The sequence below is a fragment of the Oceaniovalibus guishaninsula JLT2003 genome (genome assembly GCF_000299575.1).
GTDB lineage: Bacteria > Pseudomonadota > Alphaproteobacteria > Rhodobacterales > Rhodobacteraceae > Palleronia > Palleronia guishaninsula.
In genome coordinates, this window is sequence record NZ_AMGO01000021.1 from 1 (window position 1) to 223,920 (window position 223,920).

The 223,920-nt window shown below is 67.8% G+C and carries 223 protein-coding genes, 2 tRNA genes and 1 pseudogene (1 of these 226 only partly in view); 114 read left to right on the plus strand and 112 right to left on the minus strand.

Going from position 1 to position 223,920, the window contains the following annotated elements; all coding sequences use genetic code 11:
* The coding region (locus tag OCGS_RS06005) for a SulP family inorganic anion transporter (protein ID WP_040610641.1) at positions 1 to 444 on the minus strand (444 nt) is incomplete at its 3' end.
* Between the two features lie 154 nt (positions 445 to 598).
* Positions 599 to 805, minus strand: coding sequence for a 30S ribosomal protein S21 (gene rpsU / locus OCGS_RS06010; RefSeq protein WP_007426337.1), 207 nt, complete (start codon positions 803 to 805; stop codon positions 599 to 601).
* A 101-nt stretch (positions 806 to 906) separates the two neighbouring features.
* Here rpsU and OCGS_RS06015 point away from each other — a divergent pair, with 101 nt between their 5' ends.
* The 3 genes from OCGS_RS06015 (at position 907) to ald (ending at position 3,768) form a co-directional block, all read left to right on the plus strand.
* Complete coding sequence (locus tag OCGS_RS06015; protein WP_007426338.1) at positions 907 to 1,596, plus strand: COQ9 family protein; 690 nt, start codon at positions 907 to 909, stop codon at positions 1,594 to 1,596.
* Complete coding sequence (locus tag OCGS_RS06020) at positions 1,593 to 2,585, plus strand: NAD(P)H-quinone oxidoreductase (RefSeq protein ID WP_007426339.1); 993 nt, start codon at positions 1,593 to 1,595, stop codon at positions 2,583 to 2,585. Before OCGS_RS06015 ends, OCGS_RS06020 begins: the two co-directional genes overlap by 4 nt.
* Positions 2,586 to 2,652: 67 nt before the next feature.
* Positions 2,653 to 3,768: an alanine dehydrogenase gene (ald, locus tag OCGS_RS06025; protein WP_007426340.1), complete on the plus strand. Its 1,116-nt coding sequence runs from the start codon at positions 2,653 to 2,655 to the stop codon at positions 3,766 to 3,768.
* Here ald and mscL read toward each other — a convergent pair.
* Positions 3,765 to 4,214, minus strand: coding sequence for a large conductance mechanosensitive channel protein MscL (gene mscL, locus OCGS_RS06030; protein ID WP_007426341.1), 450 nt, complete (start codon positions 4,212 to 4,214; stop codon positions 3,765 to 3,767). The two genes, ald and mscL, sit on opposite strands and share 4 nt — an antisense overlap.
* Before the next feature lie 126 nt (positions 4,215 to 4,340).
* Here mscL and OCGS_RS06035 point away from each other — a divergent pair, with 126 nt between their 5' ends.
* Positions 4,341 to 5,036 carry a glutathione S-transferase family protein gene (locus OCGS_RS06035; protein ID WP_007426342.1) on the plus strand — a complete coding sequence of 232 codons (696 nt, stop codon included), beginning with the start codon at positions 4,341 to 4,343 and terminating at the stop codon, positions 5,034 to 5,036.
* Here the strand turns inward: OCGS_RS06035 and OCGS_RS06040 are convergent.
* The 9 genes from OCGS_RS06040 to OCGS_RS06080 form a co-directional block, all read right to left on the minus strand.
* Positions 5,033 to 5,485 (minus strand): YtoQ family protein, encoded by a 453-nt coding sequence (locus OCGS_RS06040; RefSeq protein ID WP_007426343.1) that lies wholly within the window; start codon positions 5,483 to 5,485, stop codon positions 5,033 to 5,035. The genes OCGS_RS06035 and OCGS_RS06040 overlap by 4 nt on opposite strands.
* A 12-nt stretch (positions 5,486 to 5,497) precedes the next feature.
* Positions 5,498 to 7,891 carry a phenylalanine--tRNA ligase subunit beta gene (pheT, locus tag OCGS_RS06045; RefSeq protein WP_007426344.1) on the minus strand — a complete coding sequence of 798 codons (2,394 nt, stop codon included), beginning with the start codon at positions 7,889 to 7,891 and terminating at the stop codon, positions 5,498 to 5,500.
* Positions 7,892 to 8,020: 129 nt separating this feature from the next.
* Positions 8,021 to 9,235, minus strand: a complete 1,215-nt coding sequence (locus tag OCGS_RS06050; protein ID WP_007426345.1) for a DUF3618 domain-containing protein — start codon at positions 9,233 to 9,235, stop codon at positions 8,021 to 8,023.
* Complete coding sequence (locus OCGS_RS06055) at positions 9,225 to 9,683, minus strand: phage holin family protein (protein WP_007426346.1); 459 nt, start codon at positions 9,681 to 9,683, stop codon at positions 9,225 to 9,227. Before OCGS_RS06055 ends, OCGS_RS06050 begins: the two co-directional genes overlap by 11 nt.
* Positions 9,683 to 10,381 carry a hypothetical protein gene (locus tag OCGS_RS15435; protein ID WP_007426347.1) on the minus strand — a complete coding sequence of 233 codons (699 nt, stop codon included), beginning with the start codon at positions 10,379 to 10,381 and terminating at the stop codon, positions 9,683 to 9,685. The genes OCGS_RS06055 and OCGS_RS15435 overlap by 1 nt, the downstream gene beginning before the upstream one ends.
* A gap of 231 nt (positions 10,382 to 10,612) precedes the next feature.
* Positions 10,613 to 11,683 (minus strand): phenylalanine--tRNA ligase subunit alpha, encoded by a 1,071-nt coding sequence (gene pheS / locus OCGS_RS06065; RefSeq protein WP_007426348.1) that lies wholly within the window; start codon positions 11,681 to 11,683, stop codon positions 10,613 to 10,615.
* A gap of 69 nt (positions 11,684 to 11,752) precedes the next feature.
* On the minus strand, positions 11,753 to 13,054 hold the full coding sequence (locus OCGS_RS06070) for a TRAP transporter large permease (protein ID WP_007426349.1): 1,302 nt from the start codon (positions 13,052 to 13,054) through the stop codon (positions 11,753 to 11,755).
* A gap of 67 nt (positions 13,055 to 13,121) precedes the next feature.
* Positions 13,122 to 13,646, minus strand: coding sequence for a TRAP transporter small permease (locus tag OCGS_RS06075; RefSeq protein WP_007426350.1), 525 nt, complete (start codon positions 13,644 to 13,646; stop codon positions 13,122 to 13,124).
* Positions 13,647 to 13,652: 6 nt separating this feature from the next.
* On the minus strand, positions 13,653 to 14,630 hold the full coding sequence (locus tag OCGS_RS06080) for a TRAP transporter substrate-binding protein (RefSeq protein WP_007426351.1): 978 nt from the start codon (positions 14,628 to 14,630) through the stop codon (positions 13,653 to 13,655).
* A gap of 108 nt (positions 14,631 to 14,738) precedes the next feature.
* Between OCGS_RS06080 and OCGS_RS06085 the strand changes: the two genes are divergently transcribed.
* The 3 genes from OCGS_RS06085 to OCGS_RS06095 are packed head-to-tail and all read left to right on the plus strand — an operon-like array spanning position 14,739 to position 17,250.
* Positions 14,739 to 15,485 (plus strand): 5-oxoprolinase subunit B family protein, encoded by a 747-nt coding sequence (locus OCGS_RS06085; protein WP_007426352.1) that lies wholly within the window; start codon positions 14,739 to 14,741, stop codon positions 15,483 to 15,485.
* Positions 15,482 to 16,498 (plus strand): 5-oxoprolinase subunit C family protein, encoded by a 1,017-nt coding sequence (locus tag OCGS_RS06090; protein WP_007426353.1) that lies wholly within the window; start codon positions 15,482 to 15,484, stop codon positions 16,496 to 16,498. Before OCGS_RS06085 ends, OCGS_RS06090 begins: the two co-directional genes overlap by 4 nt.
* Complete coding sequence (locus OCGS_RS06095) at positions 16,495 to 17,250, plus strand: LamB/YcsF family protein (protein ID WP_007426354.1); 756 nt, start codon at positions 16,495 to 16,497, stop codon at positions 17,248 to 17,250. Before OCGS_RS06090 ends, OCGS_RS06095 begins: the two co-directional genes overlap by 4 nt.
* Positions 17,251 to 17,253: 3 nt before the next feature.
* Here the strand turns inward: OCGS_RS06095 and OCGS_RS06100 are convergent, their stop codons facing one another.
* On the minus strand, positions 17,254 to 19,596 hold the full coding sequence (locus OCGS_RS06100; protein WP_007426355.1) for an aldehyde dehydrogenase family protein: 2,343 nt from the start codon (positions 19,594 to 19,596) through the stop codon (positions 17,254 to 17,256).
* 9 nt (positions 19,597 to 19,605) lie between these two features.
* Entirely contained in the window at positions 19,606 to 20,580 is a 975-nt protein-coding gene (gene deoC / locus OCGS_RS06105; protein WP_040610681.1) for a deoxyribose-phosphate aldolase, read from the minus strand.
* A 115-nt stretch (positions 20,581 to 20,695) separates the two neighbouring features.
* Between deoC and rpe the strand changes: the two are divergent.
* Together rpe and OCGS_RS06115 are read left to right on the plus strand one after the other, a co-directional pair.
* Positions 20,696 to 21,378, plus strand: a pseudogene (rpe, locus tag OCGS_RS06110) (ribulose-phosphate 3-epimerase).
* Between the two features lie 72 nt (positions 21,379 to 21,450).
* Complete coding sequence (locus tag OCGS_RS06115; protein ID WP_007426359.1) at positions 21,451 to 22,437, plus strand: P1 family peptidase; 987 nt, start codon at positions 21,451 to 21,453, stop codon at positions 22,435 to 22,437.
* 4 nt (positions 22,438 to 22,441) lie between these two features.
* Here OCGS_RS06115 and OCGS_RS06120 read toward each other — a convergent pair whose 3' ends face one another.
* The 5 genes from OCGS_RS06120 to metZ all read right to left on the minus strand — a co-directional run bounded on the left by OCGS_RS06120 (position 22,442) and on the right by metZ (position 27,455).
* Complete coding sequence (locus tag OCGS_RS06120; protein WP_007426360.1) at positions 22,442 to 23,890, minus strand: TrkH family potassium uptake protein; 1,449 nt, start codon at positions 23,888 to 23,890, stop codon at positions 22,442 to 22,444.
* Between the two features lie 31 nt (positions 23,891 to 23,921).
* A complete protein-coding gene (locus OCGS_RS14510; RefSeq protein ID WP_007426361.1) occupies positions 23,922 to 24,527 on the minus strand; it encodes a GNAT family N-acetyltransferase in 606 nt (201 codons plus the stop codon).
* A gap of 7 nt (positions 24,528 to 24,534) precedes the next feature.
* Positions 24,535 to 25,089, minus strand: coding sequence for a DUF6151 family protein (locus OCGS_RS06130; RefSeq protein WP_007426362.1), 555 nt, complete (start codon positions 25,087 to 25,089; stop codon positions 24,535 to 24,537).
* 3 nt (positions 25,090 to 25,092) lie between these two features.
* A complete protein-coding gene (folE2, locus tag OCGS_RS06135) occupies positions 25,093 to 26,190 on the minus strand; it encodes a GTP cyclohydrolase FolE2 (RefSeq protein WP_007426363.1) in 1,098 nt (365 codons plus the stop codon).
* A gap of 86 nt (positions 26,191 to 26,276) precedes the next feature.
* Positions 26,277 to 27,455, minus strand: a complete 1,179-nt coding sequence (metZ, locus tag OCGS_RS06140; protein ID WP_007426364.1) for an O-succinylhomoserine sulfhydrylase — start codon at positions 27,453 to 27,455, stop codon at positions 26,277 to 26,279.
* Between the two features lie 128 nt (positions 27,456 to 27,583).
* Here metZ and OCGS_RS06145 point away from each other — a divergent pair, with 128 nt between their 5' ends.
* Positions 27,584 to 27,919, plus strand: coding sequence for a PilZ domain-containing protein (locus OCGS_RS06145; protein WP_007426365.1), 336 nt, complete (start codon positions 27,584 to 27,586; stop codon positions 27,917 to 27,919).
* 6 nt (positions 27,920 to 27,925) lie between these two features.
* Here OCGS_RS06145 and OCGS_RS06150 read toward each other — a convergent pair whose 3' ends face one another.
* Both OCGS_RS06150 and OCGS_RS06155 read right to left on the minus strand, forming a co-directional pair.
* Positions 27,926 to 28,522, minus strand: a complete 597-nt coding sequence (locus tag OCGS_RS06150) for an inner membrane-spanning protein YciB (RefSeq protein ID WP_007426366.1) — start codon at positions 28,520 to 28,522, stop codon at positions 27,926 to 27,928.
* Positions 28,522 to 29,424 carry a DMT family transporter gene (locus tag OCGS_RS06155; RefSeq protein WP_007426367.1) on the minus strand — a complete coding sequence of 301 codons (903 nt, stop codon included), beginning with the start codon at positions 29,422 to 29,424 and terminating at the stop codon, positions 28,522 to 28,524. Before OCGS_RS06155 ends, OCGS_RS06150 begins: the two co-directional genes overlap by 1 nt.
* A gap of 57 nt (positions 29,425 to 29,481) precedes the next feature.
* Here OCGS_RS06155 and OCGS_RS06160 point away from each other — a divergent pair, with 57 nt between their 5' ends.
* On the plus strand, positions 29,482 to 29,976 hold the full coding sequence (locus OCGS_RS06160) for an MgtC/SapB family protein (protein WP_007426368.1): 495 nt from the start codon (positions 29,482 to 29,484) through the stop codon (positions 29,974 to 29,976).
* A 33-nt stretch (positions 29,977 to 30,009) separates the two neighbouring features.
* Here OCGS_RS06160 and copM read toward each other — a convergent pair whose 3' ends face one another.
* On the minus strand, positions 30,010 to 30,384 hold the full coding sequence (gene copM / locus OCGS_RS06165; RefSeq protein ID WP_007426369.1) for a CopM family metallochaperone: 375 nt from the start codon (positions 30,382 to 30,384) through the stop codon (positions 30,010 to 30,012).
* A 78-nt stretch (positions 30,385 to 30,462) separates the two neighbouring features.
* Complete coding sequence (gene ftsY / locus OCGS_RS06170) at positions 30,463 to 31,506, minus strand: signal recognition particle-docking protein FtsY (protein WP_007426370.1); 1,044 nt, start codon at positions 31,504 to 31,506, stop codon at positions 30,463 to 30,465.
* Positions 31,507 to 31,620: 114 nt separating this feature from the next.
* Here ftsY and OCGS_RS06175 point away from each other — a divergent pair, with 114 nt between their 5' ends.
* Positions 31,621 to 32,022: a hypothetical protein gene (locus OCGS_RS06175; protein WP_007426371.1), complete on the plus strand. Its 402-nt coding sequence runs from the start codon at positions 31,621 to 31,623 to the stop codon at positions 32,020 to 32,022.
* Positions 32,023 to 32,026: 4 nt separating this feature from the next.
* Here OCGS_RS06175 and xseA read toward each other — a convergent pair whose 3' ends face one another.
* The gene (gene xseA, locus OCGS_RS06180) at positions 32,027 to 33,568 is read right to left on the minus strand and encodes an exodeoxyribonuclease VII large subunit (protein ID WP_040610685.1); all 1,542 of its coding nucleotides are present in this window, start codon (positions 33,566 to 33,568) and stop codon (positions 32,027 to 32,029) included.
* A 79-nt stretch (positions 33,569 to 33,647) separates the two neighbouring features.
* Here xseA and purD point away from each other — a divergent pair, with 79 nt between their 5' ends.
* Positions 33,648 to 34,922 (plus strand): phosphoribosylamine--glycine ligase, encoded by a 1,275-nt coding sequence (purD, locus tag OCGS_RS06185; RefSeq protein ID WP_007426373.1) that lies wholly within the window; start codon positions 33,648 to 33,650, stop codon positions 34,920 to 34,922.
* Between the two features lie 9 nt (positions 34,923 to 34,931).
* Here purD and OCGS_RS06190 read toward each other — a convergent pair whose 3' ends face one another.
* From OCGS_RS06190 to rpiA, 9 genes are all read right to left on the minus strand, one after another.
* Positions 34,932 to 35,720, minus strand: a complete 789-nt coding sequence (locus tag OCGS_RS06190; RefSeq protein WP_007426374.1) for an AAC(3) family N-acetyltransferase — start codon at positions 35,718 to 35,720, stop codon at positions 34,932 to 34,934.
* 1 nt (position 35,721) lies between these two features.
* On the minus strand, positions 35,722 to 36,414 hold the full coding sequence (locus OCGS_RS06195; protein WP_007426375.1) for an FG-GAP repeat domain-containing protein: 693 nt from the start codon (positions 36,412 to 36,414) through the stop codon (positions 35,722 to 35,724).
* Positions 36,414 to 36,737 carry a 2Fe-2S iron-sulfur cluster-binding protein gene (locus OCGS_RS06200; protein ID WP_007426376.1) on the minus strand — a complete coding sequence of 108 codons (324 nt, stop codon included), beginning with the start codon at positions 36,735 to 36,737 and terminating at the stop codon, positions 36,414 to 36,416. The genes OCGS_RS06195 and OCGS_RS06200 overlap by 1 nt, the downstream gene beginning before the upstream one ends.
* Positions 36,738 to 36,884: 147 nt before the next feature.
* Entirely contained in the window at positions 36,885 to 38,294 is a 1,410-nt protein-coding gene (locus tag OCGS_RS06205) for a DegQ family serine endoprotease (protein ID WP_083848219.1), read from the minus strand.
* Positions 38,295 to 38,488: 194 nt separating this feature from the next.
* Positions 38,489 to 38,677, minus strand: a complete 189-nt coding sequence (locus OCGS_RS06210; protein WP_007426378.1) for a DUF2065 family protein — start codon at positions 38,675 to 38,677, stop codon at positions 38,489 to 38,491.
* Between the two features lie 4 nt (positions 38,678 to 38,681).
* Positions 38,682 to 39,704 (minus strand): protease modulator HflC, encoded by a 1,023-nt coding sequence (gene hflC / locus OCGS_RS06215; protein WP_007426379.1) that lies wholly within the window; start codon positions 39,702 to 39,704, stop codon positions 38,682 to 38,684.
* Positions 39,704 to 40,864 carry an FtsH protease activity modulator HflK gene (gene hflK, locus OCGS_RS06220; RefSeq protein ID WP_040610642.1) on the minus strand — a complete coding sequence of 387 codons (1,161 nt, stop codon included), beginning with the start codon at positions 40,862 to 40,864 and terminating at the stop codon, positions 39,704 to 39,706. The genes hflC and hflK overlap by 1 nt, the downstream gene beginning before the upstream one ends.
* A 73-nt stretch (positions 40,865 to 40,937) precedes the next feature.
* Positions 40,938 to 42,296 carry a glutathione-disulfide reductase gene (gorA, locus tag OCGS_RS06225; RefSeq protein WP_007426381.1) on the minus strand — a complete coding sequence of 453 codons (1,359 nt, stop codon included), beginning with the start codon at positions 42,294 to 42,296 and terminating at the stop codon, positions 40,938 to 40,940.
* 3 nt (positions 42,297 to 42,299) lie between these two features.
* On the minus strand, positions 42,300 to 43,085 hold the full coding sequence (gene rpiA / locus OCGS_RS06230) for a ribose-5-phosphate isomerase RpiA (protein ID WP_007426382.1): 786 nt from the start codon (positions 43,083 to 43,085) through the stop codon (positions 42,300 to 42,302).
* A 149-nt stretch (positions 43,086 to 43,234) separates the two neighbouring features.
* Between rpiA and OCGS_RS06235 the strand changes: the two genes are divergently transcribed.
* On the plus strand, positions 43,235 to 44,299 hold the full coding sequence (locus OCGS_RS06235; protein WP_007426383.1) for a type III polyketide synthase: 1,065 nt from the start codon (positions 43,235 to 43,237) through the stop codon (positions 44,297 to 44,299).
* A complete protein-coding gene (locus tag OCGS_RS06240) occupies positions 44,296 to 44,787 on the plus strand; it encodes an isoprenylcysteine carboxyl methyltransferase family protein (RefSeq protein WP_007426384.1) in 492 nt (163 codons plus the stop codon). The genes OCGS_RS06235 and OCGS_RS06240 overlap by 4 nt, the downstream gene beginning before the upstream one ends.
* Before the next feature lie 4 nt (positions 44,788 to 44,791).
* Here the strand turns inward: OCGS_RS06240 and OCGS_RS06245 are convergent, their stop codons facing one another.
* A complete protein-coding gene (locus OCGS_RS06245; RefSeq protein ID WP_007426385.1) occupies positions 44,792 to 45,457 on the minus strand; it encodes a thiamine diphosphokinase in 666 nt (221 codons plus the stop codon).
* 93 nt (positions 45,458 to 45,550) lie between these two features.
* Between OCGS_RS06245 and OCGS_RS06250 the strand changes: the two genes are divergently transcribed.
* Entirely contained in the window at positions 45,551 to 46,243 is a 693-nt protein-coding gene (locus OCGS_RS06250) for a hypothetical protein (protein WP_007426386.1), read from the plus strand.
* A gap of 4 nt (positions 46,244 to 46,247) precedes the next feature.
* Here OCGS_RS06250 and OCGS_RS06255 read toward each other — a convergent pair whose 3' ends face one another.
* Together OCGS_RS06255 and OCGS_RS06260 are read right to left on the minus strand one after the other, a co-directional pair.
* Entirely contained in the window at positions 46,248 to 46,481 is a 234-nt protein-coding gene (locus OCGS_RS06255) for a DUF2842 domain-containing protein (protein ID WP_007426387.1), read from the minus strand.
* Between the two features lie 2 nt (positions 46,482 to 46,483).
* Positions 46,484 to 47,776 (minus strand): adenylosuccinate synthase, encoded by a 1,293-nt coding sequence (locus tag OCGS_RS06260; RefSeq protein ID WP_007426388.1) that lies wholly within the window; start codon positions 47,774 to 47,776, stop codon positions 46,484 to 46,486.
* Positions 47,777 to 47,927: 151 nt separating this feature from the next.
* On the opposite strand from OCGS_RS06260, the gene secG reads away from it, so the two are divergent.
* The 4 genes from secG (at position 47,928) to OCGS_RS06280 (ending at position 50,819) form a co-directional block, all read left to right on the plus strand.
* Complete coding sequence (secG, locus tag OCGS_RS06265) at positions 47,928 to 48,290, plus strand: preprotein translocase subunit SecG (protein WP_007426389.1); 363 nt, start codon at positions 47,928 to 47,930, stop codon at positions 48,288 to 48,290.
* A gap of 126 nt (positions 48,291 to 48,416) precedes the next feature.
* Positions 48,417 to 50,069 carry a CTP synthase gene (locus tag OCGS_RS06270; RefSeq protein ID WP_007426390.1) on the plus strand — a complete coding sequence of 551 codons (1,653 nt, stop codon included), beginning with the start codon at positions 48,417 to 48,419 and terminating at the stop codon, positions 50,067 to 50,069.
* A 60-nt stretch (positions 50,070 to 50,129) separates the two neighbouring features.
* Positions 50,130 to 50,306 (plus strand): CsbD family protein, encoded by a 177-nt coding sequence (locus tag OCGS_RS06275; protein WP_007426391.1) that lies wholly within the window; start codon positions 50,130 to 50,132, stop codon positions 50,304 to 50,306.
* Between the two features lie 186 nt (positions 50,307 to 50,492).
* On the plus strand, positions 50,493 to 50,819 hold the full coding sequence (locus OCGS_RS06280; protein WP_007426392.1) for a hypothetical protein: 327 nt from the start codon (positions 50,493 to 50,495) through the stop codon (positions 50,817 to 50,819).
* A gap of 66 nt (positions 50,820 to 50,885) precedes the next feature.
* Here OCGS_RS06280 and OCGS_RS06285 read toward each other — a convergent pair whose 3' ends face one another.
* A complete protein-coding gene (locus tag OCGS_RS06285; RefSeq protein ID WP_040610688.1) occupies positions 50,886 to 51,671 on the minus strand; it encodes a MipA/OmpV family protein in 786 nt (261 codons plus the stop codon).
* A 129-nt stretch (positions 51,672 to 51,800) separates the two neighbouring features.
* On the opposite strand from OCGS_RS06285, the gene OCGS_RS06290 reads away from it, so the two are divergent.
* From OCGS_RS06290 to OCGS_RS06310, 5 genes are all read left to right on the plus strand, one after another.
* The gene (locus tag OCGS_RS06290) at positions 51,801 to 52,250 is read left to right on the plus strand and encodes a tellurite resistance TerB family protein (protein WP_007426394.1); all 450 of its coding nucleotides are present in this window, start codon (positions 51,801 to 51,803) and stop codon (positions 52,248 to 52,250) included.
* Positions 52,251 to 52,315: 65 nt separating this feature from the next.
* Positions 52,316 to 53,119 carry an ABC transporter ATP-binding protein gene (locus OCGS_RS06295; RefSeq protein WP_007426395.1) on the plus strand — a complete coding sequence of 268 codons (804 nt, stop codon included), beginning with the start codon at positions 52,316 to 52,318 and terminating at the stop codon, positions 53,117 to 53,119.
* A 23-nt stretch (positions 53,120 to 53,142) separates the two neighbouring features.
* On the plus strand, positions 53,143 to 53,868 hold the full coding sequence (locus OCGS_RS06300; RefSeq protein WP_007426396.1) for a transporter substrate-binding domain-containing protein: 726 nt from the start codon (positions 53,143 to 53,145) through the stop codon (positions 53,866 to 53,868).
* Positions 53,869 to 53,908: 40 nt separating this feature from the next.
* Positions 53,909 to 54,775 (plus strand): ABC transporter permease, encoded by an 867-nt coding sequence (locus OCGS_RS06305; RefSeq protein WP_007426397.1) that lies wholly within the window; start codon positions 53,909 to 53,911, stop codon positions 54,773 to 54,775.
* A complete protein-coding gene (locus OCGS_RS06310) occupies positions 54,772 to 55,578 on the plus strand; it encodes an ABC transporter permease (RefSeq protein WP_007426398.1) in 807 nt (268 codons plus the stop codon). Before OCGS_RS06305 ends, OCGS_RS06310 begins: the two co-directional genes overlap by 4 nt.
* Here the strand turns inward: OCGS_RS06310 and OCGS_RS06315 are convergent.
* The 10 genes from OCGS_RS06315 to coxB form a co-directional block, all read right to left on the minus strand.
* The gene (locus tag OCGS_RS06315; RefSeq protein ID WP_007426399.1) at positions 55,575 to 56,993 is read right to left on the minus strand and encodes an FAD-binding oxidoreductase; all 1,419 of its coding nucleotides are present in this window, start codon (positions 56,991 to 56,993) and stop codon (positions 55,575 to 55,577) included. The two genes, OCGS_RS06310 and OCGS_RS06315, sit on opposite strands and share 4 nt — an antisense overlap.
* Positions 56,986 to 57,579, minus strand: coding sequence for a GNAT family N-acetyltransferase (locus OCGS_RS06320; protein WP_007426400.1), 594 nt, complete (start codon positions 57,577 to 57,579; stop codon positions 56,986 to 56,988). The genes OCGS_RS06315 and OCGS_RS06320 overlap by 8 nt, the downstream gene beginning before the upstream one ends.
* Positions 57,579 to 58,841 (minus strand): M16 family metallopeptidase, encoded by a 1,263-nt coding sequence (locus tag OCGS_RS06325; protein WP_007426401.1) that lies wholly within the window; start codon positions 58,839 to 58,841, stop codon positions 57,579 to 57,581. The genes OCGS_RS06320 and OCGS_RS06325 overlap by 1 nt, the downstream gene beginning before the upstream one ends.
* Positions 58,838 to 60,217 (minus strand): threonine synthase, encoded by a 1,380-nt coding sequence (gene thrC, locus OCGS_RS06330; RefSeq protein WP_007426402.1) that lies wholly within the window; start codon positions 60,215 to 60,217, stop codon positions 58,838 to 58,840. Before thrC ends, OCGS_RS06325 begins: the two co-directional genes overlap by 4 nt.
* Before the next feature lie 9 nt (positions 60,218 to 60,226).
* Complete coding sequence (locus OCGS_RS06335) at positions 60,227 to 60,904, minus strand: SURF1 family protein (protein ID WP_007426403.1); 678 nt, start codon at positions 60,902 to 60,904, stop codon at positions 60,227 to 60,229.
* A 74-nt stretch (positions 60,905 to 60,978) separates the two neighbouring features.
* Entirely contained in the window at positions 60,979 to 61,770 is a 792-nt protein-coding gene (locus OCGS_RS06340) for a cytochrome c oxidase subunit 3 (RefSeq protein WP_007426404.1), read from the minus strand.
* A gap of 24 nt (positions 61,771 to 61,794) precedes the next feature.
* Positions 61,795 to 62,358: a cytochrome c oxidase assembly protein gene (locus OCGS_RS06345; RefSeq protein ID WP_007426405.1), complete on the minus strand. Its 564-nt coding sequence runs from the start codon at positions 62,356 to 62,358 to the stop codon at positions 61,795 to 61,797.
* Positions 62,355 to 62,552 carry a hypothetical protein gene (locus tag OCGS_RS06350; RefSeq protein WP_007426406.1) on the minus strand — a complete coding sequence of 66 codons (198 nt, stop codon included), beginning with the start codon at positions 62,550 to 62,552 and terminating at the stop codon, positions 62,355 to 62,357. The genes OCGS_RS06345 and OCGS_RS06350 overlap by 4 nt, the downstream gene beginning before the upstream one ends.
* The gene (cyoE, locus tag OCGS_RS06355; RefSeq protein WP_007426407.1) at positions 62,552 to 63,475 is read right to left on the minus strand and encodes a heme o synthase; all 924 of its coding nucleotides are present in this window, start codon (positions 63,473 to 63,475) and stop codon (positions 62,552 to 62,554) included. The genes OCGS_RS06350 and cyoE overlap by 1 nt, the downstream gene beginning before the upstream one ends.
* Positions 63,476 to 63,496: 21 nt before the next feature.
* On the minus strand, positions 63,497 to 64,405 hold the full coding sequence (gene coxB, locus OCGS_RS06360; protein WP_007426408.1) for a cytochrome c oxidase subunit II: 909 nt from the start codon (positions 64,403 to 64,405) through the stop codon (positions 63,497 to 63,499).
* 154 nt (positions 64,406 to 64,559) lie between these two features.
* On the opposite strand from coxB, the gene tldD reads away from it, so the two are divergent.
* The 5 genes from tldD to OCGS_RS06385 all read left to right on the plus strand — a co-directional run bounded on the left by tldD (position 64,560) and on the right by OCGS_RS06385 (position 71,464).
* A complete protein-coding gene (tldD, locus tag OCGS_RS06365; RefSeq protein WP_007426409.1) occupies positions 64,560 to 65,984 on the plus strand; it encodes a metalloprotease TldD in 1,425 nt (474 codons plus the stop codon).
* 133 nt (positions 65,985 to 66,117) lie between these two features.
* A complete protein-coding gene (dprA, locus tag OCGS_RS06370; RefSeq protein WP_052026134.1) occupies positions 66,118 to 67,254 on the plus strand; it encodes a DNA-processing protein DprA in 1,137 nt (378 codons plus the stop codon).
* A 91-nt stretch (positions 67,255 to 67,345) separates the two neighbouring features.
* Entirely contained in the window at positions 67,346 to 70,060 is a 2,715-nt protein-coding gene (topA, locus tag OCGS_RS06375) for a type I DNA topoisomerase (RefSeq protein ID WP_007426411.1), read from the plus strand.
* A 76-nt stretch (positions 70,061 to 70,136) separates the two neighbouring features.
* Entirely contained in the window at positions 70,137 to 70,841 is a 705-nt protein-coding gene (locus OCGS_RS06380) for a CoA transferase subunit A (RefSeq protein WP_007426412.1), read from the plus strand.
* The gene (locus OCGS_RS06385) at positions 70,841 to 71,464 is read left to right on the plus strand and encodes a CoA transferase subunit B (protein ID WP_007426413.1); all 624 of its coding nucleotides are present in this window, start codon (positions 70,841 to 70,843) and stop codon (positions 71,462 to 71,464) included. The genes OCGS_RS06380 and OCGS_RS06385 overlap by 1 nt, the downstream gene beginning before the upstream one ends.
* A gap of 6 nt (positions 71,465 to 71,470) precedes the next feature.
* Here the strand turns inward: OCGS_RS06385 and OCGS_RS06390 are convergent, their stop codons facing one another.
* Positions 71,471 to 72,220: a lytic transglycosylase domain-containing protein gene (locus tag OCGS_RS06390; protein WP_052026141.1), complete on the minus strand. Its 750-nt coding sequence runs from the start codon at positions 72,218 to 72,220 to the stop codon at positions 71,471 to 71,473.
* A gap of 385 nt (positions 72,221 to 72,605) precedes the next feature.
* On the opposite strand from OCGS_RS06390, the gene OCGS_RS06395 reads away from it, so the two are divergent.
* The 17 genes from OCGS_RS06395 to folD all read left to right on the plus strand — a co-directional run bounded on the left by OCGS_RS06395 (position 72,606) and on the right by folD (position 90,492).
* Positions 72,606 to 72,833, plus strand: coding sequence for a Flp family type IVb pilin (locus OCGS_RS06395; RefSeq protein WP_040610692.1), 228 nt, complete (start codon positions 72,606 to 72,608; stop codon positions 72,831 to 72,833).
* A 79-nt stretch (positions 72,834 to 72,912) separates the two neighbouring features.
* Positions 72,913 to 73,737: a Flp pilus assembly protein CpaB gene (cpaB, locus tag OCGS_RS06400; protein WP_007426416.1), complete on the plus strand. Its 825-nt coding sequence runs from the start codon at positions 72,913 to 72,915 to the stop codon at positions 73,735 to 73,737.
* A 135-nt stretch (positions 73,738 to 73,872) separates the two neighbouring features.
* Positions 73,873 to 75,288, plus strand: a complete 1,416-nt coding sequence (locus tag OCGS_RS06405; RefSeq protein WP_007426417.1) for a type II and III secretion system protein family protein — start codon at positions 73,873 to 73,875, stop codon at positions 75,286 to 75,288.
* Between the two features lie 5 nt (positions 75,289 to 75,293).
* A complete protein-coding gene (locus tag OCGS_RS06410) occupies positions 75,294 to 75,926 on the plus strand; it encodes an OmpA family protein (protein ID WP_007426418.1) in 633 nt (210 codons plus the stop codon).
* 129 nt (positions 75,927 to 76,055) lie between these two features.
* On the plus strand, positions 76,056 to 77,309 hold the full coding sequence (locus OCGS_RS06415; RefSeq protein ID WP_007426419.1) for a CpaE/TadZ family protein: 1,254 nt from the start codon (positions 76,056 to 76,058) through the stop codon (positions 77,307 to 77,309).
* A 4-nt stretch (positions 77,310 to 77,313) separates the two neighbouring features.
* Positions 77,314 to 78,762 carry a TadA family conjugal transfer-associated ATPase gene (locus OCGS_RS06420; protein WP_007426420.1) on the plus strand — a complete coding sequence of 483 codons (1,449 nt, stop codon included), beginning with the start codon at positions 77,314 to 77,316 and terminating at the stop codon, positions 78,760 to 78,762.
* Between the two features lie 5 nt (positions 78,763 to 78,767).
* A complete protein-coding gene (locus OCGS_RS06425; RefSeq protein WP_007426421.1) occupies positions 78,768 to 79,736 on the plus strand; it encodes a type II secretion system F family protein in 969 nt (322 codons plus the stop codon).
* Positions 79,737 to 79,740: 4 nt separating this feature from the next.
* Positions 79,741 to 80,715, plus strand: coding sequence for a type II secretion system F family protein (locus OCGS_RS06430; protein WP_007426422.1), 975 nt, complete (start codon positions 79,741 to 79,743; stop codon positions 80,713 to 80,715).
* Positions 80,716 to 80,731: 16 nt separating this feature from the next.
* Complete coding sequence (locus OCGS_RS06435) at positions 80,732 to 81,280, plus strand: tetratricopeptide repeat protein (protein WP_040610643.1); 549 nt, start codon at positions 80,732 to 80,734, stop codon at positions 81,278 to 81,280.
* Positions 81,281 to 81,293: 13 nt separating this feature from the next.
* A complete protein-coding gene (locus tag OCGS_RS06440; RefSeq protein ID WP_007426424.1) occupies positions 81,294 to 82,157 on the plus strand; it encodes a tetratricopeptide repeat protein in 864 nt (287 codons plus the stop codon).
* A complete protein-coding gene (locus OCGS_RS06445; RefSeq protein ID WP_007426425.1) occupies positions 82,154 to 82,645 on the plus strand; it encodes a prepilin peptidase in 492 nt (163 codons plus the stop codon). Before OCGS_RS06440 ends, OCGS_RS06445 begins: the two co-directional genes overlap by 4 nt.
* Before the next feature lie 87 nt (positions 82,646 to 82,732).
* Positions 82,733 to 84,040, plus strand: coding sequence for an ATPase (locus OCGS_RS06450; RefSeq protein WP_040610645.1), 1,308 nt, complete (start codon positions 82,733 to 82,735; stop codon positions 84,038 to 84,040).
* A gap of 51 nt (positions 84,041 to 84,091) precedes the next feature.
* Positions 84,092 to 86,566 carry a ligase-associated DNA damage response DEXH box helicase gene (locus OCGS_RS06455; protein WP_007426427.1) on the plus strand — a complete coding sequence of 825 codons (2,475 nt, stop codon included), beginning with the start codon at positions 84,092 to 84,094 and terminating at the stop codon, positions 86,564 to 86,566.
* Positions 86,563 to 87,249 carry a ligase-associated DNA damage response endonuclease PdeM gene (gene pdeM / locus OCGS_RS06460; RefSeq protein ID WP_007426428.1) on the plus strand — a complete coding sequence of 229 codons (687 nt, stop codon included), beginning with the start codon at positions 86,563 to 86,565 and terminating at the stop codon, positions 87,247 to 87,249. Before OCGS_RS06455 ends, pdeM begins: the two co-directional genes overlap by 4 nt.
* Positions 87,246 to 87,659, plus strand: a complete 414-nt coding sequence (locus tag OCGS_RS06465; RefSeq protein WP_007426429.1) for a PaaI family thioesterase — start codon at positions 87,246 to 87,248, stop codon at positions 87,657 to 87,659. Before pdeM ends, OCGS_RS06465 begins: the two co-directional genes overlap by 4 nt.
* Before the next feature lie 263 nt (positions 87,660 to 87,922).
* Complete coding sequence (locus OCGS_RS06470) at positions 87,923 to 89,599, plus strand: formate--tetrahydrofolate ligase (RefSeq protein WP_007426430.1); 1,677 nt, start codon at positions 87,923 to 87,925, stop codon at positions 89,597 to 89,599.
* 11 nt (positions 89,600 to 89,610) lie between these two features.
* Positions 89,611 to 90,492, plus strand: coding sequence for a bifunctional methylenetetrahydrofolate dehydrogenase/methenyltetrahydrofolate cyclohydrolase FolD (gene folD, locus OCGS_RS06475; RefSeq protein WP_007426431.1), 882 nt, complete (start codon positions 89,611 to 89,613; stop codon positions 90,490 to 90,492).
* Here the strand turns inward: folD and OCGS_RS06480 are convergent.
* The 11 genes from OCGS_RS06480 to OCGS_RS06530 form a co-directional block, all read right to left on the minus strand.
* Complete coding sequence (locus OCGS_RS06480; RefSeq protein ID WP_007426432.1) at positions 90,489 to 91,097, minus strand: MOSC domain-containing protein; 609 nt, start codon at positions 91,095 to 91,097, stop codon at positions 90,489 to 90,491. The genes folD and OCGS_RS06480 overlap by 4 nt on opposite strands.
* 72 nt (positions 91,098 to 91,169) lie before the next feature.
* A complete protein-coding gene (gene ftsH / locus OCGS_RS06485; RefSeq protein WP_007426433.1) occupies positions 91,170 to 93,086 on the minus strand; it encodes an ATP-dependent zinc metalloprotease FtsH in 1,917 nt (638 codons plus the stop codon).
* Positions 93,087 to 93,159: 73 nt separating this feature from the next.
* Positions 93,160 to 94,344, minus strand: coding sequence for a tRNA lysidine(34) synthetase TilS (tilS, locus tag OCGS_RS06490; protein ID WP_052026135.1), 1,185 nt, complete (start codon positions 94,342 to 94,344; stop codon positions 93,160 to 93,162).
* Between the two features lie 40 nt (positions 94,345 to 94,384).
* The gene (ybgF, locus tag OCGS_RS06495; RefSeq protein WP_007426435.1) at positions 94,385 to 95,206 is read right to left on the minus strand and encodes a tol-pal system protein YbgF; all 822 of its coding nucleotides are present in this window, start codon (positions 95,204 to 95,206) and stop codon (positions 94,385 to 94,387) included.
* Positions 95,207 to 95,222: 16 nt separating this feature from the next.
* Entirely contained in the window at positions 95,223 to 95,747 is a 525-nt protein-coding gene (pal, locus tag OCGS_RS06500; RefSeq protein ID WP_007426436.1) for a peptidoglycan-associated lipoprotein Pal, read from the minus strand.
* 84 nt (positions 95,748 to 95,831) lie between these two features.
* Positions 95,832 to 97,157, minus strand: a complete 1,326-nt coding sequence (gene tolB / locus OCGS_RS06505; RefSeq protein WP_156800981.1) for a Tol-Pal system beta propeller repeat protein TolB — start codon at positions 97,155 to 97,157, stop codon at positions 95,832 to 95,834.
* Positions 97,158 to 97,192: 35 nt separating this feature from the next.
* Entirely contained in the window at positions 97,193 to 98,341 is a 1,149-nt protein-coding gene (locus OCGS_RS06510) for a hypothetical protein (RefSeq protein ID WP_007426438.1), read from the minus strand.
* Between the two features lie 21 nt (positions 98,342 to 98,362).
* Positions 98,363 to 98,848, minus strand: coding sequence for a protein TolR (gene tolR / locus OCGS_RS06515; protein WP_007426439.1), 486 nt, complete (start codon positions 98,846 to 98,848; stop codon positions 98,363 to 98,365).
* Between the two features lies 1 nt (position 98,849).
* A complete protein-coding gene (tolQ, locus tag OCGS_RS06520) occupies positions 98,850 to 99,545 on the minus strand; it encodes a protein TolQ (RefSeq protein ID WP_007426440.1) in 696 nt (231 codons plus the stop codon).
* Positions 99,546 to 99,655: 110 nt separating this feature from the next.
* Positions 99,656 to 100,048 (minus strand): tol-pal system-associated acyl-CoA thioesterase, encoded by a 393-nt coding sequence (gene ybgC, locus OCGS_RS06525; RefSeq protein ID WP_007426441.1) that lies wholly within the window; start codon positions 100,046 to 100,048, stop codon positions 99,656 to 99,658.
* Complete coding sequence (locus tag OCGS_RS06530; protein WP_007426442.1) at positions 100,045 to 100,671, minus strand: hypothetical protein; 627 nt, start codon at positions 100,669 to 100,671, stop codon at positions 100,045 to 100,047. The genes ybgC and OCGS_RS06530 overlap by 4 nt, the downstream gene beginning before the upstream one ends.
* A 91-nt stretch (positions 100,672 to 100,762) precedes the next feature.
* Here OCGS_RS06530 and OCGS_RS06535 point away from each other — a divergent pair, with 91 nt between their 5' ends.
* The gene (locus tag OCGS_RS06535) at positions 100,763 to 101,014 is read left to right on the plus strand and encodes a hypothetical protein (RefSeq protein ID WP_007426443.1); all 252 of its coding nucleotides are present in this window, start codon (positions 100,763 to 100,765) and stop codon (positions 101,012 to 101,014) included.
* On the opposite strand, the gene ruvB is transcribed toward OCGS_RS06535, so the two are convergent.
* The 3 genes from ruvB to ruvC form a co-directional block, all read right to left on the minus strand.
* A complete protein-coding gene (gene ruvB / locus OCGS_RS06540; RefSeq protein WP_007426444.1) occupies positions 101,011 to 102,042 on the minus strand; it encodes a Holliday junction branch migration DNA helicase RuvB in 1,032 nt (343 codons plus the stop codon). The genes OCGS_RS06535 and ruvB overlap by 4 nt on opposite strands.
* An 88-nt stretch (positions 102,043 to 102,130) precedes the next feature.
* Positions 102,131 to 102,757, minus strand: a complete 627-nt coding sequence (gene ruvA, locus OCGS_RS06545) for a Holliday junction branch migration protein RuvA (protein WP_007426445.1) — start codon at positions 102,755 to 102,757, stop codon at positions 102,131 to 102,133.
* Entirely contained in the window at positions 102,754 to 103,251 is a 498-nt protein-coding gene (gene ruvC / locus OCGS_RS06550) for a crossover junction endodeoxyribonuclease RuvC (protein WP_007426446.1), read from the minus strand. Before ruvC ends, ruvA begins: the two co-directional genes overlap by 4 nt.
* Before the next feature lie 202 nt (positions 103,252 to 103,453).
* On the opposite strand from ruvC, the gene OCGS_RS06555 reads away from it, so the two are divergent.
* Positions 103,454 to 103,657 carry a DUF1127 domain-containing protein gene (locus OCGS_RS06555; RefSeq protein WP_007426447.1) on the plus strand — a complete coding sequence of 68 codons (204 nt, stop codon included), beginning with the start codon at positions 103,454 to 103,456 and terminating at the stop codon, positions 103,655 to 103,657.
* A gap of 259 nt (positions 103,658 to 103,916) precedes the next feature.
* Positions 103,917 to 104,633 (plus strand): hypothetical protein, encoded by a 717-nt coding sequence (locus OCGS_RS15040; protein ID WP_156800982.1) that lies wholly within the window; start codon positions 103,917 to 103,919, stop codon positions 104,631 to 104,633.
* A gap of 166 nt (positions 104,634 to 104,799) precedes the next feature.
* On the opposite strand, the gene OCGS_RS06560 is transcribed toward OCGS_RS15040, so the two are convergent.
* A complete protein-coding gene (locus OCGS_RS06560) occupies positions 104,800 to 105,675 on the minus strand; it encodes a 50S ribosomal protein L11 methyltransferase (RefSeq protein ID WP_007426448.1) in 876 nt (291 codons plus the stop codon).
* 72 nt (positions 105,676 to 105,747) lie between these two features.
* Entirely contained in the window at positions 105,748 to 106,413 is a 666-nt protein-coding gene (gene msrA, locus OCGS_RS06565) for a peptide-methionine (S)-S-oxide reductase MsrA (protein ID WP_007426449.1), read from the minus strand.
* Positions 106,414 to 106,564: 151 nt separating this feature from the next.
* On the opposite strand from msrA, the gene OCGS_RS06570 reads away from it, so the two are divergent.
* Positions 106,565 to 108,664 carry a DEAD/DEAH box helicase gene (locus tag OCGS_RS06570; RefSeq protein WP_007426450.1) on the plus strand — a complete coding sequence of 700 codons (2,100 nt, stop codon included), beginning with the start codon at positions 106,565 to 106,567 and terminating at the stop codon, positions 108,662 to 108,664.
* Here the strand turns inward: OCGS_RS06570 and OCGS_RS06575 are convergent.
* Positions 108,661 to 110,862, minus strand: coding sequence for a primosomal protein N' (locus tag OCGS_RS06575; protein WP_007426451.1), 2,202 nt, complete (start codon positions 110,860 to 110,862; stop codon positions 108,661 to 108,663). The two genes, OCGS_RS06570 and OCGS_RS06575, sit on opposite strands and share 4 nt — an antisense overlap.
* 94 nt (positions 110,863 to 110,956) lie before the next feature.
* Between OCGS_RS06575 and fsa the strand changes: the two genes are divergently transcribed.
* The 3 genes from fsa to OCGS_RS06590 all read left to right on the plus strand — a co-directional run bounded on the left by fsa (position 110,957) and on the right by OCGS_RS06590 (position 113,367).
* Positions 110,957 to 111,610: a fructose-6-phosphate aldolase gene (gene fsa / locus OCGS_RS06580; protein WP_007426452.1), complete on the plus strand. Its 654-nt coding sequence runs from the start codon at positions 110,957 to 110,959 to the stop codon at positions 111,608 to 111,610.
* Positions 111,611 to 111,751: 141 nt separating this feature from the next.
* Positions 111,752 to 112,456, plus strand: a complete 705-nt coding sequence (locus OCGS_RS06585; RefSeq protein WP_007426453.1) for a DUF484 family protein — start codon at positions 111,752 to 111,754, stop codon at positions 112,454 to 112,456.
* A complete protein-coding gene (locus OCGS_RS06590; protein WP_007426454.1) occupies positions 112,453 to 113,367 on the plus strand; it encodes a tyrosine recombinase XerC in 915 nt (304 codons plus the stop codon). The genes OCGS_RS06585 and OCGS_RS06590 overlap by 4 nt, the downstream gene beginning before the upstream one ends.
* On the opposite strand, the gene OCGS_RS06595 is transcribed toward OCGS_RS06590, so the two are convergent.
* Positions 113,364 to 114,197: a prephenate dehydratase gene (locus tag OCGS_RS06595; protein ID WP_007426455.1), complete on the minus strand. Its 834-nt coding sequence runs from the start codon at positions 114,195 to 114,197 to the stop codon at positions 113,364 to 113,366. The two genes, OCGS_RS06590 and OCGS_RS06595, sit on opposite strands and share 4 nt — an antisense overlap.
* A 106-nt stretch (positions 114,198 to 114,303) precedes the next feature.
* On the opposite strand from OCGS_RS06595, the gene OCGS_RS06600 reads away from it, so the two are divergent.
* From OCGS_RS06600 to OCGS_RS06630, 7 genes are all read left to right on the plus strand, one after another.
* Positions 114,304 to 114,822 carry a c-type cytochrome gene (locus OCGS_RS06600; RefSeq protein WP_007426456.1) on the plus strand — a complete coding sequence of 173 codons (519 nt, stop codon included), beginning with the start codon at positions 114,304 to 114,306 and terminating at the stop codon, positions 114,820 to 114,822.
* A 93-nt stretch (positions 114,823 to 114,915) separates the two neighbouring features.
* The gene (locus OCGS_RS06605) at positions 114,916 to 116,778 is read left to right on the plus strand and encodes an extracellular solute-binding protein (RefSeq protein WP_007426457.1); all 1,863 of its coding nucleotides are present in this window, start codon (positions 114,916 to 114,918) and stop codon (positions 116,776 to 116,778) included.
* A 7-nt stretch (positions 116,779 to 116,785) separates the two neighbouring features.
* Entirely contained in the window at positions 116,786 to 117,865 is a 1,080-nt protein-coding gene (locus OCGS_RS06610; protein ID WP_007426458.1) for a microcin C ABC transporter permease YejB, read from the plus strand.
* A gap of 1 nt (position 117,866) precedes the next feature.
* Positions 117,867 to 119,087, plus strand: a complete 1,221-nt coding sequence (locus OCGS_RS06615) for an ABC transporter permease (RefSeq protein WP_007426459.1) — start codon at positions 117,867 to 117,869, stop codon at positions 119,085 to 119,087.
* Positions 119,084 to 120,688 (plus strand): ABC transporter ATP-binding protein, encoded by a 1,605-nt coding sequence (locus OCGS_RS06620; RefSeq protein ID WP_007426460.1) that lies wholly within the window; start codon positions 119,084 to 119,086, stop codon positions 120,686 to 120,688. Before OCGS_RS06615 ends, OCGS_RS06620 begins: the two co-directional genes overlap by 4 nt.
* A gap of 65 nt (positions 120,689 to 120,753) precedes the next feature.
* Positions 120,754 to 121,671 carry a diacylglycerol/lipid kinase family protein gene (locus OCGS_RS06625; protein WP_007426461.1) on the plus strand — a complete coding sequence of 306 codons (918 nt, stop codon included), beginning with the start codon at positions 120,754 to 120,756 and terminating at the stop codon, positions 121,669 to 121,671.
* Positions 121,668 to 122,459, plus strand: a complete 792-nt coding sequence (locus OCGS_RS06630) for a metallophosphoesterase family protein (protein WP_007426462.1) — start codon at positions 121,668 to 121,670, stop codon at positions 122,457 to 122,459. Before OCGS_RS06625 ends, OCGS_RS06630 begins: the two co-directional genes overlap by 4 nt.
* On the opposite strand, the gene OCGS_RS06635 is transcribed toward OCGS_RS06630, so the two are convergent.
* Positions 122,460 to 123,782, minus strand: coding sequence for a D-alanyl-D-alanine carboxypeptidase family protein (locus OCGS_RS06635; protein WP_007426463.1), 1,323 nt, complete (start codon positions 123,780 to 123,782; stop codon positions 122,460 to 122,462).
* Positions 123,783 to 124,047: 265 nt separating this feature from the next.
* On the opposite strand from OCGS_RS06635, the gene clpS reads away from it, so the two are divergent.
* From clpS to OCGS_RS06660, 5 genes are all read left to right on the plus strand, one after another.
* Entirely contained in the window at positions 124,048 to 124,404 is a 357-nt protein-coding gene (gene clpS / locus OCGS_RS06640) for an ATP-dependent Clp protease adapter ClpS (protein ID WP_007426464.1), read from the plus strand.
* An 18-nt stretch (positions 124,405 to 124,422) separates the two neighbouring features.
* Positions 124,423 to 125,412 (plus strand): class I SAM-dependent methyltransferase, encoded by a 990-nt coding sequence (locus OCGS_RS06645; RefSeq protein WP_007426465.1) that lies wholly within the window; start codon positions 124,423 to 124,425, stop codon positions 125,410 to 125,412.
* Positions 125,413 to 125,422: 10 nt separating this feature from the next.
* Entirely contained in the window at positions 125,423 to 126,232 is an 810-nt protein-coding gene (locus OCGS_RS06650; protein WP_007426466.1) for an SDR family NAD(P)-dependent oxidoreductase, read from the plus strand.
* A 57-nt stretch (positions 126,233 to 126,289) separates the two neighbouring features.
* The gene (gene hemF, locus OCGS_RS06655) at positions 126,290 to 127,180 is read left to right on the plus strand and encodes an oxygen-dependent coproporphyrinogen oxidase (protein WP_007426467.1); all 891 of its coding nucleotides are present in this window, start codon (positions 126,290 to 126,292) and stop codon (positions 127,178 to 127,180) included.
* Between the two features lie 67 nt (positions 127,181 to 127,247).
* Entirely contained in the window at positions 127,248 to 128,687 is a 1,440-nt protein-coding gene (locus OCGS_RS06660) for an MFS transporter (protein WP_007426468.1), read from the plus strand.
* Here the strand turns inward: OCGS_RS06660 and OCGS_RS06665 are convergent.
* A complete protein-coding gene (locus OCGS_RS06665) occupies positions 128,684 to 129,409 on the minus strand; it encodes a M48 family metallopeptidase (protein ID WP_007426469.1) in 726 nt (241 codons plus the stop codon). The two genes, OCGS_RS06660 and OCGS_RS06665, sit on opposite strands and share 4 nt — an antisense overlap.
* A 102-nt stretch (positions 129,410 to 129,511) precedes the next feature.
* On the opposite strand from OCGS_RS06665, the gene OCGS_RS06670 reads away from it, so the two are divergent.
* Genes OCGS_RS06670 through OCGS_RS06680 form a run of 3 tightly spaced genes read left to right on the plus strand, consistent with a single transcriptional unit; the run spans position 129,512 to position 131,072 of the window.
* Complete coding sequence (locus OCGS_RS06670) at positions 129,512 to 129,766, plus strand: hypothetical protein (RefSeq protein ID WP_040610649.1); 255 nt, start codon at positions 129,512 to 129,514, stop codon at positions 129,764 to 129,766.
* 2 nt (positions 129,767 to 129,768) lie between these two features.
* Entirely contained in the window at positions 129,769 to 130,347 is a 579-nt protein-coding gene (locus OCGS_RS06675) for a nitroreductase family protein (protein ID WP_007426471.1), read from the plus strand.
* Positions 130,344 to 131,072, plus strand: coding sequence for an EI24 domain-containing protein (locus OCGS_RS06680; RefSeq protein WP_007426472.1), 729 nt, complete (start codon positions 130,344 to 130,346; stop codon positions 131,070 to 131,072). Before OCGS_RS06675 ends, OCGS_RS06680 begins: the two co-directional genes overlap by 4 nt.
* Here OCGS_RS06680 and OCGS_RS14775 read toward each other — a convergent pair.
* Positions 131,002 to 131,298, minus strand: coding sequence for a DUF1467 family protein (locus tag OCGS_RS14775; protein ID WP_083848224.1), 297 nt, complete (start codon positions 131,296 to 131,298; stop codon positions 131,002 to 131,004). The genes OCGS_RS06680 and OCGS_RS14775 overlap by 71 nt on opposite strands.
* Positions 131,299 to 131,301: 3 nt before the next feature.
* Complete coding sequence (gene mce, locus OCGS_RS06690) at positions 131,302 to 131,706, minus strand: methylmalonyl-CoA epimerase (RefSeq protein ID WP_007426473.1); 405 nt, start codon at positions 131,704 to 131,706, stop codon at positions 131,302 to 131,304.
* A 151-nt stretch (positions 131,707 to 131,857) separates the two neighbouring features.
* Between mce and OCGS_RS06695 the strand changes: the two genes are divergently transcribed.
* Entirely contained in the window at positions 131,858 to 132,559 is a 702-nt protein-coding gene (locus OCGS_RS06695) for a response regulator (RefSeq protein WP_007426474.1), read from the plus strand.
* Positions 132,560 to 132,573: 14 nt separating this feature from the next.
* On the opposite strand, the gene ilvD is transcribed toward OCGS_RS06695, so the two are convergent.
* Positions 132,574 to 134,337, minus strand: a complete 1,764-nt coding sequence (ilvD, locus tag OCGS_RS06700) for a dihydroxy-acid dehydratase (protein WP_007426475.1) — start codon at positions 134,335 to 134,337, stop codon at positions 132,574 to 132,576.
* 124 nt (positions 134,338 to 134,461) lie between these two features.
* On the opposite strand from ilvD, the gene OCGS_RS06705 reads away from it, so the two are divergent.
* The 4 genes from OCGS_RS06705 to OCGS_RS06720 are packed head-to-tail and all read left to right on the plus strand — an operon-like array spanning position 134,462 to position 138,484.
* Positions 134,462 to 135,334, plus strand: a complete 873-nt coding sequence (locus OCGS_RS06705) for a CPBP family intramembrane glutamic endopeptidase (RefSeq protein WP_007426476.1) — start codon at positions 134,462 to 134,464, stop codon at positions 135,332 to 135,334.
* Positions 135,335 to 135,392: 58 nt separating this feature from the next.
* Positions 135,393 to 136,331: an acetyl-CoA carboxylase, carboxyltransferase subunit beta gene (gene accD / locus OCGS_RS06710; protein WP_007426477.1), complete on the plus strand. Its 939-nt coding sequence runs from the start codon at positions 135,393 to 135,395 to the stop codon at positions 136,329 to 136,331.
* 29 nt (positions 136,332 to 136,360) lie between these two features.
* Positions 136,361 to 137,596 carry a bifunctional folylpolyglutamate synthase/dihydrofolate synthase gene (locus tag OCGS_RS06715; RefSeq protein ID WP_007426478.1) on the plus strand — a complete coding sequence of 412 codons (1,236 nt, stop codon included), beginning with the start codon at positions 136,361 to 136,363 and terminating at the stop codon, positions 137,594 to 137,596.
* A gap of 60 nt (positions 137,597 to 137,656) precedes the next feature.
* Positions 137,657 to 138,484 carry a tryptophan 2,3-dioxygenase gene (locus OCGS_RS06720; protein WP_007426479.1) on the plus strand — a complete coding sequence of 276 codons (828 nt, stop codon included), beginning with the start codon at positions 137,657 to 137,659 and terminating at the stop codon, positions 138,482 to 138,484.
* A 4-nt stretch (positions 138,485 to 138,488) separates the two neighbouring features.
* Here OCGS_RS06720 and OCGS_RS06725 read toward each other — a convergent pair whose 3' ends face one another.
* The 7 genes from OCGS_RS06725 to OCGS_RS06755 form a co-directional block, all read right to left on the minus strand.
* Positions 138,489 to 138,887, minus strand: a complete 399-nt coding sequence (locus OCGS_RS06725) for a Na+/H+ antiporter subunit G (RefSeq protein WP_007426480.1) — start codon at positions 138,885 to 138,887, stop codon at positions 138,489 to 138,491.
* The gene (locus tag OCGS_RS06730) at positions 138,884 to 139,174 is read right to left on the minus strand and encodes a K+/H+ antiporter subunit F (RefSeq protein WP_007426481.1); all 291 of its coding nucleotides are present in this window, start codon (positions 139,172 to 139,174) and stop codon (positions 138,884 to 138,886) included. Before OCGS_RS06730 ends, OCGS_RS06725 begins: the two co-directional genes overlap by 4 nt.
* A complete protein-coding gene (locus OCGS_RS06735) occupies positions 139,171 to 139,659 on the minus strand; it encodes a Na+/H+ antiporter subunit E (protein ID WP_007426482.1) in 489 nt (162 codons plus the stop codon). The genes OCGS_RS06730 and OCGS_RS06735 overlap by 4 nt, the downstream gene beginning before the upstream one ends.
* Positions 139,659 to 141,188 (minus strand): monovalent cation/H+ antiporter subunit D, encoded by a 1,530-nt coding sequence (locus tag OCGS_RS06740; protein ID WP_007426483.1) that lies wholly within the window; start codon positions 141,186 to 141,188, stop codon positions 139,659 to 139,661. The genes OCGS_RS06735 and OCGS_RS06740 overlap by 1 nt, the downstream gene beginning before the upstream one ends.
* A 10-nt stretch (positions 141,189 to 141,198) precedes the next feature.
* Positions 141,199 to 141,570, minus strand: coding sequence for a Na+/H+ antiporter subunit C (locus tag OCGS_RS06745; RefSeq protein WP_007426484.1), 372 nt, complete (start codon positions 141,568 to 141,570; stop codon positions 141,199 to 141,201).
* A complete protein-coding gene (locus OCGS_RS06750; protein WP_007426485.1) occupies positions 141,570 to 144,446 on the minus strand; it encodes a monovalent cation/H+ antiporter subunit A in 2,877 nt (958 codons plus the stop codon). Before OCGS_RS06750 ends, OCGS_RS06745 begins: the two co-directional genes overlap by 1 nt.
* An 84-nt stretch (positions 144,447 to 144,530) precedes the next feature.
* Entirely contained in the window at positions 144,531 to 145,397 is an 867-nt protein-coding gene (locus tag OCGS_RS06755) for a glucosamine kinase nucleotide-binding domain-containing protein (RefSeq protein WP_007426486.1), read from the minus strand.
* A 147-nt stretch (positions 145,398 to 145,544) separates the two neighbouring features.
* On the opposite strand from OCGS_RS06755, the gene OCGS_RS06760 reads away from it, so the two are divergent.
* Genes OCGS_RS06760 through OCGS_RS06780 form a run of 5 tightly spaced genes read left to right on the plus strand, consistent with a single transcriptional unit; the run spans position 145,545 to position 150,604 of the window.
* Positions 145,545 to 146,798, plus strand: a complete 1,254-nt coding sequence (locus OCGS_RS06760; RefSeq protein ID WP_040610702.1) for an ABC transporter substrate-binding protein — start codon at positions 145,545 to 145,547, stop codon at positions 146,796 to 146,798.
* A gap of 44 nt (positions 146,799 to 146,842) precedes the next feature.
* Positions 146,843 to 147,763 (plus strand): carbohydrate ABC transporter permease, encoded by a 921-nt coding sequence (locus OCGS_RS06765; RefSeq protein WP_007426488.1) that lies wholly within the window; start codon positions 146,843 to 146,845, stop codon positions 147,761 to 147,763.
* Entirely contained in the window at positions 147,760 to 148,599 is an 840-nt protein-coding gene (locus tag OCGS_RS06770) for a carbohydrate ABC transporter permease (RefSeq protein ID WP_007426489.1), read from the plus strand. The genes OCGS_RS06765 and OCGS_RS06770 overlap by 4 nt, the downstream gene beginning before the upstream one ends.
* The gene (locus OCGS_RS06775) at positions 148,596 to 149,621 is read left to right on the plus strand and encodes a Gfo/Idh/MocA family protein (protein WP_007426490.1); all 1,026 of its coding nucleotides are present in this window, start codon (positions 148,596 to 148,598) and stop codon (positions 149,619 to 149,621) included. Before OCGS_RS06770 ends, OCGS_RS06775 begins: the two co-directional genes overlap by 4 nt.
* The gene (locus OCGS_RS06780; RefSeq protein WP_007426491.1) at positions 149,618 to 150,604 is read left to right on the plus strand and encodes an ABC transporter ATP-binding protein; all 987 of its coding nucleotides are present in this window, start codon (positions 149,618 to 149,620) and stop codon (positions 150,602 to 150,604) included. Before OCGS_RS06775 ends, OCGS_RS06780 begins: the two co-directional genes overlap by 4 nt.
* A gap of 24 nt (positions 150,605 to 150,628) precedes the next feature.
* On the opposite strand, the gene OCGS_RS06785 is transcribed toward OCGS_RS06780, so the two are convergent.
* The 3 genes from OCGS_RS06785 to OCGS_RS06795 all read right to left on the minus strand — a co-directional run bounded on the left by OCGS_RS06785 (position 150,629) and on the right by OCGS_RS06795 (position 153,122).
* A complete protein-coding gene (locus tag OCGS_RS06785; protein ID WP_007426492.1) occupies positions 150,629 to 151,678 on the minus strand; it encodes a polysaccharide pyruvyl transferase family protein in 1,050 nt (349 codons plus the stop codon).
* The gene (locus tag OCGS_RS06790; protein WP_007426493.1) at positions 151,675 to 152,892 is read right to left on the minus strand and encodes a glycosyltransferase; all 1,218 of its coding nucleotides are present in this window, start codon (positions 152,890 to 152,892) and stop codon (positions 151,675 to 151,677) included. Before OCGS_RS06790 ends, OCGS_RS06785 begins: the two co-directional genes overlap by 4 nt.
* Positions 152,893 to 153,036: 144 nt before the next feature.
* Positions 153,037 to 153,122 (minus strand) — tRNA-Leu (locus OCGS_RS06795).
* Positions 153,123 to 153,236: 114 nt separating this feature from the next.
* Between OCGS_RS06795 and OCGS_RS06800 the strand changes: the two genes are divergently transcribed.
* On the plus strand, positions 153,237 to 154,646 hold the full coding sequence (locus tag OCGS_RS06800; protein WP_007426494.1) for a mannose-1-phosphate guanylyltransferase/mannose-6-phosphate isomerase: 1,410 nt from the start codon (positions 153,237 to 153,239) through the stop codon (positions 154,644 to 154,646).
* Between the two features lie 6 nt (positions 154,647 to 154,652).
* Here OCGS_RS06800 and OCGS_RS14515 read toward each other — a convergent pair whose 3' ends face one another.
* On the minus strand, positions 154,653 to 155,846 hold the full coding sequence (locus OCGS_RS14515; RefSeq protein ID WP_007426495.1) for a DUF2793 domain-containing protein: 1,194 nt from the start codon (positions 155,844 to 155,846) through the stop codon (positions 154,653 to 154,655).
* A gap of 152 nt (positions 155,847 to 155,998) precedes the next feature.
* On the opposite strand from OCGS_RS14515, the gene OCGS_RS06810 reads away from it, so the two are divergent.
* A complete protein-coding gene (locus OCGS_RS06810) occupies positions 155,999 to 157,009 on the plus strand; it encodes a glycosyltransferase (protein WP_007426497.1) in 1,011 nt (336 codons plus the stop codon).
* 153 nt (positions 157,010 to 157,162) lie between these two features.
* Here OCGS_RS06810 and OCGS_RS06815 read toward each other — a convergent pair whose 3' ends face one another.
* A complete protein-coding gene (locus tag OCGS_RS06815) occupies positions 157,163 to 159,352 on the minus strand; it encodes a transglycosylase domain-containing protein (RefSeq protein WP_007426498.1) in 2,190 nt (729 codons plus the stop codon).
* Positions 159,353 to 159,608: 256 nt separating this feature from the next.
* Here OCGS_RS06815 and OCGS_RS06820 point away from each other — a divergent pair, with 256 nt between their 5' ends.
* The 7 genes from OCGS_RS06820 to OCGS_RS06850 all read left to right on the plus strand — a co-directional run bounded on the left by OCGS_RS06820 (position 159,609) and on the right by OCGS_RS06850 (position 165,745).
* Positions 159,609 to 160,922 (plus strand): ammonium transporter family protein, encoded by a 1,314-nt coding sequence (locus OCGS_RS06820; protein ID WP_007426500.1) that lies wholly within the window; start codon positions 159,609 to 159,611, stop codon positions 160,920 to 160,922.
* Positions 160,923 to 161,045: 123 nt separating this feature from the next.
* Positions 161,046 to 161,804 carry an SDR family oxidoreductase gene (locus OCGS_RS06825; protein WP_007426501.1) on the plus strand — a complete coding sequence of 253 codons (759 nt, stop codon included), beginning with the start codon at positions 161,046 to 161,048 and terminating at the stop codon, positions 161,802 to 161,804.
* A 1-nt stretch (position 161,805) separates the two neighbouring features.
* Positions 161,806 to 162,435, plus strand: coding sequence for an enoyl-CoA hydratase/isomerase family protein (locus OCGS_RS06830; RefSeq protein ID WP_007426502.1), 630 nt, complete (start codon positions 161,806 to 161,808; stop codon positions 162,433 to 162,435).
* Positions 162,432 to 163,289, plus strand: coding sequence for a carbon-nitrogen hydrolase family protein (locus tag OCGS_RS06835; RefSeq protein WP_007426503.1), 858 nt, complete (start codon positions 162,432 to 162,434; stop codon positions 163,287 to 163,289). Before OCGS_RS06830 ends, OCGS_RS06835 begins: the two co-directional genes overlap by 4 nt.
* Before the next feature lie 9 nt (positions 163,290 to 163,298).
* On the plus strand, positions 163,299 to 164,168 hold the full coding sequence (gene kdsA, locus OCGS_RS06840; RefSeq protein ID WP_007426504.1) for a 3-deoxy-8-phosphooctulonate synthase: 870 nt from the start codon (positions 163,299 to 163,301) through the stop codon (positions 164,166 to 164,168).
* A 1-nt stretch (position 164,169) separates the two neighbouring features.
* Positions 164,170 to 164,736 carry a dTDP-4-dehydrorhamnose 3,5-epimerase gene (rfbC, locus tag OCGS_RS06845; RefSeq protein ID WP_007426505.1) on the plus strand — a complete coding sequence of 189 codons (567 nt, stop codon included), beginning with the start codon at positions 164,170 to 164,172 and terminating at the stop codon, positions 164,734 to 164,736.
* On the plus strand, positions 164,729 to 165,745 hold the full coding sequence (locus OCGS_RS06850) for an NAD-dependent epimerase/dehydratase family protein (RefSeq protein ID WP_007426506.1): 1,017 nt from the start codon (positions 164,729 to 164,731) through the stop codon (positions 165,743 to 165,745). The genes rfbC and OCGS_RS06850 overlap by 8 nt, the downstream gene beginning before the upstream one ends.
* A gap of 4 nt (positions 165,746 to 165,749) precedes the next feature.
* Here OCGS_RS06850 and OCGS_RS06855 read toward each other — a convergent pair whose 3' ends face one another.
* Both OCGS_RS06855 and OCGS_RS06860 read right to left on the minus strand, forming a co-directional pair.
* Positions 165,750 to 167,072, minus strand: coding sequence for a UDP-glucose dehydrogenase family protein (locus tag OCGS_RS06855; protein WP_007426507.1), 1,323 nt, complete (start codon positions 167,070 to 167,072; stop codon positions 165,750 to 165,752).
* A 110-nt stretch (positions 167,073 to 167,182) separates the two neighbouring features.
* Positions 167,183 to 168,130 (minus strand): DMT family transporter, encoded by a 948-nt coding sequence (locus tag OCGS_RS06860; RefSeq protein ID WP_238538232.1) that lies wholly within the window; start codon positions 168,128 to 168,130, stop codon positions 167,183 to 167,185.
* Positions 168,131 to 168,268: 138 nt separating this feature from the next.
* Here OCGS_RS06860 and OCGS_RS06865 point away from each other — a divergent pair, with 138 nt between their 5' ends.
* From OCGS_RS06865 to OCGS_RS15520, 4 genes are all read left to right on the plus strand, one after another.
* Positions 168,269 to 169,648 (plus strand): phosphomannomutase, encoded by a 1,380-nt coding sequence (locus OCGS_RS06865; RefSeq protein WP_007426509.1) that lies wholly within the window; start codon positions 168,269 to 168,271, stop codon positions 169,646 to 169,648.
* A 98-nt stretch (positions 169,649 to 169,746) separates the two neighbouring features.
* Positions 169,747 to 170,763: a hypothetical protein gene (locus tag OCGS_RS06870; RefSeq protein WP_007426510.1), complete on the plus strand. Its 1,017-nt coding sequence runs from the start codon at positions 169,747 to 169,749 to the stop codon at positions 170,761 to 170,763.
* Positions 170,763 to 172,589 (plus strand): glycosyltransferase, encoded by a 1,827-nt coding sequence (locus OCGS_RS06875; RefSeq protein ID WP_007426511.1) that lies wholly within the window; start codon positions 170,763 to 170,765, stop codon positions 172,587 to 172,589. Before OCGS_RS06870 ends, OCGS_RS06875 begins: the two co-directional genes overlap by 1 nt.
* Before the next feature lie 169 nt (positions 172,590 to 172,758).
* Positions 172,759 to 174,417, plus strand: a complete 1,659-nt coding sequence (locus OCGS_RS15520) for a CAP domain-containing protein (RefSeq protein ID WP_007426513.1) — start codon at positions 172,759 to 172,761, stop codon at positions 174,415 to 174,417.
* A gap of 9 nt (positions 174,418 to 174,426) precedes the next feature.
* On the opposite strand, the gene glf is transcribed toward OCGS_RS15520, so the two are convergent.
* Positions 174,427 to 175,572: a UDP-galactopyranose mutase gene (gene glf, locus OCGS_RS06885; protein WP_007426514.1), complete on the minus strand. Its 1,146-nt coding sequence runs from the start codon at positions 175,570 to 175,572 to the stop codon at positions 174,427 to 174,429.
* Positions 175,573 to 175,733: 161 nt separating this feature from the next.
* Between glf and OCGS_RS14525 the strand changes: the two genes are divergently transcribed.
* The gene (locus OCGS_RS14525) at positions 175,734 to 177,437 is read left to right on the plus strand and encodes a M10 family metallopeptidase (protein WP_007426515.1); all 1,704 of its coding nucleotides are present in this window, start codon (positions 175,734 to 175,736) and stop codon (positions 177,435 to 177,437) included.
* Between the two features lie 9 nt (positions 177,438 to 177,446).
* On the opposite strand, the gene OCGS_RS06895 is transcribed toward OCGS_RS14525, so the two are convergent.
* The gene (locus OCGS_RS06895; RefSeq protein WP_007426516.1) at positions 177,447 to 178,112 is read right to left on the minus strand and encodes an ABC transporter ATP-binding protein; all 666 of its coding nucleotides are present in this window, start codon (positions 178,110 to 178,112) and stop codon (positions 177,447 to 177,449) included.
* A 10-nt stretch (positions 178,113 to 178,122) separates the two neighbouring features.
* Positions 178,123 to 179,478: a KpsE/RkpR family capsule polysaccharide export protein gene (locus OCGS_RS06900; protein WP_238538233.1), complete on the minus strand. Its 1,356-nt coding sequence runs from the start codon at positions 179,476 to 179,478 to the stop codon at positions 178,123 to 178,125.
* A gap of 135 nt (positions 179,479 to 179,613) precedes the next feature.
* Here OCGS_RS06900 and OCGS_RS06905 point away from each other — a divergent pair, with 135 nt between their 5' ends.
* On the plus strand, positions 179,614 to 180,456 hold the full coding sequence (locus OCGS_RS06905; RefSeq protein ID WP_007426518.1) for an ABC transporter permease: 843 nt from the start codon (positions 179,614 to 179,616) through the stop codon (positions 180,454 to 180,456).
* Positions 180,457 to 180,486: 30 nt separating this feature from the next.
* On the opposite strand, the gene OCGS_RS06910 is transcribed toward OCGS_RS06905, so the two are convergent.
* The 6 genes from OCGS_RS06910 to rsfS form a co-directional block, all read right to left on the minus strand.
* Complete coding sequence (locus tag OCGS_RS06910) at positions 180,487 to 181,932, minus strand: aldehyde dehydrogenase family protein (RefSeq protein WP_007426519.1); 1,446 nt, start codon at positions 181,930 to 181,932, stop codon at positions 180,487 to 180,489.
* Between the two features lie 45 nt (positions 181,933 to 181,977).
* A complete protein-coding gene (locus OCGS_RS06915) occupies positions 181,978 to 182,448 on the minus strand; it encodes an RNA pyrophosphohydrolase (protein ID WP_007426520.1) in 471 nt (156 codons plus the stop codon).
* Positions 182,445 to 183,788, minus strand: coding sequence for a S41 family peptidase (locus tag OCGS_RS06920; protein WP_040610713.1), 1,344 nt, complete (start codon positions 183,786 to 183,788; stop codon positions 182,445 to 182,447). The genes OCGS_RS06915 and OCGS_RS06920 overlap by 4 nt, the downstream gene beginning before the upstream one ends.
* Positions 183,789 to 183,940: 152 nt before the next feature.
* Positions 183,941 to 185,470: a 2,3-bisphosphoglycerate-independent phosphoglycerate mutase gene (gene gpmI / locus OCGS_RS06925; RefSeq protein ID WP_007426522.1), complete on the minus strand. Its 1,530-nt coding sequence runs from the start codon at positions 185,468 to 185,470 to the stop codon at positions 183,941 to 183,943.
* 60 nt (positions 185,471 to 185,530) lie between these two features.
* A complete protein-coding gene (rlmH, locus tag OCGS_RS06930) occupies positions 185,531 to 186,001 on the minus strand; it encodes a 23S rRNA (pseudouridine(1915)-N(3))-methyltransferase RlmH (RefSeq protein WP_007426523.1) in 471 nt (156 codons plus the stop codon).
* A gap of 6 nt (positions 186,002 to 186,007) precedes the next feature.
* Positions 186,008 to 186,418, minus strand: coding sequence for a ribosome silencing factor (rsfS, locus tag OCGS_RS06935; RefSeq protein WP_007426524.1), 411 nt, complete (start codon positions 186,416 to 186,418; stop codon positions 186,008 to 186,010).
* 203 nt (positions 186,419 to 186,621) lie between these two features.
* On the opposite strand from rsfS, the gene OCGS_RS06940 reads away from it, so the two are divergent.
* Together OCGS_RS06940 and OCGS_RS06945 are read left to right on the plus strand one after the other, a co-directional pair.
* Positions 186,622 to 186,831: a hypervirulence associated TUDOR domain-containing protein gene (locus tag OCGS_RS06940; protein ID WP_007426525.1), complete on the plus strand. Its 210-nt coding sequence runs from the start codon at positions 186,622 to 186,624 to the stop codon at positions 186,829 to 186,831.
* A gap of 10 nt (positions 186,832 to 186,841) precedes the next feature.
* Positions 186,842 to 187,786 carry a YihY/virulence factor BrkB family protein gene (locus OCGS_RS06945; protein ID WP_007426526.1) on the plus strand — a complete coding sequence of 315 codons (945 nt, stop codon included), beginning with the start codon at positions 186,842 to 186,844 and terminating at the stop codon, positions 187,784 to 187,786.
* Here OCGS_RS06945 and OCGS_RS06950 read toward each other — a convergent pair.
* Positions 187,781 to 188,515: a Crp/Fnr family transcriptional regulator gene (locus OCGS_RS06950; RefSeq protein WP_007426527.1), complete on the minus strand. Its 735-nt coding sequence runs from the start codon at positions 188,513 to 188,515 to the stop codon at positions 187,781 to 187,783. The two genes, OCGS_RS06945 and OCGS_RS06950, sit on opposite strands and share 6 nt — an antisense overlap.
* Positions 188,516 to 188,589: 74 nt before the next feature.
* On the opposite strand from OCGS_RS06950, the gene OCGS_RS06955 reads away from it, so the two are divergent.
* Entirely contained in the window at positions 188,590 to 188,976 is a 387-nt protein-coding gene (locus OCGS_RS06955) for a hypothetical protein (protein ID WP_007426528.1), read from the plus strand.
* Positions 188,977 to 188,980: 4 nt separating this feature from the next.
* On the opposite strand, the gene OCGS_RS06960 is transcribed toward OCGS_RS06955, so the two are convergent.
* From OCGS_RS06960 to OCGS_RS06970, 3 genes are read right to left on the minus strand one after another with little or no spacing between them, the layout of a single operon-like run.
* Positions 188,981 to 190,702, minus strand: coding sequence for a sensor histidine kinase (locus OCGS_RS06960; RefSeq protein ID WP_007426529.1), 1,722 nt, complete (start codon positions 190,700 to 190,702; stop codon positions 188,981 to 188,983).
* 4 nt (positions 190,703 to 190,706) lie between these two features.
* Positions 190,707 to 191,273: an RNA polymerase sigma factor gene (locus tag OCGS_RS06965; RefSeq protein WP_040610657.1), complete on the minus strand. Its 567-nt coding sequence runs from the start codon at positions 191,271 to 191,273 to the stop codon at positions 190,707 to 190,709.
* Positions 191,270 to 191,428 carry a NepR family anti-sigma factor gene (locus tag OCGS_RS06970; RefSeq protein ID WP_040610659.1) on the minus strand — a complete coding sequence of 53 codons (159 nt, stop codon included), beginning with the start codon at positions 191,426 to 191,428 and terminating at the stop codon, positions 191,270 to 191,272. Before OCGS_RS06970 ends, OCGS_RS06965 begins: the two co-directional genes overlap by 4 nt.
* Positions 191,429 to 191,530: 102 nt before the next feature.
* Here OCGS_RS06970 and OCGS_RS06975 point away from each other — a divergent pair, with 102 nt between their 5' ends.
* Positions 191,531 to 192,358, plus strand: coding sequence for a response regulator (locus tag OCGS_RS06975; RefSeq protein WP_007426532.1), 828 nt, complete (start codon positions 191,531 to 191,533; stop codon positions 192,356 to 192,358).
* Between the two features lie 8 nt (positions 192,359 to 192,366).
* Here the strand turns inward: OCGS_RS06975 and OCGS_RS15045 are convergent, their stop codons facing one another.
* From OCGS_RS15045 to OCGS_RS06985, 3 genes are all read right to left on the minus strand, one after another.
* Positions 192,367 to 192,531, minus strand: a complete 165-nt coding sequence (locus OCGS_RS15045; RefSeq protein WP_007426533.1) for a hypothetical protein — start codon at positions 192,529 to 192,531, stop codon at positions 192,367 to 192,369.
* Positions 192,532 to 192,657: 126 nt separating this feature from the next.
* A complete protein-coding gene (locus OCGS_RS14530) occupies positions 192,658 to 197,409 on the minus strand; it encodes a translocation/assembly module TamB domain-containing protein (protein ID WP_007426534.1) in 4,752 nt (1,583 codons plus the stop codon).
* Positions 197,409 to 199,196 carry an autotransporter assembly complex protein TamA gene (locus OCGS_RS06985; protein ID WP_162136604.1) on the minus strand — a complete coding sequence of 596 codons (1,788 nt, stop codon included), beginning with the start codon at positions 199,194 to 199,196 and terminating at the stop codon, positions 197,409 to 197,411. Before OCGS_RS06985 ends, OCGS_RS14530 begins: the two co-directional genes overlap by 1 nt.
* Before the next feature lie 146 nt (positions 199,197 to 199,342).
* On the opposite strand from OCGS_RS06985, the gene OCGS_RS06990 reads away from it, so the two are divergent.
* Positions 199,343 to 199,606: a DUF7218 family protein gene (locus tag OCGS_RS06990; protein ID WP_007426536.1), complete on the plus strand. Its 264-nt coding sequence runs from the start codon at positions 199,343 to 199,345 to the stop codon at positions 199,604 to 199,606.
* A gap of 84 nt (positions 199,607 to 199,690) precedes the next feature.
* On the opposite strand, the gene OCGS_RS06995 is transcribed toward OCGS_RS06990, so the two are convergent.
* Together OCGS_RS06995 and OCGS_RS07000 are read right to left on the minus strand one after the other, a co-directional pair.
* Positions 199,691 to 201,010: a mechanosensitive ion channel family protein gene (locus tag OCGS_RS06995; protein ID WP_052026137.1), complete on the minus strand. Its 1,320-nt coding sequence runs from the start codon at positions 201,008 to 201,010 to the stop codon at positions 199,691 to 199,693.
* Between the two features lie 51 nt (positions 201,011 to 201,061).
* Complete coding sequence (locus tag OCGS_RS07000; RefSeq protein ID WP_007426538.1) at positions 201,062 to 201,511, minus strand: hypothetical protein; 450 nt, start codon at positions 201,509 to 201,511, stop codon at positions 201,062 to 201,064.
* Between the two features lie 133 nt (positions 201,512 to 201,644).
* Between OCGS_RS07000 and OCGS_RS07005 the strand changes: the two genes are divergently transcribed.
* From OCGS_RS07005 to leuB, 6 genes are all read left to right on the plus strand, one after another.
* On the plus strand, positions 201,645 to 202,388 hold the full coding sequence (locus tag OCGS_RS07005) for a sulfite exporter TauE/SafE family protein (RefSeq protein ID WP_007426539.1): 744 nt from the start codon (positions 201,645 to 201,647) through the stop codon (positions 202,386 to 202,388).
* Positions 202,389 to 202,574: 186 nt separating this feature from the next.
* Positions 202,575 to 203,987: a 3-isopropylmalate dehydratase large subunit gene (leuC, locus tag OCGS_RS07010; RefSeq protein ID WP_007426540.1), complete on the plus strand. Its 1,413-nt coding sequence runs from the start codon at positions 202,575 to 202,577 to the stop codon at positions 203,985 to 203,987.
* Between the two features lie 213 nt (positions 203,988 to 204,200).
* A complete protein-coding gene (locus tag OCGS_RS07015) occupies positions 204,201 to 204,917 on the plus strand; it encodes a hypothetical protein (RefSeq protein ID WP_007426541.1) in 717 nt (238 codons plus the stop codon).
* Between the two features lie 135 nt (positions 204,918 to 205,052).
* Positions 205,053 to 205,658 carry a 3-isopropylmalate dehydratase small subunit gene (gene leuD / locus OCGS_RS07020; protein WP_040610719.1) on the plus strand — a complete coding sequence of 202 codons (606 nt, stop codon included), beginning with the start codon at positions 205,053 to 205,055 and terminating at the stop codon, positions 205,656 to 205,658.
* Positions 205,659 to 205,660: 2 nt separating this feature from the next.
* Positions 205,661 to 206,743, plus strand: coding sequence for an endonuclease/exonuclease/phosphatase family protein (locus OCGS_RS07025; protein WP_007426543.1), 1,083 nt, complete (start codon positions 205,661 to 205,663; stop codon positions 206,741 to 206,743).
* Between the two features lie 34 nt (positions 206,744 to 206,777).
* Positions 206,778 to 207,884: a 3-isopropylmalate dehydrogenase gene (gene leuB, locus OCGS_RS07030; RefSeq protein WP_007426544.1), complete on the plus strand. Its 1,107-nt coding sequence runs from the start codon at positions 206,778 to 206,780 to the stop codon at positions 207,882 to 207,884.
* 25 nt (positions 207,885 to 207,909) lie between these two features.
* Here leuB and OCGS_RS07035 read toward each other — a convergent pair whose 3' ends face one another.
* From OCGS_RS07035 to speB, 6 genes are all read right to left on the minus strand, one after another.
* Positions 207,910 to 208,755, minus strand: coding sequence for an ATP-binding cassette domain-containing protein (locus tag OCGS_RS07035; protein WP_007426545.1), 846 nt, complete (start codon positions 208,753 to 208,755; stop codon positions 207,910 to 207,912).
* Positions 208,748 to 209,554, minus strand: a complete 807-nt coding sequence (locus OCGS_RS07040) for an ATP-binding cassette domain-containing protein (RefSeq protein ID WP_007426546.1) — start codon at positions 209,552 to 209,554, stop codon at positions 208,748 to 208,750. Before OCGS_RS07040 ends, OCGS_RS07035 begins: the two co-directional genes overlap by 8 nt.
* On the minus strand, positions 209,554 to 210,372 hold the full coding sequence (locus OCGS_RS07045) for an ABC transporter permease (protein ID WP_007426547.1): 819 nt from the start codon (positions 210,370 to 210,372) through the stop codon (positions 209,554 to 209,556). The genes OCGS_RS07040 and OCGS_RS07045 overlap by 1 nt, the downstream gene beginning before the upstream one ends.
* Positions 210,369 to 211,322: an ABC transporter permease gene (locus tag OCGS_RS07050; RefSeq protein WP_007426548.1), complete on the minus strand. Its 954-nt coding sequence runs from the start codon at positions 211,320 to 211,322 to the stop codon at positions 210,369 to 210,371. The genes OCGS_RS07045 and OCGS_RS07050 overlap by 4 nt, the downstream gene beginning before the upstream one ends.
* A gap of 21 nt (positions 211,323 to 211,343) precedes the next feature.
* Positions 211,344 to 212,837: an ABC transporter substrate-binding protein gene (locus OCGS_RS07055; protein ID WP_007426549.1), complete on the minus strand. Its 1,494-nt coding sequence runs from the start codon at positions 212,835 to 212,837 to the stop codon at positions 211,344 to 211,346.
* Between the two features lie 95 nt (positions 212,838 to 212,932).
* Entirely contained in the window at positions 212,933 to 213,883 is a 951-nt protein-coding gene (speB, locus tag OCGS_RS07060) for an agmatinase (protein WP_007426550.1), read from the minus strand.
* Between the two features lie 139 nt (positions 213,884 to 214,022).
* Between speB and OCGS_RS14535 the strand changes: the two genes are divergently transcribed.
* A complete protein-coding gene (locus OCGS_RS14535) occupies positions 214,023 to 214,808 on the plus strand; it encodes a DsbA family protein (RefSeq protein ID WP_007426551.1) in 786 nt (261 codons plus the stop codon).
* A gap of 81 nt (positions 214,809 to 214,889) precedes the next feature.
* A complete protein-coding gene (locus OCGS_RS07070) occupies positions 214,890 to 215,207 on the plus strand; it encodes a carboxymuconolactone decarboxylase family protein (RefSeq protein ID WP_007426552.1) in 318 nt (105 codons plus the stop codon).
* A gap of 39 nt (positions 215,208 to 215,246) precedes the next feature.
* Here OCGS_RS07070 and OCGS_RS07075 read toward each other — a convergent pair whose 3' ends face one another.
* Positions 215,247 to 215,450, minus strand: a complete 204-nt coding sequence (locus tag OCGS_RS07075; protein ID WP_007426553.1) for a hypothetical protein — start codon at positions 215,448 to 215,450, stop codon at positions 215,247 to 215,249.
* Between the two features lie 210 nt (positions 215,451 to 215,660).
* On the opposite strand from OCGS_RS07075, the gene OCGS_RS07080 reads away from it, so the two are divergent.
* The 4 genes from OCGS_RS07080 (at position 215,661) to OCGS_RS07095 (ending at position 218,844) form a co-directional block, all read left to right on the plus strand.
* A complete protein-coding gene (locus tag OCGS_RS07080) occupies positions 215,661 to 216,080 on the plus strand; it encodes a DUF2382 domain-containing protein (RefSeq protein ID WP_007426554.1) in 420 nt (139 codons plus the stop codon).
* 53 nt (positions 216,081 to 216,133) lie between these two features.
* On the plus strand, positions 216,134 to 216,859 hold the full coding sequence (locus OCGS_RS14540) for a YsnF/AvaK domain-containing protein (RefSeq protein ID WP_007426555.1): 726 nt from the start codon (positions 216,134 to 216,136) through the stop codon (positions 216,857 to 216,859).
* A 147-nt stretch (positions 216,860 to 217,006) separates the two neighbouring features.
* Entirely contained in the window at positions 217,007 to 217,528 is a 522-nt protein-coding gene (locus OCGS_RS07090) for a TRAP transporter small permease (RefSeq protein ID WP_007426556.1), read from the plus strand.
* Positions 217,525 to 218,844 (plus strand): TRAP transporter large permease, encoded by a 1,320-nt coding sequence (locus OCGS_RS07095; RefSeq protein WP_007426557.1) that lies wholly within the window; start codon positions 217,525 to 217,527, stop codon positions 218,842 to 218,844. The genes OCGS_RS07090 and OCGS_RS07095 overlap by 4 nt, the downstream gene beginning before the upstream one ends.
* Positions 218,845 to 218,889: 45 nt before the next feature.
* Here the strand turns inward: OCGS_RS07095 and OCGS_RS07100 are convergent.
* Positions 218,890 to 218,975, minus strand: a tRNA-Leu gene (locus tag OCGS_RS07100).
* Between the two features lie 159 nt (positions 218,976 to 219,134).
* Here OCGS_RS07100 and OCGS_RS07105 point away from each other — a divergent pair.
* On the plus strand, positions 219,135 to 220,124 hold the full coding sequence (locus OCGS_RS07105) for a complex I NDUFA9 subunit family protein (RefSeq protein ID WP_007426558.1): 990 nt from the start codon (positions 219,135 to 219,137) through the stop codon (positions 220,122 to 220,124).
* Here the strand turns inward: OCGS_RS07105 and OCGS_RS07110 are convergent.
* The gene (locus OCGS_RS07110) at positions 220,115 to 220,918 is read right to left on the minus strand and encodes an undecaprenyl-diphosphate phosphatase (protein WP_007426559.1); all 804 of its coding nucleotides are present in this window, start codon (positions 220,916 to 220,918) and stop codon (positions 220,115 to 220,117) included. The two genes, OCGS_RS07105 and OCGS_RS07110, sit on opposite strands and share 10 nt — an antisense overlap.
* 206 nt (positions 220,919 to 221,124) lie before the next feature.
* On the opposite strand from OCGS_RS07110, the gene OCGS_RS07115 reads away from it, so the two are divergent.
* Complete coding sequence (locus tag OCGS_RS07115) at positions 221,125 to 222,558, plus strand: NAD(P)-dependent oxidoreductase (protein ID WP_007426560.1); 1,434 nt, start codon at positions 221,125 to 221,127, stop codon at positions 222,556 to 222,558.
* A gap of 109 nt (positions 222,559 to 222,667) precedes the next feature.
* Positions 222,668 to 223,920, plus strand: partial view of a glutamate synthase large subunit gene (gltB, locus tag OCGS_RS07120; protein WP_007426561.1) — the 5' portion only. The gene runs 3,283 nt beyond the window's last position; only the first 1,253 of its 4,536 coding nucleotides appear in the window; the start codon lies at positions 222,668 to 222,670; its stop codon lies off the right edge, out of view.

Consider the following 223,920-nt stretch of genomic DNA (forward strand, 5'->3'; position numbering starts at 1 on the left):
ATCCGCCAGACCCAGCAGATCCTGCAACTGGCTGGTCGCGATGATGATGGCGATACCGATGGTGAATCCGTTGACGACGGGTTCAGGCACATACTCCACCAGATTGCCGGCCCGCAGCGATCCCGCCGCCAGCATGATGATGCCCGCCATGAAGGTCGCCAGAACCAGCCCGTCATAGCCGTGTGTCGCGATGATCCCCGCGACCACGACGATGAACGCGCCTGTCGGCCCGCCGATCTGCACCCGGCTGCCGCCCAGAAGCGAAATCAGCAGACCGCCAACGATGGCCGTCACCAGCCCCTTTTCGGGCCCCGCCCCCGATGCGATGGCGATGGCCAGGCTCAGCGGCAGCGCCACCATCGCCACGGTGACGCCCGCGCCCAGGTCCTGGCCGAACTGCGCGCGGTCATAGGTGGCCAGCGTGGTCAGGATCTTCGGCTTCATGGCAGGTGCATCCCGGCAGCGATCGAACCTTGGACCGGTCGATACCTTCATCCTTCGTCAGTCAAGACTGACACGCCGTTAAACTGTTCCACGTGAAACGAAAAAACCCCCGAACCAGCGGTCCGGGGGCCAATGCCGTCACGTCGGGAACGATCTACATCATTCCTTCGCGTTGGGCCTTCTTGCGCGCCAGCTTGCGCTGGCGGCGGATCGCCTCGGCCTTCTCGCGGGCCTTCTTTTCGGACGGTTTCTCGAAATGCTGCTTGAGCTTCATCTCGCGAAAGACGCCCTCACGCTGGAGCTTCTTCTTCAGCGCGCGAAGGGCCTGATCGACGTTGTTGTCACGAACACTGACCTGCATGTGGTTTTCACCACCTTTCTAGGTTTGAGTTGCATGGATGCAGGAGGTGGTCTTCTAGCAGCGCGCGCCTAGATTGTCCACCCGAACCCAGAGGAGATGCGATGCCACCCGATCCCCGTTCCGCCATTCTGGATGCCGCGCTGGTCAATGTCCCGTTCGACGGCTGGTCCGAAGCCACCCTGAAAGCCGCGGCGCGCGATGCCGGCGTTCCGCTGGCCGAGGCGCGCGCGTTGTTCCCGCGTGGCCCGGTCGATCTGGCGCTGGCCTGGCACATCCGGGGCGACGACGCGATGGCCGACAGACTGCGGCAGATGGACCTGGCCGACATGCGCTTCCGCGACCGCGTCGCCGCCGCCCTGCGCACCCGGATCGAGGTCGTGCGCGACAAGGAAGCGGTGCGGCGCGGCTTCACCCTGTTCTCGTTGCCGATGTATTCGGCGGACGGCAGCAAGGCGCTTTGGGGCACGGCGGACCGTATCTGGACGGCCCTGGGCGACACCGCGACGGACATCAACTGGTACACCAAGCGCGCAACGCTGGCGGGGGTCTACGGATCGACGGTGCTTTACTGGCTGGGCGACGACAGCCTCGACAATCAGGACACCTGGGCGTTCATCGACCGCCGGATCGAGGACGTGATGCGGATCGAGAAGGTCAAGGCCGCGGCGAATGCCAATCCCATTCTTCGCACGCTTCTGGCGGGACCGAACTGGGCGCTCGGCCATGTCCGCGCGCCGATGAAGATGCCCCGCGTCGATCTTCCCGGCACATGGCGGAGCACGCCCGAATGACCCTTCCCGATGAAATGACCGCCATCGAGATCGCCGGCAACGGCGGCGGTCCCGAAGTCCTGCGCCCGACAACCCGGCCCGTACCACGACCCGGCCCCGGTCAGGTGGTCATCCGCGTGGCCTGGGCGGGGGTCAACCGTCCCGATGTCGCCCAGCGCGCGGGCACCTATGCCCCGCCCCCCGGCGCCAGCGACCTGCCCGGCCTCGAATCTTCGGGCCATGTCGCGGCGGTGGGCGACGGTGTTGGTTGGAACGTGGGCGACGCTGTCTGCGGGCTGCTGCCGGGCGGCGGTTATGCCGAATACGTCCGCACCCAGGCCGATCACGTCCTGCGCGTGCCGGACGGCATGGCCCTGCGCGAGGCGGCCTGCCTGCCCGAAACCTACTTCACCGTCTGGTCCAATGTCGTCATGCGCGGCCGGCTGGAAGCGGGCGAGCGGTTTCTGGTTCACGGCGGATCGTCCGGCATCGGCACCACGGCGATCCAGATCGCCCGCATGCTGGACGCGCGCGTCTGGGCCACCGCCGGAACCGACGACAAGTGCCGCGTCTGCGCCGATCTGGGCGCCGAGGCGATCAACTACCGCAATGCCGATTTCGTCGAAATCCTGCGTGATGCCGGAGGCGCGAACCTGATCCTCGACATGGTGGGGGGCGACTATGTTCCACGCAACGTCAAGGCGCTGGCCGATGACGGGCGCCTTGTGCAGATCGCGTTCCTGCAGGGACCGCAGGTCGCGCTGAACCTCGCGCCGCTGATGATGCGCCGGCTGACGCTGACCGGATCGACCCTGCGTCCCCAATCCGATCTGGCCAAGGCGCGGATCGCCGACAGCCTGCGCGAAACCGTCTGGCCGTGGCTGGATGCCGGTCGCATCGGGCCGATCATGGACAGCGAGTTCGCGCTGGACGATGCCGCGAACGCCCACCGCCGGATGGAGGAGGGCGATCATGTCGGCAAGATCGTCCTGCGCGTCGCGGGGGGATAGAGGCAAGGTTTCTCTATCCGCCGGCGGCCTTCCCGTGTCATCCTGACGAAAACGACGGGAGAAGGCGATGATCATCGGATGTCCGACCGAAACGAAAACGCGCGAATACAGGGTCGGCCTGACCCCCAACGCCGTGCGCGAAATCGCCGGTCGCGGCCATGACCTGCTGATCGAGGCAGGCGCCGGGGTCGGGTCGGGATTCGAGGACGCGGCCTATGAGGATGCGGGCGCGCGCATCGTCCCCGATGCCCGAGCGGTGTTCGACCAGGCCGAAATGATCGTCAAGGTGAAGGAGCCGCAGGCGAAGGAACGCGCGATGCTGCGCGACGGGCAGGTGCTGTTCGCCTATCTGCATCTGGCCCCCGATCCCGACCAGACCGCCGACCTGATCGGATCGAAGGCCACCTGCATCGCCTATGAAACGGTGACGGACCCACAGGGCGGTCTGCCGCTGCTGGCGCCGATGTCCGAAGTGGCGGGCAGGCTGGCACCGCAGATGGGTGCCTGGACGCTGCAAAAGGCCAATGGCGGGCGCGGCGTGCTGATGGGCGGGGTGCCGGGCGTGGCGCCTGCCGACGTGCTGGTGATCGGCGGCGGCGTGGTGGGCACCCATGCGGCACGGATCGCCGCCGGGATGGGCGCGCGGGTGACGGTCATCGACCGGTCCCTGCCCCGCCTGCGCCAACTGGACGAGACGTTCGGAAACCTGTTCGTCAACCGCTATGCCGGCGCGACCGTGCTGGCCGAGGAATTGGCCCGCGCCGACATGGTGATCGGCGCGGTGCTGATCCCCGGCGCGGCGGCGCCCAAGCTGGTCGGCCGCGCGCAACTGGCGACGATGAAACCCGGCGCCGCGATCGTCGATGTCGCCGTCGATCAGGGCGGCTGTTTCGAGACGTCGCGCCCCACCACCCACGACGATCCGGTGTTCGAGGTGGACGGCATCATGCATTACTGCGTCGCCAACATGCCGGGCGCGGTGGCGCGCACGGCGACGCTGGCGCTTGGCAACGCGACGCTACCCTTCATCCTGGCGCTGGCCGACAAGGGCTGGCGGGATGCCTGCCGCGACGACCCGCACCTGGCCGCCGGTCTGAACGTCCATGCCGGGCGGCTGACCAACCTGCCCGTGGGCGAGGCGCTGGGGATCGACGCGATCGCCCCGGCCGAGGTGCTGGCCTAGGCGCGGTCCGCCGGACGCCCGCCCGCCAGTTGGTCGCGGATCTGCAGCAGCACGTCCAGCTCGCTCGGGCCGGTCGCGACCTCGGGCTCGACATCGTCGGGGCGCTCGGCGATTGCCTTGATGCGGTTGACCGCCTTGACCAGCAGGAAAACGACGAAGGCGATGATCAGGAAGTTGATGCAGGCCGTGACGAACGCGCCATAGGCGAAGATCGCGGCCCCCGCCGCGCGCGCCGCTTCCAGCCCCGCGCCTTCGGGAACGGTGCCCGACAGCACGACATACATGCTGGTGAAATCCACGCCGCCCAGGATCAGCCCGATGACCGGGTTGATCAGATCGCCGACCAGCGAATTGACGATGGCCGTGAACGCCGCCCCGATGATGATCCCAACGGCAAGGTCCATGACATTGCCCTTGGCGATGAAATCCCTGAATTCCTTGATCATAACTCCGCCCCGATGCCCTGATGCACAATAATCCGGGATCCGCCATATCACGGATATGACACCTGGCATCGGTTTTTCGTGATCCGGCGCTAGGTTCGGGCGGGAACCCGCAGCCGAAGGATCGTCATGCCCGACCTGTCCGCCTTTCCGATCACCGCCCGATGGCCCGCCGCCGACCCGTCGGCGATCCAGCTTTACGCCTATCCCACGCCCAATGGCGTCAAGGCGTCGATCATGCTGGAAGAAACCGGCCTGCCCTACGAGCCGCATCTGGTGACGTTGAAGGATGCCGACGTGAAAAGCGACGCCTTTCTGTCGCTGAACCCCAATAACAAGATCCCCGCGATGATCGACCCGGACGGGCCGGGCGGACAACCCATCGGCCTGTTCGAAAGCGGCGCGATCCTGATCTATCTGGCCGAAAAGTCGGGGAAACTTCTTGGCGAAGGGGCCGCGCGATACGATGCGATCAAGTGGCTGATGTGGCAGATGGGCGGCGTAGGGCCGATGTTCGGGCAGCTCGGCTTCTTCTGGAAGCTGGGCGGTGCGGACTGGCCGGACAAGCGCCCGCGCGACCGCTATGTGGCCGAAGCCCGCCGCCTGCTGGGCGTGATCGAGGGGCATCTGGACGGCCGCGACTGGGTGGCGGGCGGCTATTCCATCGCCGACATCGCCATCGCACCGTGGCTGAACGCGCTGGATTTCTATGGCGCGAAGGACGCCGTGGGATGGGACGACCATCCGCGCACGGTCGCCTATCTGCGCCGCTTCATGGACCGCCCCGCCGTGCAGCGCGGCCTGAAGATCCCCGATCCGGGCTAGGATCGGCCGGGCAGCTTGCCGGTCAGGACATAGCGCAGGCAATCGACGACCTGCTCGGGCGTTTTGGCGACGGCCAGCGCGGCGGCGTCCACCTCTTTCAGGGCATGGGCGTGTTCGGGACCGTGCAGCACGATCAGCGACTTGCCGAGGGCGGCGGCATAGCCTGCGTCGAAGGCGGCGTTCCATTGCTTGTATTGCTCGCCGAAGCGCACGACGACCACATCGGCATCCATGATCCCCTTGCGGGTGCGGATCGCGTTCAGTTGCGCGCCCTTGCGGTCGTGCCAGACCTTGTTTTCCTCTGGCCCGAGGATGGCGACGCCGCAATCGTCGCTGGCCGCATGATCGGTGACGGGGCCGAGGAACGACACCTCGAGCCCGGTGCAGCCGGCCACGATCCGGTCGCGCCAGTCGGTATGGATTTCACCCGAAAGATAGACGTTCAGCATGGCTTGTCCTTTCTAGCGTCTCAATTCGCCGCCGGTGGCCTTTTCGACGGCGCCGACGATGCGGTCTGAAACCGCCTCGATTTCGGTGTCGGTCAGGGTGCGGCCGCGCGGTTGCAGCCTGACGGCGATGGCCAGCGACTTGCGCCCCTCGCCCAGCGTGCCGCCGGCGAAGCTGTCGAATACGCGCACATCGTCGATCAGTGTCTTGTCGGCGCCCTGCGCGGCGGCGATCAGTGTCGCGGCCTCGGTCCGCGCATCGACGACGAAGGCGAAATCCCGCTCGACCGCCTGATGCTCGGGCAGGTGCAGCGCGGGCCGCGCGGCGTTGCGGTTGCGGGGCTGCGGGACGGCGTCGGGCGAAATCGTGAACGCCATCGCGCTGCCCTTCACGCCCATCGCGCGCAGGATGCGCGGATGCAGTTCGCCGAATGTCGCCATGACGGACTTGCCAAGGCAGATCTGCCCGTGCCGCCCCGGATGCCACCAGCCTTCGCCGCCGCGCCGGATCTGCGCGCGGGCGGGTGCGCCGATGGCGGCCAGCAGCGCCTCGGCATCGGCCTTGACGTCGAAGGGATCGACCGGGCGGCTGTCGCCGTGCACATCCTTCGGCCCGGTGCGGCCCGTCAGCAGACCGCCGACCTGCATCTGCTGGTCGCCCGGCTCGCCGCCGGAAAAGACCGCGCCCACTTCGAACAGCGCGATGTCGGCGATACCGCGCCGCTGATTGCGCGCGACGGCCTGCAACAGACCGGCCAGAAGGGACGGCCGCAGATGGCTCATCTCGGACGAGATGGGGTTTTCCAGACGGGTGGCATCGTCGCCGCCGCCGAACAGCGCGGCGCTGTCGCGGTCGATGAAACTGTAGGTGACGGCCTCGGCATAGCCCAGCGCGGCGCAGGTCCGGCGCAGCGTCGCCTCGCGCCTTTGCGCGTCCGTCAGGATCGGCGCGGGAACGCCCGGCCGGGCGCGCGGCATCGGCTGCGGCACCAGCCGCGTCAGAGAGGCGATGCGCGCCACCTCCTCGACCAGATCGGCCGGGCCCTGCACATCGGGCCGCCAGGACGGCGGCGTCACGCGGTCGCCGTCCACGGCAAAGCCCAGCGCGCGCAGCGTCTGCAACTGGGTTTCGGGCGGGATCGACATGCCGACCAAGGACTGCACCCGGCCCGTATCCAGCGCATAGTCGCGCGCGGTGTCGGGTGCCGCCCCCGCCTCGACCACCGCGGCCGCCTCGCCGCCGCAGATGTCGAGGATCAGCCGCGTCGCCGCTTCGAGTCCCGGACGGGTGAAGGCCGGATCGACCCCGCGCTCGAACCGATAGCGCGCGTCCGAATTGATCTTCAGCGCACGTCCGGTGCGGGCGATGGTGACGGGATTCCAGAACGCCGATTCCACGAACACATCGGTCGTCGCGTCCGACACGCCCGTGGCAGCGCCCCCCATGATTCCGGCGATGCTTTCGGCGCCGCGCGCGCCCGAAATGACGGTCATGCCGGGGGCCAGCGTATAGTCGCGCTCGTCCAGCGCCGTCAGCGCCTCGTCGCCCGCCGCGCGATGAACCCGCAGATCGCCCTGCACCTTTGCCATGTCAAAGACGTGCAAAGGCCGGTTCAGATCGTAGGTCAAAAAGTTCGTGATATCGACGAGCGCCGAAATCGGCCGCAGCCCGATGGCGCGCAGGCGGGCCTGCATCCAGTCGGGGCTGGGTCCGTTGCGCACCCCGCGGATCACGCGGCCGGTGAAATGCGGGCAATCCTCCAGCGTGTCGGCGTCGATGGCGACGCCGACGGGGCTGTCGAACGCGCCCGGCACCGGATCGACGGCCATGGGACGCAGCGCCCCCAGCCCCCGCGCCGCCAGATCGCGGGCGATGCCGCGCACGCCCAGCGCGTCGGGGCGATTGGGGGTGATGGCGATCTCGATCACCGGATCGACGCGCGCGGGGTCGTTGGCGGCCAGCCAGTCGGTGAACCGCTGTCCGACCTCGCCCGAGGGCAACTCGATGATGCCGTCATGTTCGTCCGACAGTTCCATCTCGCGCTCGGACGCCATCATGCCGTGGCTTTCGATGCCCCGGATGGTGCCGACCTGGATCGTCGTGTCGATGCCCGGAACATAGGTGCCGGGCCGCGCGACGACGACGGTGATGCCCGCCCGTGCATTGGGCGCGCCGCAGACGATCTGCCGCATCCCGTCCGCCGTGCGGACCTGACAGACGCGCAGCCGGTCGGCATCGGGGTGCTGTTCGGCGCTCTCGACATAGCCGAGCGTGAAATCGTGCAGCCGCGCGGCGGGATCGGTGACGCTTTCGACCTCGAGCCCCAGATCGGTCAGCGCCTCGGCGATCTCGTCCATTGACGCCGCAGTGTCGAGGTGGTCGCGCAGCCAGGAAAGGGTGAACTTCATCGCATCGCCATCCGTCTTGATCCGGGGTGCGGCATATCAGGGGCGACGCCGCCCCGCCAGCCCGCGCCGCGATACGAAAAAAGGGCCGGAGTTTCCCCCGGCCCCTGTCTGTTCGAGCGATGCCAAGCGTCAGATCTTGGTGCCACTGTCCTTGTTGGCCTCGTCGCGGGCGCGGTCGGCGATGCGCTGGCCGGCTGCCTTGGCGTCATCGACGGCCTCGTCCGCCGCCGTCTTGTCGCCGTCGGCCTTCGAGTCGATCTTGTCCTTCTCCTCGGACGCGACCTTCTTGGCCTCGTCGACGGCGGCCGAACCGACGCGCTTGGCGCGATCCAGCTCTTCGTTGAAGATCGCTTCGGCCTCGTGCATCAGGCTGTCGCTGTATTCGCCCATCAACGCGTCCTCGCGCGCGGTGCGCGGCAGCGCCCCGCCGATGGCCGCGCCGACCGCAAGCGCCAGCGCGCCGAAGACCAGCGGCTGTTCGTCGAAGGCGTCACCGGCACGTTCAGCCCCCTGACGCATGGTGCGGCGGGCGGAATTGCGCGCCTCGACCGCACGCATCCGGGCGGCGACGACGCGGTCGCGCGCCTCGGCCGACAGATGCTCGGTCCCTTCGGCCACGCGGCGGCGCATCCGGTCATAGGCGGCACGCGCCCGTTCCGACTGCTCGCCCGCGCCTTCCTTCGCGGCGTTCCAACGATCCGACAGACGGTCGCCCGCACGTTCGGCCCGGTCGCGGATCGACCCGGCGGTACGGCTGGCGGACGCGCTGACGGCGGCGCCGGTCGCCGATGCCCGGTCGCGCGCCTCTTGCGCCGCACCCTTGGCCCGGTCGGCAGCGTCATGTGCGGCGCCCTTGGCACGGTCGGCGGCGGAGGGGCCGTCGTCGTCATCGTCATAGTCGTAATCGTGCAGATCGCCCACGTTGCGCGCCCAGGACGGTTCGGTATCGTACACTTCGTAATCCGGCTGGCTGCGCGGCAGCGGCGCCGAGGAATAGCGCGACAACGGACGGCGATCGGCGCGATAGGGGTCGTCGCCATAGGCATCGCCGCGATAGGGCGCTCCATAGGCGGGGGCGGCCGTCGTCTGGGTGCGGCTGCTGCCGAAGATGAGCCAGGCAAGCCCCACGCCCGTCACGGCCAGCGCGACCGGGTTCCGCTTGACCGACTCGGCCAGCGTCTGGCTGATCTCGCCGCCATGGGTGCGCAGTTGCGCGCTGGCTTCACGAACCAGCCCGTCGAACGAAAACCGTTCCTGGATTTCATCCAGGTTGCTGGTCAGGTGCGCGCGCTCGGCCTCGATGTCGCGCTCGATCTCGGCGGGGGTGCGGGTGTCATTTGTCATTATAGGTTTCCTTCACGGCGTTGGCGTCACGGCGCACGTTCTTGGCCGTGCGCGTCGGAGCCAGACTTGAAAGCTTGAGGTCGGACGTGCCCTTGTTCATCAGGATATAGGCGATGATGCCCAGGATGGCGCCCACGATCAGCGCCGCCCAGCCAACGGCCAGCCCGAATGCCGCGATGGCATCGACCAGCGCCGCCGCAAGGACGTTCAGCGCCACAAGCCCGATCACCCCGGCAGCAACGAGCATCCCGATGGCCCGACCGGCCCGCTTGACGTTCTGGTCCACCTCGGCCCGCGCAAGGTCGATCTCGTTGCGGATCAGCGAGCTGACGCTGTTCAGCGTATCGGTCAGCAGATTGCCGGTGCTCTTGATGAAGCCCGGTTCTTCCTTCGGCGTCACGACAGGCGTGGCCGGCGGAGGGGTGGTCATGTTCGGATCGTTCGTCATCAAATGTCTCCCTTGCGCGGCGGCGTCGCGGTGCCCGGAATGGTGTCGGAGGTCGGCGCGGTGTTGCGCGTGTCCTGCCCGGCATAGCTGGTCGCGCCGGCGGTGCCGCCCGTCGATCCGGCCCCGGCCGTCGGGGTCGAGCCGTAGGCCGTTCCGGTGGCGGTCGTCGTCGTGCCGCCCGCGGAAGCGCCGCGATAGGACGTGCCCGAAGTCGTCCGGTCGGCATAGGCCCCCGAACCCTGGCGTCCCGATCCCGAAGCCGCATAGCCGCCCGAGGGCCGGTCGGTTCCCGCCTTGGCGAAGCGCGCGACGGCAAAGCCCAGCAGCGCGGCGCCGCCCAGGAAGACCAGCGGGTTGCGGCGCGCAAAATCGCCCACATCGCGCGCCATTTCGCCCAAATCGCGGTTACGCAGCGAATCCGACGCGTCGGCAAGGCTGTCGGCGATCTGCGCGAAGGTGCGTTCCTGAGGCGAGCCGTCGCGCATTTCGTCCGCGGCAGTGCGGATGGCCGAGGCGAAGTTCGACACTTCGTCGGCGACGCGGCCCTGCGCGGCATCGGCCTGATCGCGCGCGGCCTGCGACGCGCTGTCCACGGCACCCTTGGCGGCGTTGCGCGCCTCGTCGGCCAGACCTTCGGCCTTGGCCTTGGCGTCTTCGGTTCCGGTGGTTCGGGATGTGTTGTTGTTCATGTCGGACATCGTCGTCTCCTTCTAATGGGTCAAGAGACCAGATTCAGGATGGCCAGAACGATCACGATCAACCCTACAAGATAAATTATCGCGCTCATGTCGTTCCCCTGTGCTGGTGCGGACAGGGTAGAGCAAAGGCGCTCGCCTGTCCGTGATCAGGGGTGGAATTGCCGGAAAGGCCGATTTGTTCCGCGCCGACAGGAATAGTTGCGAAATTGTCGCCCGCGCGTCGCAGGGGCGTCAGATCCCGGCGCGAAGGGTAGGCACGGCCAGCGGGGCGAACCCGTAATGCCGCAGCCAGCGCAGGTCGCTGTCGAAGAAGGCGCGCAGGTCGGGGATGCCGTATTTCAGCATCGCGATCCGGTCGATCCCCATCCCGAAGGCAAAGCCCTGCCAGGCGTCGGGGTCGATGCCCCCCGCCGTCAGCACCGAAGGGTGCACCATGCCGCTGCCCAGCACTTCCAGCCAGTCGTCGCCCTCGCCCACCTTCACGGTGCCGCCGTCCCAGCGGCACTGGATGTCCACCTCGGCCGAGGGTTCGGTGAAGGGGAAATGCGACGCGCGAAAGCGGGTCTTCACGCGGGTGCAGAAATAGGCGGTGAAGAACTCCTCCAGCACCCATTTGAGGTTGGCCATGCTGATGTGGCGGTCCAGCGCCAGCCCCTCGACCTGGTGAAACATCGGCGTGTGGGTCTGGTCGTAATCGGCGCGATAGACGCGGCCGGGGCAGATGATGCGCAACGGCGCGCCCTGCTGCTGCATGGCGTGGATCTGCACGGGGCTGGTATGGGTGCGCAGCACATGCGGCGGGCGCGCATCGCCGTCGGCGCGGTGCATATAGAACGTATCCATCTCGCCGCGCGCGGGGTGATGGTCGGGGATGTTCAGCGCGTCGAAATTGTACCAGTCCGATTCAACCTGCGGCCCTTCGGCCACCCCGAACCCCATATCGGCGAAGATCGCCGTCGCTTCTTCCCAGACCTGGCTGACCGGATGAACGCTGCCGGGGGCCGTGCCGCGCCGGCGACCGGGCAGCGTCACGTCCAGCCATTCCGAGCGCAGCCGCTCCTCCAGCGCCGCATCCTCGAACGCGGCGCGGCGGGCGGCGATGGCCGATGTGATCTCGTCCTTGAGGGCGTTGAGGCGCGGCCCCTCGGTCTGGCGGCGCTCGGGCGTCATGCGGCCCAGCTCGCGCATCGCCAGCGCCACTTCGCCCTTCTTGCCGATGGCGGCAAGGCGAACGTCCTCCAGCGCGGCCTCGTCCGAGGCATCGACGATGCGCGACAGGTATTTCGTTCTCAGCTCGTCCATAGGTCCGCGTTCCCCGGAAATGTCCGCCGCGGTGCTACCCCCTGCCGTCAGGTGTGACAAGCGGGGCGGTCAGTTGCCCATGGCGTTGGGCAGGACCGTCACGATCTGCGGAAAGACCGTGATGATCGCGGCGCCCAGCAGCAGCAGCAGGAAGAACGGCAGGGCGGCCCAGGCGACGCGCAGGATGTCGATGCCGGTAAGCCCCTGGATGACGAACAGGTTGAAGCCGACGGGCGGGGTGATCTGGCTCATCTCGACGACCAGCACCAGATAGATGCCGAACCACAGCGGGTCGATGCCCACGGCCTGCACCATCGGCAGGATGATCGACGTGGTCAGCACCACCAGGCTGATACCGTCCAGAAAGCAGCCCAGCACGATGAAGAACAGCGTCAGCACGGCCAGCAGCGCATAGGGCGACAGATCGAACCCGCCGATCCAGGCGGCCAGGTTGCGCGGGATGCCGGTAAAGCCCATGGCGATGGTCAGGAACGACGCGCCGAGCAGGATGAACGCGATCATGCACGACGTGAAGGTCGCGCCCAGCAGCGCATCGCGGAAATCCCGCCAGCCGAAACTGCCGGTGGACAGCGCCAGCACCACCGACAGCACCACGCCGACCGCCGCCGCGTCGGTGGGCGACGCGATACCGGTATAGATCGACCCGATCACGCCGCCGATCAGCAGCATGACCGGCACCAGACGGCGCGCGGCGTGCAGCTTCTCGCCAAACGAATAGCGCGCGGACTCGAACGGAATGAGATGCGGCGCCATCAGCGCGCGGATCGCGACATAGCCCGAGAACAGCACGATCAGCATGGTGCCCGGCAGAATGCCCGCCACGAAAAGGCGCGCGATGCTCTGCTCGGTCGCCACGCCATAGACGATCAGGATGATCGAGGGCGGGATCAGCAGGCCCAGCGTCGCCGATCCGGCCAGCGTGCCCAGGATCAGCGACATCGGATAGCCGCGCGCCTTGAGTTCGGGCACCGACATCTTGCCGATGGTCGCCGCCGTCGCCGCCGACGACCCCGACACGGCGGCGAAGATCGCGCAGCCCAGGATGTTGACGTGCAGCAGCCGCCCTGGCGCGCGGGCGAGCCAGGGGGTCAGGCCGGTGAACATGTCCTCGCTCAATCGCGAGCGCAGCAGGATCTCGCCCATCAGGATGAACAGGGGAAGTGCTGCCAGCGGCCAGGAATGCGAATGGCCCCAAAGCGTCGTGGCCAGCACCAGCCCCTCGGGCGCGTTGGTGAAGGCGGCGATCGCGACAAAGGCCATCACCATCAGTGCCAGCGCGACCCACAACCCGGCCGCCAGCAGCCCGATCAGCAGGGCCAGCAGGATCGCGAAGATCGCGGGATCGCTCATCGGATCGGGGGGTGGACCGGGGCGCTGCCCCGGACCCCGAGGTATTTGGGGAAAGATGAAAGGGCAGTCATGCCTCGGCCGCGTCCTTGAGAATGGGGGTGCGGCGGCGCAGCGATTCCACCAGCGTGTCGAGCAGCGCCACCGTCAGCAGCCCCAGCCCCGCGACCATCGCGATCTGCGGGATCCAGATCGGCACGGCCACGATGCCGGTGGACATGTCGCCGTAATGACGGCTTTCCTGCAGCAGCGATCCCGCGAACCATGTGGCATAGGCGGCCATCGCTGTCCCCAGCGCCAGGACGATCAGTTCGGCCACCCATTGCAGCCTTGTCGGGAGGCGCATGACGGCAAGGTTGACGCGGATATGCACGCCGGCGCGCAGGGTCGGCGCCAGCGCCAGGAAGGTTGCCGCAGCCAGCGCGAAGCCGGCGAAATCGGCATAGGACGGGATGGTCAGCGCCACCCCCGCCCCGCCCAGCCGCGACGCCACGTTCAGCACGACCTGCGCCGTCACCACGAGGCAGATCACCAGAACCGCCATGGCGGCCGCCCATGCGGCGGTGGCATAGACCGTGTCGAGCGCGCGGCGCATCGCCGCCTACTGTCCGCGATAGTCGGACAGGATCTGCTGCGCCTCGTCGCCGGCCTGCGATTGCCATGTATCGAGCATCCGGTCGCCGATGGCCTTCAGTCCCTCGACCAGTTCGGGCGAGGGTTCGTAGACGGTGATGCCGTTGTCGCGCAGGATCTGTGTCTTTTCCTCGGCTTCCTGCCGCGACATGTCCCAACCCCGCTCCTCTGCGGCGGCGGCGGCGTCGAGGACGGCCTGCTGCTGGTCCTCGGGCAGGCCGTCGAAGACCCGCTGGTTGACCAGGACGATGTTCTTCGGAATCCAGGCGTTGATCGGCGAATAATGGGTTACGAAATCCCATGCCTTGCTGTCCGCGCCGGTCGAGGGCGAGGTGATCATCGCCTCGACCTGGCCGGTGGTGAAGGCCTGGGGGATATCGACCGCCTCGACCTGCACGGGCGCCGCGCCGGCAAGCTGGGCGAATTCCTCGAGCTGGGCGTTATAGGCGCGAAAGCGCAGGCCCGACATCTGGTCGATACTGCCGATCTCGCCGTTGGTATAAAGGCCCTGCGCGGGCCAGGCGACGGCGAAAAGCGGCTTCAGCCCCTCCTCGGCCAGCATGTCGGTGATCACGGGCTTTTGCGCCTGCCACAAGTTCCATGCTTCGTCATAGGACGTCGCGAGGAACGGCTGGCTGTCCACGCCATAGGCCAGATCCTCGTTGTTCAGCCGCGACAGGAAAATCTCGCCGATGGGCACCTGACGCGAGCGGATGGCGTTCTTGATCTCCTCGTGCGGAAACAGCGACTGCGCCGAGTGAACGGTGATCTCCAGCGCGCCGTCGGTGGCGTCCGACACGTCCTGCGCGAACTGCCGCACGTTCTGCGTCAGGAAGATGCCGTCGCCATAGGGCGTGGGCATGTCCCAGGTTTCGGCCAGCGCGGGGCCGCAGGCGAGAGGCGCGAGAAGGGCGGCGGCGACGCCGTGGCGGATCGTTGCGTTCATGAGAAGCTCCTGTCGGGTGGCGGCCTCTGCCGGGCCTTGGTCGCGTGGATGTTGACAACCTGCGTCGAGATTGCGAGCCGTGCAACATAAGACTTGTCGGAGGCTTCCGTGAACGACGGCGCAGGCGACGATTTTCCGAACATCATCCCGCTGGGGCTGGACGGCATGCTGGTCCGTTTCGCGGACACGCTGTCGGATAGCGGCAACCGTGCGGCATTGGCTTTTCGCGGCGTCGTGGACGGGGCCGGCATCCGCGGCATCCGCGAGACATCGACATCGCTCGCCTCGACCTTCATCGCCTTCGATCCGGTGGCGTTGTCCCATGACCGGCTGCACGCGACCCTGCGGGAACTGCTGGCGGGGCGCGACTGGTCGGATGCGCCGCTGCCGGGCGGGCGGACCCGCTGGACGGTGCCCGTCTGTTTCGAGGGGGCCTGCGCGCCGCAACTGGCCGACGCGGCGGCGCTGGCCGGGGTGTCGCCCGACCGTGCCGTGCGCGACCTGACCGCGCGGCCCTTGCGCGCGCTGGCGCTGGGATACGCGCCGGGGCAGGCCTATCTGGGCACGCTCGACGCAAACTGGAACCTCGACCGGCAATCGGCGCTGACGCGGTCGGTGCCGCTGGGGGCGGTCATCGTCGCGGTGCGGCAGGTCATCATGTTCGCGACATCCGGCCCGACGGGCTGGCGGCAGGTGGGGCTGACGCGGTTCCGCTGCTTCCGTCCCGATCACGGTGAACGGCCCATCCCGCTGGCCCCCGGCGACGAGGTTCGGCTGCGCGCCGTCAGCGAGGACGAAATGCAGCGTCTGGCCGGTCAGCCCGATGCCGGCGCCACGTCCGAGGCGCTGGCATGAGGGCGCTGATCGTCCACCGCATCGGCGCCGGCTGTTCGGTTCAGGATCGCGGGCGGACGGGCTGGCTGGCGCAGGGCCTGTCGCGCGGGGGGGCGGCCGACCGGCTGGCGCTGGCGGAAGGCGCGGCGCTGCTGGGCCAGCCGCCCGACCTGGCCGCGCTGGAACTGACCGGCGCGGGCGGCACGTTCGAGGCGACCGAACCGATGCGCGTCGCGCTGACCGGCGCGCGCGCGGTGCTGCGGCTGGGCGACAAGGACTTGCCGCCCGATGCCGTCCACCGGGTCGAGCCGGGCGCGCGGTTCAGCGTCGGGGCAGCGCGGGGGGGTGTCTTCGCCTATCTGAATGTGGGCGGCGGGATCGACGTGCCGCCCGTCATGGGCAGCCGGGCCGCGCATCTGGCGCTGGCGCTGGGCCCGACGCTTCAGGACGGCACCCGCCTGCCGGTCGGTGCCGATCCGGGGCAGGCCGTCAATCGCGGCCTAGACCCCGAGGCGCGGCTGGGCGGCGGCGATCTGCGGATGCTGCCTTCGGCCCACACCGCCTTGTTCGCCCAAGACGATCTGGCACGGTTCGCCGCCACGCCCTTCGTGCGCGATCCGCGCGGCAACCGTCAGGGCGTGCGGCTGGAACACGATGGCGCGCCCTTTGCGACGCAGGGCCAGCTGACGCTGCTGTCCGAAGTGATCGTGCCCGGCGACGTGCAGATGACCGGCGACGGCACGCCTTATATCCTGGGGCCCGAGGCGCAGACGATCGGCGGCTATCCCCGGATCGGCTGCATCCTGCCCGCCGACCTGCCGCGCGCCATGCAGGCCGCCCCCGGCGACGTGCTGCGCTTTCGCTTCGTCACGCCGGACGAGGCGCTGGCGACCTGGCGCGACGACGACGCGCTGATGGCCGCCCTCCGCGCCCGCGTCAGGCCCATCACGCGCGATCCGCGCGACATGCCCGACCTTCTGTCCTATCAACTGATCGGCGGCGTCACATCCGGCACGCCCGAGGAGGAACAATGACCAGCGTCGATCTGAATGCGGATATGGGCGAAAGCTTCGGCGCGTGGCCGATGGGCGACGACGCGGCGCTGCTGAAGATCGTCACGTCGGCCAACATCGCCTGCGGCTTCCATGCGGGCGACTGGGACGTGATGGCCGAAACGATGAAGCGCGCGGTCGCGAACGGCGTCGGCATCGGCGCGCATCCCGGCCTTCCCGACCTTCAGGGGTTCGGGCGACGGTCGATGCAGATGGCCCCCGACAGCGTGGCGCATATGGTGCAGTATCAACTGGGCGCGGCGCAGGCGATGGCCCGTGCGGCGGGCGGCACGGTGCGGCACCTGAAACTGCACGGCGCACTTTCGCATATGGCGGTGGCCGATGGCGAGCTGGCCCGCCGCGCCTTTGCCGCCGCGCTGGAGGTGCAGCCCGATCTGGTTCTGATGGTGCTGGCCGCCACCCCGATGGAGGACGCGGCCAAGGCGCTCGGCACCGAATATGCCGCCGAGATCTTCGCCGATCGCGGCTATAACGACGACGCGACGCTGATCCAGCGCGGCACGCCCGGCGCGATGATCACCGATGCGGACGAGGCGGCGGCGCGGATCAGCGAGATGGTGCGCGAGGGGGCGATCATCTCGGCGTCCGGCAAGCGGACCCCGACGCGGATCGACACGATCTGCCTGCACGGGGACGAACAGGGCGCGGTCGCCGCCGCCCGCGCCCTGCGCGCCCGGCTTGAGGCGGACGGCATCCGCATCGCCCCGCTTTAGACCTTATTCGCCGTAGGGCACCCAGACCGTCTTGATCTCGGTCGAGTGCGCCAGAAAAGCGGCGCTGTCGGCGCGGCTCCAGTCGCGCGCATGGCCGTTATTGACCCATGTGCGCTTGAGGTTGCCGGCCGATTCCCGCTCGATCACCGCCGATATGTCCGACGACGAGAAGGACCAGCAGGCATCGACATCGGCATGCCCGGCCAGGTGCGGGGCCAGTTCGGCGTGATCGCCGGTCAGGATGTTGACGACGCCACCGGGCAGGTCGGACGTGTCCAGCACCTGATAGAAATCCGTCGCCGCCAGCGGAAAGGGCTGACTGGCCACCGTGACCGCGCGGTTGCCCATGGCGATGGCGGGCGCGACGATGGCGACCAGTCCCAGCAGCGGCGCGGTATCGGGGGCGAACTGGCCGATCACGCCAAGGGGTTCGTTCATCGCCAGCGCCACGCCACGGATGGGCACGCCCTTGACCGCGCCGTCGTGCTTGTCGGCCCAGGCGGCCCAGGTGAACAGGCGGTCCACCGACGCCGCGACCTCGGCCCGCGCGTCGTTATCGCCGGCCCCGGTCATGTCGCGCAGGCGCGCCGCGAATTCGGCCGCGCGGGCATCCAGGTTTTCGGCAATGAAATAAAGGATTTGAGCGCGCGCATGGCCGGTCGTCCGGGACCAGGCAGCAGCGCCCCGCGCCGCTTCGACGGCGTTGCGCACGTCCTTGCGATTGGCCAGCCCCGCATGGCCCAGAAGCCGCCCGTCCCTGCCCCAGACCGCGCGGGAATAGCCGCCATCGGGTCGCGCCTGCCTGCCGCCGATATAAAGCTTGGCCGTCCGGTCCAGCGCATCGGCGCGCGCCTCGTCCGGCGCGGGCACGGCAGCGACGGGCTGAAGCTTCTGCCCCGGATCGCCCGTGCGGACATAGCCGCGCAGCCCTTCCCAGCCGCCTTCGCGGCCGAAACCGCTTTCCTTGACCCCGCCAAAGCCCGCGGCCGCATCCATCATGTTGGTGCCGTTCACCCAGACGATGCCGCTGTGCAGTTTCGGCGCGATGTCCAGCGCCAGGTTGACGTTCTCGGTCCAGACCGTCGCCGCCAGACCATAGCGGGTGTTGTTGGCAAGGCTCGCCGCCTCGTCCGGGGTGCGGAACGTGGTGCCGACCAGAACGGGCCCGAAGATTTCTTCCTGCATCAGGCGGTCGGACGGGTGCAGGCCGGTGATCAGTGTCGGCGCGCACCAGGCGCCCCGCTCCGGCAGGGGCGTGGCGGGACGATAGACCTCGCCCGGCGCATCCTCGACCATCGCGGCGATGCGGCCCGCCTGAACCGGATCGGCGATGGCCCCCATGTCGATGCACTTGTCCAGCGGATCGCCGATGCGCAGCCTGTCCATCCGCGCGCGCAGGCGGTTGTGCAGGTCGTCCGCGATGCCTTCGTGCACGAGCAGGCGCGATCCGGCACAGCAGACCTGCCCGCCGTTGAACCAGATCGCATCGACCAAACCCTCGACCGCGCTGTCGATATCGGCGTCGTCGAAGACGATATAGGGCGACTTGCCCCCCAGTTCCAAACTGAGCGCCTTGCCCGTTCCGGCGGTGGCGCGGCGGATGGCGCGGCCCACCGGCGTCGATCCGGTGAACGCGATCTTGTCCACGGGGGCGGCGACCAGCGCCTCGCCCACGGCACCGTCGCCGGTGACGATGTTCAGCACGCCGGGCGGCAGCCCCGCCTGCCCCGCCAGGTCGGCGAAGAGCAGCGCCGTCAGCGGCGTCCATTCGGCGGGCTTCAGCACCACGGTGTTGCCCATCGCCAGCGCCGGCGCGACCTTCCAGGACAGCATCAGCAGCGGAAAGTTCCACGGGATGACCTGGCCGCAGACCCCCAGCGCGCGGGCATCCGGCAGCGCCTCTGGCATCAGCTGGGCCATGCCGGCGTGATAGTAGAAGTGCCGCGCGACCAGGGGGATGTCGATGTCACGCGATTCGCGGATGGGCTTGCCGGTGTCGAGCGTTTCCAGAACCGCGAACAGGCGCGATTGCTTCTGCACCAGACGCGCCAGCGCATAGAGGATGCGTGCGCGGCCCGGACCGCCCATCGCCTCCCACCCCTTCTGAGCGCGGCGGGCGGCGGCGATTGCGGCGCCGATGTCGGCCGGGGCGGCCTGCGTCACCTCGGCCAGCGCATCGCCGGTGGCGGGATTGCGGGTGGCGAACGCCTCGCCCGGATCGGCGAAGCGCCCGTCGATATGGCAGCCGAAGCGCCCGCCATGCGACGCGATCCAGTCCAGCGCCGGTCGCGCATCCTCGGGGGCCGGCCCGTATTCCATCGTCTCGAAGATCTCCGCCACGCTCATGCCGTTTCCCTATGCCAGACCGTGCCGCCAGGCGGCCGAATAGCGGCCCGTCACGTGATGTTCCAACTGCCGCTCGATATCGCCCAGCAGCGACGACGCACCGAAGCGGAACAGCGCAGGACGCAGCCAGTCGTCGCCCAGTTCCTCCTTCAGCAGCGCAAGATAGGTCAGCGCGTCCTTGGCCTTGGAAATGCCGCCCGCGGGCTTGTAGCCGACGCGTGCGCCGGTCATCGCGCGATAGGCGCGGATGGCGCGTATCATCGTCAGGCTGACGGGCAGCGTGGCGTTGACGCCTTCCTTGCCGGTCGAGGTCTTGATAAAATCGGCCCCCGCCATCATACAGACCATTGAGGCGCGCGCGACATTGCGCAGGGTGCCCAGTTCGCCGGTCGCCAGGATCGCCTTGACATGCGCGTCCCCGCAGGCGTCGCGGAAGGCGCGCATTTCGTCGTAAAGCGCCTGCCAGTCGCCGGTCAGCGCGTGGCGGCGGGAAATCACGATGTCGATCTCGGACGCGCCCGCGGCGACGCTTTCGCCGATCTCGGCCAGGCGCAGGCGGAAGGGCGACAGTCCCGCCGGAAAGCCGGTCGAGACGGCGGCGACCGGGATGCCGGATCCGTCCAGCGCGCGCACCGCCGTTTCGACCATGTCGTGATAGACGCAGACGGCGCCGACGGTGATCGGAGCCATGCCCATCGCGTCCAGCAGGTCGGGGCGGACGGGCTGGCGAGCCTTGGCGCACAGGCGCTTCACGCGGCCTTCGGTGTCGTCGCCCGACAGCGTGGTCAGGTCGATGCAGGTGATCGCGCGCAGCAGCCACGCGGCCTGCCAGTCCTTCTTGACCGTGCGGCGCCCCGGCAAGGTGGCCGCGCGGCGTTCTATGGCGCTGGTATTGGCCTGCACGGCGCGCACGATGTCCATGTCCAGCGGCATGCCGGGATTGCGGGCGGTTTCGGGGTGCAGGCGGGTGACGGGTTCGGGCATCGCAAACTCCTCGTGCGGCACGTTCGCATCCGGCCCGCCGATCCGCAAGCGTTCCGCGACGGCCCTTTTCCCGAGGCCCGGCAAGGGATACATCCCATGAAAAAGGGGATTTGCCATGCCGTTCGACCGCAACGTGAAGATCGCGCCGTCGATCCTGGCCGCCGATTTCGCCCGGTTCGGAGACGAATGCCGGGCCGTCGAAAGTGCCGGGGCGGACTGGGTTCACGTCGATGTGATGGACGGACACTTCGTTCCGAACCTGACTTTCGGGCCGGCGATGGTGGCGGCGATCCGGCCGCATGTGCGCGGGACGCTGGACGTGCACCTGATGATTTCCCCGGTAGATCAATATGTTGAGGCGTTCGCCAAGGCCGGCGCGGACATCCTGACGGCGCATGTCGAGGCGGGGCCGCATCTGCACCGGACGTTGCAGGCGATCCGGGGGACGGGGTTCGGGCGGGGGTGGCGCTGAACCCGGCGACGCCCGCGTCGGCCGTAGCACATGTGCTGGACGCGGCCGACCTGGTGCTGGTGATGACGGTCAACCCCGGCTTCGGCGGTCAGTCGTTTCTGGATATGTCAAGCAAGATCAGGGAGTTGCGCTCCATGATCGGGGACCGCGAGATCCACCTGGAGGTGGATGGCGGCATCGACCCCGCCACGGCGGGCGGGGTCGTCGCGGCGGGCGCGGACGTTCTGGTGGCCGGATCGGCGGTGTTCCGGGGCGGCAATGCGGACGATCCGCAGACCTATGCCAAGGCCATCGCGGCCATCCGGCAGGCGGCGACCGGCGGCTGAAACGTACAAATTGTACATTTCGGAGCGCGAAACGTACAGGTCGGGCAGCGCGACCGGAAAAGAGGCGCAATCATGCTGACAGGCAGGCCGGGGCCGCTGAACCTGATCACCGATGTCGCCGGTTTGCTGGTCGGCAATGCCGCCGACGACGCGCTGAAATCAGGGGTGACGGTCGTGCTGGGCACCGGGCCGTTCGCCGCGTCGGTCGATGTGATGGGCGGCGCGCCCGGCACGCGCGAGACCGACCTGCTGCGCCCCGGCACCCTGGTGGACCGCATCGACGCGCTGGTGCTGTCGGGCGGATCGGCCTTCGGTCTGTCGGCGGCGGACGGGGCGATGGCGGCGCTGCGCGGAATGGGACGCGGCTGGCCGGTGGGCGACCGGCGGGTGCCCATCGTTCCGGCGGCGATCCTTTACGATCTGGCATCGGGCGGAACGCATGACTGGACCGACACGCCCTATCCGGCGATGGGCCGCGCGGCGGTCGAGGCGGCGGGGACACGCTTTGCGCTGGGCACCGAAGGGGCCGGGACGGGGGCGGTCGCGGGATGCCTGAAGGGCGGGCTGGGCAGCGCGTCGCTGGTGCTGGACGGCGGCGTGACGGTCGGGGCGCTGGTGGCGGCGAACCCGGTGGGCGGCGTCGCCTGCCCCGAGACGGGCCGGTTCCGGGCCGCCCCGTTCGAGCTGGACGGCGAGTTCGGATCGCGCGGCGCCCCCGCTTCGGCCCGGCCCGAGACGCGCGGCGCGCCGCCTGGCACGGCCACGACCATCGCCATCGTCGCCACGGATGCCGCGCTGGACAAGGCGCAGGCGCAGCGCGTGGCGGTCATGGCGCAGGACGGCATGGCGCGGGCGATCCTGCCCAGCCACACGCCCTTCGACGGCGACCTGGTCTTCGCCGCCTCGACCCTGCGGCGGCCCGCGCCCGATGCGGCGGGGCTGGCGGCCATCGGCCATGCGGCATCGGTCTGCCTTGCCCGCGCCATCGCGCGCGGCGTCTTTCACGCACGCAGGGCACCGGGCGACCCCTATCCCTGCTGGTCCGACCGCTGGGGCTGAGCGGTCAGGCGCGCCAGAACCGCGCGGTGAACAGCACATAGACCGCCATCAGTTCCAGCCGCCCGACCAGCATCCCGGCGATCAGCAGCCATTTCGCGGTGTCGTTGAGCGGCCCGAAGAACCCCGCCGGGCCAATCACCGGCCCGAGACCCGGACCGATATTGCCGATGGCCGTGGCCGCGCCCGACAGCGACGTGACGAAATCCAGCCCCGTCAGGCCCAGCAGCACCGACAGAACCCCCAGCGACACGATGAACAGCACCAGAAACGCCATCACCGACGACAGCACGTCCACAGCGACCGGGCGTCCGTCGAATCGTGGCTGAAAGATGCCGTGGGGCGAGTTGATGCGGCGGACCTGCGCCGCGACCGCCGACAGCACGATCTGATAGCGGAAGATCTTGACCGAGCAGCAGGTCGATCCCGCGCAGCCCCCGACGAGGCCCAGAAAGAAGAACGCCACCATCGCGAAGGCGCCCCAAAGCTGGTAATCGACGCTGGCATAGCCGGTGCCCGAGATGATCGAGGTGACGTTGAACACCGCCTCGCGCAGGCTTTCCTCGATCCCGCGGCCGTCGGCCGTAATCTGGAAAAAGGCCAGCACCATCGTCGTAACCGCGATGACCGCCAGATAGCCGCGCACCTGCACGTCCAGCAGGATGGGGCGCGCGGTGCCGGCCAGAAGCTGGATATAACGCACGAAGGGCAGGCTGGCGAGGATCATGAAGATCGACGCCAGATATTCCGGCGCGCCCTGAAACGCGCCGAACGACGCGTCGCGGGTGGAAAAGCCCCCGGTGCTGAGCGTGGTCAGCGCGTGATTGACGGCATCGAAATTGTCGAGGCCCAGCGCGATATAACCCAGAAAGCAGGCGAAGGTCAGCGAGACGTAGATCCAGCTTATCTGACTGGCGATCTCGGCCGCGCGGGGCAGGATCTTGCCCATCGTGTCGAACGCTTCGGACCGGAAGATCTGCATCCCGCCGATCCGCAATTCGGGCAGGAACACCATCGCCATGACGATGATGCCGATGCCGCCGAACCATTGCAGCATCGAGCGCCACAGAAGGATGCCCTCGGGCAGACGGTCGAGGCCGGAAAAGACGGTGGATCCGGTGGTCGTGAGACCCGACATCGCCTCGAAGAAGGCATCGACGGGGCGGGCATGAAGCGGATCCATCAGGAACGGGATCGCGCCGAACAACGGCAGCGCCACCCAGACGGCGACGGTCAGCAGGAAGGTCTGTTGCAGCGACAGCCGCCCGGTATTGCTGTTCGCGGTGGCCAGCGCGGTCAGCCCGCCCCCCAAGACGGTCATCACCGCGGCTTGCAGGAAGATCGGCCAGTGCCCGTTGCCATAGGCCGCATCGACAACCATCGGGATCAGCATCGTCGCGCCCAGCACCGCGACCAGCAGGCCGATCACGTGTCCTACGGGGCGAAGGTCGATCATGCGCCACGCATGGGCACGCGTCCCGAATGTGTCAAGCGGCGGCGGCGTCCGCGGTCAGCCCATATGCCCTGCGGAACACGTCGCCCGCCCGCGTGTCGGGATAGTTCGCCGGATCGGTATGGATGTCGAAGGCGTATTCGCGTTCGGTGCCGTGCGCCGACAGCATGGTGCCGCCCAGCCCCTGGATCAGCCCGATCATGCCCGCATTGCCCGCATGGACCAGCGCCGAGAAGCGCCGGAAGCCGTGGCCGGACGCGTCGCGCGCCAGCAGCCCCAGCAGAAGCGACCCCAGCCCCCGCCGCTGCCAGGCGTCGATGACGGTGATGGCGAATTCGGCCTGCGGGGGGTCGCCCGCGACGGGCGGCAGGCGCAGCCAGCGGGCGATGCCGGCGGGGCGGATGGCGCTGCCCTCGATCACGCCGGCGCCGATGGCTTCGTGCGAGGTGTGGTCGGGATGGGTCAGAAAGCGCAGATCCTCGGCCCCCAGCCGCGGCATGGCGCGCAGGAAGCGGAACTGGCGCGAGCTGTCGGAAAGCTGGGCGAATCCCTGTTCGACCAGCGGGGCGTCGTCGGGGGTTACGGTGCGCAAAAGCACGGGCGTGCCGTCGCGCAGGGCGGTGGTGATGGGGGGGATCATCGGACTTTCAGGCATAGGCGGCGCGGCGTTCGGACGGCGTCAGGGATCGGGGGGCGGCCACGGGGCGGCCGTTATCGGTGAAGAACGGAGTCTGCATGTGCGCCCCCGCGAGCCGCGCCGCAAGGGTGCGTCGCGCGGCCGTGAAAAGCAGCGCGGCGACGTTGCCGTGCGGGCGGGGCACGCGGGCCGTGGCGCTGCCGCGATGGACGCGGGCGGCGGGCGGATCGGCCTGCGGCGGCATGACGACGCTGGCGAAGGGCACGGCGCGGAAGGGGGCGACGACGGCCAGCGGCGTGTCGCAGCACGCGGCGTAGAACCGCAGCGGCCCGCGCGGCGTCAGGCGCAGGCAAGCGAGGCGGTCGGCACCTGCGCGCAGCGCGATGCGGCCCGGCGTCGTCTGCCGCAGCACCAGCCCGCCCGCGGGATCGAGCAGGTCGTCGCGGCCCAGCGCGCGGGCATGGGCGCGGCAATCGCGGCAATAGCACACGATGGGCGTGGCGTCGCCCGGCCCGTCCGCAAGGTCGAGCCGCACGGCGCCGCAGGTGCAGGACCACGCGCGCATCGCTCAGCCCACGTGGAACAGGCTGGCGAACAGCCGCGGATCGAGGCTGGCCTGCGCGAAGGTGTCGCCCTGGGTCAGCACCGACACGGCGTCGTGGCTGTGCAGGCTTTCCTGGTGGCTGGCCACGACGCGGAAATCGGCGATCCGCTCATCGGCGTGCAGGCCCTGCGCGAAAAGCCGCGCCGCATCCTCGACGAAGACCGGATTGGCGGCGTTGAGTTCGGCGAAAGCCTGTTCGTCCTCGCGCTTGACCATCGCCTGCGTTTCGGTCGGGACGGCGGCGCGGCAGATCCCGACCAGATCCTCGAACCAGAGGCAGGGCCGGTCGGGTTCCAGCAGCACCGAAAGACGCGCCACGGACCGCTGCGAATGGGGCGTGGCAAGCTGGCGGCGCGACAGGCGGGCATGTTCGCTTAGTTCCAGCGAGCAGGGGCAGGTCGAGGAATAGACGTAATCGAGATGCACGATCTTGCGCCGCACGCCGCCCTGATCGACCAGTTCCAGCGCAATGTCGTAATATTGCCAGCCCGACAGCCCCGAGCGCAGGCTTTGCACCCGCATCGGGAAGGACAGGCGCATCTGGATGCGGGCGTCGAAGCTGCCCAGATCGGTCTTGTAGTCGTCGAGCGCGGCCTCGATCACCCCGAAGCTGAACGTCCGGTCGGCATGGCGATAGAAGGTCCGCATGATGCGCGACATGTTGATGCCCTTCGACTCGGCATCGAGGCTGACAGTGCCCGTCACGGCGGTTTCCAGCGTCATGTCGTCGCCGTCGCGGGTGCGATAGCGGATCGGCAAGCGAAAGTTGCTGATGCCGACATGCTGGATGGTGCGGCGCGCGCCCCGGATCGACGCGGCCGGGCCGTTCTGAAGGTCGGGCAGCGTGGCGATATAGGCCGCGTCGCTGGCGAAGGCATGGGGATAGACGCGCGACAGCGGCGCGGGGCCCGCCGCACCGGGCAGCAGGGCACGCAGGGCCGGATCGGCGCGCGCCAGTTCTTCGGGCGCCGCCGACGCCGCCCAGAGGCGCAGCGCATCCAGCGCGCGCGCGGCGTCGTCGGCATCCCCGAGGGGCGCGGTCTTTGGCAGATGCACGTTCATGGATGCCCTTTCGGTCCGGTCCTGGACCCAACATAGGCACGGGGGCGGTCCGTTTCCAATGCGCCGATGCCGCAGCGCGGAACCCGTCAGATCGCGTCCAGCCCCCGCCGCAGATCGGCCAGCAGGTCGGCCGGATCCTCCAGCCCCACGGAAAGGCGCACCAGACCCGGCGCGATGCCGAGCTGGTCCTTGCGTTCGGGCGACAGGCGTTGATGCGTGGTCGTCGCGGGATGGGTAACGATGCTTTTCGCGTCGCCCAGGTTGTTCGAGATCAGCACGATCTCCAGCGCGTTCAGGAACCGGAACGCGGCCTCCTGCCCCCCGGCGATGTCCAGCGCCAGAACGGTGCCGGGCCCGGCCATCTGGTCGCCGACAAGCGCGTGTTGCGGGTGATCGGGCAGGCCCGGAAAGATCACGCGCACGCGCGGATCGTCCGACAGCGCGTCGGCCAGGGCCCGTGCGCCTTCGGCCTGCGCGCGCACACGCAGATCCAGCGTTTCCATCCCCTTCAGCATGATCCAGGCGGTGAAGGGCGACATCGCCCCGCCGGTGTGCTTCATGTAGGGTTCGACGACCTTGCGGATATGGTCGCGGCTGCCGAGGATGACGCCGCCCAGCGCGCGGCCCTGCCCGTCGATATGTTTGGTCGCGGAATAGACGACGAGATCGGCGCCCAGTTCGACCGCGCGCGAAAAGACCGGCGTGACGAAGACGTTATCGACGATCACCGTGGCGCCGACGCCGTGGGCCAGATCGGCCACGGCGCGCAGGTCGGCGATTTCCAGCGTGGGGTTCGAGATGGATTCGAGGAACACGGCACGCGTGTCGGGGCGCAGGGCGGCGCGCCACTGGTCCAGATCGGTGCCGTCCACGAACGTCACCTCGACCCCGTAGCGCGCCAGAACGTCCTCGAGGATATAAAGGCACGATCCGAACAGCGCCCGCGCGCTGACCACATGATCGCCCGCGCGCAGCATCGAGGCCAGCGCGCCGGTGACGGCCGCCATGCCGCTGGCGGTGGCGAAGGCGTCTTCGGTCCCTTCCAGCGACGCGATGCGGTCCTCGAACATCCGCACGGTGGGGTTGCCGTAGCGCGCATAGATGAATTCGTCTTCGCCCAGCGATTCGAACCGCTGCGCGGCATCTTCGGCGGTGTCGTAGACGAAGCCCTGGGTCAGGAAGATGGATTCGCTGACCTCGCCATAGCGGCTGCGGCGCGATCCGGTATGGACCATGCGCGTGCGCGGTTTCCAGTCGTCGTGCATGGCGGTCCCCGCTTGGCGCATCGGCAGGGGCCGTCGATAGGGACCGGCGCGCGCGGCGTCAAGATCGCGGCGGTTAACCGGACATTCAGCTTTGGGTGCGATGCTGACAGCGCGGAAAGGAGGATGACATGCTTTATCGTGGACGGCGCTGGCCGGTGGATTTCACGCTGAAGCTGCGCGCGGGCGGGGCCGAGCGATTGGCGCGGGTGATCGACGTCAGCCCCGGCGGCATGGCGCTGACCACGGGGGGGCTGGACCCGGCGGTGGGCGACATGGTGGCGATCGAGCCCTCGACCGACTGGATCGCGGGCGAGGTGCGCTGGCGGCGCGGCGACCGGATCGGCCTGGCCTTTGCCGCGCCGCTGGACCGCGCGACGCTGAACCTGATCACCGGCGGCAAGGCGGGCGGCGGGGCCTATGGCGATCTGCGCGGAAGACGGCCGGATCTGTCGGAAATGATGTAGCGCGCGCTATCCGTCATCCTCGCCATAGGTCTGGAACAGGCGGGCCTGCGCCATGAAGAAGGCGAACAGAAGAACGGGGAACACGAAGGTTTCGATCGTCACCCAGGCGTCGTTGGACATGGTGCGCCAGATAACCTCGTTCGCCACGGCCAGCAGGGCGAACATCGCCGTCAGCCGCCGGGTCAGGATCATCCAGCCCTCGTCGCGCATCGGCAGCATCTCGGACATGACGAAGGCCAGATAGCTTTGACCGCGCCAGAGGCCGAAGCCCAGGATCGCAGCGAGAAGGCCGTAGACGATGGTGGTCTTCATCTTGAAGAAGCGTTCGTCGTTAAACCACACGGTCAGCCCGCCGAAGACGATGACCAGCACCGCCGTCACGATCTGCATCCGGCTGAGCCGCCCGGTCAGCGCCCAGAGCGCGCCCATCGCCGCCAGCAGGATCGGCACGAAGATCGCCGCCGCGACAATGAAGCCGTCGTAGCTGCGCGCGCCGATGACGTATTCGGTATCGCGCAGTTGCAGGTAGACGACGAAGAACAGCAGCGGCGGCCCCAGTTCCAGCACCTGCTTGAGCACCCCGTTGATCTGTCGTTCGGCCATCAGCCCGTCTCCACTATCACCGCCCCCGCCGCGATCAGCGCGATGAAGGCCAGCCGGCGGGGGCCGACCGTCTCGCCCAGCAGCAGCCAGCCCAGCGCGGCGGCGAAGACCGGCGACGTTTCGCGCAGGATCGCCGCTTCGCCCACCTTGTCGAGCCGCGTCGCCAGCATCACCGACCCGAAGCTGCCGAAGGCCACCAGCCCGCCGGTGATACCGCGCGCCGCCAGCGCCGGCCAGTCCACAATCGCGGCGACCGCGCGGCGGTGAAAGACCGCCACCAGCGGCGCGAAGGTCAGCCCGTCGAGCATGAAGAACCAGGCCAGGAAGGTGAAGGGATCGGCCGCGGCCCGGATGCCATAGGCGTCCCACGTGGTGTAAAGCGCGACCAGAAGCCCCGTCAGCACCGCCAGCCCCATCGCGGCGGGAAGCGTGGCGCGGTCGGCGCGCAGATAGGCCAAGTTATAGGCGGCCAGCCCGAAGATGCCCGCCATCAGCACCGCGACGCCGGCCCATTGGACGGGGCTGAACGCCTCGGCGAAGACCAGCCAGGCGCCCAGCACGGCGAAAAGCGATCCGGTCCCGCGCACGACCGGATAGACGACGGTGAAGGCGCCCTTGGTATAGGCGAAGCCCATCGCCAGCTTGTAGGCGGCGTGAATCGCGACGGCGCCCGCGAAGATCGGCCACAGATGCGGCGCGGGCCAGGGCACGACGACAAGCGCGAAGGGCGCGGCCATCAGGCCATAGCCGCCATCCATCGCCATGCGGCTGATGAAGGGATCGAAGCGGCCCTTCTGCAACGCGCCGAAGATCGCGTGCAGGAACGCCGCGACCAGCGCCAGGACCAGCGCCAGATCGTGCCCGGCCCGCGTCCCTTCGAGCGACAGAAGCCAGTCCGTCATGGCGCGGGGAACGGCGCGGCGGGCCTGCGGGTTGGGCCGTGGGGAAGGAACGGGGCGATGGGCGACGCGCTGTATGACGAGTTGCTGGGCGGCTTTTCGGTGGTGCCGGCGCAGGTGGCGGGCATCCGGCTGGTCGCGGCGATGGTGCTGGGCGGCATCATCGGGCTGGAACGCGAACACAGTCGCAAGCCCGCGGGGTTGCGCACGCACATGCTGATCGCCATTGCGGCGTGCCTGTTCACCATCGTCGGCCAGCAACTGAGCGAGCTGCCCTTCGGCGACGTGGACCAGCGCCGCATCGACCCGCTGCGCCTGATCGAGGCGGTGACGGCGGGCGTCGCGTTTTTGGCGGCGGGGATCATCTTTACCTCGGGCGGAAAGGTGCAGAACATCACCACCGGCGCGTCGATGTGGATGGCGGGCGCGGTGGGGCTGGCCTGCGGCGCGGGCCAGACGCTGCTGGCGGTGCTGGCGACGGTGATCGTGGTGACGATCATCGCGGTGCTGGGCGCGATCGAGCGGCGGATCTTCGACACCGAAGACCGCCCCTAGACAACGCCCGGTTCCTTGCGATCGCGCGGATCGCTATTTGTCGTTCCGCGCAAGCCAGTCCCGAAGGAAGGCGATTTCGGCCTCCTGCGCTTCGATCACGTCCTGCGCCAGCTTGCGCAGGTCGGGATCCGCACCGTGTTCCAGGACGACCTGCGCCATGTCGATGGCGCCCTGGTGATGCGGGATCATCGCGCGAGCGAAGTCGATGTCGGGATCGCCCGTGGGGTCGATCGCCATCGCCTGCGACATGGTGGCATGGGCGGCCGCCGCGGCCTCGGCGGCGACGGCCGTGCCCATTTCGCCATGCGCGTCGTGCGGCGCGGTGGCCTCGTGACTGTCGGCCAAAGCGGGCGCGATTGCGCCGGTCAGCAGCAGCAAGGCCGTCGCGGCGGTTCGGATCGGGGGCATTGTCATCTCCATTCTGCAATCCGGGCAGCAAGACCCGTCCGATAGCGGGTTACAACCCCGGCGGCGTCGCCGACGCGGTCAATCGTCAATGCCGACCAGCGCCGTGGCGAAATCCTGCGGGTCGAAGGGGGCCAGATCGTCGATCTGTTCGCCCACGCCGATGGCGTGGATGGGCAGGCCGAAGCGGTCGGCCAGCGCGACCAGCACGCCGCCGCGCGCGGTGCCGTCCAGCTTGGTCATCACCAGCCCGGTGACATCGGCCAGCTTCTGGAACGTCTCGACCTGGCTGAGCGCGTTCTGGCCGGTCGTGGCGTCGAGCACCAGAATGGTGTTGTGCGGCGCGGTCGCGTCCTTCTTGCGAATGACGCGGACGATCTTGGCCAGCTCCTCCATCAGGTCGGTGCGGTTCTGTAGGCGCCCGGCGGTGTCGATCAGCAGCAGGTCGGCGCCCTCGGCCTCGGCCCGCGTCATCGCGTCGAAGGCGAGGCTGGCGGGGTCCGATCCCTGCGGCGCGGTCATCACCGGCACGCCCGCGCGGTCGCCCCAGATCTGCAACTGTTCCACCGCCGCCGCGCGAAACGTGTCGCCGGCCGCGATGACCACGGACTTGCCCGCCGCGCGGAACTGCGACGCCAGCTTGCCGATGGTGGTGGTCTTGCCCGATCCGTTGACGCCCACCACCAGCACGACCTGCGGGCGGCGCGGATAAAGCGGCATGGGGCGGGCCACCGGCTCCATGATGCGGGCGACCTCGGCGGACAGAAGCGCCTTGATCTCGGGCACGGACAGACGGCGGCCAAGGCGGCCTTCGGCCATGTTGGCGGTCACGCGGGCGGCGGTCTCGACCCCCATATCGGCCTGGATCAGCAGATCCTCCAGCTCCTCCAGCATGGCGTCGTCGAGGGCGCGGCGCGCGACGGGCGGCTGGGCCGTGCCGAACATGCGGCCCATCAGGCCGGGTTTCGCCGAAGGCTCGGGCGCGGGCGGCGGGGCGGCGTCGGCGGGGGGCGAGGCGGGCGGCTGTTCTGGCGGGGCGGCATCCTCGACGATGGCGTCCAGCCCTTCGTCGATCTTCGACGAGGACTTGAACAGGCGCGACTTGAGCTTGTTGAGAAACGACATGGACGGCCCCCTTCGGGCGATCACCTAGCCGTTCGGCGGCGGGTTGCAAAGCGGGGTCGGGCGGGATCGCGGCGCGGGCTGGTCCCGGCGAGCGCGGCATGGCATTGTGCGACGATGATCCGCACCGCCCTTCTGGCCGCCGCCCTGCTGATGCCGGGCCATGCCGCCCCCGCCGAAACCCCGCTGGACGCGGCCGGGTTCGAGGCGCGCGTGACCGGCAAGACGATGTTCTATTCGTCCGCCGGCGTTCCCTATGGAATCGAGCAGTATCTGCCGGGCCGACGGGTGCGCTGGTCGTTTCTGGGCGACGAATGCAAGGACGGCATCTGGTACGAGAGCGATGGCCTGATCTGCTTCGAATACGAGGACGGGACCGGGCCGCAATGCTGGCAGTTCTTCGCCGAGACCGACGGCCTGCGCGCGCGGTTCGCGGGCGACGCGCCCGGCGACGACCTTTATCAGACGCACGAAACGGACGAACCGATGCAATGCCTCGGCCCGCGCATCGGGGTCTGACGGGTCACAGCAGCGTGCCCTGATCGGGCGGCGGGGGGGTCTGCTTGCGGCGGCGGCGCGCGCCGGGCGTCATGCGGCCGTCGCGGAACTGGATTTCCAGCGGGGCAGCGGCGGCTTCGGCGGCGGCGCGGGTGGTGACGACCGCATCGCCCGCGCGCACGACGGCATAGCCGCGTTGCAGCGTCGCCTCGTATCCCAGCGACAGGCGCAGGCGGTCCAGCGCCTCGAGCTGCCGGCCGCCGCGTTCCAGACGCGCGGATTGCGCCGCCGCCAAGCGCGCGACCTGCCGCGAAAGGGTGTCGCGGTGGCGCGCGATGTCGCGCCGCAGGGCGTCGGGGCGCAGGCGGTCCGACCGTTCGGCCAGGCGGGCGGCGCGCAGATCGAGCGCGCGGCGCAGGCCGGGGGCCAGACGCGCGCCCAGCCCGGCGGCGGTGCGGTCGCAGGCCACCAGCCGCTGCATCAGGCCCGAGGGGCGCAGATGGGCGCTGCGTTCGGCCAGACGCGCGCGGCGCGCCGCCTGTCCCGCCGCCAGCGCGGCATCCAGCCGCCGTTCCGCCAGATCGAGCCGCTGGCGTCCCTGCGCGGTCAGCGTGTCGGCGCGCGGCAGGGCGCGGGACAGGTCGCGCAGGCGGTCGCGGCGGCGCGCCACCCCCTGCCCCAGCGCGCGGGTCAGCCGCGCCCCCAGCGCGTCGGTCTGCGCCACCAGATCCAGCCGCACCGGCACCGCCATCTCGGCGGCGGCGCTGGGCGTCGGCGCGCGCCTGTCGGCGGCGTGATCCAGCAGCGACGTGTCGGTTTCGTGGCCCACGGCGGAAATCAGCGGAATGGTGCCCGCGAAGGCCGCGCGCACGACGATTTCCTCGTTGAAGCCCCACAGATCCTCGACCGACCCGCCGCCGCGCGCGACGATCAGCAGGTCGGGCCGCGGGATGGGGCCGTCGGGCGGCAGGGCGTTGAACCCGGCGATGGCGGCGGCCACTTCGGGCGCGCAGGCGCGGCCCTGCACGGCGACGGGCCAGACCAGCACGCGCGACGGAAAGCGGTCGCGCAGGCGGTGCAGGATGTCGCGGATGACGGCCCCCGTGGGCGACGTGACCACGCCGATCACGCGCGGCAGGAACGGCAGCGGGCGCTTGGCGGCGGGATCGAACAGCCCCTCGGCCTGAAACTGGGCGCGGCGCTTTTCCAGCATCGCCATCAGCGCGCCGACGCCCGCCGGACGCAGGCCGTCCACGTTCATCTGGTATTTCGACTGGCTGCCGAAGGTGGTCAGGCGGCCGGTGACGACGACCTCGGCGCCTTCCTCGGGCATGGCGGTCAGCGCGGCGACCTGGCCCTTCCATGCGACGCAGGCCAGCAGGTTGCGGTCGTCCTTGACGTCGAAGTAAAGGTGGCCCGAGCGCGCATGCGACACGCGCCCCACTTCGCCGCGCACGCGGACGCGGCCGAATTCGCCCTCGATCACGCGTTTGACGGCGCCCGAGATTTCCGAAACGGTGAATTCGGGCGCGTTCTGGCCCGGCGCGGGATCGTCGATGAGGTCCATGCGTTGCAGGATACCGCGCGGCGCGAAAGGTGCAACGCCGCGCGCTTGCCCGGCCCGGCGCCAGCCGGTATCGGGGCGCATGAACATCCTGATCCTGGGCGGCGGCGGGCGCGAACATGCGCTGGCCTGGGCCGCGTTGCAGAACCCCAAATGCGACCGGCTGATCGTGGCGCCGGGCAATGCGGGCACCGCCGCCATCGCGGAAAACGTGCGGCTCGACATGGCCGATCCGGTGGCGGTGGTGAACTTCTGCGCGGAGACGGCGGTGGATTTCGTGGTGATCGGCCCCGAGGGCCCGCTGGAGGCGGGGGTGGCCGACGCGCTGCGGCAGGCGGGGGTGCTGGTGCTGGGGCCGGACCGGGCGGCGGCGCGGCTGGAGACGTCGAAGGCGTTCACCAAGGAAATCTGCGATGCGGTCGGTGCGCCCACGGCCCGCTGGGCGCGGTTCGACGATGCCGAAGCGGCGCGCGCGCATGTGCGGGCATCGGGCGCGCCGCTGGTCGTCAAGGCGGACGGGCTGGCGGCGGGCAAGGGCGTGGTCGTGGCCGCCAGCGTGGACGAGGCGCTGGCGGCGGTGGACGACATGCTGGGCGGACGCTTCGGCGCGGCGGGCGCGTCGGTGGTCATCGAGGAGATGCTGGAGGGCGAGGAGGCGTCGTTCTTCGTGCTGGTGGACGGCACCGACATCCTGCCCATCGGCACCGCGCAGGATCACAAGCGCATCGGCGAGGGCGATACCGGCCCCAACACGGGCGGCATGGGCGCCTATTCGCCCGCGCCGGTGCTGACCGACGCGGTGGCGGCGCGCGCGATCGACACCATCGTGCGGCCCTGCATGGCCGAGATGGCGCGCCGCGGCACGCCCTATCGCGGGGTGCTTTATGTCGGGCTGATGATCGCGGACGGCGCGCCGCGCCTGATCGAGTTCAACGCGCGGTTCGGCGACCCCGAGGCGCAGGTGCTGATGATGCGGCTGGGCGCGCAGGCGCTGGACCTGATGCTGGCCTGCGCCGAGGGGCGGCTGCACGGCGCGCGCGTCAACTGGGCCGACGATCATGCGATCTGCGTGGTGATGGCGGCGCGCGGCTATCCGGGCGATCATGCGGCGGGCGAGGCCATCGGCGGGCTGGCGGGGCTGGGCGGCACGTCGTCGGAAATGGTGTTTCATGCCGGCACGGCGTTGCGCGACGGACGCGTGGTGTCGGCAGGCGGCCGGGTGCTGGGGGTGTCGGCGCGAGGCGGCGACCTGTCGGCGGCGGCGGCGCGGGCCTATGCGATGTGCGACGCGGTGGACTGGCCGGGCGGCGTTTTCCGCCGCGATATCGGCTGGCGGGCGATGGCGGGCCGGGGCTGACGCGGCCCGTCAGCGGTTGCGCGCGATCCATTGGGTCGCGAAATCCACCAGATCGCGCAGGCCGAACCCCCTGATCGTCCCGTCGCCCAAGGGGGCCGCGCGGACCTGCCCCGTCGCCTCGAACGCGGCGCCGATGCGGGCGAAGTCGCTGTCGTCGAAGACGATGGATCGGCAGCGCACCTCGCGCCGCCCGTCCGCGTCGCGCATCCAGCTTGTGTCTTCCTCGACCCGCTTGCCGGGCCAGTCGGCGCGCGTCTCGGCAAGGTGCAGGGCGGTGCACTTGTCATAGCCGACGCCTGCCAGCAGGATCCGCGCATCGGCCCGCCATGCGGCGCCCAGCGGGCTTGCATCGCCATGCACATCGTCGAAATCGTGGGTTCGCGTCAGCGCGGCGGCGCGCGCGCCGATGGCGGCCCAGGATCGGGTCGGATGAATGCTGCGGCGGGCGCCGGGCCAGGTGCGCACGGCCTCGGCGGTGGTTCCCATGCCGATGCTGGGCGTCGTCGCCGGATCGAAGCCCGGCAGCGCGGCGCGCAGGTCGGGCCATGCTTCGGGCGGCAGGCCATGCACGCCGCGCGCCGGGTCGAGGTTCAGCCAGGTCTGCGCGGGCACCATCACCGTCCCGCCGGGCGCGACATGGCCCAGCAGCGCGCGCACCAGACTTTCCGCGCCGCCCGCGACATGACCCAGACGCGACAGCGCGGCGTGGACGATCACCGTGTCGCCCGGCCCGATCCCGACCTCGCCTAACGCGGCGGCGATCAGCGTGGGCGACACGATGGCGGGATGGCGCGCCATGCTAGCGGCAGGCCATCGCGGAGGCCGCATCGCCAATGGGGCCGATGTCGCGCGCGGTCAGCGCGCCGTCCGTCAGCGTGACCGCCAGCAGGCGCGACCAGTCGGCGCTGGCGACGATCATCTGGGGGCTTGCGCCGCAGGTGCGGATGCCGCCCAGGATCGTCCGGTCGCCGACGCGGTGGTTGGTGACGCCGGGCAAGGCCGCGACCGGCACCAGCGCGCCGTCCCGCCAGCGCCAGACGCGCAGGGTGCGGGCCAGGTGGGGCCTGTCCACATAGGCCAGTTCGACCGTGCCGTCGCCATCGAGATCCGCCGCACCGACCGGGGCCAGCCAGCGAAAGCGCCGCCCGATGAACGGCGTCGCGCCGAGCTGCGTCAGTTGCCCGTCGCGCAGGCCCCAGATCGCCAGCCGCGAACCCAGATCGCGGTGGCTTTCCACGACGACGACCTCGGCCGCGCCGTCGCCGTCGAGATCGGCAAGGCGCGGGGCCGTATCCTCGAACACGATCGCGTCGGGCCGGCGGGCCGACAGGCGGCGGCCGCCCGCCGTCGTCACCGTCAGCGTGTCGTGGCGCGGCAGGCCGCCCAGAACGTCATGGGGATAGCGGTCGGTCGGCCCGGCATAGCGCGCATCCGCGATGTCGGCCCCGGCGGGGGCAGTCAGCGCCAGCAACAGGGCCGCCGCCAGCCGCATTAGATCTGCTTTTCGGGCATCCGCACGACCAGCCCGTCCAGCGCGTCCGTCACCTTGATCTGGCAGGTCAGGCGCGACCGGTCGGGATCGGGCTGATAGGCGAAATCCAGCATATCGACTTCCATGTCGTCCTTGGGCGGCAGCTTGTCCGTCCAGGCGTCGTCCACATAGACATGGCAGGTCGAACAGGCGCAGGCACCGCCGCAATCGGCCTCGATCCCCGGAATGCCGTTGTCGCGCGCGCCTTCCATCACGGTCAGGCCGCTGGGCACGTCCACCACGTGTTCCTTGCCGCCATGTTCGATATAGGTGATCCGGGCCATAGGCTGCTCCTTGAAAGGTTCGGCCCTGATTATGCGCCGAGCGGCGCGCGCGCCAGCCCCAAGGCCAGGGCCGGGGCAAGGCGGGGTGGGGCGCAGGGGCACGAAAAAGGGCGCCCGAAGGCGCCCCCTGTCGCACGTATGCGCGCGTCACTCCAGCGGCAGGGCCACGAAGCGCGGATCGCCGCCGCGGCGCACCAGCAGCAGGATCGACTTGCGCCCCGCCTCGCGCGCCTCGTCGATGCGGCCTTCCAGATCGGCGACGCTGGCGATCTTCTGCTGGCCGGCCTCGGTAATGACGTCACCGGCGCGGATGCCCTTCTCGAACGCTTCGGCATCCTCGGCCACATCGGTCACGGCCAGACCTTCGGTGCCTTCGGGCACGCCGAGTTGTTCGCGCATCTCGTCGCTGAGCGGCGTCACCTTGACGCCCAGCAGATCCTGCTCGACCGGATCGGATCCGTCGGCGGAAACTGGGATCGCCTCGGCTTCCTCGCGGCGGCCGAGGGTGATGTCGAGCGTCTGCTCCTCGCCGTCGCGCCAGACGCGCAGGCTGACTTCCTTGCCGACCTGCGCGTTGCCGACGCGGCGCACCAGTTCGCGGGTATCGGACACGTCGCCGCCGTCGAAGGCCACGATCACATCGCCCGCCTCGACGCCCGCCTCGGCGGCGGGGCCTTCGGGAACGTCCGTCACCAGCGCGCCGCGCGCGTCGGCCAGACCGATGCTTTCGGCGATGTCGTCGGTCACGTCCTGGATGCGCACGCCCAGCCAGCCGCGCCGCGTCTCGCCGAATTCCTTGAGCTGATCGACGACCTGGCTGACGACGTTGGACGACATGGCGAAACCGATGCCGATGGACCCGCCATTGGGCGACAGGATCGCCGTGTTCACGCCCACGACCTCGCCGTCCATGTTGAACAGCGGACCGCCGGAATTGCCGCGGTTGATGGCGGCGTCGGTCTGGATATAATCGTCGTAGGTGCCGCTGAGTTCGCGGTTGCGCGCCGACACGATCCCGGCCGAGACCGAGAAACCCTGCCCCAGCGGATTGCCCATCGCCAGCACCCAGTCGCCCACGCGCGCGCCGTCGCTGTCAGCGAAGGGCACGGGTTTCAGTGGCGCGGCGCTGGTCACTTTCAGCAGCGCGATGTCGGTCTTGGGGTCGGTGCCGATCACTTCGGCAGGCAGTTCGGTGCCGTTGAAGAATTCGACGTTGATTTCGTCCGCGCCCTCGATGACGTGGTTGTTGGTGACGATATAGCCGTCGTCGGAAATGACGAAGCCCGATCCCAGCGCCTGCGACCGGCGGGGGCGGTCATTGTCCATTCCCGGTCCGCCGCGCTCCATGAAGTCGCGGAAGAAATCCTCGAACGGGCTGCCGGGGGGCACCTGCGGGGCGGGACCGCTGCGCGCGGCCACGGTGGTCGAGGTGGTGATGTTGACGACCGAGTCGCTGATCTGCGCGGCCAGGTCGGCCAGTTCGGGGCGGTCCTGCGCCATGACGCCGGGGGCGGTGCCCAGGCTCAGCGCGACGCCCAGCGCCAGGGCGCCCAGCATCTGGCGCGGGGCCCGCGCGACGCCCGTTCGCGGGATGGAAAGTTCAGTCACACGCGTCTCCCTTCGGTGAATAGACGGTCGCAGGGGACAGTGTCGCCGCCCCGCCGCATCGAAGCGTTTAGTAGATAGAGAGCTTGACCTTCAACGCAATGCGTGATCGCGCGCCGTCACCACTGCGTGACACGCGCCGCGCGTCAGATCAGCCGTGCCGCCGCAACCAGGGCCGCGCCGATGGCCAGCGCGGCCAGCCCCATCAGGCGCCGCGCCTCGACCGGGATGGTGCGCAGCAGGTCCAGCAGATCCTCGACGCGCGAAGGGGCCAGTGCCAGCACCAGCCCCTCGGCGACAAGGACCATCCCCAGCGCAAGCACGAGGGTGGCCATGAGCCTAGTTCACCGGCGCCGCGTCAACCTCGGCCGTGCCGGTGGCGGGGCGCACCGAGGTGACGGCGCTTTGCGGCGCATTGGCCGGATCCGGCTCGGCCCGCGTGATCGGCACCGACCGGGCGTTCTCGGCCGCATTGGCAGCGTCGCGGGCAACGCCGCCATCCGATTTCAGATAGTCAAAGAATTCGGAATTAGGCGACAGCACCATCGTCGAGTTCCCTTCCCTCAACGCGCCCTGATAGGCCGCGAGCGAGCGGTAGAAATCGAAGAACTCGGGATCGCGGCTATAGGCTTCGGCGAAGATGGCGTTGCGCTGCGCGTCGGCCTCGCCTCGGGTGATCTCGGCGTCCTTCTGCGCCTCGGACACCAGTTCCACCTTGGTGCGGTCCGCCTGCGCCCGCACGCGCTGCGCGGCCTCGGCGCCGCGGGCACGTTCGTCGGTCGCCTCGCGTTCGCGTTCGGCGCGCATCCGGTCGAAGGTCGCCGCCAGGTTCTGTTCGGGCAGCGCGGTCTGCTTCAGCCGCACGTCGATCACCTCGATCCCCAGAGCGGCGGCGCGCAGGCGGGCCTGATCGCGGATCCGCGTCATCAGCGCGGCGCGATCCGCCGACAGGATGGTGTTCGACGTCACCCCGTCCGAACCCAGAACCGCGCGGGTTTGCGTCGTCAGGATCGATTCCAGCCGCTGTTCGGCGGTCCGCACACCGCCCACGCCCACGGCGCGGCGGAACTGTTCGACATCCGCGATCCGGTAGCGCGCGAAGGCGTCCACGACCAGACGCCGGTCGTCGCTGGGCGTCACCTCGATCGGGTCGGTATCCAGCGACAGGATCCGGTCGTCATAGCGCACGACCTCCTGGATGAAGGGGATCTTGAACGCCAGGCCCGGTTCTTCCTTGACGTCGCGGATCTGGCCGAATTGCAGCACCAGCGCCTTTTCGCGCTCGTCCACGATGAAGACCGAACTCAGCAGCGTGACCAGCGCCACCACCGCCACGCCGATGATAATGTATGTCCTGCGCATCAATTGTTCCCTCCGGTCGCTGCCGCGCGGCCCGCCGCGCCGGTATTGCCGCGCAGCTCGTTCAGCGGCAGATACGGCACGACGCCCTGTCCGCCATTGCCCTGTTCGTCCAGAATGACCTTGTCGACCCGGCCCAGCACGTCCTCCATCGTTTCGAGATAGAGCCGCTTGCGCGTCACGGCGGGGGCCTTTTCGTATTCTGTCAGCACCGCCTCGAACCGGCTGGCCTCGCCCGCCGCCTCGTTCACGACCTGCGCGCGATAGCCTTCGGCCTCTTCCAGCAACTGCGCGGATTGTCCGCGCGCCTGCGCCAGCGCCTGGTTGGCATAGGCGTCGGCCTGCCGTTCCAGCCGGTCGCGTTCCTGTTCGGCCGCCTGCACGTCGCGGAAGGCGTCGATCACCTCGGTCGGCGGGTCGGCCTTGTCGAGGTTGAGGCGGACGATGTTGATGCCGCTGTCATAGGCGTTCATCGTATTCTGGATCAGCTCCTGCACGGTGTCGGCGATCAGATCGCGGTCGCGATTCAGGATCGGCGCCAGTTCGGACTGGGCGATCACCTCGCGCATGGCGGATTCGCTGACGGACCGGACGGTCTGCTGCGGCTCGGCCAGGTTGAACAGGAACATGGCGGGATCCGAGATGTTCCAGACCACCTGGAAGTCGATATCGACGATGTTCTCGTCGGTGGTCAGCATCAGGCCGCTGTCGCCGCGCGTGTTGGTGCCGACGCCGATATCCTCGGTCTGTTCGCGGGTCACGGGGATCACCTCGGCGGTGACGAAGGGCCATGGCGCGAAGTTCAGGCCCGGATTGCCGGTGGCGTAATATTCGCCGAGAAACAGCTCGACCGACTGTTCCTCGGGCTTGACGGTATAGAAACTGGCGAAAAGCCAAAGGCCCAAAGCCGCAAGACCGGCGATGATATAGGCGCCGCGCCCGAACTGCATGCCGCCGCCGCCGTCGCCGCCCGGACGCCTGGGGCCGCCGCGCCCGCCCATCAGGACGCGCAGCTGTTCCTGGCCCTTCTTCATGATCTGGTCGATGTCGGGCATCTGCGTCCCGTTGCCCGGCCGGCGGTCGCCCGGTCGCCGGTCGTCGTCGTTGCCCGGTCCGGGGCCGCGCGGGCCACCGCCCCAGGGTCCGCCATTATTGCTCGCCATGCGTGGGAAGGTCCTTTTATTCCGTGTCGAATGCAACCCGTTCGGGTAGCATGTGGTTAGTGCCTGTCGATTATCAACCCGAGCGGACGGGTTCGCGCATCGTGACCAGTTCTTCGGCCATGGTCGGATGGACGGCGCAGGTGGCATCGAACTGGTCCTTGGTCAGCCCCGCCTTGACCGCGATCCCGGCAAGCTGGATCATCTCGCCGGCATTCTGTGCGACGATATGACATCCCAGCACCACGCGCGTCCTGCGCGACACGATCAGCTTCATCAGCACCCTGTCCTTGCGGCCGATGAACGCCTGCTGCATCGGCCGGAACGAGGTGCAGTAAACCTCGACCTCCTCGCGGTCGCGGGCCTGTCCCTCGGTCAGGCCGACAGTGCCAAGCTCGGGCCGGGTGAAGACGGCGGACGGGATGCGGTCGTGATCGGCGGGGGTCTTCACGCCCTCGAACACGGTCCGCACGAAGGCCATGCCCTCGCGGATGGCCACGGGCGTCAGCGCCACGCGTCCGGTCACGTCGCCGATGGCATAGACGGACGGGACCGAGCTTTGCGAATAACCGTCCACCACGATTTCGCCGTTGCGGCCCAGCGTGACGCCGATTTCTTCCAGTCCCAGCCCTTCGGTCGACGGTCTGCGTCCCGTGGCGAACAGCACGCGGTCGAACGTCCCCTCGCCGCCGGTGGTCGATTCGACGCGAATCCCGCCGGCATCGCCCGGCCCCATCCGCAGGATGTTCGTTCCCAGATGCAGGCCGATCCCCTGATCCAGCATCGCCTCCGAGATCAGGCCCCGCGCCTCGTCGTCGAAGCCGCGCAGGATCTGCGCGCCGCGATAGTATTGCGTGACCTTCACCCCCAGCCCGTTCAGGATACAGGCGAATTCGCAGGCGATATAGCCGCCGCCGACGATCAGCACGGATTTCGGCAGCTCGTCCATCAGGAAGATGTCGTCGCTGACCATCCCCAGATCGGCGTTCTCGATGTCGGGGCGCACGGGATGGCCGCCGGTGGCGATCAGGATATGCGCGGCGGACCGGCGGGTGCCATCGGCCAGCGCCACCTCGTGCGGGCCGGCAAGCGTGGCGCGCTGGTCCACGATCTCGACGCCGGACGTGTCCAGCATCGACCGATAGATCTGTTCCAGCCGGTCGAGTTCGCCACGCAGGCGGGTGCGGAATTGCGGCCAGTGGAAGGTGCCCGCCTTGGCGGACCAGCCGTAATCGCGGGCCTCGTCGGCCGCGTGGCCATAGCCGCTGGCGAAGACCATCATCTTCTTGGGCACGCAGCCGCGGATGACGCAGGTGCCGCCCATGCGGTCTTCTTCCGCCAGCGCGACGCGCGCGCCGGTCGCCGCCGCCATCCGCGCCGCGCGCACGCCGCCCGAACCGCCGCCGATGACGAAAAGGTCGTAATCGAAGCTCATCGTTCAGTCCCCGGATTCCGCAAAGATGTTGTCGGGTTCGTCCATTTCCGCGCGTTCCTCGATGACCGTGCCGTTGGCGAGGTCGCGCAGTTCGATCCGCCCGTCGGGATGGCCCACCACGACGATGTCGCACAAATCGCAGAACAGCCCGTTCTCGACCACGCCGGGGATCTGGTTGAGCTGGATCGACAGCCGCCGCGCGTCGCCGATGCGCCCCAGATCCAGATCGAGGATGCGGTTCCCCTCGTCCGTCGCATAGGGCGCGTCGTCCTCCATCCGCAGCGTGACCGAGCGGTTCAGAACGTCCGCCGAGGCCAGGATCTCCGCGATGGCCGCCCGCGTCGATTGCAGGCCGAAGGCGACCGCCTCGACCGGCAGGGGAAAGGCGCCCAGCGTCTCGACGCGCTTGGACGGATCGGCGATCACCACCATCCGTTCGCTGGCGGCGGCGACGATCTTTTCGTGCAGCAGCGCCCCGCCGCCGCCCTTGATGAGGTTGAAGTCGCGGTCGAACTCGTCCGCGCCGTCGATGGTCAGATCCAGCCAGCGCGCCTCGTCCAAGGTCACGACCTGTAGGCCGACCGACCGCGCCAGCGCGCCGGTGCGCGCCGATGTGGGCACGCAGGTCACGCGCAGGCCGTCCGCGACAAGCTGTCCCAGATGGCGCACCATGAAGGCGGCGGTGCTGCCGGTGCCCAGCCCGACCTTCATGCCGTCCTCGACATAATCGCAGGCGCGCCGGGCGGCGATCGATTTGGCCAGATCGCCGGGCGTCAGGGGGTGCGGCATGGGTCGGATCCTCGGAACGGTTGCGCGCGCCTTATAGGCCAGCGCCGGCGCGGAAACCATGCCTGCCGGGCAGGATCGCGCCCCTTGCCGCCCTTGCCGCGCCGGGCCGCGCGCTAGGTCCTGCGCGACACGTCCCGCCAGGAACCCAGATGGACCGAAACAATCCCGCCGCCGGACCCGCCGTGCGCCTGCGCGGCCTCGGCACCGCGCTGCCGCCCCATGCGCTGCCGCAGGACGCGGTGCTGGCCAAGGCGCGCGAGCTTCTGGCGCCGCGCTTTCCGCAATTCGACAAGCTGGCGCCCAGCTTCACCAATGCGGGCGTCGATTGCCGCTATTCCGTCGCGCCGATGGACTGGTTCGAGCAACCGCGCGACTGGCCGCAGCGCAACGCGATGTATCTGGACGGCGCAACGCGCCTGTTCATCGACGCCGCCCGCGCCGCCCTGGACGATGCGGGGCTGGCGGCCGGCGACGTGGATATCTGCGTCACCGTGTCGTCAACCGGGATCGCCACCCCCACGCTGGAGGCACGGGCCGCGGCCGAGCTTGGCTTTCGTCCCGACCTGCGGCGCGTGCCGCTGTTCGGGCTGGGCTGCGCGGGCGGCGTCACGGGGCTGGCCTGCGCGCGGGCGGTGGCGGCGGCGCATCCCGGCACCACGGTGCTGATGGTGGCGGTCGAAACCTGCACACTGTCCTTCCGTCTGGACCGGCTGCGCAAGGCCGACATCATCGCCACGGTGCTGTTCGGCGACGGCGCGGCCGCCGCCGTGCTGGACAGCGGCGACAGCGGCCCGGTTCTGGGACAGGGCCGCGAACACATGTGGCCCGACACGCTGGACATCATGGGCTGGCAGATGGACACCGACGGGCTGGGCGTGATCTTCGACCGCTCGATCCCCGCCTTCGCCGAGGCCGAGTTTCGCGGCGCGGCGCAGGACGCGCTGGCGCAGGCGGGGCTGGGTCTGGATGCGGTGGACCGCTTCGTCTGCCATCCGGGCGGCGCCAAGGTGGTCGAGGCGCTGGAAACGGCGTTGTCGCTGCCGGACGGCACGCTGGATCACGAACGCGCCGTGCTGCGCGCCGCCGGAAACATGTCGGCGCCCACGGCGCTGTTCGTGCTGAAACGCGCACTGGATGCGGGCGTTTCGGGGCGGCTGATGCTGACCGCGCTTGGCCCCGGCTTCACCGCGTCGTTCCTGCCGGTGGACGCATGACGGGGGCTTTGGCGTTCATCGCGTTCCTGGTGCTGCAACGCCTGTCGGAACTGGCGATCGCGCGCCGCAATACCCGCCGCCTGCTGGCCGCCGGCGCGGTCGAGCACGGGGCGGAACACTATCCCTTCATGGTGGCGATGCACGCGGCATGGCTGGCCTGCATCGCGGTCTGGGGCTGGGACAACCCCGTCTCGGTCCCGTGGCTGATCCTGTTCGCGGTCTTGCAGGGGTTGCGCGTGTGGATCCTGGCCAGTCTGGGCGGCCGCTGGACGACGCGGATCATCGTGCCGGATGCGCCGCTGGTGGCCCGCGGCCCGTTCCGCTTCGTCCCGCATCCCAACTATGCGCTTGTCGTGGTCGAGATCGTGGCCGCGCCCATGGTGCTCGGCCTTTGGCCGGTGGCGCTGGCGTTCACGTTCCTCAACGCCGCGATGCTTTACGTCCGCATCGGGGCCGAGAACCGCGCGCTGGCCCCGTTGCGCCGCTGACGCCTCAGCCCAGCGCGCCGATCAGCACCGCCAATGCCGCGCGCGGCAGGATCAGCAGCATCCCCGGCCCGTCCATCGCCAGCCGCACCGGCCCCGTCACCCGGTTCGACGTGCCGATCCGCGCGGCGGGCGCGAAATCCAGCCCCTCGATGGGCCATTCCAGCCCCTTGGACCGGCCCGCGACCCGCGCCAGCGGCCAAAGCGACAGCCGGCTGCCCAAGGGCAGATCCATCGTCAAAGGCCGCGTCAGGTGCATCGCCACGTCCCGTGCCCCGATCAGGATGCAGCGCGTCCGCGTACCGCCCAGCGCCGTCATCGCGGCAAGCTGATGGTCCAGCCGCGCGCCCAGGAATCCGACGCCCAGGATCAGCGGCGCGTCGATCGCGCGCAGGCATTTCTGGAAATCGGTGCTGTCCTGTTCCGCGATGCGGTGGATGTTCCGCGCGCCCATCCGCGACCGCGCCGCGTCCGACAGCGAATCGAGATCGCCGATCACCGCGTGCGGCACATGCCCCAGCGCCAGCGCCGCGTCCGCGCCGCCATCGGCGGCCACCAGATGCGGCGCATGGGCCAGCGCCAGCGCCAGATCGCCCGCCGCGACATCGCCGCCGCCCACCAGCGTGACGGCGACCGAAGACCGGACCAGCGGGGCGACAGGCGGATTATCCATGCGACCATCGTTTTGCCGCGAAATCGCCCGACAGAGAACCCCCCGTGGGGTCATCGTGGCCGGGCGGCGCATGAAACCAGGGGCGAGGGACAGATGACGCAACCGACCGAAGACCTGACGCTGACCTTCCGCCGGCTGCGGCTGCGCATCGGCGACGCCGATCCGCTGGCGATGCTCGCCGCGATGATGCCGCTTCTGCACGAGGCGGGCGAGGAGGACGGCGCGGCCCTGGCCGACGCCTTCGCGGTGCAGGGCTTCGCCGCGCGGGTCGAGGACGACGGGACGCTGGCCGTCAGCCGCCGCACGCACGCCGCCGACGCCCCCCCGGCGGCGGCGGACGATGCGCCGGACGCCGGCACCGACCCCGAAGGGGATGCCGATATCGACCGGCTGCTGGACCGCACCAATGCCCATCTGGGCGAAACCGAGGGCAGCCGCCGCCGGTCGGCCATCGTCCATCTGCGCGCCGCCGTGGCCGCGACGCGGGCCGACGGGGTGCTGCGCGCCGTGCGCCAAAAAACCCCCGCGCCCCCGCCCGCCGCGCCGGTCGATGCGTCCGCCGCGCCGGTCGTCCCCCGCCGCCCCCAGCCGCGCCCCGCCGGCGGAACGGGCCGCCCTGTCACCCGCCCCGCGCCGCTGGTGCCCGCGCCGGCCGCACCCGATGCCCCGCAGGCCGCCGCGCAGCCGGTCCGACCACGGCGCATCACCGCCCGCCAGCGGATGGAGCATTGGCAACAGGACGACACCGAAACCGAAGCCGGCACCGACGCATCGCCGCAGGGCTAGGCGGTCAGTCGCGGTCCTCGGGGTCGGGCTGGCCGACGCCCAGGAAAATCCGCCGGAAGGGCAGCGCCCACAGCACGCCCAGCACCATGTAGATCGCCAGTTCCACCAGGATCGGCGGGCGGCCCAGCCATGTGACGATGCTGGACGCGACGACGATATAGATCGGCAGCCCCACCAGCAGGATCGCCAACGCCCAGCGTCCCCGCGCCTTGCGCGACATGCGGCTGCGGGGCGCCATGCTCAATCCTCGAACGGATCGGTGACAAGGATCGTGTCCTCGCGCTCGGGCGAGGTGGACAATAGCGCGACCGGACAGCCGATCAGTTCCTCGATGCGGCGGACGTATTTCACCGCGTTGCCCGGCAGATCCGCCCAGGACCGCGCGCCTTCGGTCGATTCCGACCAGCCCGGCAGCGTTTCATAGACCGGCACGCAGCGCGCCTGACGCTCGGACGCGGTGGGCAGGTGATCCAGCCGCTCGCCGTCCAGATCGTAGCCGGTGCAGATCTTCAACTCGTCGAACCCGTCCAGCACATCCAGCTTGGTCAGCGCGATGCCGCTGACGCCGCTGGTGGCGCAGGTCTGGCGCACCAGCACCGCATCGAACCAGCCGCAGCGCCGCTTGCGCCCCGTCACGGTGCCGAATTCGCGCCCCCGCTCGCCCAGACGCTCGCCGGTCGCGTCGTTCAGTTCGGCCGGAAACGGCCCTTCGCCGACGCGGGTGGTATAGGCCTTGACAATGCCAAGCACGAAGTCGATGGCGCCCGGCCCGATGCCGGTGCCGGTCGCCGCCTGCCCGGCGATGACGTTCGACGAGGTGACGAAGGGATAGGTGCCGAAATCCACGTCCAGCAAGGCGCCCTGCGCGCCTTCGAACAGGATGCGGCGGCCGGCGCGGCGCGCGTCGTTCATCACCCGCCAGACCGGCGCGGCATAGGACAGCACCTCGTCCGCGACGCCGCGCAGCGCGTCCAGCAGTGCGTCGCGGTCCACCGGATCCATCCCCAGCCCCCGGCGCAACGCATCGTGATGCACCAGCGCGCGGTCCACCCGCCGTTCCAGCGTCGCGGCGTCGGCCAGATCGGCGACCCGCACCGACCGCCGGCCGACCTTGTCCTCATAGGCGGGACCGATGCCGCGCCCGGTGGTGCCGATCCGCGCGACGGTGCTTTGCGCCTCGCGCGCACGGTCCAGTTCGCCGTGGATGGGCAGGATCAGCGCCGCGTTCTCGGCGATCATCAGCGTCTCGGGGGTGATGGCGACGCCCTGCTTGCGCAGCTTGGCGATCTCCTCGACCAGATGCCATGGGTCGAGCACGACGCCGTTGCCGATCACGCTTAGCTTGCCGGGGCGCACGATGCCGCTGGGCAGCAGCGACAGCTTGAACACCGTGCCGTCCACGACCAGCGTGTGACCGGCATTGTGACCGCCCTGAAAGCGCGCGATGACATCCGCCCGCTCGCTCAGCCAGTCGACGATCTTGCCCTTGCCCTCGTCGCCCCACTGGCAACCGACAACCACGACATTGGCCATGACATTCCCCTGCACCGCAAACCCGGCTGTCTTACCCCTGCGGCGGCGACGGCGAAACCGCAAATGCGCGCCGGGTTGCGCTGTTTCGATGCCGCCTTTAGATACCGCGCGTCAACGGTCCGTCTGGGGCCCGCATGATGGGAACCGCCCGATGCAGAACATCGTCCTGATCGTCCACCTTCTTCTGGCCTTGTGCCTGATCGGGGCCGTGCTGTTGCAGCGCTCCGAAGGGGGCGGGCTGGGCATGGGCGGCGGGGGCGGCGTGATGTCGTCGCGCGGCGCGGCCACGGCCTTGGGCAAGATGACCTGGGGGCTGGCGATCTGCTTCATCGGCACGTCCATCGCGCTGACGATCTTCGCGGCCGAGAATGCCGCCGGCGTTTCGGTCATCGACCGGCTGGGCATCGACGCGCCCGCCCCGGCCGATCCCGCGGCGCCCGCCCTGCCTTCGGGCGACGATCTGCTGCCGCCGCCGGTCAGCGGCGCGCCCGTGGCCCCGCCCCGCGCGGACTGACCCGCGCGCCGTTGCGATCCGCCCGGTTTGGGCGTATGGGCTGACGCCCGTGACAGGCGATCCTGCGGGCCATCGCCGCCGACATGACCGTGCCGTTCCGGCCAGCAATCACGGGGGATGCCGCCGATGGCGCGTTACGTTTTCATTACCGGCGGCGTGGTCTCGTCGCTGGGCAAGGGCCTCGCTTCGGCCGCTCTGGGGGCGCTGTTGCAGGCGCGCGGCTTCAGCGTGCGGCTGCGCAAGCTCGACCCCTATCTCAACGTCGATCCCGGCACGATGTCGCCGTTCGAGCATGGCGAGGTTTTCGTCACCGACGACGGCGCGGAAACCGACCTCGATCTGGGTCACTACGAACGCTTCACCGGCGTCGCGGCGCGCGCCACCGACAGCGTGTCGTCGGGCCGCATCTATTCCAACGTGCTGGAAAAGGAACGCCGGGGCGACTATCTGGGCAAGACCATCCAGGTCATTCCCCATGTTACCAATGAAATCAAGGACTTCCTGACCATCGGCGCCGACGAGGTCGATTTCATGCTGTGCGAGATCGGCGGCACCGTGGGCGACATCGAGGGGCTGCCCTTCTTCGAGGCGATCCGCCAGTTCGGCCAGGAACGCCCACGCGGCCAGTGCATCTACATGCACCTGACGCTGCTGCCTTACGTCGCGGCCAGCGGCGAGCTGAAGACCAAGCCGACCCAGCACAGCGTCAAGGAGCTGCGCAGCATCGGCATCGCCCCCGACGTCCTGGTCTGCCGGTCCGAACATCCCATCCCCGAAAAGGAGCGCGAGAAGCTGGCGCTGTTCTGCAACGTGCGCCCCGACAGCGTGATCGCCGCCTGCGACCTGAAATCCATCTACGAGGCGCCCTTGGCCTATCACCGCGAGGGGCTGGACCAGGCGGTGCTGGACGCGTTCGGCATCAGCCCCGCCCCGCGCCCCAACCTGTCGCGCTGGGAAGACGTGGCCGACCGCATCTTCAACCCCGAGGGCGAGGTGCGCGTCGCCATCGTCGGCAAATACACCCAACTGGAAGACGCCTACAAATCCGTGACCGAGGCGTTGACGCATGGCGGCATGGCGAACCGCGTCCGCGTCCGCGTCGAATGGGTCGATGCCGAGCTTTTCGACCGTGAGGATCCGGCCCCCTGGCTGGAAGGCTTCCATGCCATTTTGGTGCCCGGCGGCTTCGGCGAGCGCGGCACCGAGGGCAAGATCAAGGCGGCCCAGTTCGCCCGCACGCGCAAGGTGCCCTATCTGGGCATCTGCCTGGGGATGCAGATGGCGGTGATCGAGGCGGCGCGCAATCTGGCGGGGCTCAAGACCGCAGGCAGCCAGGAATTCGACCTCGAAGCCGTGGACAAGCTGTCGCCCCGGTTCGAGCCGGTGATCTTCCACCTGCGCGAATGGATCAAGGACAACCAGAAGATCGCGCGCGACGTGCTGGACGACAAGGGCGGCACGATGCGGCTGGGCGCCTATGCCGCGCGGCTGGCTGAAGGATCGAAGGTGGCCGCGATCTACGATTCGACCCGGATCGAGGAACGGCACCGCCACCGCTACGAGGTGGACATCAAGTATCGTGACGTGCTGGAGGCGCAGGGCCTGCGCTTTTCCGGTATGTCGCCCGACGGCCACCTGCCCGAGATCGTCGAGATCGACGATCACCCCTGGTTCATCGGCGTCCAGTTCCACCCCGAGCTGAAATCCAAGCCCTTCGCGCCCCATCCCCTGTTCGCCGACTTCGTTCGCGCCGCCAAGGACATCTCGCGCCTGGTGTGACCGGGGAACATTGCCGCAGGGTGGCCGTTAACCTTTCAGAGAAATCGAAAGGACAGCGTCATGGACGAAGATCGCGTCAAGGGATCCGGCAAGGACATGGCCGGCAAGGCTCAGGAAAAGCTGGGCGAAGTGACCGGCAACAAGGAAACCGAAGCCAAGGGCGAAGCCAAGCAGGCCGAGGGCAAGACCCAGAAAGCCTGGGGCGAAACCAAGGATGCGGTGCGCGGCAAGGACTGAGCCTTTGCTGCTAGCGGACAGGGGCGGCTTTCGGGTCGCCCTTTTTTCGTTGTCGATGTCAGCGATCGCTAATTGCCTGCCAGCCGACGGCGTCCTTAATCTCTGTTATGTGAATGGCACCCCCGGAACATTCCTTCATTGCAGTTATTTGGCAGATGTCTACCGCTAACCTTGATGGAGAGTGAAATGACCAGCACGAAGACGATCGGCGCCGCCGCCCTCGCCGCCCTGATGTCGATATCCCCTGCATTCGCACAATCCAGCGACACTGCGACGGATTCGGATATGTCCATGGGCAGCATGAACAGCACGGACTTCGGCACCGCCATGACCGGCACCGGCACATTCGGCGACATGGACGCCAATGCCGACGGCATGCTTGACGAAACCGAGTATAACGAGGGCATGTTCAAGCGCTATGACCGCGACCAGAGCGGCGACATCGACGAGGTCGAGATGGAAGACTATGACCGCGACATGGGCGAAGGCGGAATCTTCGGCGACCGTAGCTGACGAATTCTAGCGCCCCGACATCAGGGCCGTCCTTTCGGGCGGCCCTTTTCGCATCGTTCCCAACGTTCAGAAATCAAGCGTGATCTGTCGGGTGATGCCGATGCGGATGCCGTATTGGTCGCGGTCGCCCGCTTCCACGATGGGGCTGTCCTTGGCGTCGCCGGTCAGGCGGTCCCATGTCACCGCGCCTTCGACGCCCCAATCGTCGGTCAGCGCATAGCTCATGCCCAGTTCCAGCCCGGCGCTCAGCACGCCGCCATCCGCGTCATAGGCCGAGAACGCGCTGCGCCCCGCTTCCTTGTCGGAGATGCCGAAATAGGTGTCGGCGTAATCGTCCGATCCGATCAGCACGCGCGGCCCCAGCGTCACTTCCATGCGGTCGGTCGGCTGGACGCGCAGATCTGCGCCCAGTTCCCCGACGAAACTTTCATGCCCGCCGATCCCGTGGCGCAGGTCGGCGAAGGCCCCGAAATTACGGGTGTTGTAGCCCAGCCCGAGGCCCAGCTCGACCGTCGCGTCGATATCGTCCAGACCGCTCAGCGCGCCGCCTTCCTCGTCCCGATCCTTGACGTAGCGGAACGATCCGCGCAGGCCCAGCCCCTCGGGCTCGAACAAGGGATCGGGGCTGCCGAAGCTGACCCCGCCCGGAAGCCGCAGATAACCCAGCGAAAAGCCGAAATCGGGACCGGGCGAATAATCGTCCGAACCGAAATAGTCGGGTGTCACCGCGACCCCGCCCCGCAGGGTGAAGATCAGGTCGGGCGTGGTCCCCGTGCGGGTGCCGTAATCCTGCGCGGCGGCCAGTCCGGGCAGCAGCGCCGACAGGGCGGCAAGGGCGAGTGCGATTTTCATTGACGGTTCCGGCAGATGCGTTTCGTCATACATAGCGCGCCCGTGCCGCGCCGGACAGGGTGCCGCGCAACGTATCGGCGAGGTGTGCGTTTCGTGCAAGACCCGCCGCCCCATCACGCAAGGACCGCCATGTTCGCCGATCTTCTCAGACGCCTGACCGCCCCCGAACCCCAGCCGATGCCCGAAACCGATGCCCGCCTGGCGCTGTCCGCCCTGCTGGTGCGGATCGCCCGGTCGGACGGATCCTATGACGCCGCCGAAATGCGCCGGATCGACCGCATCCTTGCCGCGCGCTACGGGCTGGACGCCCAGGGCGCCGCCGAACTGCGGGCACATGGGGAAACCATCGAGGCCGACGCGCCCGATACCGTCCGCTTCACCCGCGCAATCAAGGATCAGGTCTCGCTCGAGGATCGCACGGCGGTGATCGAGGCGCTTTGGGACGTGGTGCTGGTGGATGGCGAACGCGACGACGAGGAGGATTCGCTGCTGCGGACCATCGCGCCGCTTCTGGGCATCCACGACCGCGACAGCAACCTGGCCCGCCAGCGCGTCGAGGATCGGCGCGGTTTGCGTTAGCCACGTTGCGCGATGCCGCGCTTTGACCGTTGCAATCGGGGGCGCGATTCGCGTTACTTTACCGGATGCGCCCGCAACCCGACCCCGCTTTGCCCGATCCCGGCCCCGCCGTTCCCGTCATCGAGATCGAGGGGCTGCACAAGGCCTATGGCACGCTCGAAGTGCTGAAGGGCGTGCATCTGACCGCCCCGCGCGGCCATGTCGTGTCGCTGATCGGATCGTCGGGGTCGGGCAAGTCCACCCTGCTGCGCTGCGCCAACCTGCTGGAAAACAGCCAGCAGGGCCGCATCGCGTTCGAGGGCGAGGACGTGCGCTGGCGGGGCGAGGGCCAGAACCGGCACCCGGCCGATTCGCGGCAGGTCACGCGCATCCGCACCAACCTGTCGATGGTGTTCCAGTCCTTCAACCTCTGGTCGCACATGACCGTCCTTCAGAACGTGATGGAGGCGCCCGTCACCGTTCTGGGCCGCCCCAGGGCGCAGGTCGAGACGGCGGCGCGCGGCTATCTCGACAAGGTCGGGATCGGCGACAAGGCCGATGCCTGGCCCGCGATGCTGTCGGGCGGCCAGCAGCAGCGCGCCGCCATCGCCCGCGCGCTTTGCATGGAACCGCGCGCGCTGCTTTTCGACGAACCCACCTCGGCCCTCGACCCCGAGCTGGAGCAGGAGGTGATCCGCGTCATCCGCGCGCTGGCCGACGAAGGCCGCACCATGGTCATCGTCACGCACGACATGGATCTCGCCCGCGATGTCAGCGATCATGTCATCTTCCTGCATCGGGGCGTGATCGAGGAAGAAGGACCGCCCGACGCCCTATTCGACGCCCCGCAATCCGAAAGGCTGCGCCAGTTCCTCGGCGCGGTAGGCTGACCGACCCAACAGGAGAGTAAAAAATGAAGAAACTGCTTCTCGCCACGGCGCTTCTGGCGCTGACCGGCGGCACCGCCATCGCCCAGCAGACCGTGCGCCTGGGCACCGAAGGCGGCTATCCGCCCTATAACTTCCTCAACGATGCGGGCGAGGTCGACGGCTTCGAGCGCGAGCTGGGCGACGAGCTTTGCGCGCGTGCGAACCTGACCTGCGAATGGGTCACGAACGAATGGGACAGCATCATTCCCAACCTCGTATCGGGCAATTACGACGCGATCATGGCGGGGATGAGCATCACGCCCGCCCGTGACGAGGTGATCGATTTCAGCGATCCCTACACCCAGCCCGACCCGTCGGCCTATGCCGCGCCCACCGGCGCCGATGTCGATATCGAGAACGCCGTGATCGCCGCGCAGACGGGCACGATCCAGGCGAGCGAGGTCGCCTCGATGCCCGGCGCCACGCTGGTCGAATTCGCCACCCCCGAGGAAACCGTCGCCGCCGTCCGCAACGGCGAAGCCGATGCCGTGATCGCCGACAAGGCGTTCCTGGTGCCCATCGTCGAGGATGACGGCGATCTGGCCTTCGTCGGCGACGACGTGCTTCTGGGCGGCGGCATCGGCGTCGGCCTGCGCGAAAGCGACGACGCGTTGCAGGAACAGTTCAACGCCGCCATCCAGTCGATGAAGGACGACGGCACCCTGAACGAGCTGATCGCCAAGTGGCTGCCCGACAGCGCGCAGTTCTGACGGCCCCAGGCGGCGCGATCCCCGCGCCGCCGTTTCCGCGATGTTCGCCTGCACCGATCCCGCATCCCTGACCGGACTGCACTGGCTAGCCTGCTACCTGACCACGGGCAAGCATGTGGCGTTCTATGCGTCGTTCGGCACCGTGCTGGCGCTGCTGGCGATCACCGCGCCGCTGGCGCTGGCCTTCGGCTTCGGCGGGGCAATCGCGGCACGCAGCCGCATCGCGCCGCTGGCATGGTTCGGGCGGTTCTACATCGCCATCGTGCGCGGCGTGCCCGACATCGCGTTCTTCCTGTTCTTCGTCATCGCGCTGGATCAGGGCATCGAATGGCTGCGTCACAAGGTCAAATGCCCCGATTGGGACATGCCCGTCCGGCAGGGCAGCGATTTCGTCGTCTGCGCGCAGGCCAAGCTGCCGCTGGGCACCGATCCGCAATGGATGCATGAGATTTACGGCTTCGCGCTGGCCGTCCTGACCTTCGCCATCGTCTTCGGCGCCTTTTCGGCCAATGTGCTTTACGGGGCGATGCGGGCCGTGCCGCGCGCGCAGATGGAAACCGCCGAAGCCTACGGCATGACCCGCAGGCAGGCGTTCCGCCGCATTCTGGTGCCGCAGATGTGGGTCTATGCCCTGCCGGGCCTCAGCAACCTCTGGATGGTGCTGATCAAGGCGACGCCGCTGCTGTTCCTGCTGGGGGTCGAGGATATCGTCTATTGGGCGCGCGAACTGGGCGGATCGAAGACGCCCAACTTCACCGACTATCCCCACCCCGACTGGCGGGTCTGGTATTTCCTGGCGTTGCTGGTCTTCTATCTGATCTTCACCAAGGTGTCCGAAGCGGTGCTCGACCGGCTGATGCGGCGCCTGACGCACGGGCAGGCCGTCAGCGGCGCGACCATGCCATGAGCTGCCTTCAGACCATCGCCGATTACGGCCTGCGCAGCATCGGCATCGGCGAACGGCTGCTGCCGCGCAGCGACTTCACGCTGTGCCAGCAGGTCACGCTGATCGGGTCCGGCATGATCTGGAACGTCTATTTCGGCGTCGTGGCCTTGTGCGCGGGGTTCTTCCTCGCCACCCTGCTGGCGCTGGGGCGCACCGCGCGCCCGGCGATCCTGCGCAAGCCGGCGGAATGGTTCGTCTTCCTCTTTCGCGGCTCGCCGCTGTTCATCCAGTTCTTCTTCGCCTATTTCGCGTTTCTGGCGCTCAAGGGCCGATACGCCTTTTTCGATCCCTTCACCTCTGCCTGGGCCGGGGCGCTGCTGGTGCTGTTCTGCAACACTGCCGCCTATTCGGGCGAGATTTTCTATGGCGCGCTGCGCTCGATCCCGCGCGGCGATCTGGAAGCGGCCGAAGCCTATGGCCTGACCGGCTGGAAGAAGTTCCGCCGCATCACCTTTCCGACGATGCTGCGCCTTGCCTGGCCCGCCTATATAAACGAGGCGATCTTTCTCTTTCACGCCACCACGCTGGTTTTCCTGTCGGGCTTTCCGGCGTGGCAGCAACGGGGCGACGCGCTCTATTACGCCAAGTATTTTGCCGACAAGACGTTCAATCCCTTCGTCCCCTATCCGATCCTAGCGGGGTTCTTCATCCTGCTGACATTATGCGTCATCGGCATTATGGGCGCGATGAACCGGCGGCTGAACCGGCATCTGCCGCAGGAACGGCGTCAGGCCCTGCGTCTGCGCCCGAACTTCCTGCGCTAGACCCGCCGCAGCACCGCGCCGGGGTTCATGATGCCCCGCGGGTCCAGCGCCGCCTTGATCGCCCGCATCGCCGCCAGCCGCGCCGGATCGCCATAGCGTTCCAGTTGCGCCACCTTCAGCCGTCCGACCCCATGCTCGGCGCTGAACGATCCGCCGTGATCGTGCACCAGATCGTCCACGACGCGGCGCAGATCGTCCGCAAGATCGGCGAACTCGGCCTTGGCGCGGCCCTTTGGCGGGAACAGGTTGTAATGCAGGTTGCCGTCGCCCAGATGGCCGAACGCGTTGATCCGCACCGGCGCGATTGCGGTCAGCGCCGTGCCCGCGCGGTCCATGAACGGGGCGATCTCGGACAGCGGCAGCGATATGTCGTTGCTGGCAATGGCGCCCACATGACGATTCGCCTCGGGGATGCGTTCGCGGACGGCCCATAATTCGGCGCGCTGCGCCTCGCTCGACGCGATCACGCCGTCATCGGCCAGCCCCGCCTCGGCCCCCGCCGCAAACAGCGCCTCCAGCCGCGTCATGGCGTCGTCGCCCGCGGGAAGGCCCAGATCGACCAGCACGCACCAGTCGGGCGGATCCGCGAAAGGCTGGCGCACCGCCAGTCCGGCCTCGGCCAGAAACCGCAGCCCCTGCCCCGAGATCAGTTCGAACGCGCTGACGCCGCCCCCCGCCTGCGCCATCCCCAGCAGCGTCAGCGCGGCGGCGGGATCGCGCACGGTCAGGATCGCGGTGCCCCGGACGGCGGGCCGCGGAAACAGCCGCAGCGACGCCGCGGTGACGATTCCCAACGTCCCTTCCGCCCCGATCAGCAGGTTGCGGATGTCATATCCGGTATTGTCCTTCCGCAGCCGCCGCAGCCCGTACATGACCGACCCGTCAGGCAGCACCGCCTCGACCCCCAGGCACAGGTCGCGCGCGTTGCCATAGCGCAGCACGTTCACGCCACCCGCATTGGTGGACAGCAGCCCCCCGATCCGCGCCGACCCTTCGGATGCCAGCGACAGTGGAAACAATCGGTCCGCTTGCGCGGCGGCCGCCTGAACGTCCGCCAGGATCGCGCCCGCCCCGGCGATCAGAACGTTCTCATCGGCATGGACGGCGCGGATGGCGTTCATGCGTTCCAGCGACAGCAGGATCGGCAGCGCGCCCTCGGCCAGCACCTGCCCGCCGACCAGCCCGGTGCCGCCGCCCCAGGGCACGATGCCGATGCGGTGCCGCGCGGCAAAGCCCACGATGCGTGCTACCTCGTCGGTATCGGCGGGTGCTAGGACCAGCCCCGCCCGGCCCCGCCACATCCCGCGCGGTTCGGTCAGATAGGCGGGGCCGCGATCGCGCGCGGTTCCCGGCGGCAGCCGCGACAGCAGGTCGGCGGCCAGACCGGGCGTCAGATCCGCCAGCGGCTCAGCCATCGCGGCCGTTATCCGTCCGCCCGCGCCGGTCGGGCCGCAGATTGGCGTAAAGCACATGGTTCCGCCAGCGCCCCGCAATCTGAAGATAGCTTTGCGCCACGCCCTCGTACTTAAACCCGCTGCGCTCCAGCACCCCGCGTGATGCCGCGTTCTCGGGCAGGCATCCCGCCTCGATCCGGCTGAGGTCCAGCGTGTTGAACGCGTAATGCACCACACCGGCGATCGCCTCGCGCATGAAGCCCTGCCGCGCGAACGGCTCGCCCACCCAATAGCCCAGCGTGGCGGATTGCGCCGGCCCCCGCCGCACGTTGTCCAGCGTGATCGCGCCGACCAGCATCGCGTCGCTGCGGCGGATCAGGAACAGCGGCGCGCCCGTATCGTCCGAGATGGTGCGCTGCGCCCAATAGACGCGATTGGTAAAACTTTTGCGCGTCAGGTGATCGGCCGCCCAGACCGGCTCCCACGGTTGCAGGAACGCGGCGGACCGTTCGCGCAGATCGGCCCAGTCCCGGAAATCGGAATGCCGGGGCGGACGCAGCGTCAGCCGCTCCGTCTCGATCCGCACTTTGCGCCGGGCAAGGCGCATCAGGCGGCAAGCCGCGCCGTCAGCCCTTCCAGCCGCGGCGCGTCGGCGACCGGCCCGTAAAGCGCCAGCGCCGCGCGCCCCGACGCCGCCATCCGCGCGGCATAGTCGCGCACGTCGCCGCCGTTCACCGCCTCGATCCGCGCCACCGTCTCGTCCAGACCCGGAACGCGGTTCCAGATCGACAGCAGCCGGGCCAGGCGTTCCGCGCGGCTCGACGGGCTTTCCAGCCCCATCAGCAGCCCCGCCTTCATCTGCGCCCGCGCGCGCGCGATCTCGGCATCCGACATCTCGTCGGCGGCGCGGCGCAGCTCGTCCACCGTCAGATGCGCCAGTTCGCCGATCTGCTCGGCCGAGGTGCCGGCATAGATGGTCAGCGTGCCGCTGTCGTCATAGCTGCCCGCCTGCGCGAAGATCGAATAGCACAGTCCCCGCTTCTCGCGCGCTTCCTGGAACAGCCGCGAGGACATGCCCCCGCCCAGAACGCTGGCATGGACCTGCGCGGTGTGGAAATCGGGGTCGCGGTATCCCGGCCCTTCCAGCGCCAGCGCGAAATGCACCTGTTCCAGCGCGCGCACCTCGCGCCGTTCGCCGCCGCGGAACGTCGCGGGTTCGACATGGCGGGCGGGACGCGGCGGCAGATGCCCGAAGATCCGCTCGGCCGCGCGGACGATGGCATCGTGATCGACGGCGCCCGCGGCGGCGACGATCATCTCGGCCGGGCCATAGCGTTCGTGCACGAACCCCGCCAGATCGTCGCGCCCGAACGCGCCGACCCGCTCGCTCGGCCCTAGGATCGACCGTCCCATCGGCTGATCGGGATAGGATACTTCCTGAAGCCAGTCGAACACGATGTCGTCGGGCGTGTCGTTGGCCTGCCCGATTTCCTGAAGGATCACGCCGCGCTCGACCTCGATCTCGCCCGGATCGAAGGCGGGGTCGGTCACGATGTCGCCGATCACGTCCAGCGCCAGCGGCACGTCAGCCGACAGGACGCGCGCGTAATAGGCCGTCATCTCGCGGCTGGTATAGGCATTGATATAGCCGCCCACATCCTCGATCGCCTCGGCGATCTGCAAGGCGCTGCGCCGCGTCGTGCCCTTGAAGGCCATGTGTTCCAGAAAATGCGCGATGCCGTTCTGTTCGACGCGTTCGTGACGGCCCCCAGCATTGACCCAGACGCCGACGCTGGCCGACATCAGCCCCGGCATGTGTTCGGTGACGATGCGCAGGCCGTTGGAAAGGGTGTGAAGCTGGACGGTCAAGGCAATCTTTCCAGTATGAGGGATTTCAGCGCGCCGACATCGTTGGCAACTTCGGTCACGCGCTCGGACCGCAGATAGAGGTCCGCCATCCGTTCGGGAAGGGCCGGGCGCAATCCGGTCGCCGCCTCGACGGCATCGGGGAACTTCGCCGGATGCGCCGTGGCCAGCGTGACCATCGGGCCGCGGTGCGGCTGTTCGGACGCCACCTTGACGCCCACGGCGGTATGCGGGCACAGAACCTCGCCCGTGTCGGCAAAGACGCGGCGGATCGTTTCTGCCGTCTCCTCCTCGGATGCGCGGCCCGAGGCGAAGGTTTCGCGCAGCGCCTGCAACGCGCCCTGGCTGACCGTAAAGCCGCCGTCGCGCGCCAGCTCGTCCATCAGCTGCGCGATGGCCGATGCGTCCCCGTCATAGGCCATGAACAGCGCGCGCTCGAAATTGCTCGACACCTCGATATCCATCGACGGGCTGGCGGTGGGCACCACGCCTTCCTTGCGATGCGCGCCGGTCGTCAGGGTGCGGTGCAGGATGTCGTTGCGGTTGGTCGCCACCACCAGCCGGTCGATGGGCAGCCCCATCCGCCGCGCGACGTCGCCCGCCAGGATGTCGCCGAAATTGCCGGTCGGCACGGTGAAGCCGATGGCGCGGCCCGGCGCGCCTAGGGCCGCCGCCGCGGTGAAGTAATAGACCACCTGCGCCAGCACCCGCGCCCAGTTGATCGAGTTCACCGCCGTCAGCCCGACCCGGTCGCGGAAGGCGTGGTCGTTGAACATCGCCTTCACTGCCGCCTGGCAATCGTCGAAATCGCCGTCCACCGCCAGCGCATGCACGTTGCCCTCGGACGGCGTGGTCATCTGGCGGCGCTGCACCTCGCTGACCCGCCCGTGGGGATAGAGGATGAAGCACTCCACCCCCTCCAGCCCCCGGAACGCCTCGATCGCGGCGCTGCCGGTATCGCCCGACGTGGCGCCGACAATGGTGATCCGCTCGCCCCGTCGCCGCATCACGTCCTGAAACAGCTGCCCGATCAGCTGCATCGCGAAGTCCTTGAAAGCCAGCGTCGGCCCGTGGAACAGTTCCAGCAGCCAGCCATCGGGCGCGATCTGCACCAGCGGGGCGCGGGCCGCATGGCCGAACCCCGCATAGGCGGCGGCGATCATCTCGGCCAGCCGCGTCTCGGGCAGGTCGGTGAAGGGGCGCATAACGCGCAACGCCGCTTCCTCATAGGGCAGGCCCTGCAAGGCGGCGATGTCGTCCCGCGTCATCTGCGGTACGGCCTGCGGCAGGTAAAGGCCGCCGTCGCGCGCCAGGCCGGCCAGCATCGCGCCCTCGAAATCCAGCACCGGCGCCTGCCCGCGTGTCGAATGATAGCGCATGGTCGCCTCCTAGCCCCGCCGGCTGGCCATACGCCAGCCAAGCAGCGCTGTCATCCCCGCCCAGATCGCGGCAAGGCTGAACCACGTGATCGCATAGCCCAGGTGATCGTTGGGAATGTTGGCCGATGTGACGGGCAGCGGCACGGTGCCGGGCACCGGCGGGTCGGTCCGGCGCGCGACCAGAAGGATCGGTTCGGTCCCCAGCGCGTCGGCCATCGCCGCCACGTCGCGCGCGAACCAGATATTCTCGGCGCGGTCGGGCGCGGGGGTGAAGCGGTCCGTCTCGTCCGGCCAGTGCAGGTTGCCGGTCGCCGTCAGACGCTGCGCCGGGCGTGGCGGATCCTTTTCCTCGGTCGGCACGAAGCCCAGATCCAGAAGGATGCGCCGCCCTCCGGTCTCGAACGGCACGACGACGCGATAGCCGGCCCCAAGCTGCGCGGTCGAGATCAGCACGTCGATCTCCTGCCCCGTCGTCGTGCCTTCGGCGGCGACGGGCAGGTAACGGTCAGCCTGCGGATCGGGCGCGGCGGGGATCGTCACGGAGGCCGCGGCGATGCGCGCGTCGATATCGGCCAGCACGGCACGCTTCCACGCCAGGCGCTGCACCTGCCACACGCCCAGCGACAGCAGGATCGCCACCCCGCCGATGCCCAGCGCCGCCAGCAGCGCCCATCGCAGCGCCCCCACGCGCGAAGGGGCGCCGGTTCCCCCGCGCCCCTTTTCGACTCTCACGGAACTCATACGCGATTCATACGGCGATCTTACGATCCCCAGATATAGATCGACGCGAACAGGAACAGCCAGACGACATCGACGAAATGCCAGTACCACGCCGCCGCCTCGAACCCGACATGGTTCTGCTGGGTGAAGTGCCCGGCCCGCAGACGGAAGTAGCAGACCAGCAAAAAGATAGTCCCGATAATGACATGCGCCCCGTGAAACCCGGTCGCCATGAAGAAGTTGGCGCCATAGATGTTCCCCGCGAACCCGAACGCGGCATGACTGTATTCATAGAACTGGAACACCGTGAACAGCACGCCCAGCGCCACCGCGATGATCAGCCCCCACGCCATGTCCTTGCGGTTGTTCTCGTGCACCAAGGCATGATGCGCCCACGTCGCGGCCGCCCCGGAACACAGCAAAATCAACGTGTTGATCAGCGGCAGATGCCACGGATCGAACGTCTCGATGGACGGGGGCGGCCACTGGCCCTCGCTGAACGTCTCCATCGGATACATGGCGTGCTTGAAGAACGACCAGAACCACGCCGCGAAGAACATCACCTCGGACATGATGAACAGAATGAAGCCGTAGCGCAGCCCGATGCGCACGACCGCCGTGTGATCGCCCTCGCGCGATTCGGCGACCACGTCGGCCCACCAGGCATACATCGTGTAAAGCACCACCGCGACGCCGATGGCGAAGACGAATGGCCCGCTGTCGTGCATCCACAGAACGGCGCCGAACAGCATGACGAACCCGCCGACAGCCGCCAGGAAAGGCAGGATCGACGGGGGCAGAATGTGATAATCGTGGTTCTTTGCGTGCGCCATCGGGCTGCGTTCCTTCGGTGGGCGTCAGTTCACGTCGAGGCTGGCCTGCCGGTCGTCCTCGGGCAGGTCGATTTCGTAGAAGGTGTAGGAGAGCGTGATGTGTTTGACAAACTTCGCGTCGCGGTCGGTCGTGATCGCCGGATCGACATAGAACGTCACCGGCATCTGCACCCGTTCTCCGGGTTGAAGAACCTGCTCGGTAAAACAGAAACACTCGATCTTGGTGAAGAAACCGCCGGCCTCGTAGGGCGCGACGTTATAGGTGGCCTGCCCCGCCACAGGCTTGTCGGTGGGGTTATAGGCTTCGTAGAAGGCCAGCCCCGTCTCGCCTATGCGCAGCGTCATCTCGCGCTCGACCGGCTTGAACTGCCACGGCATCGACCGGTCCAGCGATCCGTCGAAGCGCACGGTAATGGTCTGGTCGAGAACCTCGTCGCTGGCCACCGTCGATACGCCGGTCGTTCCGCCAAAACCGGTAACGGCGCAGAACCAACTGTAAAAGGGCACCGACGCCCAGGCCAGCGCGCCCATCGTAACGACGACCCCGGCCGTCATCGCCACCGTCCTGATCTTCGGGTCCGTGGTCATTTCAGCGGATCCTCCTCGCCGGGCAGCAGGACGCCGCCGCGGATCTGATCGAAGCTGTCGGTCTCGCCCAAGGACTCGACCTTGACGACGGTCAGGCCGAAGATGATCGCGATGAAGCCGACCAGCACAAGCCCCACGCCGACATTGCGCGACCGGCGGCTGCGATGCAGCGCGTGTTCGGTGCGGATGGCCATCACACGATCCCCGCCGCCCGCAGCGCGGCATCGCCCAGAAGCGCGCCGAAATGCAGGAAAAGATAAAGAAGCGAAAATCGGAAGAACGCCCTTTCGACGGCGAAATTATCGGCTTCGGCCATATCCTCGTCACGCCGGAAGATCGTCCAGGCGCCCTTGAGGAACCACAGGTTCATTGCCACGGCCACCGCCAGATAGACCGGTCCCGCAACGGATGTCGTCGCCAGACCCAGCGCGAAAACCGCCAGAACCGCCGTATAGGCCAGGATATGCCGCCGCGTCGTCCGGCGGCCATGCGTGACCGTCAGCATCGGCACGCCGGCATCGTCGTAATCGGACCGCATGAACAGCGCCAGCGCCCAGAAATGCGGTGGCGTCCACAGGAAGATCAGCGCGAACATCAGGACCGATTCGATCCCGATGGATCCGGTGGCCGCCGCCCAGCCGATCATCGGGGGGAAGGCCCCCGCCGCGCCGCCGATGACGATGTTCTGCGGCGTCGACCGCTTCAGCCACATCGAATAGACGACGGCATAGAAGAAGATGGTGAATGCCAGCAGCCCCGCCGCCAGCCAGTTGGTCGCAAGCCCCAGCATGACGACCGCAAAGCCCGACAGCGCGATTCCGATGGCCAGCGCCTCGTCGCCCGCGACCCGCCCCGAAGGCACCGGACGGCGGCGCGTGCGGCGCATCACGGCGTCGATATCGGCATCCCACCACATGTTCAGCGCGCCGGAGGCCCCGCCGCCGACCGCGATGAACAGGATCGCGCAGAAGCCCACGAAGGGATGCAGATCGACGGGCGCGACCAGCAGGCCGACCAGCGCCGTGAAGACGACCAGCGACATGACGCGCGGCTTGAGCAGGGCGAAGTAATCGCCGAACTGCGCCTCGTATGGCCGGTCTGCGCTGATATCCGTCATGGCGTGTTCCTCAGACCCGAATCATTCGACAAGGGCGGCTGTCTGCGCCTCGGGGCGGGTGCCGCCGTATTCTTCGATCGCGCGGTCCAGCCAGGCTTCGTACTCCGCCTCGCTGACGACCTTGACGGTGATCGGCATGAAGGCGTGGGCGATTCCGCACAGCTCGGAACATTGGCCGAAATAGATGCCTTCCTCCTCGGCGTTGAACCAAAGCTCGGCCAGGCGACCCGGCACGCCGTCCTGCTTCACGCCGAAGGCGGGGATCGTCCACGAATGGATCACGTCCGCGCCCGTCACCTGAACGACGATGTTCTTGCCCACGGGAACGACCATCGCGGTGTCGGTCGCCAGCCTGAATTCGTCCTCTGTATAGCCGGCCTGCTGAAGTTGCAGGACCACCTCGGGCGTCAGACGGTAATCGCCGCCGGTCGCGGGCGATCCGATCATGTAGCTGTCGAAGTTGAACTCGTAATCGGGGTATTCGTAGTTCCAGTACCACTGGAAACCCGTGGTCTTGATGGTGATGTCGCCCTCGGGGATCGTCTGTTCCTCGAACAGGACGGGAAGCGAGAAGGCCCCGATAAAGATCAGGATCACGATCGGCCCGATCGTCCAGGTGATTTCCACCGGTGTGTTGTGCGTGAAGGTCCGGGGCGTCGGGTTGCGACGGTGGTTGTAGCGTACCAGCACAACGCCCAGCAGGCCGATCACCAGCAGCGTGATGGCCGTGATGATGATCAGCACCATCCCGTCCAGCCATTGCAGATCATGCGCGATATCGCTCGATGCCGGCTGAAAGTCGATGCCGGCGGGCTTGGGCGCGCCGATGATCGGCAGATCGCCGCGAATGTTGTCGGTATCCTGCGCATGGGCGGCAATGGCTGCGAAAAACCATGCGGCGGCTGCGACGGGAAGACGGGAAAGGCGCATCGGCTTGTCCTGTTCGGCTGTAACGGGCGGCACGCAAGCCTGATGGGGCCGACATTGTGCTCGCGCAACTTAAAACCATATTAAACGCAACGGGACAAGCGGCCCCATCGCGGCATCTGGCCGCGAGCCTGTCCGCCCATGCAGGAGATTCCCCATGACCGACAGTGCCTTTCGTCCGTTCGAGACGGCCTTCGATGCAGACGCTGCGCTGCGGCAGTTGCGAACCGCTCTGGCCGGCGCCGAGGATGGAGAGATCTTTTGCGAACGCCGCCGCGCCGAAGGCCTGACCTATGATGACGGTCGGCTTCGATCCGCGTCCTATGACGCGTCCGAGGGATTCGGCCTGCGCGCCGTCAAGGGCGAGACGACCGGATATGCCCATTCCACCGAAATGACCGAAGCGGCGCTCGGCCGCGCCGTCGAGACGGCGCGCCTGGCGGTGGGCGATGGCGGCGGCACGCTGGCGGTCGGGCCGAAGGCGACGAACCGGCGTCTTTATACCGACAGCGATCCGGTCGCGGGCGCGCCCTTCGCGGTCAAGCTGGACATGCTGAAAGAGATCGACGCCTTCGCCCGCGCCCTCGACCCGCGGGTGGTGCAGGTTTCCGCGACGCTGGCGGCATCGCTGCAAGAGGTCGAAATCCTGCGTCCCGATGGGCGCATCCTGCGCGACGTCCGGCCGATGACTCGCCTCAATATCGGCATCATCGTCGAGGAGAACGGGCGTCGCGAATCGGGCGGCATGGGCGGCGGCGGGCGTGCGGGGCTGGCCGCGCTGATGGAACGGTCGCACTGGGAAGCCGTCGCGCGCGAGGCGCTACGCATCGCGCTGGTCAACCTGCGCGCCGAACCCGCCCCGGCCGGGGTGATGGATGTCGTGCTGGGCGCCGGCTGGCCCGGCATCCTGCTGCACGAGGCGGTGGGGCACGGGCTGGAAGGCGACTTAAACCGCAAGCGGTCCAGCGCGTTCGCCGGACTGATGGGACAGCGGGTCGCGGCACCGGGGGTCACGGTTCTGGACGACGGCACCATCCCCGACCGGCGCGGATCTCTCAGCATCGACGACGAGGGCACCCCTTCGGCCCGCAACGTGCTGATCGAGGACGGCATCCTTGTCGGCTTCATGCAGGATCGCCAGAATGCCCGGCTGATGGGGGTCGAGCCGACGGGGAACGGCAGGCGGCAGTCCCATGCCCACGCGCCGATGCCGCGGATGACGAACACCTACATGCTGGGCGGCGATGCCGACCCCGAAGTGATCGTCGCGGACCTGAAGGACGGTATCTATGCGGTGGGGTTCGGCGGCGGTCAGGTGGACATCACCAGCGGAAAGTTCGTCTTTTCCTGCACCGAGGCGTATCGCGTCCGAAACGGCAGGATCGGCGCGCCGGTCAAGGGCGCCACGCTGATCGGCGACGGGGCCACCGCGTTGCAGAAGATCAGGGCCATCGGCAACGACATGACGCTCGACCCTGGCATCGGAAACTGCGGCAAGGCGGGGCAATGGGTGCCGGTCGGGGTCGGACAGCCGACGCTAATGATCGGCGGGCTGACGGTCGGCGGCGCGGCGACGGGGTGACGCAGGCTGCGGGCAGGAAAATGAAGATTTCGCGTTAAACCCTTCTTAACCACTCGCCATGCAGGCTGTCCGGGCAAGAGATGGAGACCGGACGTTGGACCTATTCCCTTCCTCCCCCGCCCTCACACCCCCCATGTCGGCGGAAGGTCGGCTCGAATGGATCCGTCTCTTGCGCTCGCGCCGGGTTGGCGTCGCGACCTTCTTCCGTCTCTTGCGCGACCACGGCAGCGCCGCCGCGTCGCTGGAAGCGCTGCCCGAGGTCGCGCGCGCGGCGGGCGTCAGCGATTATCGTGCCTGCCCCCCCGAAGTGGCCGAGGCGGAACTGCGCGCGGCGCGGCTGGCCGGCGCCACGATGGTTTGCTGGGGCGAACCGACCTATCCGTCGCAGCTTTCCGACATCCCCGATCCGCCCCCGTTCCTGTGGGCGATGGGCGACATGGCGCTGCTGGAACGCCCCGCAATCGCGCTTGTGGGGGCGCGCAACGCGTCGTCGCTGGGCCTGCGGATGGCCCGCACGCTGGCACGCGGCATCGGCGAGGCGCAGGCCGTGACCGTTTCGGGTCTGGCGCGCGGCATCGACGCCGCCGCGCACGAGGCCGCCCTGCCGACGGGCACAATCGCGGTCATGGCCGGCGGCGTCGATGTCGTCTATCCGTCGGAAAACGCCGTGCTTGCCCAGGAAATCGCAGAACAGGGGCTGCGCCTGTCCGAACGGCCGATGGGTCTGCAACCGCAGGCGCGCGACTTTCCCCGGCGCAATCGCATCGTGTCGGGCCTGTCGCGGGCCGTCGTCGTCGTCGAGGCGGCCGCCAAGTCGGGCAGCCTGATCACCGCGCGCGACGCGCTGGATCAGGGGCGCGAGGTGATGGCCGTGCCCGGCCACCCGTTCGACGCGCGCGCCGCCGGGTGCAACATGCTGATTCGGGACGGCGCGACGCTGGTGCGCGGAACGCAGGATCTGGCCGAGGTTCTGGGCGGCATGCGGCCCCAGGACCGCGACGCGCCGGCCCCGTCGCATGAGCAGGTGGCGCAGATGCCCCGGCCGGAACCTGCGCCGAAACCCGCGCGCAACCTGCGCGAGACCCACGCGCTGCACCGCCGCATCCTCGACCGCCTGGGGCCGGTCCCGACGCTGGAGGATCAGTTGATCCGCGATCTGGGCGCGCCCGCCGCGCAGGTCACGGCGCAGATCGTCCATCTGGAGGTCGAGGGCCGGCTAAGCCGTCATGCTGGCGGAATGCTGTCCCGCGCCGCCCCGCCGGCCGAGTGACACGCCCCCGTCACGACCGCCACATTGACATCCCCCGGCCCCTTCCCACATCAAGCGGCGCCGCAATGCGCGCCCACCCGAAGGAAGCCGAATGCCAGTCGTCGTCGTCGAATCGCCTGCCAAGGCCAAGAAGATAAACGAATATCTGGGCAAGGATTTTACGGTCCTGGCGTCTTACGGCCATGTGCGCGACCTGCCGCCCAAGGACGGATCCGTCGATACCGAGAACGGCTTCGACATGACGTGGGAGGTGGCGAGCGACAGCAAGAAGCACGTCAAGGCCATCGCCGATGCGCTGAAGGACGACCCGGTCCTGATCCTCGCCACCGACCCCGACCGCGAGGGCGAGGCGATCAGCTGGCATCTGGAACAGACCCTTCGACAGCGCAAGGCGCTGAAGAAGGACACGCCGGTCAGCCGCGTCGTGTTCAACGCGATCACCAAATCCGCCGTCACCCAGGCGATGGAAAAGCCGCGGCAGGTCGATGCCCCGCTGGTCGAGGCGTATCTGGCCCGCCGCGCGCTGGATTATCTCGTCGGCTTCAATCTGTCGCCGGTCCTGTGGCGCAAGCTGCCAGGCTCGAAATCCGCGGGGCGGGTGCAGTCGGTCTGCCTGCGCCTCATCGTCGAGCGCGAGATGGAGATCGAGGCTTTCCGCCCGCGCGAATACTGGTCGGTCCGCGCGATGCTGACGACGCCGCGCAACCAGACCTTCGAGGCGCGGCTGACGACGCTGGCCGGTAAGAAGCTGGACCGTTTCGACCTGGCCGATGCGACTCAGGCCGAAATGGCGGTGCAGGCCGTCAGTTCGCGCGCGCTGCATGTGGCCAGCGTCGAGGCCAAGCCCGGCACCCGCAACCCCGCGCCCCCGTTCATGACATCGACCCTTCAGCAGGAGGCGAGCCGCAAGTTCGGCATGGGCGCCAAGGCCACGATGAGCGCGGCGCAGCGTCTCTATGAGGCGGGGCTGATCACCTATATGCGGACCGACGGGATCGACATGGCCCCCGAGGCCGTCACGGATGCGCGTCGTGTGATCGGCGCGACCTATGGCGACGGCTATGTCCCCAAAAGCCCGCGGATGTACAAGAACAAGGCCAAGAATGCGCAGGAAGCCCACGAGTGCATCCGCCCGACCGCGATGGCCACCCGGCCCGAGAAGGCCGGTCTGACCGACAGCGACCAGCGGCGGCTTTACGATCTGATCTGGAAGCGCACCATCGCCAGCCAGATGGAATCGGCGCGGCTGGAACGCACTACGGTCGAGATCGAAAGCGAGGATGGCCAGGTGGGCCTGCGCGCGACCGGGCAGGTCGTGACCTTCGACGGCTTTCTCAAGGTCTATGAGGAAGGCCGCGACGACAGCGAAAGCGAGGAAAACCGCCGCCTGCCGCAAATCGCGCGGGGCGACGCGACGCCCTTTGCTTCGGGTTCCTACACCCGAGGCGAGGACGATGCTTCCTATCTGTCCAAGGATGCCGCAACGCTTGCGACCCAGCACCACACCCAGCCGCCGCCGCGTTACACCGAGGCCACGCTGGTCAAGCGGATGGAGGAACTGGGGATCGGCCGCCCCTCGACCTATGCCAGCATCGTCACGACGATTCAGGATCGCGGATATGTCCGCAAGGAACAGAATCGCCTGTTTCCCGAGGACAAGGGCCGTCTGGTGACGGCGTTTCTGTCGAACTATTTCCGCCGCTACGTCGAATACGACTTCACTGCCGATCTCGAGGACCAGCTCGACCATGTCAGTGCAGGCGATGCCGACTGGAAGGAACTGCTGGCGCGCTTCTGGCGCGACTTTTCCGCCGCCATCGCCGAGACGGCCGATCTGCGCATCGGTGAGGTGCTGGAAAAGATCAACGAGGTGCTGGAGCCGCATCTTTTCCCGCCGCGCCCCGATGGCGGCGACCCACGGCTTTGCCCCAACTGCGAAAAGGGGCGGCTGTCGATGCGCACCGCCCGGTCCGGCGGCGCGTTCATCGGATGCTCGAACTATCCCGAATGCCGCTTCACCAGGCCTTTCGGCCCGCCTGTGGAAAGCGACGAGGCGCCGGTCGTCCCGCCCGAGGGCAAGCTGCTGGGCGAGGATCAGGGCGACGCGATCTGGCTGCATGACGGCCGCTTCGGCCCCTATGTCCAAAGGGGCGAGGTCACGGAAGACGTGAAGAAGCCGCCGCGCCAGTCCGTCCCCCGCGACTGGCCGCTGGAAAGCGTCGATCTGGCGCGCGCGCTGATGCTTCTGAACCTGCCCCGCGAAATCGGCACGCATCCCGAGGACGGTGTAAAGATCTGGGCGACGATCGGGCGCTATGGCCCCTATCTCAAGCATGCGGACGATCCGGCGGCCAAGGGCGGCAAGACCGCGCCGCTGCCCGAACTGGCGGATGTGTTCGAGATCGGCATGAACCGCGCGGTGGAAATTCTGGCGCAGAAGGCTGCCAGCCGCCCCGGTCGCGGCGCCGCCGCGCAGCCGATCAAGGAACTGGGCGACCATCCCGATGGCGGGCCGGTCGCGGTGATGCCGGGGCGGTTCGGGCCTTACGTCAAGTGGGGCAAGATCAACGCCACGATCCCCAAGGGCACCGAGCCCGAAGCGGTGACGATGGAAGCCGCGTTGGAATGGATCGCCGCCAAGGCAGCCAAATCGCCGGCCAAGCGCAAGGCCGCCCCGAAAAAGGCGGCGGCAAAGAAGCCAGCCGCGAAGAAGACAGGCACCGCGAAAAAGCCCGCGGCGAAGAAGACAGGCACGGCCGCGGCGGCGAAGAAGGCGACCGTTCCTTCCGACGATGTCGTCGAATAGCCGCGGCGGCGCGCGTTGACACATTCCCGGCGGCGGGCGATGAACGCCTGACCTGTCCCGCCGCCGGAGAATGCCAATGCAGAAAATCTATGACAGTCCCGCCGCCGCCCTCGACGGCGTCCTGCACGATGGGATGCTGATCGCGGCCGGGGGGTTCGGCCTTTGCGGGATCCCAGAATTGCTGTTGCAGGCGATCAAGGAGGCAGGGACGAAAGACCTGACCTTCGCCAGCAACAATGCCGGCGTGGACGATTTCGGCATCGGCATCCTGCTGCATACGCGGCAGGTGAAGAAAATGATCAGCTCGTATGTCGGCGAGAATGCCGAGTTCATGCGCCAGTATCTGTCGGGCGAGCTTGAGCTGGAGTTCAATCCCCAAGGCACGCTGGCCGAACGGATGCGCGCCGGCGGTTGCGGCATCCCCGGCTTCTACACCAAGACCGGCGTCGGCACGGTGATCGCCGAAGGCAAGGACCACAAGGATTTCGACGGCGAAACCTATATCCTGGAACGCGGGATCGTGGCGGATCTGTCGATCGTCAAGGCGTGGAAGGCCGACGATACCGGCAACCTCGTCTTCCGCAAGACGGCGCGCAACTTCAACCCGCCCGCCGCGATGTGCGGCCGCATCTGCATCGCCGAGGTCGAGGAGATCGTGCCGCGCGGCAGCCTCGATCCCGATTGCATCCATCTGCCCGGCATCTATGTGCACCGCATCGTGCAGGGTACCCACGAAAAGCGCATCGAACAGCGGACCGTGCGCAAGAAGGAGACGGCGTGATGGGTTGGACACGGGACCAGATGGCGGCGCGGGCCGCCGAGGAACTGGAAGACGGGATGTATGTGAATCTCGGCATCGGCATCCCGACGCTGGTGGCGAACTATACCGGCGACAAGGACATTACCCTGCAATCCGAGAACGGGATGCTGGGCATGGGCCCCTTCCCGCTTGAAGGAGAGGAAGATCCCGACCTGATCAACGCGGGCAAGCAGACGATCACCGAACTGCCCCGCACATCCTATTTCGACAGCGCGACCAGCTTCGGCATGATCCGCGGCGGCAAGATCGCTGCGGCGATCCTGGGCGCGATGGAGGTGGCCGAGAACGGCGATCTGGCCAACTGGATGATCCCCGGCAAGCTGGTCAAGGGCATGGGCGGCGCGATGGATCTGGTCGCCGGCGTCGGCCGCGTGATCGTGGTGATGGACCATCAGAACAAGGCGGGCGAATCCAAGGTGCTGCGCGAATGCACCCTGCCGCTGACCGGCAAGGGCGTGGTGGACCGCATCATCACCAATCTGGGCGTGCTGGATGTGGTCGAAGGCGGTCTGCGCATCGTCGAGACGGCCGACGGCGTGTCCGAGGACGAACTGCGTGCCGCGACGCAAGCGACCATCGTGTGACCGCCCTCACCCGTTGAACGCGGTCCTTTGCACGAAGACGCAGCCGTCGCTGACCAGCATCGGTTGCGTCAGGCACAGGCCGCGGGCGACGCCGAAAGCGGCCATCACCTTGGGCACGTAATCGCGCGTTTCTGCATAGGGCGGAACGCCGCCATGCCGCCGCACCGTACCCTCGCCGGCATTATAGGCCGCAAGGACAAGGACGGGATCGCCCGCGAACTCGTCCATCAACCAATCCAGATAGGCCACTCCGCCCCGGATGTTCTGGGCCGCGGCAAAGCTGTCCGTCACCCCGAAGCGGGCGGCGGTCGCGGGCATCAACTGCATCAGGCCCTGCGCCCCCGCGCTGCTGACCGCACCGGCCTGGCCCGCCGATTCGACCGACAGCACCGCCAGCGCCAGCGCCGGTGAAACCCGCGTGCCGATTGTCGCCGCCAGGATGTCGCGCCCGTGCCGGTCGGCCAGACCGGCCAGCGTTTCCAGCCGGGGGGCGCGCACGGTGGCGTCGGCGCGCAAGGCGGCCAGCGCCAGATCCAGCCCCCCCGCCCCGCTTCCCGATACCGGCACGTTGTCCCAGAACTGTCCGCCCGCGGCAACGGCGCCTGCGGCAGGATGTTCCGTCGGCGCCGGTGCGGCGGGCAGCGCGGGCGGCGCTTCGATCTGCACGGTGATTCGCCGCGCGCCGGGCACCGGCGGCTTGACCCGCTTGAAGGTGAAATCCCCGAAGGGCTGCGCGTCGCCGGCTAGAACGGGCATCGGCAGCAGGCATAGCCACGCCAGCGCGCAGACGGCGTAAAGGATCGCCCGTCTGCGGCGCGATTGGGGGATTCTGGGCATGGTCATCGCCGCCAGTTTGCCCGCGGGCGGGCGGATGCCAAGCCCGCGCTGGCGCAGGCGCCTTGAAAAACAACGATACGTCACCGGAATGCGTCAGCCTTTCGCTGTTAGAATGCCCTTGGCGATAGGCGGCGGGTGATAACGAACCGTTAAAATGCGAAGGATCATCTGCGCCGGGCGCGATCCTGCCCGGATGGCGTCGCAATTCGGCCGCAATGCGATGGGACAGTCAGCCATGCCGAAACGGAGCGTGGTGTTCTGGTTCGGTGACATCGGACCGGAACACAGGACAGGAGAACACGAGATGAAATTCTTCAAAATCGCGAAAGACTTCCGCAAGGACGAAAGCGGCGCCGTCACCGTCGACTGGGTCGTGCTGACCGCGGCGATCGTCGCGCTGGCCATCGGCCTACTTGGGACGATCAGGAGCAACACCGAGACTGTCGCGGACGGGATTGCAGATAACATACTCAAAGCTCCGAACGGAACATCAGCTTCGTCGTCCGGGTCGTCGGGAAGCGGTACCCCATGACGTGTCCGTCCAGTTTCCTTCACAACTAGTCGGCAGGAACAGACTGATCGTCCTGTCGGCGATCCGAGAGGACCATCCCATGCGCATCGTCTTCGCCCTCGTCCTGCTGGTCGGCCTCGGCCTGTCAGGCTTCGCCGTCTACATGGCGCGGGACTACATCACGGCGGTCGAGGCGCAGCAGGTTCAGGTCGTATCCGTGCCGACGCGCGACATCTATGTCGTCAACCGCGCCACCCGTTACGGCGACAGGTTGACGGCAGACGATGTGCGGCTTGTCTCATTCCCCGAAGCGGCCCTGCCCGAGGGCGCGTTCCATACCGCCGACGCGCTGTTCCCCAAAGGCCCCGACGTGACCCGCGCCGTGTTGCGCGCAATGGAACCGAACGAGGCTGTGCTCGCCTCCAAGGTGACGGCACCGGGCGAAGATGCGGGCGTCTCCGCCCGGTTGGGCGAGGGCATGCGCGCCTTCGCCATCAATGTCGATGTGTCGTCCGGCGTGTCGGGTTTCCTGCGCCCCGGCGACCGCGTCGATGTCTACTGGAGCGGGACGATGCCCGATGACCGCAATGTCACCAAGCTGATCGACACGAACGTCCGTCTGGTCGCCATCGACCAATCCGCCGACGAGGACCGCAACGAAGCCGTCGTCGCCCGCACCGTCACGGTTGAGGCGACGCCCCGCGATGTCGCGGCCCTTGCGCAGGCCCAGAATACCGGGCGCCTGTCGCTCAGCCTGGTCGGCGCCAACGATCTGTCGGTGGCGCAGGGCATCGAAGTCGATCAGCGCGACCTGCTGGGGATCGTCGACGAGGTTCAGGTTGCCGTCGAAGCGCCCAGGGTCTGCACGATCCGCACCCGCCGCGGTGCCGATGTCGTCGAAATTCCGGTTCCCTGCACGAATTGAGCGGTGTTGCTGCCTGCCCACACCGGGCACCGGATTCTGCCCCGACAGCTTTCGACACGACATGGAAATCTTCCGCTGCTAACAACCCTAGGGTGAAACGGCAGGATTGACGCGGCCGTAGGGCAGGATGGCGGCATGGCACATATGAAGCTGAAGGCGGCCCTGGTCGCACTGGTCTGCATCATCGGCGGCATTCTTCCGGCATCTGCGCAGGGTCTGCGGATTCTCAGCGAAACGGCATCGGGCGATCTTCAGGTGCCGATGAACCGCGCGGTCGTGGTCGAAAGCGATACGCCGTTCGCCGAACTCAGCATTGCGAACCCGGCGATCGCCGATATCTCGACCCTGTCGGATCGCACGATCTATGTGCTGGGCAAGGCGCCCGGCCGCACGACGCTGACGCTTCTGGCCGCCGATGGCCGCCTAATCACCAATGTCGAGGTTCAGGTCACGCCCGAAATCAGCGAATTCAAGGAACGCCTGCGCCAGATCCTGCCCGACGAACGCATCGAGGTGCGCACCGCCAATGACGGCATCGTCCTGTCGGGCATCGTCAGCAGTGCCTCGGCGCTGGACCGCGCGCTGGACCTTGCGAACCGCTATGCGCCCGACCGCGTATCGAACCTGATGAGCGTCGGGGGCACGCAACAGGTGATGCTGAAGGTGCGGTTCGCCGAAATGTCGCGGTCGGTCCGCAAGAACCTGTCATCCTCGGTATCGCTGTTCGGTCTGTCGGGCGACAGCAGCGTGACCGGCGGAACCAGCACCTTCATCACGGCGCCGAACGGCGTCGGTCCGGCCGGCGACGGAATCGGGCTGGGCAACGTGACGGTAGGGCCGAGCGAGGGGGTTCTGGGGCTGGATTTCGGATCCGGCAGCCTGCAATTTCAGGTTCTGCTGGAAGCCCTGGAAACCAAGGGCCTTGTGCGGACGCTGGCCGAACCGAACCTGTCCGCGCTGTCGGGCCAGGAGGCAAGCTTTCTGGCGGGCGGCGAGTATCCCATCCCGGTGGTCAGCGATGACGGCGGCGTCGGGATCGAATACAAGCCCTTTGGCGTGCAGCTTAACTTCACCCCGCGCGTGGTCGACAAGGGGGTCGTCAACCTTCAGCTGAACGCCGCCGTGTCCGGCATCGACAGCACGCAGACGCTTCAGGCGAACGGTTTCAATGTCGCGTCCTTTACCCGGCGCGAAACCTCGACCGTGGTCGAACTGCGCGACGGCGAAAGCTTCGCCATTGCTGGCCTGTTGCAGGACACGTTCACCGATCTGAAGGGGCAGGTGCCGTGGCTGGGCGATATTCCCATCCTGGGGGCGCTTTTCCGCAGCGCCGAATACAACCGGAACCAGTCCGAGCTGGTCATCATCATCACGGCGCATCTGGTGTCGCCAGTCCGCGGCGAGGCGCTGGTGCTGCCGACCGATCGCATCGCCATTCCGTCCGAACGCGACCTGTTCCTGTTCGGCCGCACCGAAGGCCGCGTCAAGGGTGCGGCCGGCGAAGTCGCGCGACAGGATTTCGTCGGGTCTTACGGGTATGTGATGGAATGATGCCGATGCCGAAAACCGCCGCGCTTGCCCTGCTTGCCCTTCTCGCCGGATGCGGGCCAGACTGGACGCGCCCTGCCGGGGGCGATCTGGACGAAGGCCGCTTCGGCAATCCGACGATGACCAACATGCTTGTCCAATCGGGACGGCTTGGGCAGGTCGAGGGGTTGAACAACCGCTTTTCGCGCGAAGTGGACAGCGTCGTCACGTTCGACTTCAACTCGGCCGTGCTGACGCCCATCGCGCGCGCGACCGTCGCGCAGCAGGCGCAATGGATCCGGCAGTTTCCCGAAGTACGCTTCCGCGTTTACGGCCATACGGATCTGGTCGGAAGCGCGACCTACAACAAACGGCTGGGGTTGCAACGCGCGCGCGCCGTGGTGGCGGCGCTTGTCGCCCAGGGTGTCGATCCGGCCCGGCTCGAAGCGCTGGTGTCTTTCGGCGAGACCCAGCCGCTGATCGTGACGCAGGGACGCGAACGCGCGAATCGCCGCACCGTGACCGAGGTTTCCGGCTTTGTCGGACGCAACGACCAGCTTTTGAACGGGAAATATGCCGAACTGGTGTTCCGCGAATACGTCGCCAGCGCGACCGAACTGTCCCCGACGGCGCAGGCAACGCTGGGAACGCTGGCGGAATAGGGACCGGGTGCCAAAATGCGGGATGTCGCCCTGCATGGCATAATCTGGCGGCATCGGCCCTAATGTTGCCGCGTTCTTCGGTCATCCACAGACGTGACGGCGAATCCGTTACGCGAGGGGCGATCAGGAATGAACAGCAGCGCAGCGCCATCGGCTGAACCGGCACCCATTCTTGCGATCAGCGTCAGCCGCGACGTGCAGAACTTCGATCTTCTCATCGAGGATATGGAGGCCGTTCTGGGTGACGGATGGGGCGATCTGACGTTTACGGATGCCCTGGCCTTCCTGACCCAAACGGATGCGCGCCATCTAGAATTCGTCGCGCTGGCCATCGACGAGAATGACGAGGAGCATTTTGCCGCGATCGCCAGCATCATTCGCGCGGCAATCGAGGCCGATATCGCCGTCATCGTCGTCGCCGAAGAGGTCAGCCCGGTCATCCTTCACCAGATCCTGAAGTTGGGGGCGCGCGAATTCGTGCCCTATCCCCTGCCCGATGGCGCCCTGGCCGAAGCTGTGGACCGGATCCGCGCGCCTGCCCCGGCCATGGCGGCGATGGCCGGTGCGGATGTCACGCGGCTGACGGCACGCCCCACGCAGGACCGTCATGGCGTTCTGATGCCGGTGCAGGGCCTTGCCGGCGGAACAGGGGCCAGCACCTTTGCCGTGAACCTGGCGTGGGAACTTGCGACCGTAACGAAAACCGACGCGCCCCGCGTCTGCCTCGTGGACCTCGACCTGCAGACCGGCGCGATCAGCACCTATCTGGATCTGCCGCAGCGCGAGGCGGTCTTCGAATTGCTGACCAATACCGAAACGATGGACAGCGAAAGCTTTCTTCAGGCGCTGCTTCCCTATCGCGAGAAGTTACATGTCCTGACCGCGCCTGCGGAAATGCTGCCGCTGGACCTTGTCCTGCCGACGGATATCGAACGGATACTTGAATGCGCCATGGCCAATTTCGATTATGTCGTCGTCGATATGCCGAAAACCGTCGTCCAGTGGACAGAGACGGTTCTGAACGCGGCGCATGTCCATTTTGCCATGCTGGAACTGGACATGCGGTCGGCGCAGAATGCCGCGCGGCTGATACGGGCCTTGAAGGCCGAAGCGCTGCCATTCGAAAAGCTGCGCTTCCTGCTCAACCGCGCGCCGGGCGCTTTCGACCTGAATGGCAAGTCTCGCGTCAGGCGTCTGGCCGAAACGCTGGACATCGCCATCGAGGTGCAACTGCCCGATGGCGGACGATCCGTGACCGATGCGAACGATCGCGGCGCCCCCTTGGCCGAGGTCGCGCGGAAGAACGCGCTGCGCAAGGAAATCCGCAAGATCGCCGCCTCGATCCACGAATTGAACAAGTCCGCCGCGACCCTTGAGGGATAGCCCGATGTTTTCACGCTACCGCAAGCCCGACGATCCCGCATCCGCCCTGTCAAGGACCGCCGTTCCCGCCCCCGCGGGACGCGACGCACCCGCTGTTGCGCTGCCCCCTGCGACAAGCCAGGCGACGGCTTCCGCAGGCAGGGTGCAGGCGCAGGTCGAACCGGCCGGCAAGGATCGCCGGCGTCGGGAAAAACTGGGGGAAATCAAGGTCCGCATCCATCAAGAACTGCTGGAAAACCTTAATCTGGCAGCCTTGGAACAGGCCAGCGAGGCCGATCTCAAGGCCGAAATCACCGCCATCGCCGGGGAAACGCTGGGCGATCTGGGCGCGGTGCTGAACCGTGACGAACGGCAGGGCTTGATCCAGGATCTCTACGACGAGGTGAAGGGCCTGGGCCCGCTGGAAACCCTGCTCAAGGACGATACGGTCAACGACATTCTGGTGAATGGCCCGCAGCAAATCTTTGTCGAGCGCGATGGTCGCCTGACGCTGACCGACGTGACGTTCAAGGACGAACGCCACCTTCTGCGGATCATCGACAAGATCGTTTCGGCCGTGGGGCGGCGCGTGGACGAATCGAACCCCTATGTCGATGCAAGGCTGGCCGATGGCAGCCGATTCAATGCGATGGTGCCGCCCATTGCCGTCGATGGCAGCCTGGTGTCGATCCGCAAGTTCAAGAAGGAAAAGCTGGGGATCGACGATCTTGTGCGGTTTGGCGCCTTTTCGGACGATATGGCGCGCTATCTCGAAGCGGCGGTCAGCACGCGGCTGAACATCATCGTTTCGGGCGGAACGGGATCGGGCAAGACGACCACGCTGAATGCGCTGTCGTCCTTCATCGACAATTCCGAACGCATCCTGACGATCGAGGATACGGCAGAACTGCAATTACAGCAGACGCATGTCGGACGAATGGAAAGCCGACCGCCCAATGTCGAGGGCCGCGGTGCGGTCAGCCAGCGCGATTGTCTGAAAAATGCCCTGCGAATGCGGCCGGACCGGATCATCGTCGGCGAAACCCGCGGGGAAGAGGTGATCGACATGCTTCAGGCGATGAATACCGGCCATGACGGGTCGATGACGACGATCCACGCCAATTCGGCCCGCGACGGGATCAGCCGGCTGGAAAACATGATCGCCATGGCGGGGATCGAGATGCCGCTGAAGGCCGTGCGCAGTCAGATCGCTTCGGCGGTCAACCTGATCGTGCAGGCCAGCCGGCTTCAGGACGGCAGCAGGCGCATGACGTCGATCACCGAAATAACCGGCATGGAAGGCGACGTGATCTCGATGCAGGAGATCTATCGCTTCCAGCGCACCGGGCTGACCCCCGAAAACAGGATTCTCGGCCATTTCACCGCGACCGGCGTGCGCTCGCACTTTTCTGAACGGTTCAGAATGTGGGGCTTTAATCTGCCTCCTGAAATGTTCGAGCCGGCGAAAGGATAGAGGCCATGACGTTCAGCGCCCAACCCGTCATCTATATCGTCATCTTCCTCGCCGTCCTGTTTCTGGTCGAAGGCATCTATCTGACCGTTTTCGGCCGGTCGATCAGCCTGAACAGCCGCGTCAACCGGCGGCTGGAAATGCTGGAGAAGGGAAAGGCGCGCGATCAGGTTCTGGAACAGCTTCGCAAGGAGATGGGCCAGCATCTGAAGGGCCGGCAGATTCCGCTTTACTCCCTTCTGGCAACGAAAGCGCAAAAAGCCAATATCGCCTTCACGCCGCAGCAATTGATTCTGCTGATGGGGGGACTTGGCGCGGTGGCGTTTGCCGGGCTGACTTTCGGCACCAGTGCGGCCGCACCGGTGCGAATTGTCTGCGCATTGGCGATGGGTATCGGTGGCGTCTATGTCTGGATCGACCGCAAGGCCAAGAAGCGCCTTGCCCTGATCGAGGAACAGCTGCCCGACGCGGTCGATCTGATGGTGCGGTCGCTGCGCGTCGGCCATCCGTTCAGCAGCGCCATCGGCATCGTCGCCCGCGAAGTGCCCGATCCCCTGGGGACCGAGATGGGCGTCATTGCCGACGAATCCGCCTATGGCCGCGATGTCGGCGAAGCGCTGAAGTCCATGGCCGAACGCCTGGATATGCAGGATCTGCGGTTTCTTGCCGTCGCGGTGACGATTCAGCAGCAATCTGGCGGCAATCTGGCCGAGGTGCTTCAGGGCCTCAGCAAGGTGATCCGTGCCCGGTTCAAACTGTTCCGCAGGGTCAAGGCCATCACTGCCGAGGCCAAGTGGTCCGGCGTGTTCCTGTCGGGCTTTCCCATCGTTGCGCTGGTGATGATCAATGTCATTCAGCCGAACTACTACGACGACGTGAAGACGACCGCCTACTTCATCCCCGCCTGCCTGATCGTGGCGGCGTTCCTGATTGCGAACGTGTTCGTCATGCGCGCGCTGGTCAATATCAAGGTGTGACCCGATGACAGGAATCACGACGCTGCTGACATCCCTTGGCGGGCCGCTGGGCCCGCTGATCGCCACCGGTCTTCTGGGGGTGCTGCTGATCCTGGCGGCGCTGCCTTTCCTGCTGCAACGTCGGACCGATCCCCTAGACCGCCTGCGCGCCCGAAAGTCGCAGCCGGAAACGGCCGAGCCGACATCGGCCGCGCTTCGGGTCGGCGGCAGGAACGACAAGCTGGCGCGGTTTTCGACCTTTCTGGAACCGCAGGACGCGACCGAATATTCGGCCGCGCGACTGAAACTGTTGCAGGCGGGGTATCGCGGCAAGAACGCCGTGCGGGTCTTCCACTTCGCGCAGTTCGCGCTGGGGATCGCGCTGCTGATCCTCGGCTTGCTCTATGCGCTGACGACATCCGCCGGTGCGGAGCCGAGCATGCAATCCATGATCCTTTACACCCTGGGGCCGGGGGCGCTCGGCTATCTTGCGCCGCGCTATTGGGTGACGCGCCGACAGCAGGAGCGCAAGGACGAGATCGTCAGGGGCTTTCCTGATTCGCTGGACATGATGCTTGTCTGCGTGGAGGCGGGGCAGTCGCTGGACCAGTCCATCACGCGCGTCGCGAAAGAAATCCGCGCAGGCTTCCCGGCCCTCGCCGACGAATATGATATGGTGGCGCACGAAACCAAGGCCGGCAAGGACAAGAGCATCGTCTTGCGCGACATGTCCGAACGCGCGGGCGTGACCGACATTTCCAGTTTCGTGACCGTCCTGATACAATCGGCGACGTTCGGCACATCCATTGCGGATGCGTTGCGGGTCTTTTCCGACGAAATGCGCGACAAGCGGGTCATGCGCGCCGAGGAGAAAGCCAACACTCTGCCGACGAAGATGACGCTTGCCACCATGATGCTGACCGTGCCACCGCTGCTGATCATCCTGCTCGGCCCATCCGTCAACATGATCATCGAGACTTTTTCACAGCTTGGCGTCTAGAGTATCATTTCCGGCCATGGCGTTGACGGCCTTGGCGGCCTGCGCGTCGCCCGACGGTACGATCGGCCCGTTCGCGCCCTCCGGCGTCCCCCGCGATAGCGGGGCGATCGACGGCATGGTCGTCGGCAACAGGATGATGGCGGCCGGCGAATACGACCTGGCGCTTCGGGCCTATCTGCGAGCTGCAGGGGAACAAGGCGCAACTGCCGAGGTGCTGACGGCCATGGGGTCTGCCAACCTGAAATTGGGACGGCTGGGGCAGGCCGAAGGCCTGCTGCGCCGAGCCGTCAGGACCGATGCGGAATACGTCCCCGGACTCAACAACCTGGGTGTGGTGCTGATGGAGAAGGGCGAAATCCCCGAAGCCGCACGGGTCTTTCGCGCCGCGGTTGCGGCCGACAGTGGCGAAAGTGACGCAATCCGCGCAAATCTCGCGCTCGCTCTCGCACGCCTTGACCAAACAACGCCCAAGGACAACCTTGAGGCGAGTTTCACACTGCTGCGCGGCGGCGGGGCGACCTATCGCATCCAGTCAACTGACCGGGATGTCCGACCCCGCGACTGAGAAAGGACCGACGATGACGACACGCCGCCCTGCGCTGACGATATGCCTGCTGGCGGGCGCGATGCTGGCGGGGTGCGCGGGCGGAACCGTGGACGTTCAGCGGGCGCTGAAGGACGTCAATGTCATCGACGAATCCAACCTCAACGACATCATGGCCAGTGCCGCCGATCCGGGCGAGGCGGTTCTGTATTTCCGCCGCAGCGCCGACGCCGAACCGGATCGCATCGCCCTGCAAAGAGGGCTGGGGCGGGCCCTTGTGCGGGATGGGCAGGCGGCCCAGGGTGCGGCTGTCTGGTCGCGGGTGGTTCGGATGCCGGGCGCAACATCCGAGGATGGCATAGACTATGCCGATGCGCTGATCAGAACGAACGACTGGGCGGGCGCGGCTGCGCAACTCAACACCATTCCACCGACCTATGAAACCTATCGCCGCTACCGGCTGGAAGCGATGGTTGCCGACAGCAATCGCCAGTGGAACAAGGCCGACAGCTTCTATCAGACGGCAGCGGGGCTGACCAGCAAGCCCGCCCCGGTTCTGAACAACTGGGGTTATTCCAAGCTGACGCGCGGGGAATATGCCGCCGCAGAACGGCTTTTCGCCGAAGCGGTCGAAAGCGAGCCGGACCTTTTCACCGCGAAGAACAACCTTGTCATGGCGCGCGGCGCGCAACGCAAATACGATCTGCCCGTCATGTCCATGTCGCAGACCGAGCAGGCGCAACTGCTGCACACGCTGGCCCTGACGGCGATCAAGCAGGGCGACGTGTCCATCGGGCGGGGCCTTCTGGAAGAAGCGGTCGCCGCGCATCCGCAGCATTTCGAATCCGCCGCGCGCGCCTTGGCCGCGCTGGAGGGCAACGCGATCGGCCGTTCGTGATCGCGCTGCCGCCTGCGGCCGCCGTCGCCTTTCTGGTTGCGACGGCGCCCGTCGCCCTGTGGATCGCGTGGACCGACCTGTCGCAGATGCGGATCCCGAACCGCGCCCCCCTGGCGTTGCTGGCGCTTTTCGCCTCGGTCGGTCCGTTCGTGCTGCCGCTGAATGTCTGGGCGTGGCAGTGGATCAACCCGGTCGTCGTCATCGGCATCGGTTTCGTTCTCAACCTGCGGGGCGGCGTCGGCGCGGGGGACGCCAAGTTCGCCGCGGCCGCTTCGGTTTTCGTGCTACCGCCGGACGCGCCCTTTGTCCTGATGCTGTTGGCCGCGGCCGTGCTGGGGGCTGTCGTCACACATCGCATCGTCGGCCGTTTGCCGACCCTGCGGATGGCGGGCGCCGATTGGCGCAGTTGGTCGTCACCCAGATTTCCCATGGGCTTCGCGCTAGGCCCGGTCCTGGTCTTCTATCTGGCCATCGCCGCCCTGTCCTGACTTCATTGCCCTATGGACGCAATTTCGCCTTGATCGTCGGGCACGATGTCTTCGATCCGGCACCTCGGCCGCGTGGAAAGACAGGTCATGTCCATCGAAACCGGTAACGTCCTTGCCCCGCCCGTCCCCCGCTCGCTGAGCGCGATGCGGCTGCCGCAGGTGATGATGCGGGACATTTTGCTGAAGACGATCTTTCGCAGCAACGCGGCGCATCTGTCGCAGATCGCGCAGCAGATTTGCCTGCCGGTCCAGGTCACGCAGGAACTGATCGACCTCGCGCGCAGCCAAAAGCTGGTCGAGGCCACCGGCACCATGCATGCCACGGCATCGTCCGAAATGGGCTATCAGCTGAGCGAGGCGGGAAAAGCGCGGGCGCTCGATGCGCTGGCGCAGTCCGAGTATTACGGGCCGATGCCGGTCCCGCTGGACGTCTACCGCGAACAGGTGGCGCGGCAATCCATCCGCAACATCGCCCTGACGCGCGAACAGTTGGTTCGCGCGATGGGGCATCTGGTGTTGCCGTCCAGCCTGCTGGACAATCTGGGACCGGCGGTCGGGTCCGGCCGCTCGATCCTGATGTACGGGCCGCCTGGGAACGGCAAATCGTCGATCTCGAACGGTATCCGGGATGCGCTGGGGGATCGCATCTATGTGCCCAGGGCGATCGAGTATTCGGGGCAGGTCATCACCGTCTACGATCCCATCGTGCATTCCGCAGCACAGGTGGCGCTTGACGATCCGAACGCCTTGCGCCGCACGGCGCGGTTCGACACGCGCTATGTGCTTTGCGACAGGCCGACGGTCATCACCGGGGGCGAGCTGACGCTGGGAATGCTGGATCTGGTCTATAATCCTTCCGCCAGAACCTATCAGGCACCGCTGCAACTGAAGGCGACCGGCGGCGTCTTCATCGTCGACGACCTTGGCCGTCAGGTCGATCCGCCTCAGGCGCTGGTCAACCGCTGGATCGTTCCGCTTGAAGAATCGCGCGACATCCTCGCCTTGCAATCGGGCGAAAAGTTCGAAGTGCCGTTCGACACGCTGGTCGTCTTTTCCACGAATTTCCACCCCAACCGCATCTTCGACAAGGCCGCCCTGCGCCGCATCTTCTACAAAATCCGCATCGACGGCCCTTCGCAGGAAGATTTTTTGAAGATTTTCGCTATGGTCGCGGAAAAGAAGGGGCTGGCGCTGGACGAAGATGCGCTCGTCCACCTTATCGGAACCAAATATCCGCAGATCGGAAACGTATATGCCAATTACCAACCGGCTTTCCTGATCGACCAGATCCTGGCGATCTGCGCGTTCGAAGGCATCCCCAACCGAATGTGCCGCGATCTAATCGACCGCGCCTGGGCCAACATGTTCGTCGAGGAGTCGGAAGTCGCGCATTAGCGGGCCACGCACCTATGGCAGCAGCGCGACCGACGGACTAGATGACGCCGCATGACCCTGCCCACCCGCTTTCAACAATGGTTTTCCGAACGCGGCTGGCACATCCACCCGCATCAGCAGGAGATGATCGACCGGGCGGCAGACCCTGCCCTGCTGCTGATCGCGCCGACGGGGGGCGGCAAGACGCTGGCGGGGTTCCTGCCCAGCCTGATCGAGCTTGCCGACGGCATGCATGAGGGTCTGCACACGCTCTATATTTCACCGCTCAAGGCGCTGGCCGCCGACATCCGGCGCAACCTGACCACGCCAGTCACGGCGATGCAGCTGCCGATCCGGATCGAGGACCGCACCGGCGACACCAGCGCCACGCGCAAGAAGGCGCAGCGGGCCGATCCGCCGCATATCCTGCTGACGACGCCCGAATCGCTGGCGCTGCTGACCAGCTACGAGGACGCGCCGCGCCTTTTCTCGACGCTAAGCCGGGTCGTCATCGACGAAATCCACGCCTTGGCCGAAAACAAGCGCGGCGATCAGCTTATGCTCGCCATGTCGCGCGTGCAGGCGATGGCGCCCGGTCTGCGGCGGGTCGGTCTGTCGGCCACGGTCGAGGATCCGCCGGCGATCGCGCGTTATCTCGCGCGGCATCCCGATCCATGCCGGATCGTCATGGCCGATCCCGGTCCCGATCCCGACATCTCCATTCTGCGGGTGGAAGAACCGCCCCCCTGGGCCGGAGCGGGCGGATCGCATGCGATCCCGGCAGTGCTGGAACAGATCCGGCGGCACAAGACCACGCTGATCTTTCACAATACCCGCGCGCAGGCCGAGATCTTCTTTCACAACCTCTGGCTGGCCAACGAGGACGACCTGCCCATCGGCATCCATCACGGATCGCTCAGCCGGGAACAGCGTGAACGGGTCGAACGGGCGATGGTGGCCGGCGAATTGCGCGCGATCGTCTGCACGTCTTCGCTTGACCTCGGGATAGACTGGGGGGATGTCGATCTGGTCATCCAAATCGGGGCGCCCAAGCAGGTCAAGCGGCTGGTCCAGCGCATCGGTCGCGCGAACCATCGTTATAACGCCCCGTCCAAGGCCCTGCTGGTCCCCGCCAACCGCTTCGAGGTGGTCGAGTGCGAGGCCGCCCTGCAAGCGGTGCGAGAACGCGACCTGGACGGAGAGCCGCGCGGCCCCGGACCGCTGGATGTGCTCTGCCAGCATATCGCCATCCGCGCCGCCAGCGGGCCGTTCACCGCGACCGGGCTTTTCGCCGAGGTCAGGACCGTCGGCGCCTATGCCGGGCTGACGCGGGCGGCGTTCGACGATTGCCTCGATTTCGTGGCGACCGGCGGCTATGCGCTGCGCGCCTATGACCGATGGCAGAGGCTGATCGAGCGGGATGGCGTCTGGTCCTTGCGCGATCCGCGCGCGGCCCGCCGCATCCGCATGAACATCGGCACCATCATGGATACCGACATGCTGAAGGTGCGGCTGAAATCGCGCGGCACGGGTCAGCCCCTGGGCGATATCGAGGAAGGATTCGCCACGACGCTGATGCCCGGCGACACGTTCCTGTTCGGCGGCAAGGTCGTCCGGTTCGAGACGCTCAAGGAAATGACGGTCGAGGTGACGCGCCAAGGCAACAAGGAACCGCGCATCGCCACCTATATCGGCATGAAGATCGCGACATCCATTCAACTGTCGCAACGCATCCTGCGTATGTTCGCACAGCCGGACTGGCCCTCGCTTCCTGCCCATACCCGCGACTGGTTGCACCTGCAGCGCAGCCGCTCGCGCCTGCCCGAAGCGGACCGGATCCTGGTCGAGACGTTCCCCCATGACGGCCGCCATCACACCTGCATCTACGGTTTCGCCGGGCGCAACGCGATGCAGACGCTGGGTCTGCTGATCACGCGCCGGATGGAGCTGTCGGGCCTGCACCCCACGGGCTTTGTCGCGTCCGATTACGCGATCCTCGTCTTTTCGCTGGAACCGGTGACGGATCCCGCGCCGTTGTTCGACAGCGCCGGGTTGCGCGACGGTTTCGACACCTGGCTTGGCGGCAATGCCGTGATGAAGCGCACGTTCAAGTATTCGGCCACCATCGCGGGGCTGATCGACCGCAACGTCGCCGGTCCGCGCCGCACCGGCCGTCAGGCGACGTTCAGCGCCGACATCCTTTACGACACGCTGATGAAATACGACCCCGACCACCTGCTGCTGCGGATCACCCGGCAGGAAGCGCAGCGCGGTCTGGTCGATTTTCAGCGGATCGAGGGGATGCTGGAAAGGACGGCAGGCCGGATCGACCATGTGACGCTGGACCGCGTCACGCCGCTTGCCGCGCCGATGTTTCTGGAACGGGGCTATGTGCCCGTCGAAGGGGCGGCGACCGAACGCCTGCTGGCCGATGCGGCGCAACGGCTGATGGATGCGGCCGGTCTTGACCTCGACCCGGCGACCGAAGGGCGGTTGTTTCGGATGGCTGGACCGGACGCGACCGGCGCGGTAAGGAACGCACCATGAACCCCGGCTTCCTTTTTCAGGGCGAACGCCTTTTCCTGCTGCCGTCGGGTGCCTTGTGGTGGCCCGGCGCCGCAACGCTGATCTTTGCCGACCTGCATCTGGGCAAGGCCGAACGCATGGCGCGCAGGGGCGGGGCCGTTCTGCCCCCCTACGAAGTGCACGATACCTTGCGGCGGATGGAGGCGGATATCGCACTCACTGCCCCCCGCCTGGTGATCTGCCTGGGCGATTCGCTGGACGACGACGCCGCGATTGCCGGACTTTCGCCGTCCGAAGCCCAAAGACTGCGCGACCTGACCCTTCGGATCGACTGGATCTGGATCGCGGGCAACCACGACCCTGCCCCGTCGGGTCTGGGCGGGCGTTCCGCAGACGCGGCAAGCATCGGCCCGCTGACCTTCCGCCACATCGCGACACCCGATGCTTCGGGCGAGGTGAGCGGCCATTATCACCCCAAGGCGCGGCTGGCGCTGCGGGGCCGGTCGGTCAGCCGCCCCTGTCTGCTGCATGACCGCGATCGGGTCATCCTGCCTGCCTATGGAACGTATACCGGCGGGCTGGACTGGACGGCCCCGGTGCTGGCAGGGCTGTTTCCGACAGGCGGCTGCGCGATCCTAACCGGCCCGACGCCCCATGCGGTTCCCATCCCATGCACGTCCCGGTCGCGGCGGGCATCGGCATGACGCCCGAAAAGCGGGCACAGATCCGGGACAGCTTCGCGCGTCAGGGATTGATGGCGACGCTGGGCGCGACCTTGGACGACCTCGAACCGGGACAGGCCACGATCGCGGCCCCCATCACGGACCGATCCAGCCAGCAGCACGGGTTCGCCCATGCCGGTCTGGTCTTCGCCATCGGCGATTCGGCAGCGGGCTATGCGGCGATGACGCTGACCGGCCCCGCAGCCGAGGTTCTGACTGCCGAGATGAAGATCAACCTTCTACGCCCCTCGCAGGGGGAATCGTTGATCGCGTTCGGCCGGGTGCTGAAACCCGGTCGCAGGCTGATCGTCGTGGTGTCCGAAGTATGGGCGCTGACCGGCGGCGACAGGGTGCATGTCGCGCAGTTGCAGGGCACCATCGTTCCGGTCTGAAAACAAGAACGCCGCGTCCGGGGAAAGTCGGACGCGGCGTCGATGTGGTCTGGCAGGCAGCGCTAGATGAGGGCCAGCGCCGCAAGTCCCAGACCGGTAAGCAATCCGGCGTGAATGGCGAGGGTCACGTTCAGCATCGTTCTCTCCACCTGTTGTTGTCGGGCCAACACGGCATCGTCCCAATTCGTTCCATCACGGTCGGTTGAGGCTGCGGTCAAACCCGTTTAGCTGGTCGGCGCATGGCGTTCGGAAAAAACGGTGACATGACCTACAGATCGGACATCGAGATTGCCCGCGCCGCGATCCCCCTGCCGATCGGGCAGATCGGAACCCGGTTGGGAATCGATCCCGACGACTTGATCCCCTATGGCCGCGACAAGGCCAAGATCTCCCGCTCGTTCATCGACACCTTGTCCGGGCGCCCCGATGGCAAGCTGGTCCTGGTCACGGCGATCAGCCCGACGCCGGCCGGCGAGGGCAAGACCACCACGACGGTCGGCCTCGGCGACGGCCTGAACGCTATCGGCCGGCGCGCCGCCATCTGCATCCGCGAAGCGTCGCTCGGCCCCTGCTTCGGATCGAAGGGCGGCGCGGCCGGCGGCGGGATGGCGCAGGTGATCCCGATGGAGGATATGAACCTTCACTTCACCGGCGATTTCCACGCGATCACCAGCGCGCACAACTTGCTGTCGGCGATGATCGACAATCACGTCTATTGGGGCAATCGGCTGGATATCGACCTGCGCCGCACGACATGGCGGCGGGCGATGGACATGAACGACCGCGCCTTGCGCCAGGTCACGGCGGGTCTGGGCGGCGTTCCGAACGGTTTTCCGGCACAGACCGGCTTCGACATCACCGTCGCGTCCGAGGTGATGGCCTGTCTCTGTCTGGCCGATTCGCTCGGCGATCTGCGCCAGCGGCTTGGGCGCATCATCGTCGGCTATTCCCGCGACCGTCGGGCGATCACCGCCGCCGACCTGAAGGCCAGCGGCGCGATGACCGTCCTGCTGCGCGACGCGATGCAGCCCAATCTTGTGCAGACCATCGAACACAGCCCGGCCTTCGTGCATGGCGGCCCGTTCGCCAACATCGCGCATGGCTGCAATTCGGTCATCGCCACCCGCACGGCGCTGAAACTGGCCGATTATGTCGTGACCGAAGCGGGGTTCGGCGCGGATCTGGGCGCCGAGAAGTTCATGGACATCAAGTGCCGCAAGGCCGGGCTTGCCCCGTCCTGCATCGTTCTGGTGGCCACGATCCGCGCGTTGAAGATGGGGGGCGGCGTTTCCCGTTCGGAACTGGGCAGGGAAGACGCCGCCGCCGTGCAACGCGGCTGCGCCAACCTTGTGCGCCATGTCGAGAATCTGCGCGCCTTCGGACCGCCGGTCATCGTGGCGATCAACCATTTCGCCGGCGATACCGACGCCGAGATCGCCGTCGTGCAGGACGAAGCCGCCGCCTTGGAATGCGAGGCGATCCTTTGCCGCCATTGGGCCGAGGGCAGCGCCGGCATAGCCGATCTGGCCAGGCGGGTCGTGGCGCTGTCCGAAGGCGATCCGCCTGCGCTGCGGCTTCTCTATCCCGACGATCTGCCGCTTGCCGCCAAGATCGAAACCATCGCCACCCAGGTTTATCGCGCGGGCGAGGTCACGTTCGCCCCCGGCCTGCGCGAACAACTGGCACGCTGGGAGGAGGCGGGTTTCGGCCACCTGCCGATCTGCATGGCGAAAACCCAGTATTCCTTTTCGACCGATCCCGACCTGCGCGGCGCACCGCAGGGCCACACCGTCCCGGTGCGCGAGGTGCGGCTGGCGGCGGGCGCGGGCTTCGTCGTCGCCATCTGTGGCGACATCATGACAATGCCCGGCCTGCCCCGGATCCCCGCCGCCGAGACGATCGGACTGGACGCCGCGGGCCGGATCGAAGGTCTGTTCTGAAAGAGGATCCGATGGCTGCAATTCTCCTCGACGGTCGCGCCCATGCGTCGCGCCTGCGCGACCGCATCGCGCGGCAGGTGACGGCGTTGGCGGATGGGCACGGCATCGCGCCGGGGCTGGCCGTGGTGCTGGTGGGCGAGGACCCCGCCAGCCAGGTCTATGTCCACTCCAAGGGGCGCCTGACGCGAGAGGTCGGGATGCGCTCGTTCCAGCATCGCCTGCCCGCCGATACCGACAGCCATACCCTGCTGAACCTGATCGCATCCCTGAACGCCGACCCGGACGTTCACGGCATCCTTGTGCAACTGCCGCTGCCGTCGCATCTGGATGCGGCGGCGATCATCGACGCCATCGACCCGGCAAAGGACGTGGACGGGTTTCATGTGCAGAATGCCGGGCGGCTTGCTGTCGGATTGGACGCGATGGTGCCCTGCACGCCGCTGGGCTGCATGATGATCCTGCGCGATCACCTGGGATCGTTGGCAGGGGCGAACGCCGTGGTGCTGGGACGGTCGAACATCGTCGGCAAACCGATGGCCCAACTTCTGTTGGCGGCCGATTGCACTGTGACAACGGCCCATTCGCGGACCCGCGACATTGCCGATATCGCACGGCAGGCCGATATCCTGGTCGCCGCCATCGGCCGGCCGGGCATCGTCACGGCGGACTGGATCAAGCCGGGCGCAACGGTGATCGACGTCGGCATCAACCGGATCTCGGACGACGAAGGAAAGACGGTCCTGGTCGGGGATTGCGCGCCCGAATGCGCATCGGTCGCGGGCGCGATCACGCCCGTTCCGGGCGGCGTCGGCCCGATGACCATCGCCTGTCTGCTGCAAAACACGGTCACGGCCTGTTGCCGGATCGCCGGCATCCCGGTTCCCGCAGTCTAAAGCGGGGCTTGCCGCTTGGCGGGGATGCCCTGCCAAGCCCGCTGATCGGGAACGTGCAACCGCAGATCGTCGCCGATCGCAATGGTGCCCGGACGCTCGACCCAGGCCGTCACGCCCCGCCGCCCCTTGGCCGCTGCCTGAAACAGCTTTCCGGCCTCACCGACGGCTTCCACAATCGTAAGTGCGGGCAGATGACAGGGCCGGTTCTGCATGTCGACCACCAGCGTCACGCCATCCGGCCCCTGAAGGCGCGAAGACGGCGGCAGATGCGAAAAATCCGGCAGACCCTCGACGACGACCGAGGCGCCCAGCCACGCCGGGTCCAGATCGGACAGGCCCATCGCTTCGGCGATTTCCGCCAACTCCTCGGCCGAGAGGATCGAGATTTGCCGCACATTGGCAATCTCGGTTCCCTTGGGATGCTGCGCGACGACCCGACTGCACGACGGCCGCGTGCGCCCGCCATGCACCTCGCCCTCCATCCCGCCGAAACCCAGCGGCATCATCTGCACGGCCAGGCCATCGACGGCCTTGCGATCCCGATGCGGAACGCGTCCCAGCCACGTGACCTTGCCCACCAGGTCGGTTGGTTCGAGTGCCGCCATGAAATCCCCGACCTTGCATGAAAAACCCGCCGGAAGGTTATTCCGGCGGGCGCTGTGGGGTCGAGGGCAATCTCAGGCCGACGGTTCGGGTTCCAGCCCCGGCTCGTCGGTCTTGGCCTTCGGCCGCAGCTTGGGGATCGACGCAATGGACGGCGTGCCCTTGTCGGACCGGTCGTCGTGATCGTCCCCACGGCTCAGCGGCTCGCCCGCGATGACCTTCTGGATCTCGTTTCCTGTCAGCGTTTCGTATTCCAGCAGACCCTGCGCCAACCGCTCCAGATCGTCGCGCTTTTCCGTCAGGATGCGTTTGGCCGTGTTATAGCCCTCGTCAATGATCTGCCGCACCTTGTCGTCGATCAGCTTCTGCGTCGCCGCCGAATGGCTGGAGCCGCCGCCATAGCTTCCCAGATAACTCTGCTGCTCGTTGGCATAATCGACATAGCCCAGTTCCTCGGCAAAGCCGAATTGCGTCACCATGGCACGGGCGATCTTCGAAACCTGCTGGATGTCGGACGCGGCCCCCGAGGTCACGTTCGGCTTGCCGAAGACCAGTTCCTCGGCCACGCGGCCACCCATCGCCATCGCGATCTTCGACGTATACTTGGTCAGGCTGACCGAAAGCTGGTCGCGTTCCGGCAGCGACAGGACCAGACCCAGCGCCCGACCGCGCGGAATGATCGTCGCCTTGTGGATCGGATCGTGCTGCGGCACGTTCAGGCCGACGATGGCATGCCCGGCCTCGTGATAGGCGGTCAGCTTCTTTTCGTCCTCGGACATGACCATGGACCGCCGTTCGGACCCCATCATCACCTTGTCCTTGGCGTTCTCGAAATCCTCCATCACGACGTAGCGCCGTCCGACCCGCGCGGCCATCAACGCGGCCTCGTTCACCAGGTTCGCCAGATCGGCACCCGAAAAGCCGGGACAGCCGCGGGCGATGATGCGCAGGTCCACATCCGGGCCAAGCGGCACCTTGCGGGCATGGACGCCCAGGATTTTCTCGCGCCCCTTGATGTCGGGGTTCGGCACCTGCACTTGCCGGTCGAAGCGGCCGGGACGCAACAGCGCCGGATCCAGCACATCGGGCCGGTTGGTGGCGGCGACGATGATGATCCCCTCGTTCGCCTCGAACCCGTCCATTTCGACCAGAAGCTGGTTCAGCGTCTGCTCGCGTTCGTCGTTGCCGCCGCCATAGCCGACGCCGCGCGACCGGCCGACAGCGTCGATTTCGTCGATGAACACGATGCATGGCGCGTTCTTCTTGGCCTGTTCGAACATGTCGCGCACACGCGACGCGCCGACACCGACGAACATCTCGACAAAGTCCGAACCCGAAATGGTGAAGAACGGCACCCCCGCCTCGCCGGCGATCGCACGGGCCAGCAGGGTCTTACCCGTGCCCGGCGGTCCGACCAGAAGCGCGCCTTTCGGGATCTTGCCGCCGAGGCGGCTGAACTTCTGCGGGTTGCGCAGAAACTCGACGATCTCCTCAAGCTCTTCCTTGGCTTCGTCGATGCCGGCCACATCGTCGAAGGTGACGCGGCCATGCTTTTCGGTCAGCAGCTTGGCGCGGGACTTCCCGAAACCCATCGCGCCGCCTTTGCCGCCACCCTGCATCCGGTTCATAAAGTAGATCCAGACACCGATCAGCAGCAGGAACGGCAGGAACGACAGCAGCACCGTGGTGAAGCCCGATTGCTCTTGCGGCTTAGCGTTGACCTGCACATCGTTGGCGATCAGGCGGTCCGTCAGGTCGGCACCGTCGGGCCGGATGGTGACGTAATCGTTACCGTCGTTGCCCCGGAACAGCACCCGCTCGCCGTCCAGCGTCACGGCCGACACCTCGCCGTCATCGACCGACTGGATGAATTCCGAATAGCTGATCGAGCGCGAGGACATCGACGACTGGCCGCCCGAAAACAGGTTGAAGAGCGCCAGCACCAGGAAGAAAAGAACGACCCAGAAGGCGATGTTGCGCGCGTTGCCCAAGGACAGGCTCCTATTACAGCGTTTGCCCGGCCGATACCGGACACTTCGTCAAATAGGTATCAGGTTCGCCCGTTCAATGCGAGCGAAGCCAGCGGTGAAAATCGTCGCGGCCATCCGCCAGACGGGCCGACCAGAGACCACCGGGTTCCTGAAGCGGCGCCGCGACTAGCGTTTCGCCCCGCCAGATCGCAGGGCTGGCGGCCAGGGTGCCGACCGGCCATCGCCCGCCCGCATAGGCCCGATCCGCCAACGAACGCACGGTCAGGGCCGCATCGTGCGGACCGGAAAGGCACCACCGCCCGTCCCAGGCGTCGTCGGTCCGCGACACCGTATCGCGCACGGCCCGCGGTTCCCGCATCAGACGGACGCTGCCACGCTGACGTCGCAACAGAACGCCGTGCAGCGTGCCATTGTCCAGCGTGTCCACCATCCCCTGTAGGGCGGCGAATCGGGGGCGATAGGGATTGCCGGAAATCCATCGCAGCCCGGCCGCCAGCAGCCGCATCCGGGTTTCGGGCCGGGCGGCCAGCAATGCCGCGCGATCCAGCACAAGATCGGGACCGTCCTGCCGCACGGCCTGTCCGGCCAGGTCGCGCATCGCATCGTTCAGAACGTCGCGCGCCCGCGCCATGTGCGCCGACAGAAGCTCCAGCCGTGCTGCGGACAGGCCGAGGTCGGCCAGCGTTCCCGCCATCCGCCGCGCCCGCACGCGGTCGAACGCGCTGTTTTCGTTGCCCGGATCCTCGGCCCAGTCCAGCCCGCGCTTCGTCAGCCAGTCGCGCAGTTCCGCCCGGCCCCGCGTCAGCAGCGGACGCAGCCATGCAATCCCCTGCGCCCGGCCGACCTCGGCCATTCCTGCCAGCCCGTCCACGCCCGATCCGCGCGCCATCCGCATCAGCACGGTTTCCGCCTGATCGTCGCGCGTATGTCCCAGCAGGACCGCATCGACCCCAAGGCGGGCGGCCCAGGCGGCGATCAGCCCTCGGCGGGCGGATCGGGCCGCGTCCTGAAGGTTGCCCATCGTTTCGCGGCGCCAGACCAGCGTGTCATGCGTCAGCCCGAGGGCGGCGGCCTGCCGCCTGACCATGACGGCTTCGTCCGCCGATCCGTCCCGCAATCCGTGATCCACGGTCACGACATGCAGTTTGCGCCGCGAAGGGCCGGCCCATTCGGCGGCAAGATGCAGCAGCGCCATGCTGTCGCCGCCGCCAGACACCGCCAAACCCAGCGGCCAGAAGCCCCCGGCGATCCTGTCCATCGTCGCCGCGAATGTCGGGGCGAGCGTCAATTGACGTGGCTCAGGGGCAGGTCAACGCAGCGCGGGCGGTCGTGGCTTCGCCCGCGGCGGACGATGACGGATACCGGGTCGGAACCTCTCCCAGCGTCAGGCAGGCGTCACCGCGCTGACCCAGCGCCTCCAGCCCCAGACCCAGTTGCAACAGCGCATCCGCCGCCCGGACCCCATCCGGCGCGCTGGAAAACGCGTCGAGATACGCGCGCGTCGCGCCTTCCGTATCCTCCAGCGCGGCCAACGCCTGACCGCGATAGAAATGCGCCTCGCCGGTCAGCGGACCGCCTGTATAGGTCTCGGTGAAGGTCTGAAAGAGGTCAGCGGCGCTGCGAAAGCTACCGGAGTCGAGGGCCTCCTTCGCCCGATCGAAGTCCTGTTGCTCTCCAACCGCCAACTCGGCCCCGCCCGTGGCCGGCGCGGGGGCGGCAGGCGCGGGGGCGGCACCCGTCTCGCCGCCCAGCGGCGGGGTGCTGCCCAGCGCGCCGATGTCGCAGCCGGGTTCCAGTTCGCAAAGGCGGAATTGCAGATCGCCGATGCGGTTGGTGCCGTCCGTCACCACGCGGTTGACGCGAAACTCGATCTCCTCGGCGCGGCTGGTCAGGCGGCGCAGTTCCGCCTCCATCGCGTCGATCCGCTCCAGCGCGCCGGTGCCTTGAAGGTTCGGCTGCGCGGTCCCGGTCGTCGAAAGCTCGCGTCGCAGGCCCTGCACCTCGCCCAGCAGCAGGGACAGTTCCTGCTGGATGTCGGCCAGCGTCTCGCCGTCCTGCGCGACGGCGGCGGCCGGGCCCAGTGTCACGGCCAGCGCCAGGGCGGCAATCGTGCGGATCATGCGCCTTCGCCCCCGGTCAGCTTGTCAGACCCGACGCGATCACCGTCACCGCCCGGCGGTTCTGCGCGTAGCAGGCTTCGGTCGAGCAGACTTCGATCGGACGTTCCTTGCCGTATGTCACCGTGCGCAGACGTGCCGAGGATACCCCCTGGCTGACCAGGAAATCGCGCGCCGCGTTGGCGCGGCGTTCACCCAGGGCGAGGTTGTATTCGCGCGTGCCCTTTTCGTCGGCATGGCCTTCGATGATGGCGGTATAGGCGGGATTCGTATTAAGCCAGCGCGCCTGACCGGCCAGCGTGGACCGCGCGGCATCGGACAGCGTCGACTGGTCGTTGGCGAACAGCACCCGGTCGCCGACCGTCTGGTTGAAGTAGGCGGGCGAGGACGGGTCGAGCGCGCCAGCGGTCACGCCGCCCGCGCCGGCCATCGCGCCCGGCCCGCCCAGCCCGTTCGCCCCGCCCGCGCCGAACCGGTCCGCGTTGTTGCAGGCCGCAAGGGCCAGAAGCGCCGCGACGGTCGCGGCCTTGGAAAGGAAATTCATCTGCTCGTCCTCAACAGCATGGGGGTCGGATCGCCCCCGTTTCGGGCGCACCCTAGCATCACACACGGCGCTGGGGAACATCCCTTAGGGCAGCAGCGGCGACCAGGCCGGATCGGACGCCGATTGCGGCGTCGGCACCTTCCTGAGGTTGCGTCCCGATATATCCACGGAATAGAGCGCCGGTTGCCCCTCGGCCCCCGCACTTTCGCGGGTGAACATCAGCACCCGGCCGTTGGGGGCCCAGGTCGGCCCTTCGTCCAGGAACGATGCCGTCAGCAGGCGTTCCTCGGACCCGTCGGTGCGCATCACGCCGATATGGAACCGCCCCTCGTTCTGTTTGGTGAACGCGATCAGATCGCCGCGCGGCGACCAGACCGGCGTGCCATAGCGGCCCTGGCCGAAGCTGATGCGCCGCGGCTCGCCTCCGTTGGCGTCCATGATGTAAAGCTGCGGGGTGCCGGAACGATCGCTTTCGAAGACGATCTGGCTGCCATCGGGGCTGTAGCTGGGCGCGGTTTCGATGCTGGGCGCGTTGGTCAGCTTTTCCGGCCCGCCGCCGGGGCGCAGGCGGAAGATGTCGGTATTGCCGCCCATCGCCGCCGAGAAGATCACCGTCTGCCCGTCGGGCGCATAGCGCGGCGCGAATGTCATCGATTCGGCCGGCACCGGCAGGGAAACCCGGCTGACATTGCCGACATCGAGTTGATAGATCTGCGGGAACCCGGTCTCGTAGCTTGTATAGAGGATCCGGTCGCCGGTGGGCGAAAAGCGCGGCGCCAGCACGATGGACGCGGCATCGGTCAGATACTGGACGTTCGCGCCGTCGTAATCCATCACCGCCAGCCGCTTTTCGCGCTGGTTCTTCGGACCCGCCTCGCTGACGAAGACGACGCGGCTGTCGAAATAGCCCGTCTCGCCGGTGATGCGGCTATAGACGGCATCCGCGACCTTGTGCGCCATGCGCCGCCAGCTTTGCGTCGTGCCGCCGAATTGCAGCCCCTCGCCCAGCGGGGCCTCGGAAAAGACATCGAACAGTCGGAACTTGACGTTCAACTGGTCGCCATCGACGCTGATGGCGCCGGTGATCAGCGCCTGCGCGTTGATCGCCTTCCAGTTCGCATAGGTGATGGACGGCGTGAATTCGGTGATTTGGGCGACGAAAGCGTCGTTCGGGATGCGACGGAAAAGGCCTGTGCCGACAAGATCGTCGGCGATGACCTGCGTGACCCTCTCGGCCCATTCCTGCGCGGCGGGATTTTCCGCCACCAGTGTCGGCAGCGCGAAGGGCAGCGGTTCGATCACGCCTTCGGTGATTTCGATCCGCAGGGGTTCCTGCGCGATCGCGGACAGCGGGGCAGCGCCGACCAGCAGGGCGGCGCAGGCGATCTTCAAAAGGCTCAGCTTGGTCATCATCGCTCCAATACCCTGAATTGGGGGTTGTTCCTTCAGCGCAGCCGCATGTTGCCGGGGTTGAACACGATCTCGACATTGCGCCAGTGCTCGTACTTGTCGACGGGCAGGTCATAGCCGTCGTCCTGACAGCGCAGGATCGCGCGGCGCGCCGCCTCATACGCCGTCTTGGCCGCCGCCCCTGCCCCGTCATTGTCCAGCTCGCGCAGGGACGATCCCACCACGCGGCCGTCCGGCGTCATCTCGAACCCGACCGTCACGGTCACGCCCGCCGCCTCGGACCCCACATCGACCACCCAGCACCGCTGGACCGCCACGCGCATCGCGTCCTTTTCCCCGGCCGACAGCGGGGGGCCGGCGGCGGGGCCGATTGTCGGCGCGGCCTCCTCCAGCCCGGCCAGCGCGTCCTGCACGGCATCGCGGACGTTTTCGGACGCCGCTTCGGTGGTCTGCGCGGGCGTCACGGGCGCCTCGGGCGTCTCGGGCTGGACCGCAGCCTGGCGGACGGGCGGCGCGGGCTTGGGACGCGGCCGCTGCGAGACGACGGGCGCCCTCGGGCCGTCCTCGGCGCGGGCGGGCTCTTCGGCCTCGGTCACGATCTCGGTCGTCGTCTCCTCGGGGGCGGCGGGCGTGTCCGCGACCGCTTCGGGGGCCGCGGCGTCGGGCTCGGGCGCCGTCGTCTCGACGATGTCGGGGGCGGTCTCGGCCTCGGGCGGCGCGGGCGGGGTCGGTTCGCTCGACACCCTGTCGGCGGGACGCGGGATGGCGACCGGCGCCACCGGCAGATCCTCGGCGGTGTCGGGATTGGCCATCGGCTCGGGCGTCTCGGGAAGCTCGGTTTCGGCCGGCAGCGGATCGGGCGGCGTCGGCACGTCCTGCGGCGGCTCGGCCTCGGCCTCGGGGCGGGGCGGTGGCGCCTGCTCGACCGGGGGGGCCTGCTCGGCGGGCGGCTCGGGGGTGTCGGGCATCTCGACGGGCGGCACGGGCGCGACGGGATCGGTCATCGGCGGCGTCTGCTCGCCCTCGACGGGGCGGGTCAGCGCGGCGAATTCCGTCTCGCTCAGGATCGTCACCTGCGCCACCTGCGGCGGCGGCATGGAGGCGCGCGTGAACAGCCCGCCGAACAGCACGAAGGCGATCAGCAGCAGATGTCCCAGCCCCGATATGACCGTGCCCGGATTCATCCCGCGGCCCATCCTTCGCGCCTAGCGATCCGACCCGTCCAGCCGCGGACCGCCCGTATCCGTTACCAATCCGATATCCGCGAACCCGGCCGCGTTGAGCGCGCCCATCACCTGCACCACATCGCTGTAAGGGATCGTCCCGTCGGCGCGCAGAAACACCTTGCGGCTGGTCCGTTCGGCGGAAATGGCCCGCAATTGCGCGATCAGGTCGTCGCTTTCGGTCTCGTTCGCCATCAGCAGCACCCGGCCATCGGCGGCCAGCGTGATCGTCAGCGGCTCTTCGGTTTCGGTCGGCAGCGCCTCGGCGGCGGTCTGCGGCAACTGCACAGGCACACCAACGGTCAGCAGCGGCGCGGCGACCATGAAGATGATCAGCAGCACCAGCATGACATCGACGAAGGGCGTGACGTTGATTTCGGACATTGGCCGCGCCGCGGCTCGGCCCCTGCCCCGCCGCCCGCGCCCCTGTCCTCGGGCCTGACCGTTCTGGACGACACCGGCGCCCATTTCAGGAATCCAGCTGGCGGCTGAGGATGGTGGCGAATTCGTCCGCGAAGGATTCGTAGCCGCCGACGATGCGGCCGCTATCGGCGCTCAGCTTGTTGTAGAAGATCACCGCCGGAATGGCGGCCAGCAGGCCCAGCCCGGTGGCCAGCAGCGCCTCGGCGATGCCGGGGGCGACCACGGCCAAGTTGGTGTTCTGCTGCTGCGCGATCTCGATGAAGGCGTGCATGATGCCCCAGACGGTGCCGAACAACCCCACGAAGGGCGCGACCGATCCGACCGTCGCCAGCAGGCTCAGCCCCCGATCCAGCGTTTCGGCCTCGCGGGCGATGGCGACATCCATGCTGCGGTCGATACGGGCTTGCGCGCCCGGTATCAGCGCGCCGTCGTCGCGGTGGCTGCGCTGCCATTCGGTCATGCCCGCGGCAAAGACGCTGGCCGCGGGGCCGTCCGGTTCGGGGCCCATCTTGCGGTAAAGCTCGTCCAGCGGCTCGCCCGACCAGAAATCGGATTCGAAGCGCCGCGCCTCGTCGCGGGCGCTGCGGAACAACAGGCATTTCTGGATGATCGTGGCCCACGACCAGAACGACGCGACGATCAGAAGGATCATCACCAGCTTGACCGTGATCGTCGCACGGGCGAAAAGCGCCCACATCGAAAAGTCGATATCCGCCGCCGCGGCGAGGGTTTCGGTTTCCATCTGCCTGCTCTACCTCTGTCGGGCCGCTTGCGGGCCGCGTTGCGCGTGTATGTATCGCAGCGCGGGATGGAAAGCCAACAGAACCGCATGACCGGCCCGTCACGCAAATGTCAGCCGACGGGGGCCCGCAGCGCCGGCGGCAACCTGCGCGGACGCCCGCTGGCCATGTCGAACGCGGCCAGCGTCACCACCGCATCGAAAAGGACCGATCCCTTCAGCGACACGGTCTGCGCCAGCACCATCCGCGCGCCGCTGCCCGAGACGGTCCGCGTGAGGACGGTCAGCCGGTCGTCCAGCCGCGCGGGCCGCAGGAAATCCGCCTCGATCCGGGCCACGGCAAAGGCCATTCCGGCGGCGCGTAGGGCGTTCTGGTCGATGCCGAGGGTCGCCACCCAGTCCGACCGCGCCCGCTCGATGAACTTGAGGTAATTGGCGTGATAGACGATGCCGCCCATATCCGTATCCTCATAGTGGACACGGACATCGAAGACGTGATCCGTCACTGGACGGTCCCCAGACGGGCGGCAAGCCGCAGGGCGTGCGAAGGATCGTCGGCATGCAGGGGCATCACCGGGTCGTAGGCCGCGCGGATCAGCGCGCCGATCTCGGGCCCCAGCACAGCGTCGCCATCGGGCGTCAGCGCCAGAGGCGAGCGGTCGGCAAAGGCCCGGTCGGACCACAGCAGGATGGTCTGCACCGCCTGCGACAACGCCAGCGTCGCCGCCGGCACCGCGACCAGATGGGCGTCCATGCGCAGAAAGACGAAGGCCGCCCGGATGCCGCCTTGCGCGTCGAAGCGGAAGATACGGTATTGATTGGCCTCGGCCCGTTCCAGCCGGCCCAGCAGCGGATGCAGGTCTGGGATCATCCGGTCGAGGTCGGGAACGTGCCGCAATTCGTCCCAGTCGCGCAGGAAGAACATCATCAGGTTCGATCCCAGTTCGGGATCGGTTTCGACCGTGCCGTTGCCCGCCAGCGTCGCCAAAGCCTCCAGCGCGCCCTTGAAGATGCCGATGGACGGCTCCTCGATGCCAAAGGCGACGGGGGCCAGCGGCCGGCCCCAGCGCGCGAAAGCATAGGTTCCGTCGGCGCGGGTGAACAGCGCCTGAATATCGTCATGGGTCATGGAGCATCGGGGTAAAGCGGCTTGGAAGGGCGCGCAACATGCGGCAGCACGCCGCAATGGGACGGGTGGATCCCGACCATATCTGTCGGGCATGAGCATCCTGACCCCCATCCCGCCCCGCACCCCGCTGCATCTTCGCATCCTGCTGCACGTTCCCGTCCTCGGCTGGATGGCGCGCGATGTGTTGTTCGGGGATCGCAACAACCTGTGGTTCGCGCTGATCGCCATCGTATCGGTCTGGATCATGGCGATCGCCGCCTGGGGGATCGTCGCCGTCTATCTGCCGGTGGTGTTTCTGGTTCCGGCGGTGTTCGTGCTGCTTTTCCTGGTCACGAACGGCTAGCCCGGATCGAACAGGTCGCGCGTATCGGACAGACGCGGCGGGACCAGCCCCAGATGCGTCCAGCCGCCCTGCGCCAGCATCCGCCCGCGCGGTGTGCGCTGGATCAGCCCCTGTTGCAGCAGGTAGGGCTCGATCACCTCTTCCAGCGAATCGCGCGACTCGGACAGGGCGGCCGACAGCGTCTCGATCCCCACCGGACCGCCCTGATAATGCTCGGCAATCAGGCGCAGATAGCGCCTGTCCGCCCCGTCCAGTCCCAGCGCATCGACCCCCAGCCGGGTCAGCGCCGCATCGGCCAGCGGACGGTCAAGGCGGCCGTCGCCCTCGACCAGCGCGAAGTCCACGACGCGGCGCAGAAGGCGGCCGGCGATGCGGGGGGTGCCCCTGGCGCGGCGGGCGATTTCGCGGATGCCGTCCCGGTCGGCCTGCACGCCCAGAAGGCGGGCGCCGCGGGCGACGATCTGTTCCAGTTCGTCCACGGTATAAAATTGCAACCGCACGGGGATCCCGAAGCGGTCGCGCAGCGGGGTGGTCAGAAGCCCCATCCGGGTGGTCGCGCCGACCAGGGTGAAGGGCTGCAATTCGATGCGGACGGTGCGGGCGGCGGGGCCTTCGCCGATGACCAGATCCAGTTCGAAATCCTCGAGCGCAGGATAGAGAACCTCCTCGACCACAGGATTGAGGCGGTGAATTTCGTCAATGAAAAGAACGTCCCGCCGGTCCAGATTGGTCAGGATTGCGGCCAGGTCGCCGGGCCGGGCGAGGACGGGGCCGCTGGTCATGCGGAAGTTCACGCCCAGTTCGCGGGCCATGATCTGCGCCAGCGTCGTCTTGCCCAGGCCGGGGGGGCCGTGGAACAGGACATGGTCCATCGCGCGTTCGCGCATCCGCGCGCTTTCGATGAAAACCCGCAGATTCGCGCGTGCCTCGGCCTGGCCCACAAAGGCGTCTAGCGTCTGGGGACGCAGCGCCGGACCGTCGTCGCCGGGCTGTTCGTGGGGGCGCATCAGGGGATCAGGCGTCGCCATCCGGCCCCCCGCGGCGATGCGAAACGTACAACTTGTACAGTTCAGGGCGCGAAACGTACATGTCGGCGGTGAGGCGGTCGCGCAAGGCTCAACCCTCCTTCGGGGCCAGCAGGCGGAGTGCGGCGCGGATCAGACCGGCGGTCGTATCGGCCCCTTCGCCGGCCGCCCGCGCCACCGCGCCCGCCGCTTCCTGCGGACCGTAGCCGAGATTGGCGAGCGCCGACAGCGCCTCGGCCTCGGCGCCCGGAGCGACGGACGGGGCAGGCCCGCCGCCGGGGGGCGGCGCGACCGGCCCCGCGCCCATCGCCATCACGGCCGGGGCCTTGCCCTTCAGCTCGATCGCGACACGCTGGGCGATCTTGGGGCCGATGCCGGGGGCGGCGCGGATCGAGGCCAGATCGCCCAATGCCACCGCGCGGCCGATGCCGTCGGCGCCCAGCGCGCCCAGTATCGCCATCGCCGCCCTGGCCCCCACGCCCTGCACCGTGCAGAGCAGGCGGTGCCATTCCTTTTCCTGCAAGGTGGCGAACCCGAACAACTGCAACAGATCCTCACGCACCAAAAGGTCGGTCCAGAGCATCGCGGCCTCGCCCACCGGGGGCAGGCCCGCCAGCGTGCGGTCCGAGACGTGCACGACATAGCCGACGCCGCCCGCGTCGATGATGACGTGATCGGTCCCGCGATGGACGATACGGCCGGCCAGACGCCCGATCATGGTCGCGCGGCCTGCGTCAGACGGCCAGCGGTGCGGCGGTGAAACGCGTGGCAAAGCGCAATGGCCAGCGCGTCGGCGGCGTCGGGGCTGGCGGGATCGGCGCCGGGCAGTTGTAAACGCACCATGTGGGCCACCTGCCCCTTGTCGGCATGGCCGACGCCGACCACTGCCTTCTTGACGGCGTTGGGGGCATATTCGCCGATGGGCAGACCGGCCTGCGCGGGCACCAACAGGGCGATCCCGCGCGCCTGGCCGAGCTTTAGCGTGCCCGCGCCGTCGCGGTTCACGAAGGTCTGTTCGACGGCGGCGCAATCGGGGCGGTGCAGCGCCACAACCTGCGTCAGTGCGGCATGCAGGGACAGAAGGCGCGCGGCCAGATCGCCCGCGCCCGACCGGCACGTGCCGCTGGCGACGTGCCGCAACCGGCCCTCCGCCAGGTCGATCACGCCCCATCCGGTGTTCCGCAATCCGGGGTCGATCCCGATTATCCGCATCCGCCGCCCCGCCTTGTCGCCCCTGACTAGCACGAAGCACGAACATCCGCCAAGACCCCGCAACGCCCCCCTGTCACCGCGTCATGCACCAACTGCATAAAAGACTTGACATTTCGGCCATTGCCTTCGGCATCCGGCCTGGCTAGGGCCGGGCGATCCGCAACCGGGGCCGTGTCGGTCCCCTTCGACAGAGGACTTCGCGATGGCGATCTATGACATGCACCGTTCGACCGCACCCGCCCTATCGACCACCATCGCGACGGGAGTCGCGCGCTTCTTCACGTCCTTGTCGGACCGCGCGGCCGAGCGCCGCACCCGCCGGGCGCTGAACCAGCTATCGACGCACGAGTTGCGCGATATCGGCCTGTCGCGGGACGAGATCGACACGGTGGCGCGCCGCCGCTGAGGGCGAAGAACGTCGTGCCGGGCGGGCGGATCGTCACCGAGACGAGCCTGCCCGGCACGGATTCGCGGGGAGTTGCGCTTTTTGCGAGGCGGAACCTGTGATCGGGTAGACTTAAACATCGACGTTTCTTGGATGAACGGCCACTATGTGAAACAGAATGGGCGTTCGTTGCATGGACACCGTAAAGCGTCCGACGCCGCTGGACGCTAAGTCGCTTTGTCGCTTGCTAGCAAGTTAATAGGGCTACAGTGTTCTATCTATGATCGAAATACCTTACCAGATTGAGAACGCTTACGACGTCAGCGAAACGGAGGTCGCATATTGCTTAAACTGTTGGGTAAAGCTTAACCATTGCAAGCACGATCTCCCGTTTACTGCGTCGGCAACGGACCCCGAACCGCATGGCCGATCCCTTTATAAACGCTTGCGAGCCGGTGAGTTTGGCAAAATTCACCCGAACGGTAGGTTCGCTTACGATTATTTTACGGTGAACAATCCAAGGGAAGTGAGCCTGACGCCAGAAACGGTTAGTTTCTTGGGTCAGGGACTTGAAGAAGCCAACCTTGAGAACTCGCGCGGCACACCACGGGGCATTGTTCTCGTCTGGGGTGCACTGTTGGAGATCGCACTTGGTGAAATCATCCGGTTGAAACTTCCGAATGACATCGTGCATAAGACGCTTGGTGGAAAAATTAACCAACTGGAAAAGGCAGCTGTTTTGTCGGATGCCAATGACTGTGAAGACTTGAAGGCCATCAAGAATATAAGGAACCACGCCGCTCACAACCTTCGCTTTTCATCCTTCGAGCATTTGCGAGAGGATAGTATTGTATTCGATGCTTATGGCCGTCTCTATTCTGGATACGCCGAGGCGATGTATCACGAAGTTGGCAGTCTACTTTTTGTAACCCGCGAAATTTTCATGAGATCTTGCATTGCGTCAATTGAACGGGCATGGCGCTTGAGAAACGGGTAGCCAGTGCTTGCGCTTCTCGTTACGGAAGCCGAAAAGCAGAAGCGAAATGACGGCTAACTGGCGATAATGGGCGCGACAACGCCATTCGACGAACGGCATGCGGATGGCAGGGTCTTTTGAATCACCGGTCGCTCGATCATCGCGGCCCTGATCCATGGGCTGCGCGCTAGTCCGCCCGCCTGACCGTCAGCGTCGTCCAGTCGCCGATCTGCCGGCGATGGACGGGGGCGAAGCCGGCCGATCCGTAGATTGCGGAAACCTCGTCGGCCTGTTCGTTCAGCAGGCCCGACAGGATGGCATGGCCGCCGGGCGCGGTGTGACGAGCCATCGGCGTCGCGAGGTCGATCAGCGGCGCCTTTAGGATGTTGGCGAAGACCAGATCGAAGGGGGACGCGGCGGCGAGATCGGCGGCGTCGAAGCCAGCGGCCTCGATGCAAGCGACGCGATCCGACAGGGCGTTCAGCGCGACGTTGGCGCGGGCCACGTCCACGGCCACGGCGTCGATGTCGGACGCGATCACCGCCGCGTCCGGCCAGGCCCGCGCCGCCGCCATCGCCAGAACGGCGGTGCCGCAGCCTATATCGGCCACATTGCGGCCGACGATGCCCGCGTCGATCAGTCGGTCGAGCGCCAGAAGGCAGCCCTGCGTCGTGCCGTGATGGCCGGTTCCGAAGGCCATCGCCGCATCGACCAGCAGGGCGATGCGCCCGTCCGGCACGCGGTCGGCGTCGTGGCTGCCGTATAGGAAGAAGCGCCCCGCCTCGATCGGGGCGAGTTCGCGGCGGACCTTGGCGACCCAGTCGGTTTCGGGCAGTTCGCTGACCGCGAAGGGACGCGCGCCGAATGCCGCCTGAAGCACGGCCAGAGCGGTGCGGTCGGGGGCGGCGGTGAAATAACCGCCGACTTCCCAGAGGGACGATCCGTCCTCCATCTCGAACACGCCGACGCCTTCGGGCGCGGGGTCGAGCCGTTCCAAGGCGTCGCCGAGCGCGATCGCCGACGCCTCGTCCGGCAGGGTGGTCAGGGCGGTCCAGGTGGGCATCGCGGTCCTCGGGGTCGTGTCGGGACCGCGATAGGCAAGGCGGCGGGGCGGGTCAATCGCCCCGCGCGCGCGTCAGGCGGCGCCGGTCGTGGCGCCGGTGCCGATGGGGCAGGCGACGCCGGTGCCGCCGATGCCGCAATAGCCGCCGGGATTCTTGGCCAGGTATTGCTGGTGATAATCCTCGGCGAAATAGAAGGGCGGGGCATCGACGATCTCGGTCGTGATGTCGCCGTAACCGGCCGCCTTGAGCCTGGGCGCGAAGGCGCGCTTGCTGTCCTCGGCGGCGCGGCGCTGGGCGTCGGTCGTCGCATAGATGCCGCTGCGGTATTGCGTGCCGCGATCGTTGCCCTGACGCATTCCCTGGGTCGGATCGTGGCCTTCCCAGAAGACGCGCAGCAGGTCGTCGTAGGTGACGACCGACGGGTCGTAGACGACGCGCACCACCTCGTTATGGCCGGTACGGCCGCTGCATACCTCCTGATAGGTCGGGTTCGGGGTGTGGCCGCCGGCATAGCCCGCCATCGTCAGCCAGACGCCCGGCAGCTTCCAGAACATCCGCTCGACCCCCCAGAAACAGCCCATGCCGAAGATCGCGACCTCCATCCCCTCGGGCACCTTGTCGGTGAGGGGACGGTCGAACACGTCATGCGTGCTGGCGGTGGGAATGGGATCGGGGCGGCCGGGCAGCGCATCGCCGGGTGCTACCATCTCGGACTTGGAACGCAGAAGGTTGAACATGAAAGACTCCGTTCGGGGGGTGATGGCGATATAGGTGCAGGCGCGCGCCGCGCCAGCGCCGGGCGGTCAAAAGGGTGCGAGGGGCGGCGCGGGGGCTATACAACGGGGGCGGCGGGGACTAAGCGCATCGTTTCCCCTGCCGGAGGCCCCGATGCCGCAGATCCCCGCCCCGCTTGCCACGGCGCTTGCCGACCGCGGCTATGCCACCCTGACGCCCGTGCAGGAGGCGGTGACGGATGCGGATCTGGCCGCGTCGGATCTGCTGGTGTCGGCGCAGACGGGATCGGGCAAGACGGTGGGCTTCGGCATCGCCATCGCGCCGACGCTGCTGGAGGGCGCCGAGCGGCTGGACCGCGCCGCCGCCCCGCTGGCGCTGGTCATCGCGCCGACGCGCGAACTGGCGTTGCAGGTGATGCGCGAATTGCAGTGGCTTTACGCGCCGGCGGGCGCGGTGGTGACGGCCTGCGTCGGCGGCATGGACATGCGCGACGAACGCCGCGCGCTGGAACGCGGCGCGCATATCGTCGTGGCGACGCCGGGCCGGCTGCGCGACCACATCACGCGCGGCAGCATCGAGATGTCGGATCTGCGCGCGGTGGTGCTGGACGAGGCGGACGAGATGCTGGATCTGGGATTTTCCGAGGATCTGGAATTCATCCTGGCCGCCGCCCCCGCGACGCGGCGCACGCTGATGTTTTCGGCCACCGTGCCGCCGGGCATCGCGCGGCTGGCAGAGAAGTATCAGCGCGACGCGGTGCGGCTGGAAACGGCGACGCGGGGCGGGCAGCATGCGGATATCGAATACCGTGTGATGCAGGTCGCCCCGCACGACGCCGAGAACGCGATCATCAACATCCTGCGGTTCTACGAGGCGCCGGGCGCCATCGTCTTCGCCAATACCCGCGCTGCCGTGGCGCGGCTGACGGCGCGGCTGACCAATCGCGGCTTTTCGGTGGTGTCGCTGTCGGGCGAGCTGAGCCAGACCGAGCGCACCCACGCGCTGCAATCCATGCGCGACGGGCGGGCGCGGATCTGCGTGGCGACGGACGTGGCGGCGCGCGGCATCGACCTGCCGAACCTCGACCTGGTGATCCATGCCGAATTGCCATCGAACGCCGAAGGCCTGCTGCACCGGTCGGGGCGGACGGGACGCGCGGGCCGCAGCGGGATCAGCGCCATCGTGGTGCCGATGAAGGCCGAGCGCAAGGCCGAGCGGCTGCTGAAGGACGCGCGCATCACCGCCGAATGGACGGTGCCGCCCTCGGCCGACGAGGTGGTGGCGCGCGACGAGGAACGGCTGCTGGCGGATCCGGTCTGGTCGGAACCGGCAAGCGCCGGCGAACGCGCCTTTGCGGCCAAGCTGGTCGCGGCGCACGACGCCGACGCCATCGCCGCCGCCTATCTGCGGTTGTGGCGGCTGCGCCATTCCGCGCCCGAGGATCTGGCCGCGCCCGACGCGCGCGCGGCCCGGCCCGAACGCGCGCCCTTCGACAGCGGCGGATGGGTGGCGCTGTCGGTCGGGCGCAACCAGCGGGCCGAGGCGCGCTGGATCCTGCCGCTGCTGTGCCGGGCGGGCGACATTTCCAAGGACGATATCGGCGCGATCCGCGTCCAGCCCAACCAGACGCTGGTGGAGATCTCGGCCCGCGCGCTGGACGGGTTCCTGGCCGCTGTCGGCCCGGCGATGAAGCTGGAGGACGACATTGCGCTGCGCCGTGCCGAGGGGCCGAATGCGCGCCCTGCCCCTGCCGCAAGGCCGCGCCCCGCGTCCAGGCCAGTGCCAGTGCCTGCGCCAGTGCCGGAAACCGCGCCCGCCCCGTTGCCCCGGCGCAGCCCCGAAGACCGCAAGGCGCGCTGGACGCCCGACGGGGACGGCCCGCTGGCCAAGGTTCAGGAACCCCGGCGCGACCGGCCCGAGGCGGACCGCGAGACGGGCGGCGACCGGGCGGCGGCGGACCGGCCGCGCGCCAAGCCCTCCGGGAAACCGGGCGCAAAGCCGGGCGGCAAGCCTTACGCGAAGGCGGGCGGCAAGCCGGCACGGCCCTATGGCAAGCCGGGCGACAAGCCTGCGGGCGGGGCGGCCTGGCCTTACGGCAAGCCGGGCGGCAAGCCCGCGCGGCCGGGGGGCAAGGCGTTCGTCAAACCGGGTGCCAAGCCGGGCGGCAAACCGGCGGGCAAGCCCGCGCCGCGCGCCAGCGACACGTCGCGCCGGTTCGTCCCCCCCGGCAAGAGCGGCGCACGCAAGCCCTAGTAAAAGCTTTGCGGGTCGATATCGACGCTGATCCGCAGATCCCCCTTGGGACGCACCTGCGCCAGCCATTCGGCCAGCGCGGGTTGCAGCGGCGCGGATCGGTCGGCCTTGACCAGCAGCCGGACGCGGTGCCGCCCCCGGATGCGCGCGATGGGCGCGGGCGCCGGCCCCCAGACCTGCGCGCCGATGCGCCGCAGCGGATCGTCGGCGCGCGCCAGCCGCGTGCCGGTGTCGAACGCCGCCTGCAAATCGGTGCCCGACAGCACGATGCCCGCCATCCGGCCGTAGGGGGGCATCCCGGCGGCGCGGCGTTCGGCCGCCTCGGCCCGCCAGAACCCGTCCTCGTCGCCCGACAGGATCGCGCGGATGACGTGATGTTCGGGCTGGAAGGTTTGCAGCATCGCCTCGCCCGCGCGGTCGGCGCGGCCGGCGCGGCCCGCCACCTGCCGCATCAGTTGAAACGTGCGTTCGGCGGCGCGCAGGTCGCTGCCCTGAAGCCCCAGATCGGCGTCGATCACCCCCACCAGCGTCAGCAGCGGAAAGTTGTGGCCCTTGGCGACAAGCTGCGTTCCGACGACGATGTCGGCGGCGCCCGCCGCGATCGACTCGATCCGCGCCTTGAGATCGCCCGCGGTCATGTGCAGGTCGGAACTGAGAACCTCGATCCGGGCATCCGGAAACAGCGCCGCCGCTTCCTCGGCCATGCGTTCGACGCCGGGGCCGATGGCGGCCAGCTTGCCCTCGACCGTGCAGGACGGGCAGGCATGGGGCACGGGGCGGGTATCGCCGCATTGATGACAGACGAGCTGGCCGCGAAAGCGATGCTCGACCATGCGGGCGTCGCATTGCGAACAGCCGATCTGCTGGCCGCAGGCGCGGCAGAGCGTGACCGGCGCATAGCCGCGCCGGTTGAGATACAGCAGCGATTGTTCGCCGGCATCCAGCCGCGCGGCGATGGCCGATTGCAGGCTGGGCGAGATCCAGCGCCCCGGCGGCACGTCCTCGGCCCGCATGTCGATGGCGCGCATTCGCGGCAGGACGGCGGTGCCGTAGCGCGCGGGCAGGATCAGCGACGCGTATTTGCCGGCCTGGGCGTTGGCCCATGTTTCCAGCGACGGCGTGGCCGAGGCCAGCACGACCTGCGCATCCTCGAACGACGCGCGCAGGACGGCCATGTCGCGCGCGGAATAGAGCACGCCGTCCTCCTGCTTGTAGGACGTGTCGTGTTCTTCGTCGACGACGATCAGGCCCGGATCGGCGAAGGGCAGGAACAGCGCCGAGCGCGCGCCGACGACCAGTTGCGCGCCCCCTTCGGCCACCATCCGCCAGCAGCGGCGGCGCTCGGTGGCGGTGACGCCGCTGTGCCACTCGGCGGGACGCGCGCCGAAACGCGCCTCGACCCGGTCGATGAAGCCCGCGGTCAGCGCGATCTCGGGCAGCAGGACCAGCGCCTGACGCCCCTGCGCCAGACATTCGGCGACCGCTTCCAGATAGACCTCGGTCTTGCCGGAGCCGGTGACGCCGCGCAGCAGGGTGGTGGCATAGACGCGCCCCCGCACGGATGCGCGCAGGGCGGCGGCCGCTTCGGCCTGATCGTCCGACAGCGCGCGCCCCGGCAGCGCGGGATCGAGGCGGGGATAGGGCGTGTCGCGGGGGCTTTCGCGTTCCTCGACCGCGCCCTGCGCGACCAGCCCCTTGATCACGCCCGTGCCGGTGCCGGCCATGCGCGCCAGGTCCTGCAAGGTGAAGGCCAGGCCGCCGTGATCGCGCAGCACCGCCAGAACGCGGGCGCGGGCGTCGGTCATGCGGTCGGGCTGCCCGGCGCCCATCGCATAGACCTTGCGCATGCCGGGCGCGTCGCCCAGCCCCGGCGCGCGGGTGGCCAGACGCAGCATCGCGGAAAGCGGCGTCAGCGTGTAGTCGGCCGCGCGGGTCAGAAAGGCGCGCATCGGCGCGCGCATCGGCGGCACGTCCAGAACGCGACCCACGGCGCGCAGCCTGGATTCGTCCCAGCCGCCCTGCGCCGCGCCCCAGACCACACCCGTCACCCGCCGCGGGCCCAGCGGCACCTCGACGAAATCGCCGACGGCGCAGCCGCCTTCGGGCGCGCGGTAATCCAGCAGCCGGTCGAGCGGCTGGGTCGTCAGGACCGCGACCGGCGCGGCCCCGTCGAACCGCGTGTCATCATCTTTCTTCAAATACCCGAATCCCGCCGTTCCGGCCCGCGCTGCGCCCTTTCGACGGCGCCCCTTCCAGTGTAATGACGGCACGATCCAACCGGAAGGACAGGCCATGAAGTTCTTTGTCGATACCGCCGATACCGACGCCATCCGCGAGCTTGCCGCGCTGAACATGGTGGACGGCGTGACCACCAACCCGTCGCTGATCATGAAGTCGGGCCGCGACATCAAGGAGGTCACGGCCGAGATCTGCGAGATGGTGGACGGCCCCGTCAGCGCCGAGACCGTCGCCGCCGACGCCGACGGCATGATCGCCGAGGGCCGCGAGCTGGCGAAGATCGCCGACAACATCGCCATCAAGGTGCCGCTGACCTGGGAAGGGCTGCGCGCGTGCAAGGTGCTGACCGACGAGGGGCGCATGGTGAACGTGACGCTGTGCTTTTCGGCCAACCAGGCGCTGCTGGCGGCCAAGGCGGGGGCCACGTTCATTTCGCCCTTCGTCGGGCGGCTGGACGATCTGAACATCGACGGGATGGAACTGATCGGCGATATCCGCACGATCTATGACAACTACAATTTCGACACGCAGATCCTGGCGGCGTCGATCCGCACGGCGAACCACATGAAGGAGGCCGCGCTGATCGGGGCCGACGTCGCCACCGCGCCGCCCGCGGTCATCAAGGCGATGGTGTCGCATGCGCTGACCGACAAGGGCGTCGAGGCGTTCCTGAAGGATTGGGCCAGCACCGGACAGAAGATCCTGTAACCCCCCCTAACCGCCAAGCTGTGACCGGCAAGCTGTGACCGGGGCGCGCCATCGGGGCGGATCGTGCATTGCCCCTTTGCGCCCGCCCCCGCGCCCCGTGTAGTGTCGTCCGAAACAGAACAACAAAAACGGACGAGGCATATGGGCGAACCCGCGAGCAACGCGGATCTGCGCGAGCGGATCCTGCGCGAACCAGACGTGATTCTCGAAGACATGGACGTGATGCGCGCGCTCGTCGCGGCCAGCGACCGGCAGGCGGGCGACAACGTGATCGACCTGCGCGGGCTGGCCATGCGGCGGCTTGAACAGCGGCTGGACTGTCTGGAGGAAACCCACCGCAGCGTCATCGCCGCGGCCTATGACAACCTGTCGGGCACGCGGACGATCCACCGCGCGGTGCTGTCTCTGCTGGATCCGCCCAGCTTTCCGGGCTTTCTGGCGACGCTGGAAGGCCCCGTCAGCGAGGCGCTGCGCGCCGCCGACCTGCGGCTGATCCTCGAGACGGAAACGGATCTGGATACCGGGGCGCCGGGGCTGTCGGGGCGGATGCTGGTGGCGGTGGCGCCGGGCACCGTCGCGCGGCTGACCGACACGCCGCGCGGCGCAGCGCCCCGCCGCGTCACGCTGCGCGACGGGGGATCGGCGTCGGCGCGGATGCCGGGCGGCGCGGGCGGCGGCATCCTGTCCGAAGCGATCCTGACGCTGGATCTGGGGCCGGGACGCCTGCCCGGCGCGGTGCTGCTGGGATCGCGCGAGGCGCAGCAATTCGCGCCCGGACAGGGGACCGACCTGCTGGAATTCTTCGCCGGCACGCTGGAACGGGTGCTGCGGCGCTGGCTGGCATGATCGCGCCCGCCCTGCGCGACGCGGTCGAGCGCTGGCAGGACGGCCTGTCGGCGCTGGACGGATCGGCGGGGGCGACGCTGGACGCCTATCGCCGCGACGTGCTGGGGTTTCTGGCGTTCATGCAGGCCCATCTGGGCGGGCTGGCGACCGCCGGGGGGCTGGCCGCCGTCACCGTGGGCGACATGCGCGCCTGGATGGCGGCCGAGCGGGGACGCGGCATCGCCGCGCGGTCGCTGGCGCGCGAATTATCGGCGGTGCGCAATTTCGTCCGCTGGGCGGCGCGGCGCGAAGGGTTCGATCCCAGCGTGATCCTGTCGGCGCGGTCGCCCCGGTTCCGGCGGCGGCTGCCGCGCCCGCTGGACGTGGATTCGGCCCGCGCCATGCTGGACAGCGTCGATTCGCAGGCGTCGCGCCCCTGGGTCGCGGCACGGGATCTGGCGGTGCTGACGCTGCTATGGGGCTGCGGGCTGCGGATCTCGGAGGCGCTGTCGCTGACGGGGGCCGACGCCGAATTGCCCCAGACGCTGCGCATCCGCGGCAAGGGCGGCAAGGACCGGCTGGTGCCGGTGCTGCCCGCCGCCGCGCGGGCGGTGGCGCGCTATGCGGCGATCTGCCCCTATCCGCTGGGCGTGGACGGCCCGCTGTTCCGGGGCGTGCGGGGCGGCGCGCTGGACCAGCGCATCGTCAGGGGCACGATGGAACGCGCGCGGATGCAGCTTGGCCTGCCCGCGACGGCCACCCCCCATGCGCTGCGCCATTCCTTCGCCACGCATCTGCTGGAAGCGGGGGGCGATCTGCGCACGATCCAGGAATTGCTGGGCCACGAATCGCTGTCGACGACGCAGGCCTATACGTCGGTCAATTCGGCGCGGCTGATGGATGTCTATGCCAAGGCGCATCCGCGCGGCTAGAACCGCCGGCGGTCGGCGGGATAGACGCCCAGAAGCGTGATCTCGTCGGTGAAATAGTCGAGCTCCTCCAGCGCGCGGGCGAGGGGCGGATCGTCGGGGTGGCCTTCGACATCGGCGTAGAACTGGGTCGCCGTGAACCGCCCGCCGACCATGTAGCTTTCCAGCTTGGTCATGTTGACGCCGTTGGTGGCGAAACCGCCCATCGCCTTGTAAAGCGCGGCCGGAATGTTGCGGACGCGGAAGACGAAGCTGGTGATCATGCCGTCGCCGCCGCGCCGGGTCATGTCGGCATCGCGCGACATGACCAGAAAGCGCGTGGTGTTGGTGTCGTGATCCTCGATCCGGGCGGCGACGATATCGAGGCCGTAGATTTCGGCCGCGAGATCGGAGGCCAGCGCGGCGCGGGCGGGATCGCGGACCTCGGCCACTTCGCGGGCGGCGCGGGCATTGTCGCTGCTGGACACCCCCGCGATGCCGTGGGTGCGCAAAAACCCCGCGCATTGCGGCAGGATCACCGGATGGCCATGCGCCTCGCGGATGCCCTCGAGGCGGGCGCCCGGCACGCCCAGCAGGTTGACATGCACGCGAACGAACGCCTCGGCCACGATATGCAGGCCCGAGCGGGGCAGCAGCGAATGCACGTCGGCCACGCGGCCATAGGTGCTGTTCTCCACCGCGATCATGCCCAGGTCGGCATCGCCCGCGCGCACGGCGGCGAACACGTCCTCGAACGTGCGGCAGGGAAGCGGCGCCATGTCGGGGCGGGTTTCGCGGCAGGCCTGGTGCGAATAGGCCCCCAGTTCGCCCTGGAAGGCGATGCGTTGTGTCATAGTGTCCCCTGCCCCGCACCGACGCGGCCTTCGGGCGCATATCGCTTGAAAGCGGCGCGGTTAAGCGGATAGAGAGTGCACGATTTGGGCGCAAGGCGGGTGAAGCATGTTCGACACTATGACACTGACCAAGATCGTCGGCAGTTTCTGCGGCGCCCTGCTGATCTTTCTGCTGGGAAGCTGGGTCGCCGAAGGGATCTATTATTCGGGCGACGGCCACGGCGAGGAGATGCAGGCCTATGTGATCGACACCGGCGAGGACGAAGCCAGCGACGAACCCGTCGAGGAAGGCCCCGATTTCGAGGTGCTGCTGGCCTCGGCCGATCCCAGCGCGGGCGAGCGGGTGTTCGGCAAGTGCAAGGCCTGCCACAAGCTGGAAGCGGGGGCCAACGCGGTCGGCCCCTATCTGCACGGCGTGGTCGGCCGCCCCGTCGATGCGGCCGAGGGATTCAACTATTCCGGCGCGCTGGAAAAGGTCGTCGATGTCTGGACGCCCGACCATCTGAACCACTTTCTGGAAAATCCGCGCGGCTATGCGCCCGGCACCGCGATGAGCTTCAACGGTCTGCCCGATGCCGAAGACCGCGCGAACCTGATCGCCTATCTGGAAACGCAGGACGGCTGATCGCGGCCCCGCACGGGCCGGTCACGCGATTTCAATTTGGACTTGGCGCGGCGCCGCTTTAGCGTCCCTGCTGGACCTGCAACGGAGATCGCGATGAACGACCGGCCCCGACCGCCCCTGCGCCGCCTGCTGACCGGGCTGGCCGCCGCGCTGGCCCTTGCGGGGCCGGGCGTGGCGCAGGACGACGCCGCCATCGTCACCGCGCATGCCTATTCCGATCTGGGCGGCATCAAGTATCCGCCCGACTTCGCGCATCTGGACTATGTCAACCCCGACGCCCCCAAGGGCGGCGAGATGGCCACCTGGGCGCGCGGCACGTTCGACAGCATGAACCCCTATTCGCGCAAGGGCCGGTCGCCGGCGTTCTCGGTCCTGCCCTACGAGCGGATCATGACGACCACGGACGACGACGCCTATGCGTCCTACTGCCTGCTGTGCGAGACGCTGGAATATCCCGAGACGCTGGATTGGGTGATCTTCAACCTGCGCGACGACGTGACGTTTTCCGACGGCACCCCGATGACCGCCGAGGACGTGGTGTTCACCTATAACCTGTTCATCGAGCAGGGGTTTTCGTCCTTCGCCGCCGCGGTCAGCCAGATGTTCGACAAGGTCGAGGCGCTGGGGCCGCACCGGGTGAAGTTCACCTTCAACCCCGATCTGCCGCGCAAGGGGATGATAAGCCAGGCCGGCGCATCCATCGTGTTTCAGAAGAAATGGTTCGAGGAGACGGGCGCGCGGCTGGACGAATCGCGCCTGACCCAGCCGCCCGGCACCGGCCCCTACATGATCACGCAGGTCGAGGTGCCGCGCCGCATCGTCGCCACGCGCAACCCCGATTACTGGGGCGCCGATCTGCCGATCAATCGCGGGCGGTGGAATTTCGACACGCTGCGGGTGGAGTTCTTTGCCGATACCAATGCCGCGCTGGAGGGGTTCAAGGCGGGCGTCTATACGTTCCGGCAGGAGACAAGCTCGATCGCGTGGGCGACGCAATACGACTTTCCGGGGATCGACAGCGGCGCGATCGTCAAGGCGGAATTGCCGGACGGATCGCTGCCGGTGGCCAGCGGTTTCGTCTTCAACCTGCGCAAGCCCAAGTTGCAGGACGTGCGCGTCCGCCGGGCGCTGGGGCTGATGTATAACGGCACATGGACGAACGACACGCTGCAATACGCGCTGTTCGAGCAGCGCGAATCGTTCTGGCAGAATTCGGACTTGCAGGCCAAGGGCGTGCCCGAGGGGCGCGAGCTGGAGCTGTTGCAGACGCTGGGCGACGGGATCGACGACGCGATCCTGACCGAACCCGCCGTGCTGCCGCACGAAAGCGGCGACCGGCAGCTTGACCGGGGCAACCTGCGCGAAGCCAGCGCCCTGTTGCAGGACGCGGGCTGGATCGCGGGCGACGACGGGCTGCGCCGCAAGGACGGCGAGGTGCTGACCATCGAGTTCATCGAGAACAATCCCAGCTTCGACCGGATCATCCTGCCCTATATCGACAACCTGAAGCGGCTGGGCGTCGATGCGCGCTATAACCGGATCGACGACGCGCAATATACGTCCCGCGTGCGCGACCATGATTTCGACATGATCTTCGACGGCTATACCAACGGGCTGGAGGAGGCTTTGGGCATCGGCCAGCGCTATGGCTGCGAGGATCGGGACGACGTGTTCAACCCCGCGGGCTATTGCAACCCGGCGGTGGACGAATTGATCGAGCGGCTGGTCGAGACCGACACGCTGGAGGACATGCAGGCCGCCGTGCGCGGCATCGACCGGATCATGCGGGCCGATTATTTCATGGTGCCGGTCTGGTACAATCCGCGCTATTGGGTCGCCTATTACGACATCTTCGACTATCCCGAACCGCTGCCGCCCTATGGCTTGGGCAACCTCGATTTCTGGTGGTACCTGGACGAGAAGGCCGAGGCGCTGAAGGCGTCCGGCGCGCTTTAGCACCCCGATGGGCGCCTATATCCTACGCCGGCTGCTGCTGATCGTGCCCACGCTGCTGGGAATCATGATCATCAACTTCACGCTGACGCAGTTCGTCCCCGGCGGCCCGATCGAGCAGATCCTGGCCACGATGGAAGGCGAAGGCGACGTGTTCGCCGGCATTTCGGGGGGCAGCGGCGACGCGGATATCGGCGGCGGGTCCAGCGAATACGTGGGCGCGCGCGGCCTGCCGCCCGAGTTCATCGAGCAACTGGAACGCGAATTCGGCTTCGACAAGCCGCCGCTGGAACGGTTCTTGGGGATGTTGTGGAATTACGTGCGCTTCGATTTCGGCGAAAGCTATTTCCGGTCGATCAGCGTGATGGAGCTGGTGCTGGAAAAGATGCCCGTGTCGATCACGCTGGGCCTGTGGTCCACCTTGATCGCCTATCTGGTGTCGGTCCCGCTGGGCATCCGCAAGGCGGTGCGCGACGGCAGTTCGTTCGACACATGGACCAGCGCGCTGATCATCGTGGCCTATGCGATTCCCGGATTCCTGTTCGCGATCCTGCTGCTGGTGCTGTTCGCGGGGGGCAGCTATTTCCAGTGGTTCCCGCTGCGCGGACTGACGTCGGACAACTGGGCGCAACTGAGCTGGCCCGCGCGGATCGTCGATTATTTCTGGCATATCGCGCTGCCGGTGCTGGCCTCGACGATCAGCGCCTTCGCCACGCTGACGCTGCTGACCAAGAACAGCTTTCTGGACGAGATCCGCAAGCAATACGTCACGACCGCGCGTGCCAAGGGGCTGTCGGAACGCAAGGTTCTTTACGGGCACGTCTTTCGCAACGCGATGCTGATCGTGATCGCGGGGTTCCCTTCGGTGTTCATCGGCGTGTTCTTCGGCGGCAGCCTGATCATCGAGACGATCTTCTCGCTCGACGGGTTGGGACGGCTGGGATTCGAGGCGGCGGTGGCGCGCGATTATCCGGTGATCTTCGGCACGTTGTTCGTGTTCGGGCTGATCGGGCTGATCGTTGGCATCCTGTCGGATCTGATGTATGTGCTGGTCGATCCGCGCATCGACTTCGAACGGCGGGAGGGCTGAGGTGACGCGCCCCGACCGCATCCCCCACGACCCGGCCGAGCCGACCGAACCCGGCATCGTGACGCCCCCCATCCAGCCCAGCCCCGGACAGGACGCGCCGCCGCCCGTGGCCCCCGCGTCGCGCCGGCCGTTCCTGTCGCCGCTGAACCGGCGGCGCTGGCGCAATTTCCGCCGCAACGGGCGGGCGTTCTGGTCGCTGGTGATCTTCACGGCGATCTTCACGTGCTCGCTGTTCGCCGAGTTCATCGCCAACGACAAACCCATCCTGCTGAGCTTCGACGGCGAATGGCGCATGCCGATCTTCAGCTTCTATCCCGAAACGGCCTTCGGCGGCGATTTCAGGACCGAAGCGGTTTACAAGGATATCGAGGTGCAATGCCTGATCCGCAGCGGCGGACTGGAGGATTGCTTCGACGATCCCGAAGGGGTGATCGCCGAAGGCGCGGTCGCCGAGGGCGCGCAGCCGGGCTGGATGATCTGGCCGCCGATCCCCTATTCCTATGACACGATCAACGATATCGGCCGCGCGGCCCCGTCGCCGCCCGACGGCGATCACCTGCTGGGCACCGACGACACGGCGCGCGACGTGGCGGCGCGGGTGTTATACGGGTTCCGCCTGTCGATCCTGTTCACGCTGATCGTGACGGTGCTGTGCACGCTGGTCGGGGTCGCGGCGGGGGCGGTACAGGGCTATTTCGGCGGCTGGACGGATCTGGCGTTCCAGCGGGTGCTGGAGATCTGGTCGTCCACGCCGTCGCTGTTCGTCATCATCATCCTGTTCGCGATCCTTGATCGAAGTTTCTGGATCCTCGTCTTCATCTCGGTGCTGTTCGGCTGGCCCGCTTTGGTGGGCGTGGTGCGGGCCGAGTTCCTGCGCGCGCGCAACTTCGAATACGTCCGCGCCGCCCGCGCGCTGGGCGTCGGCAGCGGCACGATCATGTTCCGCCACATGCTGCCCAACGCAATGGTCGCCACGGTGACGATGCTGCCCTTCGTCATCACCGGCACGATCTCGACCCTGGCGGGGCTGGATTTCCTGGGCTTCGGCCTGCCGTCGTCTGCGCCGTCGCTGGGCGAGCTGACGTTGCAGGCCAAGCAGAACCTTCAGGCGCCGTGGCTGGGTTTCACCGCGTTCTTCACCTTCGCGATCATGCTGTCGCTGCTGGTCTTCATCTTCGAGGGGGTGCGCGACGCCTTCGATCCGCGAAAGACGTTCCAGTGACGCCGGTGCTGTCCATCCGCGGCCTGGACGTGCGCTTTCGTCAGGACGGGGCCGAAACCCACGCGGTGCGCGACGTGTCCTTCGACATCGCGCGCGGCGAGACGGTGGCGCTGGTGGGCGAAAGCGGATCGGGCAAGTCGGTGACGGCGCTGGCGGGGCTGGACCTGCTGGCCGGATCGGCGGCGGTGACGGGATCGGTGCGCTACGACGGCGAGGAACTGGTCGGCGCGCCCGAGCGCACGCTGCGCCGCATCCGGGGCAACGACATCAGCTTCATCTTTCAGGAACCGATGACCTCGCTGAACCCGCTGCACACGCTGGAACGGCAGTTGACCGAAAGCCTGGAACTGCATCAGGGCCTGCGCGGCGACAAGGCGCGCGCGCGGGTGCTGGACCTGCTGGACAAGGTGGGGATCCATGACGGGGAAAGCCGGCTGGGCGCCTATCCGCACCAATTGTCGGGCGGACAGCGGCAACGGGTGATGATCGCGATGGCACTGGCCAACGGCCCCGACCTGCTGATCGCCGACGAACCGACCACGGCGCTGGACGTGACGATTCAGGCGCAGATCCTCGAACTGCTGGCGGATCTGAAGCGGCGCGAGGGGCTGTCGATGCTGTTCATCACGCACGACCTGACCATCGTGCGCAAATTCGCCGACCGTGTCTGCGTGATGAAGGCGGGCGAGATCGTGGAACGGGGGCCGACCGCGCGGATCTTCGGCGACCCGCAGCACCCCTATACGCGGATGCTGCTGGCGGCCGAATCGACGGGGCTGCCGGGGCCGGTGGCGCCGGACGCGCCGGTGATCGTGCGGACCGACGGGCTGCGTGTGTGGTTCCCGATCCAGCGCGGGCTGCTGAAGCGCACGGTCGGGCACGTCAAGGCGGTGAACGACGCCACGCTGTCGGTGCGCGCGGGCGAGACGCTGGGCATCGTCGGCGAATCGGGGTCGGGCAAGACGACGCTGGCGCTGGCGATCATGCGGCTGATCGCGTCGGAGGGCGACATCGCCTTCGTCGGGCGGCCGATCCAGGGCCTGCGCTCGCGGCAGTTGCGGCCCCTGCGCGCCGACATGCAGATCGTGTTCCAGGATCCCTATGGTTCACTATCGCCGCGCATGACGGTCGAGGAGATCATCGCCGAGGGGCTGGGCATCCACGGGGTCGAGCCGGGGCGCGACAAGCGACAGATGGTGGCCGACATCATGGCCGAGGTGGGACTGGATCCGGCCACGATGCACCGCTATCCGCACGAATTTTCGGGCGGCCAGCGCCAGCGCATCGCCATCGCGCGGGCGATGATCCTGCGGCCCAAGCTGGTGGTGCTGGACGAACCCACCAGCGCGCTGGACATGACGGTGCAGGTGCAGATCGTGGAATTGCTGCGCGACCTTCAGGCGCGATACGGGCTGGCGTATCTGTTCATCAGCCACGACCTGAAGGTGGTGCGCGCGATGGCGCATCAGGTGATGGTCATGCGCCGCGGCGACGTGGTCGAGGCGGGCCCGGCGGCCGAAGTGTTCGACGCGCCGCGCACCGATTATACCCGCGCGCTGATGGCCGCGGCGTTCGATCTGAAGGCGGAAAACGCGGCCTGACGGCGAGGGGCGGCAACGATCCGGCGGCCATCCGCGTTGGGCGGCACGACCTTGACGGAGCCATCATGCCGGACCAGCCGACCGACCCGACCGACCGCCGTTCGATCTGCGTGATCGCCAACCGCAAGTCGGGCCGCAATTCGCGCGACCGGGCCGCGATCGAGGACGCGCTGGCGACGTTCGGCGACGGCGCGCGGCTGGTGGAATGGGGCAAGGATGACGACATCGCTTGCATCGTGGATCGCGCCGTGGGGGACGGCGCCGACCTGATCGTCGCGGCAGGCGGCGACGGCACGGCGATGGCCGTGGCGGGCGCGATGCTGGGCCGCAACGTGCCGATGGCGGTGCTGCCGCTGGGCACGTTCAACTTCTTCGCGCGCGGTCTGGGGCTGTCGGAAGACCCGAAGGAAGCCGCGCGCCAGATCTTGGCGGGCGGCGCGCGCGACATCCGCATCGGCACCGCCAATGGCAGACCGTTCCTGAACAATGCCAGCCTCGGCGTCTATCCCGCCATCCTGAAGGAACGCGAAACGGTCTATCGCCGCTGGGGGCGTCGCCGGATCGCGGCGCATTGGTCCGTCGCAAAGACCTTCCTGCGGTTCCAGCGCCCGATGGACGCGGTGCTGCGGATCGACGGGGGCGCGCGGGAAATCCGCGTGCGGACGGCGCTGATCTTCGTCGCGCGGTCGATCTATCAGCTGGACAGTTTCGGCCTGAAGGGCGCGGGCGCGATCCACGACGACGCCTTCGCGGTGCTGATCGCCAAGGGCGAGACGCGGGCGCGATTGTTCCGGCTGGCCTGGCGGCTGGCGACCGGCCGCGCCGAGGCGGGGCGGGAATACGATTTCGTCCCCGCGCGCGAGATGGAGGTCACGCTGCGCCGCCCCCGCGCGCTCTTGGCCTATGACGGCGAGAAGACGCGCGCCGTGTCGCCCTTCGTGTTCCGCATGTCGGACCGTCCGCTGCGGATCGTGCTGCCGTGATCCGGGTGCTGCATCTGTCGGATCTGCATTTCGGCCGCGACCGTCCCGAATTGCAGGACCCGCTGCTGGCGCGGATCGACGCGCTGGCGCCCGATGTCGTGGCGATTTCGGGCGACTTCACCCAGCGCGCCCGGATCGGCCAGTTCGAGCGGGCCAGCGCCTTTGTCGATCGCATCGCCCAGCCGGTGATCAGCGTTCCGGGCAACCACGACACGCCGCTGGACAATATCTGGATCCGCATGCTGCGGCCCTGGGCGCGGTATCGAGATGCCATCGACTCCGAGCTTGAGCCGGTGATGGAGACCCCCGCGGCGGTGCTGGCGGGGGTGAACACCGTCAACCGGTTTTCGTGGCAGCGCGGGCGGATGTCGCGGCGCACGGTGACGCGGGTCTGCGACGCCTTCGCGGATGCGGGCGACCGGGTGCGGATCGTGGTGCTGCATCATCCGCTGGAACACGGTCAGGACGTGGACAAGCGGCTGATGCGCGGGGCGGAACCCGCTTTGGCCGCCTTGCAGGAATGCGGGGCCGACATGGTGCTGTCGGGGCATCTGCACCACACGATCACCGCGCCGTTCGGGCTGGCGCAGGGATTGCTGTTCGTGCAGGCGGGGACCGGCCTGTCGAGCCGTCATCGCGGCGACCGCAACACCTTCAACCTGATCGAGGCGGATCGCCGGCGGATCGCCGTCCAGACCTGGCAGGACGACGAGGGGGACGATTTCCGCCCCTTTCTGGACGCGGCCTTCACCCGGCAGGACGGGGTCTGGCGGCGCGCGGACGCCTGATCAGCCCGGTCCGAGGGTCGAGCAGGTCATGTTGCGCGCGCTGAGCCTGCGGCAGGCCAGCGACGCCATTTCCTCGGACATGCCGACGAAATTGGCGTCGTATCCGCCCCCCTGCGGGACGACCTTGCGCAGCGCATCGTCCAGTGTCCCGATCTCGACCAGGGCGGTCTTGAGCAGGATGCGCTCGGCCTCGCTCTTTGATCCGAAGCGGCCAAGATTGATGCCCCAGTGCCGCCCGCCGCTGGTCGAGACGCGGGTGACGACCTCGAGCACGTCTTCGGGGCGCGCGACGGGGGCGGCGGCGCTGGCCAGCGCGATCTGCACGCCGCCCGGCATGACGGGCGCGGCGTTCGCCGCCATCATCGGCGCCGACACGCTGCCAGGCCGGGGCGCGGGCCGCGCGGTGCTGGCGACGGAAACAGGCGCCACGCGCACGGCCGACGCAACGAGCGACGGCGCGTCATAGCGCGGCGCGCGATCGAATTGCGGGGCAGCGGCGCAACTGGTGATGCGCGAAAAGCCCAGATCCATCAGTTCGGCCACCTTGGCGTTGCGCTGCGCGGTGGACCGGCCGCCGAAGACGGTGGCGATCACCCGCTCGCATCCGCGTTCGGCCGATGCGACAAGGTTGAACCCCGCCGCCGAAGTATAGCCCGTCTTGATGCCGTCGGCGCCCTTGTAGGCAGCCAGAAGGCGGCGGTTGGTGTTGTTCACCGGCGCGATCCCGGCATCGGTCGAGGTGCGGCTGAACAGGTTGTAATATTGCGGATAATCCCAGAACAGGCGGCGGCCCAGCAGGGTCATGTCGCGCGCGGTGCTGAGATGGCCTTCGCGCGTCAGGCCGTTGGCGTTCTTGAAGGTCGTGCGGGTCATGCCCAGCGATTGCGCCGTCGCGGTCATCCGTGCGGCGAAGGCCTGTTCGGAACCCGATATCGCCTCGCCTATGGCGGTGGCGGCGTCGTTGGCGGATTTCACCGCCGCGGCGCGCACCAGATAGCGCAGCGCGATCTTCTGCCCGGCGCGCAGCCCCAGCTTGGACGGCGGTTCCTTGGCGGCGTTCGATGACACCGTAACCAGCGTGTCCATCGTGATCTCGCCCCGTTCGACCGCCTGGAAGGCAAGGTAGAGCGTCATCATCTTGGTCAGAGACGCGGGATGCAGGCGCGCATCGGCGTTCGTTTCATGCAGCACCTGGCCGGATCGCGCGTCGATCACCAGCGCCGCATAGGGTTGCGCATGGCCTGCATGGGGGGCCAGAACCCCCACCAGGCACAGAAAAACAACCGCCCAGATACGGGCGAACTTCCACCGTCGAATATCCACGGGACACTGCCTCTATCTGCCTCGACGTGCCCGAATCTTTGCCGTCCGGGTCACGGGGGAAACGCTAGCACGCAAATCCGCCCCGGAAAATAGCGATTGTTCAGACAGTTTTAGCGTGATCCTCATGCAACGCATGCAGGATGCGGGCCGTCACACGACATCGGGCGATCAAGCGCCCCTGCGTCGTCCCGCTGCCCTTTTCAGCGCGGCAGGCGTCCTTATATAGTCGGACCTGACCCGAACATGCCCAATGCGAGGCCCGGACGTGATCGACCTGCCCCCGCTGAAAACCGCCGCGCGCCCCGTCAGGCCGTCGCAGGACGACGACGGCGCCACCGGCGTCGCGCTGGAGGCGAAGCCAAAGACCAAGCGGCCGCCGCTTTACAAGGTGATGCTGCTGAACGACGACTATACCCCGATGGAATTCGTGGTGCATGTGCTGGAACGGTTCTTCGGGCTGACCCACCCGCAGGCGTTCGAGATCATGCTGACTGTGCACAAGAAGGGGCTGGCCGTGGTCGGGGTCTTCAGCTTCGAGGTGGCGGAAACGAAGGTGACGCAGGTGATGGATTTCGCCCGCCGCCATCAGCATCCGCTGCAATGCACGATGGAAAAGGAATAGGCGCGGCCCGCGCCCGTCATGCTTGCCGCAAGATTGCCCCTTGCCCTGAACGAGGGGCTGCTGGACTTTCCGCTGCTGATCTGGGGCGCGGGGGACGGGGATCTGCCCGATGGCGTGCTGGCCGGTCTGCCGGGGCCGGTGACGGTGGTGCAGGCCCGCCAGCCCGATCACGACCGGCTTGCCACGCGCGGTATCGACGTGGTGCGCGCGCCGCGGGGCCGCTTTGCCACGGCGCTGGTCGTGCTGCCGCGGTCGGCGGCGCAGGCGCGCGACCGCATCGCGCGGGCGGCCGCATCGACCGACGGCGCGGTGATCGTGGACGGGCAGAAGACTGACGGCGTTGATTCGATGCTGCGCGCGCTGCGCGGGCGCGGGGCGGTCGGGCCGGTCATCGCCAAGGCGCATGGCAAGATCTTCGCGGTACGGGACGCGGATGTGACCGACTGGCTGGCACCGCCTTCGCGCAACGCCGAAGGATTCGTCACGCCGCCGGGCAGCTTTTCGGCCGATGGGGTCGATCCGGCCTCGGCCCTGCTGGCCGCCGCATTGCCCGAGGGGCTGTCGGGCCGCGTCGTCGATGCCGGGGCCGGCTGGGGATACCTGTCGGCGCGGGTTCTGGCCCGCCCAGGCGTCACCGCCTGCCATCTGGTCGAGGCGGATGCCGATGCGCTGGACGCCGCGCGCGTCAACGTCGCCGATCCGCGCGCGGTCTTTCACTGGGCCGACGCCACCGCGTTCCGGCCGCCGCAACCCGCCGATCATGTGGTGATGAACCCGCCCTTTCACCGCGACCGGCGGGCCGATCCCGATCTGGGGCGCGCCTTCATCGCGGCGGCGGCGCCGATGCTGGCCCCGCGCGGGCAGTTGTGGATGGTCGCCAACCGCCATCTGCCCTATGAAGCCGATCTGGGGCGTGCCTTCGGACAGGTGACGGAACTGGCCGGGTCGGCATCGTTCAAACTTTACCATGCCGCCCGGCCCAGGGGGCCCGCGCGGCGCGTTCGCTGAAAGGCGCATCATGTCCTTTTCCATCGCCGGAAAGACCGCCATCGTGACCGGGGCCGCGAACGGCGTGGGCCTTGCCATAGCGCGGCATTTCATCGACCGGGGCGCCAATGTGATGATGGCGGATCTGGACGAGGAGAAGATGCGCGCCGAGATCGGCGAGCTGGACGACGACGGCGGCACGGCGCGCTATTTCGCGGGCGACCTGCGCGAGAAGCTGACCATCGCCAACCTGCTGTCGGCCACGGTGGACGCGTTCGACGACATCGACATCCTGGTCAACGCTTCGCGGCAGATGGAGCGGTCCAATCCGCTGGACCCCGACGACGACGCGGTCGAGGCGCTGTTGCAGCAGAACCTGATGATTTCGCTTCGGCTGTCGCAGCAGGTGGCCAAGCGGATGATCCGCCAGACCGAGGAATCGGGCCGGACCGAGGGGCCGGCTGGGTCGATCGTGAACCTCAGCTCGATCGCGGCACGGCGCACGCAGCCCGACCTGCTGGCTTATTCGGTCAGCTCGGCGGCGCTGGACCAGGCGACGCGCTGTCTGGCGGTGGCGCTGGCCCCGCACCGCATCCGCGTCAATTCGGTGGCCTTCGGCAGCGTGATGAGCGCCAGCCTGCGCGGCGCCATCAAGGACCGCGCGCAGATCCGCGACGACATCATCGAGGGCACCCCGCTGAGCCGCATCGCCAAGCCCGCCGAGGTCGCAGGCGCGGTGCAGTTCCTGGCGGCGGACGAATCGGGCTTCATGACCGGGCAGATCCTGACCATCGACGGCGGCCGCACGCTGTTGGATGCCGTGGATGCGCCTGCCCATTGAGCGGCGCGCGGGCCGGCGGCCGGGCATGGGTATTTGGAGAAAGATGAAGGGCAGGCGATGAGCGGGATGGAAGCCGAGAAGGCCGAGGCGGCGGCGTGGTTCCGCGCGCTGCGCGACCGCATCGTGGCGGCGTTCGAGGGGCTGGAGGACAGTCACGATGCCGGTCCCTTCGCGGACGAGCCGGCGGGCCGGTTCGAGGTGAGCCGGACGCATCGGCGCGGCGAGGCGGGCGAGGATGCGGGCGGCGGGCTGATGAGCGTGATGCGCGGCGGGCGCGTCTTCGAGAAGGTCGGCGTCAACGTTTCGACCGTGCACGGAACGCTGAACCCGCGCGCGCAGGCGGCGATGGCCGCGCGACGGGGGCTGCCGGGCATCGCCGACGATCCGCGCTTCTGGGCATCGGGCGTCAGCCTGGTGGCGCATATGCGCAACCCGCATGTGCCCGCAGTGCATATGAACACGCGGATGTTCTGGACGCCGGGCGCCTGGTGGTTCGGCGGCGGGTCCGACCTGAACCCCTGCATCGAATATGCCGAAGATACGGCGCATTTCCACGCCGTGCAGAAGGCGCATCTGGATCCCCACGGGGCCGGGGAATATCCGCGTCTGAAGGCGTGGGCGGACGAGTATTTCTTCATTCCGCACCGCAACCGCGCGCGGGGCGTCGGCGGCATCTTCATGGACGACCGCTGCACCGGGGACTGGCGGGCCGATTTCGCCCTGACCCGCGACATCGGCGAAGCGTTCCTGCCCGCCTTCGTGCCGCTGGTCGAGCGGCGCCGGGTGCAGCCCTTCACCGATGCGGATCGCGACGCGCAGCTGATCCACCGAGGGATCTATGCCGAATACAATCTGGTCTACGATCGCGGCACGAAGTTCGGGCTGGAGACGGGACACGATCCCGATGCCGTGCTGATGAGCCTGCCGCCCCTGGCGAAATGGGTCTGACGGCCGGTCTGGCCAATGCCTTCGGCGCGGGCTAGATCGCCGCATCACGCAGAACGAAGGCCGAGCCTTGACCACGACGCATGACGCGACCGCGCCCGCCGCGAACAGATGGATCGCGATGGCGGTGCTGCTGGTCGCCGGGTTCATGAACCTGATCGACGTGACCATCGTCAACGTGGCGCTGCCCCGCCTGCAAAGCGCGCTGGACGCGTCGGAATCGCAGATCGAGTGGGTGGTGGCGGGGTATATCCTGACCTTCGCGCTGTTCCTGCTGCCGGCGGGCCGGGCCGGCGACATCTGGGGACGGCGGCGCATGTTCGTCTGGGGAGTTGCGGTGTTCACCGTCGGCTCGGCGCTGTGCGGCCTTGCGCCGTCCATCGGGACGCTGATCGGCGCGCGGGTGGTGCAGGCGATCGGCGGCGCGATGATGACTCCGCAGACGCTGGCCATCGTGCCGATCATCTTTCCGCCGTCCGAACGCGGCACGGTCTATGCGCTGTTCGGCCTTTCGGCGGGGCTAGCGACGGTGACGGGGCCGGTTCTGGGCGGCGTGCTGATCAAGCTCGATCTTTGGGGGCTGGATTGGCGGCCGATCTTCCTGGTCAACATTCCCATCGGCGTCGCGGCGATCCTGCTGGCGTTCCGCTTCGTGCCGCGCACGCCGGGCACGGCGAGGACCGGCTTCGATGCGGTCGGCGTCGGGCTGGCCGCCGTCGCGCTGCTGCTGGTGGTCTTTCCGTTGATCGAGGGACGGCTGATCGGCTGGCCGGGGTGGATCCTGGCGATGCTGGCCGGTTCGGTCCCTGTCGCCGCGATCTTCGTCTGGTGGCAGCGACGCCAGGCCGAGATGGGCCGTCCGCAGCTTTTGCCGGCGCGGCTGATGGACAATCGCGACTTCCTGCTGGGGACGGGGCTGGTGACGGTGCTGTTCTCGTGCATTCCGGGCTTCTTTCTGGTGATCGCGCTTTATCTTCAGAACGGCTATGGGCTGACGCCGCTGCAATCGGGGCTGACGACGCTGCCGTTTTCGATCGGCGGGCTGATCGCGTCGGTCGCTGCGGGATGGATGGGCAACCGCTGGCTGCGGCCGCGCATCTGCATCGGCGCGCTGATGCTGGCCGTGGCGATGGGCGCCACCCATGTCGTCGTCGCCACGACCGGCGATGCGGTGGTCTGGACCGCCTTTGCCGGTCCGCTGTTTTTGGGCGGTCTGGGGCTGAGCACGACGATCTCGCCGCTGTTCAACACCACGCTGTCGCGGGTGTCGGGTGCCGATACCGGATCGGCCTCGGGCGCGTTGCAGACGTTTCAGCAGGTGGGCGGCGCGCTGGGCGTGGCGTTGCAGGGGCAAATCTTCTTTTCGACCCTGGCCGGGGCCGCGGGCATGCCGGGGCACGACGCCTATGCCACGGCCTTCGGGCTGACGCTGTTCTATACGATGGGCATCATGGCGCTGATGGCGGCGCTGACATGGGTGCTGCCGCGGCCCGATATAGACGGGGCCTAGCGGCCGGCATACCCTGCCGCGACGCGGCGCACGGTATCGACCCGCTGGGCGTTGGGCGGATGCGACCCGAGGAAGCGGTTGCCGGGATCGGGCACGCGTTCGAAATAGGCGACGCCGCGCACCGGGTCGAACCCCGCGCGCAGGGTCAGCACCGCGCCCAGCGCATCGGCCTCAAGCTCGAACGTCTTGCCATAGCGGCGCTGTCCGACATCCGCGCCGACCTGCTGCGCGCGTCTGATCGCGATTTCGTCCCCGCCGAGGATCTGCGCCATCGCGCCCGCCAGCACGGCCCCTTCGGCGGCGGATCGGCGGCCGCGGTCGATATGCCCGGCGATGTGATGCGCGGCCTCGTGGCCCAGGATGAACGCCAATTCGTCGGTGTTGCGCGCCTCGGCGATCAGCGGCAGGGTGAAGCCGATCACCGGCTGGCCGTCGGGCGCGCGCGTCTGGAAGGCGTTGGGCGGAACGCCGGGCCGGTCGTCGATGACGATGGCATAGTCGCACCGCACACCCCGCGTCCGGGCGTTGCATTCGCGCATGGCGACGGGCCGCATGCGATAGATCACCTCGACGAAATTGCGCGCGGCGATTTCGGGGCTTTGCAACCTGTCGGGCACCTGCGAGGGCGGCGGCGGTGGCAGCGATGGCGGCCGCGGCGCGACGACAGGCGTCCCGCAGGCCGTCAGCGCCAGCATCCCGATCGTGGCCAGCCATTTCAGCATCGTCCGTCCCCCCGGTCAGTGCGGTCATCATAACCGCGCGGCGCGCGACCGCCAGCCGATGCGGACTGGCCAGCGGCGGCGGCGTGCCCTAGCTTGCGCGGCATGTTCACCATCGAGCACGATTTCGACGCCACGATCGTCACCCTCGTGGACGATCCCGCGCGTCACAGGCAGGAGGACGTGACCGTCAGCCTGTTCGCCGAATGCATCACCGTCGCCCAATACGACCCGCGTGCGGACAGGGTGACGACGATCACACTGTCGCTGGCGCAGGTGCGCGACCTGCGCGCGGCGCTGGACCTGCCCGAAGGCAGCTATCGCATCGCGCCGCAGGGGCGCGCAGACGCCAAGGAATGACGATGCCCACGCCGAACCCCGCCGCCCTCGACTTTCTGCTGACGCGCCGGTCGCGTCCCGCCAAGACGCTGGGTCTGCCCGTGCCGGACCGCGCGGCGCTGGAGCCGATCCTGCAAGCGGCGCTGCGCAGCCCCGATCACGGCAAGCTGGAACCGTGGCGCCTGATCGTGCTGGAACGCGCGGCGCTGTTGCGTCTTGGCCGGCTGGCGGCGGATCGCGGCGCTGCGCTGGGCAAGTCCGAGCCCGAGATCGCCAAGCAGCGGTCGCAATACGACGATTCGCATCTGGCCGTGGCGGTGATCGCCGTCCCGCAGGACAGCGGCAAGATCCCGGTCGTCGAACAGACCCTGTCGGCGGGGGCGGTGTGCCTTGGATTGCTGAACGCGGCGCTGGCGGCGGGCTGGGGGGCGAACTGGCTGACCGGCTGGGCCAGCCAGGATGCGGATTTCGCGCGCGAGGGCCTGCATCTGGACGCGAACGAATGGGTCGCGGGCCTGATCCATCTGGGGACCGAGCGCGTGACGCCGCCCGAACGGCCGCGCCCCGACATGGCGGCCAAGGTCAGCTGGCTGAGCGCATGACCATCGCGCGCGACGTGTCGCTGGCGCTGGCGCAGATGGGCGACCGGCGGTTCCGGGGCGTCCTGCTGCGCGGGATCGGCCTGACGCTGGCGCTGCTGGTCGGGGCGACGGCGCTGGTGGCGTGGGGCATCGGCTGGCTGCTGCCCGACAGCGTCAGCCTGCCGTGGATCGGTCCGGTCGGATGGCTCGACAACCTTGCTTCGGGGGCGGGCGGCGCGGCGATGCTGGTGCTGTCGGTGTTCCTGATGATCCCGGTGGCCAGCTTCTGCACGTCGTTCTTTCTGGACGACGTGACCGACGCGGTCGAGGCGCGCTATTACCCCGCGCTGGCCCCCGCCCCGCGTCTGGGGCTGGCCGAGGGGCTGGCCGAAAGCCTGTCGTTTCTCGGCGTGCTGCTGGTGGCGAACGTCGTCGCGCTGATCGCCTATCTGCTGGTCGTTCCGGCGGCGCCGTTCATCTTTCTGGCGCTGAACGGCTATCTGCTGGGGCGGGAATATTTCCAGCTTGTCGCGCGCCGCCGTCTGGGCGCACAGGGCGCGCGTGCGTTACGCAAGCGTCATGCGGCGCGGATCTGGCTGGCGGGGATCGTCATGGCGGTGCCGCTGCTGGTGCCGGTGGTGAACCTGCTGGTGCCGGTGCTGGGGGCCGCGACCTTCACCCACCTGACCCATCGGTTGATGGCAAGGGCGTCATCCGGCCGAACCAGTCCAGATCGCGCGCGGTGAACCCGCCCCAGACGATGATCGACGCCACCACGGCCCAGATCAGCGTGGCCCATACCGTCGTCCAGAACGCCTTGCGCTTCATGGAAATGCGCGCCGGCGATCCGGCATGGGTGCCCGGAACGATCTCGCCCTCGTCGCCCTGGGTGCTGAGGCCGATCGGCAACATCACGAACAGCGTCATGAACCAGATGACCGCGTAAAGGACGATGCCGCTGGTGATGCCCATGGCTCAGACCTGTTCCAGCTCGACCAGGCAGCCGTTGAAATCCTTGGGATGCACGAACAGCACCGGTTTGCCATGCGCGCCGATCTTCGGTTCGCCGTCGCCCAGAACCCGCGCGCCCTTGTCCAGCAGCCGGTCGCGGGCATCGCGGATATCGTCCACCTCATAGCAGATGTGATGGATGCCGCCCGCCGGGTTCTTTTGCAGGAACCCCGCGATGGGCGATGCGTCGCCCAGCGGATGCAGCAATTCGACCTTGGTGTTGGGCAGCGTGACGAAGACGACGCGCACGCCGTGGTCGGGTTCGTCCTGCGGCGCGCCGACATCGGCGCCCAGCATGTCGCGATATTGCGCCGAAGCCGCGTCGAGGTCGGGGACGGCGATGGCGATGTGGTTCAGTCGTCCGATCATGGCACCCTCCGTTTGGGGCGGGGATAGTGCGCGCGGGGCACGGCGGCAAGGGGCGCGGCCATCCGGCGGGCCGTGGTTAACCCCCTGTTAGGCAAGCTGCCGTCTGATCGGGGCATCGAATCGCCCGTGAGGCCCCATCAGGACACCCGCCATGACCGACCGCATCGACGACATCCTCGTGCCCTATCGGCCGACCGCCGACCGCCCGTTGCTGGGCCAGACCGTGCTGCTGGCCGAGGACAGCCGTTACGCGGGTGAGACGATGCGCCTGATCTGCCTGCGCAGCGGCGCCCGCATCCGGCGCGCCGACAGCCTGCGCGCGGCGGCCCGGCACCTGACCAACTATCGCCCCAGCGTGGTGGTGATCGACGCGGGCCTGCCGGACGGTTCGGGGCTGGACCTGCTGTCGCAACTGGCGGCGGCCAGTCCGCGAATCCCGGTCCTGCTGGCGATCTCGGGCGACCCCGATCTGCGCGACGCGGCGCTGGCGACAGGGGCGGACGGGTTTCTGGCCAAGCCCATCGCGTCGGTGGCCGCGTTCCAGTCGGCGATCCTGGCGCATCTGCCGGCCGGCGCGCATCCCGCCGGCCCCCGCGCCTTGTCGCAAGAGGACGTGCATCCAGACGATGCCGCGCTGGCCGACGACCTGACCCTGCTGGGCAACCTGCTGGACGGGCCGGGCGACGACGCGACCCGCGACTATGCCGTCCGCTTCGCGCTGGGCCTTGCCCGCAGCATCGGCGACACGGCGCTGGAACGCGCGGCGATGGCGGCGCTGGACGATCCGGCGCTGACCGGGCGGCTGAAGCACGCCGTCCTGTCCCGTCTGCCGGTCAGGGCAATGGCCGTCTGACGCGTCCCGCCCGGCTAGAGATCCATGTAGATATGCTTTTCGGCCGCGGCCCCCGGATGGGTGACGGCACCCTTGTTCGTGGCGCCGACAAGCTGGGCGTATTTCCACAGCGCGCCCGACGCATAGATCGTGTCGCGCGGGCCGGTCCATTCGGCGCGGCGGCGGGCCATCTCGTCGTCGGTGACATCCACGCTCAGCACGCCCTGCGTCGCGTCCAGCGTGATCACGTCGCCGTCGCGGACCAGCGCGATGGGACCGCCCTGGGCCGCTTCGGGGCCGACATGGCCGACGCAGAAGCCGCGCGTCGCGCCCGAAAAGCGGCCATCGGTGATCAGCGCCACCTTCTTGCCCATCCCCTGCCCCGACAGGGCGGCGGTGGTGGACAGCATCTCGCGCATGCCGGGGCCGCCGGCGGGGCCTTCGTTGCGGATGACGATGACCTCGCCCTCGTTGTAGGCGCGGGCCTTGACGGCCGCGAACGCGTCCTCCTCGCATTCGAAGACGCGGGCGGGGCCCGTAAAGACCTGCTCGGCCCGGCTCATCCCGGCGACCTTGACGATGGCCCCCTCGGGCGCAAGGTTGCCCTTCAGCCCGACGACGCCGCCGGACGGGGAAAGCGGCGCGGCGATGGGATGGATGACGCGGCCATCCGCCTCGCGGTCGATGCGGTCCAGCTCCTCGCCGATGCTGCGGCCCGATGCGGTCAGGCAATCTTCGTGGACCAGCCCGGCCTTGCGCAGCTCTTTCATCACCACGGGCAGGCCGCCCGCATCGTAGAGATCCTTGGCGACGAACTGGCCGCCGGGCTTGAGATCGACGAAATAGGGCGTGTCGCGGAAGATCTCGCAGACGTCGTCGAGGTCGAAGTCGATGCCGGCCTCGTGCGCCATCGCGGGCAGGTGCAGCCCGGCATTGGTCGATCCGCCCGTGCAGGCGACGACGCGGGCGGCGTTTTCCAGGCTTTGCCGGGTCACGATGTCGCGGGCGCGGATGTTCTTCTCGATCAGGTGCATGACCGCCTGGCCGGATGCCTGCGCATACTGGTCGCGGCTTTCATAGGGCGCGGGCGCGCCAGACGAATTGAACAGCGCCAGACCGATCGCCTCGGACACGCAGGCCATGGTGTTGGCGGTGAACTGGCCGCCGCAGGCCCCGGCGGACGGACAGGCGACGCGTTCCAGGATGGCCAGCGCCGCGTCCGACAGGGTGCCGTTCTGGTGGCGGCCCACCGCCTCGAACATGTCCTGCACGGTCAGGTCGCGGCTGGCGAAATCGTCGGGCACGTCCGCGCCCGCCGGAACCTTGCCCGGCAGGATCGAGCCGCCGTAAAGGAACACCGAAGGCGTGTTCAGCCGGATCATCGCCATCATCATACCCGGCAGCGACTTGTCGCAGCCCGCCAGACCGACGATGGCGTCATAGCAATGGCCGCGCATCGTCAGTTCCACCGTGTCGGCGATGGCCTCGCGGCTGGCCAGCGACGAGCGCATGCCTTCGTGGCCCATGGCGATGCCGTCGGTAACGGTGATGGTGGTGAATTCGCGCGGGGTGCCGCCGGCCGACTTGACGCCCATCTTGACCGCCTGCGCCTGACGGTTCAGCGCGATGTTGCACGGTGCCGCCTCGTTCCAGCAGGTCGCGACACCGACGAAAGGCTGGGCGATCTGTTCCTCGTCCAGACCCATCGCATAGTAATAGCTGCGGTGCGGCGCGCGTGCCGGACCTTCGGTCACGTGCCGGCTAGGAAGGTTCGATTTGTCGGTCCTGGTCTTCAGCATGGCATCCTCCGGCCGCGAAAGGGGTCGCCTCGGGTCTAGGTCAGGCGTCCGGACCGGGCAAGCGCGATTGCGGCACGGGGGCGGCGCGGCTAGGGTCCGCGCGACCGCGGTTCACCGGACATCCATGACGCCCTTCGCCGCCTATATCGCCCCCGCCCGCGCACGACCGCAGATCTGGCGGCTGGCGGCGGGCCTGATCCTGTGCACGCTGGTCATGGTGCTGTGGGTGGGCGCGCTGCTGGGCCTGGTGCTGATGCTGACGGGGGTGCAGGCGGCGCAGGACTGGGCCGCGCGGATGCCCTCGGGCGGGTCGCCTACCGCCACGCTGCTGATGCTGTTCGGCTTCACCGGGCTGGCGCTGGGCCCGGCCCTGGCCGCGCGCGTGCTGCATGGGCGCAGCCCGCGGACGCTGCTGGGGCCACCCGGCGCGGCGACGCGCGATTTCATTCGGGCCGTCGCCGTGGTGGCCGCGATTTATGGGCTCGGGCTGGCCGTATGGGGGTGGGGATACGACACGCTGCCGAACCTCGATCCGGGGGTGTGGCTGACCTTCCTGCCGCTGGCGCTGGTGGCGGTGCTGATCCAGACCGGCGCCGAGGAGCTGCTGTTTCGCGGCTATATCATGCAGCAGCTTGCTGCGCGCTTCGCCTCGCCGCTGGTCTGGATGGCGCTGCCGGCGCTGGTCTTCGGCGCGCTGCATTACGATCCCGCCCAAGCCACGGCCAGCGCGCTGGGCATCGTCGCGGCGACGACGGTCTTCGGCCTGATCGCGGCGGATCTGACCCGGCGCAGCGGCAATCTGGGCGCGGCCTGGGGGCTGCATTTTGCCAACAACACGCTGGCGATCCTGCTGGTCGCGACGCAGGACACGATCACCGGCCTCGCCCTGCGCGTCACCCCTTATGGCGTCGAGACGATCGGCCCCGCGCTGATGCTGGGCGATGCCGCGATGCTGGGGGTCGTGTGGCTGGTGCTGCGGCGCGTGACGGGCCGCTGATTGCAATGCGCGGCGTCACGGCGTATTTCGGGCGCGGTTGCAAGGGGGCGCTGGCTGCATGAACTGGATCTCGAACTACGTCCGGCCCAAGATCAACTCGCTCTTTTCGCGGCGCGAAATCCCCGAGAACCTGTGGACCAAGTGCGACGCCTGCGGAACGATGCTGTTTCACCGCGAACTGGACGAGAACCAGCAGGTCTGCACGAATTGCGGCAACCACATGCAGATCGCGCCCCGCGCGCGGTTCGACGCGCTGTTCGACGGCGGCACCTATGTCGAGGTGCCGGTCGAGGCGCCGAAGCCCGATCCGCTGCATTTCCGCGACCAGAAGAAATATCCCGACCGCCTGCGCGCCGCCCAGCGCGCCACCGGCGAAAAAGAGGCGATGCTGGTCGCCGAAGGCGAGATCGGGCGCACGCCGATCATCGCCGCCGCGCAGGATTTCAGCTTCATGGGCGGATCCATGGGGATGTATGTCGGCAACGCGATTCTGGCCGCCGCCGCCCGCGCGGTCGAGACGCGGCGGCCACTGGTCCTGTTCTCGGCCGCCGGCGGCGCGCGGATGCAGGAAGGCATCCTGTCGCTGATGCAGATGCCGCGCACCACCGTCGCGGTCGAGATGCTGAAGGAAGCGGGCCTGCCCTATATCGTCGTGCTGACCCACCCCACCACCGGCGGCGTCACCGCCAGCTATGCGATGCTGGGCGATGTGCAGATCGCCGAGCCGGGCGCGCTGATCTGTTTCGCGGGCCCGCGCGTGATCGAGCAGACGATCCGCGAAAAGCTGCCCGAAGGGTTCCAGCGCGCCGAATACCTGCTGGAACACGGGATGCTGGACCGCGTGACCGACCGCCGTGCGCTGCGCGACGAGCTGGTGACGATCCTGCGGATGATGCTGTCGCTGCCGCCCGCGATCCACGGCGAACTGCCGCCCCCCGCGCCCGAGACGCACGCCGCCCCGGACGAGGCGCGGCCCGTGCCGGTGGACGAACCCTGAGCGGACCGGACGCCATCCTGACGCGGCTGATGACCCTGCACCCCAAGGTCATCGACCTGACGCTCGACCGGATGTGGCGGCTGCTGGATGCGCTTGGCAACCCGCAGGACGCGCTGCCGCCGGTGATCCACGTGGCGGGCACCAACGGCAAGGGATCGACGCTGGCGATGATCCGCGCGGGGATCGAAGGGGCGGGCCAGACGGCGCATGTCTATACCTCGCCGCATCTGGCGCGGTTCAACGAACGCATCCGCGTCGCGGGCGACCTGATCGGCGACGACGCGCTGTCGGCGCTGCTGGACGAATGCGAGGCCGCGAATGGCGGCCGGCCGATCACCTTCTTCGAGATCACCACCTGCGCCGCGCTGCTGGCCTTCGCCCGGACCCCGGCCGATTACTGTCTGCTGGAGGTCGGCCTCGGCGGCAGGCTGGACGCGACGAACGTGGTCGCGCGGCCTCGCCTGACGGCGATCACCCCCGTATCGCCGGATCACCAGCAGTATCTGGGTGACACGCTGCCGCTGATCGCGGGCGAAAAGGCCGGCATCCTCAAGCCCGGCGTGCCCTGCATCGTCGGGCGGCAGCAGGATGCGGCGCTCGACGTGATCGAGGCGGCCGCCGCCCGTCTGGCCGCGCCGCTGCTGGTGCGCGGGCAGCATTGGCATACCGACATCCAGCATGGGCGGCTGGTCTTTCAGGACGAAACCGGGCTGCTGGATCTGCCGCTGCCCAACCTGCCCGGCCCGCACCAGATCGACAATGCGGGCGCCGCGCTGGCGGCCCTGCGCTGCCTGCGCATCGCCCCGGCGGCGTTCGAGGCGGCGGTGACGCGCGCCGAATGGCCCGCGCGGATGCAGCGCCTGCGGCGCGGCCCGCTGCCCGATGCGGCACCGCGCGCCGAATTGTGGCTGGACGGCGGCCACAACCCCGCCGCGGGCGACGCGCTGGCCGCGACGCTGGCGGGGATGCCGCGCCGGCCCACGCGGCTGGTCTGCGGGATGCTGAACACCAAGGACGTGGCAGGCTATCTGCGCCCGCTTGCCGCCCATGCCGACAGCCTGACCGCGATCTCGATCCCGGACGAGGCGAACACCCTGCCCGCCGAAGCCACCGCCGATGCCGCGCGGGGGGCGGGCCTGCGCGCCGACATCGCCGACAGCGCCCTCGATGCCGTGCGCGCCATCGCGGCGGCCGATCCCGAGGCGCGCATCCTGATCTGCGGATCGCTCTATCTGGCCGGAAACGTGCTGCGCGACAACGGCTGACGCTTGCCCCGCGTGGCGCGCCGGCCTAGCGTCGGATCGAAGCACCGGCAGGGGACCGCCATGCCGCCCGATCCCGTCCACGAGGCCGAAACCGATTTTCGCGACCGCATGTCCTATGGCGACTATCTGTTGCTGGGGGCGCTGCTGGACGCGCAGCATCCGCTGACCGATGCGCCGGACGAGATGCTGTTCATCATCCAGCACCAGACATCCGAACTGTGGATGAAGCTGATGCTGACCGAGCTGGACGCCGCCCGCCGCGCCATCGCCGACGATCGCGCGCCCGAGGCGTTCAAGATGCTGGCGCGGGTGTCGCGCATCCTCGAACAGCTCAACAGCGCGTGGGACGTGTTGCGCACGATGACGCCCAGCGACTACACCACCTTCCGCGAAAGGCTGGGGCAATCGTCGGGGTTCCAGTCGCTGCAATACCGCTTGGTCGAATACGCGCTGGGCAACCGCAACCGCGCGACGGCAAAGGCCCATGCCCACGATGCCGGGGCCGTGGCCGCGCTGGACGCCGAACTGGCGCGGCTGACGCTTTATCAGGAAGTGCTGGCCTTCGCCGCGCGGCGCGGCATGGACGTGCCCGCGCATCTGATCGACGCCCCCTCGGCCGGCCCGCATGCCCCTGACCCGCGCGTTCAGACGATGTGGGCATCCGTCTATCGCGCGACCGACCGGCACTGGACCCTTTACGAGATGGCCGAGAAGCTTGTCGATCTGGAGGATTACTTCCGCCGCTGGCGCTTCAACCACGTCACCACGGTCGAGCGCATCATCGGCTTCAAGCGCGGCACGGGCGGAACGGCGGGCGTCGAATATCTGCGGCGGATGCTGGCGGTCGAGCTTTTTCCCGAACTCTGGCACGTCCGCACCGACCTGTGACCGCTCAGATCGGGTCGCGCGGCTCGCCCGGCGTGCGTTCCGAGATCGCGGGCGGATCGTCGAAGCTGGCCCAGCCGCGGTCGGTTCCCGTGGGCGGCAGATCCTCGGGGGGAATGTTGCGGTGCATATGCGCCTTGGCGATGAAATTGGCCGTCACCGGCGCCGTCAGGATCAGAAAGGCGGTGATCATCAGCTCGTGGAAGGACAGCGTGCCTTCCTGGCGATAGTAATAGACCATCGACGCGATCAGCACGCCGCCCACGCCCAGCGTCGTTGCCTTGGTCGGCGCATGCAGCCGCTGCATCGCGTCGGGCAGGCGCACCAGCCCGTAGGATCCCACCAGGCCGAAGATCGACGCGACGATCAGCGCCGCCCCGGCCACGATATCCAGAAACAGCGTCATTCGATGATGTCTCCCCGCAACGCGAAGCGGCAATAGGCCACGGTCGAGACGAAGCCGACCATCGCGATCAGGATCGACGCCTCGAAATAGACCTGACTGCCCAGCCACATGCCGTAAAGCACGATCAGCGCGATCACGTTGATGACCATCGTGTCCAGCGCCAGGATCCGGTCGGAAACCCCCGGCGCATGGGCGATGCGGTAAAGGCAGAACAGCAATCCCAGCGAAAAGGCCGCGGTGGCGCAGATCAGCGGGATGGCGACGATCAGGGACGGTGTCGGGTTCATGGAAAGATCTCCAGCAGCCGGCGTTCATAGCGATGCTTGATCTCGGCGCAGACGGCGGCCGGATCGTCGGTATCCAGACAATGCACCAGCAGGCTGCGCCCGTCCGCCGACAGCATGGCCGAAACCGTGCCCGGCGTCAGCGTGATCGTGCCCGCCAGCATCGAGATCGCCTCGGGCGAGGTGACGTCCAGCGGGATCACCACCCAGGCCGACCGAATCCGGTCCCGCGGCCGGAACAGCACGATCTTCGCGACCGCGATATTGGCCAGCACGATGTCCCAGAACACCAGCAGGCAATAGAAGGCCAGCGACAGCGGCTTTTTCAGCACCGGCACGCCCGGCCAGTAGGGCGAGGTCAGGATCGGGATGACGACGCCCAGGATGACGGCCATCACCAGCGTGCCCAGCGAAAAGGAATTGACCAGCGCCAGCCATACCAGCACCAGCGTCAGCGTCAGCAGCGGATGGGGCAGCAGCCGCCGCATCACCGCATCCCCCCCGCCAGCACCGCCCCGATATAGGCGGGCGTGTCGTAAAGCTGCCGCGCCGTCGCGTCGGCATATCCCGCGACGGGTCCGGCCAGCACCGTCAGCAGGATCAGCGCGCCGATGGCAGCGGCTGCCGCGATCACCGCCAGCGCCGGGCTGGGCGCGTCCGCGGCCGGTCCCTTGGGCGCGTCCTGCGCCGTTTCGTGCGGCTTCCAGAACAGCGTGCTGCCCGCCCGCGCGAAGCCCACGACCTGCACCAGCGACCCGATCAGCACCGTGGCCCAGATCGCCCAAACCCAGCCCGATACCCGCGCCGCGTCGAGGATCAGCAGCTTGCCGACGAAGCCCGACAGCGGCGGCAACCCCGCCAGGGCGATGGCCGCCGCAAAGAACAGGGCCGCGATGGGACCGGCCATGCCGATTACCGGCCCGGTCCGCAGGTCGCCCCCCGCATCCCCCCGACGCGAAACGGCCAGATCGGCCACCAGGAACAGCGCCGCCGCCGCCAGCGTCGAATGGATCAGGTAATAGATCGCCGCCGCCGTCGCCTGCGGCGTGATCAACGCCACGCCCACCATCAGCGTGCCCATCGACGCCAGCACCGCGAAGGCCGCGAGGATGCCCAGCCGCCGCGCGCCCAGCACGCCTAGGGCGCCCACGGCCAGCGTCACCAGCGCCGCCGGAAGCAGCCATTCGGTCAGCATCCCGTCCGTCGCGGCGATGTTCGGGCCGAACACCGTCGTGGTGAAGCGGACGATCGCATAGGCGCCCACCTTGGTCATGATCGCGAACAGGGCCGCCACCGGCGCGCTGGCGCTGGAATATGCGCCGGGCAGCCAGAACTGCACCGGGAACAGCGCCGCCTTGATCGCGAAGACCCCAATCAACAGCATCACCGCCGTCCGCAGCAGCGCCGAGTCCTCCAGCGGGATCGTCGCCGACACGCGCGCCAGATCGGCCATGTTAAGCGTCCCCGTCACCGCATAGATCGTGCCCAGCGCGAACAGGAACAGCGTCGAGCCCGCCAGATTCATCACCACGTATTGCAGCCCGGCCCGCAGGCGCGCGCCCCCGCCGCCGTGAATGATCAGCCCATAGGACGCGATCAGCAGGATTTCGAAGAAGACGAACAGGTTGAACGCGTCGCCGGTCAGGAACGCGCCCATCAGCCCCATGAGCTGAAACTGGAACAGGGCGTGGAAATGCCGCCCCCGCGCGTCCCATCCGCTGCCCAGCGCGTAAAGCAGCACGATCAGCGCCAGCGCCGATGTCAGCACCGTCATCAGCGCCGACAGCCGGTCCAGAACCAGCACGATCCCGAAGGGCGCGGGCCAGTTGCCCAGCTCATAGACGTGGATGCCGCCCTGCGCGGCCAGCATCGCCAGCCCGCCGGTGATCGTCAGCAGCAGAACGGTTCCCGCCAGCCCGGCCACCCGCGCCAGCACGATGTCGTGGCGCATGGCGACGGCCATGATCGGCGCCAGCAGGGCGGGCAACAGGATGGGGGCGATGATCCAGTGGTTCACGAACGGCGCCTCATCGCAGGTCGGCCCCGCTCGGCGGCATCTCGTGATCCTCCTCGTCGGTCTCGGAAATGTCGATGCGGTCGGTGCCCGATTCCAGGAACGCCCCCAGCGCCACCAGAACCACCACCGCCGTCATTCCGAACGAGATCACGATGGCCGTCAGCACCAGCGCCTGCGGCAGCGGGTCGGTATAGGTGCCCGCGCCGCTGCCCAGCACGGGCGGCGCCCCGCTGACCAGCCCGCCGGTCGAGAACAGGAACACGTTGACCGCATAACTCAGCATCGACACGCCCAGGATAACCGCGAAGGCGCGCAACCGCAGGATCAGATAGATCCCCGCGGCCGTCAGCACGCCGATGCCCGAGGCGACCAGAAACTCCATCAGCGGTTCCCCGCCTTGCCGGACGGATCGAAATCCATCGGCCCCTCGTCGGCCTGCCCGCCGGCGCGCCGCGCGATCCGGCTGAGGCTGTAGAGCATCAGCAGCACCGATCCCAGCACGGTCAAGAACACGCCCAGATCGAACAGCATCGCGGTCGCCAGCTCGAACCTTTCCAGCGGCGGAATGGTGAAGTAACCGAAGGCGGATGTCAGGAACGGCACCCCGGCCAGCATCGAACCCGCGCCGGTCAGCAGCGCCACCACGACGCCCAGCCCGATCAGCGTGTGATAGGCGACGCGCTGGCGGTTCTGCGTCCAGGCGAACCCGCTGGCCATGTATTGCATCAGCACCGCGATGGCTACGACCAGCCCGGCGATGAACCCGCCCCCCGGATCGTTGTGGCCGCGCAGGAAGATGAACGCGCCCACCATGACCGCGATGGGCAGCATCAGCCGCGTCACCACCACCATCAGCAGCGGATGCCGGTCGCGCGACCGGGTCTGCCCGAACTGCCAGTTGATCAGCTTGGCCGAGGCCGGACCGGCCAGCAGCGCATCCATCAGCGCATAGATGGTCAGACCGGCGATCCCCAGCACGATGATCTCGCCGAACGTGTCGAAGCCGCGGAAATCCACCAGGATCACGTTGACGACGTTGGTGCCGCCCCCGCCGGTCTTGGAATTGGCCAGATGGAAGGCGCTGATGCTGTCCACGTCGCGGCGCATGAACGCGAAGGCCAGCAGCCCCACCGCCCCGCCGCCGATCGCGGCGATCACCGCGTCGCGCCCGCGCCGCAGCATCGACGATTCCGCCACCGTCACCTTGGGCAGGAAATGCAGCGCCAGCAACAGCAGCAGGATCGTCACCGTTTCAACCGTAATCTGCGTCAGCGCTAGGTCGGGCGCCGACAGATAGACGAAACCGAACGACACCATCAGCCCGATGACCGAGATCACCACCAGCGCCAGGTAACGCTGCCGGTGCCAGACCACGACCGACAGGGCCGCCACCACCGTCAGAAGCCATGCGACCCATGCCGCCTCGGGGACCGGCAGGACGGGGCGGTCGGCCATCCGCAGCCCGCCGCCCGACCACGCCCAGACCGCCAGCGCCACCGTCGCCGTGACGAAGATCGCCAGATAACGTGTCAGCGCCCCGTTATGCGTGACCCCGATCAGCCGCGCCGACCCGGCCGCCGAGGCGCCCACGATGGCGTCGAAGATCGACTTCGCCTCGGGGCGGGGGGCGGCGTCCCAGGCGCGCGACAGCGGCCCGTGCAGCGCCAGCAGCACCGCGCCACCCGCCACGGCCGCCACGCTCAGCCACAAGGCAGGCGTCACGCCGTGCCACAGTTTCAGCGAATAATAAGGCAGATCGCCCTGCCCCACGCCGATCACCGCCGAGGACGCGACGGCGACGATCGGCCCCACCATCGCGGCCGAAGCCAGGCCGATGGCGATGACCAGCACCGTCAGGAAGGCGGGCGCGAACCACAGTCCTGCGCCCGGATCGTGCGGTTCGGCCGGATAATCGTCGCGCACCTTGCCGCCGAAGGTGTGGAACGCGAAGCGCAGCGAATAGGCCACCGACAGCAGCGCGCCCAGACAGGCCAGCGCGGGCAGCAGCCAGTGATTGTCGCCCAGCGGGGTATGCACCGCCTCCTCCAGCATCATTTCCTTGCTGATGAAGCCGTTCAGCGGCGGGATCCCGGCCATCGACAACGCCGCGACGACGCCGATGGTCGCGGTCAGCGGCATCAGCCGCGCCAGCCCGCCCAACCGCCGGATGTCGCGCGTATGCGCGGCGTGGTCGATAATGCCCGCCGACATGAACAAGGCCGCCTTGAAGGTGACGTGGTTGATGATGTGGAACACCGCGACGACGGCGGCGGCAGGCGTGGAAAAGCCCAGCAGCATCACGATCAGTCCCAACTGGCTGACCGTGGAAAACGCCAGCAGCGCCTTCAGGTCGTCCTTGAACAGCGCGATCAGCGCGCCCACGATCATCGTCACCAGCCCCGTCAGCGTGACGATCCAGAAGAACGCCTCGGTTCCCGACAGCACGGGCCACAGCCGCGCCAGCAGGAAGATCCCCGCCTTCACCATCGTCGCGGAATGCAGATAGGCCGAAACCGGCGTCGGCGCGGCCATCGCATGCGGCAGCCAGAAATGAAACGGGAACTGCGCCGATTTGGTGAAGCAGCCCAGCAGGATCAGCAGCAGCGCCGGCAGATAAAGCGGACTGGCCCGGATGACGTCGCCCGCCGCCAGGATGTCGCCCAGCCGATAGCTGCCGGCGATGCCGCCCAGGATCAGCATTCCCCCGATCAGCGCCAGACCGCCCATGCCGGTCACGGCCAGCGCCATCCGCGCGCCCTGCCGCCCCTCGGGCAGATGTTTCCAGTAACCGATCAGCAGGAACGACGACAGCGATGTCAGCTCCCAGAAGATCAGCAGAAGCAGCACGTTGTCCGACAGCACGATGCCCAGCATCGCGCCTTGGAACAGCATCAGATAGGTCATAAACTGGCCCATCGGATCGTCGCCATCCAGATAGAAGCGTGCATAGAGGATGATCAGCAGGCCGATTCCCAGGATCATCACGGCGAACAGCAGCGCCAGGCCGTCTAGCCGGAACGCCACCTCCAGCCCCAGTTGCGGCAGCCACGCGAAGGCGGCCATCGGCACCTCGCCCCGCAGGACCGCTGGCGCGCGCAGCAGCACCAGGATCAGCGCCAGCATCGTCGCCGACGCGCAGGAGATGGCGCAGGCATTACGGCTTGCCCGGATCATGACGCCCGGCAGCAGCGCGCCCAGAAACGGCAGCGCGGCGATCAGCGGCAGCATCGTGTCGGCTGAAATGGCGTCTGGCGGCATATGGTCCATCTGTCGTCGGCGCTATGCACAGGTCTAGCGGGTGCGCGCGCGGATTGCCAAGCCCTTCCGCGACCGGCCGCCATTTCACCCCTCGGCATAAGCCCGCGCCAGGATCAGCGCGCCGTCCAGCGGCGTGCCCAGGGGCGGCACGAACCGCCGCCCGTCCCTGTCCAGCGCCGCGCGGTAAAGCGGCCCCAGCCCGCCCGTCAGGCACAGCGGATCGTCCGCCGCGTGCCCCAGCGCGGCCAGCGCGCGTTCCATCCACGCCGCCCCTTCGGCCACGATGCCGCGCGCGGTGGCGTCCCCGTCGGCGGCCGCGCGCATCACCTCGGGGGCCAGCGCGCCCAGATCGGCGGGCTGCGCGGTGGCGGCGAAGGCCACCAGCCCCTGCGGCGTCCCGCCCATTCGCGCCAGCAGCGCGTCCGTCAGCGGCGAGGGGTCGCGCATCCCGTCCGCCGCCTCCAGCGTCGCGGACAGCGCGGCGCGCCCCAGCCAGGCGCCCGACGCGCAATCGCCCAGCCGCAGGCCCCAGCCGCCCACGCTGCGCACCGCGCCGTCCTGCCGGCGGCCCGCGAAGCTGCCGGTGCCGATGGCCAGCACCGTGCCGTCGCCCTGCGGCCCCAGCGCGCCGGCGATGACGATGCCCCGATCCTCGTCCACGCGGGCGCGCGTGCAGGGCAGCGCGGCAGCCGCGCGCGCCGCCGTCTGCGGCGACTGCACGCCGGCCAGCCCGGCATGGCAGACTGCCCCCCTTGCGTCGTCGTCCGACAGCCCCGCATCCCGTGCCGCCGCCGCGATGGCCGCCCGCACATTGGCGATGCCGGCGTCGAAATCCGTGGTCAGGTTCGCCGGCCCCGCCAGCCCCGTTCCCAGCCGGCGGCCTTCGGTATCCCAGAACGCCGCCCGGCACCCCGTGCCGCCGCCATCCACGCCCAGATAGATCCGCCCCATGCCCTCCGCCCCGATCCGTGCTGCTCCTTCAAGGACAGACGGCAAAATTCCGGGATGGACAAGCCGGATGCGAAAGGCTTCGATACCGCAGGCAGGGCACGGGGACAGCACAACGATCCGCCGGCCCCCATCCGACAGGAGGATCCCATGACGAACCGCAAATTTCTGGCCGCCCTGCTGGGCAGCACGCTGCTGGCCACCGCCGCCAGCGCGCAGGACGTGACGCTGACCATTGAAAGCTGGCGCAACGACGACCTGTCGATCTGGCAGGACCAGATCATTCCCGCGTTCGAGGCCGAGCATCCCGGCATCAAGCTGAACTTCACCCCCTCGGCCCCCGCCGAATACAACGCCGTGCTGAACTCCAAGCTGGATGCGGGCAGCGCGGGCGACATCATCACCTGCCGCCCCTTCGACGCGAGCCTCGCACTTTACGAAGGCGGCAAGCTGGCCGATCTTTCGGATCTCGACGGCATGTCCAACTTCTCGGACGTGGCGAAATCGGGGTGGAGCACCGATGACGGGTCCGTCACCTATTGCGTGCCGATGGCGTCGGTCATCCACGGCTTCATCTACAACAAGGACGCCTTTGCCGAACTGGGGCTGGAACCGCCCGAAACGGTGGACGACTTCTTTGCCGTGCTCGACGCGATCAAGCAGGACGGCACCTATATCCCGATGGCGATGGGCACCAACGACCAGTGGGAAGCCGCGACGATGGGCTATCAGAACATCGGCCCGAACTACTGGAAGGGCGAGGAAGGCCGCAAGGCGCTGATCGCCGGCGACGCCAGGCTGACCGACCCCGAATGGACTGCGCCCTATGCCCAGCTTGCCCGCTGGGGCGACTACCTCGGCGACGGTTTCGAGGCGCAGACCTATCCCGACAGCCAGAACCTGTTCACCTTGGGCCGCGCGGCGATCTTCCCCGCCGGATCGTGGGAAGTGTCGGGCTTCAACAATCTGGTCGACTTCGAGATGGGCGCCTTCCCGCCCCCCGTTCAGAACGAAGGCGATACCTGCTATATCAGCGACCACACCGATATCGGCATCGGCATGAACGCGGCGACCGACCACCCCGAAGCGGCCCGCACCTTCCTCGACTGGGTCGCGTCCGAGGAATTCGCCACGCTCTACGCCAACGCGCTGCCGGGCTTCTTCCCGCTGTCCGAGGCCCCAGTGCAGATCGACGATCCGCTGGCGCAGGAATTCGCAAGCTGGCGGCAGGATTGCGAAAGCACGATCCGGTCCACCTATCAGATCCTGTCGCGCGGCACACCGAACTTGGAAAACGAGACGTGGAACGCCTCGGCCCAGGTCATCAAGGGCGAGGAGACGCCCGAAGACGCCGGCGCGCGGCTTCAGGAAGGTCTGGCATCCTGGTATCAGCCGCAGCAATGACCGCGTGCGCGTCCCCAAGGGGGCGCGCATCCGCAGGGGGCCGGATGCACAAACCCAGATCCCGCCGCCGCTGGCACATCGCCGTTTTTCTGGCGCCCGCCGTGCTGGTCTACAGCGCGGTGATGATCCTGCCGCTTTTCGATACGCTGCGCCTGTCGCTGTTTACCGAAGGGCCCGAGGGGCGCGTCTTCGCCGGCCTTGCCAATTTCCGCACGCTGTTCGGCGACCCCAATTGGTCGCGCCAGTTCTGGAACGCGCTGGCCAACAACTTCTGGTTCTTCCTCATCCACATGGCGGTGCAGAACCCCATCGGCATCGCGCTGGCGGCGATCCTGTCGGCGCCGGGGCTGCGGCTGGCGGGGTTCTACCGGTCGGCCATCTTCATCCCCACGATCCTGTCCTTCGTCATCGTCGGCTTCGCGTGGAAGCTGATCCTGTCGCCGATCTGGGGCATCGCGCCGTCGATGCTGGATGCGGTCGGCCTGAAATCCTGGTTCGCCCCGTGGCTGGGACGCGAGGAGACGGCATTGACCACGTTGGCGCTGATCTCGGTCTGGCAATTCGTCGGCATCCCAATGATGCTGATCTATGCCGCGCTGCTGTCGATCCCCGACGAGATACTGGAAGCGGCCGAATGCGACGGCGTGACCGGCTGGTCGGCCTTCTGGAAGATCAAGCTGCCGTTGATCCTGCCCAGCATCGGCATCATCTCGATCCTGACCTTCGTGGCCAACTTCAACGCCTTCGACCTGATCTATGCCGCGCAGGGCGCGCTGGCGGGGCCGAACTTCAGCTCGGACATCCTGGGCACGTTCCTTTACCGCACCTTCTTCGGATTCCAGCTTCAACTGGGCGATCCCTATATGGGCAGCGCCATCGCGTCGGCGATGTTCGCGGTGATCCTGGTCGGGGTGTGCATCTACCTTTTCGGGATCCAGACCCGCATCCGCCGGTATCAGCTTTGAGCCGCGCGAGAACCAATCCGCTAAACAGCGTCGCCGCGCATGCCGCGCTGATAACCTACACGCTGATCGCGCTGTTTCCGGTCTGGGTGATCGTCACCAACAGCTTCAAGTCGCGCCGCGCGATCTTTTCCGAACCGCTGGCCCTGCCCGACGCCGACAGCTTTTCGCTGATCGGCTATCAGACGGTCATGCGGCAGGGCGATTTCGTGCTTTATTTCCAGAACTCTATGATCGTCACCGTCGTGTCGCTGGCGCTGATCCTGATCTTCGGCGCGATGGCGGCCTTCGCGCTGGCCGAATACAGGTTCCGCGGCAACACGCTCTGGGGGCTTTATCTGGCGCTTGGCATCATGATTCCGATCCGCATCGGCACGGTGGCGATCCTTCAGGGCATGGTGGCCACGGGCCTCGTCAACACGCTTGCCGCGCTGATCCTGGTCTATACGGCGCAGGGTCTGCCGCTGGCGGTGTTCATCCTGTCGGAATTCATGCGCCAGGTCAGCGACGATCTGAAGGATGCGGGCCGGATCGACGGGCTCAGCGAATACCGCATCTTCTTCCGCCTCGTCCTGCCGCTGGTGCGTCCCGCGATGGCCACGGTCGCGGTGTTCAACATGATCCCCATCTGGAACGACTTGTGGTTCCCGCTGATCCTGGCCCCCGCCGAGCAGGTCAAGACCCTGACGCTGGGCAGCCAGGTGTTCATCGGGCAATTCGTCACCGACTGGAACGCGGTGCTTTCGGCGCTCAGCCTTGCGGTGCTGCCGGTGCTGGTCCTCTATATCGTCTTTTCGCGGCAACTGATCCGCGGCATCACCTCGGGGGCCGTCAAATGACACATCGCGTCCTGATCGCGGGGCTGGGCAATATGGGCCTTTGTCACGCGCTGGCCCATCATCGCCATCCGCGCGCCGAGATCGTGGCGCTGGTCAACCGCTCGCCCGTCGATCTGCCGCCCGAACTGGCCGGTTATCCGGTCTTTCAGGATTTCGACACGGCGCTGGCCGAAACCCGTCCCGACATCGCCGTCATCGCCACCTATACCGACACCCACGCCGATTACGCCTGCGCCGCGATGCGCGCGGGCTGTCATGTCTTCGTGGAAAAGCCGCTGGCGACCACCGATGCCGACGCCGCCCGCGTCGCCGGTTGCGCGGCCGAAACGGGGCGCAAGGTCGTCGTCGGCTATATCCTGCGCCACCACCCAAGCTGGCAGCGCCTGATCGCCGAGGCGCGCGACCTCGGCGGCCCCTACGTCTTCCGGCTGAACCTCAACCAGCAATCGTCGGGCAAGACGTGGGAAACGCACCGCGCGCTGATGCAGACGACCAGCCCCATCGTCGATTGCGGGGTGCATTACGTCGATGTCATGTGCCAGATCACCGACGCCGCCCCGCTGCGCGTCAACGGCATGGGCCTGCGGCTGACCGATGAATTGCCCGGAGGCATGTATAATTACGGCCAGTTCCAGGTCGTCTTCGCCGACGGATCGGTCGGCTGGTACGAGGCGGGATGGGGGCCGATGATGTCCGAGACGGCCAGCTTCGTGAAGGACATCGTCTCGCCCGCGGGATCCGTGTCGATCACCGAAGGCAACAAGGGCGCGTCCGACGACGTGGACGGCCATACCAGGGTCGGCGCGATCCTGGTCCACCGCCCCCAGGGCGACAGGCTGATCGAGATGCCGGACGAACCCGGCCACCAGCAGCTTTGCGAGGCCGAGCAGGACTTCCTGCTGCGCGCCATCGACGACGATACCGACCTGACGCGCCATCTGCGCGACGCGGTGCAATCGCTGCGCATCTGCCTTGCCGCCGACCGGTCCATCCGCACCGGGGCGCCGGTGGATCTGACATGACCGCGCTGATCCTCGACCGCGTGAACAAGTCCTTCGGCGCGACGAAGGTGCTGCACGACATCGACCTCGCCGTGGACGAGGGCGAATTTGTCGTCTTCGTCGGCCCTTCGGGCTGCGGCAAGTCCACCCTGCTGCGCGTCATCGCGGGGCTGGAGGACGCGACATCCGGCACCGTCAGCATCGGCGGCGAGGACGTTACCCGCACGCCGCCCGCGAAACGCGGCATCGCGATGGTGTTCCAGTCCTATGCGCTTTACCCGCATCTCGACGTGCGCGGAAACATGGCGCTGGGGCTGAAGCAGGAAGGCCAGCCCAGGGACGTGATCGCCGCCCGCATCGCCGAAGCCGCGCGCATCCTCGACCTCGATCCCTATCTCGCCCGCCGGCCCGCCGAACTGTCGGGCGGCCAGCGCCAGCGCGTCGCCATCGGCCGCGCCATCACCCGCCAGCCGCGCCTGTTCCTGTTCGACGAACCGCTGTCGAACCTCGACGCCGCGTTGCGCATGAACACCCGGATCGAGATCGCGCAGCTTCACCGCGCGCTGGCCGCCAGCATGGTCTACGTCACCCACGACCAGACCGAGGCGATGACCCTGGCCGACCGCATCGTCGTCCTGCGCGCGGGCCGGGTCGAACAGATCGGCACCCCGATGCAGCTTTACAACGACCCCGCCAACCGCTTCGTCGCGGGGTTCCTCGGCGCGCCCTCGATGAACTTCCTGCCCGCCGGGCCGGATGGCGGCGTCATCGGCATCCGCCCCGAACATCTGGCCCCCGCCCCGGACGGCGCGATTGCAGGCGGCATCGTCCATGTCGAACGGTTGGGCGGCGATACGAACCTCGTCGTCGATGCCGGCGATGCGGGGTCCGTCACCGTGCGCATGTTCGGCCAGCACGACGCCCGCGTGGGCGAACGGCTGACGCTGGGCTACGATCCCGCCCGCGCCTTCCGCTTCGACGCGGACGGCAACCGCCTGCGCTGATCGCCCCGGCCCGCGTTCCGGCCGTCAGCCATAGACGCGCGCCAACGTGCCGCGCTGCGTGGCGGCGATCGCGGCAATCCGGTCCGCGACGACGAAATCCCGCGGATCGGCCAGCACGTCGCCGATCCGCGCCAGCACATCGTCCACGTCCAGCGGCAGCGGGACCGTCATCCGGGGGTCCGCGTTCAGGGGGGCCATGAAGTCGTGGCATTTGGGCAGATAGGCAATCATCAGCGCCGGAACCCCCGCGACCATCGCGAAACCGGCGGCATGCAGTTTCAGCCCAAGAAACACGCGATATCCGCTGATCGCGTGCATGAAGGCATAGGGATCGAAATAATGCGCCTCGATGCCGTATTGCCCTTCGGCCAGACCGGCGCGCGCGATGACCCGCTCGGTCGCGGGCAGGTCGGTTCTGACGGCGACATGGAACGCCAGCCGGTGATCGCGCGACAGCCTTTCGACCAGCGCCACGCAGGCATCCTCGAACGCGTCCTGATCGCCCAGACATTCGCCCAGACTCAGCCCGACGGGTCCGTCCTGCCGGTCACGGTTGGCGGCCGCCAGACCGGGCCGGTGCAGAAGAAACCCGAAATCCCCGAAGATCCCGGCACGCACGCCCATCCGTTCGGCAAGGCCAACCGAATCGGGGCCGCGCAGATGGACATGCCGGGCTTGCCGCAGGATCGCGCGCCAGCGGCGATAAGGGTCGGATTCGTTGACGATCTGGTGTTCGGCAAAGGCCATCCCGGTCCCGAAGAACGACACCTCGACCCCCTGCCGCGCCCGCATCTCGACATAGTCCAGCCATCCGGTATCCCCGCCATGAATCAGCGTCCCGCCGCCCACCAGCAGGTGTTTGCGACGCCTGCGCTCGACCAGACCGTTCAGAAGCGGTCGCGCGGGGTATCGCCGGCTCGGCACGATCCGCCGGGGGGACAGCGCCTGACCGGCAGCGACCAGCATCGCCTCGTCGCCCAGATTGCCGGGGCCGAACATGCCGAAAACCTCGATGTCCTTTTGCGGATTCGCCAGAAAATCCAGCAGACCGACGATCTTGTTCGGCAGCGTCATCCGACGGGCTCGCCCAGTGTCCTGTCGCTCTGCGTTTTGCCGCGGCCGGGCCGCCCCACGGCCTGCAAATGCGCGATCCGGCGATCGAACTCGCGCTCGAACGAATGGGCAGCGGCGAAATCGCGCGCGGCCGTGCAGCATGCCGCCAGCCGAGCGCGGTCGGTCGCGGCCTCGGCCAGCGCCTCCGCCAGCGCCTCCGGTTTGCCCAGGGGCGCGGTCCATCCCGCCCCCGAAACCTCGCACAGGGCCGCCCACATGCGGTTCGCATATCCGACCACGGCTAGCCCGCAGCCCATATTCTCAAGATATGTGCAGGACGGGTCCGATTGCCGGTGGCAGCTCAGATAGATATCCGCCCGCGTCCGCGCGAACGGCATAAGCTCGGTCCTGAAATCCACCGGCCCGTTCAGCCTGACCTTGCCCTGCAATCCATGCGCGGCGATCCCGGCGGCGATCTCGGCCTCCAGGCTGCCGGTGCCGAAGATATCCAGCTCGAACGCGATGCCCCTGGCCGTCAGCCGCCGCGCGATGGGGATCAGATCCTGCGACCCCTTCAGCGGCTCCAGCCGCCCCGAATGCATCAGCCGCAGCGGCGCACCCGTGGCCAGCCGCCCCGACCGCGCGGCCATGTCCGCATCGGTCGCCAGCAGGTCTTCCGAAACGCGGCTGTCGTAGAACATCATCGTGTCCGGGTTCATCGGACTGTAGGCGGCGAAGGCCGGATGGCCGTTGGCCTGGATCCCGCCCGCCGCCTGGAAAGCCTGCCGCCGCCGCCGCCGGCCGCTCTGGATACTGGCCAGCGCCCGCGCCCGCCTCGGCCAGCTTCGCGTCCGGTCCAGCATGACCATCTGCCGCCGGGTCTCGTCGATATTCTCGATCACGAAGACCAGCGCCTGCCCGGTCCGGCGGCAGGTTTCGGCCAGATGCAGATGCGCTTGCCCGTCGCCCCCGCACAGGATGGTGTCGTAACCCGCGATCTCCCTGGGGCCGAGGGCACGGCCCTCCGGCAGAAGTTCGACCTTGAACGGAAGCTCGGCCGGGTCGTAATACTGCCCGAATGCGAACGTCCCTGTCCGTTCGTGCAGCAGACACCCGACCGGCCCCGGCCATCTGTCGCTGTAAAACCGCATCCCTTCGACGAATTTCTTGTCGAGAAACAGCTTTCCGTCCCTGGATGCGGCCAGCGTGGGCGAAATCACCAGAAGTCTGGACATCTATCCCATCCCGATCCCGCACCTGCGCCAGCCACGCCTGCACGGGTCGCGCAAACCACCGGGCAAGTCCCCGATACCGGTCGGATACGCCATATCAAGGACTTGGCCAAGGCCATCCGTCACCCTGCGGAAAATTCGCAACGATGGTGCGGGCGGCCGGATTCGAACCGGCACGGGCTTTCGCCCCAGGCAGTTTAAGTGCCATGTGTCTACCGTTCCACCACGCCCGCGGCGGCGCGCCGTCCTAGCCGACCTTGCGCTGCGTGTCGATCACCCATGCGCGGGGGTTGCCCCGGCGCGCGGCGGCGGGAATAATGCCCCGAAGCCCGCCGCAAGGAGACCCCATGATCGTCCCCGTCCTTCTGTCCGGCGGCTCGGGCACGCGGCTATGGCCGCTGTCGCGCAAATCCTATCCCAAGCAATTCGCCAGACTGACCGGCGAGGGGACGCTGTTCCAGGCATCCGTGACGCGGCTTACCGGACCAGCCTTCGCGCCGCCTATCATCGTCACCGGGTCCGACTTCCGCTTCATCGTCACCGAACAATTGGCCGATGCCGGCATCGACCCCGGCGCCATCCTGATCGAGCCCGAGGCGCGCAACACTGCCCCCGCCGTTCTGGCCGCCGCCCTCTGGCTGGAAAAGACGCAACCGGGCGCGCTGATGCTGGTGGCGCCGTCCGATCACGTCATCGCCGATGCCGACGCCTTCTGCCGCGCGGTCGAGGCGGGCATTCCTGCTGCCCGCGAAGGCCGCCTGGTCACTCTGGGCATCACGCCGGACCGCCCCGAAACGGGCTATGGCTATCTCGAACTCGACGGCCAGCCCGGCAACGGCCCCGTGCCGCTGCGCCGTTTCGTCGAAAAGCCCGACCTCGACACCGCACGCGCGATGCTCGACGCCGGCACCTATCTCTGGAACGCCGGCATCTTCCTGTTCCGCGCCGACGCCATCGTCGCCGCCTTCCGCGAACACGCGCCCGCCCTGATCGACCCCGTAACGCAGGCGGTCGAACGCGCGCGCCCCGATCTGGGCTTCCTGCGCCTCGACGTCGATACGTGGAAAGAGGCCGAGGATATCTCGATCGACTTCGCGGTGATGGAAAAGGCCGCCAACCTCTCCGTCGTCCCCTTCCCCGGCGGCTGGTCGGATCTGGGCGGCTGGGACGCCGTCTGGCGCGAGATGGATCGCGACGGCACCGGCACCGCGGTCTCGGGCCACGCCACCGCCATCGACTGCACCGACACCCTGCTGCGCAGCGAGGATTCGCGCCTGGAACTGGTCGGGATCGGCCTGACCGACGTGATCGCCGTGGCCATGCCCGACGCCGTGCTGGTCGCCCACGCCTCGCGCGCGCAGGACGTCAAGAACGCCGTCACCGCGCTGAAAGGCAAGGCCGCCAAGCAGGCGACGGCCTTTCCGGTCGATCACCGGCCCTGGGGCTGGTTCGAAAGCCTGGTCATCTCCGACCGCTTCCAGGTCAAGCGCATCGTCGTGCATCCGGGGGCCGCGCTGTCGCTGCAATCGCATCACCACAGGTCGGAACATTGGATCGTGGTGCGCGGCACCGCCCGCGTCACCGTCAACGACGATGTCGCCCTGCTGACCGAGAACCAATCGATCTATATCCCCCTGGGCGCGGTGCACCGGATGGAAAACCCCGGCAAGGTCGATATGGTCCTGATCGAGGTCCAGACAGGCCCCTACCTGGGCGAGGACGACATCGTGCGCTACGAAGACATCTATGCCCGCTGACGGCCCTCAATCGGGCGCGGTCAGGCAGTAGAACGCCAGCGACGAATAGATGAACCGCGTGCTCGCGATCGGGGTCGAAGGGCGCAGCGCCATGATCAGCAGCCCGTCCTTGGGCACGTCATAGCCGATGGCCAGATCGACGACATACATCGCCGTGCCGGGAATCGGCACGCCGTCGCGCGACAGGATCTCGGTGCGCGCGTAATCGTTGCCCCAGAAATCGCCGTTCGCCCCGGTCTGGTGATAGACCCGCACGTCGAAGGCCGACAGATCGGGCTGGTTCGCCCGCATCACCCCGCGCAGCGCCACGATCCGCGATCCCCTGCGCACGAACGGTCCCAGATCGACGAAGCGCGATGTGGGCTCGCCCGTCTTGGGGCCGTAATTCTGGTTATAGGTCTCGGCCCCGTGGCCCGAATTGTCCGAGAGGCCCGCCCATTGCCCGTTGGCCGCGCATTGCCACTTGCCGGGAATATGCAGCACCTGCGACACCCGCGCGCCCGATGGAAACCGCGCCGCACCGGACGCGCGGTCGATCCGCAGGCTTTCGCGATAGGTGCCGGAATCGTCGGCGACCTTGATGCCGAAATCGTCCCGCCCCAGCAGCCCCATCAGCGCGCGCGGCGCATAGGCGGTCTTGAACGTCAGCGACGCGTCGTCGCCCGCGGCGGCCTTGTTCACCGCGATGTCGAATCCGCCATCGGATGTCAGCAGCGCGTTGGTGCCGTGAACCGCCAGCCGGTTCGTCGCGTCCCAGGCCGTGCCGATCCCCAGCCCCGGCACGTTCTGCAAATCGAGCGCGCCACCCGCGCCGCCCCCGCCCGCGCCGCCGCCCGTGCCCCCGTTCCCCGCATCGCCCATCGCCAGCACCTCCCACACGCCGTTCTTGCGCACCCGCAATTGCGCGCCTTCGGTATCCCAGCCGATCCAGCCGTCGGCGGGCGCGATGAACCGCCAGCCGTTCGGCCCCCATGTCGCCAGCCTGCCGCCCTGCCCGGCCCATTCCGCCGAAGGGGCCGCGCCCAGAGCATAGGTCGCGCCCGGCAGCGGATCCGCGGGCGGGGCCGCAAGGTCGAAACCCGCGATGCTCAGTTGCACCACGGTATCCAGCGCCAGCACCGCCTCGTTATGGGTGACGTGCTTTTGCGCCTGCGACGGCTGAATCAGCGGCAGGTCGAGCCGGGGCGAGGTGTCGGTCATGGGGCGCGCTCCTGTTGGATGGATCGTGCGGCGTTCTACGCGGCGATGATGACCGAACCCCTGCACCGCCGCGCGTTGCGGCGCGCCTTCGCGCAACGCCCTTGCCCTCGGGGCCGCGATCTGGTCAGGCATCCCCGTTAACGGAGGGCGGCATGAACAACATCGCAGGCAGGCTGACGGCCATCGTCGTCACCCACGAACGGCTGGACCAGCTGCGCGTCACGCTCGAAAGCCTGCTGGCCGCGCCCGCCGACCTGCTACAGGCGGTGGTGGTGGTCGATAACGCGTCGCAGGACGGCACCCCCGCCTGGCTGGCCGCGCAGGACGATCCACGCCTGATCGTGCATCGCTGCGACCGCAATGTCGGCGGCGCCGGCGGGTTCGAGGCCGGCATGCGTCTGGTCGTCGCCCGGCTCGATCCCGACTGGATCGTGGTGATGGACGATGACGGCCGCCCCGCGCCCGGCGCCATCGCCGCTTTCCATGCCGCGCCGCGCGATGCCCGCACCGCCTATGCTGCCGCCGTGCGCTATCCGGGCGGCGCGATCTGCGAAATGAACCGCCCCGGCCTCAACCCGTTCCGCCGCCCGGCGGCCCTGCTGCGCGCGTTGGCGGGGCGGGGGCGCGACGGCTATCACCTCGATCCGCGCGCCTACGACACCGACCGTCTGCACGACATCGACATGGCGTCTTTCGTCGGTCTCTTCGTGCCGCGCGCCGCCATCGAACGCTGCGGCTATCCGCAGGGCGGGCTGTTCCTTTACGGCGACGACGTGATCTATTCGCTGGGCCTGCGCCGCGCGGGCTTCCGCATCGCCTTCGATCCGGGCCTGCACTTCCAGCACGACTGCACCACCTTCGCCGCATCGGACGGCAAGGCGCGGGTCTATCGTCCGCTCTGGAAGGTCTATTACACCTATCGCAACGGCCTGATCATGTATCGCGCCGCCGCCGGGCCGCTTTTCTGGGGCCTGCTGCCGGTCGTCGCGTTCAAATGGCGCCGCGCCGCCGCCCGCTACGGCGCCGACGCGCCCGCCTATCTGCGGCTGCTGCACCGCGCCCTGCGCGACGGCGTCGCCCGCCGCACCGACATGACCCTGGCCGAGGTGCGGGCGCTTGCCGACGCGCCTCAGCGCCAGAAAAGCCCGCCCAGCACGTCCTGAAGCAGCCTCTCGGCCGCGTCGGCGCCGCGCCGCCGCGCGCTACGGCGCCGACGCGCCCGCTTATCTGCGGCTGCTGCACCGCGCCCTGCGCGACGGCGTCGCCCGCCGCACCGACATGACGCTGGCCGAGGTGCGGGCGCTTGCCGACGCGCCTCAGCGCCCGAAAAGCCCGCCCAGCACGTCCTGAAGCAGCCTCTCGGCCGCGTCGGGGAACGATTCGCCGCGCGCCGGCACACCGCCCGACTGCGCCACCGCCCCCCCGCCGCCATAGACGGGGGCCGCCGCATAGGGCTGCGCGTGTTGCATGGCGGGCGCGCGCGGGCCCGCCATCGGCAGCGGCCGCGCCGGCAGCCCCTCGCTGATGCGCGACATCGCTTCTTGCCAGATCTCCGCCGGCAGGCCGCCGCCCGTCACGCCCTTCAGCGGCGTGTTGTCGTCATAGCCCATCCACACCCCCGCCACGTAATCGGCGGTGAACCCCACGAACCACGCATCCCGCGACGCCTGCGTCGTGCCGGTCTTGCCCGCCGCCTCGCGTCCCGGTAGCCGCGCGCGCTGCCCGGTTCCCGCCTCGATCACCCGGCTCATCATCCAGGTCAGCTGCTGCGCCGCGTCCTGCGAGATCACCCGCTCGCCCAGGCCCCCCGTCTGGCCGATCAGCGGCGTGTCGTTGCCCTTCAGCCGCAGCTCGACCAGGCCGTAGGGCTCGACCGACGATCCGCCGTTCAGGATCCCCGCATAGGCGCCCGTCATCTCCAGCAGCGTCGATTCGGACGCGCCCAGCGCCAGGGCAGGCCCCGCCGCCAGATCCGAATCGATCCCGAAATCCGACGCCACCTTGCGCACGTTCTCGCGGCCCACCGCTTCGGACACGCGCACGGCGGCGGTGTTGATGCTGTGCTCCAGCGCCTCGGTCAGCGTGATCTCGCCGCGGTATTCGCCGGTATAGTTGCGCGGCGACCACGGGCCCGATCCGGGGATGTTCAGCGTCAGCGGCGCGTCCATCACCCGGTCGTTGGGGCTATAGCCCAGCTCCAGCGCCGCGGCATAGACGAAGGGCTTGAACGCCGATCCGGTCTGCCGCTTGGCCATGATGGCGCGGTTGAACTGCCCCGCCACGCCCTTGAACTTGCGCCCCCCCACCATCGCGCGCACCGCGCCGTCGGCGCTCATCACCACGATGGCGGCCTGCGCCTTGCTGCCCTCGCGCACCTTGGCGTCGAAGATGTAGTCCAGCGCGCTTTCCGCCGCCCGCTGGATGCGCGGATCGAAGGTGGTCCGCAGGATCACGTCCTCGGTGGTCTTGCGCGTCAGGAAATCGGGCGCGTCCGTCATCACCCAGTCGGCGAAATAGCCGCCCGCCCGCGCCTCGGCCGCCGCCGAAAGCTCAGCCGGATGCGCGCGCGCCTCGCGCACCTCCTCGGGGGTCAGATAGCCCTCGCGCTCCATCAGGCCGATGATCACCGATGCGCGGTCCTGGCTGCGTTGCAGATCGTTGGTCGGCGCATAGCGCGTGGGCGCCACCAGCAGCCCGGCCAGCATCGCGCCCTCGGCCGGCGTGACCTGGTTGGCGGACTTGCCGAAATAGCGCTGCGCCGCCGCCTCGAACCCGCGCGATCCGGCCCCAAGGAACGCCCGGTTCAGATAGATCGTCAGGATCTCGTTCTTGGAATACTTGGCTTCCATCGCCATCGCATAGACGGCTTCCTTGACCTTGCGCCAAAGCGATCCCTCGCGGCAATCGGCCTCGTATTCCGCTTCGGTCTCCCAGACCGCCGGATCGTAGGGCACGCCGAGGCACAGCAGCTTGGCGGTCTGCTGGGTGATCGTCGATCCGCCGTTGCCCGACAGCGGCCCGCGCCCTTCGCGCAGGTTGATCGCCACCGCGCTGGCCACGCCGCGCGGCGACACGCCGAAATGGCGATAGAACCGGCGATCCTCGGTGGCGATGACGGCATTGCGCAGGTTGGGCGAAATGGTCGCGGCGTCGATCTGGCCGCCGAACTGTTCGCCGCGCCAGGCGAAGATCGCGCCGTCGCGGTCCAGCATCGTCACCGATCCGCGCGCCCGCCCGTCCAGCAATTCCTCGACCGGGGGCAGCGTCGTATAGAAATAATAGACCGCGACCCCCAGGATCAGCGCCAGCACCGCCGCCCCGCGCACCGCCAGCCCGCCCACCAGCCGGAACGCCCAGCGGATCACCGCGCCGATCCATGCCAGCGGCCCGCGCCGCCGCCCGCCGCGCCGCACCGCCGGCCTGCGGCGGGGGGCGGGTCTGGCCGGGGCCTTGCGCGTGCGTTTCGGCGCCACGAGGGGCGATCTGCCTTTGCCGGAGGTGGCCATCTGCGGGACCTTGCCTGATCTGCTCTCGGCGACCCTACACCGAACCCGCGCGATATAGAAACGCCGTTCGGAACCGCAAGCGATTCGTCCCTGCCCAAAAACGCGTCGATTTGCCCGAAATGCAGGCAGGACCGTCTGAAATTCGCCGCAGCGCAGCGCGATCAGCGACCGCAGCCTTGCGCGGGATGGCCCGCTGCCGGTCCGCTGCGACGGTCCGGCACCGCTTGCCGGCATCACGCCAAAGGGAATATTGAGAATGAAGACCGTCTTTCACCTGTCGCCTTGCGCGCTTCTTGCGATGTCGGGCATCGCCCAGGCGCAGGATGCGGCCCCGCCCGATGTCGCGCCCTACATCCTGACGACGCTGCTGTTTCTGGTCGGCGGCTTTCTGGTCTTCTGGATGGCCGCGGGCTTTGCCATGCTCGAAGCCGGGCTCGTCCGGTCCAAGAACGTCACCATGCAGTTGACCAAGAACGTGGCGCTCTTCTCGCTGGCGGCGACGATGTATTACCTGACCGGCTTCGGCCTGATGTATCCCGCCGACTGGACGGTCGCGGGGGTTCTCGGCCCGCTCTTTTCCCCCACGGTGCTCGACGCGGTGGGGCTGACGGCCGACGACGCCGCGCTCGACTATGCCTCGGCGGGATCGGACTTCTTCTTTCAGTTGATGTTCTGCGCGACCACCGCCTCCATCGTGTCGGGCACGCTGGCCGAACGGATCAAGCTCTGGCCGTTCCTCGGCTTCACCGTGCTGCTGACCGGCTTCATCTATCCGATCGAGGCGTCGTGGCAGTGGGGCGGCGGCTGGCTGGCCGATGCGGGCTTTTCGGACTTCGCCGGGTCCACGCTGGTCCATGCGGCGGGCGGTTTCGCCGCGCTGGCGGGCGCCATCGTGCTGGGACCGCGGATCGGCCGGTATCCGGGCGGCCGCGCGGTGCCGATGCCCGGCAGCAATCTGGCGCTGGCGACGCTGGGCACGTTCATCCTGTGGCTGGGCTGGTTCGGCTTCAACGGCGCGTCGCAGCTTGCCGCCGGAACCGTGGGCGACATCAGCGATGTCAGCCGCATCTTCGCCAACACCAACGCCGCGGCGGCGGGCGGTGCGCTGGCCGCCCTTGCGCTGACGCAGCTCGTCTATGGCAAGGTCGATCTGACGATGGTGCTGAACGGCGCGCTTGCCGGTCTGGTGTCGATCACCGCCGAACCGCTGATGCCGTCGCTGGGCGGCGCCACCCTGATCGGCGCGGTCGGCGGCGGCATCGTCGTCTTCGCGGTGCCGATGCTGGACCGGCTGCGGATCGACGACGTGGTGGGCGCGATCCCGGTGCATCTGCTGGCGGGCATCTGGGGCACGATGGCGGTGCCGCTGACCAACGACGCCGCCAGCTTCGGGGCGCAGTCGCTGGGGCTTCTGGCGGTGGGCGGCTTCGTCTTCGCGACCAGCCTGGCCGCGTGGCTGGTCATCGACCGGCTGACCGGCCTGCGCGCCTCGCCCGAGGACGAGATCGCGGGCCTCGACGTGGCCGAACTGGGGATGGAGGCGTATCCCGAATTCGCCCGCGGACAATAGCGCGGGGGTCCGACGGAACTCCGACGCGACTCTTACGCGATTATCATGGCCGGCGGGGCATCCCCGCTGGCCAAAGCGCCCCGTTCCGTCCTAGCCTCGCCCGGCGGATTGCAGGAGGGGCCGATGCAGGACATGGATGGCAAGGTGGTGCTGATCACCGGCGCAAGCCGGGGCATAGGTGAAGCCACGGCAAGGGTTTTTGCCGATTCCGGCGCCCGCGTCGTGCTGCTGGCGCGCAGCGCCGACGCCATCGGCGCGCTTGCCGGCGAACTGGGCGCCGACCGCGCCCTCGCCGTCACCTGCGACGTCAGCCGCTTCTGGGAAGTCGAAGCCGCCATAGGCGCCACCCTCCAGACCTTCGGCCGCCTCGATTTCCTGATCAACAATGCGGGCGTCATAGACCCCATCGCCATGCTGTCGCGGGCCGATCCCGAGGCATGGAGTTCCTGTATAGATATCAACGTCAAAGGCGTGTTTCACGGCATGCGTGCGGCGATGCCGGTGATGCTCGAACAACGCTCGGGCACGATCCTGACGGTCTCGTCCGGGGCGGCGCACAACGCGCTGGAAGGATGGTCGGCCTATTGCGCGTCCAAATCCGCCGCCGCGATGCTGACCGCCTGCGCCGACAAGGAAGGGCGCGGCCGGGGCCTGCGCGTCATGGGCCTGTCGCCCGGCACCGTCGCCACGCAGATGCAGCGCGACATCCGGCAAAGCGGCGTCAATCCCGTCAGCCAGCTTGACTGGAGCGTCCACATCCCCCCCGACTGGCCCGCCCGCGCCCTGTTGTGGATGTGCGGCACCGATGCCGACGACTGGCTGGGCAAGGAGGTCTCGCTGCGCGACGACGCCATCCGCGCCCGCATCGGCCTGACCGCCTGACATGGGCGACGGTCGCATCACCGCCACCCGCCAAGGCGGCATCCTGCGCCTGACCCTCGACCGCCCCGACAAGGCCAATGCCCTGACCGCGGCGATGCTGACGGCGTTGCTGGCCGAATTGCGCAACGCGACCGAAGCCGACCGCGCCGTCGTTCTTGCAGGCGCAGGCGGCACGTTCAGCGCCGGGGCCGATCTGGGCGAAGCCGCCGACGGGCTGGCGACTTCGGGCTTGTGGGAAGACGTGTCGCGCGCCGTGGCCGACCTTCCCGGCCTTAGCATTGCGGCGCTGAACGGACCCTGCGCCGGCGGGGCGATGGGCATGGCGCTGGCCTGCGACCTGCGGATCGCCACACGGCAGGCCCGGTTCTTCTATCCGGTCCTGCGGCTGGGCTATCTGCCGCAACCCTCCGATCCGGCGCGGCTGGCCGCGCTGGTCGGCCCTGCCCGCGCCAGACTGATCCTGCTGGGCGGTGCCCGCATCGACGCCGCCGAGGCGCTGACGATCGGCCTTGTGGACAGGCTTTGCGACGATCCGGACGCCGCCGTGGACGAGCTTTCGGCGGCCGCCATCGCCGCCCCGCCGGGCCACCTTCGGGCGATCGGGGCGATGATACCGGACATCCGCCCGTGACCGCGCTTCAGCTGTGCCTTGCGCAGATGACATCGGCCGACAACCATGCCGACAACATCGCCTGGATGCGCGAGGCCGCATCGCGGGCCGCGAAAGACGGGGCGCAACTGCTGGCCCTGCCCGAAGTCGCCGGCCTGATGAACCGCGACCCCGAACAATCCCGGCGTCAGGTCACGACCCATGCGGCGGACCCGTTCGTCGCGGCCTGCCGCAAAGAAGCCGCCCGGCACCGCCTCTGGATCCATACCGGATCGACCCCGGTTCTTGCGCCCGGCGGCGACCGCTATCTCAACCATGCGGACCTGATCGGGCCGGATGGCGGCATCGTCGCATCCTACGACAAGATCCACCTGTTCGACGTGTTCCTCGAAGGACGCCCCCCGACAGGCGAATCGCGGCGATTCGCCGCCGGGGCCCGCGCCGTTCTGGCCGGCACGCCCTGGGGGCTGGCCGGGTTGAGTATCTGCTACGATCTGCGCTTTCCGCAGCTTTATCGCGACTATGCCCGCGCCGGTGCGGTGTTGCTGTTCGTGCCCTCGGCCTTCACCGTCCCGACCGGCCGCGCCCATTGGGAGGTTCTGCTGAGGGCCCGTGCCATCGAGACGGGCGCCTTCGTCATCGCCGCGGCGCAGGTCGGCCCCCATGCGGACGGACGGCGGACCTGGGGACATGCCATGGTCGTGTCGCCATGGGGCGAGGTGCTGGTCGATATGGGTGGCGACGATCCGGGCCTTGCCACGGTCGATCTCGACCTGGCTGCCGTGGATGCCGCCCGGCGGCAAATCCCGTCCCTGCAAGGCGACCGGCCCTATGGTCTGGACCGACCTGTTGCCGTGGACGGACCGGCGGGGTAAGCGGCGCGCATGACCGATATGCCCCTTCACCCGGAAATCCAGCCGCGCATCGTCCGCATCGGGACGATAGACGTGGGCGGTGACGCGCCCATCGCCCTGATCACCGGGCCGTGCCAACTGGAAAGCCTTGATCATGCGCGGATGATGGCGGACCGAATCTCCACGGCCTGCGCGCCCACGGGGACGCGGTTCATCTTCAAGGCCAGTTACGACAAGGCGAACCGATCCTCCATCGGCACCCGGCGCGGTCTGGGGATCGAGGCGGGGCTGGAGATTCTGGGCCGCATCCGCGAGGAATTCGACTGTCCGGTCCTCACCGACGTGCATCTTCCCGATCATTGCGCGCGCGCGGCCGAGGTTTGCGACGTTCTGCAAATCCCCGCCTTCCTGTCGCGCCAGACCGACCTGCTACTGGCGGCCGGCGAAACCGGGGCGGCGGTCAACGTCAAGAAAGGGCAGTTCCTGGCGCCCTGGGACATGGCGAATGTCGCCGCCAAGATCGAAAGCACCGGCAATGCGCGCATCCTGCTCTGCGAACGCGGCACGTCGTTCGGCTATAACACCCTTGTCAGCGATTTCAGGGCCTTGCCGATCATGGCGCGGACGGGCTGGCCGGTGGTCTTCGACGCGACCCACTCGGTGCAGCAGCCGGGCGGCATAGGCGCGACCAGCGGCGGGCAGCGCGAATTCGCGCCTGTTCTCGCCACGGCGGCCTGCGCAATCGGCGTTGCCGCGCTGTTCATCGAAACGCATCAGGATCCCGACCGCGCGCCGTCCGACGGGCCGAACATGATCCCGGTGGACCGGATGGAGCCGCTGATCGCCCGCCTGCGCGCCTTCGACGATCTGGCCAAGGGACGGACGGGGGCGCAGACCTGACATGCAGATCGAACAGACCGCACTGGACGGCGTGCTGATCCTGACGCCGCGCCGCCACGGCGATGCGCGCGGCTGGTTCGCCGAAAGCTGGAACCGCGCGACGCTGGCCGAACACGGCATCACGACGGATTGGGTGCAGGACAACCATTCCTTCTCGGCCCGCGCGGGAACGGTGCGGGGTCTGCACTACCAATCGCCGCCTGCCGCCCAGGCCAAGCTGGTCCGCTGCGCGCGCGGCGCACTGACCGATGTGGCGGTCGATTTCCGTTCCGGCAGCGCGACGTTCGGCCGATGGGTCGCTGTCGATCTGACCGAGGAGGACGGCCGCCAACTGCTGATCCCCCAAGGGTTCCTGCACGGTTTCGTCACCCGCAAGGATGCGACCGAGATCGCCTATAAATGCTCGGCCCCCTATTCGCCGCGGCATGACGGCGCGGTGCGCTGGGACGATCCGGCCATCGGCATCGACTGGCGCATCGACCCCGCCGATGCCATCCTGTCGGCCAAGGACGCGGCGGCCCCGCTGCTGAACGAGGTGGAAAGCCCCTTCGTCACCGCCGATGCGTAGTGCGTTCATCACCGGGACGGCCGGATTCGTCGGATTCCATCTGGCCCGGCGCCTTCTTGACGATGGCTGGAACGTCGCCGGCTTCGACGGGATGACCGACTATTACGATGTCACGCTAAAACGGCGGCGGCACGAAGCGTTGTCGCGATTTGACCGGTTCACCGCGACCGAGGCGTTGCTGGAGGATCGCGCGGCCCTGGCCCGTGCCGCCGACGCTGCGCGACCCGACGTGATCGTCCATCTGGCCGCGCAGGCCGGCGTGCGCTACAGCCTCGACAATCCGCGCGCTTATGTGGAAACGAACGTCACCGGCACCTTCAACGTGATGGAGATCGCCCGCGACCATGCGGTCCGCCACCTTCTGATGGCCTCGACCAGTTCCGTCTATGGCGCCAATACCGATCTTCCCTATGCCGAAACCGACAAGGCCGACCACCCGCTGACGATCTATGCCGCGACCAAGAAGGCGAACGAGGCGATGGGTCATGCCTGGTCGCATCTGCATGACCTGCCGACCACGATGTTTCGCTTCTTCACGGTCTACGGCCCGTGGGGACGGCCCGACATGGCCTATTTCAAGTTCGCCCGCGCCATCCTGACGGGGGAACCCATCGACATCTACAATCACGGCAAGATGTGGCGCGACTTCACCTATGTGGACGATCTGGTGCGCGGTATCGCGCTGCTGATCGACGCCGTTCCGCCCCTGCCCGGACAGCGCGACGGGGCGTCTGTCGCGGGCGACACCCTGTCGCCGGTCGCCCCGTGGCGGGTGGTGAATATCGGCAACTCGGACAAGGTGCGTTTGATGGATTTCGTCGCCGCCATCGAAGAGGCGACGGGCCGCACGGCCATCCGCAACATGATGCCGATGCAGCAGGGCGACGTTCCCGCCACATGGGCCGATGCCGCGCTGCTGGCGGCGCTGACCGGATACCGCCCGCAGACCGATTTCCGCGATGGCGTCGCCCGGTTCGTCGCGTGGTATCGCGACTATTACGGGCTGTGACGGATCAGGCCGCGTTCATCGCGGCCCGCCCGACGGGGACATAGGCGTCGAACCCCGCATCCCGCGCGTCGTCCACCGAATAGATGTTGCGCAGATCGGCCATGTGCCGCGTCGCCATTTCGCCGGCGATACGGCCCAGATCCAGCGCGCGGAACTCGTTCCATTCGGTCAGGATCACCAACAGATCGGCGTCCTTCGCGGCGGCATAGGCATCGTCGCACCAGGTTACGCCGGGCAGCAGCGCCTCGCCCTCGTGGCGGCCCTGGGGATCGGTGACGCGCACCTTCGCGCCGCCGCCCACGAGGGCCGGAACAATGGTCAGCGACGGTGCATCGCGCATGTCGTCGGTGTTGGGCTTGAACGTCACGCCCAGCACCGCGACCGTCTTGCCATTGAACGAACCGCCGCAAAGATCGCGCAGCTTGTCGATCATCCGGCGCTTGGCGTCCTCGTTCACCTCGATCACCGTCTCGGTGATGCGCATGGGGCGGCCATGTTCCTGACCGATCCGGGCCAAAGCCTTGGTATCCTTGGGAAAGCACGACCCGCCATAGCCGGGGCCGGCATGCAGGAACTTGTTGCCGATACGGTTGTCCAGCCCGATGCCGCGGCTGACCTGCTTGATGTCCGCCCCGACCGCCTCGCACAGTGCCGCAATCTCGTTGATGAAGGTGATCTTGGTCGCCAGAAAGGCGTTCGCGGCGTATTTGATCATCTCGGCCGATTCCAGATCGGTCACGAGGATCGGAAATTCGCGAAGGAAAAGAGGGCGATAGATGTCGGCCATGATCTGGCCGGCGCGTTCGGTCTGGACGCCGACGACGACGCGGTCGGGGCGCATGAAATCGTCAATGGCGGCCCCTTCGCGCAGGAATTCGGGGTTGCTGGCCACGTCGAAGTCCAGGGTCGGATTCGCGGCGCGGATCACCTCGGCCACCTTGCGATTGGTGCCGACGGGAACGGTGGATTTCGTAACGATAACAACGGGTCCCTCGACAGCGCGGGCGACTTCGTCGGCGGCGGCCATGACGTAGGTCAGGTCGGCGTGGCCGTCACCTCGGCGGGTGGGGGTGCCGACGGCGATGAAGACGGCCTGCGCGCCCTTGAGGGCGGCGGCCAGGTCGGTGGTGAACCGAAGCCGCCCGGCATCGACGTTCCGCGACATCAGATCCTCGAGTCCCGGTTCGTAGATCGGCACCTCGCCCGCGTTCAAGCGTTTGATCTTGCTTGCATCCTTGTCCACGCAGACGACATCGTGGCCGAAATCGGAAAAGCAGATACCAGAGACGAGGCCGACATAGCCGGTCCCGATCATGACGATGCGCATCGAAAACGTCCTTGTTCCGTTGTGGCGGCGGCGGCTGTGGCCACCCTGTTTCGGGGCATCGGATAAACGTAAGAGAAGCGTAAGACCAGCGTAGGAGCGGCCGCGCGGTTTCAGCGGATCGCCTTGCGCCGCAAAAGACCGCCAAGCCGTCCGTCGATGACCGCCAGCCCCGTACCGATCAGCGCCAGTCCGGCGATCTGCATGGCACCCAGCGATTCGCCCAGAAGGGTCACGCCGAGCGTTATGGCCGAGACGGGAATGAGGAACGTCACCAGCAACAGGTTCGTCGCGCCCGCGATCCCCAGAAGCCGGAAGTAGAGGATATAGGCCAACGCGGTCGAAAGGACCGCCAGCCCGACAATCGCCGCGACGGTCGTTGCCGAAGGCGCGGCCAGCGTCCAGGGGCGATCGACGATCAGCGCGGCGGGGCCGAGGATCAGGGTCGCGCCCGTCACCTGCCCCGCGGCCACGACGACCGGATCGACACCCAGCCGTCCGAATCGCCGCCCGAAGACCCCCGCCACGGCATAGGACAGCGCGCCGCCCAGACAGGCGATCTGCGCCAGCACGTTGTCTTGCAGACCCGCCAGCGCACCGGGGCCGATCACCGCCACCACGCCCCCGAGGCCGAGCGCCATCCCCACCGCCTTGCGCCGGACTAGCCGTTCATCGGCCAGGAACAGTGCCGCGACGGCCATCGTGAAAAGCGGCGTCGTCGCGTTGAGGATCGAAGCAAGGCCCGAGCCGATCGTCTGCTGGCCCCAGACGATCAGGCCGAAGGGAACCACATTGTTGAGAAGCCCCATAACGAGGAAGGCCAGCCATACCGACGCGTCACGCGGCAGCGGGCGGCCCAGAACCGCGACGGCAGCCCAGAGGACGGATGCCGCAAGCGAAACCCGCAGCAGCACGATGGTCAGCGTGGGCAGTTCGCGTACCGCCAGTTCGACGAAGAAGAACGATCCGCCCCAGAGGACCGACAGGACGACAAGCATCGCACAGGCGCCGGATCCCATCGGGCCGATGGCGGGGGCGGGTGGCTGGAGGGTTGCTGTCATGGCGGGCACCTTTCGTCGGTTTCGGCCCAGCTTCGCCAGCGCCCTGCCGATACGCGACCCGAAAGCCGCGCATAGGGCGCTTTACGGCGCGGCGGCGATGGGACAGATTCATGCTTTGCCCTGCCCCCGGAGCGCGCCATGCCCCCAAAGTTCGGAACCAGCGGCCTGCGCGGTCTGGCGGTGGAATTGACCGACAGCCTGATCGCCGCGCATGTGCGGGCCTTCGCGTCGGTCTGCGACAGCGGCGGCACGGTCTGCATCGGGCGCGACCTGCGCGACAGTTCGCCCCGCATCGCCGCCGCCGTCGGTCAGGCCGCGCGGAAGGCGGGGCTGGACACGGTCGATTGCGGCCTGGTGCCGACGCCCGCGCTGGCGATGGCGGCGCTGGATGCGGGGGCCGGCGCGATCATGGTCACGGGTAGCCATATCCCGGCGGACCGCAACGGGCTGAAATTCTATACCCGCGCAGGCGAGATCACGAAGCAGGAGGAAGCGGCGATCACCGCGGCGCTGTCGGGCACCCCGCCCGCCGCTGACGGGACAGGCAGGGGATCCGACGATCCGCAGGCGGGTGCGCGGTTCGCGGCACGGTATGTCGATGCCTTCGGGGCGGGGGCGTTGACGGGCCGGCGCATTGGCATCTTCAGCCATTCTGCGGTGGGCCGCGACCTGCTGGCGGACATGCTGCGCGGTCTGGGGGCTGTGACGGTGGAGCTTGGCCGGTCCGACACGTTCATCCCCGTCGATACCGAAGCGGTGGATCCGGCGGCCAGGGCGCAACTGGCCGCGTGGACGTCCGAACACGATCTGCATGCGATCGCATCGACGGACGGCGACAGCGACCGCCCCATGCTGTGCGACGAAAAGGGCCGGATGATCGCCGGCGACGTCCTGGGACAGATCGTGGCCGAGACGCTGGGCGCGCGCACGGTGGTGACGCCGGTATCGTCGAATACGGGGGCCGAACGGAAGGGCTTCGATGCCGTCATCCGCACCCGGATCGGATCGCCCCATGTCATCGCCGCGATGCAGGACGCGATGCGCGACGGCGCCCTGAACGTCGCGGGATACGAGGCGAATGGCGGCTTCCTGCTGGGATTCGCGGCCGATGCGCCGGGCGGAACGCTGTCGCCGCTGATGACGCGGGACAGCTTTCTTCCCATCGTCGCGGCGGGCGACGCCCCGCTGTCGCAGCGCGTCGGTGCCGAGCCTGCGCGCTTTACCGCGACGGACCGGGTGCAGGACGTGCCAACCAACCGGTCGCTGGCGCTGGTGGCGCGGCTGACGGACGACGGCGCCGCACGGTCGCAATTCGCCGGACGGGCCGGGCTGGCGGGGGGCATCCGGGCGGATGTCACCGACGGATTGCGTCTGACGGACGGGGACGGGAATATCATCCATCTGCGCCCCTCGGGCAACGCGCCGGAATTGCGCGTCTATGCCGAGGCGGACACGCCCGCCCGCGCCGAGACCCTGCTGGCGCAGGGGATGGGGGCGGTGCGCGGCCTTGTCAGCTAGGGCCGGGGCGGCGGCCGCCGGTTGCCATCGCGGGGCCGTTCTGAAATATCGGCGCGCACGAAGGACCGCGGACGCGGCATAACGGGATTCGGAACGCCATGCTGCGCACGCTTTACCTGCATATCGGCGCCCATCGCACGGCGACCAGTTCGACCCAGCGGTTCCTGCACAACAACGCGCCCGCGCTGCTGAAACAGGGATACCTCTATCCGTTCGGCGTGCGGCGGCACATGGACCTGATGAACGAGGTCTTCGCCGGCAAGCGCAGCGCGGCGCAGGTGGCGGGGGCGCTGAACGATGCCGCGCGCGGGCAGGACGTGCATACCGCCATCCTGAGCGACGAGGACGTGGCGATGCGGCGCGACCTGTCGCCGCTGGCCGCGCTGCGCCGGCATTTCGATGTCCGCGTCGTCTATGCCATGCGGCGGCAGGATACCTGGCTGGAAAGCTGGTATCTGCAGAACATCAAGTGGCAATGGAACGACAGCCTGGCGCATGTCACCTTTCCCGAGTTCCTGGCCCGGTCCGAGGAATTTCACTGGATCCATTACGACCGCTTCCTTGCGCATGTCGCGGGGCTGTTCGGCGCGGAAAACATCGTGCCGCTGGTCTTCGAGAAGGGGCAGATGCCGGACGGGCCGGTCCTGGCCTTCTGCCGGGCGGTGGGGCTGCGCGACATGAGCGAGGCGCGCAAGGTGCCGCATGTCAATTCCAGCCGGTCGCCGCAGATGGCCGAGTTCATGCGATTGCTGCCGCTGGACCGCGCCGCGACGGATGTGCGCAACGCGCTGGCTTCGGCCTGCGAGACGGTGGATCGCCGCAGCCTGGGCCACAAGGGCAAGCAGAGCGAGCTGCTGATGGAGCCGGGACTGCGGCGCGCGGTGATGGCGCGTTATGCGGACGGCAACGCGGCGGTAGCGCGGCATTATCTGGACCGCGACGCGCTGTTTCTGGACCCGCTGCCGCCCGAGGACGCGCCGCTGGCCAGCCTGACCCTGCCCGCCGATCCCGAAGTGCTGATGGCGCGCTTCGTGGCACCGCTGTTCGAGGCGCTGATCGAGAAGGGCGCGGTCGTCAACCCGCGCAAGGCGGGCGCCGCAAAAGACCGCGGCTGATGCCCCATCCGTTGCAGGCGCAGGACGGTCTTCATACGGTTCAGCGGCTGATCCGCCCCGATCCCGCCCTGCCCGCGCCGCCCCGCCTTTTCATGCAGACCGACGGGGACGGGTTCGTGCTGGAACCGGGCGGGTTTCTGGGGACGAACGGGTATTCCAACTATTTCGCGCTGGGCGACTGGCAGGATCGCTGCGGGCTGGACGATCTGACGGTCGTGCTGCGCGGCAGCGGACGGGTCGAGGTCGCGGTGGTGCTGTCCCAGCCCGCGGGGGCGGTGCGGCTATGGGCGGGGACGGTCGATCTGGATGCGGATGCGGGATGGCGTCATCGCATCGACGGGATCGGTCCGGCGACGCGGCGGGGATTGCTGCATGTCGAGATCCGGGCGCTGACGGCGGTGCGGATCGACGCGATCGACTGGCGGACGGCGCGGGCGCCGCAGCGGCAGCCGGACCTCGTCGCGTCGATCACCACGTTCGGGCGACCCGAGGCGGTGCAGCGATCCGTGGCGCGGTTCAGGGATTACCTGGCCGCGTCGCCCCTGCGGGGGCATGTCCGGCTTCAGGTCGTCGATAACGGGCATGACAGCGCCCGGCCCTCGGGGGTCGGGGCGGGCCGCGGCGTCACAGTGATCGCCAACCGCAACCTGGGCGGGGCCGGCGGGTTCGCGCGCGGTCTGATCGAGGCGCGCGCGGCGGGGGCCAGCCATGTGCTGTTCATGGACGACGACGCCGCGATCCACATGGACAGCATCGAGCGGACTTGGACGTTTCTGGCCTGGGCGACGAACCCCGATACGGCGGTGGCCGGCGCGATGATCGACGCGGGCAAGCCGGGCATTCTTTGGGAAAACGGCGCGACCTTCGATGGCGGATGCCACCCCATCGACAACGGGGCCGACCTGCGCGATCCCGACGAGGCGGCCGAGGCGATCCGGGGCGGGTTCGGGGCCAATCCGCCCCATCTTTACGGCGGATGGTGGTTCTTCGCCTTTCCGGTTCGGCCGGTGCGCCACCTGCCCTATCCGTTCTTCGTGCGCGGCGACGATGTCAGCTTTTCGCTGGTCCACGATTTCGATATCGCGCGCCCGCCGGGCGTGGTGTCGTTTCAGGACGGATTCACCGGCAAGGAAAGCCCGCTGGTCTGGTATCTCGACCTGCGCAGCCACCTTGCGCATCACCTGTCGCTGCCGAACCTCGACAGCGGCGCGCGGACGCTGCTGCGGCTGCCGGTCTGGTTCTTCGCCCGGAACCTGATCCGCCTGCATTACGAGACGCTGGCGGCGATCAATCTGGCGGTCGAGGATGTGATCGACGGCCCGATGCGGATGGCCGAGGATGCCGACATGGCGCGCCGCCGCCCGCAACTGGCCGCGCTGCGGCATGCCGAGGCGTGGAAACCGTCGACGGACCCCCTGCCGCAGGACCGCATCGCGCTGAACCCCGACAATCCTGCCGCGCGCTGGCTGATGAAGCTGACGGCGAACGGCCATCTGCTGCCGTTCTTCGGCAGGTTCGGCAACCGGATCACGCTGGACGCGGCGGACCGGGGCGCGGTGCGGCGGATGTGGGGGGCCGCGCGCATCACCGTCCTGAGCGGCGACGGGCAGCATTACACCGTCGCCCATTCCAAGGCGGCGGCCTGGCGGCAGGGCCGGCGCATGGCGCGCAATCTGTGGCGGCTTTATCGGCGGCGGGCCGATCTGGTCGCGCAATGGCGCGCGGCCTACGATCCGCTGACATCGCAGGCTTACTGGGACCGGGCCCTGGACCGCGAGGGAATGCAGCCCGAAGACATGCGACGATCCACCCGGATCGCCGACTGACCTGCGACGATCCGCCGATGCGGGACCGCGCGCCTTGCCGCCCTGCAAGGGACCGGCGTTAATATCCCGATCCGACCGACCGACATCGGGACGTCACGACAGCGCCCTCAAACCGTCCAGATCCGCGGGCATCCATCCCGAAAGGATCGACCCCGGAAGGAGATGACGCATGGCTGCCGCAACGGAATTCGAACATTACATGCTGGGGCTGGTGAACGCGGCGCGCGCGGAACACGGCCTTGGCGCGCTGAAGATGGAACTGAACCTGAACCTGTCCGCCGACCGGCACAGCGACTGGGTGCTCGAGACCGACACATTCTCGCATACCGGGGTCGAGGGGACGAAGGCCACGGAACGGATCGAGGCCGCCGGTTTCGATCTGTCGGGCGGATGGGCGACGGGCGAGAACCTTGCCATCCAGTCGCTGAACGACGACGGATCGTGGTTCGACGAAATCGACGACATGTTCGACAGCCTGATGAAAAGCCCCGGACACCGGGCCAACATCCTGTCGGACAAATACACCCATGTCGGCATCGGTATCGACGACGGCGCATTCGCCTTCGACAAGTTCAACACCCGCGATTCGCTGATGGTCACGCAGAACTTCGGAATGACGCACGGCACCGTGGATCTGGATCTGCTGGGCGGCGACAAGGCCGACCGGCTGACCGGCGGCACGGGCGACGATCACCTGCGCGGGGCCGGCGGCGACGACCTGCTGGACGGTCGCGGCGGCAACGACACGATCGACGGCGGCAAGGGAACCGATACCGCCGTCATCGGCGCGGATTGGGATCCGGCGCGGATCGCGCATCTGTCCGATGGCGGCGTGCGCATCCGGTCCGATGCCGGAACGGACGTGTTCTATTCGGTGGAACGGTTCCGGTTCGCCGACCGTGTCGTGACCGCCGACGGCCTGCAAAGCGGCGCCGAAGCGCCCCCTGCGCCGGATGACGGCCAGCGGATCAAGGGAACCGGGCGGTCCGACACGCTGAAGGGCGGGGATGGCGACGACTGGATCGACGGCGGCAAGCGCCACGACACCATCGCCGGGGGTGGCGGAGACGACACAATCACCGGCGGGCTGGGGCGCGACAAGGTGAATATGGGGGACGGCGACGACCTCTATCTCGATCACGGTCAGGGCGGAAGGCTGGGACAGGACATCGTGCGCGGCGGGGCCGGCGACGACACCATCAAGGGGCGCGGCGGCAATGACCGCTTCTTCGGCGGAACCGGCGACGACGCGATCTATGGCGGGGCCGGGAACGACACCATCCGCGGCGGATCGGGCGACGATTTCATCAAGGGCGGAACGGGCCGCGACCGTGTGCTCATGGGCGGCGGCAACGACTTTTATCAGGACAGCGGCCAGAACGGGTTTCGCGGCCGCGACGTGGTGCGCGCGGGAAGTGGCAACGACACGATCGAGGGCGGCGGCGGCAACGACCGTTTCTTCGGCCAGCGCGGCGACGACAGCATTTCCGGCGGGCGGATGCACGACGTGCTGAAGGGCGGATCGGGCGACGACACGATCTATGGCGGCAGCGGGAACGACACGATGGTGGGCGGCACGGGGCACGATACCTTCGTCTTCGATGCCAAGGCGCAGAACGACGTCATCCGCGACTTCGATCTGGCGGAAGACAGGCTGCATCTGAACGACGACCTGTGGCGCGGGCAGATGGACGCGCAGGATGTCGTGGACCGCTATGCGTCGCAGACGCGCGACGGGGTGCTGTTTGACTTCGGCGGCGGCAACACGCTGATGCTGGACGACGTGACCGGCCTGGACAGGCTGGCCGACGCGATCGACATCGTCTGATCGCGTCGCTCAGGCCGGATCGGCGGAAAAGACCGGCGGCCGCGCGTTCGCCTGCACAGCATGCAGGAACGCGTCGGCCGCATTCAAGGCCTCGCGGATGGTGACGTCCATGTCGAGATAGCGATAGGTGCCCAACCGCCCGACGAAAGTGACGTTTCCGGTGCCGGCGGCGCGGGCGACGTATTGCGACAGCAGCGCCTTTTCCCGCACCAGGCGGATCGGGTAATAGGGCGTGTCGTCGGCACCGCAGGCCTTGGAATATTCGCGGTAAAGCACGCTGCCTTCGTGGGTTTCCCACGGCGCGAAATGCTTGTGCTCGGTGATGCGGGTGAAAGGCACGTCGGGGTCGCCGTAATTCATCACCGCGCATCCCTGCCAGTCGCCGGTCGCGCGGAATCGCTCGAACGTCAGCGACCTGTAGCCGAGCCGCCCGAGGTCGTAGCCGAAATAGCCGTCCAGCGGGCCGGACCAGAAGACGTGATCGTGGCGGGCGGCCATGTCGGAAACGAACGGCGTGTCGAGATGCACGTCGATGCCCGGATGATCGAGGATCGAGGCGACCACCGGGGTATAGCCGTCCTCGGGCATGCCCTGGAAACGGTGGAAGAAATAGTTGTCGTCGTAGTTGAACCGCACCGGCAGGCGCTTGAGGATCGAGGCGGGCAGGTCGGCGGGCGAACAGCCCCATTGCTTTTCGGTATAGCCCTTGAAGAAGGCCCGATAGAGGTCGGGACCGACGAAGCGCAGGGCCTGTTCCTCGAACGTCCGGGGATCGGCGATCGAGGTGTCGGCCTGCGCCTCGATGAAACGGCGGGCCTCGTCCGGGCGCATCGTGCGGCCGAAGAATTGGTTGATCGTGTGCAGGTTGATGGGCAGCGAATAGACGGCCCCCTGCGCGGTGGATTTCACCCGGTTGCGATAGGGCCGGAAGCGGGCATGGCGGTTGACATAGGCCCACACGCCTTCGTCGTCGGTGTGGAAGATATGGGGGCCGTAGACATGGACCAGCACGCCGGTTTCGGCATCCCGCTCGGTATGGCAGTTGCCGGCGATATGGGCGCGCGCGTCGATCACCGTCGCGCGGTGTCCCGCCTCGGCCAGCGCGCGCGCGATGACGGCACCCGACAGCCCCGCCCCGACCAGCAAGATCCGCATCTCAAGGCATCCTTTCCACAGTCGCCCGGCTGATTTGCACCTTTGCGCCACGGATACAATCGCCGCGCGGCAATCCGTTGCGCGAACGCGCATTCGGCCCTATCGCGAAGAAACCGACGCAATGGCGTCCCCGGTGATTCGAGGTTGGAGGACAGGCCGTCATGTCAGACCGCACAGGCCGTTCGGGCGGCGGGTTCGATCCGCTGGACACGATCCACTGGGGCGAGCCGGTATCCGACCCCCATGTCACCGTATATTTCACGGGGGCCGGCGAAACCGTCCGGCTTTACGGCGAATCGGGCCGGTCCGAGGGGTTCAATGCCTATGAACAGGCGCAATTTCGCGCGGCCTTCGATCTGATCTCGGCCGTCAGTGGCCTGACATTCGAGGTGGTGCAGTCCCGGCGCGCGGCGGATTTCGTGCTGGCGCTGGATACCGACGAGATCGACGGCGAGTTTCTGGGCATCTTCATGCCGCCGGGCGAACCCGACGAGGGCATCGGCGTGTTCAACGGCGCGATGTGGGACCGCCATCCGGGCGGCGACCTGGCGCAGGGCGGTGCGGGCTTCGTGACCATCGTGCACGAGTTGCTGCACGGGCTGGGCCTGGCGCATCCGCACGACCGGGGCGGATCGTCCACCCTGCTGCCGGGCATCTACGACGAGTTCACGGATACGGGACGGTTCGGCCTCAATCAGGGGGTCTTTACTATGATGAGCTATATCGACGGCTTTGTCGAAGGGCCGGTCGGCACGCCTGCATCGGTGGACGACTGGGGCAGCCAGTTCACCCCGATGGCGCTGGACATTGCGCTGTTGCAGAAGATGTACGGGGCGAATTACGACCATGCCGCAGGCGCGACGACCTATCTGCTGCCCGATGCGAACCGCATGGGAACGGGGTGGCAGTCGATCTGGGACGGCGGCGGCGACGACACGATCCGGCATGACGGAAACCGCGACGCGGTGATCGACCTGCGCCCCGCGACGCTGATGGCGGAACAGGGCGGCGGCGGTTTCATCTCGGCCGTGGATGGAATCGCGGGCGGCTTCACCATCGCCGCCGGAGTGCGGATCGAACGGGCGCTTGGCGGCGGCGGCGACGACAGGCTGATCGCGGGGGACGAAGGGCACATCCTGAACGGCCGCAACGGCGACGACGACCTGCGGGGCGGGCGCGGCGACGACAGGCTGATCGGCGGGCGCGGCGACGATACGGTATTCGGCGGGCGCGGCGCCGACATCGCGCGGCTGGGCGGCGGCGACGACACCTATCGCGATACGGGCCAGCCCGGCAACGCGGGGGGCGATACGGTCTTCGGCGGCCGCGGGCGCGACACGATCGCCGGCGGCGGCGGTCACGACAGACTGCTGGGCGGAATGCACGCCGACACGCTGTCGGGCGGCCGGGGGCGCGACGACATTCATGGCGGGCTGGGACGCGACCGGATCGCCGGCGGCGGCGGTGCCGACACGCTGTCGGGTGGCACGCATGGCGACACGATCCGGGGCGGACGCGGCAACGACCTGCTGGACGGGGGGCGCGGCAACGACGTTCTGCGGGGCGGCGACGGCGCGGACATCCTGAAGGGCGGCGCGGGGCGCGACGTGCTGACAGGCGATGCCGGGCGCGATGTCTTCGTCTTCGCGCTGGGCTTCGGCGCGGACCGGATCACCGACTTCGCCCTGTCCGAGGACGCGCTGAGTTTCGACGCGACGCTGGCCGATCTGGCGGGCATCCGCGACGACCGGCTGCCCGACACGTTCGCCAGCCTGACGCGGGACGGCGTGCTGTTCGATTTCGGCAACGGCGATTCGCTGCTGCTGGAGGATGTGACGGATCTGACCGGGTTCGCGCTTGCCTGACAAAGGCGGTCAGCGACCGCGCAGCAGCAGCGATTCATGGCGCTCAATGGCCTCGTCGATATCCTCGAAATACTCGATATGGCCGCCGCGCGTCATCACCAGCCCGGACGAACAGAACCGGCGCACCTGACGGGTTTGGTGGCTGACCATGATGGCGCTAGACGACTTCACCCGTTCCATGAACACGGCGCGGCTTTTGCGCTGGAAATCGGCATCGCCCACGGCCGTCGTCTCGTCGATCAGATAGGTGTCGAAGCGGATGCCCATCGACATGCCGAAGGCCAGCCGCGCCTTCATCCCCGACGAATAGGTCGAGATCGGCATGTAGAAGTGATTGCCCAGCTCGGCGAAGTGTTCGACGAAATCGGTCAGCTCGTCGCCATCCACGCCATAGACGCGCGCCACGAACCGCACATTCTGCGCGCCGGTCAACTGGCCGTGGGTCGATCCCGAGAAGCCGACCGGCCAGGAAATCGTGCCGTCGGTGACGATGCGCCCCGAATCGGCGGAAAGGATCCCGGCGATAATTTGCAGCAGCGTGGTCTTGCCCACGCCGTTGCGACCCAGCAGCGCCAGCGACTTGCCGCTGGGCAGCGTCAGGTTCAGCCCGTCGATCACCTGCTTGCGCTGGCCCCGGACCCAGAAGGACTTGGACAGGTTTTCGAACCGGATCACTGGCAGGCCGTCAGCGGCTGTCGCGGATACTGTAATAGACCAGCGCCATGATCGCCCAGGCCAGCGTCAGGAACAACGCCGCCAGCCCCAGCATCGACCAGCGGCGCGGGTATTCGGCGGTCTGCGGCAGGGTCGGTTCGACATAGGCGGTCAGGTACCGGCTTTGACGGACGGCGTTCGACCGGGCCACGTCCAGCGCCTGAAGGGCGGCGCGATAGCTTTCCTCGGCATATTCGCGGTCCACGCTGAGACCTTCGTATTCTGCGATGAGCGACGGATAATCGTCGCCCGCCGCCGACGCGTCCGCGGACGAAAACGTGTCGCGTTCCTGCACGATGCGTTCGCGGATCACGTCGATGCGCTGGCGCGTCTGCTGCACGCGCGGATCGCTGGGGGCGGCGGTCGTCAGCAGCAGGTCGTATTCCACCAGCGTCGCGGCAAGCTGCTGCTGAAGGTTGTTGATGACGCCCATGCGGCCCTGGATGTCGGCGGACGGATCGACGATCTGGGTGCGCGTGCGAAAGAGCGTCAGCGCCTCGCGCGCGGCCTTGAGCCGTTCCAGGGCGGTTTCGAGATCGCGCTCGGCGAAGGCGATGGTGTCGCGGCGGGCCTGCAGGTTGAGGTCGTTGATAAGCCGCTGGCTTTGTTCGAGGATCGCCTGCGCCACCGCCTGCGCGGTCTGCGGATCGAAGGCCAGCACCCGCAATTCGATCAGGCCGCTGGCCTTGTCATAGGAGATCTGGACGATGCGGCTGTCCCAATAGGCCGTGAGCTCGGCCATCGTGGCGTCGGGGCGAAGGGCGAAATAGGGATCGGACGGGTATGGCGCGGAATAGGCGGCCCGCAGGTTCAGCTCGTCGTCCACCCGCGACACCAGCGAGGCGGACTGGATGAATTCGTAAAGGATGTCGCTGTCGCTGGATCCGGTGCCCGACAATTGCGTCAGCCCGCCCAGCAGGTCGGCGGCGGCGCCGCCTTCCTCGCGCCGGACGGTGAAGCCGACGGTGGAGCCATACTGATCCTCGGCCACGGCCCAGAGATAGAAGGCGGCGACGGCCAGCGGCAGCAGGACGATGACGACAAAGCTGGCCAGCACGCCCCAATGCCGCCGCTGCATGCGCGCGGAACGGGCCATCGGCGTGACCTCCACGACCGTGACGGTTTCGTTGGGGTCGGGTCTGGCAGGCTTCTTGCGCTTCGGTTCGGCCTCGGCCGGTTGGGGCTTGGGCTTGGGCGCAGCCTTGGGCTTCTCGGGCGCGGCCTCGGCGCCGGCAGCGGCATCGGGTGACGACGGGACGGCGCGCAGGGGTGGCGCACCCTTTCCCGACGGGACGGGACGCATCGGGGATTTGGGGTCGTCTGACAATGGCGCCTCGCTTGCGGGCGGTTTGATCTTTGCCGAAGCAACCTACATAAGCGCAGGCGAAGAAACCAGCCGCCCCGCCGCGTTCGCGTTACGACGGCGCAGCGGCCGCCATCACTTTTGCGGTAAATCCCCCCCGTGACCCGGACAGCGACAGACGACGCCATCGCCCTTCCGCCGCCCCTGACGCCCGCGCGCGCGACGGTCACGGGCAAACGCCCGCCCGCCGCCATCGCCCGGACCGTCACCGCGCTGGTGCTGCGCGAGATGTCGACGCGATACGGCAACAAGCCGGGCGGCTATCTGTGGGCCATCGTCGAGCCGCTGGGCATGATCGCCATTCTGGCGCTGGGCTTTTCGCTGCTGCTGCGCACACCGCCGCTGGGCGACAGTTTCCTGCTGTTCTATGCCACGGGGTTTCTGCCCTACACCTTCTTTCAGGGCATGTCGCGGACGGTCGGGCGGTCCTTGCGCGCATCGCGGGCGCTGCTGGCCTATCCGGTGGTGCACTGGATCGACACGATCATCGCGCGGATCGTGCTGAACACGCTGACCTCGCTTCTTGTGGCGTATATCCTGCTGGCGGGGATCCTTGGCATGACCGGCGCCCCGGTGGTCATCGACATGGGCCCGGTGCTGGAAGCCTATGCGGTGGCGGGGCTTCTGGGGATCGGGGTCGGGCTGGTCAACTGCGTCCTGACGGGGTTCTTTCCGATCTGGGATTCGGTCTGGGGCATCATCACCCGGCCGCTGTTTCTGGCATCAGGGGTGCTGGTCCTTTATACCGCGCTGGGACCGCAGGCGCAGGCCGTCCTGTGGTGGAACCCGCTGATCCACGTGATCGGACGTATGCGGTCGGGGTTCTATTCGATGTATTCGCCCGACTATATCTCCATGACCTATGCGATGCTGGTCGCGCTGCCGCTGATTGCCCTCGGGCTGGTGCTGCTGCGGCGCCATCACAAGCGGATCCTCGAATGATCCGGCGCCGCCCGCTGGCCCGCTGGCCCCTCACTCGTCTTCGGTGGACCAGCCGGAAACGGCCTTGACCTCCAGAAAGTCCTCGATCCCCCAGACGCCGCCCTCGCGGCCGTTGCCCGACCGCTTCATCCCGCCGAACGGCGATCCGGCGCCGCGGGCCTGGCCGTTCATCTCGACCATGCCGGACCGCAGCCTGCGGGCCAGACGGTTGCGGCGGGCGCCGTCCTGGCTTTGGACATAGTTGGTCAGGCCATAGACGGTATCGTTCGCCATCGTCACGGCTTCGTCCTCGGACCCGAATTTCATGATCGACAGGACGGGGCCGAAGATTTCCTCGCGCGCGATGGTCATGTCGGCGGTGACATCCGCGAAAACCGTGGGCTTGACAAAGAAGCCGCGATTCGTCCCCTCGGGGCGTCCGGTGCCGCCGGCGACCAGCCGCGCGCCTTCGTCGATGCCGGTCTGGATCAGATCCTGGATCTTGTTCCATTGGGTTTCGTTGACGACCGGCCCGATATGGCGGCCTTCCTTGCCGGCCGGGCCGACCTCGATCGCGCGGGCGATCGCGCCCGCCTCATCGACGGCGCGGTCGTAAATGGGCGCCTCGACCATCATGCGGCTTGGCGCGTTGCAGCTTTGGCCCGAATTGTTCATCATGTGCAGCACGCCGCGCTTGACCGCCTTGTCGTCGGCATCGGCGAAGATCAGGTTGGCGCCCTTGCCGCCCAGTTCCAAATGCACCCGCTTGAGCGTTTCGGCGGCGTTGCGGGAAATGGCGGTGCCGGCGCGCGTCGATCCCGTGAAGCTGACCATGTCCACAGCCGGGTGGCCCGACAGCGCGGTGCCGATCCCGGCGCCGTCGCCGTTCACCAGGTTGAAGACGCCGGCGGGAAACCCGGCCTCGTCCATCAGTTCGGCGAAAAGCAGCGCGCTGAGCGGGCTTTCCTCGGACGGTTTGAGGATCATCGTGCAGCCCGCCGCGACGGCCGCGCCGACCTTCAGCGTGATCTGGTTCATCGGCCAGTTCCACGGCGTGATCAGCGCGGCGACGCCCACCGCTTCATAGATGATCCGGTCGTTCGGCGCATGATCGCCCAAGGGTCGCACGAAAGCAAAATCGCGGGCCGTGCGGATGAACGTCTTGAGATGGCCATAGCCCGCACCCCATTGCGCGGCGCGCGCCATGTCGATGGGCGCGCCCATTTCGGTGCTGATCGCCTGGGCCATATCCTCGGACCGGGCCTTGTAGAGGTCTGCCAGACGGTCAAGCAGCGCGATCCGGTCCTCGGGCGCGGCATGCATCCAGCCGGGCAGCGCATCCTTCGCGGCGGCGACGGCGGCGTCGGCATCGGCGGCACCGCCCAGCGCGATGACGGCGCAAGGCTCTTCGGTGGACGGGTCGATCACGGGATGATCGCGGCCCTCGACGGCATCGACCCAGCGGCCGCCGATATAGAACTGGCGTTTCTCGATCATGGAAGACTGTCCTTTCGGGTTTCGGTCAATTCAATGGGGCAGCGGTCAAAGCCGGTCGCCAAACGCCCGGAACACCGCGTCATAGACATCGCGCTTGAATGGCACGATGCGCGTCACCAGTTCCTGCGGGGTCAACCATGTCCAGTCTGAAAATTCGGGATGCGCGGTGGCAATGTTCACGTCGGCGTCGCTTCCGTCGAAGCGCATCAGGAACCATTTCTGCCGCTGGCCGCGAAAGCGCCCTTTCCAGAGCCGCCCCAGAAGTTCGGGCGGCAGGTCGTAGGTGATCCAGTCCGGCGTCTCGCCCTCGACCCGGACGAGGGATCGGGTCACGCCGGTTTCTTCCTCGAGCTCGCGCAGGGCGGCGTCGCGCGGAGTTTCGCCCGCGTCGATCCCGCCCTGCGGCATCTGCCAAGCGCCGCCCGGATGGTCGAGCCGCTGGCCCGCGAAGACCAGGCCGTCACGGACCAGCACGACCCCGGCGCAGGGGCGATAGGGCAGATCGGCGGTGCTCAATCCCCGGTTCTCAGCGCCGAGAGGCCCTTGAGGATGTCGATGGCGTAGGCGAGCTGATAATCCTCGTCGCGCAGCTTGGCCGCTTCTTCGGCCGCGGCCTGTTCGTCGAGGATGATCTTGCGCTCGTCCTCGGACACCGAATCGTTGCTGATCGCGCCGCGCAGGTCGGCCTCGGACCGCAGGGGGCGCGCCGGGCTGTCGTCCTCCTCCTCGATTTCGGCGTCGGGGTCGCGGCGGGGCTGCTGCACCACGATGTCGGGCGACACGCCCAGCGTCTGGATCGACCGGCCCGACGGCGTGTAATAGCGCGCCGTGGTCAGCCGCATCGCGCCGTCGCCGCGCACCGGCATGACCGTCTGCACGGATCCCTTGCCGAAGCTCTTGGTGCCGATGACGATGGCGCGGCGATGATCCTGCAAGGCACCCGCGACGATTTCGGACGCGCTGGCCGATCCGCCGTTGATCAGCACGACGATGGGCTTGCCCTGCGCCAGATCGCCCTCGGTCGCGTTGAAGCGGTCGCTGTCGGCCACGTCGCGACCGCGGGTCGAGACGATCTCGCCCTCGTCGAGGAAAGCGTCGCTGACCTCGATCGCCTGGTTCAGCAGGCCGCCGGGATTGTTGCGCAGGTCGATGATGAAGCCGTTGACGTTGTCGATGCCGCCCGCCGCCTCGACCTGTTCGTTCAGGTTCTCGACCAGCTTGGGATAGGTCTGGTCGCTGAAGGTGATGACGCGCAGCACGACGCTGTCGCCTTCGGTGCGCGACCGCACGGCGGTCAGTTCGATCGTGTCGCGGATGATCGACACGTCGAAGGGTTCGTCGGTGCCTTCGCGCACCACGGTCACGACGATTTCGGATCCGACCGGGCCGCGCATCATCTTGACCGCATCGTCCAGCGTCAGGCCCAGCAGCGATTCGCCGTCCACATGGGTGATGAAATCGCCCGCCTCGATCCCGGCGGTGTCGGCCGGGGTGCCGTCCATCGGCGAGACGACCTTGACGAAGCCTTCCTCCTGCGTGACCTCGATGCCGAGGCCGCCGAACTCGCCCTTGGTCTGGGTCCGCATCTGCGCCGCGTCTTCGGGCGAAAGATAGCTGGAATGCGGATCGAGCGACGTCAGCATGCCGTTGATCGCCGATTCGATCAGGTCGGTCTCGTCCACTTCCTCGACATATTGCGACCGGATGCGCTCGAAGATGTCGCCGAACAGGTCGAGTTGTTCGTAGACACCGGCGGAGCGCGCGCTTTCCTGCGCGATCAACGGGCCGGCGACCTGCGTGGTCAGGATGGCCCCGGCCAGAATACCGCCGATTGCGGCCCAAGCGTATCGTTTCATCTTCATCCTATTCGTTCGGCGGCAAGGCGGCCCCTGCGGCGGCGACGGTAACGTCCCGGTGCGGAAAAGAACATCCCGCCGCCGCCGGTGACAATAGGCGATTGGACACACCTGCGGCACCCCGTGGCAAGGCGGGCGCGGTCACGGCGCCATCACGTTTCGGGGCGGTCGATTAGGCTGCGGCCCGTCATCTCGGGCGGCGGCTTCAGCCCCATCAGATCCAGCAGCGTCGGTGCCAGATCGGCCAGGCGTCCGTCATGCAGCGTCGCCCCCTTCGGCCCGCCGGTCATCACGACAGGCACGGGGTTCAGGGTGTGCGACGTATGCGGACCGCCGGTTTCGGGATCGACCATTGTTTCGCAATTGCCGTGATCGGCCGTCACGATCATCGCGCCGCCCGCATCGCCCAGCGCGCGGATCACCCGGCCGAGGCCCCGGTCCACCGCCTCGCAGGCGGCGATGGCAGCGTCCAGATCGCCGGTATGACCGACCATGTCGGGGTTGGCGTAGTTGCACACGATCAGGTCATAACCCTGCGCGATCGCCTCGACGAAGCGGTCCGTCACCTCGACCGACGACATTTCGGGTTGCAGATCGTAGGTGGCGACCTTGGGCGATGGCGGCATGGCGCGGTCCTCGCCCGTCTCGGGCGCTTCGCGGCCGCCGTTCAGGAAGAAGGTGACGTGGGGGTATTTCTCGGTCTCGGCCACGCGGAACTGGCGCAATCCGTGCTGCGCGACCCACGAACCCAGGGTGTTCACCAGCGTCTGCTTGGGAAACATCGCGGCGAACCAGGCATCGTGGTCGCTGGAATAATCCACCATCCCCAGCCGCGCCGTCAGGTCGGGACGCGGGCCGCGGTCCCAGGCGGCGAAATCAGGATCGCCGATGGCGGCCAGAATCTCGCGCGCGCGGTCGGCCCGGAAGTTGAGGCAGAACACGCCGTCGCCGGCGGCCATGCCCGCATAATCGCCGATCACGGTCGGCGGGATGAATTCGTCGGTTACGTCCGCCGCATAGGCCGCTGTCACCGCCGCCAGCGGGTCGGCCGCGCCGCGCCCCTGGCCCCGCACCATCGCGTCATAGGCCAGACGCACCCGGTCCCAGCGCTTGTCGCGGTCCATCGCGTAGTAGCGGCCCGAAACCGTCGCGATGCGGGCCGCGTCGGGCAGGCGGTCGATGAGGATGGGCAGAAAGTCGATCGCCGTCTTGGGGCCGACATCGCGCCCGTCGGTCATGGCGTGGATGGCGACGGGGACGCCTTCCTTCGCGATGATCGTTGCGGCGGCGATCAGGTGGTCGATATGGCCGTGCACGCCGCCATCGGATGCCACGCCCAGCAGATGCGCGGTGCCGCCGCTTTGCCGCAAAGTGGCGATGAAGTCGTCGAGGGCCGGGTTCAGGGCAAAGCTGCCATCCTCGAGCGCAAGGTCGATCTGGCCCAGATCCATCGCCACGATCCGGCCCGCGCCGATATTCGTGTGGCCGACCTCGCTATTGCCCATCTGACCGCGGGGCAGGCCGACATCGGGGCCGTGCGTGACCAGTTGCGCCGAAGGGCCATTCGCCATCAGCCCGTCGAAATTGGGGGTCGCGGCCAGCAGGGGCGCGTTGGCCTGCGCCTCGGCGCGCAGGCCCCATCCGTCGAGGATGCAAAGAACGACTGGGCGGGGTGCGGTCATCGGCGGGTTCCTTCGGCTTGTCCGGCGCGGCCTTAGCACGGCGCGGCCCGACACGGAATGTCAGGCGCGGTGATAGGGACTGCCGGCAAGGATCGACGCCGCGCGGTAAAGCTGTTCGGCCAGCATCACGCGCGCCAGAAGATGCGGCCAGACCATCGGGCCGAAGCACAGGCGCGCATCCGCATCGTCGCGCAAGGCGGGGTCCAGGCCGTCGGCACCTCCGATCACGAAGGTCAGATGCGCGCATCCGCCATCGCGCCTGCGTGCCAGCCAATCGGCGAATTGGGGCGAGCTGAAAACCGCGCCGCGTTCGTCGAGCGCGCAGATCAGGCCGCCGGGCCGGATCGCCTGGCGCAGCGCATCGGCTTCGGCTGCCATTCCGGTGGCGCGCTTCGACTCCACCTCGGTCAGGGCGAGGGGGCCCAGCGACAGCGGGCGGCCGGCGCGGTCGAACCTTCGGGCGTAATCGTCGACAAGGTCGCGTTCAGGGCCGGACCGGCACCGGCCGACCGCGCAGATGGCGACCTTCACCCCGGATCAGGACGCGTCGGCGCCCTGCGGCGGAACGACAGGTGCGGAGCCGGGCGCCATCCACATCTTTTCGAGCTGATAGAATTCGCGCACTTCGGGACGGAAGACATGGACGATGACATCGCCCGCGTCGATCAGCACCCAGTCGGCGGAATCCTTGCCTTCGATCTTGGCCAGAATGCCATGATCCTGCTTCAGCCGGTCGGCCAGCTTGTCGCTGATGGCCGCCACCTGCCGGGTCGAGCGCCCCGAGCAGATCACCATGAAATCGGCCATGTCGGACTTGCCCGCAAGGTCGATGCGGATCACGTCTTCGGCCTTGTCGTCATCGAGCGAGGTCAGGATATGGGCCAGCAGCTGGTCGCTGGTGGGCTTGCTGGCGGCCTTGTCGGCGGCCTTGTCAACGGGGGCGCTCAATGCAGGCCCCCAGGCGGCGGCGCTATCGGCCGCGCTATGGTCGAGAGACAGGACATCGTCCTCCGGGTTCTGGCGCCGACCGGCCGCGGCGCGGGCATGACCGTAATATAAGGCGCAGGCCCCGGCCTTTTCAACGATCCCGCGCGCGGAACCGCACCCATCGGCCAAGGGTTGCCACGGGCAGCCGCAAAGCAGAGGATCGCATGGTACAGCACAAGATCGGCGAGAAGGTCGAATGGAACTGGGGCAACGGCACCGGAACGGGCAAGATCACCGAACGGTTCACCGACAAGGTGACGCGCACCATTTCGGGAACCGAGGTGACGCGCAACGCGACGGACGACGATCCGGCCTATCTGATCGAGCAGGAGGACGGCGGCAGGGTGCTGAAATCGGCCTCGGAACTGAAATGACCGCACCGGCATGACGTCGGACCATCATCACCACGTCACCGGACCCGGCCTGTCGCGGCGCAAATGGTGGGATGCCGTGAAGGCGGTCTATATGGAGATGAACGACAACAATCTCGGCCTGATTTCGGCCGGGATCGCGTTTTATGCGATGCTGGCGATCTTTCCCACCGTGGCCGGGCTGATCGCGATCTGGGGCTTTTTCGCGGACCCGTCCGAAGTGTCGATGCAACTGCACCTGCTGCGCGGCATCATCCCCGAACAGGCCTACCGCATCCTCGACAATCAGGTGACGAGCCTGATCACCGCCAATACCAGCACTCTGGGCTGGGCGACGGCGGCGTCGCTGGCGCTGGCCCTGTGGTCTTCGCGCGCGGGGGTCGAGGCGATGACGCGGGGCCTCAATGCCATCTACCGCGAACGCAACCGCCTCGGTCTGCGCCAATGGACCGCCGCTTTCGGGATTACGTTCCTGCTGATGGGGGTGGCGTTGGTCGCGCTGGCCAGCGTCGTGATCCTGCCGATCGTGCTGGCGGTGTTGCCGCTGGGGCCGCTGACTTCGTGGCTGATCGCGTCGGTGCGCTGGATCGTGGCGCTGTCGGTGATCGTCGTGGCGCTGGGCGTCGTCTATCGCTATGGCCCCAACCGCCGGGGCGCGCGGCCCGGATGGCTGACGCCCGGCGCGATGGTCGCGGTGGTGGTCTGGGGCGCGGTGTCGTGGGGGTTTTCGTTCTATCTGTCCAACTTCGGACGCTATAACGAGATCTATGGTGCGCTGGGGGCCTTCATCGCATTGCTCATGTGGCTCTATTTCAGCGCGTTCTCGGTCCTGCTGGGCGCATCGCTGAATGCGGAGCTGGAATTACGGACGCGAGAGGACAGCACGATCGGCCCCGACCGCCCCATGGGCGAGCGCAAGGCCTATGTCGCGGATCATCTGGTCGAGCCCAAATCATAGCAGCGGCCGGTTGCGCGCCGGTTCGATCTCGGCGCCCGCAAGACGGTGCAACTGGCCCGGATCGCGGATATGCAGGGCGTCGTTGCGCCAGACGACGATGTCCATTTCCCGCAGGCGGGCCAGCGTCTTGTTGGTGTGGACCAGCGACAGGCCCAGAAGATCCGCCAGATCCTGCTGCCGATAGGGAAACGGCATCGTGTCGCCCAAGGCGAGACCGAGCGCCAGCGCGCGCTGGTGGATCTGCGCGATCGCCCAGGCGACACGCTCTATTGCGGGCAACTGGCCGATGGTGGCCAGCGCGTCGCCCAGAAAATGCTCCTCGGATGCCGCCAGCCAGACGACATCGTAGGCGCGTTGCGGGTTCTGGGCGAAGATGCGGAAGAAGCGGTCGCGCCGGAAGGTGCACAGCACCATGCGCGTCGTCGCCTCGATCGTGTGGCCCATATCCTCCAGCACCGCGCCCTGAAGGCCGATGAAGTCGCCGGGCATCAGGAAGTTGATGACCTGCCGCTTACCGTCCGCCATGCGGACGTGACGCAGGCCCATCCCCGAGAGCACGGTGAAGAGATAGGGGGCCGGGCTGCCTTGGTCGAGCACGGTCGCGCCCGGCTCGACGACGGTTTCGCGGATCTTCAGTTCTTCCATTAGGGCCACATCCTCGGCCGAGAACGGATCGAAGATCGGCAAACGGCGCAGCGGGCATTCGGCGCAATGCACGGCCATCAGCATCCCTATGTCATACGTTAATGCGAAAGCGTCCAATATGCGGCACACGGACGGGAAACCCACTGTTACCGGACTGCATGGAAACCGCAACGCGCCAGCCGTCGATCTTTGTCGTCATGGAACGCGACCCGTTCGTCGCGGCGGACCTTTGCGACTGGATCGCGCGCCGCTGGCCGGACGCGCGCATCTTGCTGGCGCGCAGTTTCGCCGAGGCAGAGGGCATCCTGGCGACGGTACCGGAGGGCGTCTTCGCCGTGATCGACGACACTTTTCCGGGTGCGTCCGATGGTCGCCTGTCAGCCTTGCTGCCCGAGACCTGCCGGGGGATCGTCCTGGTATCGCGTTACGGCGAAGCGCAGCCGGTGCCCCGTCATGTCATGGTGGACAAGCCCTTCACCTCGGCGGTGCTGGACGGCGCCTATCGCCGTGCCATGGCCCCGCCGTCGCGCAAGGCCGCCGGATAGACGGTCAGTCGTTCTCGAAGTCGCTGGGACGGAAGCGGACGACGACCTCGAACCGACCGTCGTCGATGTTGCGCTCGATCTGCGCGCTGAGTTGCAGGACGAAGGCGTCGATCAACTGGCTGCCGAGGCCGGCGGCACCCAGCCCCTGCTGATCGTTCAGATGTTCGCCGGTCGAATTGGCGACGCGCAGGGTCACTTCGCCGTCGTCAAGCCTGTCCAGACGCACCGACAGCCACGGTTTCCCGTCCGCGGGCCGCCCGATATATTTCAGCGCGTTCGTCAGCGTCTCGGTCAGAAGCAGCGACAGCGGCACGGCCTGATCGGGATAGAGACCGACCGTATCGAACGCCATCTCGATATGAATGCCGGCTTCGTCGGCGCTGCCCGCGCGCAGGATCTGGCGTGACAGATCGGACATCAGCCGCGCCGAGTCGATGCGCGTGAGAACCGACGCTTCGTAAAGGTTGCGGTGAATCGTGGCCAGGCCCAGCACCCGGTCCTGCAAGCGCCGCAGGACGAACCGGGTCTCGGGAACCTCGGTCTTGCGCAACTGCATGTTGGTCATCGACGCGATCAGTTGCAAGTTGTTCTTGACCCGGTGATGAACCTCGCGCAGCAGCACGTCCTTTTCGTGCAGCGAATTTTCCAGATCGGCCTCGTCGCGCATGATCTGATCGGTCATCGTATGGAAGGCGAGGATCACCTCGCGCAGTTCGGCGGGGGTGTCGCGCGACGGATTCGGAACGGTGATGTGGCGCGTCGCGGTAAAGGCACGGATACGCCGGCGCAGGTCGCGGATGTGCCGTGTCACCAGACGATGCACGGCGAAATAGGCAACGCCGATGCTGACCAGCCACATCAGAAGCGGGAAGACGATCGCGCTGAGCGCCGGCAATCCTCGCGTGCCGATATCGCCCGGCAGCCAGATCGACATCGTGAACAGTTCTTCCTCGATCAGCGGGGCGATGGCATAGACGCGTTCCTGCCCAGCCTCGTTCGGCGCGCGGAAGGAATAGGCCTCGGGCGCGGTCAGGTCGGCCAGCGTGCGGCCCCGTGGCAGACGCGGGGTGATGTCCGTCTCGACCGTCGCGGATTGCGCGGTCAGGACCAGACCGTCCTCGTCGAAGGTGATGATTTCCAGCGGCCTGACGCCGCCGATCTCGGTTCCGACGATGTCAGGGGGCGATTGGGGCACCGATACGGCGAAATAGCCGATATCCTGACCGTCCTGCACAATCGGTTCGGTCATGATGACGACGCTGGCGCCCGAAATCAGGCCCCTCGTCGCGGCCGTTATCGATCCGCGCTCCGCCACATATTCACGATAGGCCGCGCCCTGCGACACGTCGGTGCCGTATCCGTCCGACCCGCAAAGGACGATGCCGTCCAGACCGACCACCCCCGCGAATTGCAGCATCGGGTCCGACGCGACCAGCCGGACCATCTGCGCGTTGCAATCCAGCGGGTCGTTTAGAAGCGGCGGCGCGAATATGGCGCCCGCAGCGGCGGCGGCCCGGCCCCGAAGCAGCGACTCACGCTCCATCGCGGCGGCGGCGCGGGTGCTGCTGACGATGGCCGCGTCGAATTGCGAATTGGCTTCCTCGATGACACGATAGGTCTGGACCATGGCGATGATCCCGACCGGCGCCAGGGCCACGCCCAGAAGGGCGACCAGCCTTACATCCAGCCGGTCGAGAATGCCGAAACCGCGTCCGCCCCCCAGCATGGGACTAGCCCTGCTGCGGCGTCGCGGCCATGACGGAAATCGTCGTCGCGTCGGTGATGGTCGGATCCTCGCCCTCGACCATACCCAGCAATTCGGCCAGCTTGCGGCGGCCCCTGTTGGCGCGGCTTTTGATCGTGCCGACAGCGACGCCACACATCGAGGCCGCTTCTTCGTACGCGAAGCCCGACGCGCCGACCAGCATCAGCGCCTCGCGCTGCTCGACCGGCAGCTTCTCGAACGCCTTCTGGAAGTCCTTCATCGCCAGCCTGCCGTCATGGGCGGGCTTTTCGGAGAGCTGAGCGGCCATGATCCCATCGACATCCGCGACCTCTCGCTTGGCCTTGCGCCTGATCGAATAGAACGCGTTGCGCTGGATCGTGAACAGCCAGGCGCGCAGATTGGTGCCCGGCTGGAACTTGTCCATGTTCTTCCAGGCCTTTTCGATCGTGTCCTGTACCAGGTCGTCGGCTGCGGACGAATTGCGCGTCAACGACATGGCAAACGCGCGCAGAGCACCGAGATGCTCCACCAGTTCCTCCCTCGGATCCCGAGGGGCATTGGCATTGCTCATTCTGTCGGTCCTGCCTTCTGGTCCTGCGCTTTCAACCGATCGAGGAGTTCCTTGAAGCGGTCGGGAACCTCGTCGGATTGCGACTGCTCGTAGACACGCCGCAGGTTTTCGTCGATCTGTCGCATGACATTCGACGTGCTCTTGTTCTTTGACATGAGAATTGGTCTTGTCCCGGCTTGAAAATCGGCATGGCTCTGGAACCAACGTGCGGTTCTGGCGTTGGTTCCATGGGACACCAGAGTTTAGGGCACTTCAAGATGACTGACCGCACTGCGACTGACGACGTTTCCGTCGTCATCGGACGAGAACTTCCTTACCTGCGACGGTACGCCCGCGCCCTGACCGGATCCCAGACGACCGGCGACAATTACGCCGCCGCCACGCTCGAGGCGATCCTTCAGGAGGCCAGCATCTTCGACCGCGCGATGCAACCCAAGGTGGCGCTTTTCCGGGCCTTTCACAAGATCTGGTCCACCGCGGGCGCGCCCACTGCGGATACAGAGGATCCGGGCACGCGGCTGGAATCCCGCGCGCTGGATCACATGGCCGGGCTGACGAACAACACGCGCGAGGCGCTGCTGCTGTCCACGATCGAATCGTTCAACAACGAGGAAATCGGCACGGTCATGGGCATCGACGCCGACGAGGCGTCTGAACTGATCCACATCGCCATCCGCGAGATGGAGAAGTCGATGGCCGGCAAGGTCATGATCATCGAGGACGAGGCGATCATCGCCATGGACATTCATTCCATCGTCGCCGAGATGGGGCACGAGGTGACGGGCATCGCCCGGACACGGTCGGCCGCCGTCGATCTTGGAACGCGCGAACGGCCCGACCTGATCCTTGCGGATATCCAGTTGGCCGACAATTCGTCGGGTATCGACGCGGTGAACGATCTTCTCGGCCAGTTCGGCGAAATCCCGGTGATCTTCATTACCGCCTTCCCCGAGCGTCTGCTGACCGGCGACAAGCCGGAACCGGCCTTCCTGATCTCCAAACCCTATTCCGAGGAACAGGTCAGGTCGGCCGTCAGTCAGGCGATGTTCTTCAGCAGCACCGAAACGCTGAGCTCGCCGGCCTGAAGCACCGGTCAGCCGTCCCGCATCATCTTGAGAAGCAGCAGGACGGCGGACACCACGAGAAACACGAAGAACAGGCCCTGTCCCGTCACGGCCAGTTCGCCCGGTTCGCCGCCGAAGCCGACAAGCCCGGCGGTCAGGGCCACCGTGAAGGTTATGAAAGACCAGTAAACCATCGCGCCACCGTCTCCGTCTGTCATCGGGTGACTGGCCAAAGCGCGACCCGGCGATCCGGTTCCGCCGCAAATCGCGCCTCACGGTGACGTCAGGGCACGCGTTGCAATTTTGTCGCAGGGCGCCGGTCAGTAATCCTTTTCGAAGAAGACGCCCAAGGTCGAGTTGCCGTCGTTCGACACCCCGCCCCTGACCTTGACGTTGTCGGTCAGATCGAGGTTCAGGTTGATGTTCGCATCGCCCGAGGCACCGACCGTCACGTCCGTATAGAGGTTTTCCGACAGGTACTTGCCTGCCCGCAGGCCGATGTTGCCGTCGGCGTCGGTGGTGACGTCCAGATCGTCCAGCCCGGTCTTTTCGCGTAGGGTGGTGATGATGCCGGTCCCGCCGCGCCCCGCCAGGGTCGCCACCGCCTGTGCCAACTGTGCCGCCTGCAAGGGCGAGATCGAGTCGAGCGACCGTCCGAACAGAAGCCGCGCCAGAACCTCCTCCTGCGGCAGGTCGGGGCTCGAGGCGAAGGTGATGTCGGGGTCCGAAACCGGTCCTTCGACGATGATGCGGATGGTGACGCCTTCCGCCTGCGTGCTGGCGACCAGCCGCACGACTGGCACGAAATCGCCCTGAAGGGTGATCTGCCCCTCGTCCAGTTCCAGCCGGCGACCGAGCAGGTTCAGCCGGCCGCGGATCAGGTCGAACTGGCCCGAGGGGATCACATCGGTCGTCGTTCCGGTCAGCCGCAGACGGCCGCCCAGCTCGGCATCCAGTCCACGGCCCCGCACGAAGATCCGTGTATCCGACACGATCAGCACGTCCAGCGGATAGGACACGCCGATACTCCGGCCGCCTCCCTCGTCCGCATCCTCGATCAGGCCGGCACGGTCGCGCGTCGCGCGCACGGCCGCAGGTTCGTTGACATGGACCAGCCCGTCGGGGATCGGCCCCGTCCCGCCCAGCCCGGTCGAGGGGATGCGCACCTCGGTCTCGTCCAGACCGATCCGGCCGGATATGCGCGCGCCGCCGGTCAGCGAACCGTCGAGGGTGATGTCGCCATCGGCCTGCGTGCGGTAGAGGTTGGGATCCTCGAATACCAGATTCCGCAGGACCAGCCGCAGGTCGGCATCGTATCCCGGCGTCAGCGAAATGGGGCCCGACACTTCCAGCCGCCCGCCTGCCTGCTTGCGCGCGCGTCCATCCAGCACGGCGCGCCCGTTTTCCAGCCGCGCGGTCAGGGCGATCTGTTCCAGCACGATGGACAGGTTGGGCAGCACGGCGCGGGCATCGCTTGTCGTGACCGTGCCCGACAGCGAGGACAGTGCCAGCGGCCCGTTCAGTCCGAGATTTGCGCGGGCCGTGCCGGACAGGGATCTGGGTTCGATGAACGGGTTCGCCACGACAAGCGGAATCGTGCCGTCGATGGCGAGGTTCGCGCGCCCGAACGTCTGCGCGACCGTTCCGTCCACGGTGGCGGCGATGCCGGCCGGCCCGGTCAGGCGCATATCGACCGAGATATCGCGCCCAGCCTCGCCCATACGACCCTGCGCCGTCACCGGACCGTTGAGGCCCGGAACGAAACCGCCGAGATCCGCAAGCCGCGCGTCGAAGGTCAGGTCGCTTTCCCCGCCCAGCAGCGTGCCGCTGGCATTGGCCGACACCCCCGGCGCATCGAGGTTCAGTTGCCGCACGCGGATCGGCGCATCGGCCCCGTCGCGCGACGCATCAAGTGCCAGCGTCGCACGCCCGGCGAACAATCGGTCCGCGTCGGGGATGCCGATGCGCAGCGATTGCGCGGTGGCGTTGGCCGTGACATCGAATTGGCTGCCATCCGCCTGCGCGCTGCCCTCGACGCTCAGATCCACGGATCCGCCCAGTGAACGACCGGCGACGCGCGAGAAGCGCGCCAGATCCGTTGCCTGCAAATCGGCCTCGCCGCTGATCCGCAGGGCGCTGTCGTCGTTCAGACCGGCCACATCCGCCATCGCATCCAGCATCACGCCGGCGCCGTCGCCATCCACCGAAACCTGCCACGCCTCGGCCGTTTCATCGGCAACGATGGTCAGCCGCCCCTCGCCCGACAGTTCCGGCACGACCTGTCCCAGATCGGGGAAGACCAGCGACAGGCGCGCGGCATCGTCCTGCGTGCCGTATTGCCCCGATCCGGTCAGACGCACCTGATCGTTCGACAAAGCCAGCGACGGCACCTCGATCCTGTCGCCATTGCGAACGATCCGGCCATCCAGGTCGGTCACGCCGGCGAAAAGGCGGTTCAGATCCGGCTGGCCGACGGCAAGGTCGCGGGCCTGACCGTCGACGGTCGCGTCGATCTGCGACAGATCCAGCCGCGCGCTTCCCCTGACGCCCAGGTCCAGGCTGCCGCCCAGACCGCGGCCCGCCACGTCCGAAAAGCGCGCCAGGTCCTGCACCGTCACGTCGAGATCGGCCTCGGCCAGCGGCGACGGCGCGTCGAGTTCGCTGATCGTCCCGTTTCCGTCGATCCGCACGCCCGCGCCCGATCCGTCCAGCGTCACTGTCCAGATGCCGGCATCCTCCTGCGCATCCAGCGTCAGCGTGGCGGGTCCGGACAGCGACGGCAGCACATCGCCCAGTTCGGCCATCCGCACATCGGCATCGACGAAGCCCGCGCCGTCGACATACCGCGCCTCTCCCGTGGCAGTGATCTGCGGATTGGTAAGGCTGAACCGCGGCACCAGCACGTCCGCGCCGTTCTTTGTCGCCTCGACGGCAAGCTCGGTCTGCCCCTGCAGCAGACGGTTCAGGTCGGGCTGGCCCAGTTCCAGCGATCCGGCCTGGCCCGCCGCCTCGATCGACACATCCGACAGATCGGTGCGCCCGGATCCGGTGATTTGCAGATCGACGGACCCGCCCAGTTCCCGACCCGCGACGCCCGAAAATCTGGCAAGGTCGTCCGCCTGCACCGAGGCGCGCCCTTGAAACAGCGGTGCGTCGGCTTCGGGATCGGTCAGCGTCCCGTCCGCCATCGCCGTCGCGCCCGCCGCTTGGGCATCGAGGTCCATCACCCAGCCGCTGCCCTCGTTGTCGGCGGCAAAGCGGACGGTTCCGGCACCCGACAGGGCGGGATCAACGACGCTCAGGACGGGCAGGCGCAGGTTCGCGCGGGCCGTGCCGCTGTCGGCAGCCAGATCGGCGCTCGCCTCCAGCGAAATCCCGCTGCCCTCGACCGAAAGCTGGGGCACGCGGGTGCCTTCCGCATCGCGGGCGGCGCGCAGGGTAAGCGTGGTCTCGCCGTCCAGCAACCCGCCAATCTGCGGAATGTCGAGCGCCAGATCCTGCGCCGTGCCGTCCAGCGCCACGTCGAAGGACCGCGCCAGGATCGCGGCCTGCAAATCCAGATCGGTTGTCAGAGACCCGGCAAGCGACCGGCCCGCCAGCGCCGAGAAGGCATCAAGATCGGCGATCTGCGTCTGAACGTTCAAGGTCAAAGGAATGTTCTGTCCGCCGGGATCGAGCTGGCCCTGCCCCGTCAGCGCGACGCTCGCGCCGTTCAGGTTCAGTCGCTCCAGCATCACGGGCGCGCCCGCGGACCAGTCGATTGCCGCGTTGCCGGTCAGATTGTCGCCCAGCGCCTGCGCCACGCCCGGATCGTCGGTCTGGAAGCCCGCCGCCGTAAAGTCGAGGTTGGCATCCACCTGCAACGATTCGCCCTGCCCCGCGATGCGGCCAGTGCCGTCCAACGCCAGACGTTCGACCGCCAGATCGCCCTGATCCAGCCCCGTCACGATCAGCCGCGCGGTCCAGTCGTCGCCCTGGGCGCTGTCATAGGACACGTCGAGGTCCACGTCCTGCACCGAAATCTCGCCGCCCACGGGTAGCACGACAGGCCCATCCGGCGACGCGATCCGGCCGGTGAGGGCGATCCGATCGGGTGCGCCGTCGGCCCCGATCACCAGCGATCCGTCAAGGTCGATGGACCGCGCCGACAGGGACAGATCGTCGATCCGCAACACCCCGTCGGGCAATTGCGCGCCGTCCACCGTCAGCGCGATGTCGGGGCCGAAGAAGGGACGGTATTCGGGGACGAAAAGCGGCGCGATGTCGCCCGCGATGTCGGCGCCGAAGGTGCGCGCGCCGTCATCGGTCGCGGTGCGCACGGTGCCGGTAAGACGCGGCTCGCCGTCCGTGGCCAGCGCCAGTTCGGCGGCGAAATCCGACAGCGGCCCCTGCCCCTGCACCGACGCTTGCAGCGCCGGCTTGCCCGGCAGGTTCAGCAGGTTGGCGACGATCCCGTTCTCGCCCTCGTCCACGGCGATGTCGATGGCCAGATTGCTGTCCGCATCGAACGACACGTCGATGCCGAACGTGCCCTGCCGGTCGTCCACGCGCGCAATTTCCAGATCGGTATCCAGCGTTCCGTCCCGCAGCAGCGCCGATCCGTTCACCGACACCACCGCCGGCACGCCGATCACCGGCTGGCCCAGATCGACCTGCGGCACGGCAAGCCTTTCGATGCGGACGGAAACGGGCAGGTCGGGCAGGCTGAACGGCTTGGCCTCGACCGACGGCACGGACGGGTCGGGCGTCGGAAGGCGCGGCACCTCGATGGACGCGGCCGCCAGTTCCTCGACCTCGACCCGGCCGCGCAGCAGGGCGGATCGGTTCCAGTCCAGGACGGCGTCGTTCACCGTCAGCCACGGCCCTTCGTCATCCGAAATGACAAGCTGGCGGATGGTGGCGCGGGAACTCAGCGCGCCCTCGAATCCGCGCACGTCCACGTCGAAACCGGGACCGGACAGCGCGTTTTCCAGCAGCCCTTCCAGAAAGCCCGGACCGTCATCGTCGTCCTGCGCCAGAACCGGCAGAACGGCAAGCCCCGCCAGAACGAGGGCGATGCGAACGCCCCGCATCAGAAAGCCTGCCCTATGCCGACATAGACCTCGACGCCGTTGTCGTCGTCGCCCATCACGGGCGCTGCGACATCCAGCCGGATCGGTCCGATGGGGGTCAGGTAACGCAGGCCCAGTCCGGCACCCGCCTGATCGTCGCTGTCGCTGCCCGGAAAGCTGTCGCGCCCGACGATGCCGTAATCGACGAAGCCGACCAGCCCGATCCGTTGCGTCACCTGCCCGCGCAGTTCCGCCTGCAAACCGACGAAGGACGCGCCGCCAGAATCCACGCCGTTGTCCAGCGTGACGCCGAGCGACTGGTATTCGGTGCCACGCACCGTTCCGCCGCCGCCCGAATAGAAGCGGTAATCGTTCGGCACCTCCTCCAGATCGGCGCCCAGGATCGACCCGGCCTGCACCCGACCGGCCAGCATCACGCGGTTTTCGGCCCCCAGCCCCAGATAGGCGCGGCCGTCGACGGTCAGTCGTCCGCCGGTGCCGGTGGCGTCGTTCAGTCCCGCGAACGGCGTCAGCCCGGCCTTCAGATAGAACCCTTCGGTCGCGTTCAGCGGCGCGTCGCGAGTGTCATAGACACCTTCCATCGGCAGGTTGACCAGCAGGTAATCGGTATCGCCTGCATCGTCCGTCACGCTGGCATAGCGCAGGCCCAACGCGGCCGAAACGGTCAGCGCGTCGTTCACGCGGCGGGTATAGCCGAAGGCCAGCGATGCCGTGTCGGATTCGAAATCGGGTTCGTCCAGATGGGCGATCTCGCCCTCGATGAAGAAGTTCGTCTCGGGGTTGAAGGTCGCCGGACGCTCGAACCGGCCCTTTATGCCGTAATCCATGCCGTCCGTCTGCCCGCCGATCCCCGAAACCGACGCGTCGAAGCGCAGCCGCTCGGCCCCGCCCAGCAGGTTGCGGTGCAGCCAGAACGCCGTCAGTGCCGCGCCGTCCACGGTCGAAACCTCGGCGCCGAAACCGATACGCCGGGGTTTCTGCGCGGCCAGTTGCGCGATGATATCCATGCGGTTGCCCGGCCCCAGGGCATCGGCTTCGGTCAGGGCCACGGACGAAAAAACGCCCGTCTCGCGCAGCCGGCGCGCGGCGTCGTTCAGCTCCTCGGGCGAGAAGACTTCGCCCGTGGGAAGCCCCGCAATGGCGCGCAGGCGTTCGGGCCGGACCGACGTGTCGCCTTGCAAAACCAGATTGCCGAACGTCACCCGCGGGCCGGGGGCGATGTCGATATCGACCGCCAGCGTGTTGCGTTCGTGCTGCGCGACGACCGTCTGATCGGCGATCTCCGCCTTGGCCATGCCCACGTCGCGCCACCCCCCGACCGCCGCCGCCGCCGCGTCCTCGATGATCGGGGACCGGGCGGGTTCGCGCACGGCGAATCCGTCGGGCAGTTCGGTGCCGGGCGCCAGAGGGTCGATGCGCGTCTGCGAAAAGCGGTATCGCGGCCCCGGATCGACGTTGACGGTGATGCTGTCGATCCGGCCGATCCGCGCCAGGGGCGGGATGCGCGCGGCCTCGGTCCCGTTCACGAGAACGTTGATCACCGCGCCATACCGCGCCTCGGCGTAAAGCGCGCCGATCAGGCGACCGTATTCCGCCCGCGCATCGGCCAGCAATTCCTGCGGATCGGTGACATCCTCGGCGTCCGCCGCAACCAGAAGCGAGACGTTGCGCAACTTTTCCTCAAGCTCGCCGCCGCCCGCCACGCGGAACGTGATGTCCTGCGCCGCGACCGAATGGGCGCATGTCACCGCGGCGATACCGGCCGCGCAGATAATCGTCCGTCCCAACCCGACCACCCCCGGTGCTTTGCCGTGACAGTAGAAAGCTGATCGACGCTTGGCCAGCGGCCTTGCGGTCACGTTTTCGCAGCGGGGCCGACAGGAACTTCCGCGCCACACCAACGCTTTTTCCCGCATAACCGAAGGAGGACGCCATGGCCCGCAATCACGGACCCCAGATCAAGGACGACGAGACCTATCAGGCCCTGCGCGACGACGGCGCCAGCAAGGAAAAGGCCGCCCGCATCGCCAACGCCCAGGCCAACAAGGACATGCATCCCGGCAAAAAGGGCGGAAAGGCCCCCGCCTACGAGGACTGGACGAAGGACGACCTTTACGGTCGCGCGCAGGAGCTGGATATCGAAGGCCGGTCGGACATGACCAAGGACGAACTGATCGAGGCCCTGCGCAACCATTGATGCCGGCCCGCCTCGGTCGGGTCCGCAGCCTAAGGCATGCCGATGCCGTCTAGGCTGCGATTCGGCCCGATTTGCGTTCAGGGATCAGTCCTTCGCTACGGCAACCGCGTCTTCCCCCAGCATCCGCACCTCGCGCTGCGGGAAGGGGATGCTGATGCCGTGCGCGCGAAAGGCATCCCAGAGCGCCAGAAACACATTGCCGCGGATATTGGTCAGCCCGCCGGTCGGATCGGTGATCCAGAAGCGCAAGATATAATCGACGCTGCTGTCACCGAAACCGACGATGTGGCAGACCGGGGCACGCGCCGACAGGACGCGCGGCACGCCTTGGGCCGCTTCGACGGCAATCCGGCGCACCAGATGCGGATCGTCCGCATAGGCGCAGCCGAAATGGATATCCAGCCGCACGAACGGGTCGGAATGGGACCAGTTCACCACCTGCCCGGTAATCAGATCCTCGTTCGGGATCAGGAATTCCTTGCCGTCCCGCGTGGTGATCGACGCATAGCGCGCACCCAGCGTGTGCACCCAGCCGAAGGTCTGGCCCAGGCTGATGACATCGCCCGGCTTGATCGACTTGTCGAGCAGGATGATGACGCCCGAGACAAGGTTCGACACCACCTTTTGCAGACCGAAGCCCAGCCCGAGACCGATGGCGCCCGACAGGAACGCCAGACCGGCCAGATCGACGCCCACCGCCTCCAGCCCCAGAAACAGCGCCGCGCCGTAAAGCGCGATTTGCAGCACCTTGACCGCCAGCACCCGCATCGAGGGGCTGATATCCTCGTTCCGGCGGATGCGATCGCCGCTGGCGCGCGACAGGAACCGCGCCACGACGAAAAGCACGGCGACGATGACCACCGCCTTGATCAGCGTCAGAAGGCTCAGCCGGACCTCTCCGAAGCCCAGCGCCAGCCGGTCGAGAAAGGCGGTCGTCTCGTCCGTCAGGCCCAGCAGGTAAAGCGTGACCCAGACCCACAGGCCCCAGCGCACCACGGTCCGCAGGATCGGGTTGCGCACCAGACGGGCGGCAAAGATCACCCCCAGCCAGGCCGATCCCAGCGTCGCGGCCATGTCCACGATGTAGTATTTCGACGGAAAGACATAGATCGCCCGCAGGATCCACGTGACCGCCCAGGCCAGCACGACGAACCAGATCAGTTGCAGCCGCCGGTTCACCACCAGCAGCATCCTGATCTGCCACGTGGGCCGGTCCAGCCCGCGCATCCAGTCGCGCATGGGTTCGGTCGTGAGCCTGCGCAGGATCCATGCCGCCGCCAGAACCACGAGGATCAGCACGATCTGAAGCACGCGGCTGGGCAGCAGCATGTTGCGCCACCAAAGCTCGGCCGTGCGCCACAGCGCGTCGAACTGCTCGATCAGGATGCGCAGGGCGTCGTCCATCACGGCACGATGACGCGCCGGTGGCCGTGCGGCAAGCCGGTTCGCCGCTCCCTAGCCGTCGCCCGCCCCGCAGGCGGCGTAGCCCATCCGTATCGTATCGATATAGGGCGCCATGGCTTCTTCGCGGCTCATCCGCTGTTCGCGGACGAACATGTCGTAAAGGTCGCGCGGCGCGATCCGGGCGCCCAACTGTTCGCCGACGCAGCCGCAGGTCTCGACGCACGTTCCGTCGCCGGTATCCTCGCAGGCGGCAAGGCATGTCTCGACCGATGCGCGGACGAATCCTTCGTGGTTGGCCCGAAGCGAGTCTTCGCTGGGCTGGGGCTGGCCGCCGGACGCGCCGACGAAGCCGCCGATAAACAGCAACGCGGCGACCGCGACACCCGCCATGCGCCCTTGCCGGCGGGGCATCCGTCGCGACGCCAACAGCGCGACCAGAAGTCCCGCCAAGACAGGCAGCACCAGACGCGCCGAAAGATAACCGATCTGCTCGCCCGTCATCGCATCCCTGCCAATGTGCATCCGTTCGACAGCATTCGCTGCCGGCACCGATACCGTCAATCGCTTTTGGCCGGTCCGGGCAAATCCATGCCCGGCCTTCCGTCCGCCCCGGCGCGGCGCTAAGGGCACCTTTATGATCGACGCGCTTATCCTTCTGGCGGCGGGGTTCCTGGCCGGTATCGTCAACGCCATCGCGGGGGGCGGCACGTTCCTGACCTTTCCCGCCCTCGTCGCGGTCGGCGTGCCGCCGATCCTTGCCAACGCCACCAGCGCCGTCGCGGTGCTGCCGGGCTATGTCGCGTCGGTCGTGGGGTTCGGCCCGGCGCTGCGGATGCTGCCCCGGCGCGGCGTCGCGCGGATCGTCGCGGCGTCGGCGGCGGGGGGGATCGCGGGCGGTGCGCTTCTGCTCGTCTCGTCCGAGGATGTCTTCGCCGTCGTCGTGCCGTTCCTGCTGCTGGCCGCCACGGCGGTCTTCGCCTTCGGCAATGGCCTGCGCGACAGGCTGGCCGCAAGCCGCTTCGCCCTGGCGCCCTTCGGCATCGCCAGCAGCCTCGTCGTCGCGATCTATGGCGGGTATTTCAACGGCGGCCTGGGGATCGTGCTTCTGTCGCTCTACGCGCTTTGGGGGATGACCGATCTGAACGCGATGAACGGCCTCAAGGTGCTGGTCTCGGTCATCGTGTCGGTCGTCTCGGTGGCGACCTTCGCGCTGGGCGGGCTGGTGCTGTGGCCGCAGGCGCTGCTGATGGCGGCGGCGGCGGTGGCGGGGGGCTATGCCGGCGCGCGGCTGGCGCGCATCCTGCCCGACCGGATCGTGCGGGCCTTCGTGGTCGTGACCGGCCTTGCGGTCGGCATCGTGTTCCTGCTGCGGCTTTGACGCGGCTTGCCCGGATCGCGCCGGAAGTGTATCGGATCGGGCCATGACACGGGTTTTCGATCTGGGCGACCGCGCCCGTCTGAACGAACGCTTTCACGGCGACATCCGTTCGGTGTGCGCCCAAGGCTGACCGCGCGGCCGCGCCATCCTTTCCGACCGCCCGCCCGACAGCAGAGGAAACCGCCCATGTCCGGCAAGACGCTTTACGACAAGATCTGGGATGCCCATCTCGTGCACGAGGCCGAGGATGGCACCTGCCTTCTGTATATCGACCGGCATCTGGTGCACGAGGTCACCAGCCCGCAGGCATTCGAGGGGCTGCGCATGACGCAGCGCACCGTGCGCGCGCCGGACAAGACCATCGCCGTGCCCGATCACAACGTGCCCACCACCACCGACCGCGCCAACGGCATCGAGAACGAGGAAAGCCGCATCCAGGTCGAGGCGCTGGACCGCAACGCCCGCGATTTCGGCATCCATTACTATCCCGTCTCGGATGTGCGGCAGGGCATCGTGCATATCGTCGGCCCCGAACAGGGCTGGACGCTGCCGGGCATGACCGTCGTTTGCGGCGACAGCCACACCGCCACGCACGGCGCCTTCGGCGCGCTGGCCCACGGCATCGGCACCTCCGAGGTAGAGCATGTTCTGGCAACCCAGACGCTGATCCAGAAGAAATCGAAGAACATGAAGGTCGAGATCACGGGCCGTCTGGCGCCGGGCGTGACGGCCAAGGATATCACCCTGTCGGTCATCGGCCATACCGGCACGGCGGGCGGCACCGGCTATGTCATCGAATATTGCGGCGAGGCGATCCGCGCGCTGTCGATGGAAGGCCGCATGACGGTGTGCAACATGGCGATCGAGGGCGGCGCGCGCGCCGGGCTGATCGCGCCCGACGAAACCACCTTCGCCTATGTCATGGGCCGCCCGCACGCCCCCAAGGGTGCGCAATGGGAAGCGGCGCTTGCCTGGTGGAAGACCCTGCGCAGCGACGACGACGCGCATTGGGACAAGGTCGTCACCCTGCGCGGCGAGGATATCGCGCCGGTCGTTACCTGGGGCACCTCGCCCGAGGACGTTCTGCCCATCACCGCCGCCGTTCCGGCCCCCGGCGATTTCGCGGGCGGCAAGGTCGAGGCGGCGAAGCGGTCGCTCGATTACATGGGCCTGACGCCGGGAACGCCCCTGGCGGACGTTCCCATCGACACGGTGTTCATCGGCTCGTGCACCAACGGCCGGATCGAGGATCTGCGCGCCGCCGCCGCCATCCTGCGAGGCAAGAAGATCAAGGACGGCCTGCGCGCCATGGTGGTGCCCGGTTCCGGCCTCGTGCGCGCCCAGGCCGAGGAGGAGGGGCTGGCGCAGGTCTTCATCGACGCGGGCTTCGAATGGCGGATGGCCGGGTGTTCGATGTGCCTTGCGATGAACCCCGATCAACTGTCGCCGGGCGAACGCTGCGCCGCAACCTCGAACCGCAACTTCGAGGGGCGGCAGGGCAAGGGCGGCCGCACCCACCTGATGAGCCCCGCCATGGCCGCCGCCGCCGCCATCACCGGCAAGCTGACGGATGTGCGCGATCTGATGCGGCAGCAATGAGGATGGCAAAGGCTACCGAATCACCTGACCGGGGTGATTCGGTGACTGTCCTTATCGAGCGCATAAAACGCGATCTTCCGGCGCGATTGTTCCCGTACTTGAGTTATTAACGAAGTCTTAACACCCGTTCCTTGCATCGGCTGAAACGTCGCGACACGTGATTACCGGGGGCAGTCGGCCGGTCAGGTCGGCGCCGCATTCAGGGAACACGACATGAAGTATTCATTCACCGCCGCTATCCTTCTGGGACTCGCCATGGCAGTGCCCGCGGGCGCCGCCACGTTCAACGCGACCGACAAGGGCGGGATCGCCGGCCGTTACGAGAGCAACGCCTATATCTCCAAGTCGCCTGCCGAGGCCGGCAAGCGGAAGGGTAACGTCGCCGCAGCCGCATTCGGGATGCACGAAAGCAGCGGCGTTCTGGGCGATTTCGCGGCGTTCTGCCTCGATCTGGCGACCACGTTGAAGACGCATAGCAGCTACAAGACCACCGACACCCCCTTCAGCAATTCGTTCGCGCTGGGCGGCGGCAAGGACCGTGTGCAGGCCGTGTTCGATGCGAATTACGCCACCCTCGACCTGCACGATCGCGCCCAGGGCGCGGCGCTGCAACTGTCGCTCTGGGAAGTCATCTATGACGGCACGGATTTCGATCTGACGCGGGGTAACTTCCGCGCCAAGGGAACCAGAAGCTATGCCCGGACGACCGATAGCCTAGCCAAGACGTTCCTGGCTAATGCCAAGACCTACACCGGCCCGAAGATGTGGAACCTGACGTTCCTGGAAAGCACCGGCAAGCCGCAATCCCAGAACCTCGTCACGGCCAGCGCCGTCAGCGCCGTGCCGCTTCCCGCCGGTGGCATGCTGCTTCTGACGGGTCTGGGCGGCTGGGCCGGCTTTTCGGCCACGCGCCGGCGCAAGGCGGCCTGACCCTCGGTGCCCGCGATGCCCCGGCCCGCAAGTGCGCGGCCGGGGGCATCGCAGGGATGCACGATGCTGGCCTTGGCGCTGTCGGCGCGGTATCACGGCCCCGACAGCCCGCTATCGTGCAGAAGGACGCAAGGCATGGACAAGTTCACCACCCTGACCGGCATCGCCGCCCCCCTGCCGCAGATCAACGTCGATACCGACATGATCATCCCCAAGCAGTTCCTGAAGACGATCCAGCGCTCGGGCCTCGGCCGCAACCTGTTCGACGAGATGCGCTATGACAATGACGGCAACGAGGTGCTCGATTTCGTCCTGAACCGCCCCGCCTATCGCGAGGCGCAGATCCTTGTCGCCGGCGACAACTTCGGCTGCGGATCGTCGCGCGAACACGCGCCCTGGGCGCTGCTGGATTTCGGGATCCGCTGCGTCATCGCGCCCAGCTTCGCCGACATATTCTATAACAACTGTTTCAAGAACGGCATCCTGCCCATCGCCCTGCCGCAGGATCAGGTCGATCTGGTGATGCGCGACGCGCAGCGCGGCGCCAATGCCCGCCAGACCGTCGATCTGGAAAACCAGACCATCACCCTGTCGGACGGCACCGCCATCCCGTTCGAAGTGGACGGTTTCCGCAGGCATTGCCTGATGAACGGCCTCGACGATATCGGCCTGACACTGGAAAAGGCCCCCGCAATCGACGCGTTCGAACGGCAGGCCGGCCAGTCCCGCCCCTGGGTCTGATCTTGCGGCGCGCCATTGCCGTCGCGCTGGCGCTGCTGCTGGCGGACGGCGCGTCGGCCGACAGCCTGCGCATCGCCACGTTCCAGACCGGCCTTTCGGCGGACGGGCCGGGCCTGTTGCTGCGCGACATCCTGCGCGACGATCCCCGCATCACGCTTGTCCTGGATATGGTCGCCGGGGCCGATGCCGATGCGATCCTGTTGCAGGATGTCGATTACGATGCGGGCGGTGCCGTGCTGTCGGCCCTGACCGACCGGCTTGCGGATATCGGCGCACCCTATCCCTTCGCCTTCCAGGCGCGCCCCAATACCGGCATGGCCACGGGGCTGGACATGGACGGCGACGGGCGGACGGGCGGGCCGCGCGACAGCCAGGGGTTCGGACGCTTCGCCGGTCAGGGCGGCATGGCCCTGCTGTCGCGGCTGCCCATCGACACCGACGCCGCGCTGGACTTCGCGCCGTTCCTCTGGCGCGACCTGCCCGGCGCGATCCCGCCCGACGGCCCCTTTCCTTCGGCACGTGCGGCCGAGATCCGGCGCCTGTCCTCGACCGCGCATTGGGTCGTGCCGCTGCGTCTGGCGAATGGCGACAGGCTGTCGCTGCTGGCCTGGCACGCGACACCCCCGGTCTTCGACGGCCCCGAGGATCTGAACGGCCGCCGCAACCATGACGAGGCCGCGTTCTGGCTGCGCTATCTCGACGGGGCGCTGCCCGAACCGCCGCCGGACGGCCCGCTTGTGGTGCTGGGCGACGCCAACCTCGACCCGGTGGACGGCGACGGCCGCGCCGGGGCGCTGAACGCGCTTCTGGCGCATCCCCGCCTTCAGGATCCGCTGCCATCCGCACCCCCAACCACCGTGCCGGCGGGCGTGAACCTGACGCATCGGGGGGCGCCCCATCTCGACACCGCGGATTGGGACGATGCGGGGCCGGGCGATCTGCGCGTCAGCTATGTCCTGCCGTCGCGCGACCTGACCGTTCTGGGGGCCGGCCTGCTGCGTCCCGATCCGGCGCTGCCCGACGACATCCGCCCGTCCGCCGCGGTGGTCTGGGTGGACATTGACCTGCCGCCTGCCCTTCGCTAGGCGAAGCCGACCCCTGCAAGCCACGGATGACGCCATGCCCAACCCGTCCCTTCTGATCCTGCCCGGCGACGGCATCGGCCCCGAGGTGATGGCCGAAGTGCGCAAGGTCATCGACTGGTTCGCCGCCGAACGCGGCCTGGCCTTCGATGTCAGCGAGGACCTGGTCGGCGGGGCCGCCTATGACGCGCATGGCACGCCCCTGACCGATGAAACGATGGACCTGGCGCAATTGGCCGATGCGGTGCTGCTGGGCGCGGTGGGCGGCCCGAAATACGACGATCTGGATTTCAGCGTGAAGCCCGAGCGCGGGCTGCTGCGCCTCCGCAAAGAGATGGACCTTTTCGCCAACCTGCGCCCTGCCCAGTGCTTCGACGCGCTGGCCGATTTCAGCAGCCTCAAGCGCGAGATCGTCGCCGGCCTCGACATCATGATCGTGCGCGAACTGACGAGCGGCATCTATTTCGGCGAACCGCGCGGCATTTCCGACGACGGCCGGGGCGGCCGCGTCGGTATCAACACGCAGCGCTATACGACCGACGAAATCCGCCGCGTCGCCCGGTCCGCGTTCGAGCTGGCCCGCCGCCGGCAGAACCGCGTCTGTTCGATGGAGAAGGCGAACGTCATGGAATCCGGCATCCTCTGGCGCGAGGAAGTGCAGTGGGTCCACGACAACGAATATCCCGATGTCGCGCTCAGTCATATGTATGCCGATGCGGGCGCGATGCAGCTTGTGCGCAAGCCCAACCAGTTCGACGTGATCGTGACGGACAACCTCTTTGGCGACATCCTGTCCGACGCCGCCGCCATGCTGACCGGCAGCCTGGGGATGCTGCCCTCGGCCAGCCTTGGCGCGCCGATGGCCAACGGGCGGCCCAAGGCGCTTTACGAACCCGTCCACGGATCCGCCCCCGATATCGCCGGTCAGGGCAAGGCGAACCCGATCGCCTGCATCCTCAGCCTCGCGATGGCGCTGCGCTACAGCTTCGATCGCGGCGACGACGCGGCGCTCCTGGAAGGCGCGGTCGAACGGGTGCTGGCCGATGGCGTGCGCACCGTGGACCTGCTGGGCGACGCCACCACCCGCGCCGCCACCACGTCCGAAATGGGCGATGCTATCGTCGCCGCCTTGTCGCGGCGCTAGGTCGCCACGCGCAATTACGGCCCCGCTAGGGCCTGACGGTATGCGGCGGATCGTGCGGCGGCGCGTCCGGGCTTGCCGGTTGCCGGGCGCCGCGGCCGATCACGGCCAGCGTCGGCTCGGCAGCGATCAGGCGTTTGGTATAGGCCGTGGCGGGGGCGTCCAGAACTTGCCGGACCGGCCCCGTCTCGACCAGGCGGCCGTCTTGCATGACCGCAACCTCGTCGCAGATCTCGTCCACCACGCCGATGTCGTGGGTGATGAACAGCACCGCGATGCCGTGATCGTCGCGCAGCTTGAGGATCAGTTCGAGGATCTTCTTCTGCACCGTCAGATCCAGCGCCGATGTCGCCTCGTCCGCGACCAGAAGGCGCGGCCGGGTCAGGATGGCGCGGGCGATGGCGATGCGCTGGCGCTGGCCGCCCGAGAACTGGTGCGGATAGCGGTCGATGTCGTCGGGAGACAGGCCCACGTCGCGTAGCGCCTCGCGGATCAGGTCGCGCCGTTCGGATCCGCGCGGCGCGTCTGGCAACAGATGCAGCGGCTCGGCCACGATGCGTCCGACACGCTGGCGCGGATCGAGCGAGCCATAGGGATCCTGAAAGACCATCTGGAAACCGCGGCGCGCCTTGCGCAGATCCCTTAGCGACAGCGCAAAGAGGTTCCGTCCGGCAATCGCAACCTCGCCATGTGTCGGGCGATCCAGCGCCATGACGATGCGCGCCAGCGTCGATTTGCCCGATCCGCTTTCGCCCACCACGCCCAGGATCCGGCCCGGCGCCAGCGTCAGCGATACATCGTCCAGCGCGCGGATCGTATGTCCACCCGCGGTGAAGTGGCGGCTGAGATTGCGGACGGCCAGCAGGTCAGGCACGGCCCGCCTCCAGTGTCGCACGCGCGCGGCGCGGCATGGCGTCGATCAGCGTGCGGGTATAGTCGTGGCCCGGACGGCGCAGCACGCGTTCGGTCGCGTCCTGTTCGATCTCGGCCCCGCGATGCATGACGAGGGTGCGGTCGGCCAGCCGCGCGATCACCCCCAGATCGTGCGAGATCAGGATCAGCGACAGACCCAGATCCGCCACCAGATCGCCGAGGATATCGAGGATCCCGGCCTGAACGGTCACGTCCAGCGCTGTCGTCGGCTCGTCCGCGATCAGCAGATCGGGTTCCAGCGCCAGTGCGATGGCGATGCCGACGCGCTGACGCTCGCCGCCCGACATTTCGTGCGGGTAGCTGTCGATGCGGCGCCCGGCCTGCGGGATTTGCACCCGGTCCAGCAGGCGCAGCGCCTCGGTCCGGGCATTCCCGCGCGACAGGCCGCGACGGACGCGCAGCCCTTCGGCAATCTGCACGCCGACCCGCATCGCCGGGTTCAGAGCGGTCATCGGTTCCTGAAAGATCATCCCGATCCGCCGCCCCCGAACGTCGCGCATCCCGCGTTCGGACAGGGTCAGCAGATCCGTGCCGTCCAGAAGCACCCGTCCTTCGGCGCGCGCGTTGCGGGGCAGAAGACCGATGACCGACAGCGCCAGCACCGACTTGCCCGATCCGCTTTCCCCGACGATGCCCAGCGTGGCCCCGCGTTCCAGCGTCAGCGACACGCCGCGCAGCACCTCGACCGGCGGGGCGCGGTCGCGGCGGAAGGTCACGCGCAGCGACTCGACCGCCAGCATCAGGCGGCCTGTCCGCGGCGGGGATCGGTCAGGTCGCGCAGGCCGTCGCCCAGAAGGTTCAACCCCAGCACCGCGCCCGCGATGGCCAGCCCCGGTGCCAGCACCAGATGCGGCGCCGAGGACAGATAGGTCTGCGCCTCCGACAGCATCCGTCCCCAACTGGGATTGGGCGGGGCGACCCCCATGCCCAGGAAGGACAATCCCGCCTCGGCCAGGATGGCAAGCCCGGTCTGGATGGCGAACTGGACGATGATCTGCGCCGAGATGTTGGGCAGGACGTGTTCGATGCTGATGCGCACCGGCCCCTTGCCGGCCATCCGCGCCGCCTTGATGAAATCGCGCGACCAGACCTGCAATGCGGCCCCGCGCGCGATGCGGGCGAAGACGGGCACCATGAACAGCCCGATGGCAAGGATCGCGGTTCCCGCCCCCGGCCCCAGCAGCGCGCCCAGCAGGATTGCCGACAGGATCGGCGGAAAGGCAAAAAGAACCCCGTTCGCAGCCATCACCGCCCTTTCAAAGCCGCCGCGTCCGGCGGCGGCGGCCATGCCGGTCGCGGTGCCCACCGCGCCGCCGATCGCCGTCGCGGTCAGCGCGATGCCCAGCGATGTCCACGCGCCCGCCATGACGATCGACAGCACGTCGCGGCCGATCTGGTCCGCGCCCAGCAATCCCGCCTCGCCCGGTCCCTTCAGACGGGCGGCGATGTTCATTCCCGTCGGATCCGCCGGCGTCCATACCCGGCTGAGCAGCGCGGCCCCGACGAACAGAAGCGACAGCGCAGCCCCGATCCACAGCGTCGCGGGAACGCGCCTCATCCCGAACCCCGAAGGCGCGGATCCAGCAGGATGTAAAGCGCATCGACCAGCAGGTTCACGCCCAGCACGATGACGGCGAAGAACAGCACCACGTTCTGCACGACGATCAGATCGCGCTGCGACAGCGCCTGATAGGCCAGCGTGCCGATGCCGGGCAGGGTGAACACATTCTCGACCAGCACCGCGCCCGAAATCAGGAAAGGGATTTGCAGACCCAGCATCGTGACGACCGGCAGAAGGGCGTTGGGCACCGTGTGCCGCCAGAGCGCCCGTCTTCGGCTGAGACCCTTGGCGCGCGCGGTGCGGATGAAATCCTCGTTCGAGACCTCGATCACGGCGGCGCGGGTCACGCGCGTCAGCACCGCGGCCTGCGGGATCGCCAGCGCGATGGCGGGCAGGACCAGCGCCGACAGCGCCGGCAGCGCGCCCGCCCGCCAGCCGGGAAAACCGCCGGTCGGAAACCAGCCCAGCCCCAGCGAAACCCCCAGGATCAGAAGCAGCCCGATCCAGAAGTTCGGCACGGCGATGCCGATCTGCGAAAAGGCCGTGGCCAGACTATCGACGATGCGATTGGGGTTTTGCGCGGCCATGACCCCCAGCGGAAGCGCCACGGCGACAGCCAGAAGCGTGGCCATCGCGGTCAGCGGCAGCGTCACCACCAGGCGCTGGCCGATCAGTTCGGCAACCGGCGTGCCATAGGTATAGGACATTCCCAGATCGCCGGTGAAAACGCCGCCCAGCCAGGCCAAATAGCGGAGGGGCAACGGCCGGTCTAGGCCAAGCTCGGCCCGCAGCGCCGCCACGGTGTCGGGCTGCGCGCCCGTTCCCAGCATGATCTGTGCCGGATCGCCGGGCGCCGCCTCGATCAACAAAAAGATCGCCAGCGACGCGATGCCCAGAATACCCAGCAGACCGGCCAGCCTGCGCCCCAGATAGCGAAGTTTGCGCATCCCGACCGGCCGGCCTTTCCGTCATTCGGACCAACGCACCTCGGTCATGTCGTTGGCGGGGACCGGCCCGTCCGGCCAGACCCCTTCTAGCCCCGCATCCCAGACGCCGAGCTTGGGGTCGGAATAGAGAAACAGCGCCGGCAGGTCGTCGGCCAGAATTTCCTGCGCGCGGATATAGGCCGCCTTGCGGGCGGCCTCGTCGGTGGCGGTGGCCACGTCCTGCATGGCCGCATCGAACGCGTCGCTGTCATAGTTGAAATAATAGGGATCGCGTGCGTAGATGCCGATATCCAGCGGCTCCGCATGGCCGATGATGGTCATGTCGTAATCGGTATCGGTGAACACTTCCTGAATCCAGGCGGCCGGAAAGTCCGAGCTGACGATATTCGCGGTCACGCCGATCTGCTGAAAGAACGCCTGAAGGATCTCGGCGGACCGCTGGGCATAGGTGCGGTTCGGCACCTTGAACGTGAATTCGAATCCGTTCGGATAGCCGGCTTCGGCCAGCAGCGCCCTGGCCGCTTCGGGGTCATAAGGATATTCGCCCGTCAGGTCCGTGTAATAGGGGCTGGCGGGCGAAAAGTGCGATCCGATGGGCGTGCCATAGCCCGACTTGACCGCCTGGATCAGCGCGTCGCGGTCGATGGCCATCATCAACGCGCGACGCACGCGCACGTTGTCGAAGGGCGCGCGGGCATTGTTCATGCCGGCCACGACCTCCATTTCGCCGGTGCCGACATTGGTGGCGAATTTGGGATCCTCGGCGAACTGGGCGAAAAGCTCGGGGGCGCCCAACTCGGACGCGATGTCGACCTGGCCCGATTGCAGCGCCGCCGCCTGCGCCTGCGGATCGGCGATGAAGCGCGCGGTGATCGTGTCGAGCGGGGCCGGGTCGCCCCAGTATCCGTCCCAGGCCGACATGATGACCCGGTCGCCCTTGCGCCATTCGTCCAGCTTGAAGGGGCCGGTGCCGACAGGATCGGTGCCGTTGGTGTCGGCCGATCCTTCCTCGACCATCACGGCGGCCGGGAAGCCAAGCCAGTAAAGCAGATCCGAGGACGGGCGCGACAGCGTCAGCACCAGCGTCTGCGGATCTGGGGCCTCGACCGCCGCGATGTCGGTATAAAGCGCCTTCTGGCCGTTGGTCGAATCGTCCGCGACGATCCGTTCGATGCTGAACTTCGCGGTGCCGCTGTCGAAAGGCGTGCCGTTGTGGAACGTCACATCCGGGCGCAGGTTGAACGTATAGGTCAGCCTGTCCTCCGAGATCGTCCAGTCGGTCGCAAGTTGTGGCACGATCCGGCCGTCGCGGTCGATGGCCACCAACCCCTCGAACAAGTTCTGCCACGTCACCTGCCCCGCCGCCACGGGCGAGCTGACGGTCGGATCCAGTCCCGCCGGTTCGACCGACTGGACGAAATCGACCTCACCCGCGGCGATGGCGGCCACGGGCAGCGCGGCCAGAAGCGCGGCTTGCGGCAGGGTGCGGGCGAAGTGGCGAAAACGTGCGAACATGGTCGATCCTCGCTGTTGGTGTCGCGCCGGGGCCGCGTGCGCGTATCGTCGGCACCAGACCGCATCCCGGCGCGGATTGGAATAGGGTCCGCGCCCTAGCGATGATGCAGGATACGGCCGATGGCGTTGAGAAGTACCTGCGCGGCCAGGGTCTGCGTCGTGCCGGTATGGTCGTAATCCGGCGCGACCTCGACCAGATCCAGCCCGACGACCGGCCCCTTGCGAGCCAGCCCGTCGATCAGCTCCAGCATTTCGTAATAGCCGAAGCCGCCGTGGCTGGGCGTGCCGGTGCCGGGCGCGATGGACGGATCGAATCCGTCGATGTCGATGGTCAGGTAATACCGCACACCGTCCGGAATGCGCGCCAGCACACCCTCGACGCCCAGCTTGCGGAACTGACGGACGGACAGGATGTCGGCCCCCATCCGGCGCGCGGCCTCGTAACCGTCCCGCGCGGTCGACGATACGTTGCGGATGCCGATCTGCGTCAGGCCGGTAACATAGGGCTTTTCCGCGGCGCGGCGCATCGGGTTGCCGTGCCCGAACCTGACGCCGTGCCGTTCATCTACAAAATCGAGATGCGCGTCGATCTGCACGATGTGAATGGGTTCCTGCCCTTCGAACGCGTCGATACAGGGGATGTTGACCGAATGGTCGCCGCCCAGCACGACGGGAACGGCCCCGGCCTCGAGGATCTTGCGCACGCCGTAGGCGATGTTCGCATGGCTTTGCGCCGTGTCGGTATGGATGATGTCGGCATCCCCTATATCCACGATCCGCACCTTCGCCGGATCGAGATAGGTGATGTCGTCCTCGAAGTCATAGGCGCCGCCCAGCCCGAACGAAAACAGCGTCGATGCCTCGCGGATACCGCGCGGACCCATCCGCGCGCCTGACCGATACTGCGCGCCGCAATCGAAGGGCGCGCCCATCACCGCAACATCGGCCTCGATCCTGTCCCAATCGGCGATATACGGAAACTTGCCGAACGTGCATATGCCGACGAAGGGCAGGTTCAGACGGGCGGGCCGGGCAGCGTCAGGCATGAATTGGCAACTTTCATCTGGTAGGGCATGACGACGCTAGCATCTGCCCCGCCCCAAGGGCCACCCGAGTCCTTTTCTGCAAACCGCCGAGGTTCGCCATGTCGATTGCCCCGCCAGCCGGTCTTGCCGAAGGTGCAGAGTGAACGGTCCGCGCCCTTGGCGCCACCGGGCGGCACTGGCGGCGGCTGCTCTTGCCGTTGCCGCATGGGTCGCGGGCGCGCCCTATCTGGCGCGGCTGGACGAACCGGCGCTGGTCTTCCGCCCCCTGCCGGGGCTGGAGCCGTTCCGCGAACTGGCGGTGGGTGGCGCGATCTCGACCGGCGCGGGCAGCCCGCTTCTGACGGGGTTGCCATCCGACGATCCGCCGCAAGGCAGCGCCCTCATGGACGAGGTGCGCGCCAATCCCTGCCGCGCGTTTCATGGCGGTTACGCAGGCGAAGCGGTGCCGGTTGCCGTTTTCTCCGACATCCGCTGTCCCAATTGCCGGATCATGGATGCCCGGCTGGCCGAGGTCGCGGCCGCAAACCCGGCCGCGATCCGCATTGTCCGTCATGAATTGCCGGTCCTCGGGGCCGGGTCGGTCATCGCCGCGCGGGCGCTGTTGGCCGCCGAAAGCCAAGGGGCCAGGCAGCGGCTGCATGACAGGCTGGTCAGGACGCCGGCGGTGACGGATGCCGCCTATGTGGCCAGGGTGGCCGAGGCAATCGGCTTGGATGCCGCGCGATTGCTGAAGGACATGCAGTCCGACGCCGTGACCGCCGATCTGCGCCGCAGCCGAGCGATTGCCGACCTGTTCGGCTTCAGCGGAACGCCCGCATTCGCCATCGGCGGGACCGTGCTGTTGGGAACGGCGCCGATTTCCGTCCTCGAAGCGCTGATCGCAGAGGAACGGCACGGCGCTTGCAGCGTGCGCGCGCCCGGCTGACGGGCCGAAAACGACGTTGCGGCGCAGGCCGCGCGCGGGCATCGTCCCCGATCGAACGTCGTCAGAACTGGAGCATATGCGATGACCGATCAACTTCCCGGCGCGGCCGGTACGATTGCCGACAAGCATCCCGATGTGTGGGCGGCCTATTCCGCCTTGGGCAAGGCCACCGCCAATGCCGGCGGACTGACCGCACGGGAGAAACGTCTGGTGAAGCTGGCGCTGAGCCTCGGCGCGGCATCCGAAGGGGCGGTTCATTCGCATACCCGCCGGGCGCTGAAGGAAGGGATCGCCGTTGCGGATCTGGAGCAGGTGGCGCTGCTGGGCATTGGCCCGCTCGGCTTTCCGCAGGCGGTCGCGGGCTATACCTGGATAGGGGATTCGACGTCCGCCGACTGAACGAGATCGGGGCGGGTGAATGCCACCCGCCCCGAAAGGCTAGTCCGTGATCACGACCGTGTCGTCGGTGACGGGCACGGCGGCTTCGTCCACATCGTTGTCGAACAGTCCGAACAGCCACGCAAGCAGCAGCAGGACGACGATCACGCCGACGGCGATCCCGATCCATTTCCCGGTACTGTTGCCGCTATCGGTCGTCGTGCTGACTTTGGGATCTCTGAAATCTTTGGGATTGTTGGCCATGGCTTCCTCGCTTGGGTTGCGTGTTGCCGGCACGATCCGGCGAAAAGACTCCGTTCGGCGACGGGGGTCCGATCCCAATTCCCCGCGGGCCGGTAGGTTCCCGCCGGAAGACCTGGAACCTTAATCGAAGGTTACCGTTGGCCATCCGAACGGCAGGACGCTGACGCATCGTTGGCGGTTGCCGTAATCTCGAACACTGGACAGCGAACCATGAGCGATCGAAAGAGCGATGAAGAAGCGGCGGGCACGCACATCCCGATCGCCCGCGAACGGGTCGTGCTTGGCAAGCGCAAGGTCGAGAAGGTCGCGGCGCATCTCGACATCAGGACGCATGCCGAGGACGTGACCGTTTCAGAGCCTTTGCAGACCGAGCATGTCGATGTCGAACGCGTCGCCATCGACCGCATCACGGATGTGCCACCCGAGGTCAGGACCGAAGGCGCCGTAACGATCGTTCCAGTGGTCGAGGAAGTGCTGGTCCGGCAGTTCAGGATCGTCGAGGAAATCCGTCTGACCCGGCGATCCGAGACGGTCGAGCATACCGAAACCGTCACTCTGCGCCGTCAGGAAGTGGTGGACGCCTCGCAAAGCGACCGCCCTATAGCCTCGACCGACGACGACAGGGCCTGATCCGCATCCGGCCAGATCACAAACCACGCAACACGAAGGAAAGAGGACACACCATGTCACATACCGTCACCGCAATCTTCCGCACCGCCGAAGTCGCCGAGACCGTCCGTCAGAAAATCGCCAGCATCGGCGTTTCGGACCGGCACATCACCGTCGTCGGCGGCACCGACCAGCACAGCCATATCGACGCGCTGGACCTGCCCCACGACGAGACGGCGACCTACAAGCAGGCCGTGCGTCAGGGCAATTACGTCGTGTCCGCCGATGTCGAGGACGCGCATATCGACGCCGTTGCCGACATCATGCGCAACCCCGAGCAGGCCGTCGATATCGACGCCTACGAGACCGAGTATCGCAGCAGCCCCGATTATGCCGCTGCCGAAGGCGCCCGTGGCACGACGGGGACAGCAGCCGAAGGCCAGACGATTGCTGTCGGGGAGGAGCGTCTGAAGGTCGGCAAGCGGACGACCGAAAAGGGGTCCGCCCATGTCCGCACCTATGTCCACGAAACCCCGGTCGAGGAGCGGATCCGCCTGCGCGAGGAACGCCTTTCGGTCGAAAGTCGGCCGGTCGACCGCGTCGTATCGGGTGCCGACGCCGAAGGGCTGTTTCAGGACCGCGACATCGAGGTGAAAACGAAGTCCGAGGAGGCCGTCGTCGACAAGGAAGCAGTCGTCACCAAGGAAGTCGTCGTCGACAAGGACGTGACCGAGCGCGAGGAAGTGGTCGAGGATACCGTCCGCAAGACCGAAGTGGATATCGACAAAGACCGGACCTGACACCGTCTGGCCCGTCGTCGAAGGGGGTGCCGCGAAAGCGGCGCCCCCTTTTTCATGCGCGGAAGGATTGTGTGTGTCCGCCGCCCCCTCGACCCGATCTGCCATCCGTGTCACGACGCCGTCCGTTGTTCATGGACGGAAAACAGGATGGCCGAAACCTCACGATCCGCCCTTCCTGACGATGCCCCGGCGCTGCCGGCCCCGCTGATGACGCTTTGCCGCCTGTTCGCGGTGCTGGGCGGACTGGTGCTGCTGGCGATGATGCTGATGACCGTGGCCAGCGTCACCCTGCGCGCGCTGGCGAACAGTCCGATCCCCGGCGATTTCGAGCTGGTCGAGATCGGGACCGCATTGGCCGTCTTCTGCTTTCTGCCATGGTGCCAGGCGGTCGATGGCAATGTCAGGGTCGATCTTTTCACTGCCAAGACAGGTCTGCGGACCAGGCGTCTGCTGGGCGCCTTGGGCGATACCCTGTATCTTGGCCTCGCAATGCTGCTGCTTTGGCGACTGATCTACGGCGCCGGCGACATGCGGGCCTATGGCGAGACGTCGATGATCCTGCGCGTCCCGCTCTGGTGGAGCTTCGTCGTCATCCTGCCCGCGATGGCGTTGCTGGCGATCACCTGCGCCGCGTCGATTGCCGGGCGTCTGCGGCGATCGTTCGGATGAGCGGCCTTGCGGTCGGGCTGACCGGCTTTGCGGCGCTTCTGGGCCTCATGGCCATCCGCGTGCCCATCGGCGTGGCGATGCTGGCGGTGGGTATCGGCGGTTACGCCTTACAGACAGGCACCGCGCCGCTTCTGGCATTCCTCAAGACGTCGGCCTACTACCAGTTCTCGACCTATTCGCTGTCGGTGATTCCGCTTTTCGTACTGATGGGCGAATTCGCCATGAAGGCGGGGATGAGCCGCGCGCTCTATCATACCGCTGCCGCCTTTCTGGGGCATCGCAGGGGCGGGCTGGCGATGGCGTCGGTCGGCGGTTGCGCGGCCTTCGGCGCGATCTGCGGCAGTTCGCTGGCCACCGCCGCCACGATGGGCCGCGTCGCCCTGCCCGAGATGGAGCGTCACGGCTATGGCGGCGCCCTGGCGACCGGATCGCTGGCGGCGGGCGGCACGCTGGGCATCCTGATCCCGCCTTCGGTCATTCTGGTGCTTTACGCGCTGATGGCCGAGCAAAGCATCCCGCAGATGTTCGTCGCCGCCATCGTTCCGGGGATCCTGGCGGCGGGTGGATACATGCTTGCCATCGCGGTCTTCGTCGCGCGGTATCCGGGCGAAGGTCCGGCCGGCCCACGGACGACATGGGCCGAAAAGGCCGCGTCGCTTCGGCGGACATGGTCGCCGCTGGCGATCTTCGCGCTGATCATCGGCGGCATGTATCGCGGCTGGTTCACCCCGACCGAGGCGGCCGCCATCGGCTCCTTCGGCACCGGGGCGCTGGCGATCCTGCATGGCGGAATGCGGTTGAAGGGCATCGCCGAGTGTCTGCGCGGCACCGCGCTGACCTCGGGGATGATCTTTCTGATCCTGCTGGGGGCCGAGACGTTCAACGCGTTCCTGGCCCAGACCCGCACGCCGGTCATGCTGGCCGACGCCATCGCCGGATTGGCGCTCAGCCCGCTTGCGGTGCTGCTGGCGATGCTGGCGCTTTATCTGGTGCTGGGCTGCGTCATGGATTCGCTGTCGATGCTGCTGCTGACGATCCCGATCTTCTATCCCATCGTCGGCGCGCTCGATTTCGGGATGCCGCGCGAGGACACGCTGATCTGGTTCGGCATCCTCGCCGTCGTGGTGGTCGAGGTGGGGCTGATCACGCCGCCCGTGGGCATGAACGTCTTCGTCATCAATGCCTTGGCCAAGGATGTGCCGATGGCCGAAACGTTCCGCGGGGTGCTGCCGTTTCTGGCCAGCGACATCCTTCGCATCGCCATCCTGATCGCCTTTCCGGCCCTGACGCTGGGGTTGGGCAGGATGCTGGCCTAGACCGGGGAACGACAAGCCGCCGATGCGACTGTCGTCGCGCGGCGATGGTGCCCAGGAGAGGACTCGAACCTCCACGGCCTTGCGGCCACTGGCACCTGAAGCCAGCGCGTCTACCATTCCGCCACCTGGGCCGGTGTCGTGAGGCCGCGATGTAATGGGGGCGGAAAGGGGTGTCAACGCGATTTCGCCCGTCGAGGACACGGCATTTGCGCCTTGTCGTGTTGCCCCCGGCGTCCTAAACCCGAAGCGGTCTTTTCCGGGTCTTTCTGGCCGGTGTCGGAGGTTGCGTCATGTCCAAACTGGTCACGATCTATGGGGGATCGGGGTTCGTCGGCCGCTACATCGCCCGCCGGATGGCCCAGCAGGGCTGGCGCGTGCGTGTGGCGGTGCGGCATCCCAACGATGCGATGTTCGTGCGCACTTATGGCGTCGTGGGCCAGGTCGAACCTGTCTTCTGCAACATCCGCGATGACGACAGCGTGCGCGCGGTGATGATCGGGGCGGATGCCGTGGTCAATAGCGTGGGCATCCTGGCCGAAAGCCGCAAGCAGGGTTTCGACGCGCTTCAGCACGAAGGAGCCGCACGGATCGCGCGGATCGCGGCTGAGCGGGGCGTGGCGCAACTGGTCCAGATCTCGGCCATCGGCGCGGACGAGGACAGCCGCAGCGACTATGGCCGCACCAAGGGCCTGGGCGAAAGGGCTGTGCGCGATGCGTTCCCGTCCGCGGTGATCCTGCGGCCCTCGATCGTGTTCGGGCACGAGGACGAATTCTTCAACCGCTTCGCTGCGATGACGCGGGTGTCGCCGTTCCTGCCGGTGGTTGGTGCGAATACCCTGTTCCAGCCCGTCTATGTCGATGACATCGCGCGGGCTGCCGAAATGGCGCTGCTGGGCCATGCGGAACCGGGCATCTACGAACTCGGCGGTCCCGAGACGCTGACGTTCCGGCAGCTGATGCAGCGCATGCTGACGATCATCCGCCGCCGCCGGCCGATTATCGCCATCCCCTTCTGGGCCGCCAGCGTGATGGGGGCTGTTTTCGACTTCGGATCCCGGCTGACCGGAGGACTGCTTGCCGGTCCGATCTCGCGCGATCAAGTCCGCAACCTGCGGCGCGACAACGTGGTTGGCGGCGGGGTTCGGACCTTTGCCGATCTGGGCATCCAGCCCACCGCGATGGAGCCGGTGCTGGAGGATTACCTGTGGCGCTTCCGTCCTTCCGGCCAATATGCCCGCATCAAGGAAAGCGCGCAGAACCTTCGCCGCCCTCAGCCATAGGCGACGGCAAGCAGGACGATGCCCAGCACGATCCTGTAAATGACGTAAGGCGTGAAGCTGACGAATTTCAGCAGCCGCATCATGCCCCACAGCGCCAGCAGCGCCGCGCCGAAGGCGAACAGGGCGGCGACGGCGCCGTCGCGGGCCAGCTGCGCGTCGGCCGATCCCGCCACCTCGATCCCCAGCAGGGTGCCCGAGGCGATGATCGTCGGAATCGACATCAGCATCGCCAGCCGCGTCGCATCCTCGCGCCGATAGCCCAGCCAGCGCCCGGCCGAGATGGTGATGCCCGACCGCGACGTGCCCGGTATCAGCGCGATCGCCTGCCACAACCCCATCACGACCGCATGCCGCAGCGTCCAGTCCGGCACCTGCAATACGGTTCGTCCCTTCTGGTCGGTCCAATAGAGGACAATGCCGAAGACGATCATCGTCCAGCCGATGATCGCGGTGGATCGCAGCGATGCGGTCAGGTCAAGTATGCTGAGAACCAGTCCGGCGAGGACGACTGGGATCGTCGCGACGACCAATCCCAGGGCCAGACGCGCGCCCGGCGTATCCATCCGCCCCCGAACGAGTCGCGGCAGACCAGCAAGCGAAAGGGCGACATCGGACCGGAAGTAAAGGATGACCGCACCCAGCGTTCCCACATGAACGGCCACGTCGATGGCCAGCCCCTGATCGTCGAGGCCCGTCAGAAGCGGCAGCAGAATCAGGTGGCCCGACGACGAGACTGGCAGAAATTCGGTCAGACCCTGAATCAAGGCCACCAGAAGCAGGTGAAATACGGGCATTCGAACGCTCACGAGGGGTCGGGGACGCTATACCACTCGCATACGGAGGTGGAAGCGGATAACAGCGTCCGCTTCGGACCTGATAGACATCTTAATTTACAGTCAGGGGTGCGTGCGATGGAATAAATCGGCATTAAGGTCAGCATTACTGTCTTTCATTTATGCATCCCGTTGCGGTAGATGGATCGCGGTTTGAGGGAGATGTGATGGGCAAGGATCGGATGTTGCGGTTCGTCGATGTCGCGCGGGACATGCCCGCGAAGCGGCCGCCGGAATTGCGCGCGCGGGATTTCGGCGAGATTTATGGCGAATATGCGGACGAGAAGGCGGCCGAGCAGGCGGGGCGGTGCAGCCAGTGCGGCGTGCCCTATTGCCAGTCGCATTGCCCGCTGCATAACAACATCCCCGACTGGCTGCGGCTGACGGCCGAGGGGCGATTGCGCGAAGCCTATGAGATCAGCCAGGCGACCAACACCTTCCCCGAAATCTGCGGCCGCATCTGCCCGCAGGACCGGCTGTGCGAAGGCAACTGCGTGATCGAGCAATCGGGCCACGGCACCGTGACCATTGGATCGGTCGAGAAGTATATTACTGATTCCGCTTGGGAAAACGGCTGGGTGCAGCCCATCGTCAATGCCGGCGAGCGGCCCGAGAGCGTCGGCATCATCGGTTCCGGCCCCGGCGGTCTGGCCTGTGCGGACATGCTGCGGCGCGAGGGGGTGCAGGTGACGGTCTACGAACGCTCGGACAGGGCGGGCGGGCTGATGACCTATGGAATCCCCGGTTTCAAGCTGGAAAAAGACGTCGTGATGCGCCGGATCCGGCAGCTTGAGGAGGGCGGCGTCGAGTTTCGGCTGAACTGCGATGTGGGTGGGGATGTGTCCTTTGCCGCGATCCAGGGGCGGCACGATGCGGTGCTGATCGCCACCGGCGTCTATCAGGCGCGGGCCTTGCCCGAACCCGAGGATGGTTCGCAAGCCATTGTTCCTGCATTGGATTTCCTGACGGCAAGCAACCGTCAATGCTTCGGCGACGAGGTGCCCGAGTTCGAGTCGGGAGAGTTGAACGCGCATGGCAAAAGGGTCGTCGTGATCGGGGGCGGGGATACGGCGATGGATTGCGTTCGGACCGCGGTGCGGCAGGGGGCGGTCAGCGTCAAATGCCTTTATCGCCGGGACCGCGCGAACATGCCCGGCAGCCAGCGTGAGGTCGCCAATGCCGAGGAGGAGGGCGTCGAATTCGTGTGGCTGAGCGCGCCGGGAAGGGTCGGCGCCGGCGGCGCGAAGGGGGTCAGCGTGCAGAGGATGCGGCTGGGCCAACCCGATGCGACGGGTCGGCAAGTGCCTGAGTTGATTGAGGATTCCGAGTATCTGGAAGAAGCCGATCTGGTCATCGCGGCCCTGGGATTCGAGCCTGAACCGTTGCCGAAACTGTGGGGCGTCGACGGGCTGGAGGTGACGCGGTGGGGCACGGTTCTGGCCGATTTCCAGACCCACGAAACCAGCCTGCCCGGCGTCTATGCCTGCGGCGATATCCAGCGCGGAGCCTCGCTGGTCGTCTGGGCGATCCGCGACGGACGCGAGGCGGCGCAGGCGATCATGGCGCAATTCGGTGCGGCGACGGCCATCGCGGCCGAGTGAAACGTACAACTTGTACATTTCGCGGGCCGAAACGTACATTTCGCCGCGACCGGACAAGACAGACATAAGGTCAGTCAGACTGACCCACCCGCAGCAAGGGGACGATCCGATGACCACATACGATGCAGCCTGGGTTGCGGCCGAGGACGCGCGCCGCGCATGGATGAATGAACATTCGCTTTACCGGGTGGACGACGAGCACGCGTCCTGCGGCGTCGGGCTGGTGGTCAGCGTGGACGGGGTGCCGTCGCGGCGGGTGGTGCAGAACGGGATCGATGCGCTGAAGGCGGTCTGGCATCGGGGGGCCGTCGATGCGGACGGACGCACCGGCGACGGCGCGGGGATCCATGTGCAGATCCCGCGCGCCTTCTTCCGCGATCAGGTCGAGCGGACGGGGCACGTTCCGCACGACGACCGGACGATGGCGGTCGGGCAGGTCTTCCTGCCGCGCATCGATTTCGGGGCGCAGGAGAAGTGCCGCACCATCGTCGAGACCGAGGTGCTGCGGATGGGCTATTTCATCTATGGCTGGCGGCACGTGCCGGTGAACGTCGCCTGCCTGGGCGACAAGGCCAACGCGACGCGCCCCGAGATCGAGCAGATCCTGCTGTCGAACGTCAAGGGCGTGGACGAGGAGACGTTCGAGCGCGAGCTTTACGTCATCCGCCGCCGGATCGAGAAGGCGGCGGCGGCGGCCGGCATCCGCGAGATGTATATCGCGTCGCTGTCCTGCCGGTCGATCATCTACAAGGGGATGATGCTGGCGCAGGACGTGGCCGAATTCTATCCCGACCTGCGGGACGAGCGGTTCGAGAGCGCCTTCGCCATCTATCACCAGCGCTATTCCACCAACACGTTCCCGCAATGGTGGCTGGCGCAGCCCTTCCGCATGCTGGCCCATAACGGCGAGATCAACACGCTGAAGGGCAACCTGAACTGGATGCGCAGCCACGAAATCCGCATGTCCAGCGACGCGTTCGGCGAGATGGCCGAGGACATCAAGCCGATCGTGCCCCAGGGGTCCAGCGACAGCGCGGCGCTGGATTCGGTGTTCGAGGTTCTGGTGCGGGCGGGGCGCAGCGCGCCGATGGCCAAGACGATGCTGGTGCCCGAGGCCTGGACCAAGCAGGCCACCGCGCTGCCGAAGGCGTGGCAGGATATGTATGCCTATTGCAACAGCGTGATGGAGCCCTGGGACGGTCCCGCGGCGCTGGCGATGACCGACGGCCGCTGGGTCTGCGCGGGGCTGGACCGCAACGGGCTGCGGCCGATGCGGTTCGTCGTGCTGAAGGGCGGCATCGTCATCGCCGGGTCCGAGGCGGGGATGGTCCCCGTGGACGAGACGCAGGTGGTCGAGAAGGG

Bases quoted from the DNA above. Each gene is read 5' to 3' on its own strand.
- rpsU (WP_007426337.1), bottom strand. From the start codon at position 805: ATGCAGGTCAGTGTTCGTGACAACAACGTCGATCAGGCCCTTCGCGCG.
- OCGS_RS06015 (WP_007426338.1), top strand. From the start codon at position 907: ATGCCACCCGATCCCCGTTCCGCCATTCTGGATGCCGCGCTGGTCAAT.
- OCGS_RS06020 (WP_007426339.1), top strand. From the start codon at position 1,593: ATGACCCTTCCCGATGAAATGACCGCCATCGAGATCGCCGGCAACGGC.
- ald (WP_007426340.1), top strand. From the start codon at position 2,653: ATGATCATCGGATGTCCGACCGAAACGAAAACGCGCGAATACAGGGTC.
- mscL (WP_007426341.1), bottom strand. From the start codon at position 4,214: ATGATCAAGGAATTCAGGGATTTCATCGCCAAGGGCAATGTCATGGAC.
- OCGS_RS06035 (WP_007426342.1), top strand. From the start codon at position 4,341: ATGCCCGACCTGTCCGCCTTTCCGATCACCGCCCGATGGCCCGCCGCC.
- OCGS_RS06040 (WP_007426343.1), bottom strand. From the start codon at position 5,485: ATGCTGAACGTCTATCTTTCGGGTGAAATCCATACCGACTGGCGCGAC.
- pheT (WP_007426344.1), bottom strand. From the start codon at position 7,891: ATGAAGTTCACCCTTTCCTGGCTGCGCGACCACCTCGACACTGCGGCG.
- OCGS_RS06050 (WP_007426345.1), bottom strand. From the start codon at position 9,235: ATGACAAATGACACCCGCACCCCCGCCGAGATCGAGCGCGACATCGAG.
- OCGS_RS06055 (WP_007426346.1), bottom strand. From the start codon at position 9,683: ATGACGAACGATCCGAACATGACCACCCCTCCGCCGGCCACGCCTGTC.
- OCGS_RS15435 (WP_007426347.1), bottom strand. From the start codon at position 10,381: ATGTCCGACATGAACAACAACACATCCCGAACCACCGGAACCGAAGAC.
- pheS (WP_007426348.1), bottom strand. From the start codon at position 11,683: ATGGACGAGCTGAGAACGAAATACCTGTCGCGCATCGTCGATGCCTCG.
- OCGS_RS06070 (WP_007426349.1), bottom strand. From the start codon at position 13,054: ATGAGCGATCCCGCGATCTTCGCGATCCTGCTGGCCCTGCTGATCGGG.
- OCGS_RS06075 (WP_007426350.1), bottom strand. From the start codon at position 13,646: ATGCGCCGCGCGCTCGACACGGTCTATGCCACCGCCGCATGGGCGGCC.
- OCGS_RS06080 (WP_007426351.1), bottom strand. From the start codon at position 14,630: ATGAACGCAACGATCCGCCACGGCGTCGCCGCCGCCCTTCTCGCGCCT.
- OCGS_RS06090 (WP_007426353.1), top strand. From the start codon at position 15,482: ATGAGGGCGCTGATCGTCCACCGCATCGGCGCCGGCTGTTCGGTTCAG.
- OCGS_RS06095 (WP_007426354.1), top strand. From the start codon at position 16,495: ATGACCAGCGTCGATCTGAATGCGGATATGGGCGAAAGCTTCGGCGCG.
- OCGS_RS06100 (WP_007426355.1), bottom strand. From the start codon at position 19,596: ATGAGCGTGGCGGAGATCTTCGAGACGATGGAATACGGGCCGGCCCCC.
- deoC (WP_040610681.1), bottom strand. From the start codon at position 20,580: ATGCCCGAACCCGTCACCCGCCTGCACCCCGAAACCGCCCGCAATCCC.
- OCGS_RS06115 (WP_007426359.1), top strand. From the start codon at position 21,451: ATGCTGACAGGCAGGCCGGGGCCGCTGAACCTGATCACCGATGTCGCC.
- OCGS_RS06120 (WP_007426360.1), bottom strand. From the start codon at position 23,890: ATGATCGACCTTCGCCCCGTAGGACACGTGATCGGCCTGCTGGTCGCG.
- OCGS_RS14510 (WP_007426361.1), bottom strand. From the start codon at position 24,527: ATGATCCCCCCCATCACCACCGCCCTGCGCGACGGCACGCCCGTGCTT.
- OCGS_RS06130 (WP_007426362.1), bottom strand. From the start codon at position 25,089: ATGCGCGCGTGGTCCTGCACCTGCGGCGCCGTGCGGCTCGACCTTGCG.
- folE2 (WP_007426363.1), bottom strand. From the start codon at position 26,190: ATGAACGTGCATCTGCCAAAGACCGCGCCCCTCGGGGATGCCGACGAC.
- metZ (WP_007426364.1), bottom strand. From the start codon at position 27,455: ATGCACGACGACTGGAAACCGCGCACGCGCATGGTCCATACCGGATCG.
- OCGS_RS06145 (WP_007426365.1), top strand. From the start codon at position 27,584: ATGCTTTATCGTGGACGGCGCTGGCCGGTGGATTTCACGCTGAAGCTG.
- OCGS_RS06150 (WP_007426366.1), bottom strand. From the start codon at position 28,522: ATGGCCGAACGACAGATCAACGGGGTGCTCAAGCAGGTGCTGGAACTG.
- OCGS_RS06155 (WP_007426367.1), bottom strand. From the start codon at position 29,424: ATGACGGACTGGCTTCTGTCGCTCGAAGGGACGCGGGCCGGGCACGAT.
- OCGS_RS06160 (WP_007426368.1), top strand. From the start codon at position 29,482: ATGGGCGACGCGCTGTATGACGAGTTGCTGGGCGGCTTTTCGGTGGTG.
- copM (WP_007426369.1), bottom strand. From the start codon at position 30,384: ATGCCCCCGATCCGAACCGCCGCGACGGCCTTGCTGCTGCTGACCGGC.
- ftsY (WP_007426370.1), bottom strand. From the start codon at position 31,506: ATGTCGTTTCTCAACAAGCTCAAGTCGCGCCTGTTCAAGTCCTCGTCG.
- OCGS_RS06175 (WP_007426371.1), top strand. From the start codon at position 31,621: ATGATCCGCACCGCCCTTCTGGCCGCCGCCCTGCTGATGCCGGGCCAT.
- xseA (WP_040610685.1), bottom strand. From the start codon at position 33,568: ATGGACCTCATCGACGATCCCGCGCCGGGCCAGAACGCGCCCGAATTC.
- purD (WP_007426373.1), top strand. From the start codon at position 33,648: ATGAACATCCTGATCCTGGGCGGCGGCGGGCGCGAACATGCGCTGGCC.
- OCGS_RS06190 (WP_007426374.1), bottom strand. From the start codon at position 35,720: ATGGCGCGCCATCCCGCCATCGTGTCGCCCACGCTGATCGCCGCCGCG.
- OCGS_RS06195 (WP_007426375.1), bottom strand. From the start codon at position 36,414: ATGCGGCTGGCGGCGGCCCTGTTGCTGGCGCTGACTGCCCCCGCCGGG.
- OCGS_RS06200 (WP_007426376.1), bottom strand. From the start codon at position 36,737: ATGGCCCGGATCACCTATATCGAACATGGCGGCAAGGAACACGTGGTG.
- OCGS_RS06205 (WP_083848219.1), bottom strand. From the start codon at position 38,294: ATGCTGGGCGCCCTGGCGCTGGGCGTCGCGCTGAGCCTGGGCACCGCC.
- OCGS_RS06210 (WP_007426378.1), bottom strand. From the start codon at position 38,677: ATGGCCACCCTCGTGCTTGCGCTGGGGATGGTCCTTGTCGCCGAGGGG.
- hflC (WP_007426379.1), bottom strand. From the start codon at position 39,704: ATGCGCAGGACATACATTATCATCGGCGTGGCGGTGGTGGCGCTGGTC.
- hflK (WP_040610642.1), bottom strand. From the start codon at position 40,864: ATGGCGAGCAATAATGGCGGACCCTGGGGCGGTGGCCCGCGCGGCCCC.
- gorA (WP_007426381.1), bottom strand. From the start codon at position 42,296: ATGAGCTTCGATTACGACCTTTTCGTCATCGGCGGCGGTTCGGGCGGC.
- rpiA (WP_007426382.1), bottom strand. From the start codon at position 43,085: ATGCCGCACCCCCTGACGCCCGGCGATCTGGCCAAATCGATCGCCGCC.
- OCGS_RS06235 (WP_007426383.1), top strand. From the start codon at position 43,235: ATGGACCGAAACAATCCCGCCGCCGGACCCGCCGTGCGCCTGCGCGGC.
- OCGS_RS06240 (WP_007426384.1), top strand. From the start codon at position 44,296: ATGACGGGGGCTTTGGCGTTCATCGCGTTCCTGGTGCTGCAACGCCTG.
- OCGS_RS06245 (WP_007426385.1), bottom strand. From the start codon at position 45,457: ATGGATAATCCGCCTGTCGCCCCGCTGGTCCGGTCTTCGGTCGCCGTC.
- OCGS_RS06250 (WP_007426386.1), top strand. From the start codon at position 45,551: ATGACGCAACCGACCGAAGACCTGACGCTGACCTTCCGCCGGCTGCGG.
- OCGS_RS06255 (WP_007426387.1), bottom strand. From the start codon at position 46,481: ATGGCGCCCCGCAGCCGCATGTCGCGCAAGGCGCGGGGACGCTGGGCG.
- OCGS_RS06260 (WP_007426388.1), bottom strand. From the start codon at position 47,776: ATGGCCAATGTCGTGGTTGTCGGTTGCCAGTGGGGCGACGAGGGCAAG.
- secG (WP_007426389.1), top strand. From the start codon at position 47,928: ATGCAGAACATCGTCCTGATCGTCCACCTTCTTCTGGCCTTGTGCCTG.
- OCGS_RS06270 (WP_007426390.1), top strand. From the start codon at position 48,417: ATGGCGCGTTACGTTTTCATTACCGGCGGCGTGGTCTCGTCGCTGGGC.
- OCGS_RS06275 (WP_007426391.1), top strand. From the start codon at position 50,130: ATGGACGAAGATCGCGTCAAGGGATCCGGCAAGGACATGGCCGGCAAG.
- OCGS_RS06280 (WP_007426392.1), top strand. From the start codon at position 50,493: ATGACCAGCACGAAGACGATCGGCGCCGCCGCCCTCGCCGCCCTGATG.
- OCGS_RS06285 (WP_040610688.1), bottom strand. From the start codon at position 51,671: ATGAAAATCGCACTCGCCCTTGCCGCCCTGTCGGCGCTGCTGCCCGGA.
- OCGS_RS06290 (WP_007426394.1), top strand. From the start codon at position 51,801: ATGTTCGCCGATCTTCTCAGACGCCTGACCGCCCCCGAACCCCAGCCG.
- OCGS_RS06295 (WP_007426395.1), top strand. From the start codon at position 52,316: ATGCGCCCGCAACCCGACCCCGCTTTGCCCGATCCCGGCCCCGCCGTT.
- OCGS_RS06300 (WP_007426396.1), top strand. From the start codon at position 53,143: ATGAAGAAACTGCTTCTCGCCACGGCGCTTCTGGCGCTGACCGGCGGC.
- OCGS_RS06305 (WP_007426397.1), top strand. From the start codon at position 53,909: ATGTTCGCCTGCACCGATCCCGCATCCCTGACCGGACTGCACTGGCTA.
- OCGS_RS06310 (WP_007426398.1), top strand. From the start codon at position 54,772: ATGAGCTGCCTTCAGACCATCGCCGATTACGGCCTGCGCAGCATCGGC.
- OCGS_RS06315 (WP_007426399.1), bottom strand. From the start codon at position 56,993: ATGGCTGAGCCGCTGGCGGATCTGACGCCCGGTCTGGCCGCCGACCTG.
- OCGS_RS06320 (WP_007426400.1), bottom strand. From the start codon at position 57,579: ATGCGCCTTGCCCGGCGCAAAGTGCGGATCGAGACGGAGCGGCTGACG.
- thrC (WP_007426402.1), bottom strand. From the start codon at position 60,217: ATGCGCTATCATTCGACACGCGGGCAGGCGCCGGTGCTGGATTTCGAG.
- OCGS_RS06340 (WP_007426404.1), bottom strand. From the start codon at position 61,770: ATGGCGCACGCAAAGAACCACGATTATCACATTCTGCCCCCGTCGATC.
- OCGS_RS06345 (WP_007426405.1), bottom strand. From the start codon at position 62,358: ATGACCACGGACCCGAAGATCAGGACGGTGGCGATGACGGCCGGGGTC.
- OCGS_RS06350 (WP_007426406.1), bottom strand. From the start codon at position 62,552: ATGGCCATCCGCACCGAACACGCGCTGCATCGCAGCCGCCGGTCGCGC.
- cyoE (WP_007426407.1), bottom strand. From the start codon at position 63,475: ATGACGGATATCAGCGCAGACCGGCCATACGAGGCGCAGTTCGGCGAT.
- coxB (WP_007426408.1), bottom strand. From the start codon at position 64,405: ATGCGCCTTTCCCGTCTTCCCGTCGCAGCCGCCGCATGGTTTTTCGCA.
- tldD (WP_007426409.1), top strand. From the start codon at position 64,560: ATGACCGACAGTGCCTTTCGTCCGTTCGAGACGGCCTTCGATGCAGAC.
- dprA (WP_052026134.1), top strand. From the start codon at position 66,118: ATGTCGGCGGAAGGTCGGCTCGAATGGATCCGTCTCTTGCGCTCGCGC.
- topA (WP_007426411.1), top strand. From the start codon at position 67,346: ATGCCAGTCGTCGTCGTCGAATCGCCTGCCAAGGCCAAGAAGATAAAC.
- OCGS_RS06380 (WP_007426412.1), top strand. From the start codon at position 70,137: ATGCAGAAAATCTATGACAGTCCCGCCGCCGCCCTCGACGGCGTCCTG.
- OCGS_RS06385 (WP_007426413.1), top strand. From the start codon at position 70,841: ATGGGTTGGACACGGGACCAGATGGCGGCGCGGGCCGCCGAGGAACTG.
- OCGS_RS06390 (WP_052026141.1), bottom strand. From the start codon at position 72,220: ATGCCCGTTCTAGCCGGCGACGCGCAGCCCTTCGGGGATTTCACCTTC.
- OCGS_RS06395 (WP_040610692.1), top strand. From the start codon at position 72,606: ATGAAATTCTTCAAAATCGCGAAAGACTTCCGCAAGGACGAAAGCGGC.
- cpaB (WP_007426416.1), top strand. From the start codon at position 72,913: ATGCGCATCGTCTTCGCCCTCGTCCTGCTGGTCGGCCTCGGCCTGTCA.
- OCGS_RS06405 (WP_007426417.1), top strand. From the start codon at position 73,873: ATGGCACATATGAAGCTGAAGGCGGCCCTGGTCGCACTGGTCTGCATC.
- OCGS_RS06410 (WP_007426418.1), top strand. From the start codon at position 75,294: ATGCCGAAAACCGCCGCGCTTGCCCTGCTTGCCCTTCTCGCCGGATGC.
- OCGS_RS06415 (WP_007426419.1), top strand. From the start codon at position 76,056: ATGAACAGCAGCGCAGCGCCATCGGCTGAACCGGCACCCATTCTTGCG.
- OCGS_RS06420 (WP_007426420.1), top strand. From the start codon at position 77,314: ATGTTTTCACGCTACCGCAAGCCCGACGATCCCGCATCCGCCCTGTCA.
- OCGS_RS06425 (WP_007426421.1), top strand. From the start codon at position 78,768: ATGACGTTCAGCGCCCAACCCGTCATCTATATCGTCATCTTCCTCGCC.
- OCGS_RS06430 (WP_007426422.1), top strand. From the start codon at position 79,741: ATGACAGGAATCACGACGCTGCTGACATCCCTTGGCGGGCCGCTGGGC.
- OCGS_RS06435 (WP_040610643.1), top strand. From the start codon at position 80,732: ATGGCGTTGACGGCCTTGGCGGCCTGCGCGTCGCCCGACGGTACGATC.
- OCGS_RS06440 (WP_007426424.1), top strand. From the start codon at position 81,294: ATGACGACACGCCGCCCTGCGCTGACGATATGCCTGCTGGCGGGCGCG.
- OCGS_RS06450 (WP_040610645.1), top strand. From the start codon at position 82,733: ATGTCCATCGAAACCGGTAACGTCCTTGCCCCGCCCGTCCCCCGCTCG.
- OCGS_RS06455 (WP_007426427.1), top strand. From the start codon at position 84,092: ATGACCCTGCCCACCCGCTTTCAACAATGGTTTTCCGAACGCGGCTGG.
- pdeM (WP_007426428.1), top strand. From the start codon at position 86,563: ATGAACCCCGGCTTCCTTTTTCAGGGCGAACGCCTTTTCCTGCTGCCG.
- OCGS_RS06465 (WP_007426429.1), top strand. From the start codon at position 87,246: ATGACGCCCGAAAAGCGGGCACAGATCCGGGACAGCTTCGCGCGTCAG.
- OCGS_RS06470 (WP_007426430.1), top strand. From the start codon at position 87,923: ATGACCTACAGATCGGACATCGAGATTGCCCGCGCCGCGATCCCCCTG.
- folD (WP_007426431.1), top strand. From the start codon at position 89,611: ATGGCTGCAATTCTCCTCGACGGTCGCGCCCATGCGTCGCGCCTGCGC.
- OCGS_RS06480 (WP_007426432.1), bottom strand. From the start codon at position 91,097: ATGGCGGCACTCGAACCAACCGACCTGGTGGGCAAGGTCACGTGGCTG.
- tilS (WP_052026135.1), bottom strand. From the start codon at position 94,344: ATGGACAGGATCGCCGGGGGCTTCTGGCCGCTGGGTTTGGCGGTGTCT.
- ybgF (WP_007426435.1), bottom strand. From the start codon at position 95,206: ATGATCCGCACGATTGCCGCCCTGGCGCTGGCCGTGACACTGGGCCCG.
- pal (WP_007426436.1), bottom strand. From the start codon at position 95,747: ATGAATTTCCTTTCCAAGGCCGCGACCGTCGCGGCGCTTCTGGCCCTT.
- tolB (WP_156800981.1), bottom strand. From the start codon at position 97,157: ATGACCAAGCTGAGCCTTTTGAAGATCGCCTGCGCCGCCCTGCTGGTC.
- OCGS_RS06510 (WP_007426438.1), bottom strand. From the start codon at position 98,341: ATGAATCCGGGCACGGTCATATCGGGGCTGGGACATCTGCTGCTGATC.
- tolR (WP_007426439.1), bottom strand. From the start codon at position 98,848: ATGGGCGCCGGTGTCGTCCAGAACGGTCAGGCCCGAGGACAGGGGCGC.
- tolQ (WP_007426440.1), bottom strand. From the start codon at position 99,545: ATGGAAACCGAAACCCTCGCCGCGGCGGCGGATATCGACTTTTCGATG.
- OCGS_RS06530 (WP_007426442.1), bottom strand. From the start codon at position 100,671: ATGACCCATGACGATATTCAGGCGCTGTTCACCCGCGCCGACGGAACC.
- OCGS_RS06535 (WP_007426443.1), top strand. From the start codon at position 100,763: ATGAGCATCCTGACCCCCATCCCGCCCCGCACCCCGCTGCATCTTCGC.
- ruvB (WP_007426444.1), bottom strand. From the start codon at position 102,042: ATGGCGACGCCTGATCCCCTGATGCGCCCCCACGAACAGCCCGGCGAC.
- ruvA (WP_007426445.1), bottom strand. From the start codon at position 102,757: ATGATCGGGCGTCTGGCCGGCCGTATCGTCCATCGCGGGACCGATCAC.
- ruvC (WP_007426446.1), bottom strand. From the start codon at position 103,251: ATGCGGATAATCGGGATCGACCCCGGATTGCGGAACACCGGATGGGGC.
- OCGS_RS06555 (WP_007426447.1), top strand. From the start codon at position 103,454: ATGGCGATCTATGACATGCACCGTTCGACCGCACCCGCCCTATCGACC.
- OCGS_RS15040 (WP_156800982.1), top strand. From the start codon at position 103,917: ATGATCGAAATACCTTACCAGATTGAGAACGCTTACGACGTCAGCGAA.
- OCGS_RS06560 (WP_007426448.1), bottom strand. From the start codon at position 105,675: ATGCCCACCTGGACCGCCCTGACCACCCTGCCGGACGAGGCGTCGGCG.
- msrA (WP_007426449.1), bottom strand. From the start codon at position 106,413: ATGTTCAACCTTCTGCGTTCCAAGTCCGAGATGGTAGCACCCGGCGAT.
- OCGS_RS06570 (WP_007426450.1), top strand. From the start codon at position 106,565: ATGCCGCAGATCCCCGCCCCGCTTGCCACGGCGCTTGCCGACCGCGGC.
- fsa (WP_007426452.1), top strand. From the start codon at position 110,957: ATGAAGTTCTTTGTCGATACCGCCGATACCGACGCCATCCGCGAGCTT.
- OCGS_RS06585 (WP_007426453.1), top strand. From the start codon at position 111,752: ATGGGCGAACCCGCGAGCAACGCGGATCTGCGCGAGCGGATCCTGCGC.
- OCGS_RS06590 (WP_007426454.1), top strand. From the start codon at position 112,453: ATGATCGCGCCCGCCCTGCGCGACGCGGTCGAGCGCTGGCAGGACGGC.
- OCGS_RS06595 (WP_007426455.1), bottom strand. From the start codon at position 114,197: ATGACACAACGCATCGCCTTCCAGGGCGAACTGGGGGCCTATTCGCAC.
- OCGS_RS06600 (WP_007426456.1), top strand. From the start codon at position 114,304: ATGTTCGACACTATGACACTGACCAAGATCGTCGGCAGTTTCTGCGGC.
- OCGS_RS06605 (WP_007426457.1), top strand. From the start codon at position 114,916: ATGAACGACCGGCCCCGACCGCCCCTGCGCCGCCTGCTGACCGGGCTG.
- OCGS_RS06610 (WP_007426458.1), top strand. From the start codon at position 116,786: ATGGGCGCCTATATCCTACGCCGGCTGCTGCTGATCGTGCCCACGCTG.
- OCGS_RS06625 (WP_007426461.1), top strand. From the start codon at position 120,754: ATGCCGGACCAGCCGACCGACCCGACCGACCGCCGTTCGATCTGCGTG.
- OCGS_RS06645 (WP_007426465.1), top strand. From the start codon at position 124,423: ATGCTTGCCGCAAGATTGCCCCTTGCCCTGAACGAGGGGCTGCTGGAC.
- OCGS_RS06650 (WP_007426466.1), top strand. From the start codon at position 125,423: ATGTCCTTTTCCATCGCCGGAAAGACCGCCATCGTGACCGGGGCCGCG.
- hemF (WP_007426467.1), top strand. From the start codon at position 126,290: ATGAGCGGGATGGAAGCCGAGAAGGCCGAGGCGGCGGCGTGGTTCCGC.
- OCGS_RS06665 (WP_007426469.1), bottom strand. From the start codon at position 129,409: ATGCTGAAATGGCTGGCCACGATCGGGATGCTGGCGCTGACGGCCTGC.
- OCGS_RS06670 (WP_040610649.1), top strand. From the start codon at position 129,512: ATGTTCACCATCGAGCACGATTTCGACGCCACGATCGTCACCCTCGTG.
- OCGS_RS06675 (WP_007426471.1), top strand. From the start codon at position 129,769: ATGCCCACGCCGAACCCCGCCGCCCTCGACTTTCTGCTGACGCGCCGG.
- OCGS_RS06680 (WP_007426472.1), top strand. From the start codon at position 130,344: ATGACCATCGCGCGCGACGTGTCGCTGGCGCTGGCGCAGATGGGCGAC.
- OCGS_RS14775 (WP_083848224.1), bottom strand. From the start codon at position 131,298: ATGGGCATCACCAGCGGCATCGTCCTTTACGCGGTCATCTGGTTCATG.
- mce (WP_007426473.1), bottom strand. From the start codon at position 131,706: ATGATCGGACGACTGAACCACATCGCCATCGCCGTCCCCGACCTCGAC.
- OCGS_RS06695 (WP_007426474.1), top strand. From the start codon at position 131,858: ATGACCGACCGCATCGACGACATCCTCGTGCCCTATCGGCCGACCGCC.
- ilvD (WP_007426475.1), bottom strand. From the start codon at position 134,337: ATGCTGAAGACCAGGACCGACAAATCGAACCTTCCTAGCCGGCACGTG.
- OCGS_RS06705 (WP_007426476.1), top strand. From the start codon at position 134,462: ATGACGCCCTTCGCCGCCTATATCGCCCCCGCCCGCGCACGACCGCAG.
- accD (WP_007426477.1), top strand. From the start codon at position 135,393: ATGAACTGGATCTCGAACTACGTCCGGCCCAAGATCAACTCGCTCTTT.
- OCGS_RS06715 (WP_007426478.1), top strand. From the start codon at position 136,361: ATGACCCTGCACCCCAAGGTCATCGACCTGACGCTCGACCGGATGTGG.
- OCGS_RS06720 (WP_007426479.1), top strand. From the start codon at position 137,657: ATGCCGCCCGATCCCGTCCACGAGGCCGAAACCGATTTTCGCGACCGC.
- OCGS_RS06725 (WP_007426480.1), bottom strand. From the start codon at position 138,887: ATGACGCTGTTTCTGGATATCGTGGCCGGGGCGGCGCTGATCGTCGCG.
- OCGS_RS06730 (WP_007426481.1), bottom strand. From the start codon at position 139,174: ATGAACCCGACACCGTCCCTGATCGTCGCCATCCCGCTGATCTGCGCC.
- OCGS_RS06735 (WP_007426482.1), bottom strand. From the start codon at position 139,659: ATGCGGCGGCTGCTGCCCCATCCGCTGCTGACGCTGACGCTGGTGCTG.
- OCGS_RS06745 (WP_007426484.1), bottom strand. From the start codon at position 141,570: ATGGAGTTTCTGGTCGCCTCGGGCATCGGCGTGCTGACGGCCGCGGGG.
- OCGS_RS06750 (WP_007426485.1), bottom strand. From the start codon at position 144,446: ATGCCGCCAGACGCCATTTCAGCCGACACGATGCTGCCGCTGATCGCC.
- OCGS_RS06755 (WP_007426486.1), bottom strand. From the start codon at position 145,397: ATGGGGCGGATCTATCTGGGCGTGGATGGCGGCGGCACGGGGTGCCGG.
- OCGS_RS06760 (WP_040610702.1), top strand. From the start codon at position 145,545: ATGACGAACCGCAAATTTCTGGCCGCCCTGCTGGGCAGCACGCTGCTG.
- OCGS_RS06765 (WP_007426488.1), top strand. From the start codon at position 146,843: ATGCACAAACCCAGATCCCGCCGCCGCTGGCACATCGCCGTTTTTCTG.
- OCGS_RS06775 (WP_007426490.1), top strand. From the start codon at position 148,596: ATGACACATCGCGTCCTGATCGCGGGGCTGGGCAATATGGGCCTTTGT.
- OCGS_RS06780 (WP_007426491.1), top strand. From the start codon at position 149,618: ATGACCGCGCTGATCCTCGACCGCGTGAACAAGTCCTTCGGCGCGACG.
- OCGS_RS06785 (WP_007426492.1), bottom strand. From the start codon at position 151,678: ATGACGCTGCCGAACAAGATCGTCGGTCTGCTGGATTTTCTGGCGAAT.
- OCGS_RS06790 (WP_007426493.1), bottom strand. From the start codon at position 152,892: ATGTCCAGACTTCTGGTGATTTCGCCCACGCTGGCCGCATCCAGGGAC.
- OCGS_RS06800 (WP_007426494.1), top strand. From the start codon at position 153,237: ATGATCGTCCCCGTCCTTCTGTCCGGCGGCTCGGGCACGCGGCTATGG.
- OCGS_RS14515 (WP_007426495.1), bottom strand. From the start codon at position 155,846: ATGACCGACACCTCGCCCCGGCTCGACCTGCCGCTGATTCAGCCGTCG.
- OCGS_RS06810 (WP_007426497.1), top strand. From the start codon at position 155,999: ATGAACAACATCGCAGGCAGGCTGACGGCCATCGTCGTCACCCACGAA.
- OCGS_RS06815 (WP_007426498.1), bottom strand. From the start codon at position 159,352: ATGGCCACCTCCGGCAAAGGCAGATCGCCCCTCGTGGCGCCGAAACGC.
- OCGS_RS06820 (WP_007426500.1), top strand. From the start codon at position 159,609: ATGAAGACCGTCTTTCACCTGTCGCCTTGCGCGCTTCTTGCGATGTCG.
- OCGS_RS06825 (WP_007426501.1), top strand. From the start codon at position 161,046: ATGCAGGACATGGATGGCAAGGTGGTGCTGATCACCGGCGCAAGCCGG.
- OCGS_RS06830 (WP_007426502.1), top strand. From the start codon at position 161,806: ATGGGCGACGGTCGCATCACCGCCACCCGCCAAGGCGGCATCCTGCGC.
- kdsA (WP_007426504.1), top strand. From the start codon at position 163,299: ATGACCGATATGCCCCTTCACCCGGAAATCCAGCCGCGCATCGTCCGC.
- rfbC (WP_007426505.1), top strand. From the start codon at position 164,170: ATGCAGATCGAACAGACCGCACTGGACGGCGTGCTGATCCTGACGCCG.
- OCGS_RS06850 (WP_007426506.1), top strand. From the start codon at position 164,729: ATGCGTAGTGCGTTCATCACCGGGACGGCCGGATTCGTCGGATTCCAT.
- OCGS_RS06855 (WP_007426507.1), bottom strand. From the start codon at position 167,072: ATGCGCATCGTCATGATCGGGACCGGCTATGTCGGCCTCGTCTCTGGT.
- OCGS_RS06860 (WP_238538232.1), bottom strand. From the start codon at position 168,130: ATGACAGCAACCCTCCAGCCACCCGCCCCCGCCATCGGCCCGATGGGA.
- OCGS_RS06865 (WP_007426509.1), top strand. From the start codon at position 168,269: ATGCCCCCAAAGTTCGGAACCAGCGGCCTGCGCGGTCTGGCGGTGGAA.
- OCGS_RS06870 (WP_007426510.1), top strand. From the start codon at position 169,747: ATGCTGCGCACGCTTTACCTGCATATCGGCGCCCATCGCACGGCGACC.
- OCGS_RS06875 (WP_007426511.1), top strand. From the start codon at position 170,763: ATGCCCCATCCGTTGCAGGCGCAGGACGGTCTTCATACGGTTCAGCGG.
- OCGS_RS15520 (WP_007426513.1), top strand. From the start codon at position 172,759: ATGGCTGCCGCAACGGAATTCGAACATTACATGCTGGGGCTGGTGAAC.
- glf (WP_007426514.1), bottom strand. From the start codon at position 175,572: ATGCGGATCTTGCTGGTCGGGGCGGGGCTGTCGGGTGCCGTCATCGCG.
- OCGS_RS14525 (WP_007426515.1), top strand. From the start codon at position 175,734: ATGTCAGACCGCACAGGCCGTTCGGGCGGCGGGTTCGATCCGCTGGAC.
- OCGS_RS06910 (WP_007426519.1), bottom strand. From the start codon at position 181,932: ATGATCGAGAAACGCCAGTTCTATATCGGCGGCCGCTGGGTCGATGCC.
- OCGS_RS06920 (WP_040610713.1), bottom strand. From the start codon at position 183,788: ATGAAACGATACGCTTGGGCCGCAATCGGCGGTATTCTGGCCGGGGCC.
- gpmI (WP_007426522.1), bottom strand. From the start codon at position 185,470: ATGACCGCACCCCGCCCAGTCGTTCTTTGCATCCTCGACGGATGGGGC.
- OCGS_RS06940 (WP_007426525.1), top strand. From the start codon at position 186,622: ATGGTACAGCACAAGATCGGCGAGAAGGTCGAATGGAACTGGGGCAAC.
- OCGS_RS06945 (WP_007426526.1), top strand. From the start codon at position 186,842: ATGACGTCGGACCATCATCACCACGTCACCGGACCCGGCCTGTCGCGG.
- OCGS_RS06950 (WP_007426527.1), bottom strand. From the start codon at position 188,515: ATGCTGATGGCCGTGCATTGCGCCGAATGCCCGCTGCGCCGTTTGCCG.
- OCGS_RS06955 (WP_007426528.1), top strand. From the start codon at position 188,590: ATGGAAACCGCAACGCGCCAGCCGTCGATCTTTGTCGTCATGGAACGC.
- OCGS_RS06960 (WP_007426529.1), bottom strand. From the start codon at position 190,702: ATGCTGGGGGGCGGACGCGGTTTCGGCATTCTCGACCGGCTGGATGTA.
- OCGS_RS06965 (WP_040610657.1), bottom strand. From the start codon at position 191,273: ATGAGCAATGCCAATGCCCCTCGGGATCCGAGGGAGGAACTGGTGGAG.
- OCGS_RS06970 (WP_040610659.1), bottom strand. From the start codon at position 191,428: ATGTCAAAGAACAAGAGCACGTCGAATGTCATGCGACAGATCGACGAA.
- OCGS_RS06975 (WP_007426532.1), top strand. From the start codon at position 191,531: ATGACTGACCGCACTGCGACTGACGACGTTTCCGTCGTCATCGGACGA.
- OCGS_RS15045 (WP_007426533.1), bottom strand. From the start codon at position 192,531: ATGGTTTACTGGTCTTTCATAACCTTCACGGTGGCCCTGACCGCCGGG.
- OCGS_RS14530 (WP_007426534.1), bottom strand. From the start codon at position 197,409: ATGCGGGGCGTTCGCATCGCCCTCGTTCTGGCGGGGCTTGCCGTTCTG.
- OCGS_RS06990 (WP_007426536.1), top strand. From the start codon at position 199,343: ATGGCCCGCAATCACGGACCCCAGATCAAGGACGACGAGACCTATCAG.
- OCGS_RS06995 (WP_052026137.1), bottom strand. From the start codon at position 201,010: ATGGACGACGCCCTGCGCATCCTGATCGAGCAGTTCGACGCGCTGTGG.
- OCGS_RS07000 (WP_007426538.1), bottom strand. From the start codon at position 201,511: ATGACGGGCGAGCAGATCGGTTATCTTTCGGCGCGTCTGGTGCTGCCT.
- OCGS_RS07005 (WP_007426539.1), top strand. From the start codon at position 201,645: ATGATCGACGCGCTTATCCTTCTGGCGGCGGGGTTCCTGGCCGGTATC.
- leuC (WP_007426540.1), top strand. From the start codon at position 202,575: ATGTCCGGCAAGACGCTTTACGACAAGATCTGGGATGCCCATCTCGTG.
- OCGS_RS07015 (WP_007426541.1), top strand. From the start codon at position 204,201: ATGAAGTATTCATTCACCGCCGCTATCCTTCTGGGACTCGCCATGGCA.
- leuD (WP_040610719.1), top strand. From the start codon at position 205,053: ATGGACAAGTTCACCACCCTGACCGGCATCGCCGCCCCCCTGCCGCAG.
- leuB (WP_007426544.1), top strand. From the start codon at position 206,778: ATGCCCAACCCGTCCCTTCTGATCCTGCCCGGCGACGGCATCGGCCCC.
- OCGS_RS07040 (WP_007426546.1), bottom strand. From the start codon at position 209,554: ATGCTGGCGGTCGAGTCGCTGCGCGTGACCTTCCGCCGCGACCGCGCC.
- OCGS_RS07045 (WP_007426547.1), bottom strand. From the start codon at position 210,372: ATGAGGCGCGTTCCCGCGACGCTGTGGATCGGGGCTGCGCTGTCGCTT.
- OCGS_RS07050 (WP_007426548.1), bottom strand. From the start codon at position 211,322: ATGCGCAAACTTCGCTATCTGGGGCGCAGGCTGGCCGGTCTGCTGGGT.
- OCGS_RS07055 (WP_007426549.1), bottom strand. From the start codon at position 212,837: ATGTTCGCACGTTTTCGCCACTTCGCCCGCACCCTGCCGCAAGCCGCG.
- speB (WP_007426550.1), bottom strand. From the start codon at position 213,883: ATGCCTGACGCTGCCCGGCCCGCCCGTCTGAACCTGCCCTTCGTCGGC.
- OCGS_RS07070 (WP_007426552.1), top strand. From the start codon at position 214,890: ATGACCGATCAACTTCCCGGCGCGGCCGGTACGATTGCCGACAAGCAT.
- OCGS_RS07075 (WP_007426553.1), bottom strand. From the start codon at position 215,450: ATGGCCAACAATCCCAAAGATTTCAGAGATCCCAAAGTCAGCACGACG.
- OCGS_RS07080 (WP_007426554.1), top strand. From the start codon at position 215,661: ATGAGCGATCGAAAGAGCGATGAAGAAGCGGCGGGCACGCACATCCCG.
- OCGS_RS14540 (WP_007426555.1), top strand. From the start codon at position 216,134: ATGTCACATACCGTCACCGCAATCTTCCGCACCGCCGAAGTCGCCGAG.
- OCGS_RS07090 (WP_007426556.1), top strand. From the start codon at position 217,007: ATGGCCGAAACCTCACGATCCGCCCTTCCTGACGATGCCCCGGCGCTG.
- OCGS_RS07095 (WP_007426557.1), top strand. From the start codon at position 217,525: ATGAGCGGCCTTGCGGTCGGGCTGACCGGCTTTGCGGCGCTTCTGGGC.
- OCGS_RS07105 (WP_007426558.1), top strand. From the start codon at position 219,135: ATGTCCAAACTGGTCACGATCTATGGGGGATCGGGGTTCGTCGGCCGC.
- OCGS_RS07110 (WP_007426559.1), bottom strand. From the start codon at position 220,918: ATGCCCGTATTTCACCTGCTTCTGGTGGCCTTGATTCAGGGTCTGACC.
- OCGS_RS07115 (WP_007426560.1), top strand. From the start codon at position 221,125: ATGGGCAAGGATCGGATGTTGCGGTTCGTCGATGTCGCGCGGGACATG.